Consider the following 221,755-nt stretch of genomic DNA (forward strand, 5'->3'; position numbering starts at 1 on the left):
GCGGAATTGGTAGACGCACTAGTTTCAGGTACTAGCGAGTAACATCGTGGAGGTTCGAGTCCTCTTCTGGGCACCAAGTTTAAACAGACCTTTACCAGGTCATTCGATTCAAGCCACCGGCCTCCGGTGGCTTTTTTCATGGCCGTTTGAATTCGCATCAAACGCTCGATGCAGCCTTCACAAGCGAGGCCAAGCAGACGCTGGAGCTTCTCCACACGCTTCGAGACGAAGAAATTGCCGGGCCAAATTGTGTATACTCGTAGTCTTTGCTGAAAAGCAGAAAAAGCCCAGATGGCGGAATTGGTAGACGCACTAGTTTCAGGTACTAGCGAGTAACATCGTGGAGGTTCGAGTCCTCTTCTGGGCACCAAATTCAAGCAGACCCTTACCAGGTCATTCGATTCAAGCCACCGGCCTCCGGTGGCTTTTTTCTTGTCTATTCGAATCCGCATCAAACGGGCAATGCGATCAGGTCGTGGCCCTCGGCACCCACGATGCGCGCGCGGGTGAACTCACCCACCTTCAGCGTCTTGCTGATCTTCTCGGGCGGCAGCAGGCGAACCGTGCCGTCGATCTCCGGCGCATCGGCATACGTGCGCCCCACCCCGCCCTTGCGGCCCATGCCCGGCGCCGAATCGACCAGCACCTGCATCGTCGAGCCGATGCGCCTTTGCAGCCTGGCGATCGACACGGCTTCGGCCACCTCCATGAAACGCGCGCGGCGCGCCTCGCGCTCGGCTTCGGGCAGCATGCCCGGAATGTCGTTGGCGGTGGCGCCTTGGACCGGGCTGTAGGCAAAGCAACCGGCGCGGTCGATCTCGGCTTCACGAATGAAGTCGAGCAGATGCTCGAATTCCTGTTCCGTCTCGCCGGGGAATCCGGCGATGAAGGTGCTGCGGATCACGAGCTCCGGACACACCTCGCGCCAGCGCGCCAGCCGCTCCAGATTCTTCTCGCCACTGGCCGGGCGCTTCATGCGCTTCAGCACATCGGGATGGCTGTGCTGCAAGGGCACGTCGAGATACGGCAGCACCTGACCGCTCGCCATCAACGGAATGATCTCGTCAACGCTCGGGTACGGATACACATAGTGCAGGCGAACCCAGGCGCCATATGGCTCGGCGATTTCGCCCAGCGTGCGCACCAGTTCGAGCATGCGGGTCTTGACCGGCTTGCCGTCCCAGAACCCGGTGCGGTATTTCACATCGACGCCGTAGGCCGAGGTGTCCTGGCTGATCACCAGCAGCTCTTTCACGCCGCCTTCGAACAAGGCCTTGGCCTCGCTCAACACATCGCCGACCGGCCGCGACACGAGGTCGCCGCGCATCGAGGGAATGATGCAGAAGGTGCAGCGGTGGTTGCAGCCCTCGCTGATCTTCAGGTACGCATAGTGGCGCGGCGTCAGCTTTAGGCCGGCGACGCCGAAAGTGTTCGGCACCAGGTCGATGAAGGGATCGTGCGGCTTCGGCAGGTTCGCATGCACCGCATCCATCACCTCCTGCGTGGCGTGCGGGCCGGTCACGGCCAGCACGCTCGGGTGCATCTGGCGCACCAGATTGCCGCCCTGGTCGCCGGTCTTGGCGCCCAGGCAGCCAGTGACGATCACACGGCCATTTTCTGCCAGCGCTTCGCCAATGGTGTCCAGGCTCTCCTTCACGGCATCGTCGATGAAGCCGCAGGTGTTGACGATCACCAGATCGGCACCTTCGAAAGTCTTGGCGGTTTGATAACCCTCGGCACTCAGCTGGGTCAGGATCAGTTCGGAATCGGTCAGGGCCTTGGGGCAGCCCAGGCTCACGAAACCGACCTTGGGGGCGGTCGGCGTGGCCGTACGTTCGGGGGAGGCAACTTCGCTCATATGCCTCTATTGTCCCAGCTATCGGTGACGGCAGGACATTCAGGGCCGCTTAATGCCAAAGGCCCCCAGTACCTGCTCGGTGTTTTTCTGCATCTGCTCCTGCATTTGCAGGAAAACGTTCTTCGATTGCTCGACGTAATTGCCCATCAGCCCCTGCAGCATCGGCGACTGCATGGTCATGAAGCGCGACCACATCTCGGGCGTCAGGCCTTCGGCCTTTTCGGTCAGTTGCGCCTGCACTTCGGTCATGGCCTGGATGTTCTTCTCGAGGTACGGGCCCATGTAGCCCTGCATCGCCTGCCCGTAGAAACGGATGATGTTGGCCAGCACCTGCTCGGTGAACATCGGCGCACCGCCCGCCTCTTCTTCGAGAATGATCTGCAGCAGGATGCTGCGCGTGAGGTCGTCGCCGGTCTTGGCATCGCGCACCACGAACTGGGCACTCTGGATGACCAGCTGCTTCACCTCGGTCAGCGTGATGTACGTGGATGTCTCGGTGTCGTAGAGCCTTCGGTTGGGGTACTTCTTGATCACACGCTGTACCGGCTTGACCCCGGACTTCTTGCTCTGCACTGCGGACTCCTTCACATGGACGCCCATGTCATCGGATGATTCTAGGGAGCGGTTTTGCTGCGCCGCGACAAGGTTTACCCTGACCAGACGCGGCACTTTCCTCAATCCGGCGATGTCGCGTACTCCGCGCCGCATGCATGGCAGGCAGCCGTCTCGGGTCGCTCTTCGTCGGCCTCCCGAAACCGCAGCGGGGTTTTCTGCCCGTAGACCACCCAGCAGCGCGGGCAGTGCTCTTGTCCCACGGTCGGCAGATATGCGCGAGCGCGTTGCTCGGCGCGCTCTTCGGTCAGAGGCATGCCCTGGCGTTGCGCACGCACCACCTCGCGTGCCGCCATGGTGTCGGTGCGCCCACCTGCATAGTCGTTGATGCCGTAGACAGCACGCGCAAACTCGAGAGGAGCCTGCCTCAACAGTGCGGCCAAGCGCTTGTCGGCATGAGCCCGATCAACAGGCGTTGATCGCGTATTCATCTGATCGCTTATCAAGAAAAGTGGAATGGAATTGCAGAGCAGCCAAGGTAGCACAACAACATGGCCAAGGTCTTTGCCTGCATCACCACAAGGGACGATATGTGCACCGGGGAACCCGGTGCATGCTCTGTCAGCTGATCCGGTGGTTGGCCGGGACTGAAGCAGAAATTGGTAGGCGCGATTGGACTCGAACCAACGACCCCCACCATGTCAAGGTGGTGCTCTAACCAGCTGAGCTACGCGCCTAAGGATGTGTCCGAGAAGCAGCTATTGTAGCAGGAGAAAACGTGCTTTTCAGCGACGACGTGCAGATCGCACACCAATCACTGCCGTGACCATGCCAAGAACCTGCGTGAGCCGCGCGGCATCCGCGATTTCAACGGTGAACGTCATCCACGCCGTGCCCTTGATCGACTGCGTCTGCACGCCGATCACGTTCATCTTCTCGCGTGCGAACACATCGGAGATATCGCGCAGCAGGCCCTGACGGTCGGCCGCTTCCACAGCCACGTCCACCGCATACACGGGCGCGTCGGCGCCCTTCTTCGCGACGCCCCACTCCACGTCGATGACGCGCTCGACATCCTTCGCAGCCATCGTGCGGAAGTTGCTGCAATCGCTGCGGTGCACGCTGACACCATGGCCTCGCGTGACGAAGCCGCGAATGGCATCGGGCGGCGCAGGCTTGCAGCACTTGGCAAGCTGGGTCATCAACGAAGACACGCCCACCACGAGCACGCCGCCCTTGCCCGACTTCTCGCTGCCGCGCGCCTTCTTGATGAGCACGCCGTCGTCCGGGCCCGGCGCGGGCTCCGGTGGGCGCAGCAGCGTCTCGATGTTGCGCAGCGAGAATTCGTCCTTGCCCACCACTTCGAACAGATGGTCCGCCGACTTGAAGCCCAGTTGCGACGCCAGGTCCTCGAGCCGCACGGCCGTCTTGCCTTCACGCTGCAGCAGCTTCTCGACCGCTTCGCGTCCGCGCGCCACGGTCTCGTGCGTGATCTGTGCGTTGAACCATGCACGCACCTTCGCGCGTGCACGATGACTGGCCAGGTAGCCCAGCTCGGCATTGAGCCAGTCGCGTGAAGGCCCGCCCTCCTTGGCCGCGATGATCTCGACCGTCTGCCCGTTCGATAGCGGCGTGTTCAACGGCACCATCGCGCCATCGACACGCGCCCCGCGGCAGCGATGGCCCAGCGTGGTGTGCACGGTGTAGGCAAAGTCGACCGGCGTCGCACCCTGCGGCAGTTCGACGATGGCAGCATCGGGCGTCAGCACATAGATGCGGTCATCGAACAGCCCCTGCCCCTGCAGGCCACCCGAAAGATCGCGCTCCCACGCCAGCAGTTGCCGCAGCACCGCGATCTTCGCGTCGTACTCGCCGCTGGCCCACACGCCCGCATAGCCCTTGTGGCCCGCTTCCTTGTAGGCCCAGTGCGCCGCCACGCCATGCTCGGCGTGATCGTGCATCTCTTCGGTGCGGATCTGGATCTCGATCGGCTTGCCTGCCTTGCCATCCACCAGCTCGCGCACCACCGTGTGCAGCGACTGGTAGCCATTGGGCTTGGGCCGCGCGATGTAGTCGTCGAACTCTTCGTCGATCGGCTGGAAATGCGAGTGCACCCACGCCAGGGCCGCATAGCAGTCCTTGACGTCAGGCACCACCACGCGCAGCGCGAGGATGTCGAAGACCTGCTCGAAGTCGAGCGACTTGCCGCGCATCTTCTTGACGATGCTGTAGATGTTCTTGGGCCGCCCCTGCACCGCGGCCTTGACGCCTTCGGCCTGCAGCTCGCTCTCCAGCTGCGAGCGCAATTGCTCGACGTGCCCTTCGCGCTCGATGCGCTTTTCGTCGAGCAGGCGCGCGATCAGCTTGTAGGTTTCAGGTTCGAGGAAGCGGAACGAGAGATCTTCGATCTCCCACTTCACCTGCCAGATGCCCAGCCGGTTGGCCAGTGGCGCAAACACCTGCAGCGACTCGCGCGCAACGCCCTCGGGTGCGGGCCGCTTGCTCGCAGCCGCATGCCGCAGCGTCTGCAGGCGCGAGGCCAGCCGCAGCATCACCACGCGCAGGTCGCGCGAGAACGCCAGCAGCATCTTGCGCACGTTCTCGGTCTGCGCACCGGCGCCTTCGACGTGATGCCCCTGCGAAGCCGAGCGGGCCTGCTCCTGCACACGCACCAGCTTGGTCGTCTCGACCGCGAGCGCCGCGAAGTTGTCGCCGAACACCTTGGCGATCACTTCCTGCGGGCGGTTCAGGTGCTGGCACGAATAGACCAGGTAGCTCGCCGCCTGCATGGCCTCGGAGCCGCCCATCTTCGCGACGATGGTGGCCACTGCGTCGGCGTGTGCGAGCGTGTTCTCGCCCGTGTCGAGCTTTTCATCGGCGATCAGCGGCTCGGCGAACGCACGCGCGCGCGCCAGCATGTTCTCCATCACCGGCGTGCGGTCGGCCGTTGCGGCGGACAACGGGTAGTCGACCATGGCCGCGTCGGACATGGGTGCCGTCTGGAGGCTCGAAGAATCGCGCTTCACGCTTCGTTCACTCAATCACTCAGTCGAAAAGGAAGTCGGTGACGGCAGCGATCTGTGCGGGGTCGACAAAGGTCGGCGCATGGCCCACGCCCTCGAACTCGACCAGCTTGGCACGCGGGCCGCGCTGCGTCATGGCCAGGGCAGTTTCGCGAGAGAGCAGATCCGACACAGCGCCGCGCGTGATGAGCGTGCGCGCCTCGATCGCGTCGTACAGGCTCCACATGATCGCGCCACCCTGTGCCGCAGCCTCGGGGGTGATGGCGCGCAGCGCCACGCCGATGGCCGGATCGTAGTGAAGCAGCCAGGAGCCTTCATCATCACTGCCCGCTTCGACCTTGGCCGAACCGTCGGCCGTGCGCTGCGAGGCAGGCACCACCATGTGTTGCGACAGTGCCAGCCACTGGGCCGGAGTGTGTGGGCCGAAGGTGGTCGACAGCGCCCACATGGCATCAGCCGCCGCCTGCACGCTCTCGTAGCTGCCGTTCCTCCCCACATAGGCACCGATGCGTTGCACCGCGGCCGGCTCGATCGTCGGGCCGACATCGTTCGCAATGAAGCGGCGAATGGGCCGCGCCAGCGGCAGTTCCTTGTGGCCTGCAAGCACGAAGCCGATCAGCCCGCCCATGCTGGTGCCCAGGTAGTCGAGCGTGTCGATGGCCTGCTCGCGATGCAGTTGCGCAATCAGCGCGACCATGTCGGCCGCATACACCGGCACTTGATAAAAGGCCGGGTCACGCAACCAGTCGCTGCGCCCACGGCCCACCACGTCAGGGCAGACCACGCGCACATTGCCATTGGCGCGCGCCACGATGGCCTGCGCCAGCAGGTCGAAATCGCGACCCTGCCGGGTCAGCCCGTGCACGCAGATCACGACATGCGCACTGCGCGCGTCGCCCCATTGCCAATAGGCCATGCGATGGCCGCCCTGGGCGTCGTCGCACGCCACGTAATGAAGCGTCGGTTCGGTCATGAAAACGAAGTCGTCCTGGTGCGGATAATTGTCTCGTCGCATCCTAATTCATCCGGAGATTGATCTTCATGCTCAAAGGCAAAACCGCGCTTGTCACGGGGTCCACCAGCGGCATTGGCCTCGCCATCGCCAAGGCTCTCGCTCAACAAGGAGCAAACATCGTGCTCAACGGCTTCGGCGATGCCCAAGCCCCCAAGGCCGAGATCGAAGCGCTCGGCGTGCGCGCCGAGTATCACGGCGCCGACATGAGCAAGCCCGACCAGATCGAAGACATGATGAGCTTCGCCGCGTCGAAGTTCGGCCGCGTCGACGTCCTCGTGAACAACGCCGGCATCCAGCACGTGGCCAAGGTCGAAGACTTTCCCACCGAACGTTGGGACGCCATCATCGCAATCAACCTCACCAGCGCCTTTCATACGACGCGCCTGGCAATTCCCGCGATGCGCGAGGCCAACTGGGGCCGCGTCATCAACATCGCGTCGGCCCATGGCCTCGTGGCGTCGGCGCAGAAGTCGGCCTATGTGGCGGCCAAGCACGGCATCGTCGGCCTGACCAAGTCGGTCGCGCTCGAAACCGCGACCACCGGCGTCACCGCCAATGCAATTTGCCCGGGCTGGGTGCTGACCCAGCTGGTGCAAAAGCAGATCGACGACCGCGCAGCGCGAGAAGGCATCACGGCCGCGCAGGCACAAAACGACCTGCTGGGCGAAAAGCAGCCTTCGCTGCAGTTCACCACGGTCGAGCAACTGGGTGGCCTCGCCGTCTTCCTGTGCTCGCCGGCAGCCGACCAGGTCCGGGGCGTTGCCTGGGCCATGGACGGCGGATGGACTGCCCAGTAAAGGGTAGCCCGCCGGTACGGGTTTCTCTTATTTGAGCTGCACCGAGCCCGACACGCTCACCACCACGCTGGTCTTGCCGGCCTCGACCGGCACAGCCGAATCAGCCGAGAACGACTTGGCCTGCACCGCCATCATGCGCGGACGGATCGGGCCGTTGTCGCTCGCGTTCACCGACACCTCGCGCAGCGTGTAGCCACCGAAGCCGAAGCCCTTGGCCAGCTCGCCGGCCTTCTGCTTGAAGTTCTCGATGGCGATGTTCTGCGCCTCGGTCTCGGTCTTGGCGCGCTGTTCGCGGCTCAGGCCAAAGCCCACGTTGCCCACGCTGAGCGTGGTGATGCGCCCGGCCGTCTGGGTGATGCGCGGGAAGTCGCGGCCTTCGAGCACCAGTTCGGTCGAGCCCTGCCAGCCGTTGATCTTGCCGTCCTTCGTGTAGCGCGGCGACAGGCTGAAGTTGCCGGTGCGCACGTCCAGCTGGCCCGCCTGCGCGTTCTTCTTCGCTTCGGCCAGTGCGGCGTCGAGCGCAGCCTTCAGTTGCGTCTGCACGGTGGCTGCGTCGGTCGCGTCGCGGGTGGTCACGAGCGTCATGCTCAGCATGTCCTGCTGGACTTCGATCGTGCCGGAAGCCGTCAGCTGCAACACGTTCTGTGGCGCGGGTGTGACGACGTTCTGGGCCAGTGCGTTGCCGGCAGCGGCCAGGGCGGCGCAGGCCGCGAGCAGTTTGATTTTTTTCTTCAAGGCGAAGTACTCCCTTTGTTGGTGTGAAAAACAGGCCCGCGTTCGCAGGCAGGCCAGCCGGCGCGTCAGCGGCGCTGGCTGCGCGGCGCGGTCAGCGACTGGCGGTCCGCGGCCGGAGGCACCGGCACGATCCGCTCGGCCGGCTGCGATTCTGCCGAATTGATCAAAGCACCCGCCGCGGGCGGGGTCCATTGGCCGCGGACCTGCTGCCGCAGCTCGAACAGTTCGGCGGCGGTAAGACGCCGGCCGGCGATCGCCTGTTCGCGGCGAACCTCCTCGCGCTGCGCGGCCCGATGGGCCGCCACCGCGTCACGGACCTCGCTGCGACGCACCTCGCCCACCCTGAAAAAGTCGCCAGACACCGCCAGCGACGGGCCGCAGGCGAAAACGAGGATGAACGGGAGGGCTGAAAAAGGACGTCTCATTGAGTGGAAGTCATCAGGAAAAGCGACTTTGCCACCTCCGCGCTAACGTCAGATGACCAGACGGCGAGCGTCCGCAAGTTTTGTAACTTAGTGTCAAACCATAAGTAAATCCGGCTCAACGACCACTCAACGCCTTCAGAATCGGCCCTGTTACAAATTCATCGTTGTAGAAATGACTCAAGTTCCCGCTCGCACCGACAAGATCGTGATCGTCGACGACGACGCCCGCATCCGCGACCTCCTGCGCCGCTATCTGACCCAGGAAGGTTTTGAAGTGATCGTGGCCGAGGACGGCAAGGCGCTCAACCGCATCCTGTTGCGCGACACGGTCGACCTGATCGTGCTCGACCTGATGATGCCCGGCGAAGACGGCCTCTCGGTCTGCCGACGCCTGCGCGCCGCCAACGACCGTACGCCGATCATCATGCTCACCGCCAAGGGCGAAGACGTGGACCGCATCGTCGGTCTCGAAGTCGGCGCAGACGACTACCTCGGCAAGCCTTTCAACCCGCGCGAACTGCTGGCCCGTGTGCACGCAGTGCTGCGCCGCCGTCCGCCGCTCGAAGCGCCGGGCGCCCCCTCCACGGAGAACGAGACCGTCACTTTCGGCCCGTTCGCCTTCGATCTCGGCTCGCGCACCTTGAAAAAGGATGGCGAAGAGCTCTCGCTGACCACCGGCGAGTTCGCGATGCTGAAGGCGCTGGTGCGCCATCCGCGTCAACCGCTGTCGCGCGAAAAGCTGGCCCAGCTGGCGCGCGGGCGCGAGTTCGAGCCCTTCGACCGCAGCCTGGACGTGCAGATCTCGCGCCTGCGCAAGCTGGTCGAGTCCGACGCCGCAGCGCCGCGCTACATCCAGACCGTCTGGGGCGTGGGCTACGTGTTCGTGCCGGACGGCACGGCCTGACGCCACGTTGAGAGGTGGCCATCGGCCAATCCACCAGACCAGGCCCCGCTCAGGAGGACGGCGCACAGGTCACGATGCCGAGCCCGCTCGAAGCGAGCGCGCAACGTGACCGACGCCCCGGCCTCAAGCTGGGCTTCAGCCTTTTCTGGCGCACCTTCTTCCTGCTGGCGCTGCTGCTGATCGGCTGTACCGTCGCCTGGCTGCAGACCTTCCGCTCGCTCGAATACGAGCCGCGCGCCATTCAAACCGCCCACCAGATCGCCTCGCTCGTGAACCTCACCCGCGCGGCGCTGGTGTATTCGGACGCCATCACCCGGGTGTCGCTGATCAAGACGCTGGCCGACCAGGAGGGCGTGCGCATCCTGCCGCGCGAACCCAACGACCGGTTCCAGCCCTACACCAGCGGCGCGCTCGATCTGCGCGTGACCGAGGAGCTGATCGACCAGTTGGGCGAAGGCACCACGGTGGCCAGCCGCGTGAACGACGAGGCGGGCCTGTGGATCGGCTTCACCATCGAGAGCGACACCTACTGGCTGCTACTCGACCCGACGCGCTTCAGCCGCGTGGGCGGGCGCACCTGGCTGGTGTGGCTCAGCACTGCCATGGCGCTGTCGCTGGCTGGCGCGGCGCTGATCACCCGGCTCATCAACCTGCCGCTCAAGCAGCTGTCGCGCGCGACCATGCAGGTGCGCGAGGGCGAGTACGAGGCGCACCGGCTCGACGAGCGCGCCCGTACCAACGAGATTCGCGCGGTCAATATCGGCTTCAACCGGATGGCGGACCAGCTCGCCAAGATCGAGCAGGACCGCGCCATCATGCTGGCCGGTATCTCGCACGACTTGCGCACGCCGCTGGCCCGGCTACGGCTGGAAACCGAGATGAGCGTGGCCGACGAAGACGCGCGCGACCACATGGCCGCCGACATCGCCCAGCTCGACGCGATCATCGACAAGTTCCTCGACTACGCGCGCCCCGACCATGTCGATCCGCGCCCGGTGCTGCTGCGCGATGTGGTCGACGCCTGTACCTACGCCGTGCAGGACTACGAGGAAATGAACATCAAGGTCGAGGTGCCCCCCGACCTGCGGGTGCTGGGCGACGAGGTCGAGCTCACGCGCGTGATCTCCAACCTGGTCGAGAACGCGCGGCGCTATGGCAAGTCGCCCTCCACAGGCGTGGCCGACGTGACGATCCAGGCGCAGGCCAACAACGACGCGGTGCTCATCAAGGTGCGCGACCACGGCGCGGGCGTCGAGCCCGCCCTGCTCTCGCAGTTGACCAAGCCCTTCTTCCGTGGCGATGCCGCGCGCACGTCAGCCGCCGGTGCAGGCCTGGGCCTGTCAATCGTGGCTAAGAACATCGAGCGCATGGGCGGCACCTTTGCGCTGACCAGCACGCCGGGCCGCGGCCTGGCGGCACACATCCGGATGCCGCGCGCGATGCCACCCGGCAGCGCCAAGCCCGGCGAGCCGCAGGGCGGCGGCAAGAAGCCGGCCTGATCCGGGGCCGCGTCAGCGGTGCAGCAGCACGGCCGCGCGGGCTTCCATCGCGCGGCCCTCGCCCACCGGGCCGAGCTTCTCGGCCGTCTTCGCCTTCACGTTCACCTGCTCGAGCGCAATGCCCAGCGTGTCGGCGATGCGCTGGCACATCAGCGGAATGTGCGGCGCGAGCTTGGGCGCCTGCGCGATCACGGTGCTGTCGACATTGCCGATCTCCCAGCCCGCCGCGCGCACCCGGCGTGCCGCCTCAGCCAGCAGCACCGATGAATCGGCGCCGCGAAACTGCGGGTCGGTATCCGGAAAATGCCGGCCGATGTCACCCAGCCCCGCGCCGCCCAGCAGCGCATCGGTAATGGCGTGCAGCAGCACGTCGGCATCCGAATGGCCCAGCAGGCCGGTGGTGTGCGGCACCTCGACGCCGCCCAGGATCAGCTTGCGCCCTGCCACCAGCTGATGAACGTCCCAGCCCTCGCCCACGCGGATGTTGAAAGCGCTCGTCATGCCAGGCCCTTCTTGCGGCCCAGCAGAACCGCCTCGGCCAGTGCAAAGTCTTCGGGAAAGGTCACCTTGAAGTTCTGCGCGCTGCCCGGCACCAGCAGCGGCGACAGGCCAACGGCCTCGATGGCGCCGGCCTCGTCGGTCACCGTGTCGCCCGTGCGCTCCAGCGCGTCGAGCAGCATGCCGATGCGGAACATCTGCGGCGTCTGCGCCAGCCACTTGTCGGCACGTGGCAGGGTCTGGGCCACGCGGCTTTCGGAGGTCGATGACTTCAGCGTGTCCGCCAGCCGCTGCGCCAGCAGGCCACCGACGGCGTCGTGCTCGCAGGCCGCGATCAGCGCCTCGATCTGGCTCGAGGTGACGAGGCAGCGCGCCGCGTCATGCACCAGCACCCAGTCGTGTGCGCCAGCGCCCTTCTGCCGCAGCGCCACGAGGCCGTTGCGCACCGTGGCCGCGCGGGTCACGCCGCCCACGCGCAGCAGGTATTCGTTTTCGGCGGGAAAGCGCGGCAGCACCGCATCCACGTCGCGGTCGTCCGGCGACACCACCAGCGCCAGCCCGGCGAAGCGCCCCGCCAGCGCGCGGAAGGCCTCCAGCGTGTGGGCCACCATCGGCAGGCCGGCCAAGCGCCGGTACTGCTTGGGCTGCGTGGACTGCGCATGCCCCGCGCGATAGCCGGAGCCGGCACACGGGATCAGCACGAAGAGTCGGGAAGAGGACATGAGGGAGGGCCCGGCGTCGGCGGTGGCCGACAAGCGAATAAGGGGCCGCCATTCTAGAATTGCCCGCTGTGCACACCCCTCGCCAGCCGGCGCGGGGTGTTGTGCATTTCCACCAAGCGTTCCATGGACCTCCCCCACCTCACGGCGGGCAAGCGTTTCACGCTGCCGCGCCCCCCGTTGTCGGCCGATGCCTTGCTGCTGGCGCAGTTGGCCATGCGCGAGAAAGCCGCGGGGCGCGCCACGGCGATGTTCACGGCCGATGCCAACGATGCCCAGCGCCTGATCGACGAGATCGCCTTCTTCGCGCCCGACCTGCGCTGCGCCCTCTTCCCCGACTGGGAAACGCTGCCCTACGACAGCTTCTCGCCCCACCAGGACCTGATCAGCGAGCGCCTTGCCACCCTCTGGCGCATCAGCCAGAAAGAGGCCGACGTGGTGCTGGTGCCCGCCACCACCGCGCTCTATCGGCTGGCGCCGCCGGCCTTCCTGGCCGGCTACACCTTCCAGTTCAAGGCCAAGCAGAAGCTCGAGGAATCGAAGCTCAAGGCCCAGCTCACGCTGGCCGGCTACACCCATGTGACCCAGGTGGTGAGCCCCGGCGAATACGCGGTGCGCGGCGGCCTGATCGACCTGTTCCCCATGGGCTCGCCGGTGCCTTTCCGCGTCGACCTGTTCGACGACGAGATCGACTCCATCCGCACCTTCGACCCCGACACACAGCGCAGCCTCTACCCCGTGCCCGAAGTGCGGCTGCTACCGGGCCGCGAGTTCCCGATGGACGACGACGCGCGCGGGCGCTTTCGCAGCCGCTGGCGCGAACTGCTCGAAGGCGACCCGACCAAGAGCCGCATCTACAAGGACATGGGCAACGGCGTGGCCACCGCCGGCATCGAGTACTACCTGCCGCTGTTCTTCGACGAGACGGCCACGGTGTTCGACTACCTCGGGCCGGATGCCACCGTGGTGCTGCACGGCGATCTCGAACCGGCTTTCCAGCATTTCTGGCAGGACACGAACGAACGCTACCGGCTGGTGCGCGGCGACCCCGAGCGCCCAGCCCTGCCGCCCGAGGCGCTGTTCCTGAACGCCGAGCAGTTCTACCAGCGCGCCAAGCCCCATGCGCAGCTCGCAATTCGCGGCGATGTGCCTACGGATGCACCCTACGCCGAATTCGACAAACTGCCGCCCTTCGCCGTGGTGCGCGGTGCCGAAGACCCGCTGGTCGGCCTGAAGGCCCACATCCGCGCCACGCCGCACCGCGTGCTGCTGATCGCCGAGAGCGACGGCCGCCGCGAAAGCCTGCTCGACTTCCTGCGCGCCAGCGGCGTGAGCCCGCCGGCCTTCGACTCACTGGCCGAGTTCGAAGCCTCCGCCGACGAAAAGATCGGCATCGCCACCGCCGCGCTGGCCTCGGGTTTCGCCTGGCGCGAACAGGGCATCGACCTCGTCACCGAAACCGAGCTGTTCGCCACCGCGCCCACCACGCGCCGGCGCAACAAGAAGCAGGAACAGGTCAGCGACGTCGAAGCGCTCATCAAGGATCTGTCGGAGCTCAACGTGGGCGACCCGGTGGTCCACACCGCGCACGGCATCGGCCGTTACCGCGGCCTGATCCACATGGACCTGGGCCAGGGCACCGACGCCGAAGGCAAGCCGCTGCTGCAGGAAATGCTGCACCTGGAGTACGCCGACAAGGCCACGCTCTACGTGCCGGTGTCGCAGCTGCACCAGATCAGCCGCTACACCGGCGTCAGCGCCGACGAAGCCCCGCTGCACAAGCTGGGCTCCGGCCAGTGGGAAAAGGCCAAGCGCAAGGCCGCCGAGCAGGTGCGCGACTCGGCAGCCGAGCTGCTCAACATCTACGCTCGCCGCGCCGCACGCGAAGGCCATGCCTTCCGTTACTCGCCGGCCGACTACGAGGTGTTCTCCAACGACTTCGGCTTCCAGGAAACCGCCGACCAGAAGGCCGCGATCCACGCCGTGGTGCAGGACATGATCTCGCCCCAGCCAATGGACCGCCTCGTGTGCGGCGACGTGGGCTTCGGCAAGACCGAAGTTGCGCTACGCGCCGCCTTCATTGCCGTCACCGGCGGCAAGCAGGTGGCGTTTCTCGCGCCCACCACGCTGCTGGCCGAGCAGCACTACCAGACGCTGGTCGACCGCTTCGCCAAATGGCCGGTGAAGGTGGCCGAGATGAGCCGCTTCCGCTCGGCCAAGGAAATCACCGCCGCAGCCAAGGGGCTGGCCGAGGGCCAGGTCGACATCGTGGTCGGCACGCACAAGCTGCTCTCGCAGTCGGTCAAGTTCAAGAACCTGGGCCTGCTCATCATCGACGAGGAGCATCGCTTCGGCGTGCGCCACAAAGAGGCGATGAAGGCCATGCGCGCCGAAGTCGACGTGCTCACGCTGACGGCCACGCCGATTCCGCGCACGCTGGGCATGGCGCTCGAAGGCCTGCGCGACCTGAGCGTGATCGCCACCGCGCCGCAGCGCCGGCTGGCCATCAAGACATTCGTGCGCAACGAGGGCACCGGCGTGATCCGCGAAGCCGTGCTGCGCGAGCTCAAGCGCGGCGGGCAGGTCTACTTCCTGCACAACGAGGTCGAGACCATCGAGAACCGCCGCCAGAAGCTCGAAGAAATATTGCCCGAGGCCCGCATCGCCGTGGCCCACGGCCAGATGCCCGAGCGCGAGCTTGAGCGCGTCATGCGCGACTTCGTGGCGCAGCGCTACAACCTGCTGCTGTGCTCGACCATCATCGAGACCGGCATCGACGTGCCGACCGCCAACACCATCGTGATGAGCCGCGCCGACAAGTTCGGCCTGGCGCAGCTGCACCAGCTGCGCGGTCGCGTCGGCCGCTCGCACCACCAGGCCTATGCCTACCTCATGGTGCCCGACACCGAAGGCCTGACCAAGCATGCGGCGCAGCGGCTCGACGCCATCCAGCAGATGGAAGAACTGGGCTCCGGCTTCTACCTGGCCATGCACGACCTGGAGATCCGCGGCACCGGCGAGGTGCTGGGCGAGAACCAGAGCGGCAACATGATGGAGATCGGCTTCCAGCTCTACAACGAGATGCTGAGCGAAGCCGTGCGTGCACTCAAGGCCGGCCAGGAGCCCGACTTGCTGTCGCCGCTGTCGGTCACCACCGAAATCAACCTGCACGCACCCGCCCTGCTGCCCGACGACTATTGCGGCGACGTGCACCTGCGGCTGTCGTTCTACAAGAAGCTGGCCACCGCGAAGACGCCCGACCAGATCGACACGCTGCTGGAAGAAATCGTCGACCGCTTCGGCAAGCTGCCGCCGCAGGCGCAGACGCTGATCGACACGCACCGCCTGCGCGTGCTGGCACGGCCCTACGGCGTGGTGAAGGTCGATGCGGCGCCGGGGATCATCAACATCACCTTCAAGAAGGACGCGCCGGTCGATGGCATGGCCATCATCCAGCTGATCCAGAAGAACAAACACATCAAGCTCGCCGGCAACGAGAAGCTGCGCATCGAGCGCGAACTGAAAGAGCCCAAAGACCGGGCCCAGCTGGTGCGCGACGTGCTGCGCAGCCTGGGCCAACCTATCGTCAAGGAAACCGTCACCGCATGAGCGCTACAGAAATCTCCCCCGGCCTCGTCATCCAGCGCGTGAAGCCGCCGCTCAAGCTCGCCGACTTCAAGCTGATCGCGTTCGACATGGACTCGACGCTGATCAACATCGAATGCATCGACGAGATCGCCGATGCGGTCGGCAAGAAGGCCGAGGTGGCTGCCATCACCGAAGCCACGATGCGCGGCGAGATCAAGGACTTCAAGGAAAGCTTGCGCCGCCGCGTGGCACTGCTGCAGGGCGTGCCGGTCGAGGCACTGCAGCAGGTGTACGACGAGCGGCTCAAGCTCAACCCCGGCGCGAGCGAGCTGGTGGCGGCCTGCAAGGCGGCCGGCCTCAAGGTGCTGCTGGTGTCGGGCGGCTTCACCTTCTTCGCGAACCGCGTGAAGGACCGGCTGGGCATCGACTTCGCGCGCTCCAACCTGCTCGACGAGGCTGGCGGCAAGCTCACCGGCCAGGTGGTCACGCAGAGCTGGGGCGACATCTGCGACGGCGCCGAAAAGCGCCGCACGCTGCTCGAGGTGGCGTCGCTCATGGGCATCTCGCCGCAGGAAACCATCGCCGTGGGCGACGGCGCGAACGACCTGCCGATGATGGGCGAGGCCGGCCTTTCGGTTGCGTATCACGCCAAGCCGAAGGTGCGCGAGCAGGCCATGGTGGCCATCAACGAAGGCGGCCTCGACCGCGTGCTGGAGGTATTGAAATGACCGACACCGCCCCGCTCTACAGCGCCGACGCGCTCAGGGACTATGCCAGCGCCCTGCTGCAGAAAGCCGGCCTTGCCGCATCGATGGCCGACAGCGTGGCGCGCACGCTGGTCGAAGGCGACCTGCTGGGCCATGACACGCACGGCCTCGCGCTGCTGGCCGGCTATGTGAAGGAAATCGAGTCGGGCGGCATGACGCGCGACGGCGCCCCCGAGGTGCTGTCGGACCGCCCCGCCGCCGTGCTGTGGGACGGCAAGCGCCTGCCCGGCCCCTGGCTCATGGACCACGGCATGGACCTGCTGGTGCCGCGTGCGCGCGAGCTGGGCACGGCCTCGCTCGTGATCCGCCGCAGCCACCACATCGCCTGCCTCGCCGTCTACATGCTGCGCGCGCTGCAGGAAGACATGCTGATGCTGCTGGCCTGCTCCGACCCCAATGCCGCCAGCGTCGCGCCCTTCGGCGGCACGCAGGCGGTGTTCACGCCGAATCCGCTGGCCATGGGCTTTCCGCTGTCGCAGGGCGGCGTGATGGTCGACATTTCGGCCTCCATCACCACCAACGGCATGAGCAACCGCAAGCGCGCGGCCGGCGAGACCTTCGCCGAGGAATGGCTGATCGACGCCACCGGCAAGCCGTCGAACAATCCGCAGGTGCTGTTCGACCAGCCGCCCGGCACGCTGCTGCCGGTCGGTGGGCTGAGCCACGGGCACAAGGGCTACGGAATGGCGCTGCTGGTCGAGACGCTCACGGCCGGCCTCGCGGGCCATGGCCGTGCCGATCCGCCCGAGGGCTGGGGCGCGACGGTGCACATCACGCTGCACGACCTGAACGCCTTCGGCGGCAAGGACGCCTTCCTGTACCAGATGGACCATGTGGCGGCCAAGTGCCGCGACAACACGCCCATCGACCCGGCCAGGCCTGTGCGGCTGCCGGGCGAAGGCGGGTTGAAGCGTCGGGAAGCGCAGTCGAAGAACGGGGTGCGGCTGCACCCGTCGATTGCGCGCTCACTGCACGATGCGGAGCAGCGCCACGGCCTGCGGCTGGCGCAGGCGCTGGTCTGAGCGAGGGTCAGTCTTCGGCGTCGGGCGACGCCGCGGCTTCGCCCGCTGGGCGCGGCTTGCGCTGGCCGGGCTTGGCCAGGATCTCGACGTAGAACTGCTTGCCGGCCTCTTTCACCACGCCGTCGATGAGGCCGGTGATGGCCGACAGGTGAACGACTTCGGCGTTCTCGGCCTCGGTGCCGAATTTGCAGTCGAAGTCCCAGAAGTCCGCGCCTTCTGGCAATACGCGCCGCCGCTCGCGCTTGATGTACTTGCGGATCTCGTGCTTGATGGCTTCGAGGAGACGGTCGGGGTGCTTGCCCTCGACCTGAAGCTGAAAGGTTTTTCTCATGGGTGATCGTAACCAATGTGAAAGCCACCGAATCCGGCACCGCCCGATGCCCTGGATGGGCACCGATCTTGCTCGCTACCATGGCTGCCAGGCAAATTTTGCGGCGGCCACGCCGAATCACCCATGCTGACCTTTTTTCATCCGGAGCAGCTGCTGCACCATCCGCGCAGCTATCTGTCGCGTGGACAGATGCGCACGCCGCAGGAAATTCCCGAGCGCGCGCTGCGGCTCGTCGCCGCGGTGCAATCGCTCGGCTTCGACCTCCAGACACCGGCCGATGCCGGCATGGCGCCATTGGCCGCCGTGCACAGCAACGACTACCTGCGCTTTCTCGAAGAAGCACACGGTGAATGGAAGCAGATGCCGCCCGACTGGGGCGACGAGGTGATGTCGAACGTCTACGTGCGCGAGCCCAACCGGCTGCGCGGCATCCTGGCGAAGGCGGCGCGCTACCTTGCGGACGGCAGTTGCCCGGTCGGAGCCGAGACCTGGCGCTCCGCGTACTGGTCGGCCCAGAGCGCGGTGGCCGGCGCGACGGCCATCACCGACGGCGCCCGCGCGGCCTATGCGCTGTGCCGCCCTCCCGGCCACCATGCACGCGTCGATGCCGCCGGCGGCTTCTGCTACCTCAACAACGCCGCCATCGCCGCCCAGGCGCTGCGCGGGCGCTTCGGGCGTGTGGCGGTGCTCGACACCGACATGCACCACGGCCAGGGCGTGCAGGAAATCTTCTATGGCCGCAGCGACGTGATGTACGTTTCGATCCACGGCGACCCGACCAACTTCTACCCGGCAGTGGCCGGCTACGAAGACGAGCGCGGGACCGACGAGGGCGAAGGCTTCAACGTCAACTTCCCTATGCCGCACGGCGCGCCGGAAGCAGTCTTCTTCGAGCGGCTCGACGAGGCCACGGAGGCGCTGCGGCGCTTCGCGCCCGACGCGCTGGTGCTGGCCCTCGGCTTCGACATCTACAAGGACGATCCGCAGTCCCAGGTCGCAGTGACGACCGAGGGCTTCGGGCGCCTGGGCAAGGCTGTTGGCGCGCTGGGCTTGCCGACATTGATCGTCCAGGAAGGCGGCTATCACCTGGAGAGCCTGGAAGCCAATGCAAGCGCCTTCTTCGGGGGATTCGCGGATATCGCGTGATGGTCTTGGCGGCGACGGCTGCCGCGCTGTGTACAGTCGGCGCTTCGAATGGAAGCAGGTAAAGACATGGCGCGCGCAAACGACTGGGCAAGCAAGGTGATGGCATTGATCAATGGTGGCAACCCCACCGCCGCCATCGCGCAGATCAAGGTCGCGCCCTCGGTCAAGGACCTGAAGGCGCTGCAGACCATCATGACGCTCTCGAAAATGAAAGGCCGCTATCCGAACGTGGATGCGGCCATTGCGGACAACCTGGAACTGCTTGCGGCGCCCCGGCTGCACCGCTCGCCGTGATCGGCAACGCTCTTTACAGCGCCTGACCGAGACGCTTCACGCCCTCTTCGATCTTCGCCACATCGGCCGTTGCGAAGCTCAGGCGCAGCGTCGCCACATCGGGCTTCTCGGCAAAGAACGGCGCGCCGGGCACGAAGGCCACGAGCTTCTCGATCGCGCGCTTCGCCAGTTCATTCGCATCCGCCAGCTTGCCGTTGGCGCCCGTGAGGCGCGCCCAGAAGAACAGGCCGCCGTTGGGCTGCGTGAAGCTCACCGCATCGCCCAGCTCGCGCTTCAGCGCCGCGCCCATGGCTTGCGCGCGCTGGCCGTACACCTCGCGCACATGCGCCAGCGTGGCGGGCATGCGGCCGCTCTTGAGGTACTGGGCGGCCGTGGCCTGCGAGAAGGTGCTCGTGTGCGCGTCGCTGAACTGCTTGCACATCGTTGCCTTGGCCAGCAGCTCGGGCGGAGCAATCATCCAGCCGATGCGCAGGCCGGGGCTCAGCACCTTGCTCAGGCTGCCGCAATGCGCCAGCAGTTCGCGGCTGCCCGGCACGTCCTTGCTCAGCGCAAGGATCGACGGCGGCGGGGCTTCGCCGAAGTAGAGGTCGCCGTAGGGGTCGTCCTCGACGATCAGCGTCTGGTACTTCACGGCCAGTTCGAGCACCTTCTTGCGGCGCTCCAGCGTCAGCATCGCGCCGCTGGGGTTGCCGAAGGTGGGGATCAGATAGACGAACTTGGGCTTGTGCTCGGCGATGAGCTTCTCCAGCTCGTCGGTCTTCACGCCGTTGGCGTCGATGGGCGCGCTGATGAGCTGCGCGCCATAAAGGCGAAAGCACTGGATGGTCGCCAGGAAGGTCGGGCCCTCGACGATCACCTTGTCGCCGGGCGAGATCATGGTCTTGCCCAGCAGGTCCAGCGCCTGCTGGCTGCCGGTGGTGACGATCAGGCCGCTCGGGTCGACGTCGACGCCCTTGGTCTTCATGAAAGCGCTGAGCTGGGTGCGCAGCGGCTCGTAGCCTTCGGTGGCACCGTATTGCAGCGCGCCGCCGGGTTCTTCGGTGAGCGCCTTCTGGCTCGCCTCCTTGAGCCCCTCGACATCGAACATGGCGCTGTCGGGGAAGCCGCCCGCGAAGCTGATGATGCCGGGCTTGCCCAGCAGCTTGAAGAGTTCGCGGATGGCGGATGTCTCGACATTGTCGAGGCGGGAGGCGAATTGCATGGTCAGTCTCACTTTCTGGGTGACATTGTCACCAAAGCTCGGGCAATAAAGCTGCGTAAGGCTATCGCCTTTCAACGATATATTGCGCGAGCTGCCCTCACGAAGCTCAATGAAAAAAGACAACATCCCCCTCTTCTTCGCCACCCTGCAGGCGGCCAACCCCACACCCGAGACCGAGCTCGAATACGACAGCCCCTTCGAGCTGCTGGCAGCCGTACTGCTGTCGGCGCAGGCCACCGACGTGGGCGTGAACAAGGCCACGCGCAAACTGTTTCCAGTGGCGAACACGCCGCAGGCCATCCTCGACCTGGGCGTCGAGGGGCTGGAGGAGTACATCAAGACCATCGGCCTGTACCGCAGCAAGGCCAAGCACCTGATCGAAGCCTGCCGCATGCTGGTGGAGCTGCACGGCGGCGAGGTGCCGCGCACCCGCGCCGAGCTGGAGGCGCTGCCCGGCGTCGGCCGCAAGACGGCGAACGTGGTGCTCAACGTGGCCTTCGGCGAAGCGACGATCGCGGTCGACACGCATATCTTTCGCGTGGGCAACCGCACCGGGCTCGCGCCCGGCAAGACGCCGCTCGAAGTGGAGCTCAAGCTCGAGAAGCGTGTTCCGCCGGAATACCGGCTGCATGCGCACCACTGGCTGATCCTGCATGGCCGCTACATCTGCGTAGCGCGCAAGCCGCGGTGCTGGGAATGTGCGGTGGCCACCTTCTGCGCCTATAAACCAAAGACGCCCTCCCCGAAAACGGCCTGAAGAATGACGACACGAAAGAACGACACCCGGACGCTGCTGGCTACCGCGCTGCTGGCAGCCCTCCTCCCGGCCGCGGCCTGGTCGCAGCAACCGGCCGCAGGCCTGCCGCCCGACGCCATGACGCTCTACGGCGGCCGCTGGTCGACGAACTGCGCCGACGCCTCGGCGCCGACGCTGCAGGTGCTCCAGGACAAGCTGATCGCCGAGAGCGGCAAGCGCCGCGTGGTCACCCGCGAGCCGCAGACAGCCCACAGCTTCTTCGGCAACAGTCCGCCGCCGGCAGGTTTCGACGTGGCGCTGATGAGCGACGCGGGCAAAGCCGGCTCGATGACATTCCTCGTCTACCGCACGACGCGCGGCCAGTACATCACGCTGGACGCCGACAAGCCGGTCGCCGGCCAGCTGGGCCTCGAATTGATGAAGCAGCGCTACTGGCGCTGCGAAGGCGCCGCGCGGGCCGAGCCCCCGCCCACCGAGCCCAAGGCCAAGGTGCCTCCCCCGCCCACGGGCAGCCCGGCGGCGCTGGCGCAGGGCCCAGCGATGCAGAAGGCCTGGCGCGCCGCCCTGGGGGCGCGCGAGAACGACCGCTGGCTGGTGCGCCGCGAAGGCCCGGCACCCGAGCCGCAATGGGTGACGGTCGAGGGCACGCGCTACCTGCTGCACGCCTTCTGCAAGCCGCACGACTGCTTCGACAACAACGCGATCGCGCTCTACGACCAGGGCTCCGGCCGCATCTACGGCCTGGTGCAGCGCAACGGCAGCAACCGCCTCGTGGGCTCGCCGCCCGCCGCGCTCGCCCCTCAGCTCGAAAAGCTCTGGCGCGAACAGTGGCGGCAGAAGAACTGAGCTGACTGGCCGGGGAGCCTGTCAGATGGCGGGTGAATTGTCGAAAGTCAGCCAGCTGCCGAACGCAATCTCGCCGGCAGGCCAATCGGCAGCAGCTGCAGGACAGCCCACACCCCGGTGCAGCAGCGTCATCGCGCGCAGCACGCCAGCGTGGGTGACCCACAGCGCGTCGCCCTTGCTCGCCAGCCATTCATCGTGCGCGGCCGCCACGCGCTGCATGAAGGCACGCACGCTTTCGCCATGGCCGCCCGCGGGCGCGTCGGCGAAGTTGCCGGTCCAGGCTTCGAAATCTTCGCGCGGAATGGCGGACCATGGCCGCCCTTCCCAGCCGCCAAAGTTCATTTCGGCGAGCCGGGCATCGTGCTGTACCCGGAGATCGGGCCGCAATGCAGCGATGGCATCGGCCAGCCCGGCGCAACGCCGCAGCGGCGAGCTGATCAAGGTGATGTCCGCAGGCAGCAAGGGCGCGATGCGCTGCGCGGCTTCGAGCGTCGCGTCCGCATGGGCTTCGAGGTCCGTGGCGCCGTAGCAAAGGCCGGGCTCGGCCACCACGGGCGCATGGCGCTGGAGCCAGAGGTTTCGGCTTGTGCTCATGCACGCCACGCCAGCGCGAGGTAGATCGCCAGCTCGCAGACCTGCTGCGTCGCTCCCAGGCCATCGCCGGTGAAGCCTTGCAGCCGCCGAAGAAACAGCCTCGCCATCCAGCCCGCGGCCAGAACGGCCGCAAGCACGGCCGCCCCGACGTGCACGGCGTCGTGCGCACACAGCAGCAGCGCCACCGCCGGAACCGTCCACACCAGCGCAATCACCAGCGCTCCGCCGCTGATCGCATCCGCCAGCGGCTTGGCCTTGCTCGCCCCGCTGTCGCCCACATAAGGCAGCCAGCGGATCAGGAACAGCGGCATCAGTCGCGACAGCACGTGCGCGCCGACGATGGCAACGGCCACGGTCTGCAGGCCACGCCCGGCCAGCACGGCGAGCAGCGCGCACTTCAGGGCCAGTGCCAGCACCAGCGCAATCGCACCGAAGGCGCCGATGCGTGAGTCCTTCATGATTTCCAGAGCCCGGTCCCGGTCGGCCGAACCGCCCAAGCCATCGGCCACGTCGGCCAGTCCGTCTTCATGGAAGGCGCCGGTCAGAATCACGGTGGCGAGGGTGCTCAGCAATGCAGCCGCCAGCGCGCCCGCGACGCCGGGCAGCCCCATGCCGACACCCGTGAGCACCAGCGCCGCCACCCCACCCACCAGCCATCCGATGCCGGGCAGATGGGCCGCGCTCGCTCGCAGCATCTGAGGGCTGAAGCCGACCCATGCGGCCAGTGGCCCCGTCACCGGCACACGCGTGAAGAACTGCAGCGCGAGCAGGAAGTGGCGAACGCCGTTCATCCGCTTCAGGCGTCCTTGCGCGACACGCCGGCCGACTCGAAGCTCGCCATCTCGCGCAGGATGCGGCAGGCCGATTCGAGCAGCGGCCAGGCCAACGCACCGCCCGAGCCCTCGCCCAGGCGCAGTTCGAGGTTCAGCAGCGGGTCCAGCCCCAGCCGCTCCAGCAGCAGCAGATGCCCGGGCTCGGCCGAGCAGTGCGCGGCCACGCAGCGCTGCACCACGCAGGGCTGCAGCGCCTGTGCCACCAGCACCGCCGCGCTGGCAATGAAGCCGTCGACCACGATCACGCGCCGCTCCTCGGCCGCCTGCAGCACTGCGCCGACCAGCGTGGCGATCTCGAAACCGCCAAAGGCCGCCAGTGCGTCCAGCGGCGCCGTTGCACCCGCGTGCAACGCAAGCACCTGCCGCAGCACCTCGCGCTTGCGCGCCAGCCCAGCCGCGTCAAGGCCCGTGCCGACGCCGATGCAGACGTCGATGCCCAGCCCGCCCAGCCGCGACAGCAGCAGCGCGGCAGACGAGCTGTTGCCGATGCCCATCTCACCAAGCAGCAGCGCATTGCCCGGCAGCGCACGCACCACTTCGCGCCCGTTGACGATGGCCTGTGCGCACTGGGCTGCCGTCATGGCCGGGCCCGTGGAGGCGTCGGCCGTGCCTTCAGCGATCCGGCGCGACACCAGTCCCGGGCGGGGCTGGAAATCGCGCCGCACGCCGCAATCGACCACCGTCAGCGCCAGCCCGTGCTGGCGCGCGAGCACGCTCACGGCGGCGCCGCCGGCGAGGAAGTTCTCGACCATCTGCCAGGTCACGTCGCCAGGAAACGCCGAGACTCCGCGCGCCGCCAGCCCGTGGTCGCCCGCGCAGACCAGCATTTGCGGGGCTTCGAGCACCGGGTTCTCAGTGCCCAGGATGCTGCCGATGCGCAAGGCCAGCGCTTCGAGCCGGCCCAACGCACCGAGCGGCTTGGTCTTGTTGTCGATCGCGCTGTGCAGGCGGGCGGCAAGCTGGGCGTCGGTGATGTCGGAAATGGTGGGGATGGTCTCGGTCATGCAATCAGTCCGGCGAGCACGCCGGCGTCGAAGTGGGTGTCGATGAATTCGGCCAGGCCGTCGAAGGTGGCGTCCAGCGTGGGCACGGAGGCACCGAACAATGCATGCAGCGTGCCGGGGTCTTCGAACAGGCCGTGAAGGTAAATGCCGAGCACGTTGCCGCGCGCGTTCTGCCAGGCCAGCCCGTCAGGCATCACCGCGTGGCCGTCTTGTGCCATCTGCGGGTGTGCGGCGGTCTGGCCGTGATGAATTTCGTAGCCGACAACGGGCACGCCCGACAGCGGGCCCCAAGTGCCGGTCAGCTCGCCGAAGGTCGCGGCGCGATGCCGCACCGTCTTCTCGCGCGCGAACACCGTCACCAGCGGCAGCAGGCCGAGCCCCGGCGCGTTGCCGTCGATGCCGTGCGGATCGACCAGCGCCTCGCCCAGCATCTGCAGCCCGCCGCAGATGCCCAGCACCGCGCCGCCGCGTTCGGCGTGGGCGGCCACGGCGCGGTCCAGCCCCTGCGCGCGCAGCCAGGCCAGGTCGCCGCTGGTGTGCTTGGAGCCGGGCAGCACGATCCAGTCGGCGCCAGCCACGTCGGCCGGCGTGCGGGCCCAGACCAGCCGCACGCCCGGTACGTTCTTCAGCGCCTGGAATTCGTCGAGGTTGCTGATGCGCGGGTACGCCACCACCGCCACGGTGCGGGTGACGGTGCCGCTGGCGCGGCTGCGGTCGTCGAACACGCCGTCTTCCTCGGGCAGGCCGTGCTGCCACCACATCGGCAGCGTGGCCACGGTGGGCACGCCAGTCAGTTCCTGCAGTTGCTGCGGCGCGGGCGCGAGCAGCGAGGCATCGCCGCGGAACTTGTTGAGCACGAAGCCGCGCAGCAGCGCCCGGTCGGCCTCGGGCAGCAGCGCCCAGGTGCCGTACAGGTGGGCGAAAGCGCCGCCGCGGTCGATGTCAGTCGCCAGGAGGCAGCGCGCGCCAGCATGCCGGGCGATGCGCATGTTGACGATGTCGTTGGCCATCAGGTTGATCTCGGCCGGCGAGCCAGCGCCTTCGATCACGACCACGTCGTTGTCGCCGCGCAGTTCGTCTAGCGCCTGCGCAATCTGCGGCCAGACGCGCTCGCTGCGGCCACGCCAGGGCAAGGCCGAGAGCTCTTCGCTCACCTGCCCCATCAGCACCACCTGGCTATGGGTGTCGCGCTCGGGCTTGAGCAGCAGCGGGTTCATGCGCACGTCGGGTAGTGCGTTCGCGGCCAGGGCCTGGAAATACTGGGCGCTGCCGATCTCGCCGCCATCGACCACGCGGGCGTTGTTGCTCATGTTCTGCGCCTTGAAGGGCGCTACTTTCAGGCCTTGCCGCGCATACCAGCGGCACAGCGCCGTGGCCAGCCAGCTCTTGCCGGCTCCGCTGGTGGTGCCCAGAACCATGACGCACCGCGCCGGCCCGCTTTTCGCCTTTGAACTCATCGGCGGATTGTCGTTGAGCACCGCGCCGGCCCGAAAAAGACCGAGCGAGACAGAACCAAGCCGACGAAATGAGACATTTTTCACACCCAAGGCGTTGCAAACGCATCCGGTGAATCCAACAGTCCCTTTCTTGCGTACACCCGGCATCACACACCGCACTGCACCCCAGGGACCCATGCCAGCCTTGAACGATTTGGCGCTCACCGTCGAGGAACGCGAACCGGGCCAGTTCTTCTGGACCCTGCTCGAAGCCCGCCATGGCGACGAAGCCTCCGAGACCCTCGACTACCGGGTCTACCGGACGGCGGCCAGGCCGCAGGCCAGCTATTCCAGCGCCCTGGCCATGGGCGCGGCGGAGCTGCAAAAAATAAGCGCCGCCGCGAACCTCGCCGGCAAAGCCGGCTAAGCCCACGACGGCGCAAAGACCGCCTTGCGGCGTTCAGGCTGTCAATTTCAATCCTGGGTCGTCTGGGTCGTCACTTTTCAGCGCGTGGCTACCTTGGTCTGTGCGCCGGCAGCCGCCACGGGCGCTGGAGCTTCCCATCCGCCGCCAATGGCGCGAATCAGCCCCACGGCCGCCTGGTACTGCGCCGACTTCACCTGCAGCGCCTGCCGCCGATTGCGCAGTTCGCTGCGGCGTGCGTCCAGCAGGTCGAGCTGGCTGATGTAGCCGTTGCGATAGCGCGTGTCCGACAGGCTGGTAGCGCGCTGGGCCGAGGTCACGGCCTGCGCCTGCACCACCGATTGCTCCTGCAGGATGCGTATGGCAGCCAGCTGGTCTTCGACCTCCTGGAACGCCACCAACACCTGCGTGCGATAGCTCGCGAGCGCGCCGTCGAGCTGGGCATTGGCGCCCTGCACGCCGGCCTCGCGGCGGCCGCCGTCGAAGATCGGCAGCGACAGCAGCGCGCCCACGCCCCACGAGCGCGCCGACCACTTGAAGAGGTCGCCGACCTCGGGCGAGGCATAGCCGGCGGCGCCGGTCAGCGAGATGTCCGGGAACCACGCGGCCTGCGCCACGCCGACACGGGCCTGCGCGGCGAGCACAGCGTTCTGCGCCGCCGACACGTCCGGCCGGCGCGTGAGCACCGTGGCCGGCACGCCCGGTGGGATCGACGGCAAGGCGGTCGACCACTCGTCGCTGCGCAGGCCGAAGCTCGAAGCCGAGTCGCCCACCAGCACTGCCAGCGCATGCTCCACCTGGGCGCGCTGGCGGTCGAGCGCGAGCGCGTCCGACTCGGTCGACGACACCTCGGTCTGCACGCGCGCCACGTCGAGCTCGGCGATGTCGCCGGCTTGTTCACGTCGCTGCGACAGGCGCAGCGTGTCGCGGTAGGCCTCGACCTGTTCGCGCACCAGCGCGCGTTCGGCATCGAGCGCGCGCAGCTGCAGGTAGGTCTGCGCCACTTCGGCCTGCACCGCGAGCCGGGTGCTTTGCAGCAGCGCCTCGCGGCCGGTCGCGTCGAGCTTGGCCGCATTGCTGGCGCCCGAGAGGCGGCCGAACAGGTCGACTTCGTACGAGAACGTGGCACCGATGTTGGTCATCGTGGCCGGCGTGGTGCTGGCCGTGGCCTTGTCCAGGCCGGCGCCGCGGTTGGCGCCGGCGCTCAGGCCGATCTGCGGCAGGCGGTCGGCGTTGGCGCTGCGCGCCAGCGCGCGGGCCTCGGCCAGCCGTGCAGCCGCGGCCTGGATGTTGTTGTTGCTGACGTCGGCCTTCTCGACCAGCGCATTCAGCGTCGGGTCGTTGAACGCCAGCCACCAGGCGCCGCGTGCCTGTGCCTCGGAAGGCACGGCGCGCGTGAAGCCGGCGGGCGGCGACATGCCGTCCTTGCCTTGCTCCTTGAACTGCGCCGTGGTCGTGATCTCGGGCAGGCCCGAAGGCACGGTGGCACAGCCGGCCAGCACCAGGGCGGCCATCAGCGGCAGCAAGGCGGTACGAAGAGGCTTCACCAGCGGTTGAACTGAGAATTTCATGATGAGCTTTCTCTTTCTTATTGATCAGTCGTCATGCGAGGGACGCGGCGATGCAGGCACAGGGTGCAGCCCACCACCGCCCGAGCCACCGTGCGACGGCGCAGCCGGATGCTCGGCCGACACGAAGTCGTCGCCATGCGGCACTTCGCCATGCAGCTTGAGCGGCCGGTTGCCCGCGAGGCGGCGCAGCAGCACGTAGAACACCGGCGTCAGGAACAGGCCGAAAGCCGTCACGCCGATCATCCCGGCGAACACCGCCACGCCCATGGCCTTGCGCATCTCCGAGCCCGCGCCGGTCGACAGCACGAGGGGCAGCACGCCCATCACGAAGGCCAGCGAGGTCATCAGAATCGGGCGCAGGCGCAGGCGGCTGGCTTCGATGGCGGCTTGTATCGGTGTGCGGCCGGCGAATTCGAGCTCCCGTGCGAACTCCACGATAAGAATCGCGTTCTTCGCACTCAGCCCCACCAGCACGATCAGCCCGATCTGCGTGAAGACGTTGTTGTCACCCCCCGATATCCATACGCCCGTCATCGCGGCCATGATGCCCATGGGCACGATCAGGATGATCGCGATCGGCAGCGTCAGGCTTTCGTACTGGGCGGCCAGCACCAGGAACACCAGCAAGATGGCCAGCGGGAACACCAGGAAGGCGGAGTTGCCGGCCAGGATTTCCTGGTACGTCAGCTCGGTCCACTCGAAGCTCACGCCCTTGGGCAGCGTCTCGGCCGCAATCTTGGTGATCGCGTCCTGCGCCTGGCCCGACGAATAGCCCGGTGCCGGGCCGCCGTTGATGTCGGCGGCCAGGTAGCCGTTGTAGCGCATGGCGCGTTCAGGGCCGAAGGTCGAATTCACCTTCATCAGCGCAGCCAGCGGCACCATCTCGCCCGTGGTCGAGCGCACCTTCAGCAGGCCCACGTCTTCGGCACGGGCGCGGTAAGGCGCATCGGCCTGCACTCGCACGCTGTACGTGCGGCCGAACTTGTTGAAGTCGTTCGCATACAGGCTGCCGAGGTAGATCTGCATGGTGTCGAAGATGTCCGTCACCGGCACGCCGAGCTGGCGCGCCTTGGTGCGGTCGATGTCGGCATACAGCTGCGGCACGTTGACCTGCCAGCTCGTGAACATGCCGGCCAGTTCGGGCGCCTGCTGTGCCTTGGCCATGAAGGCCTTCACTGCCGCGTCCATCTGGTCGTAGCCCACCGAGGCACGGTCTTCCAGCTGCAGCTTGAAGCCGCCCGTGGTGCCCAGGCCCGCCACCGGCGGCGGCGGGAACATCACGATGAATGCGTCCTGGATGCCTGCGAAGGCACCGTTGAGCTGGCCGGCCACCGCACCGCCGCTCTGGTCGGGGCGCTTGCGCTGGTCGAAGGGCTTGAGCGTTGCGAACACGATGCCCGAGTTCGAGCTGTTGGTGAAGCCGTTGATCGACAGGCCCGGGAAGGCGATGGCGTCTTCCACGTTCGGGTTCTTCTTCATGATGTCGCCCATGCGGGTGATCACCTCTTCCGTGCGGTCGAGCGTGGCGCCGTCGGGCAGTTGGGCAAAACCGATCAGGTACTGCTTGTCCTGCGCCGGCACGAAGCCGCCGGGCACCGCCTTGAAGAGACCGAAGGTCACGGCGACGAGCGCGACGTAGATCGCCAGCATCAGCGCCTTGCGCGAGATCACGCGCTTCACGCCGCCGCTGTAGGCCTCGGAGCCGCGATGGAACAGCTTGTTGAAGCCGCGGAACAGCCAGCCGAAGGCCTTGTCCATGCCGCGCGTCAGCGCGTCCTTGGGAGCATCGTGGCCGCGCAGCAGCAAGGCAGCGAGCGCGGGCGACAGCGTGAGCGAGTTGATCGCCGAGATCACCGTCGAGATCGCAATCGTCACCGCGAACTGGCGGTAGAACTGGCCCGTGAGACCGCTGATGAAGGCCAGCGGAACGAACACGGCCACCAGCACCAGCGCGATCGCGATGATGGGGCCCGACACTTCGCGCATCGCACGGTAGGTTGCTTCACGCGGCGTGAGCCCCGCCTCGATGTTGCGCTCGACGTTCTCCACCACCACGATGGCGTCGTCCACCACGATGCCGATGGCCAGCACCAGCCCGAACAGGCTCAGCGCGTTGATCGAGAAACCGAGGACGTGCAGCACCGCGAAGGTACCGATCACCGACACCGGCACGGCCAGCAGCGGAATGATGGAAGCGCGCCACGTCTGCAGGAACAGGATCACGACCAGCACCACCAGCATGATGGCTTCGAGCAGCGTGTGGATCACCGATTCGATCGATGCGCGCACGAACTGCGTCGGGTCATAAGCGATGCGGTATTCCAGGCCCTCGGGCATGTTCTTGTTGAGCTCGGCCATCGTCTTGCGCACGTTCGACGAGATGTCGAGCGCGTTGGAGCCCGGTGCCTGGAACACACCCATGCCGACGGCCGGGTCGTTGTTCAGCAGCGAACGCAGCGAGTAATCGGCGGCGCCCATTTCGAGGCGGCCGATGTCGCGCAGGCGGGTCACGGCGCCATCGGTGCCGCTCTTGACGATGATGTCGCCGAATTCTTCTTCGCTCTGCAGGCGCCCTTGCGCATTGATCGACAGCTGCATGTCCACGCCCGACAGGCCCGGCGAAGCGCCGACCACGCCGGCCGCGGCCTGCACGTTCTGGCCACGGATGGCAGCCACCACGTCGCTGGCCGAGAGGCCGCGCTGCGCGACCTTCTGCGGGTCGAGCCACACACGCATCGAGTAGTCGCCGCCGCCGAAGATCTGGACCTGGCCCACGCCTTCGATACGCGCCAGCGGATCCTTCACGTTCAGCACCGCGTAGTTGCGCAGGTAGTTGATGTCGTAGCGGTTGTTCGGCGAGACGAGGTGGACCACCATCGTCAGGTCAGGTGCGCTCTTGACGGTCGTGATGCCGAGCCGGCGCACTTCCTCGGGCAGGCGCGGCTCGGCTTGCGAGACGCGGTTCTGCACGAGCTGCTGTGCCTTGTCGGGATCGGTGCCGAGGCGGAACGTGACGGTGAGCGTCAGCACGCCGTCGGTGGTTGCCTGGCTGCCCATGTAGAGCATGCCCTCGACGCCGTTGATCTGCTCTTCGATCGGTGTGGCGACGGTTTCGGCGATCACCTTGGGGTTGGCGCCGGGGTAGGTGGCGCGCACCACCACCGAGGGCGGCGCGACTTCCGGGTACTCCGAGATCGGCAACCCGCGCAGCGCGATCAGGCCGGCTATCAGCATCAATAGCGACAGCACGCCGGCAAAGATCGGCCGGTCGATGAAGAATTTTGAGAGATTCATGATGGTTCTCCGGTGGGCGCGGGTGCGCCCTCCTCCGAAATCAGGACTTGGCCGCTTCCGCGACGCGTTCCGGTTGTTGTTGCTTGGGGTCCGCCTTGGCGTCCATGGTCACTTGCTGCGGCGCCACCAGCGCACCCGGGCGGATGTGCTGCAGGCCGTTGACGATGACGCGATCGCCCGCCTTCAGGCCCTTGCTCACGACACGCAGGCCGTTGATGGAAGTGCCCAGGGTCACTTCGCGGTAGGTGGCCTTGCTGTCTTCACCCACGACCATCACGAACTTCTTGTTCTGGTCGGTACCGATGGCACGCTCGCTCACCAGCAGTGCGGTGTCGTTGCGAGCCTGGCCCATGCGGATGCGGGCGAACTGGCCGGGGATGAGCGCGCCGTCCTTGTTGTCGAACGAGGCACGCACACGCACCGTGCCGCTGCGGGCGTCGACCTGGTTGTCGATCAGCTGCAGCTTGCCGGTGAAGGGCGTGCCGTCGAGGCCGGCGGTGCCCATCTGCACGGGAATCGACTCGATCTGGCCGCGGGCGCTGGAGCCGCTCGGCAGGTCTTTCAGCGCACGGGTGATGACCTGTTCGTCAGCATCGAAGCTCGCGTAGATCGGGCTCACCGAGACCAGCGTGGTCAGCACCGGAGCGCCCGGACCGGCCGCCACCAGGTTGCCCACCGTCACCTCGATCCTGCCGATGCGGCCCGACACCGGAGCCCGCACCTGGGTGTAGCCCAGGTTCAGGCGCGCCGACTGCAGCGAGGCTTGCGCCGCACGCAGGTTGGCGTCGGCTTCGCGGCCGGCGTTCACACGCTCGTCGTATTCACGCTGGGCAATGGCCTTGTCGTCCCACAGGCGCTTGGCACGCTCCTGCTCGCTGCGGCTGAACGACTGGCGGGCCTGTGCGGATGCCACCTGCGCTTCGGCGCGCTCGACCTCGGCCGCGTACGGTGCGGGGTCGATGGTGACCAGCAACTCACCCTGCTTCACCAGCGCGCCTTCGCGGAAGTGCAGCGACTGCACGGCCCCCGCGACGCGGGAGCGCACGTCGACGCGCTCGACGGCTTCGAGCCGGCCCGAGAACTCGTCCCAGGCGTTGATCTCGCTCGACGCCACGGTGGCGACAGAAACCGGCGTGGCTTGCGGCGCGGCCGGGGCGTTGTTGGCTTCGGCCTTGAAGCTGTACATGCCAACCACCGCGGCGGCCACCGCCAGCAGTGCGGTAATGCCGGTCACGGCGGGCCACAGGCCCTTGCGGGCTACGGAAGACAGCTTTTTCTCGTTGTTCGACATGATGGTTCGTCCTTCTCGATGACTTTGGGGATGCAACAGGCCACCCCGGCGCTTTTGGCACCAGGAGGCGGAATTCAGGAAAAAGAGGGCCCTCGCACGCTGCCGCGCTGGCAGCGTGTCGATCAGGCAGCCGTGGCTGGCCGGGAGCTAGCTGGGGTGGTTGGGCGCCGCACCCGTGGGCACGGTGGTCGGCGGTGTGGTCGCGCTGAAGAACTCGCGGAAGTGCTGCTGCACCGTGGCCTCACAGGCCACGCAACCCGTGTTCTCGGTGTCGTACAGCGCCTTGGGCCAGTTCGAGGCGCTGGGCAGCACGCTGCTCGTGACCTCGATGCCGGCGGCACGCAGGCGGCCCGCGAAGGTCAGCGCCTCGTCGCGCATGGCGTCGTCCGCACCCACCAGCACCAGCGCGGGCGCCAGTGACGACAGCCGCAGCGAACCGCTAGGCACCGCATAGGGGTGCGTGGCGTTCGAGGGGCAGCTCAGGTACTTTTCCCAGCCGCTGGCCCAGCGGCACTCGGGCTCGTCGCTGGTGGCGTTACGCAGCGAGGCGGTACCGGCGCACGGGTCGAGCATGGGCGACAGCAGGATCTGGCCTGCCACCGGCGGATGCGCCCGGTCGCGAGCGATGAGTGCCACCGCGGCCGCCAGGTTGCCACCGGCTTCTTCGCCGGCCAGGTACACCTGCGCACCCTTGCCACCGAGCTTGGTGCGCTGCTTGTAGAGCCATTCGAGGGCGGCATAGCCCACCTCGATCGGCTCCGGGAACGGCGACTGGGGCGCCAGCGGGTAAGCCACCGACACCACCACCGCACCCGCTCCGGCCAGCAGCCGGGCCACATTGCGGCCGTTGTCGAGGTCGCCGCAGACGAAGGTGCCACCGTGGAAGTGGAGCACCAGCGGTGCGACGTCACCCTTGGCGCGCTGGCCGTACACACGGGCACCGACCGGTTCGCGGCCGGGCAGCTCGATCGACAGATCGGCTTCCACGCCTTGCGCCGCAGCGCGGGCGGCGGCTTCGGCAGAACGGGACGATGGAACGGGTGACATGGGCGACCTCAGGGAATTGGGCGATGGTTGAAATATAAGTCGCCCAGTGTGACGTTAAACAGGCAAGCCGCCCCTACTCTGTTTCCAAACCGACAACAATCGCGGCGCTTCGCAAGGGTTTGGCGCCTTGTGTGAGAATCCGCTCCCCCCGGTGTGGGCCGGGCACCAACAACAGGCATTCGATGGATCAAATCCAGGCCATGCGGATCTTCGTCCGCGTCGTGGAAGCCGGCACCTTCACCCGGGCGGCAGACTCGCTCGCCCTGCCCAAGGGCACGGTCACCAAGCAGATTCAGGCGCTCGAATCGCGCCTGCGCGTGAAGCTGCTCAACCGCACCACGCGCCGCGTCACCGTCACGCCCGACGGCGCGGCCTACTACGAGCGCGCCGCGCGCCTGCTCAACGACTTCGACGACATGGAAGCCAGCATGACGAATGCGCAGGCCAACCCCACGGGGCGGCTGCGCATCGACATAGGCACCTCGGTGGCGAGGCAGATCATCCTGCCCGCGCTGGCCACCTTCTGCGACCGCTACCCCGACATCCAGGTCGACCTGGGCGTGAGCGACCGCACCGTCGACCTGATCAGCGACAACGTCGACTGCGTGATCCGCGCGGGCGACCTCAGCGACCAGTCGCTGGTGGCACGGCGCATCGGCACGCTGCACTTCGTCACCGTGGCGTCACCGGCGTACATCAAGCGCTACGGCGTGCCGCAGCACCCGAACGACATCGAGAAGCGCCACGTGGTAGTGAGCTACTTCTCGGGCACCACGCGCCGCGTGTACCCGCACGAGTTCAAGAAGGGTGACGAGCACATCGAGCTCAACGGGCACTACCGCGTGTCGGTCAACGAGAGCAACGCGCACATCACGGCGGTGCTCGGCGGCTTCGGCATTTCGCAGTGCATCACCTTCATGGCCGAGCCGCTGCTGGAAAGCGGCGAACTGGTCGAGGTGCTGCCGGACTGGAGTCGCGATCCGCTGCCCATTCACGTGGTGTACCCGCCCAACCGGCACCTGAGCGCGAAGGTGCGGGCGTTCGTTGACTGGGCGGCGGAGCTGTTTGCGAAGAACCCGCGGCTGCAGCGCCGCTGAATCGGCCCGCGCGGGCAGCCAAGGCAGGGAGCGCGTCAGTGCACCGGCTCGCAGCGCACCTCGGTCTTCACCGAATTGGCAATGAAGCATTCTTCATGCGCCCGGTGGTGCATCTGCTCGATCTGCTCGCGCGTCGGCACGTTCTCGCCGGAAAAGGTCACTTCCGGCCGCAGCGTGACCACCGTCATCGCCATCTTTCCCTCGGCGTTCTTCTCCATCACGCCAGTGGCTGCATCGAAATACCGGTCGACGACGAACTTGCGCTTCACGGCCATCGTGAGGAACCACAGCATGTGGCAGTTCGACAGCGAGGCGACGAACATCTCTTCGGGATCGACCGCCGACGCATCGGACATCGGCAGCGGCACCACGTGCGGCGACGACGAGCCCGCCACTTCCGCGCCGCCGTCGAAGCGCAGCGAATGCCTTCTGCTGTAGGTGTTGCCGAGAAAGTCCTGCTCGCCGCGCAGCCAGAGGATTTCAGCGGTGTAGTGAGCCATGCGCAATTTTCCTTCAGAGATCGATGCGGTAGCGAAACTTGGTGAGGCTGCCCTGGCTCGGCAGGGTGATGAAGGTTTCGATCAGCACGCCGCCATTGGCCGCGATCACTTTCTGCGACGCGAAGTTGTCCGGGCTGGTCGTGATCTCGACGCGGCTCAGCCCCTCGCCCGCAGCAAGCGTCAGCATGGCGCCGAGCGCACGCGTCGCATAGCCCTTGCGCTGCTTCCAAGGCACGACGTTGTAGCCGATGTGACCCAGGCAGTAGAGAGGCAAGGCGTCGGTGCCAGGCTGCCAGCGCAGGTCGATGCTGCCGCAGAACTCGCCGTCCCACATCCAGCACTTGTAGCCAGGCAGGCGTCGCACCTTGGAGCCGTCGGGCATGACGATGCGCCCGCCTTTGGCTTCGCGGTCCACCAGGCTGGCAAGGAAGCGGTCGGCATTGGCCTTGATGGCGGCGCGCTCCTCGGAGCCCGATTCGGGTCGCGTCTCGTCGCGCGCCCAGCCCCGGTTCAGGGCCGACACATAGCTGGGCAGGTAGGCCTTGGCGGGCCAGACCAGTTCCATCGGACGCGTCTCGGCCTTGGACATGGATGGTTTCATGCTCCCATCAGCCTGACGATCAGCGGCACCAGCAGCGCTGTCGCGATGCCGTTCAGCCCCATGGCCAGCGCGGAAAACGCGCCCGCCGTCTCATTCACCTGGATGGCCCGCGCCGTGCCGATGCCGTGCGCCGCCATGCCGACCGCAAAGCCGCGCACCGCGGGTTCCTTGATGCGCAGCAGGTTCAGCAGCCCGGTCGCCATGATCGCGCCCGAGATGCCGGCGACGGCCGCGGCCACCGCCGCCAGCGAAGGCAGCCCGCCGATCTTCTCGGCCACGCCCATCGCGATGGGCATGGTGGCCGACTTGGGCGCAAGCGACATCATCAGCTCATGCGAGCCGCCCAGCACCCACGCGATGCCGATGGCCGACACGATGGCCGCGACCGAGCCCACCAGCAGCGCCACACCGATGGGCAGCCACAGCCGCCGCAGCCGGCCAACCTGGCTGTACAGCGGCACGGCAAGGGCCACCGTGGCGGGGCCGATCAGGAAATGCACGAATTTCGCGCCTTCGAAATACGTGTCGTAGGGCGTGCGCGTGAGCAGCAGCACGCCGACGATGACGATCACCGAAATCAGCACCGGGTTGACCACCGGATTGCGCCCGCTGCGGGTGTGCAGCCACAGCGCGCCGAGGTAGGCCAGCAGCGTGAGCGACAGCCACAGCAGCGGCGACTGCGCAAGGAAGACCCAGATTTCAGAAAGCTTGGCCGGCGCGGTCATTGCGCGTCCTTGCCGGTGAGGCGGATCATCCAGCGGAACGTGAGCGCCGTGACCGTCATGGTGAAGGCCGCGCCGACGATGCCCGCCGCAAGAAACGGCAGCAACTCGCGCCCCACCCGCTCGAAATGCAGCATGACGCCGGTCACGGCCGGAATGAACAGCAGCATCAGGTTGCGCAGCAGATGGCCCGAAGTGTCGGTCAGAACCTGAGGCATGCCGCCTCGCACCAGCAGGCCGATGAACAGCAACACCATGCCGATCAGCGGACCGGGAATGGGCAGGCCGAGCCACTGCACGAGCAGTTCGCCGGCCAGTTGGCAGAGAAAGAGCGTGGTGATGGCGTAGAGCATTTTTCTTGTGGGTGCGGGTGTATGTGTTCAGGACGCGTTTGTCCAGGCCTCTTTCAACGCCTGCTGGCTGGCGGGCGGCAGCACGCCGAGACGCACGTGGCCCGGCAGGCCGAAGGAGGCGCAGTCGCGCAGCTTGATGCCTTCGGCGCGCAGGTGCTTCAGCAGACCGGCGAAGTCGTCCCCCATGGGCTGGGCGACATGAAAGTTCGCGTCGCTGGGCCAGACGTGCCAACCGATCTCACTGCACATGGCCATCTGCGACGCCTTCCAGTCGCGCAAGGTCCCGAGGCTTTCACGAAGCCAGGCCTGCACGTCAGGCTGCGTCCAGGCCGAAAGCATCACCACGCCGTGCGAGCCCACCGGCCACGAGGCGCTCAGGCGCAACAAGGCACGCACCGCATCCTGCGCGTTTGACGGAGCGATCACATAGGCCGCACGTACGCCTGTCATCCCCAGCGCCTTGTTGGGAGACCACATCTGCCAGAGGCGATCCAGGCGGCTCTGGCTCAGCGCAAGGCGGCCCTCCAGGCGCAAGGGCTCGTAGGCGCGGTCGAGCACGCAAGGCACGCCCTCGGGCAGGGCATCCACTGTCTCGAGAATGCCCTGCTGCGCCTGACCCAGCGGCGTGGAGGGATCGCAGCACCAGGCGAGCCGCAATTGGCGCGCCGGATGCGGCGCGCGCACCACCTGCAACCCATGGGCTCGCGCGGCCGCCGCATAGTCGCCGTAAGACATGGGCGGCAGCGCGACCTCGCCATGGCCGCCGCGATCTTCCAGGGCCGCCCAGGTGGTGATGCGCCGGATGAACTCGCTGGCCCCGGCTGCAAGCACGATGCGCCAGGCTTCCACGCCGTGCATGACCGCAAGTTGGTCACGCAACGCCGTGTAGGCCGGATCGGGATACCGCGAGACGTCGGCAGCGCTGACCCGCTCCAGAGCCTCGGGGCATGGGCCACAGGCATTGGCATTGGTCGAGAAGTCGTGCGGCGCGGCGCCAGCCGCATCAGGACCGCCATGCACCACCGTGCTCATACCCACCTCCAGCCGGCCGTCGCCACGATGACCAGCGACGCGAACACGCCCGCCGCCAACGCGGCCCGGCCACCCAGTTGCGCGGTGCGTTGCATGTCCAACGCGGAGGGCGCACGCCCCTCGGCATTCAGCGCATACACGCCCGGCTTCGCAAGCCGCACGCCCAGCAGCAGCGCCATCGCCGCCATCGGCCAGCCGCTGTTGGGCGACGGCGTACGGCGCGCCTCTTCTGACAGCCCCGTGGGCCAGCGGCACGCCGCCAGCGCCAGCAGCCCCACGGTGATGCGCGCCGGCACCCACGAGAGCACGTCGTCTGCGCGCGCGGCCCATTTGCCGAGCCAGGTCCAATCACGGCCATTGCGCTCGCCGCGGTAGCCCCACATCGCGTCGGCGGTGTTGGCAAAACGGTAGAGCGCCGCACCCGGCAGGCCGAACAGCACGAACCAGAACACCGGGGCCACGAGCGAATCGTTGAGGTTTTCCGCGAGCGATTCGATGGCGCTTTCGCGCACTTCGCGCTCGCCGAGCCGGGAAACGTCGCGGCTCACCAAGCGCGCCAGTTGCTTGCGGCCGGCATCGAGCGAAACGGCCAGCGCGGCCTCGACCGCAAGTACTTCATCGCGCAGCATGCGCCAGGCAAAGAGTGGCTTCAGCAGCAGGCCCAGCAACAGCGCCACGGCCCATGCAGGTAGCGACAGCACCATGAACGTCTGCAAGACCATGGCGACGCCCCAGACGCACGCGCCCCCCACGCACCACACCAACGCGCCAATGAAGAACATCGGCAGATCCACCGGCTTCGCGGGGTACGCAGGCGGCGCGATGCGCGAACCGAGCCCGAGGTAGCGTCCCATCCACACGACGGGATGCAACGCCGCAGGCGGCTCACCCAGCCAGCGGTCGATAGCCAGCGCGATCCACAGCGCGGCGGCTACAGCGATGGCGTATTCGAGATTCTGGAGGAGCATGGGAGCCGCCATTCTCGCGAATCAGGCAGTCGCCCTGCCCCGGCGCCACTGCATCAGTGCACCGAGTGCGACAAGCAACGCAGCCCCCAACGCCACCCAGAGCCGAAGGATGATGGTCTCGGCCTTTGGCGATGGCGCGTCAGCGGGCGTCGGTTCGAGCTTGAGGCCGCTGACGGGCTGGGGGCTGTCCGGCGCCGGCTCGGCTGCCGGGGTAGGAACTGGCGCAGGCGCTGCCGCGACCACGGGTTTGACCGACGGACGCGGCTGGTGCGTAGGCGCAGGCGGCGACAACTCCGCCTGCGCGAACCGCTGCACACCCGCATTCCGCTCGCGCAGCCCGGTCCCGCGCACCGCCTCCGCATAGGCCCGTGCCAGTTCGCGCCGCGTGGCACCATCCGGCTTCCAGTAGTTCAGCCGCACCGCGTCGAGCATGCGCTCCAGCGTCTGCGCGAAGGCCGCCCGGTTGTCACCTTCCAGCCACTCGCGCGTGCCCAGCTTGTACTTGTCGCGCACGTACACCTCGTGCAGCGACTGCCACTGGTCCTGCCGCACGGCCTGCGGCGCCGTGACCTGCCAGCCCCAGAGAAACTGCGCAGTCTTGAGCACCTGCAGCGTGCCGCTGTAGCCTTCGGCCTTCTGCGCCTCGATCCATTGCGGGTGCAGGTAGCGCGTCTGCATCTCGCGTGCAATGGCGCCTGCGGCCGTGTCGGTGCGCACCGCACTGCCGTCGCGCAGGTTCTGCACGTACAGCGCCGGGTCCTTGCCAGTGAGCTGGCGCACGGCCTGCGCAATGCCGCCGAGGTACTGAAACGGATCGTCGTTGGTCAGCACGCCATACAGGTTGGAGCTGCGCGCCATCAGCGCCGCATCGACCTGCATGAGATTGCCCGCATAGGCGCCCGGCCGCGCGGCGCCGTCAAGGCCCTTGCCGTAGGCGTGGCCCATGCGATCCATGTAGAGCTGCGCCATCTGCGCATCGCCGCCGCCGCGTTGCTGGTTCTTCCATACGTCGCTCGCAAGCGCGGCCTCCTCGAGCCCGGCGCCGTAGCTGCCCTGCTCGTTCGAGAAAACGCGCGCTGTGGACCAGCGTTGTGCTTCCCGCGCCGACGCGCCCTCCGAACGCAGCCTCCGCGCCATCGCCTCGCTGTGCTGCGCGACGGCGTTGCCGGGCTCTCGCAAGGCAGCCACCTGCTGCACCGCCTCGTCGAGCCAGCGCATCACGTTGGGAAACTGGTCCCGGTAGGAGCCGGTGACGCTGATCAGCACGTCCACGCGCGGCCGCTTCAGCACCGACGCGGGAATCACCTCGATGCCCGTCATGCGCCCGCCCTCGTCCCAGCGCGGCTTCACGCCCATGGCGTAGAAGGCCTGGCTTTCCAGCACGCCTTGGTGGCGCGAGGCCTCGCCGGCCCAGAGGGTGAAGGCGATCTTTTCCGGCGCCTTGCCGGCATGGGTCTTTGCATGTCCGGCGATCCAGGCGTCCATCGCGCCAACGCCTGCGTCCCAGGCCGCGCGCGTAGGCACACGGCTCGGGTCGAAGCCGTAGAGATTGCGACCGGTCGGCAGGCTGTCGGGGTTGCGCACCGGGTCGCCGCCGTAACTCGACTTCAGGTAGCGGCCGTCGAGCGCCGTGAGCAGTCCTTCGATTTCTTCGTTGTGGGCAAGCACGGCATCGAGCTTCTGCGCGCGTTCGGCCAGCGACAGCAGACTCCGCTGTTCGGCCGGGGTCTTGCCCATGGCACTCGCTGCCTGCGCATCGGTAAGCGCGAGTTCGACCCAGCGCGCGGGCCGCGAGCCGGCAACGCTCTTCGCATCGATCAGAAAAACCTCGTCGATCTCTTCACCTAGCGCCTCGACCAAAGGCTTGCCGAGGATCTGCAGGATCGTCATGCGCCGGCGCAGCGCATCGGGCGCCTGCCCGAAGGTCGCCAGACCCAGCGGCTGCGCGGTCTGCGCGAGTTCGTCCAAGTACGGATGCAGCACCGCGATGAAGCCGGCGAAGTTCGCTCGAATCCGAGCGGGCGTCCAGTTCAGGTCGCGGTCGTAGTGCTGCTCCACGACCTCGGCCGTCAGCTGCTTTTCCATCGCCGTCTTCACCGGGCCGGGCGACAGCGTCTCCCAGTCGTGCATGCGCTCGTGCATGGCCTGCACGCCGGGCCGAAAACCGGCGGGCGCGAACATCGGCGTCGAATGGCTCACCATGGTCGCGCGACCGCGGCGCTTTGCTGTCGTGGCCTCGCCTAGGTTGTCCATGATGTACGGGTAGACATTCGGCAGATCGCCCAGCGCTAGCAGCGGATCGTCTTGCACCGACAGCCCGCGCTCCTTGCCCGCCGACCATTCGACCGTGCCATGCGTGCCCACGTGCACCACCGCGCTCGCACCGAACTGCGTGCGCAGCCAGAGGTAGGTGGCGAGGTAGCTGTGGCTCAGCGGAATGGCCGAGCGGTGGTACACCAGCTCAGCCTTGCTCGCCACCTGCGTGCCAGGCTCGAAGCGCGGCGGCTGGCGCAGCACGACGACGTTGCCGAACTGCACGCGCGGGATCACGAAAGCCGGCTCGCCCGCGACGGGGCGCAGCATGGTCGACTTCTCGGGCTGGCCCCAGTAGCTTTCGATGCGGTGCTGCGTTTCCACCGGCAGCGACCGGAACCATGCGAGGTAGCGCGACAGCGGCATCACGTCGGCCAGGTTCTTGTCGAGCAGCGGCTGCAGCTCGTCGCCCTGCCCCGTCGGGTAGTAGGCCCTCATCGTCGCCTGCACTTGCGCGATGAGCGCGTCGGCGCCCGGCAGTTCGGTGCGGTAGCCGGCGGACTTCATTGCCGCGAGCATGTTGCTCACGCTGCGCGGCACATTGAGGAAGGACGCGCCGAAGTTGGCTTCGCCCGGTGGGTAGTTGTAGACCAGCATCGCCACACGGCGGTCCGCGGCCGGCGTGCGTTGAAGCCGCAACAGCGCAGCCGCCTTGTCTGCCACAGCATCGATCTGCGCGGGCAACGGCTGCAGCGTGCCAGCCGCCGCATCGCGCGCGCTCACCAGCATCGGGTCTGTCATGCCGGCCAGCTCGCTCGGGCTGTAGTAGGCAGCAATGTCGGTTTGCGACAGGCCATCTTTGCTCTGCGTCCATTGGGTGGCGTCCATGGCCAGCGAGGGCAGCGTCTGCAGCACCGGCACGCCGATGCGCTCAAGCTCGGCCTTGCGCTCGTTCGGGCTGAAGACCAGCGAGGCATTGATGATCGCATCGGCCACGCGCCGATCACCGGCGTGCGTCATGCGAAAGAACAGGTCTTTCTGCTGGCGCGGGCCGTAGAAGGCATAGGCGCGCAGGCCGCGCCGTTCGAGCGAGGCGATCAGCGCATCGAGCCAGCCGGTGTCGTCGCCCGTCACGGTGGCGCTGTTGATGGCAATGGCGACCGTGCCGCTGCTGCCGGGCAACCGTTCGACGGCGGCGATGTCGGTTTCGATGCGGGGCCAGCCTGGGTGATAGAGGCCGGCCAGCGGCAGCGGCACGGGGTCGGGCAGGCCGTCGAGCTTGCCGGGCTGCTCCAGGGCCTTCATCGCCGCGCCGAGATTGGCCGCACCCGAGAAGCGCCAGTACTCGCGCAGGCGCTGCGCCCATGCGGCATCGACACCGCGCTCGGGCACCAGCGGCGCGGCAGTGGAGGCTTGCCCCTTGGCCACCAGCGCGAATTCGCCGATCAGCACATACGGCGCAGTGCTTCGCGAGATCGTGTCGCCGAAGCGCGCTGCAGCAGCTTGCGCGACGCTGATGTGCGGTGCATCGATGACGAGCAGACGCGCCCCTTCGAGCGCAGCAGTCAGCGTCTCGGGCGAGTCCTGCGACGCCGAAACCACCTGCAACGGCAACCCGGCTTCACGCGCCGCAGCCTCCAATCGAACCACGCGCGCCGGCGAAACCAGCGAGGTGCTCAGCACAACGACACGCCCCCCCGCAGGCTGGGCCTGTGCCGGCGCAAGAAACCCCAGCACCGCCACCAGCAGCCAGAAGAAAAACCGCGTCACTTCCCGCCCTGCGCCGGAACCGCATCCGCCGGCACATAGACCATCGTGCCGTCCTTCAGCCGCCAGGCAGTGCCGGCCTTCTCGCCATCACCCTGGCCCGTCGCGCCGCTGGCCTTGAAGCGCGTGATCTTGCGACCCTCGCGCGTGACGATCTCCATGTTCGGCTGGCCCTCGTTGCGGATGATCGTCACCTTGTCCTGCGCGAAGGGGTTCATCGGGTTGTTGATGACCGCGATCATCAGCATGCCGATCACCACCATGAACACGTCGATCAGGTTGATGGTCGAGAGCACCGGGTCGTCGTCATCGCTGTCCAAGCTGCTCAAGATCGAGAACTGGCGTCGGCTCATGAAAGGCGATCCCGCGCATCGAGCACCGACACCAGCTCGCGCATCAGCCAACGGCGGCGCACGGTGTAGACCACGAAGGTGATCGAGGCCGAGGCCAGCGCCACGATCACGCTCGCGAATGCGGGCGCCAGGCTCTGCGCCACGCCCTGCGATTCGCCCGAGGCCACGGCGACGAGCGCGGGGCCCATCGGGATCATGGTGGCGATCAGCCCCAGCATCGGCGCCACGCGGCTGCACAGGCGCACGCCTTCGAGCTGCTTGAGCACAACCAGCTCCATCTGCTCCTGGCTGGCTTGCGCATGGCCCTGCAGCACCAGCGCGCGCGATGGGTCGCGGCGGCGCTGCAAGTATTCGATGCCGAACGCGCCGAGGCAGTACACGGCATAGACGAAAGACAGCAGCACGCCCAGCGTCACCGGCCAGAGGAACAGGCGCGCAAGCTCGAAGAGAACGGTGTCGAAAGCCAGCATCAGGTGCGCTCCACGGGAGACGGATGGTCGAAAAGGTCCGAAGGCCGACCCCAGCCCTCGTCGAACACCAGCGACGCGAGCGGCTCGCGCTTCGCCCAGCGTTCGCGCTGCAGCATCGGCTCTTCGTAAAAGCTGTGCACGGGCCCCAGGCACAGCAAGGCGATGGGCTCCGCGCCTTCAGGCAGGCCGAGCAGCACCGACACCTCGGCCGGATCGAACAGCGACACCCAGCCCATGCCCAGCCCCTCGGCGCGCGCCGCGAGCCAGAGGTTCTGGATGGCACAGGAGGCCGAGGCCAGGTCCATCTGCGGCAACGTGCGGCGGCCGAACACGTGCTTCTCGCGGCCCTCGGCCAGCGTCACCACCAGCAGCTCAGCCGCGTCGAGCAGGCCCTGCACCTTCAGGCGCATGAACTCGTCCTCGCGCTCGCCGAGTGCGCGGGCAGTCAGCACGCGCTCGTGCTCGACGACACGGTGCAGTTGCTGGCGCAGCGCCTCATCGCGAATGCGGATGAAGCGCCACGGCTGCATGAAACCGACGCTGGGCGCGTGGTGCGCCGCATCGAGCAGCCGGCGCAGCACCTCGGGCGCGACCTGCCCGCCCGCGAAGTGGCGCATATCGCGCCGCTCGTGGATGGCGCGGTAGACCGCCCTCACCTCGTCGACCGCGAACGCATGTGCCATCACGCTCAATCTTCGATGCCGCGTTGTGCAGGAATGCCGGCCTTGAAGGCGTGCTTGACGAGCGTCATCTCGGTCACGGTGTCGGCCAGTTCGATGATCTCGGGCGGGCAGCGCCGGCCGGTGAGCACCACGTGCACGTGCTTCGGCCGCGCGCGCAGCGTTTCGAGCACGCCTTCCAGAGGCAGCCAACCGTAGATCAGCGGATAGGTGATCTCGTCGAGCACCACCAGAAAGAACTCGCCCGACAGGATCGCGGCCTTGGCCTTCTCCCAGCCGTCGCGCGCCAGTTGCCCGGAGCGTTCGAGGTCCTGGCTCTTCCAGCTGAAGCCGTCGCCGAGCCCTTCGATCGGGATGCCGATCTGCTCGAACATCCGGTGTTCGCCGAAGCGCGCGGTCGGCACCTTCATGAACTGGTAGATCTTCACGGCCTTGCCGCGGCCATGGGCGCGCAGCGCGAGGCCGAAGGCGGCGGTGCTCTTGCCCTTGCCGTCGCCTGTGTTGACGATGACGAGGCCTCGGCGTTCGCCTTCTGGTTTCTCGTATGGCTTTTCGCTTGGGGGTGTCTCTATTTGCATGGCTTTTCCAGTTCAGTTTCGGGGCTGTTGTTTCGGGGTGCGTGCGAATGACACCGGGTACTCCCCTCCGCGAATGTCCTCCGGCCTGCGGCCTCCTCCTTTATTTCGCTGCGGGGAGCACCCGGTGCCATTCGCACATGGACGCGGCTGTTGTGCCGGCCGATCAACGACGGCGCTGCACGATCGCGCCCCGAACAACGCACCGAAAACACAGCGCATCTCATAACGGCAGCGCAATCCATTGCTCAGCCACCCGATGCACCCGAATGCGATGGTCGAACACCTGCTCCAGCGCCGCGTGCGTGGCAGGGTCGCTGCAGCCGCCGTGGTGCACCACCCGGCCGCGATCCATCACGACAAGTTCGTCAGCCGCCAGCGCCATCGGCAGCTCGTGCAGCACGCTGATCACGGTCTTGCCTTCGGCAACCAGCGCGCGGGCGGTCTGCATCCAGTCGGCCTGATGCGGCGGGTCGAGGTTGGCGAGCGGCTCGTCCATCAACAGCAGTTCGGCTTCGACAGCGAGCGCGCGCGCCAGCAGCACCCGCTGACGTTCGCCGCCAGAGAGCTGACCCAGCGGGCGGTCGCGCCAGTCCCAAGCCTGCGTACTGCGCAGCGCACGCTCCACCGCCTCGCGGTCAGCCTCGCTGGGGGCGGCCAGCCAGCGCTGGTGCGGCAGGCGGCCAAGCATGGCGACGTCATAGACCATCAGGTCGTCAGCGCTGCCCTCGCCCGTGCCGCTCTGGCCGAGCCAGGAAAGGCGCTGGGCGCGAATGCGCGCCGGCACCTTGTTCTGCGCCTCGCCGAAGAGCCGCACCTCGCCCCGGTGCGCCAGCAGTCCCGCGAGCGCCTTGAGCAGCGTCGACTTGCCCGCACCGTTCGGGCCGACGATGCTGGTCCAGCGGGCCGACCACAACGCCAGATCGATGTCGTGCAGCACCTCGGTTGCGCCGAGCGTGGCACTTACCTTGTGTGCTTCGAGAGCGGGTGTGTTCTGCCGGCTGCTCATGCCACGCCACTCCGCGCGCCGCGCCGGTGCATCAGCCACAGCAGGTAGCTGCCGCCCAGCACGGCCGTGAGCACGCCAACCGGCAGTTCCTGCGGCGCGATCAGCCAGCGCGCCAGCAGGTCGGCCGCCATCAGCAGCAGCCCGCCCATCAGCGCCGACAGCAGGATCAGCCGCGCGTGCGTGGTCTTGATGGCCGAGCGCACGAGGTGCGGCGCCGCCAGGCCGACGAAGGCGATCAACCCGGTCTGTGCCACGGCTGCGCCAGTGGCCAGTGCCAGCACCACGACCAGCGCCGCGCGCATCGCGCCCAGCGGCAGGCCGAGGCTGCGCGCGGTGGCCTCGCCGAGCGCGAGCCCGTCGAGCACCGGCGCCAGCGCCCAGGCCAGCAGCAGGCAGACCGCGCCGACCATCGCCATCACCGCGCAGGCACTCCAGCCGACGAGGCCGGTGCTGCCGAGAATGAAGCCCTGAATGGCTTGCAGGATGTCTGCCGAGGCGATGGTGATGAGGTCTTTCGCCGCGCCGAGCACCACGCCGACGATCACGCCGGCAAGCAGCAGGCGCAGCGTCTGCTGCACGCCCCGCGCCAGCATCAGCGTGAGCATTACCGCCAGCACCGCGCCGAGAAAGGCCGCACCCGTGAGCCCGAGCCGCATCACCCACTGCGCGCTGGCGGCCGAGCCGCCGAACATCAGCAGCGCCAGCGCCACGCCCAGCGAGGCGCCCGAGGCGCTGCCCAGCAGGTACGGATCGGCCAGTGGATTGCGGAACAGCCCCTGCGCCACCGCGCCCGCCAGCCCCAGCAGCGCGCCCGCGAGCCATGCGCCAAGCGTGCGCGGCAGGCGGATGTCCCACACGATCTGCAGCGCCACCGGGTCGTGCCGCGCCGCGAGCAGGCTTTCGAAACCGGTGCTGCCGATGCCCAGGCCCAGCACCATCAGCGCAGCGCCCGCCACCAGCAGGCCTGCGCCAAGCAGCAAGACGCGGCGCAGGTGGACCGTGTGCCTTCGCGCTGCGTTCACCGTTTGCCTCCCTTGTCGGCAAGGCACTGCGCCATCAGGCGCGCGGCCTCGTCCATGCGCGGGCCGGGGCGCACGAGCACGTCGGACTGTTCCGCGCTGAAGCGGCAGATGCGGCCCTCGCGCACCGCACGGATGCCGGCCCAGCCGGGGCGCTGCTCCAGCCCTTGCGCGCTGCGCACGCTGACCATGATGAGGTCGGGGTTCGCCCGCACCACGTACTCGGGGTTGAGCTTGGGGAACGGGCCGAGCGAAGCCGGCACGATGTTCCTCACGCCGAGCCGTGTGAGCGTTTCACCGATAAACGACGACTCGCCCGCCGCATACGGCGCGCTGTTCACTTCGAAGTACACGCGCATGCCCCTGGCGCTCGCGGGCACCGACTGCGCGGCGGCCGAAACGCTGGCATCGATCACGCGCCAGACCTTCGGCGCTTCGTGCGTGCCGAGCACCTGGTCGAGCTTGTCGAGCACGCGCTGCACGTCGGCATGGCTCTTGGGTTCGAGCACCAGCACCTTCAGGCCCAGCGCCTCGAGCCGCTGCGTGACGCGCGACGACTTGGCGAGCAGCACCGCGTCGGGCTTGAGCGCGACGATGGCCTCGACGTTCGGGTCGATCCCGCCACCGAGCTGCGGCAGCGCCTTCACCTGTTCGGGCGAGTTGGAATAGCGATCGACACCCACCAGCCGGTCGCAGGCACCGAGCGCACAAATCGATTCGGTAAGCGACGGCAGCAGCGAGACGACGCGCTGCGGCGGCTGCGGCAGGCTCACGGACACGCCGCGCTCGTCGACCACGTCGAAGGCGTGCGCGGCCAGCGCGAACAGGGCCAGGCCGAGCGCGGCCAGCGGAGTGCGGATCGCCTTTTTCTTCTTCATGCAGCAGGCGCTTTCAGGCTCAACGGCAGGCCGGCTGCCATCAGGGTGACGCGGTCGCAGGCGGCGGCCACGTCCTGGTTCAGCCGGCCGAGCGCGTCGACGAACGCGCGCGTCTCGCGCCCCAGCGGAATCACGCCCAGGCCGATCTCGTTGCCAACCAGCACCACCGGCCCGCGCGCCTCGCGCAGCGCGACCAGCAGCATGGCGATGTGCGTGGCCGGAGTGCGCGTCACGGGGCGAGCGTCTTCGGAGTGCAAGGGCATCAGCAGATTGGTGAGCCACAGCGTGAGACAGTCGACCACCACCAGCGTCTCGGGCGTGCTCTGCGTGACGACGGCGCGCGCGAGTTCGATCGGCTCCTCGATGGTGCGCATGCCTGGCACGCGCTCGGCACGGTCGGCCTGGTGGCGCACGATGCGCTCCAGCATCTCGTCGTCGTAGGCCTGCGCGGTGGCGATCAGCACTGCGCGGTGCGTGCGGGAATCGGCCGCGAACCAGTCGATCGCGCGCTGCTCGGCGCGGCGCGACTTGCCACTCTTCTGGCCGCCCAGGATGAACTCGTGCTCGACGGTCTTCGGCTTATTCGATTGCGGCATGGATCTCCAACTCGATGGGCATGGCGCCGAAAAGGCGGGCCGTGGCTTGCGGACTGGAGGCAAACCACGCGTGGAAGTAACTCGCGCGCACCGGGCCGTGCACGTACAGCGCCTCGCCGCCGCGTGCGCCCACGGACTGCGTCGCGCCGGGCCTGGCAGTGAGCGCGGCGGGCGCCAGTGGCGTTTCGCAGCGCGAATAGTGGAAGGTGTGTCCGCGCAGGGTGTGGCTGCCGAGGGTGAGCTGTTGCGGACCAAGGCCGGCGAGCCGCTTCTGCATGGTCACGCGGCCCGGCAGCAGGCCCCAGAGGCGGTGGACCTGCGCGTCGTCTTGCGTGGCCAGTTCGTCGAACAGCGCCATCATGCCGCCGCACTCGGCCCAGACCGGCTTGCCCGCAGCGGCATGCGCGGCAAGCGATTCGCGCATCGGCGCGCAGGCGGCCAGCGCTTCGGCGTGCAGTTCGGGGTAGCCGCCGGGCAGCCAGACCGCGTCGCATGTCGGCAAGGCATCGCCTGCGAGCGGCGAGAAAAAGGACAGGCGCGCCCCCAGCGCCGTGAGCACGTCGAGGTTCGCGGGGTAGATGAATGAAAAGGCGGCATCGCGCGCAATGCCGATGGCGCGGCCAGCCAGCAGCGGCGGCACGGCTTCTGCCTCGCCGGAAGCGGGTGCCTCGAAACGCACCTGCGGCAGTTGACTGGTCTGCATCTGCCCGAGCGGCGTGGCGGCCAGCACGTCGGCCGCCGCGTCGAGACGCGCCATCGCATCGCCGAGTTCGGTAGTGGCGACGAGCCCCAGGTGCCGCTCGGGCAGCGTGAACCCCGCGTCGCGCGGCAAGGCGCCAAGCCACTGCGAGGGTTCGCGCAGCGCGTCTTTCAACATGCCCGCGTGCCTCTCGCTGGCCACGCGGTTCGCCAGCACGCCGGCCCATGGCAACCCGGGCCGGAAGTTCTGCAGCCCGTAGGCCAGCGCGCCGAAGGTGCCCGCCATGGCGTGCGCATCGATCACCGCCAGCACCGGCAGGCTGAAGCGTTCTGCCAGGTCGGCCGCGCTGGGCGCGCCGTCGAACAGACCCATCACGCCTTCGACGATCACCAGGTCGCACTCGGCCGCTGCGGCGCGCAGGCGCGAGCGGCAATCGGCCTCGCCGGTCATCCAGAGGTCGAGCGAATGCACCGGCGCGCCGGTGGCCAGCGCCAGCCAGTGCGGGTCGAGAAAGTCGGGCCCGCACTTGAAGGCTCGCACGCGCCGCCCCTGGCGCGCATGCAGCCGCGCGAGCGCTGCGGCGACGGTGGTCTTGCCCTGCCCCGAAGCCGGGGCGGCCACCAGCACCGCGGCGCACGAGACTGCCGCGGCACCGGCGGTGTCGCCTGGTTGGGTAGCTTGGCTTAGTGAGGCGTCCACTTGAGACCGACGTACGCGGTGCGGCCGGCATTGGCGTACAGCCGCGCGAACTGGTAGTCCTTGTTGCCCACATTGTCGACGCGGGCCACGAGGTTGAGGTCTCGCGTGATCTGCGTGCTGGCCGACAGGTTCAGCACGGTGTAGCCACCGAGCTTGATGGTGTTGGCCGCGTCGTCGTAGCGCTTGCTCGAGGACTGCACCTCGGCGCCCAGCGTCCAGCCGGCCACGCGCCAGTCGGCGCCCAGGGTGCCATGACGCTTGGAGCGGCGTGCGAGCAGGTTGCCCGTGTCGGCATCCTTCGGGTCCTGCACGTCGAGCGAGGCGCGCAGCGTGACGTCGCCCAGGCGCTGGCTGGCCGACAGCGTGGCGCCCTGCAGGGTGGCACGATTCACGTTGGTGTAGCAGCCGAACGTCGAGGCACAGCCCGTGGCGGTGCCGACGAAGTTGATCAGGTTGCGCACGCGGTTGCGATACACCACGATGCCGGCGGTGGTGCCGTCCTTGGCGTAGTTCATGCCCAACTCGACGTTCTGGCTGCTTTCGGGCCGCAGCGTGGACACGCCGTACTCGCTGAAGCGCTGGTACAGCGTGGGCACGCGAAAGGCGGTGCCGGCCGATGCCGTGAAGCGCAGCGACGGGGTGATGGCGTAGCCATAGGCCGCGCTGCCGGTCGTCTTGCCGCCGAACTCGCTGTCCCTGTCGTGGCGCACATGCAGCTGCAGCGAATGCGGGCCCTGCACGAAGCCGTAGCCGAGCGAAATGGCGTCCTGCGAGCGGTCGCGCGACAGCAGCTTCGACGAGGTGGTGGGCGCGTTTTCGAGCGCGTCTTCGCGGCGTTCGAGGGTGGCCGTCACCAGGTGCGGGCCGAAGCGGAATTCGTTCTGAAACAGGTAGCCGCGCAGGTTGGTTTCGGTCCGGTAGAACGAAGGCTGCGTCTTGTAGACCGACTGCGAATCGGTCACCTGCACGCGGGTGCTGTAGATGTCGTTCCATTTGGCCGACCAGGTCAGGCCGGCGGTGCGCAGCGTGTTGTTCGACACGTCGTCGCGGAACAGGATCGGCGGCTTGGTCCTGTAGGAGACGGTGGTGTCGTAGCCGGCCTTGATGTCGCTGGTGAGCAGCGTGGCCTCCAGGCGCTGGTCGGGCGTGATCTGGAAGCCCAGCTTCACGTTGCCCGAAGTGCTGTTGTAGCCGTCGCGGTCGGGGCTGGTGTAGCCGTCTTTCACCACGTTGCGCTTGCTTGCGGGCTGCACGTTGTAGCCCTTGCTTTCCTCATGCGCCACGCCGAACGAATAGTCGAACAGGCCCGACTTGCCGCTCACGCCGCCTTCGATCTTGCGCAGGCCCTTGCTGCCGAAGCCGATGCCGGCGTAAGGCGACACGCCCTCTTCGCCACGCTTGGTGAAGAGCTGGATCACGCCGCCCACGGCGTCGGAGCCGTACACCGCGGCGGCCGGGCCGCGCAGCACTTCGATGCGGTCGATCTGCGAGAGCGGAATGCCTTCCCAGCCGGCGCCGCCGGTCGATTGCGAGTCGATGCGCACGCCGTCGAGGTACACGGCCGTGAAGCGCGTTTCAGCGCCGCGGATGAACAGGCTGGTGGTGTTGCCCACGCCGCCGCTGCGCGAGATCTCGATGCCGGGCAGGCGCGCCAGCACGTCGGCCACGCCGGTCGCGCCGCTGCGCTCGATGGTCTTGCGGTCGATGATGGACACGTCGCCCACCAGGTCCGACAGCGCCTGCGGCGTGCGGTTGGCCGTGACCACCGTTTCGCCCAGCGTGGGGGCGTCTTGTGCATGGGCCAGGCCACCGAAGGCGGAAGCCAGCGCCAGCGGCAGGCAGGCATGGCGGAGACGGCGCGCAGGAGTGCGGCCGCGAGAAAAGCAAACGTGGGAAATCATGAATGAGCCGAACGAACGTCAATACCCCTCGCCGGCCTCCCCGCCGGCGCCTGGGCGCCATGGCCGCCCCATGCACAGATCACGCATGCGGCAGCCGCCTTGTTGGCCGGTATCCGGGCTGGCAGAACGGCCCCTCACCGCCTTCCCAGGCGCCTGTTTCAGGGCACCCAGTGGCTTCGATGGAAAGGGGTTGGCGCCTTGCGGCGCCGTCTGCTTGACCGTTGCGGGGGCAGCGCAGGCGGCTTCGGCCTTGTTCCGTCCTGATGAGGTCGGGGGCTTCCACTCCTGCTTCCCGTTGAACCGCGGCGCGTGAACCACGCCGCAGGCACCAACGGGCGGGATTTTATGCCAGTGACTTGGCTCGCCCCCAGGCTGCGCGCACTTCGTGTCGCTTCCCCTTCCTCCTACCGGGGGCAGCACCTGAGGCCCGGCAAAGCCGGTTCCTCGGTGTTCCCGCCTGGGTGGCGCTCGCAGCTAACATCCCAGCCCATGATGCGGCCCGCCTCGGTAGTTCTCAATCTTCGTTCGGCGCTGCAGCGTGTCTTCGGTGTCTCGGGCTGGCAGTCGATGCTGCTGTGGTCCATCGTGGCCGGTTTGCTCGGCACGCTGGCGACCGAACTCTTTCGCGCGGCGCTCTATCACTTCGAGCATCTGGTGCTCGGTCCCGGCGAAGGGCTGGTGGCAATGGCGAAGCACCTGCCCTGGTGGGCGCGCATCGCCTGCCCCACGCTGGGTGGACTGGTGGCCGGCGGCCTGCTGGTGATGGCGAAACGCGTCGCCTTGCGCAGCGCCGCCTCCGACTACATGGAAGCCATCGTGCTCGGCAATGGGCGCATTCCGGTGGCGCAGACGCTGGTGCGCAGCGCCTCGTCGCTGGTGAGCATCGGCACCGGTGGTTCCATCGGGCGCGAGGGCTCGATGGTGCAGCTGGCGGCGCTGGCGTCGTCTCTGCTGGGGCGGGTGTTCCGCTTTCCGGTCGAGCGGCTGCGGTTGCTGGTGGCCTGCGGCGCGGCGGCCGGCCTGACCGCCGCCTACAACGCACCCATTGCCGGCGCCTTCTTCGTCGCCGAGATCGTGCTGGGCTCTATCGCGATGGAAAGCGTGGGGCCGATCATCATTGCCTCGGTGGTCGCCAACGTCGCGATGCGCGCCCTGCCCGGCTACCAGCCTCCTTACAAGATGCCGGCGTTCCCGGAAATCCACGGCACCGAGGTCGTGCTGTTCTGCGTGCTCGGCGTGCTGCTGGGCTTTGCGGCGGTCGGCTTCCTGCGCGCGTTGCAGGGCAGCCGTGCGCTGTTCTCGCGCTTGCCGGTTGCGTTGCCGTGGCGGCTGGCGTTGGGCGGGCTGGTGATGGGTGCGGTGTCGGTGCCCATGCCCGAGGTCTGGGGCAACGGCTACAGCGTGGTCAATTCGGTGCTGCACACGCCCTGGCCGTGGACGCTGATCGCGATGGTGCTGGTCGCCAAGGCGGTCGCCACGATGGCCACGGCCGGCTCGGGCGCGGTGGGCGGCGTGTTCACGCCGGCGCTGTTCTTCGGCTGCATGGTCGGTGCACTGTTCGGCCTTGGCGCGCAGGCGCTGTGGCCAGCGGCCACCTCGGCGCCGTTCGCCTATGCCATCGTCGGCATGGGCGCATTCCTGGCGGGCGCCACTCAGGCGCCGCTGATGGCCATCCTGATGATCTTCGAGATGACGCTCAGCTACCAGGTCATGCTGCCGCTGATGGCGGCGAGCGTCATCGCGTATTTCGTCGCGCGCTCGGCCAATGCCGGCTCGATGTACGAGATCACCCTGCACCGCAACGAGCAGCGCGACACGCAGATGCGCCTGCGCGGGCTGCACATGCGCGACCTGGTGCAGCCGGCCGAAACGGTGGTGGGCCCGGAGGCGGACCGCGAGGCCATGAGCAAGCTATTCCTGCAGCACCCGGTGAAGTACCTGTACGTGGTGGATGCGGGCAACCACTACCTCGGCGTGGTGCCGCTTTCGTCGCTCGGCACGGCGCCAGCGGAAACGACCGCGGGCGCCCTGCTCTCGCAGGCCATCCAGCCGATCACCGCCGACAGTGGGCTGGGCGAGGCGCTGCAGCGTTTTCTCGATCACCTGGGCGAACGGCTGCCCGTGATCGAGAGCGCCGGCAACCCTGTGCTGCTCGGGATTGTTGCCAAGAGCGCGCTGCTCGCCACCTACGTGCGGCTGAGCGAGTAGCGCAGCACTGCTTTTTTACTTGGCGGGACGCACCGCCATCACCTCGATCTCGACAAGGTAGGCCGGATTGGCAAGCGCCGCCACCTGCATCGCCGAACGCACCGGCAGCCGGGGCTGGGCGGTGGTGCCGAAGAACTGGGTGTAGCCCTCCATGAAGCCGGCGAAATCCATCTTGTTGTCCTTGGCCGGATCGCCGACGAGAAACACCTGCATCTTCACCACGTCGCCCATCGTCAGGCCCAGGCCTGTGAGGCTCTTCTCGATGGCCTTGAGCACGCCGACGGTCTGGCCCTTGGTGTCGCCGCCATAGGCCGCCGCGCTGTTCTTGGGCGCGGTCGCGTCCTGCAGCGGCGGCACCTGGCCCGAGAGGTAGACGTTGGTGAACGAAGACGGTACCTCCACCGCTGCCGAGATCGGGAAGGTGGAATTCGGAATGCGGTGGCGAATGATTTCATCGGCCGCATGGGCGGCGCCGGTGCCGGCTGCGAGCAGTGCGGCGACGAGCGCCAGCTTCTTCGTGATGGAGGTCATGGTCATGCGTGTTGTCTCTCTGCTGGGGTGGATGAAGAAAGGATCTGCCAGGTATCGAAAGAAGAAGGCCGATCAAGGCCGCAGCTTCTTGACGCTCTCCGCCGCAATGGCGTCAGGATATTGGTTGCCGAAATGGGTGCGCGCATAGCCGACCACGGAAGCGATCTGCTCGTCGCTCAGCATCTTGCCAAAGGCGGGCATGCCCTTCTGCCCATTGATCACCACGTAGAGCGGGTATTCCGGGCTCGCGAGGCGCGGGTTCGAGGCGAGCGCCGGATAGGCGCCTGCGCCCTTCGCCCCTTGTCCCTGCGCCATGTGGCAACCCTGGCAGGTCGCGCGGTAGATCGCCTCGCCCGAGCTCTCCTGGAATCGGGGGCCGACGGAAAAGACGGGCTCCGGCGACTGCGCGAAAGCAGCCTGGCCGGCCACCGAGGCCAGCGCGCCCAGCGAAAGGCCGAGCAGCGCGCGCTTGAAGGTCGTGATGTTGTTGTTCATGGTGGGTGTGTCCTTCACTCGGCTTTCACGCGACGGCGCGGGCATGCAGCCGCTGGATGGCGTCGAGCGACGAGAGCAGTGCGCCCTCCTGCCAGGCCGGAATGTAGGAAGCGTGCTCGCCGGCCAGCGCGATGCGGCCATCGACCTGGCACAGGTTCTTGTAGTGCTTCTGGCGCGTCTCGTCGGTCCACATGCCGTAGCAGCCGTGCGTGCCGGGTACGCGGTGCCAGCCCACGGAGATGCCGTTGTCGAATTCGCTCGCGTACTGCGGATGCAGCTGCGTGCCGAACTCGACCGCGCGGCGCACGCGCTCCTCGGGCGCCATGGCGGTGAATTCGTAGGAGTTCGGGCCGTCGAACACGTAAGCGCCCAGCACCACCGACTTGCCCTTGGCGCCATAGCGCGTCGAGGGATACGAAATGCGCGAGATCGGCAGGTCTGTGTAGCTGATGCCGCCGTAGATGTGCTCGTCTTCTTCCCAGAAGCGGCGCTTGAACTGCAGGCCCACCTTTACTGATGCACCATAAGGCACGGCGTTGATGGCCTCCTGCATTGCCGAGCCCACCTGGATGTCGATCTGGCTGAGCACCGACAGCGGAATGGTGCACAGGCACCAGTCGGCCTTGGCCTGCGTGACCGCGCCGCCCTTTGATGCATCGGTGTAGGTGACCGTCACGCCGCGGTCGTTCTGCTCGATCTTCGTGACCTTGGCGCCGTAGCGGATCAGGCTGCCCACTTCTTTCTGGAAGGCCTTGGCGATCATGTCCATGCCGCCCACGGGCTGGAAGATCGCGCTCTGGAATTCGTAGTCTTGCCCGCTGGCGATGTAACGCCAAAGATTCGATTGCAGCAGCTCGCTCATGTCGAGCGGCTTCGACGGTTTGGCCAACGGCATGAGGCCGCCGCCCGCATCGACTTCATAGCCGCGGCGGTCGCTGCTGACGGTGCCCTCGAGATAGCGGAACTGCGTGTCGAGCGCGCCCCAGCGGCGCAGGCCTTCGAGCAGTTTCTCCTTGTCTTCCTTCGTCAGCGCCGCATCGAGGTTGCCTTGCGTCGTGGCCTTGCCGAGCAGCTCGGCGACGTAGCCCTGGTAGTCGGCCTGCACATGGCGGTAGCGCTGCGGCTTGCCGCCGTAGGCCTTGCTCGAATGCACCAGCGCGTTGTAGTTGACCTGGACGAAGGGCTCCAGCGCCACGCCCAGCCGCTTGCAGTAGCCCAGCACCGCATGGTGGTGATAGGGAATGCGCCACGGCCCCGGATTGAAGTACTCGCCCTTGGCGAAGCCGCATTGCTGCACGGCGCCACCCAGCTCGGTGAAGGTGTCGCCGCCGCGCAGCGTCCAGCACCGGCCGCCCGCGCGATTGCTGAACTCGAGGACCTTGACCGAGTAGCCTGCGTTGCGCAGTTCGAGCGCGGCGGCCATGCCGGCCAGGCCTGCGCCAAGAACCAGCACCGACGCACCCTTCTTTGCGCCATCGAGCTTCGGTGGTCCGCTGTAGTTGGATTCGGCGGCAAAGCCCAGCGAGGTCATCGCCTGGTACATCGCGCCGCCCCCTGCGGTCTTGCCGATGAGCGTAAGCAGGTCGCGCCGACTGAATAAAGTGTTGTTCTTCGTGGTCATTGACAGGCTATTGGAGTTTGAAAGGCAACTAGAAGGCAGCAGAATCCATGCCACGCCCAGGCACCGCCTGGGGGCCGCTTCCTTGGGAAACTACAATCGCCAACCATGCCCGCCTCCAGCCCTATCGATCAGATCGCCGAGCGTGTTGAACGACTGCTTGTGCGTCACGAAGAGGTGCAACGCACCAATGCGCTGCTGCAGGAGCAGGTCGATGCGCTCACGCGCGAACGCGACGTCCTGAAGTCGCGGCTCGTTGCGGCACGTACGCGCCTCGATGCCCTGCTCGAACGGTTGCCGGCTGAACCACCCTCCGAAGATTCCCCCGCATGAAGCAGATTGAAGTACAGATCATGGGCCAGAGCTATCTGCTCGGCTGTCCCGATGGCGGCGAGGCGCAGCTGCGCGAAGCCGTCGAACGCGTGGACGCAGCCATGTGCAAGATCCGCGATGCCGGAAAAGTCAAGGCCCGCGACCGCATCGCGGTGCTGGCTTCGCTGAACCTGGCGTTCGACCTCGCCGCGCAGCAGGCCGCTGTTGTCGCAGCGCCCGCGGCACCAGTTGCCACTTCGGCTGCAGACAGCGTCGAAACCGACGCGAAGGCCACGCAGCTCATCCAGAAACTCGATCAGGCCCTGGCTGGCGATGGACATTTACTCTGAATAAGGCTGGCACGAAGACGGACGAGGCGTAAAATCCAATCCGTCTGCAGACTGTGTCGGGCTTAATATTTCCTTGTTCCAATGCTCTCCGGAGCCGGGCTTGGTACATCGCTCGACGGGCGTGATCATCTCGCGTCAGATGAACCCGAAGTCCTGCTGCCCTCGCCCACCTGAACCCTGGTTCAGGATGCGGGTCCGGCACATCACCTGCAGACACCTTTTCCTGCCACGGCCCCCTGCATCCACTGCTCGGGGCCGTTGCTTTTTCCAGCCTCTCACTTCTCTTGCGTGACTTTCCCGTGAATATCGCTGCCCTGCTCGACCCCCTCCTGATCGCCGAACTCGCCGCTCTCGGCCTCGGCACCGGTTTTCTCGCGGGCCTGCTGGGCATCGGCGGCGGCATGCTGATGGTGCCGTTCATCACGATCATCATGGGCCATCGCGGCGTGCCGGCCGACCTCGCGGTGAAGATGGCCATCGCCACCTCGATGGCGACGATCATCTTCACCTCGGTGTCCAGCGTGCGCGCGCACCACCGGCGCGGCGCTGTGCGCTGGGACATCGTGCGGCGGCTCGCGCCCGGCATCGTCATCGGCAGCCTTGCTGGCAGCCTGGGCGTGTTCTCGCTGCTCAAGGGTACGGCGCTGGCCATCTTCTTCGCGCTGTTCGTGGGCTTCTCGGCCACGCAGATGTTCCTCGACAAGAAGCCCGCGCCCACACGGCAGATGCCGGGCACGGGCGGCCAGCTCGCGGCAGGCGGCGCGATCGGCTTCATCTCGGGCCTAGTGGGCGCGGGCGGTGGCTTCATCAGCGTGCCGTTCATGACGTGGTGCAACGTGTCCATTCACAACGCGGTGGCCACCAGCGCGGCGCTGGGCTTCCCGATCGCGGTGGCGAACGTGCTCGGCTATGCGGTCAGCGGCCAGTCGGTGCAAGGCCTGCCGGCTGGCTCCTTCGGCTACATCTGGCTGCCCGCGCTGGCCGTGATCGCGCTGTGCAGCGTGTTCACCGCACCGCTGGGCGCGAAGGCGGCGCACAGCCTGCCGGTGAAGAAGCTCAAGCGCGTGTTCGCGAGCATCCTTTACCTGCTCGCGGCCTACATGCTCTGGAAGGGCCTGCACGGCTGATCTGGCCGGGCAAAGCCCTTCGGGCCTGAGGTACGCCCCGTTGCGGTGCGCGAAGCCGCGCCGTATAAGGGTTTCATGAAAATCCTCATTGCCGTCGATGGCAGCGCCTACACCCGCAAAGCGCTCGACTACCTGCTTGCCAATCGCGCCATGTTCGTGGACGGGCATCAGCTGGTGGTGGTGCACGTGTGCACCGGCATCTCGGGCCATGTCGCGCGCCACCTGAGCAAAGAATTGGTGGCGGATTACTACGCCGAGGAAAACGCCAAGGTGCTCGACCCGGTGAAGGCGCTGTTCGCCGAGAGCGGCGTGAGCAACTACACGATCGACTCGCGCCACGGCCATGTGGCCGAGGAAATCCTCAAGTCGGCCGCGGCGGCACAAGCCGGGCTGATCGTGCTCGGCACCCATGGCCACGGCATCTTCGGCCGCGCGCTGATGGGCTCGGTTGCCACCAAGGTGGTCGCCGAAACCAACACGACGGTGATGCTGGTCCAGTAGCCCTTCTTACTGCATGCGCTGCTGCCGCCATTCGCGCGGCGAGCAGCCGAAGCGCTCGCGGAACGCGCGGCTGAAATGCGCCGCGTCGTTGAAGCCGCGGCCATAGGCAATCTCGGCCACCGGCCGGCCCGCGAGGCGCGGCTCCAGCAGGTCACGGCTGCACGCCTCCAGCCTGCGCTCCCAGATGTACTGCGACGGCGTCAGCGGCTCGCTCCTGAACACGCGGTGGATGTGGCTCACCGACACGCCCAGCCCCGCCGCCAGCGTGCCCACCGACAGCGAGGGATCGGCCAGCTGCTCGTCGATGAGCCGCTTCACGCGCGCCAGGTGATACGCCGTGAGATTGCTGAGCGACGGCGCACTCGCAGCGGGCAGCGTCTGCAGCCCCGCCACCAGGATGTTCTGAACGCCGTTGGCCACCGCAAGCGCCGACGCGGGCTGCAGCGTATCGATGTCTTCGCGCAGCGTGTGGATCATGCCCAGCAGCAGGTGCCCCGCGCCCGCACGGCCTGACACCATGGTGGCCGTCAGCGCCTCGGTGTCGCGCAGTTCGCTGCGCAGGCGTTCGCCGGGCAGCTTCAGCACGATCTGCTCGAAGGACTCGTCGAACAGCAGCTGATAAGGCCGCGTGCTGTCGTACAGCGCGAAGTCGCCGGCCGACAGCACGGCGTCGCGGCCGTCCTGCCGCACCACGCCACGGCCGCGCGCCTGGATGCTCACGAGAAAGTAGTCGTCGCTGGAGTGCGAGATGTGCCCCGGCGTGCGCATCACCTTCTGCGGGCTCGAGGTGACGACCGACACGTCGAGCCCGGGCAGCGCGTGCTGGCGGATGCTGCCTTCGAAATCGCAGGTATCGCCTTCGCGCACCGGATCGCAGCCCAGTTGCACGTAGACGTTGCAGATCATGTCGGTCCAGTAGGCAAGCCGCTGGTCCCGCGGGACGGCGTCGGTGCTGAGCAACTGGGTCATCGGGGGGGCCTCGGAAAGCCTTGGCAACAAGGGCATGCAACGCTGGAACAAGAACGCCGCCAATCCGGGTCAAGGCGTTCCGGCGGCGCGAATTTACGCTTCAAGCAACCCGCATGCCACAGCGCAAACCCGGTGCGCCGTAGGTGCGGAAGACGCCTCGTTACTTTCATTGCATCTGGAGAACCACCATGCCGACCACCGTCCACCCCAAGCTGCGCGTTGCCGCCGTGCAGGCCGCCCCCGTGTTCCTCGACCTCGACGGCACCATCGACAAGACCATCGACCTGATGGCGCAGGCCGCAAAACAGGGCGTGCAGCTCGTCGCCTTTCCCGAAACCTGGGTGCCCGGCTACCCGTGGTGGATCTGGCTCGATTCGCCGGCCTGGGGCATGCAGTTCGTGCAGCGCTACCACGACAACTCGCTGGTCGTCGGCTCGGCCGAGTTCGACCGCATCAGGGAGGCAGCGCGCAAGCTCAAGATCTGGGTGTCGCTCGGCTACAGCGAAAAGGCGGCGGGTAGCCTCTACATTGCGCAGGCGCTCATCGACGACCAGGGCAACACAGTGCAGACGCGGCGCAAGCTCAAGCCCACGCACGTGGAGCGCACTGTGTTCGGCGAAGGCGACGGCTCAGACCTCGCCGTGGTCGAGACGGCGCTGGGCAACATCGGCTCGCTCTCGTGCTGGGAGCACCTGCAGCCGCTGAGCAAGTACGCGATGTATTCTCAGAACGAGCAGATCCACTGCGGCGCATGGCCGAGCTTTTCGCTGTACCGCGGCGCGGCCTACGCGCTGGGCCCCGAGGTCAACAACGCCGCGAGCCAGGTGTATGCGGCCGAGGGCCAGTGCTTCGTGGTCGCGCCCTGCGCCACCGTGTCGAAGGCCATGAGCGAGCTGATGTGCACCGACGCAGGCAAGCAGCAGATGCTGGGCGTCGGCGGCGGCTACGCACGCATCTACGCACCGGACGGCTCTCCGCTGGGCACGCCGCTCGCCGAAGACGAAGAAGGCCTGGTCATCGCCGACATCGACCTCGGCATGATCTCGCTCGCCAAGGCGGCGGCCGATCCCAGCGGCCACTACTCGCGGCCTGACGTCACCCAGCTGCTGCTCAACAAGACGCGCCGCGAACCCGTGGTGGTGCAACACACGCCCGAGCCTGAAAGCAGCGTGCCCGAGCCGGTCGCGGCCTGAACCCAAGGAGGCACGCCATGGAATCCGCCATTGCCGAGCATCTGAAGTGCCCTCGCACGCGGCACCGTCGCGTGGAAGACGACTACACGCCGCCCTACCCCGTGTGGTCGGCCCGTGCGCCAACATCGGTGAAGCAGGTCGTGATGGGCTACTTCGGCGTGCAATCGCGCGGCCCCGAAATACAGGGCCGCGCCTGCGCCGCGCTGATGAAGATCGCCCGCGACTTCGCCCTGCCCGACGGCCCGGGCCACCATGACCTGACGCACTACGTCGATGCCGAGGGCTTCGACAACATGATCGCCATCGCCTACTGGAGCGACGCTGCGGCCTACGCACGCTGGTGCGCCACGCCCGCAATCGATGCCTGGTGGCGCTCCGACGATCGGCTCAACGAAGGCCTCGGCTACTTCCGCGAGATCGCGTCGCCGCGCGTCGAGCACTTCGAAACCATGTTCAACACACCCGACCGCTTCGAGGGCGTCGGCGTGGTCATGGGCGAGGTCAGCGGCGAACTGCAGGAGCACGGCTACTGGGGTTCGATGCGCGACCGCATCCCGCTCTCGCAGACCGATGCGATGACGCCTTCGGGCACGCGTGCAGTGATCGCCGGCACGCCGGCTCCGGGCCAGCGCGTGCGCATCGCGGGCCACGAGAACATCGCAATGATCCGCTCCGGCCAGGAATGGACCGACACCACCGGGCAGGAACGCACGCTCTACCTGGAAGACATGGAGCCGGTGCTGCGCGAGGGCATGGACTTCCTGCGCGACCAAGGCTTGGGCATCGGCTGCTACAGCAACCGCTACATGCACCACCTCGACGCGAAAGGCGCACCGCTGCAGAAGTCCTTCGGCCTGAGCTACTGGCGCTCGCTGGCCGACATGGAGCGTTGGGCCGAATCGCACCCCACGCACGTCGCGATCTTCGGCAGCTTCATGCGCTATGTGCAGGCGCTGAACTTCCAGCTGCAGCTGCGCGTGTACCACGAGGTGTCGGTGCTCAAGGCCGACGAGCAGAGCTACGAGTACATCAACTGCCACGCGCGCAGCGGGCTGATGAACGGGCTGGCGCCCGTTGCATGAGCCGATTCGATCAGGCCGCGAACAGCGCCTTGTGCTCCGCGCGCAGCAGCGCCTTCTGCACCTTGCCCATCGCGTTGCGCGGCAGTTCCGGCACGACGAAGCAGCGCTTCGGAATCTTGAAGTTCGCGAGCCTGGCCTTCAGGTCGGCCACGATGGCCTCGGCATCCAGCGAAGCGCCTGCCTTCGCGATGACGATGGCCACGCCCACCTCGCCGAAGTCGGGGTGCGGCACGCCGACCACGGCACTCTCGGCCACGCCGGCCATCTCGTTGATGTAGCCCTCGATCTCGGCCGGGTACACGTTGTAGCCGCCGCTGATGATCAGGTCCTTGCTGCGCCCGACGATGACGATGTAGCCCAGGCCGTCGATCTTGCCCACATCACCCGTCTTGAAGAAGCCGTCGGAGGTGAACTCTTCCTTCGTCTTCTCGGGCATGCGCCAGTAGCCCGCGAACACGTTGGGCCCACTGACCTCGATGTTGCCGATCTCGTCGGTGGTGCAGTCGCGGCCGCTGTCGTCGCGCACGCGCAGTTGCACGCCCGGCAGCGCAAAGCCGACAGTGCCGCCGCGGCGTTCGCCCTGTGCGGCGGTGTAGGGGTTCGACGTGAGCATGACCGTCTCGCTCATGCCGTAGCGTTCGAGAATGGTGTGGCCGGTGCGCTCACGCCACTCGTCGAAGGTTTCGATCAAGAGCGGCGCCGAGCCCGCGACGAACAGGCGCATGTTGCGCACCGCCTCGCGCGTGAGGCCCGGCTCGGCCAGCAGCCGCACATACAGGGTGGGCACGCCCATGAACACCGTGGCTTCGGGCAGCTTCTGCACGACGCGCTTCGGGTCGAACTTCGAGAACCACAGCATCTTGCTGCCGTTGAGCAGCGCGCCGTGAAGCGCGACAAACAGGCCATGCACGTGGAAGATGGGCAGCGCGTGGATCAGCACGTCGCCTTCGGTCCAGCCCCAGTAGTCCTTCAGCACCTGGGCGTTCGACAGCAGGTTGCCGTGCGTGAGCATCGCGCCCTTGCTGCGGCCGGTGGTGCCGCTGGTGTAGAGGATCGCGGCCATGTCGTCGGCCTTGCGCTGGGCCATGGTGTGCTTGTCGCTGCATTGCGCGGCAATTTCGAGCAGCGTCCCGGTGCGGTCGTCGTCCAGCGTGAAGACGTGCTGCGTGCCCGCCGCGTTGGCGATCGGCCCCACCCACGACGCATTGCGGCTGGTGCACACCACCACGGCCGGCTCGGCGTTGCCGATGAAGTATTCGATCTCGGCGCTCTGGTAGGCGGTGTTGAGCGGCAGGAACACATAGCCCGCGCGCAGCGTGGCGAGGTACAGCAGCATGGCCTCGACAGATTTCTCGACCTGCACCGCGATGCGCGCGCCCTTCTCCAGCTTCAGCGCATCGAGCAGGTTGGCGATCATGGCGCTGGCGCGCTCGACATCGCGCCAGGAATAGAACAGACCGTTGTCGGTTTCGACGGCGATGCTGTCGAGGTCGGCGGGGAAAGCCGCGCGCAGGGCGGCGAACAGGTTGGCGTTGGCGGTCTTCTTCATCTGACGGTTTCTTATCTTCAGAAATTCGGGGTGCGCTTGGCGAGAAAGGCGGCGATGCCCTCGCGGTGTTCGGCGGAGTCGGCGTAGTCGTAGGCGGTGGCCAGCAGGTCGTGGGCCGATGGGGCTCCGGCCCGCAGTGCTGCAAAGGTCTGCTTGTGCAGGCGCGCGGCCTGCGGCGCGAGCGCGGCGATGCGCGTGGCGTGTGACTGCACGGCGGCAGCCACTTCGTTGTCGGGCAGCACCTGCAGCAGGAAGCCCGCGTCGTACAGGCGCTGCGCACCGTGCACGCCAGCGGCGAGCAGCATGTCGCGCGCGAGCACATCGCCAATGGCGCCATGCACCAGCGCGGCTTCGCGCGGCGCCATCGGAAAACCGAGCTTTGCGATGGGCGCGCCGAACTTCGCGGACGCGCCGGCCAGGCGGATGTCGCAGCAGCTCGCGATCTCGATGCCCGCGCCCATGCAGGCACCCTCGATCTGCGCGACGAGTGGCAGCGCGCAGTCGAGCATGGCCTGCAGCGCGGCCCACACTTCGTTCTCGTGAAACTCGCGCAGGCTGGGCTCTTCGAAGCGGAACGATGGGTACTCGGAAATATCGCCGCCCGCGCAGAAGGCCCCGCCCTCGCCGCGCACGACGACGCAGCGCAGGCCGCCATCGTCGTTGCGCAGGCTGTCAAACACGGCGCGCAGCTCGCGCCACATGGCGCGCGTCATGGCATTGAGGCGCCCCGCGTTCGACAACGTGACGAACGCGATGGCGCCTTCCTGGCGCAACGAGATGCCGCTGCCGCCTGTCATTCGATCTTTGCGCCCGAGGCCTTCACAACCGTGGCCCAGCGCTTGATCTCGGAACTCACGAAGCTGCCGTAGGCAGGGCCCGTGAGGGTCGGGATTTCCGAGCCGTTCTGGGCCCAGATGTTCTTGATGTCGTCAGCCGCCAGCACCTTCTGCATCTCGGCGACGATCTGCGGCTGCACGTCGGCGGGCGTGCGCCGTGGTGCCCACAGTCCGTACCAGGTGGTCACGGTGTAGTCGGGCAAGCCCACCTCCGCGGCGCAGGGCACGTCGGGGAACGCGGGGTTGCGCTTGGTGCCGGCCACCATCAGTGCCTTGATGCGACCGCTCTTGATGTACTGGGCCGAGGAACCGAGGCCATCGAACATCAGGTCGACATTGCCGGCGATCAGGTCCGCCAGTGCCGGCCCGGCACCACGGTAAGGAATGTGCGTGATGAAGGTGCCGGTCTGGATCTTGAACAACTCGCCGGCCAGGTGGTGCGAGGTGCCGGCGCCGGCCGAGCCGTAGTTCAGCTTGCCGGGGTTGGCCTTGGCAAGCGCGATGAATTCCTTGATGTTGTTGGCCGCCACGCGGCGCGGATTGACCACCACCACCTGCGGCACGTTGGCCAGCAGCATCAGCGGCACGAAGTCTTTCTCGATGTCGTAGTCGAGCCTGGGATAGACGGACGGCGCAATGGCATGGTGCACCGCGCCCATGAACAGCGAGTAGCCGTCGGCCGAAGCCTTCGAGGCCACGCTCGCACCCAGCGTGCCGCCAGCGCCGCCGCGGTTATCGATGATGAGCGACTGGTTCGTCAGCCGCGAGAACTGCCCCGACAGCGGCCGCGCGAACGCGTCCGTCCCGCCGCCGGCCGGGAACGGCACGATCATCGTCACGGGCTTCGTCGGCCAGCCCTGCTGGGCCCGCGCTGCGCCGCAGAGAACGGCCGCACCGGCGGCAGCCACGCGCAGGACGTCGCGGCGTTGAAAGCTTGGGTTCATGTGTCTCTTCTCCTGTCTGTCGTTGTGGATCTTGCCGCACCATGCGGCTGTTGCAGGCGCTTGTGGCGCCGGCGCTTGGGACTTTCCGATAAGGACCTCAGCCTTTTTTGAAGTACAGGCTTTCGACGTCTCCCGATACTGCCACCTTGCCATCCGCCAGCCAGGTGCGATGCTTGTCCAGGCGCTTGAGGTCGTAGAGGTAGTTGACCATGAGCCCGTAAGACTGCCTGTGCCCCTTGGGCGACGGATCGCCCGCCCAGTTCAGGCGCTCCACGCGGGCGCCGTTGCCCAGGTGGAAGCGAGCGACCGGGTCGGCCGGCGTGCCGTCGACCAGCGCGCGGCCGAGGTACTCGGCAGCGGCCTGCATCAGCCATTGGCGCAGCGGCGACTTCGCATCGAAAGTGGCGGTCGCGTCCACCGCGGCAAGCAGGCGCTCGGCGGTCGGCGGAAGCGAGCCGACGAGGCGGCCGAGCTCGGCCTCGCGCTTCTCGTCGAGGCGCGGCAGCAGGTCGGCTGCGTTCTTCGCGAGCCAGGTGCGAAAGCCCGGAATCGGCGAGAGCGTGGCGAAGGTCTTCAGGCGCGGCAGCTCGTCCTGCAGGGTCTCGACCACGCGCTTGATGAGCGAATCGCCGAAGCTCACGCCGCGCAGGCCGTTCTGCGTGTTGCTGATCGAATAGAAGATCGCGGTGGTGGCCCTTGCCGGCAGCACGGGCACGGCGGCTTCGTCAAGCAGCGGCGTGATGCCGTCGCTGATGCGGTCGACCAGCGCCACTTCGACAAAGATCAGCGGCTCGTTCGGCAGGCGCGGATGGAAGAAGCCGTAGCAGCGGCGGTCGCTGTCGTCGAGCCGGTTCTTCACGTCAGACCAGCTCTTGATGTCGTGCACCGCTTCGTAGCGAATGAGCTTTTCGATCAGCGAGGCGGGCGAATCCCAGTCGATGCGGCGCAGTTCGAGGAAGGCCACGTCGAACCAGGTGGAGAAGAGTTGCTCCAGCTCGGCGTCGAGCGCGAGCAGGCGCTTGTCGGCCTTCAGGCACGGAAGCAGGTCGGCGCGCAGGTCGACCAGGAAGCGCATGCCTTCAGGCTCGACCGCAAAGCGCTGCAGCAGGCGCATGCGCGGCGACACCAGTGCGCGGCGCAGGCGCAGCTCGGCCTGGCCTTCGTCGGGCGTGCCGACCGCCGCCTGGTGCTGGTCGCGGGCAGTCTTGAGCTTTTGCGCATCGGCGGCGAAATGCTCGCTCATGAGCGCCCAGTAGTCGCGGCGCTCCTCGGCCGTGGCGGCGCGGTAGGCGTCCGCGATGGCGTGGGCGCGGCGGCCACCCTCGACCTCGCTCACGCGCGGGTCGATCACGGCCTGCAGGTCGGCCAGCACGCGGCGCAGCGCGCGCGGCGACAGGGCTTCGTCAGCCTTGCGCAGAGTGACCTGCAGGCGCTCGGCGGTCGAGCGTGCGCTGGGCTTGGGCGCATTCTTCGGCGCGCTCTTGGCAGCGGCTTCGGGCGCCACGGGCACCTTGGACTTTTCGCCAGAACGCAGCCGCGCCTGGAACCATTCGGTCGCACTCATCGGGGCACTCCAATTTTTGAGGGGATGGTCACGGCATCACCCTGGATTTCTGATTGCGCATGACTTCGCGCAGCGCCTCGCGCTGGCGCGTCATGTGCGTGCGCATGGCGGCGTCGGCGCCTTCGCTGTCGCGCGCCTTGAGCGCGGCGAACACGGCCAGATGCTCCGACAGGCTCTGGTCGAGCCGCCCCGGCGCATGCAGCTGCTGCAGCCGCGCTAGCTTGAGGATCTTGCGCAGGTCGCCGATCACCTGCGCCAGCCACTTGTTGTCAGCGAGCTTGATGATCGCCTCGTGAATGATGTGATTGGTGGCGTAGTAGTCGTTGATGCGGCGCGCCTTGGCGTGGCGCACCAGCCGCTCGTGCAGCGCGTCGAGTTCGTGCAGCTCGGCGTCGCTGGCGTTGCGGGCGGCCTCGTAGGCGCAACGGCCTTCGAGCAGCGCGATGACGGGAAAGATCTCGTCGAGGTCACGCTCGGTCACCTCGTTGACGAAGCAGCCGCGCCGCGGCTCGTGCCGCAGCAGGCCTTCGGCGGTAAGCACCTTGAGCGCCTCGCGCAGCGGCGTGCGCGAGATGGAGAGCCGCTCGCACAGGGCTGCCTCGTCCAGGAAGCTGCCGGGAGTCAGCGTGCCGTCGAAGATCTGCTCGCGCAGCGTGGCGGCGACTTCATCGTGCAGGGAGTTGGGGACCAGGCGCATACGGATCGGGGCAGCAAGTGCGACGTAATTTCCTGTAATTACGCGTAATTCTGAGCCTGCGCCCGATCCGGCGCGGCTGGTACTTACCCTGCGAACTTCCGATTGAAGAGGCTCAAGCGCGTGCGGTGGCTGTCTTGCTGCCCGAGCGACCGAACCAGAACCACAGCGCAATGCCGGCAATCACCATCGGCACGCTGAGCCACTGCCCTTGGCTCAGGTTGAGTGCACGCAGGCCGAGGAAATCGTCAGGCTCGCGGAAGTACTCGGCCACGAAGCGCAGCACGCCGTAGCCGATCAGGAACACCGCGGCCACCTGCCCCTGCTTGCGTTCCTTGCGCGCATAGAGCCACATCACCACGAAGAGCAGCAGCCCTTCGAGCAGGAACTGGTAGACCTGCGAGGGATGGCGCGGCAGCATCGATCCGCTCTGCGGAAACACCATGCCCCAAGGCAGATCGGGGCTGCTGAAGCGGCCCCACAGCTCGCCGTTGATGAAGTTGCCCACGCGACCGGCAGCCAGACCTGTCGGCACGCAGGGCGCAACGAAATCCATCACCTGCCAGAACGGCCGTGCGCGCGAATGCGAGAACCAGACCATTGCGCCAATCACGCCGAGCAGCCCGCCGTGGAAGCTCATGCCGCCCTGCCACACGTAGAGGATTTCGAGCGGATGCGTGAGATAGAACTCGGGCTTGTAGAACAGGCAATAACCCAGCCGCCCGCCGACGATGACGCCCATCACGCCGAGGAAAAGAATGTCCTCGATGTCCCTGCGCTGCCATGCGCCTGCGCCCACCAGCGAGCGATACGGCTCATGCCGCAGCCGGCGCGTGCCGAGAAAATAGAAGAGCGCAAACGCGGCCAGGTAGGTCAGGCCGTACCAGTGAATGGCCACCGGCCCGAGTTGCAGGGCGATGGGGTTGATCTGCGGATACATGAGCATCCGCGGATTGTGCCCCGGCCGAATGTCGGGGCCGGGACGGGGATATTCAGGCCGCTACCGAAGAACTAGCGCCCGAACTTCCACCACAGCAGCCCCGCCACCACGGCGGGCACCGCGAAGATCAGCAGGAAGATCGGCAGCTCCTCGGCCACCGAGTACCCCGCCTTGATCACGCCCACGGCCATGTTGATGCCCGCGCCGATGAACCACGCCGGAATGAACCATTTGGCCGCCACGGCCAGCGCAGCCGAAGAGCCGTCGCCCATGAAGCGCGCGGCCAGCAGGAACACCACCAGCAGCACGAAGCCGCCGCCCATCACCATGATCGTGTGCATATCGTTCGTCCTCCAGGCGGCATCTTGCCGGATCAGCGTGTGGTGTAGCCGCCGTTGGCAAAAATCGTCTGCCCGGTGATCCACCAGCCTTCGGTGACGAGGAAGCGCACGATGGGTGCGATGTCTTCGATGTCGGTGAGGCCCTTCTTCGAGAACTTGCTCAGCGCGGCGGCGCTGCTGTGGTATTCGACGGCCTCCTTGCTCTCCTGCCCGTAGAAGAACGGCGTGTCCATCGGGCCAGGGCCAATCGCGTTGACCGAGATGCCGCGCTCGCCGAACTCCTTCGACGCGGCGCGCGTGTAGTGCTCCACCGCCGCCTTCGAGCCCGGATAGATCGCATAGAACGGCGTGTAGGCCGCCAGCAGCGAACTCACCAGCGTGACGATGCTGCCGCCGTCGGCCATCGTGCGGCCGGCCTGCTGGATGAAGAAGAAAGCAGCCTTGGCATTGGCGTCGAAGCTCTTGTCGTAGTCGGCCTCGGTGACGTCGAGGATCGGCTTCTTGATGACCACGCCGGCAGTGTTGATGGCGATGTCGACCTGCCCGAAGTGCTTCACGGCCTGGTCGAACAGCTTCACGCTGTTGTCGACCACCGAGAGATCGCCCTGCACCAGCAGCGTATCGGCGCCCTTGGCCTTGAGCGCGGCGGCGGTTTTTTCGGCATCGGCGCGCGAGGCATCGCTGTTGTAGTGAATGGCGACGCCGCGGGCGCCGCCGTCGACCATCTGGCGGCCAATGAGGGCGCCGAGGTTCTTGCCACCGCCGGCGATGACGACGACCTTGTTCTTGAGAGTGCGTGCGGACATGAATGGACTCCTTTGTAGAGGGTGATGCGTGACGGGAGCATTCAGTCTATTGATCAGTACACGACAGATAAATCACCCAGCCAAGGCTAGACTGTTCAATAAATCACGAACAATCCAGATTACCCATGGACCGCATCGACCTCCTCCAGGTCTTCGTGCGCGTGGCCGAGGCCGGCAGCTTCACACGCGCAGCCGACCGCCTGGGCCTGCCGCGCGCGACCATCTCGACGGCCGTGCAGCAGCTCGAAACCCGCCTCGGCTCTCGCCTGCTGCACCGGACCACGCGCCGGGTGGGCCTCACGCCCGACGGCGAAGTGATGCTGGAGCGTGCCCGCGCGCTGGTGGCCGACATGGAAGACATGGAGCAGCAGTTCCTGCCCGCGCACGGCCAGGTGAGCGGCCGGCTCAAGGTCGACGTGCCGAGCCGCATCGCGCGGCGGCTGATCGCGCCAGCACTCCCGGGCTTCTTCGAGCGCCATCCGGCCATCGAGCTCGAACTGGGCTCCAGCGACCGCGCGGTGGATCTTGTGCTCGAAGGCGTCGACTGTGCGCTGCGCGTGGGGCCGCTGGCCAGCAGCAGCCTGGTGGCACGGCCGCTCGGGCATTTCACGTTGATCAACTGCGCGAGCCCGGCTTACCTGGCACGCCACGGCACGCCGCGCACGCCCGCCGATCTGCCGCAACACATGGCCGTCAACTACGCCTCGCCGACCAGCGGGCGCGCGGCGCCGTGGGAATGGCAGCGCGACGGGGAAACCGCGAGCTTGCGCATGCGCAGCCAGGTGGCGGCGAACAATGCCGAGACCTACATCGCCTGCGCACTGGCCGGCCTGGGCCTGATCCAGATTCCGGCGTACGACGTGCGCGAGCACCTCGCGGCCGGCGAACTGATCGAGGTGCTGGCCGACGCACGCGCCGAGCCGCTGCCGGTGCAGCTCGTGTACCCGCACCGGCGCAACCTGTCGCGGCGCGTGCAGGCCTTCGCGGGCTGGCTCGAAACCCTGCTCTCCGATTCGCTCGACCCGCGAGCGATGTCGAAGACGGGTGGCGCGCGGGCATCGCGCAGATAGAGGCAAAGGCAGGCGCCCTGCCCGCTATTTCGCCTGGGCCCGTGCCGTGCGCTCGCGCACGAACGCCACGAAACGCGCCAGCGCCGGATGCGCGGCCTGTGCGGGCCACACGAGGCTTGTCTCGCAGGCCGGCAAGGCCACGCGGCGCCGCCCAACGCCCTTGAACTCGTCGACCTGCCGGTAGACGACGCCCGCGCGCCGGAACTGCATCACGCTGTGCGGCACCCAGGCAACGCCGATGCCGCCCGACACCAGATTGACGATGGTCTGCATCTGGATTGCCTCCTGCGCCACCTGCGGCACGCGGCCGGCCGCGTGATAGAGGTCGAAGACCGCGTCGTGCAGCGAGGGCACGATGCGGCGCGGAAAGATCACCAACGGCTCGGCCAGCACCTCCGCCAGCGGCACGGGCCGCGCGCGGGCGAGCCGGTGCTGCGCCGGCAGGGCCAGCACCAGCGCCTCTTCCTCCACCGGCAACCGGGCCAGCCCTGGCGGCGCCGCACCGGGCGAATGCAGCATCAGCCCCGCATCGATCTCGCCACGTGCGAAGGCTTCGAGCTGCACGTCGCCGGTGGCCTCGACCAGTTCGAGCGCCACCTCGGGGCACAGCACGCGGAACTCGCGCACCCAGGCCGGCAGTTGCTCGAAGCCGACGGTCGAGACGAAGGCGATGCGCACCCGGCCCACCTGCCCCGCCGCCGCTGCCCGCGCCCGGGCAGGCAACGCCTGCGCGCGGGCCAGCAGCTCGCGCACATCTGGCAGCAAGGCCTCGCCGGCCGGCGTGAGCGCCACGCGCCGCCGGGTACGGTCGAACAGCACCACGCCCAGCGTCTTCTCGAGCTGGGCAATGGCTTGCGTGACCGGTGGCTGCGTCATGTGCAGCCGTAGCGCGGCGCGGCCGAAGTGCAGCTCTTCGGCCACGGCGACGAACTGGCGCCAGGCCCGCAGGTCGATCAGGGCTTCATTCATATGCCAAGCATATTAATCTGTGCTTGAAAATGGATTGGAAGCAATCAATCAGAAGTCCGATACTTGGGCTCCCCCGATCTCCCCCACGATAGAAGAGACACCATGGACACCAAGCCAATCCAGATCAACCGCCGCAGCGCCAACATCGTCGAAGGCAAGAGTCGCGCGCCCAACCGCTCGATGTTCTACGCCATGGGCTACGAAGAGGGCGACTTCAAGAAGCCGATGGTCGGCGTCGCCAACGGCCACAGCACCATCACGCCCTGCAACTCGGGCCTGCAGAAGCTGGCCGACGCGGCCATCGCCGGCATCGAGGAAGCAGGCGGCAACGCGCAGGTGTTCGGCACGCCCACCATCTCCGACGGCATGGCCATGGGCACCGAGGGCATGAAGTACTCGCTGGTCAGCCGCGAAGTCATCTCCGACTGCATCGAGACCTGCGTGGGCGGCCAGTGGATGGACGGCGTGCTGGTGGTCGGCGGCTGCGACAAGAACATGCCCGGCGGCCTCATGGGCATGCTGCGCGCCAACGTACCGGCCATCTACGTCTACGGCGGCACCATCCTGCCGGGCCGCTACAAGGGGCAAGACCTGAACATCGTGAGCGTGTTCGAGGCCGTGGGCCAGAACGCCGCCGGCAACATGAGCGACGAAGACCTGCACGAGATCGAGAAGCGCGCCATCCCCGGCACCGGCTCGTGCGGCGGCATGTACACGGCCAACACCATGTCCAGCGCATTCGAAGCGCTGGGCATCTCGCTGCCCTACTCGTCGACCATGGCCAACCCGCACGACGAGAAGGCCAACTCGGCCAAGGAATCGGCCAAGGTGCTGATCGAGGCGATCAAGAAAGACCTGAAGCCGCGCGACATCGTGACCAAGAAGGCCATCGAGAACGCGGTGGCGGTCATCATGGCCACGGGCGGCTCGACCAACGCGGTGCTGCACTTCCTGGCCATTGCGCATGCGGCAGAGGTCGAATGGACCATCGACGACTTCGAGCGCATGCGCAAGAAGGTGCCGGTGATCTGCGACCTGAAGCCCTCGGGCAAGTACCTCGCGGTCGACCTGCACCAGGCCGGCGGCATTCCGCAAGTGATGAAGGTGCTGCTGAAGGCCGGCCTGCTGCATGGCGACTGCATCACCATCAGCGGCCAGACCATCGCCGAAGTGCTGAAGGACGTGCCGGACGTGCCGCGCGCCGACCAGGACGTGATCCGCCCCATCGACAAGCCCATGTACGCGGAAGGCCACCTCGCCATCCTGAAGGGCAACCTGTCGCCCGAAGGCGCGGTCGCCAAGATCACCGGGCTGAAGAACCCGGTCATCACCGGCCCGGCGCGCGTGTTCGACGACGAGCAGTCGGCGCTCAAGGCCATCCTCGACGGCAAGATCAAGGCCGGCGACGTGATGGTGCTGCGCTACCTCGGCCCCAAGGGCGGCCCGGGCATGCCCGAAATGCTGGCGCCGACCGGCGCGCTGATCGGCGCGGGTCTCGGCGAAAGCGTGGGCCTGATCACCGACGGCCGCTTCTCGGGCGGTACCTGGGGCATGGTGGTGGGCCACGTGGCACCTGAAGCCGCAGCCGGCGGCACCATCGCCTTCGTGAACGAGGGTGACTCGATCACCATCGACGCGCACGAACTCAAGCTCGAACTGAACGTGCCAGAAGCCGAGATCGCCAAGCGCCGCGAAGGCTGGAAGGCACCGGCTCCGCGCTACACGCGCGGCGTGCAGGCGAAGTTCGCGTTCAACGCCTCGAGCGCGAGCTCGGGCGCGGTGCTCGACAAGTTCTGAAATCCACCAGTCAGGCCATCATCCACGCGCCGTAGCCGAAGGCCAGAAACCCGAGGCCTACGATCGCGAGGATGCTGCGAGCCTGGAACTCCAGTGCCGGCGGCAGGTTTTGCACGAGAAAGTGCAGCATGGCGCCGGCGCCGATGGTCATGAAGCCCGCGCCAAACTGCTTCATCGGTTCCGGGTCGGGATAGAGAAACACCAGCGCGAAGCCGGCCAGGAAGACGATGTTGGCGAGTACAGTGCCGCGCGTGCGCCAGCGCTTCTGCACCGGCGTTGGCTCGCGCACAGGTGGTGGCCTGCTGCCGTAGCCGTACCTGCTGCGCCCCTCCTTCAGCGCCATGCCGATGAAGAACAAGCCGAACATGCTCGGAAACGCGCCGAAGATGCCGAGCCCCCAGACCCCGCCCCACATGTTCTGGAAATCGGCCACCAGCGCCTTCGAAGGGTCGGCCACGCTGTAGCGCACCTCCACCGCGTCGCCCCACTCCTTGCCCGACAGGCCGCCGCCCAGCCCCTTGACGCGGCGCTTCTGCCCGTCGGATGCGGTGTATTCGATGATGGGCGCGCGCGACACCGCGGTGCGGCCGTTGCTGTCCTTGCTTTGTTCGTCGACGAACTCGACCAGGCTGCCCTGCACGCTGGTGGTTCCGGCAATCGACTGGTAGCGGTGCCAGCCGATGGTGGCCGCGCCGTAGAGGCCGGCGAAGCCGATCACCAGCGCCCCGACACCCACGCCCCAGAAAAAGCTCTTGAGCCACCCCACGAGCCCGCCGAGGGCCGGGCCGAGCAGCAGGGACAGCCCGAAGACGATCAGCGCGTGGGTGGTGGCTTCTTCGTCCATGGCACTTCTGCTTGATGCATGCGGTGCCGGGACTTCGGCCGATGGCGCTGACTCAGCGGCGCGGGCGCTGCCCGTTGCCGGTCTTCATGCCCATGTTGGTCTTCTGGCGGTCGATGCGGTCCTGCTTGCGCCGCTCTTCCCGCTCGATGACCTTGCGCTTGGTATAGCCCGACGAATCGGCCCAGGCCCACCACGCGACGGCCATCGCGAACGGAGACAGCACGATCCACCAGCTCCAGCCGGCGACCATGCCTACTTCGAGATACTTGAGGGCCAGTCCAAGCAGGCCCAATGCCAGAAACCACATTGCGAATCCCTCCGGGTCGTACTGGCAACGCATCCGTACGCCGTGCACGGTGCTACCTACAATCGCGTTGAGTCGAATGTAACTCAGCCCTTACCAAATAGATCCCCCATGAAAAGAGTCTTGTTGTCGGCAGCTCTGGGCCTCGGCCTCGTAACGCTCGCCGCGCCCGCCTTCGCAGACCTGGCCCTGGCGACTTCGAAGAACTGCATGAGCTGCCATGCGGTCGAGCGCAAGGTGCTCGGCCCGTCGTTCAAGGACGTGGCCGCCAAGTACAAGGACGACAAGGGCGCCGTCGACACCCTTGCCAGCAAGATCATGAAGGGCGGCTCCGGCGTGTGGGGACCGGTGCCGATGCCGGCGAACAACCAGGTCAGCGAAGCCGACGCAAAGAAGCTCGCGGCCTGGGTGCTGTCGACGAAGTAGGCCCCTCGGGCATCACGCCTGCGGGTTGATGTCCGCCGGCACCGGCCGGCGCTCGATGCGGTCTTCGAGCTGGCCGATGTGCGCGGCCACGGTGTTGTCGGTCTGGTCCGAGCGCAGGCGGATCGCGGTTTCGAGCTGCTCCAGGCGAGCCAGCATCGCCGCCTGACGATCGGCGTTCTGCGCCATGTGCTTGTTCTCCTGCGCCTCCAGGAAATTGCGCAGCTCGGTGAAGCGCGAGGCCTCGGCCTTGTCCGCCAGGTCGCGCTGGACCTGCATTTCCTTGGTGTGGCGCTTGGTGTCGATCAGCACCGAGCTGTGCAGGTACAGCACGTAGACGAGGAAGAAAGCGGCCAGCACCACCGTCAGGCCCAGCATGATCAGGCCCAGCGGCGCCGAGACGGTCATGAAGCCCAGCCACACATCGGTGGATGCAGACAGCGTGCCCCAGTTCAGCGCGGCGAGCGCCGCGATGAGCAGCACGATGACAAAAAGAAAAGCGGATCTCACGCCCATGGGGGCCTCCTTCGGAAAGATCGAACACGTCGAAAACCCGTGCGCGTCGAGGCGCACGGTGGTTGCGACGGTTTTACCTCAGCGAAGAGCTCCGTTCGGTGCAGATGGCCGCATAGACGGCCATGTCCTACAGCACCGGTCAGTTGGTCTGTGACAACTGTTCCAAGATGGCCGGATTCTCGAGCGTCGAGGTGTCCTGCGTGATCGCCTCGCCCTTGGCGATGCTGCGCAGCAGTCGCCGCATGATCTTGCCGCTGCGCGTCTTGGGCAGGTTGTCGCCGAAGCGGATGTCCTTGGGCTTGGCGATGGGGCCGATTTCCTTTGCGACCCAGGCGCGCAACTCGTTGGCAATCTGCTTGGCTTCCTCGCCTGTCGGGCGTGCCCGCTTGAGCACGACGAAGGCGCACACCGCTTCGCCCGTCACGTCGTCGGGCCGCCCTACCACCGCGGCTTCGGCCACGAGGTCGGTCTTCGACACCAGTGCCGATTCGATTTCCATCGTGCCCAGGCGGTGGCCCGACACGTTCAGCACGTCGTCGATGCGACCGGTGATGCGGAAATAGCCTCGGTCGGCACTGCGTACAGCGCCGTCGCCGGCGAGGTAGATCGTGCCGCCCATCTCCTCGGGGAAGTAGCTCTTCTTGAAGCGCTCGGGGTCGTTCCAGATCGTGCGGATCATCGAGGGCCACGGCCGCTTGATGACCAGCATGCCGCCCGCGCCGTTGGGCAGGTCCTTGCCGGTCTCGTCGACGATCGCAGCCATGATGCCCGGCAGCGGCAGCGTGCACGAGCCCGGCACCAGCGGCGTGGCGCCCGGCAGCGGCGTGATCACGTGGCCGCCGGTCTCGGTCTGCCAGAAGGTATCGACGATGGGGCAGCGCTCGCCGCCGATATTGCGGTGGTACCACATCCACGCCTCGGGATTGATCGGCTCGCCGACTGAGCCGAGGATGCGCAGGCTCGTGAGGTCCCAGTTCTTCGGGTGCACTTTTTCATCGCCCTCGGCCGCCTTGATGAGCGAGCGGATGGCGGTGGGAGCGGTGTAGAACACGCTGACCTTGTGCTTCTCGATCATCTGCCAGAAGCGGCCCGCGTGCGGGAAGGTCGGGATGCCCTCGAACACCACCTGCGTGGCGCCGGCCGCGAGCGGACCGTAGGCGACGTAGGTGTGGCCGGTGATCCAGCCGATGTCAGCCGTGCACCAGAACACGTCTTCGGGGCGGATGTCGAAGGTCCAGTCCATCGTGAGCCTGGCCCACAGCAGGTAGCCGCCAGTTGCGTGCTGCACGCCCTTGGGCTTGCCGGTGGAGCCCGAGGTGTAGAGGATGAAGAGCGGGTGCTCGGCGTTGACTGGCACGGGGGCGCACTCGGTGCTCTGGCCCTTCAGCGCTTCGGCGAATGTCTTGTCGCGACCTTCCACGCGGTTCCACGCGCTAGGCGTGCGCTCGTACACGAACACCGTCTTGATCGACTCGCAGCCGCCGAGCGCGATGCCGTCATCCACGATGGCCTTGAGCGGCAACTCCTTGCCGCCGCGCAGTTGGTAATTGGCCGTGATGACCGCCACCGCACCCGCGTCGATGATGCGCTCCTGCAGCGCCTTGGCCGAGAAGCCGCCGAACACCACGCTGTGGGTGGCGCCGATGCGCGCGCAAGCCTGCATGGCGATCACGCCCTCGACCGTCATCGGCATATAGATGACGACGCGGTCGCCTTTCTGGATGCCCTGCGCCTTCAGCGCGTTGGCGAACTGGCTCACGCGGGCGAGCAGTTCCTTGTAGGTGACGTTGGTGACGGTGCCGTCGTCGGCTTCGAAGACGATGGCCGTCTTGTTCTCGACCGGGGTGCCGATGTGCCTGTCGAGGCAATTGGCGCTGGCATTGAGTTCGCCGTCGCCGAACCACTCGTAGAACGGCGCCTTCGACTCGTCGAGCGTCTTGGTGAAGGGCTTGGTCCAGTCCAGGTTGTCCTTGGCAAGGCGGGTCCAGAACCCTTCGAAATCCTGCTCGGCCTCCTTGCACAGGGCCTCATAGGCGGCCATGCCGGAAATGCGGGCGCCTTCGGTGGCGCGGGCGTCGGGCGGGAACACGCGGTTCTCGACCAGGACGGATTCAATGTTCTTCGATGCGCTGCTCATGCTCTATGTCTCCTGGATGGGTGCGGCCGTAATGTCGACGGGTCCACTTACGGGTCACTGACGGGCTTGCGAAGGTCAGATGTTAGTTCTCGGGGTTATCACGAGTGCGTCACTGGGGCACCTCTAGAATCCCCGGTCCCCAACCACCGCCTTGCCGATGTCCGCTCCCGAACCTTTCGACCCCCGGAACCCGCCCGTACCAGCCCGCGCTTCACCGCTGCGTCCCCTGCCCAAGCTGATCTTCGCGAGCCGCTGGCTGCAGCTGCCGCTGTACCTGGGGCTGATCGTGGCGCAGGCCGTGTACGTCGTGCACTTCCTGGTCGAGCTGCTGCACCTGGTCGAGGCCGCGTTCGGCAGCAAGGAAGCACTGCAGGCGCTCATTACCAGCATCGGCTACAAGACCACGGCGCCGGTCGGCACGCTCAACGAGACGGTGATCATGCTGGTGGTGCTGGCGCTGATCGACGTGGTGATGATCTCGAATCTGCTCATCATGGTGATCGTGGGCGGCTACGAGACCTTCGTGAGCCGCATGGACCTCGAAGGCCACCGTGACCAGCCCGAATGGCTGAGCCACGTGAACGCCTCGGTGCTCAAGGTGAAGCTGGCCACCGCCATCATCGGTATCAGTTCCATCCACCTGCTGAAGACTTTCATCAACGCGGACAACTACACCGACCGCGTGCTGATCGCGCAGACCGTGATCCACATCGCCTTCCTGTTCTCGGCAATGGCCATTGCCTACACCGACCGGCTGATGGCCCCGGCGCCTCACGCCGGCGACGGCCACTGAGCCTTGCCCCCTAGCCTGCGTGCGGCGCGTCCCACGCAGGCACTTCGGTGAATCGCTCGGCCAGGAAGTCGAGCATCGTGCGCAAGGTGGCCGGCATGTGCTTGCGAGAGGCGTACACGGCGTACATGCCCACCACTTGCGGCTCGAAATCGCCGAAGAGCCGCACCAGTTCTCCCTTCTGCAGCAGCTCCGACGTGAGATAGGTCGGCAGCATCGCAATGCCGGCCCCTGCCCTTGCCAGGTACATCAGGCTCGCCGCGTCGTTGGCGGAGACATTGCCATCCACAGCCACGGACACCGGCTCTCCGTTGTCCTTGCGCGTGAAGTTCCAGAGGCTGCGTCCAAAGTAGGAATGCGTGAGGCAGTTGCGCTGGGCCAGTTCTTCCACGCGCAGGGGTTTTCCGTGCTCCTTCAGATAGGCGGGTGAAGCGCAAACCACCGATCGGCACGTGGTGAGCCGGCGCGCGATCAGATTGGGGTCGATCTCTGCCGCTGTACGAATCGCGAGGTCGATGCGCTCGTCCACGAGGTTGACGGTTCGATCCAGCAACACCAGGTCAACCATCACGGCCGGATAAAGCCGCACATAGTCGGCAATCGCGTCGGCCAGTTGTGCCTGCGCAAACGAGGTTCCGGTGGTGATGCGCAATTGCCCGCGCGGCGCCTCGGCCGGATGCCGCACCGCGGCCTGCATGTCGCCCGTGAGCTCCAACACCTGGCGGCAACGCGGCAGCAGCTCTTCGCCAGCGGCCGTGAGGCTAAGGCGGCGCGTCGTGCGGTGCAGCAGGCGCGCGCCGGTCCATTGCTCCAGCTCGGCCACGTAGCGCGTGACCACCGGGCGGGACATGTCGAGCTTGTCGGCGGCGGCCGAAAGGCTGCCCGAATCGACCACGTTCACAAACACGCGCATGGCGTTCAATCGGTCCATTTGAACGATTTTAGGAATAAACAAGCGCGCAAATCGAGGTATTTCTTTCGAAACCAGAAACCTAAGATGCGGTTCATCCCATCCGATCTTTCGATCTTTCACAGGAGTCACTCATGAGCCACATCGCCATCATCGGCGCCACCGGACGCGCCGGCGGCCGCCTTCTGGAAGAAGCCCTGCGCCGCGGCCACACCGTCACGGCCATCGCCCGCAAGGCCACCGACAAGCTGGCAGGCCGCGCCAACGTGAAGGCCGTCGACCTCGACGTGCTCGATGGCGCAGCGCTCGAAAAAGCGCTGGCCGGCCACGACGCCGTGTTCAGTGCCGCGCACTTCTCCACGGTGCCGCCCGCGGCCATCATCGAGCCGGTCAAGCGCTCGGGCGTGAAGCGCCTGCTGGTGGTCGGCGGTGCCGGCAGCCTGTTCGCGGCGCCCGGCCTGAAGGTGATCGACACGCCGAACTTTCCCGATGCCTATCGCGCCGAAGCCTCGGCCGGCGGCGTGTTCCTCGACACGCTGCGCAACGAGAAAGAACTCGACTGGACCTTCCTGTCGCCATCCGCCGAGTTCGTCGAAGGCGAGCGCACCAGCAAGTTCCGCCTGGGCAAGGACGACCTGCTGGTAAGCGCCGAAGGCCGCAGCTGGATCACCTTCGAGGACTACGCAATCGCGTTCATCGACGAGCTTGAAAAGCCGGCGCACTCCCGTCAGCGATACACGATCGGCTACTGAAACAAAAAAGGACCCGACGAGGGTCCTTTTTCAATGGGCTGACCGAATCAACGGCCAGTCATGTTCTCCGGCACCACCCACTGGTCGAACTGTTCGGCCGTGAGGTGCCCCGAGGCAATCGCCGCTTCGCGCAGGCTCGTGCCTTCCTTGTGCGCCTTCTTGGCGATGTAGGCCGACTTGTCGTAGCCGATGTGCGTGTTCAGCGCCGTCACCAGCATCAGCGAACGCTGCACCAGCTCCGTGATGCGTTCGCGATTCGGCTCGATGCCCACCGCGCAGTGGTCGTTGAAGCTCACCATGCCGTCGGCCAACAGGCGCACGCTCTGCAGGAAGTTGTGCGCCACCATCGGGCGGAACACGTTCAGCTCGAAGTTGCCCGAGGCGCCGCCGATGTTGATGGCCACGTCGTTGCCGAACACCTGCGCGGCCAGCATCGTGACGGCCTCGCTCTGGGTCGGATTGACCTTGCCCGGCATGATCGACGAGCCCGGTTCGTTCTCGGGAATGCTCAGTTCGCCGATGCCGCTGCGCGGACCGCTCGCGAGCCAGCGCACGTCGTTGGCGATCTTGTTCATGCTGGCGGCGAGCGTCTTTAGCGCGCCGTGGGCGTGCACCAGCGCGTCGACGCTGGCCATCGCTTCGAACTTGTTCGGCGCGGTCACGAACGGCAGGCCCGTGAGCTTCGCCAGTTCGGCGGCCACCTGCTCCGCATAGCCCTTGGGCGCGTTCAGCCCGGTGCCGACGGCCGTGCCGCCCAGCGCCAGTTCGCTCAGGTGCGGCAGCGCGGCGCGCACATGCGCCTCGCCGTGCGCGAGCTGCGCCACGTAGCCCGAGAACTCCTGGCCCAGCGTAAGCGGCGTGGCGTCCTGCAGGTGAGTGCGGCCGATCTTCACGATGTCGGCGAAGTCCTTGGACTTCTGCTCCAGCGTGCCGCGCAGCTTGGCAATGGCCGGCAGCAGCTTGTGCGTGATGGCCTCGACGGCGGCCACGTGCATGGCGGTCGGGAACACGTCGTTGCTCGACTGGCTGCGGTTCACATCGTCGTTGGGGTGCACGAGGCGACCTTCGCCGCGCTCGCCGCCGAGGATTTCACTGGCGCGATTGGCCAGCACCTCGTTGACGTTCATGTTGGTCTGCGTGCCCGAGCCGGTCTGCCAGACCACCAGCGGGAACTCGCCCGGGTGCTTGCCGGCGATGACTTCGTCGGCGGCCGCCACGATGGCCTTGGTCTTCTTTTCGTCCTGCAGGCCCAGCGCGTGGTTGACCATGGCCGATGCGCGCTTGACCTGCGCCAGCGCCTTGATGATCTCGCGCGGCTGCTGCTCGCCGGAGATGTCGAAGTTCTGCAGCGAGCGCTGCGTTTGCGCGCCCCACAGCTTGTCGGCCGGCACGTCGATCGGTCCGAAGGTGTCGCGCTCGGCACGGGTCTTGGGGGAAGTCGTCATGAGAAAAAGCTCCGCAGGATCATGAAAGGTCGCGCCGCTCGGCGGGCGCGAGCCCGAGTATCGGCCAATAGGAATAGCTCGCATCTGACGGGGCCATTGGCTGGCCGCTGACATCACGATACGCCTCCCGCCTTGACCGCATCATGTCGAAAAGTTATGATCGAGGGCTTCTGACGACCAACAAGTCATGATGAGTTCGGGTTCCCCGCTCTCTTGAACTTGCAGGTCACCCCTTCACTACTCGCGGATCTCCGAATCCCGTCGCGGTGCAAGGTTCTCCCGCCGGGCCCAGCCCGGCAAACCGGCCGGATCTTTTCCGTCCCCATTGCCACGTCACGCTCATCCAGGCGGCGCCCCTCGACCAGGCCCGTTGCCCTGCGAATGAAGCATCCGGCGGGCACTGGCTTCGTCGCCATGTCGTCTTCAGTGCCTGTCGGCAGCCCATCCAATGGGCTGGAGCGTGGTCGCGTCGCCCTTGCGGGGGTGGCGATCTGTCAACCCCTCACCAAAGGAGCCCCGACGTATGGCCAAAGGAATTCTCATCGACCATGTCTTCAAGGTGTTCGGCGACGAGCCCGAACAAGCCCTGGAGCTGGTCCGGCAAGGTTTTTCCAAGAAGGAGATCCTGGCGCGCACCGGCCAGTCGATCGGCGTGTTCGACGCCACCTTCGAAATCCAGGCCGGAGAAATCTTCGTCATCATGGGTCTCTCGGGTTCGGGCAAGTCGACGCTGGTGCGCCTCTTGAACCGGCTGATCGAACCGACCGCGGGCCGCATCGTGATCGACGGCGCGGACATCAACGAACACTCCGACACCAAGCTGCGCGCGCTGCGCCGCAAGGACATCAGCATGGTGTTCCAGTCGTTCGCGCTGATGCCGCACATGACGGTGCGCGAGAACACCGCCTTCGGCCTCGAACTCTCGGGCACGGGCAAGAAAGAGCGACTGGCGCAGGCCGACCTCGCGCTCGCGCAGGTGGGGCTGGCGGGCTGGGGCGACAGCTATCCCGACGAGCTCTCGGGCGGCATGCAGCAGCGCGTGGGCCTGGCGCGAGCATTGGCCTCGGACCCGTCGATCCTGCTGATGGACGAGGCCTTCTCGGCCCTCGACCCGATCATCCGCACCGAAATGCAGTCGGAGCTGCTGCGGCTGCAGCAGGAGCAGCGCCGCACCATCGTCTTCATCTCGCACGACCTCGACGAAGCCATGCGCATCGGCGACCGCATCGCGATCATGAAGGACGGCCAGGTGATCCAGGTCGGCACGCCCGACGAGATCTTGCGCAGCCCCGCCAACGACTACGTGCGCAGCTTCGTGCGCGGCGTGGACGCGGCAGCCGTGTTCAAGGCGGGCGACATCGCGCGCAAATCGCTCACCGTGGTGTGCGAGCACCCCGAGCGCGGTGCGCGCGCGGCGCTCAAGCTGCTGGAAGACCAGGACCGCGACTTCGCCTACGTGACGAGTCCCAACAAGCGCTTCCTCGGCGTGGTGTCGGCGGACACGCTGCGCGGCGCGCTCGATGGACATTCAGGCCCGCTGGGGCTGCAGCACGCGTTTCTCAACGAGCTGCCGCGCATCGACGCCGAAGCCCCCGTGGCAGGCCTGATCGGCCAGCTCGCGCAGGCGCCGTGCGCGCTGCCGGTAGTGGCGAACGACGGCCGCTTCTGCGGTGCGATCAGCAAGACGACGCTGCTCAAGTTCCTCGACCGCGACACGCCGCCGATCGAGCCCGTCTTGCCCAACGCTGCCCCTGCTCTCGCCGCCGAGCCGCACTGAATTCACGAAGGACCTGAACGATGAACGACAACACACTTCCTTCCGACCTGAGCACGCCTGCCGCCCCTGCCTTCGTCGATCCGTGGGAAGCGCTCTCGGCCGCGCCCGACACCTCGGCCACCAGCGCCTGGCTCGACGCGCCGGTGAATGCCGCCCACCAACTTGCGGGACAAGCCGACGCTGCCACCAGCGGCTTCCAGCTGCACCGCCTGTGGGACGGCTCCCTGCCCGTCGAATCGTGGATCAACCAGGGCCTCGGCTGGGTGGTCGAGCACTTCCGCCCCTTCTTCCAGACCGTGCGCCTGCCCATCGACAGCACGCTGAACTGGGTGCAGGGCCTGCTCACCGGCCTGCCCACGCTGGCGATGATCGCCCTCATCGGCCTCTTCGCCTGGCAGTTCGCTGGCCGCGCGCTGGCCATCGGCACCACGGTGGCGCTGCTGCTCGTGGCCATGCTCGGCATCTGGCCCGAGGCGATGGTGACGCTGTCGCTGGTGCTGACCTCTCTGGTGTTCTGCATGGTCATCGGCTTGCCGCTGGGCGTGCTGCTGGCAAGCAGCGACCGGGCGCAGCGAATCATGCGGCCGGTGCTCGACGCGATGCAGACCACGCCGGCCTTCGTGTACCTCGTGCCGGTGGTGATGCTGTTCGGCATCGGCAACGTGCCGGGCGTGATCGTGACGATCATCTTCGCGCTGGCACCGCTGGTACGCCTGACCAACCTCGGCCTGCGCCAGGTGCGCCCCGACCTCATCGAGGCCGCGCGCGCCTACGGTGCTTCGCCCTGGCAGATGCTGGTGAAGGTGCAACTGCCGCTGGCCATGCCGTCGATCATGGCGGGCATCAACCAGGCGCTGATGCTGTCGCTGTCGATGGTCGTCATCGCATCGATGATCGCCGTGGGCGGCCTGGGCCAGATGGTGTTGCGCGGCATCGGCCGGCTCGACATGGGCCTGGCTACCGTGGGCGGGCTCGGCATCGTGCTGTTGGCGATCTCGCTGGACCGGCTGACGCAAGCCATGGGCAAGTCGCGCCGCAGCGCTGGCCGCCGCTGGTGGCACACCGGGCCGGTGGGCTTCGCGCTGCGCGTGCTGCAGCGCCTCGTGGGTTCGCCTTCGCAACCGGGCACCCAGCCGGTTCCCGCCCTGTCCACGCAAGCGCAATAAGCCGCACGGAGGAACACAACGCATGAAGAAAACCAGTTTCATCGCACGCGGCCTGCTGGCCCTCGCCTTCGTGGCCTCGGGCATGGCCGCCCATGCTGCCAACGACCTGCCCGGCAAGGGCGTTACCGTGCAGCCGCTGAAAAGCTCGCTCGCGGAAGAAGCCTTCCAGACGCTGCTGGTGATGCGCGCGCTCGAAAAGCTCGGCTACACCGTCGAGCCCATGAAAGACCTGGAGCCCGCCACCGAGCATCTGGCCATTGCCAACGGCGACGCCACCTTCATGGCCAACCACTGGAGCCTGCTGCACGCCGACTTCTACAAGAACAGCGGCGGCGACGCCAAGCTGTGGCGCAAGGGCGTGTACTCGGACGGCGCCGTGCAGGGCTACCTGATCGACCGCAAGACGGCAGAGCAGTACGGCATCACGAACATCGCACAGCTGAAGGACCCTGCCATCGCGAAGCTGTTCGACGCAGACGGCGACGGCAAGGCCGACCTGACTGGCTGCAACCCCGGCTGGGGCTGCGAGCTGGCCATCGAGAACCACCTGACGGCCTATCAGCTGCGCGACACCGTCACGCACAAGCAGGGCAGCTACGCCGCGCTGATGGCCGACACCATCGCCCGCTTCAAGCAGGACAAGCCGGTGCTGTACTACACGTGGACGCCCTACTGGGTGAGCGCCGTGCTGCGCCCGGGTACTGACGTTGTGTGGCTGCAGGTGCCCTTCTCGTCCTCTCAAGGCTCCTCGCAGGGCGGCAACGTCGACACGCAGTTGCCCAACGGCAAGAACTACGGCTTCCAGGCGAACCAGGAGCAGATCGTCGCCAACCGGGCCTTCGCCGAGAAGAACCCGGCCGCGGCCAAGCTCTTCGAGGTGATGAAGCTGCCGATCGGCGACATCAATGCCCAAAACCTGCGCATGAGCCAGGGCGCCAATACGCAGCAGGACGTGGAGCGGCACACCGACGGGTGGATCCGGGTGCACCGTCCTCTGTTCGACGGCTGGATAGAGCAAGCCCGAGCCGCAGCGCGGTAGGCGCGTCGGCTGAGATAATCGGGGGGCGTTTCACACTCCAAAAAACTCCCCCCACCATGACGACCACGATCCAGCAGGCCGACCTGATCGAATCGATCAGCGCCGCGCTGCAGTACATCAGCTACTACCACCCCGCCGACTACATCGCCCACCTGGCCCGCGCCTACGAGCGCGAGCAGAGCCCCGCGGCCAAGGACGCCATCGCGCAGATCCTGACCAACAGCAAGATGAGCGCCACGGGCCAGCGCCCGATCTGCCAGGACACCGGCATCGTCAACGTGTTCCTCAAGGTGGGCATGGACGTGCGCTGGGGCGGCTTCACCGGCAGCCTCGACGACGCCATCAACGAAGGCGTGCGCCGCGGCTACAACCACCCCGACAACACACTGCGCGCCTCGGTCGTGGCCGATCCGCAGTTCGACCGCAAGAACACCAAGGACAACACGCCCGCGGTGATCTTCACCGAGATCGTTCCCGGCAACACCGTTGAAGTGACGGTCGCGGCCAAGGGCGGCGGCAGCGAGAACAAGAGCAAGCTGGTCATGCTGAACCCCGGCGACAGCGTGGTCGACTGGGTGCTCAAGACCGTGCCCACCATGGGCGCCGGCTGGTGCCCGCCGGGCATGCTGGGCATCGGCATCGGCGGCACGGCCGAGAAGGCCGCGCTGATGGCCAAGGAAAGCCTGATGGACGACCTCGACATGCACGAGCTGCAGGCCAAGAAGAAGTCGGGCGCCGAGCTGAGCAAGGTCGAGGCGCTGCGCATCGAGCTGTACGAGAAGGTCAACGCGCTGGGCATCGGCGCACAGGGCCTGGGCGGCCTGGCCACCGTGCTCGACGTCAAGATCCAGATGTACCCGACGCATGCGGCGAGCAAGCCCGTTGCGATGATCCCCAACTGCGCGGCCACCCGCCACGCGCACTTCACGATGGACGGCAGCGGCCCTGTCTACCTCGACCCGCCGTCGCTCGACCTGTGGCCCGACGTCAACTGGGCGCCTGACGAGAAGAAGAGCAAGCGCGTCGACCTCGACAAGCTCACGCCCGCCGAAGTGGCAAGCTGGAAGCCGGGCGACACGCTGCTGCTCAACGGCAAGATGCTCACCGGCCGCGACGCCGCGCACAAGCGCATCCAGGACATGCTGGCCAAGGGCGAGAAGCTGCCGGTGGACTTCACCAACCGCGTCATCTATTACGTCGGCCCGGTCGATCCGGTCGGCGACGAAGCCGTGGGCCCCGCCGGTCCGACCACCGCCACGCGCATGGACGGCTTCACCGAAATGATGCTGGCGCAGACCGGCCTGATCGCGATGATCGGCAAGGCCGAGCGCGGCCCGGTTGCCATCGAGGCCATCAAGAAGCACAAGAGCGCCTACCTCATGGCCGTGGGCGGCGCCGCCTACCTCGTGAGCAAGGCCATCAAGACCGCCAAGGTCGTGGGCTTCGAAGACCTGGGCATGGAAGCGATCTATGAATTCGACGTGGTCGACATGCCCGTGACGGTGGCGGTCGATGCCGGCGGCACCAGCGCGCACATCACCGGCCCGGCCGAGTGGCAGAAGCGCATTGCCAGCGGCGAGTTCAAGACCATCATGATGGAAGAAGCTTGAGCGCTGTAGGCGTCTTCGACAGCGGAGTCGGCGGGCTCAGCGTGCTGGCCGCGCTGCGGGCCGAACTGCCGCACGAACGCTTCGTGTACTTCGCCGACACGGCCTATGCGCCGTACGGCGAGCGCGGAGACGCCTATGTGATCGAGCGCTCGCGCACCGTGGTCGAACACCTGCGGCGCGAGCACGGCATCAAGGCGCTCGTGGTGGCCTGCAACACGGCGACCACGGCCGCCATCCATCTGATGCGCGCCGAGAATCCCGACCTGCCGATCGTCGGGCTGGAACCTGGCCTCAAGCCCGCCGTGGCCGCGAGCCGCACGGGGCGCATCTCGGTGATGGCCACGCGCGGCACGCTGGCCAGCGCCAAGTACGCCACGCTGCGCGCCTCATTCGCCGGGTCGGCCGATGTGCGTCCCGTGCCCTGCGACGGGCTCGTGAAGGCCATCGAAGGCTTCGACTCGGCAGGCATCGCGGCACTGTGCGAACGCTACATGGCCGAAGCCGGCCCTTTCGGCGATGCGCCTGGCGAAGTCGACACGGTGGTGCTTGGCTGCACCCACTACCCGCTCGTGAAGGACGAGTTGCGCCGGCATGCGCCGGCCACGCTGCGGTTCATCGACACGGGCGTGCCGGTCGCGCAGCAGACGCGGCGCCTGTTGACAGCGGCGGGCCAGCTGGCGGACAGCGGCAGTGGCGGCCTGCTTCTGCAGAGCAGCGGCGACGTCGCCGTGCTCGAAGCCGCGGCCGCGCGATGGCTCGGGCTCCCTTCTGCTGCGGCCACGACCTGACCAGGTCCGAGTCATGCGTCTCCTGCGCCACGCCGCCCTCCTCCTGTGCCTCTCGGCCGCCGGCCTGAGCCACGCGGCCTGCGAGAGTGGCCTTGCCGAACGCATGCACGCCAAGCTGCATCCCAACCGCCCGCTCGACGAGCGGCTCGCGGCCTGCAAGGTCTGGCCGGCCTTTCCCGGACGCAGCATCGTCGTGCTGCCGATGCCGCGCGAAACCACCGACCGGGGCGCCAAGGTCTTCGACCTGGAAATCCTGCTGATCCAGCGCCCCGACAACGGCAACACCGATCGCGACACCGTCATCGGCCGGCTCGTGCAGCCCGAGGCACTCGACGAAGACGCCACCACGTCGATCCAGGACATCCGCATCGACACCTCGCGCTACGTGCTGTCGCCCGAGGCACGCGCCTTCGGCCTGCGCGTGCGCTACCGGGGCAGCAACGCGCCCGGCAGCCCTCTGGCCAGCGAAACCGTGCGGCTCTACGTGCACCATGGCAAGCAGTTGCGCCAGGTGCTGCAGGAGATCGAGCTCGATCACGACCACGGCGGGTGGGACTCCACTTGCACCGGCCACTTCGAGAAGCTGCGCACCATGCTGTCGGTCGGCAAGGGCAGCAGCAACGGCTTTGCCGATCTGCAGCTGTCGCGCACGCTGCTGCAGAGCCGTGCGCAGGAGCAGGAAGACCAGGGCTGCGTGGAAAAGGCACTGCCCGCGAAGTTCGACACGGTCACGCTGCGCTACGACGGCGAGCGCTTCAAGGTGCCGAAGTCGCTGCAACAACAGACGCCCTGACGGGCGCCTGACCCACGGCCGGTTTTTCACCGAGCCGTCACACTAAGGTAACAGGATGCGCGGTTTAGCCAAAAGAACTACCGCGCACAATGACTTCACTCTCCCAGACCCGCATCCCCTTCAAGCCCCTGTTGCTCGCCAGCGCACTCGCGTTGCTGCTGGGCGCCTGCGGCGGTGGTAACAATTCAGGCGGTTTCAGCGGATTCATTCCGCCCACCAGCACTGCGCCGCCACCGGCCCAGCCGCCCGCCGCACAGCCGGAACCCGACCAGCTCGTGTCGAAGGCACGGTTCACGCCCAATGCGGGCACCACCAAGGGATCGTCCGACGCATCGACTGCCATCGCGTTGCCCGACAACTTCATGATCGTGGCGGACGATGAGGCCAACGTGCTGCGCGTCTACCCGCGCGGCGGCGGTGCCGCGGTGAAGGAATGGAGCTACGAGCTCGAAGGCCCGAAGCTGGCCAAGGAGCTCGACCTGGAGGCCGGCACGCGCATCGGAGACACGCTGTACTTCACCGGCTCCAACAGCAACAAGAAGGACGGCGCCGACGCAGCCGCCGACCGCTCGCACCTCTTCGCAGTCAAGGTCAGCGGCACGGGCGCCGCCACCGCCTTCGACTATGTCGGCCAGTTCTCGCTGCTCGAAGCGCAGCTGATCGCCTGGGACACGGGCAACCTCCATGGGCTCGGCGCCAACCGCTTCGGTTTTGCCGTGTCCGCCGCGGCCGGCATCGCGCCCGAGCGCGTCGACGGCTTCTCCATCGAGGGCATGACCAGCGCACCGGGCGACACCGCCCTGTGGCTCGGCTTTCGCGCTCCGCAGACGGGCACTCAAGTACGCGCCAAGGCATTGATCGTGCCGCTGCAGAACTACGCCGCGCTGATGGCGGGCACCACCACGCAAGCCACCTTCGGCGCACCCATCGAGCTGGAGCTGGGCGGCCGCGGCATCCGCTCCATCGACAAGGGCACCGACGGCAAGTACCTGATCGTCGCTGGCCCGGCTGGCGCCGCCGTGCCCGAGGTGGACCGCAACTTCGCCCTGTTCGCATGGGACGGCAACCCGAACAGCGCGCCGGTGGAACTGTCGAACGACCTCGATGCGCTGCGCAAGGAAACCGGCGGCAGCTTCGAATCCACCGTCGAGGTGCCTGGCCCCGTGACGGCCGGCACGCAGGTGCAACTGCTGCTCGACAACGGCGACACCAAGTGGGACGGCAAGACGGCGTCGAAAGACCTGCCCGCCGCCGACCAGAAGTTCGACGGCTTCGTCGTGCGCCTTGGCAAGCCGTGGGTGGACACCGCCGCGCCGAAGCTGCAGAAGTCAATGCCGGCGGCCGGCCGCGTGGGCGTCAACCTCGACACGTCGATCACGCTGTCGTTCAACGAGGCCGTGCGCCTTGGCTCGGGCAGCATCGTGCTGCACAAGGCCGACGGCAGCGTGATCGAGACCTTCCACACCAACAGCCCCGCCGCGCGCCTGCAGGTGGCCTTCAACGTGCTGAAGCTGGTGCCGACTGCCCCGCTCGAGCTCAGCACCGGCTACTACATCACGGTGGATGCCAATGCCATCACCGACGCGGCTGGCAACGCCTTCGCGGGTATTTCCGATGCGACGAAGCTGAGCTTCACGACCACTGCCGGCGCCACACCGCTGGTGGCCGGCGACCTGCTCTTCATGGCAGCCAATGCCGAAGCGCCCGACGCTTATGCCTTCGTACTGCTGAAGGCCGTGAATGGTGGCACGCAAGTGCTGTTCACCGACCGCGACCGCAAGGCGGGCACGACCGAATTCGCCGGCATCACCAACGAAACAGCATTCTTCTGGACTGCGGACCAGAACCTGCCGGCTGGCACGATCGTGACCATCCAGACCGACGTCACCGGCAATCCGATTGCGGACAAGGGCTTCACGCTCGGATCGCCGGGCGGCATCGGCAAATCGGAAACCATCTACGCCATCGCGGGCGGCACCATCGCCGGACTGGACAACGGCCAGGCGGGACAGATCACCGCTGTCGGCAACCACCTCGCGACCATCACGCTGGGCGGTGCTGCGGGCACCATCCCCGACGCGGTCACGACGGCCGGCACAGGCATCAGCTTCACGGTGCTGCCCGCCAACCAGACCAACGCGATCTACAACGGCTCGCTCGACCGCTCGGACCTGGCAGCCTTTGCTGCCCGCGTGAAGGACCCGGCGAACTGGATCAAGCGCTACGCACCGGAAGTCGGCTATCCGCTGACCAACGACAGCCTGTTCGGCGACAAGCTGCCTTGATTGTTGGCTAGGCACGCAGCGCGGCTTGCCGGCCACGCTGCATGTCGATCGGCAGCAGCAGCAACAGCCCCGCCACAAACAGCACCGCGGTCGACAAGATCGCGATGCGCTGGTTGCCGCCGGTCATCCATGTGATGGCGCCGAAGCTCAGGGGGCCGACGATGCTCGCCAGCCGTGTCGCGAAGGTCCAGAGCCCGAAGAACTCTGCGAGTTGCTGCGGCGGCGCCAGATAGCCCGTCATGGCGCGACCGGCCGATTGACTCGATCCCATCGAGAGCCCTGCGATGGCGGCCGCCCACCAGAAGCCGCCCTTGGTCGTCACCAGCGCGGCGATCACGCAGACCGCGATCCACGCGACCAGCGTGCAGGCCAGCGAGACCTTGTGGCCGATGCGGTCCTGGATGTAGCCGAAACTGAAAGCGCCAAGCGCAGCCGCGATGTTGAGCACGAAGATCAGCACCATGGTTTCGCTCGCGACGAAGCCGATCACCTGCTCCGCGTAGATCGCCGCAAGCGTGATGGCCACGGCCACGCCGCCCTGGTAGCAGACCGTGCAGGCAAGCAGCCACATGAAGTCGCGATAGGCACGGGCCTGCCGGTATGTGGCGCGCAGTTGCTGCCATGCACCGCCCTGCTCCGCGCGGGCCGCCTGGGGCTTTGCGCGCTCGGGCAGCAACACGAAAGTGACGCAGGCGGCCCCACCGTAGATGACTGCCGTGATCAGCATAGTCACCGGCACGAAATGCGCTGCCGGCAAACCTTTCGATTGCGACCACAGCACATAGGCCAGGCAGATGCCCAACGCCAGCATGCCGCCGACGTAGCCGAAGGCCCAGCCCCATCCGCTGACCTTGCCCATGCCCTCTGCTGTGGCGAGTTCGGGCAGGAAGGCACCCGTGAGGGACTCGCCGTAGGAATAGAAGGCGTTGGAGACGATCACCAGCGCCATCGCCAGCGCGACACCGGATGCACCCGAAAAACCCGGCGTGATGGCAAGCGCCGCTGTCGCGAAGACGCAGCCGACGGTCGCGAAAACGAGCACCCGCTTCTTGGCCGCGCGCAAGTCGGCCCAGGCGCCGATGGCGGGCATCGTGAGCATCACGATTGCGTAGGAGGTACTGAGCGCCGCTGTCCACGCGAAGGCGGCCCACGGCGCGCCCTTGGCAATGCCACCCACGAAGTAGGCGGCGAACACGGCCGTGATGACGACCGTGGTGTAGCCCGAGTTGGCGAAGTCGTACATCGCCCAACCGAACACCTCGCGCTTGCGAACGCCCGGGCGCAGCGCGGAGGCGGGAAACAGGGCCATGCGGCCTTGGCCTTGGACCGGGGCGTGGGGTTGCTTAGTGCAGGTGACGCGGACGGCGACCGCCGCCATGGCCACCGCCGCTGCCGCCGCTGCCCGGTCCACCGGTGCCGCGCGGGCGCTTGCCGATTTCGAGCGAGTTCACCAGCGCGTCGAAACGATCGCTGAAGAGGCGGTCGATCTCGGAGACCACGCCACCCAGCTCGGCGCCGTCGAAGTGGCGTTCCATGAGGTTGACGACGTCTTCCACCAGCAGGTCGCGTTGCACCTGCATGATCGCGGCCGGGTTCGGGCCGACGAACAGCATCAGGAAGTCGTCGCGCGATTCTTCTTCGGGGTCGCCCTCTTCCTCGTCGAAGTCGGTGTCGTAGAAGGTGACCTCGATGGCCGCACCGCGTTCGGAGAGCTCGTTCAGGCCCATGCACATCTCGTCGAGCGCCTGGCGGAAATCTTCGTCGCCGGGCACGGTCCAGCACATCTGCAGCGTGTGGTCCTTCTGCTCGAAGCGGATGCCGGGTTCTTCTTCGTAGGTGCTCGTGGCACCGTCGGCCAGCGACTTGGCGCCGGCGTACTTCCAGAGCGGCTTGAGCGCTTCCTGGATCTGGTCGAAGGTGACGTCCGAACGCAGCGGCACGTCGCCGTGCACATGGATCTCAAATGGAGCGTTGTAGCGAGGCATCGAATGCTCCCTTGTAAGTTTGGTACCCGGAACGGGGGTCGAACCCGTATGCCCCGATTAAGGAAGCGGCGGATTTTAAGTCCGATGTGTCTACCAATTTCACCATCCGGGCGTCAGGTTGAACATCGACGATAACCCAAACAAAACAAGCCCCGGCAACGTGGGTTGGCGGGGCTTGGTAGTCGGAGTCGAATCTGGTTGAACCGAGAGAGTGGAGGCGCGACCCGGAGTCGAACCGGGCTAGACGGATTTGCAATCCGTTGCATAACCGCTTTGCTATCGCGCCACGCAGAAATACGAAATCGAACTAGCGAAAAAAAGGGAAGCTGTTGCTTCCCTTTTTCAAAACTGGAGCGGGAAAAGAGTCTCGAACTCTCGACCTCAACCTTGGCAAGGTTGCGCTCTACCAACTGAGCTATTCCCGCGTTTCGAGCCTCGAATTATATACCAGTTTTTCGAGGCTCCACAAGTTTTGCGATCAACCGGTCAGTGCTTGACCGAGCCTTCCGAAGCCGGCGCCCCTGCGCGTTGCTTGGCCAGTTCGGCCACTGCAGCTGCGGATGCAGCCACTTCTTCGTCGGACAGCGGTTCGGGCATTTTCTCGAGAGCGATCTCGAGCACCTTGTCGATCCACTTCACAGGCACGATCTCGAGGCCGTTCTTCACGTTCTCGGGAATCTCCTGCAGGTCCTTGGCGTTCTCTTCCGGAATCAGCACGGTCTTGATGCCGCCGCGCAGCGCGGCCAGCAGCTTTTCCTTCAGGCCGCCGATGGCCGTCACCTCGCCGCGCAGCGTGATCTCGCCGGTCATCGCGACGTCGCTGCGCACGGGAATGCCCGTGAGCGCCGACACGAAGGCCGTCGTCATCGCCGCGCCCGCGCTCGGGCCGTCCTTCGGCGTAGCGCCATCGGGCACGTGGATGTGGATGTCGCGCTTCTCGAACGCCTCGTCCTTGATGCCCAGGCGGCGCGAGCGGCTGCGCACCACCGTGCGCGCGGCCTCGACCGATTCCTTCATCACGTCGCCCAGCGAACCGGTGCGGCTGATCACGCCCTTGCCGGGCATGGTCACGGCTTCGATCGTCAGCAGGTCACCGCCGACTTCGGTCCATGCGAGGCCAACCACCTGGCCGACCTGATTCTGCTTCTCTGCGAGGCCGAAGCTGTACTTGCGCACGCCAAGGAACTCGTTGAGATTCGTGCCGTCGACCGTGACCTTGGGCGTGAACTGCTTGAGCAGCAGGCCCTTCACCACCTTGCGGCAGATCTTGGACAGTTCGCGCTCGAGCGAACGCACACCCGCTTCACGCGTGTAGTAGCGCACGATGTCGCGCACGGCCTCTTCGGTGACGAGGAGTTCTTCTTCCTTGACGCCGTTGTTCTTCAACTGCTTCGGCAGCAGGTACTTGATCGCGATGTGCGTCTTCTCGTCCTCGGTGTAGCCCGAGAGGCGGATGACTTCCATGCGGTCCAGCAGCGCCGGCGGAATGTTCATCGAATTCGAGGTGGCGACGAACATCACGTCGCTCAGGTCGAAGTCGACTTCCACGTAGTGGTCGCCGAAGGTGTGGTTCTGCTCGGGGTCGAGCACTTCGAGCAACGCGCTCGAAGGGTCGCCGCGGAAGTCCGTGCCCAGCTTGTCGATTTCGTCGAGCAGGAACAGCGGATTGCGCGTGCCGATCTTGCTCAGGCCCTGCAACACCTTGCCCGGCAGTGCGCCGATATAGGTGCGACGGTGGCCGCGGATCTCGGCTTCGTCGCGCATGCCGCCCAGCGCCATGCGGGTGTACTTGCGGCCGGTCGCCTTGGCGATCGACTGCCCCAGCGAAGTCTTGCCCACGCCCGGAGGTCCCACGAGGCACAGGATCGGCGCCTTGACCTTGTCGACGCGTTGCTGCACCGCGAGATATTCGAGGATGCGGTCCTTGACCTTCTCGAGGCCGTAGTGGTCGGCATTGAGCACGGCCTCGGCATTGGCCAGATCGTGCTTGATCTTGGTCTTCTTGCTCCACGGCAGGCCGATGAGCACGTCGATGTAGTTGCGCACCACCGTGGCTTCGGCCGACATGGGCGACATCAGTTTGAGCTTCTTGAGCTCGCCCTCGGCCTTCTTCAGGCCTTCCTTCGACATCTTCGCGAGCTTGATCTTCTTCTCGATCTCCTCGATGTCCGCGCCCTCTTCGCCTTCGCCGAGCTCCTTCTGGATGGCCTTGACCTGCTCGTTGAGGTAGAAGTCGCGCTGGTTCTTTTCCATCTGGCGCTTCACGCGGCCACGGATCTTCTTGTCGACGTTGAGGATGTCGACTTCGCGCTCGAGTTGCCCGAACAGGTTCTCCAGGCGCGCCTTGACGTCGTCGAGGTCGAGCACGGCCTGCTTGTTGTCGAGCTTGAGCGGCAGGTGCGCTGCGATGGTGTCCGCAAGGCGGCCCGGATCGTCGATGCTCGAGATCGAAGTCAGGATCTCGGGCGGAATCTTCTTGTTCAGCTTGACGTACTGGTCGAACTGCTGCATCACCGCGCGGCGCAGCGCCTCGACCTCGGTACCCTTCTCGCCGCCTTCGGGCGCCTCGACGGGCGTCACGTTGGCCGAGAAGTGCGTCTCGCCGTCGTCGATGCGGTTCACGCGTGCGCGCTGCTGGCCTTCGACCAGCACCTTCACCGTGCCGTCGGGCAACTTGAGCATCTGCAGGATGGTCGAGACGCAGCCGACCTCGAACATGTCCTCGACCGAGGGCTCGTCCTTGGCAGCGGCCTTCTGGGCCACCAGCATGATGCGGCGCTCCGCCTCCATGGCCAGCTCGAGCGCCTTGATGCTCTTGGGGCGACCCACGAAGAGCGGGATCACCATGTGGGGAAACACCACGACGTCGCGCAGCGGCAGCAGCGGCAGGTCGAGGGCTTCGGGAGGCAGAGGGGTATGGCCAGACATGCAGATCCTTCGCGTCTTTGGCTTTAGGCCTTTTTCGCCGCTTCGCGGTACACGAGCAGCGGGGGCTTGTTTTCGTCGATGGTCGATTCCTCGACCACCACCTTGTCGACATTGGTCGCGTTCGGCAATTCGAACATGGTGTCGATCAGCGACTGTTCAAGGATCGAGCGCAAACCGCGTGCACCGGTCTTGCGGGCCAGGGCCTTGCGAGCGATCGCCTTGAGCGCCGCAGGGCGAATCTCGAGGTCCACGCCTTCCATCTGCAGCAGCTTGGTGAACTGCTTCACCACGGCATTCTTGGGCTCGGTCAGGATCTGGACCAGCGCATCCTCGCTGAGTTCCGCGAGCGATGCGACCACGGGCATGCGACCCACGAGTTCGGGGATCAGGCCGAACTTGATCAGGTCTTCGGGTTCGACTTCGCGGAACACCTCGGTGATGCTACGTTGGGCCTTGCTCTTGACCGCGGCGCCGAAGCCAATGCCCGAGGCCTCGGTGCGGTTTTCGATCACCTTCTCGAGGCCCGCGAACGCGCCGCCGCAGATGAACAGGATGTTGGTCGTATCGATCTGCAGGAAGTCTTGATTCGGGTGCTTGCGCCCGCCTTGCGGCGGCACGCTGGCCATCGTGCCTTCGATGAGCTTCAGCAAAGCCTGCTGCACGCCCTCGCCCGACACGTCACGGGTGATCGAGGGGTTGTCGGACTTGCGCGAGATCTTGTCGATTTCGTCGATGTAGACGATGCCGCGCTGGGCGCGTTCGACCTCGTAGTTGCAGCTCTGCAGCAGCTTCTGGATGATGTTCTCGACGTCCTCGCCCACGTAGCCGGCTTCGGTCAGCGTGGTGGCGTCGGCCATCACGAAAGGCACGTCGAGCATGCGCGCGAGCGTTTGAGCCAGCAGCGTCTTGCCCGAGCCCGTGGGGCCGATCAGCAGGATGTTGCTCTTGCTGAGCTCGACATCGTCGCCCTTGGCCTTTTCCTTGTGGCGCAGGCGCTTGTAGTGGTTGTAGACCGCCACCGACAGCATGCGCTTGGCCGGCTCCTGGCCGATCACGTAGTTGTCGAGGTTGGTCTTGATCTCCAGCGGAGTCGGCAGATCGCTGCGTGCTTCACGCGCTTCTTCGCCCGCCGGGAGCTCGTCGCGGATGATCTCGTTGCAAAGGTCGATGCACTCGTCGCAGATGAAGACCGAAGGGCCCGCGATCAGCTTCTTGACCTCGTGCTGGCTCTTGCCGCAGAACGAGCAATAAAGCGTTTTTTCGCTGGAAGAGCCTTTTTTATCGGCCATGGACTTTTGCCTCGTGACAGGGTATGCACAATGATAACTAAACAAAAACGGCGTTTCCCGTGTGGAAAACGCCGTTTTTTGCCATTTGGCGCCACCGGCGCCCCGCAGCTTTAACCGCGCTTGGCGACGACCTGGTCCACCAGACCGTATTCCTTGGCCTCGTCAGCCGTGAGGAAATAGTCGCGCTCGGTGTCGGCCTTGACCTTTTCCAGCGGCTGGCCGGTGCGCTCGGCCAGGATGCGATTCATCTGGTCCTTGGTGCGCAGGATGTCGCGCGCATGGATCTCGATGTCGGTCGCCTGGCCGCGTGCGCCGCCCAGCACCTGGTGGATCATGATCTTCGAGTTGGGCAGCGAGAAACGCTTGCCCTTCTCGCCGGCCGCCAGCAGGAAGGCGCCCATGCTGGCCGCAAAACCGAGGCACATGGTCGACACGTCGGGCTTGATGAACTGCATGGTGTCGTAGATCGCCATGCCGGCGCTCACGCTGCCGCCCGGGGAGTTGATGTAGAACGAGATGTCCTTGTCCGGGTTTTCGCTCTCGAGGAACAGCAGCTGGGCCACCACGAGATTGGCCGTCTGGTCGTTGACCTCGCCCACCAGGAAAATGATGCGTTCCTTGAGGAGGCGCGAATAGATGTCATAAGACCGCTCGCCGCGGCCCGACTGCTCGATGACCATCGGAACCATGCCGAGGCCTTGAATTTCGTTTGCGATCATGAATTTTCTCTCCGGAAGATGGGATCGTTCACTGCTGTTTGCACTGTACGCCAGAGTGAAATGGGGCTCGTGCCGCAAAGCACAAGCCCCATTGGCGTAGCGGGCGACGGCGGAAATCAGCCTTGCTGTTGCGCCATCAGTTCGTCGAACGACACCGACTTTTCGTTGACCTTTGCCTTGCCCAGGACGAAATCGGTCACGTTGTTCTCGATGACAACGGCTTCGACTTCGGCCAGGCGGTTGTTGTCGCTGAAGTACCAGCGCACCACGTCGGCCGGCTTTTCGTAGCTGGCGGCCAGCTCGTCGATGTGGGCCTTGATCTGCTCGGGCTTGGCCTGCAGGTTGTTGGCACGCACCAGCTCGGCCACCACGAGGCCCAGGCGCACGCGGCGCTCGGCTTGCGGGCGGAACACTTCGTCGGGGATCGGAGCCTTGTCGGCGTCCTTGATGCCGCGCTGCTTGAGCTCGGCACGAGCGCCTTCGACCATGCGATTGACTTCCGACTGCACGCTGGCGTTCGGCAGGTCGAGCTCGGCATTGGCCACCAGGGCGTCCATCACGGCGTTCTTGTTGCGGGCCAGCAGGCGGAACTTCACTTCGCGCTCGAGGTTGCGCTTGATGTCGGCACGCAGGCCTTCGACCGTGGCTTCGGCGATGCCGAGCGACTTGGCCAGCTGCTCGTTGACTTCGGGCAGGTGCGAGGCTTCGATCTTCTTCAGGGTGACCATGAAGTCGGCTTGCTTGCCGGCCACGTCCTTGCCGTGGTAGTCGGCCGGGAACGACAGCGGGAAGGTGCGGCTGTCGCCGGCCTTCATGCCGCGCACGGCGTCTTCGAATTCCTTGAGCATCTGGCCTTCGCCGACGACGAACTGGAAGTCTTCGGCCTTGCCGCCCTGGAAGGGCTCGCCGTCGATCTTGCCTTCGAAGTCGACGGTCACGCGGTCGTCGTCTTGCGCAACAGCGTCTTGCGCGCGCTGGGCGAAGGTGCGGCGTTGCTTGCGCAGGATGTCGAGCGTCTTGTCGATCGCGTCGTCGCCCACTTCGGCCGAGAGCTTCTCGACTTCGGCGCCCGACAGGTCGTTGATCTTGACTTCGGGGAACACTTCGAAGACCGCGTCGAAGGCCAGCTCGCCTTCGGGTGCGTCTTCTTTTTCAGTGATGCGGGGCTGGCCGGCAACGCGCAGCTTGGCTTCGTTGGCGGCTTGCGAGAAGGCCTCGCCGACCTTGTCGTTCATGACTTCGTAGTGCACCGAGTAGCCATAGCGCTGGGCCACGACGTTCATCGGCACCTTGCCGGGACGGAAGCCGTCCATCTTGACGGTGCGCGCGAGCTTCTTGAGGCGCGAATCGACTTCGGACTGGATGGTGCCGACCGGCAGGGTCAGCGTGATCTTGCGTTCGAGCTTCTCGAGAGTTTCAACGTTCACGGTCATGATGTCTTCCTTGTGAGGGGGCTGGTGCGCGGGGCCTGCATCTTTTTATCAATACAGATCAAGGACTTACACGCGCTAGCGGGATTTAAGCGGAGGCACACGCGTGCCGCGCGCAAAACTGGGCAACCCGCGATTCTAATCGGCTGGAGACACCCCTTTTGGCCAGGCCGGGGGTCTGCACGCGGAGATTTCGCCTCCATCGCCTTTACAGTGGCTGCGATTCGCCATTGCCCACAGGAATGCCCATGCCCCTACAGCGACTGTTCGCCGCCCTCGCCTTCACCCTGATCCTCGTATTCGGCATGCCTTCGCCCGCGCTGGCCAAGACCGCGGGCGCGCCGGCGACGAAAGAGCCGACCATCCAGCAGATCTACGAAGCGGCGAACGGCGGCAGGATGGCGGAAGCCGACGCAATGATCGCGAAGGTGCTGAAGAACCATCCCAACAGCGCGAAGGCCCACTACGTTCACGCCGAACTCCTCGCGATGAACGGCAAGCTCGACGACGCCAGGGACGAACTGTCGCAGGCCAAGGAGCTGTCACCGGGCCTCAAGTTCGCGAAGGCCGACTCGGTCGCCAAGCTCGAACGCAAGCTCGAGAAGCCGGCCGAGATCAAGGCCGAGCCACCGCCGCCCGTGCCCAGCCCGGTCGCCGCAACCGCCCTTTCCCCCGAGAAGACGGACAACGCGTCGTCATCCGGACCAATCCCCTGGACACCGATCGGCATCGTGGCCCTTTTCATCGTCGCCTATCTCATCTTCCAGCGGCGCAGGCGCGCCACCACCTTTGATGCGCCTGCCGCCGCTGGCGCGCCACGGTTCTCCAGGCCCACCAGCGATTCGTCGATGGGCTATAGCAGGGCCGACGAAGACCGGGAGTACCCCGCCTCGGCTCCCGCAACCAGCCAGGGCCCGGGCATCGGCGGTGCGCTGGCGGCCGGGGCCGTGGCAGGTGTCGGCGCGGTGGTCGCGGGCGAAGTGCTGCGCCACCTGCTGAACGACCGCTCCGACGACCACAGGGGCAGCACCGTCAACATCTTCAACAACCACCGCGACAGCCACGGCAACGCCAGCATGGGCCGCAGCCTCTGGCCCTCGTCCGACCCGGAGCCCGAGCAGCAACCCGACCGCAGCTTCGTGGACAACGACTTCGGCATCAAGGACACGAGCTCGTGGGACGACTCGAGCAGCAGTGGCAGTTCCAGTTCCGACAGCAGCAGTGACAGCGGAAGCAGCGACAGCAGTAGCAGCAGCGATTGGTAGAAGGCAGAAAAGAAAAAGCCCCGTTCCTTGCGAAACGGGGCTTTTTCACTGCTCGATAGACGGGCTACATAGCAGGGCTGGTGCGCGGGGCCGGACTCGAACCGGCACGTTCTTGCGAACGTCAGGACCTAAACCTGGTGCGTCTACCAATTTCGCCACCCGCGCAGTGCCAATCTTTCAGGTGAATGCAAAAGCGGACGGTCCCTTTGCACCATGGAAGCCCATGGGCCAAAGACCATCCGCTTGAAATCGGTCAACTTTCGATTTTAAACGCTAATCGGCGCCTCTTTCGGCTCCCGCTTCACACGAAATGCCGCTGCATACATTGCCGGCAAGGCCAGCAGCGTCAGAACCGTAGCCACGATCAGGCCGCCCATGATGGCCACCGCCATCGGCCCCCAGAACACGCTGCGCGACAGCGGGATCATCGCCAGCACCGCCGCCGCGGCCGTCAGCACGATCGGCCGCAGCCGCCGCACCGCCGACTCCACGATCGCGTCCCACGCCGGCACGCCCGCCGCGCGGTCGAGCTCGATCTGGTCGATCAGGATCACCGCATTGCGCTGGATCATGCCCATCAGCGCGATCACGCCCAGCAGCGCCACGAAGCCGAAGGGCCGGTTCAGCACCAGCAGCGCGCCAGCCACACCGGCAATGCCCATAGGCCCGGTGATGAACACCAGCAGCGAGCGGCTGAAACTGTGCAACTGCAGCATCAGCAGCGTGAACACCAGGAACAGCATGATCGGCACGCCGGCCACGATCGAGGCCGAGCCCTTGCTGCTCTCCTCCACCGCGCCCGCCACCTCGATGCGGTAGCCGCCCTGTCCGGCCGCCACCCAGCCGGCTTCGAGCTCGCGCAGCTTCGGCAGCAGCTGCGCCGTCACGGTCGCGCCCTGCAGACCTTCGACCACGTCGCCCTGCACGGTGATGGCGTAGTCGCGGTTCTCGCGCCACATCACGCCCGGCTCCCAGGTGAACACCGGCTTGGCGATCTGCGTGAGCGGAATCGAACGGCCCGAGGTCGTCGGGATGTAGGCGTTGCCGATGTCCGAGATGGCCTGGCGCTCGTCGGGCGCCTGGCGCAGCACGATGTCGATCAGTAGGTCGTTCTCGCGGTACTGGCCCACGGTGGTGCCGCTGAACATGGTCTTGGAGGCCTGCGCGATGGCCTGGCTCGTCACGCCGAGCGCGCGCGCCTTGGCCTGGTCGATCTCGAGGCGAATCACCTTCACCGACTCGTTCCAGTTGTCGTTCACGCCGCGCATGTTGGCGTTGTCGCGCAGCACGGCCTTCACTTCGTCGGCATGGCCGCGCAGCAGCGCCGGGTCGGGGCCGATCACGCGGAACTGCACCGGGTACGGCACCGGCGGCCCGTTGGGCAGCAGCTTGACGCGGCCGCGCACCTCGGGAAACTCCTGCGCCAGTACCAGCGGCAGCTTGATGCGCAGCGTCTCGCGCACCTTCAGGTCCTTGGCGAGCACGATCAGCTGCGACACGTTGGTCTGCGGGAACACCTGGTCCAGCGGCAGGTAGAAGCGCGGCACGCCGGAGCCGATCCAGGTGCTGACCGTCTTCACGCCGGCCTCCTGCATCACGCGCTGCTCGACGCGCTTGGCCACCTCTTCGTTGGCGGCGAAGGAGGTGCCTTCAGGAAACCAGAGGTCGACCAGAATCTCGGGCCGGCTCGAATCGGGGAAGAACTGCTGCTGCACCTTGCCCATGCCGACGATGCCGAGCGCAAAGATCAGCACCGTGGCGCCGATGGTCATCCAGCGGTGCTGCACGCACCAGTTCACCGTGCGGCGGAAGACGTTGTAGAACGGTGTGTCGAACAACTCGTGCGGCGGTGCATCGGGGTCGTGCGGCTTCACCTTGAGCAGCAGCGTGCCGAGGTACGGCACGAAGTACACCGAGACGATCCACGACAGCACCAGCGCGATCACCGTCACCGCGAAGATCGCGAAGGTGTACTCGCCCGTCACCGACTTGGCGATGCCGATCGGCAGGAAACCCGCCGCGGTAATGAGCGTGCCCGTGAGCATCGGCTTGGCCGTCACGTCGTAGGCGAAGGTGGCGGCGCGGACCTTGTCGTAGCCCTCTTCCATCTTCCGCACCATCATCTCGACCGCGATGATGGCGTCGTCCACCAGCAGCCCGAGCGCGATGATGAGCGACCCCAGCGATATCTTGTGCAGCCCGATGCCGAAGTAGTTCATCGCCAGGAAGGTCACGGCCAGCACCAGCGGAATGGTGATTGCCACCACCAGCCCCGGGCGCATGTCGATGTACCAGCCGAAGCGCCCGCCCTTGTGCAGGCCGAGCGAGATGATGCTCACGGCCAGCACGATGGCCACGGCCTCGATCAGCACGCCGACGAATTCGTTGACCGAACTCGCCACCGACACCGGCTGGTCTTGCACCTGCGCCAGCTTGACGCCGGCCGGCAGGCGCTGGTCGATGGTCGCGGTGGTGGCCTTCAGCGCCTTGCCCAGCGCGATGATGTCGCCGCCCTTGGCCATCGACACGCCCAGGCCAATCACTTCCTTGCCCTGGTGGTGCATCTTGACCGACGGCGGATCGATGTAGCCGCGGTGGATGTCCGCAATGTCGCCGAGCTTGATCTGGTTGCCCGAGCTGCCGCGGATGGGCATCTCGCGCAGCTGGTCGACGCTGGTGAACTGGCCCGCGACGCGCACCTGCACCACGTCCTGCGGCGACTGGATCGTGCCCGCGCTCTCGATCGCGTTCTGCGAACCGAGCTGCGCCAGCACCGCGTTGAAGTCGAGCCCCAGCTGCGCCAGGCGCTTCTGCGAGATCTCGATGTAGACCTTCTCGTCCTGCACGCCGAACTGGTCGACCTTGGCCACGTCCTTCACGCGCAGCAGCTGCTGGCGCACGTCGTCGGCCAGCGTCTTGAGCTCGGCGTAGCTGAACCCGTCGCTCTCCAGCGCGTAGATCACGCCGTAGACATCGCCGAAATCGTCATTGAAGAACGGCCCCTGCACGCCGGCGGGCAAGGTGGCGCGCATATCGCCGATCTTCTTGCGCACCGTGTACCAGACGTTCGCGACCTCGGTGGACTTCGACGAGTCCTTGATGTTGAAGATGATCTGCGACTCACCCGGCTTCGAGTAGCTGCGGATCTTGTCGGCGTACGGCGCTTCCTGCAGCGTGCGCTCGAGCTTGTCGGTGACCTGCTCGGCCACCTGCTGCGCGGTGGCGCCGGGCCAGTAGGTGCGCACCACCATCGCGCGGAAGGTGAAGGGCGGATCTTCGTCCTGGCCGAGCTGGAAGTACGCGAAGGCACCCAGCACCATCAGCACCACCATCAGGTAGCGCGTGAGGGGCGCGTGGTCCAGCGCCCATTTGGAGAGGTTGAAGCCGGCGGGCTTTTCAGTGGGAGTCGCTGCGCCGCCGCTCATTTGCCGGCACCCGCTGCGATCTCCTTGTTCGTCGCAGCGACAGCCGCGACGGGCTGCGCCGATTCCTTCGCACCGGCATTGGCGGCGGCCGCTGCCGCCTCCTTGGACTGGTAGATGGTGACCTTCTGCCCCGGCGACAGCACGTGCACGCCAGCGGCCACGACCATCATGCCGGGCGCAATACCGCCGGCGATCACAGCCTCATTGCCGTCGGCCGTGGCCACCTGCACGGTCTGCGAACGCACCGTCATGGTCGACTTGTCGAGCACCCATACGGCCGAGCCCTTGCCTTCCTGGCGCAGCGCGCTGGTCGGCAATTTCATCACCGTGGTGGTGCCATGCGCGAGCGCCTGCGGACGCGCATAGACCGTGGCGCCGAGCGGCGGCGAGGTGGCCGCGTCGATGGCGACCTTGACCGAGTAGGTGCGCGTCACCGCGTCGGCGCTGGCTGCCACTTCGCGCACCTGGCCCTCCAGTTCGTTGCCGCCCGACCAGCCACGTACCGTGACGGGCGAGCCGGCCTTGATCAGCGTGGCGCGGTCTTCAGGCACCGCGAACACCACGTCGCGCGCGCCGTCCTGCGCAATGCGAACGACCGGCGTGCCGGCCTGCACCACCTGGCCCGGTTCTGCCTCGATGGCGGTGATGATGCCGGCCACGTCGGCCACCAGCGTCGTGTAGTTGGCCTGGTTGCCCTGCGAGGCGAGCTGCGCCTGGGCCTGCTCGAGCTGGGCCTGCGCGGCCTTCCAGGTGGTCTCGCGGCGCTCCAGTTCGGCGCCGCTGATGAAGTTCTGCGCACGCAGCTCGGCGTAGCGCTTGAGATCGGCGGCCGCGAGGTCGCGATTGGTCAGCGCGGCGGCCTGCTGGGCTCGTGCGGCTTCAGCGGCGAGGCGGTAGTCCTGCGGATCGAGCTGTGCCAGCACCTGGCCGGCCTGCACGTGCTGGCCGAGTTCGGCCTGGCGCTTGGTGATCTTGCCCGCCACGCGGAAGCCAAGGCGCGATTCGACACGCGCGCGCACCTCGGCAGAAAACTCGGGCTGGGCATCGAATTCGCTCGCCCCGACGGTCACGAACTTGACCGCGCGAACGGGGTCCTCGGCCGCAGGCTTCGGCGAACAGCCGGCCAGAAAAATGGCGGGAAGCAGCAACCAGGCGGCGCGGCGGACACGGGACGAGAGGACGGCGGAGGCGGTCATGAAACACCCTGGAAAGGACGAACCGGATCATTACTGACCCACTGGTTAGTAATTTAGGGTAAACGTGAACTACTGTCAATGACCCGCCGGTCACTAGGTGCGTTGACCCATCTCCACAAGCCGGTTGTCAGGCAGCTCGAAGTAGTCCGAAGCCCGCCCCGCGTTGCGCTGCAGCCAGCCGAACAACACACGCCGGACCGGGTTCATGCCCGGCAGGTTTTCCTCGCCGACCGAGGCGCGCGAGACGAAGTAGGACGTCTTCATCGAATCGATCGCCAACGTCTTCTGGTACGCCAGGATGCGGATGAACTCGGGCACGTCGGGCCGCTCCATGAAGCCGTGGCGCGCCGTGACCATCCAGATGCCTTCCATCAGCTGCTCGGCCTCGATGCGGATGCGTGCATCGACGCGCGGGGTGTCGCAGGGCAGCACGCGCAGCACGATCACCTGCTCGTGCAGCACCTGGTTGTGCTTGAGGTTGTGCAGCAGCGCATGCGGCACCGCAGTGGCGTCGGGGTTCAGGAACACGGCCGTGCCGCTCACCCGGTGCGGCATGTGCAACGCCAGCGATTCGACGAACGGCCGCAGCGGCAGGCTCTCGGCCGCTGCGGCCTCCAGTCCCAGCCGGCGCCCCTTGGCCCAGGTGGTGAAGACCACCATCACCACGGCCGCCACCGCCAGCGTGAGCCAGCCGCCCTCGGCCACCTTCAGGCTGTTGGCAATCACGAAAGTCAGGTCGACCACCGCGAAGGCCGCCACGCCGACCACCACCGCCACCTTGTTCCAGCGCCACAGACCCCAGGCCACGATGCCTGCCAGCAGCGTGGTCGTCACCATCGTGATCGACACCGCGATGCCGTACGCAGCCGACAGCGCACCAGAGCTGCGGAAGCCCAGCACCAGCAGCAGCACGCCCACCATCAGCAGCCAGTTGACGGCCGGCACGTAGATCTGCCCGATGGCCGTGCCCGAAGTCTGTATCACCCGCATGCGCGGCAGGTAGCCCATGCGCATTGCATGCGCCGTGAGCGAGAAGGCGCCCGAGATCACCGCCTGCGAGGCGATCACCGTCGCCATCGCGGCCAGCACCACCATCGGCAGCACGCCCCACGCGGGAAAGAGCCGGAAGAACGGGTTGTCGATGGCCGCAGGGTTCGCCAGCACCAGCGCACCCTGCCCGAAGTAGTTCAGCACCAGCCCCGGCAGTGCGATGAACATCCACGCCAGGCGAATCGGCTTGGCGCCGAAGTGCCCCATGTCGGCATACAGCGCCTCGCCGCCCGTGAACGCCAGGAACACCGCGCCCAGCACCGCCAGCGACTGCGCCCGATGCTCGACGAGAAAGCCGAGGGCGCGACGTGGGTCCAGCGCCGCCAGCACCTGCGGCTGCTGCAGCACCTGCCACAAGCCGGCTGCCGCCAGCACAACGAACCACAGCAGCATGACCGGCCCGAAGATCTTGCCGACCACGCCCGTGCCCTTCTTCTGCACCATGAAGAGCGCAACCAGGATCACCACCGTGATCGGGATCACCGCGCGCTGCAGCACCGGCGCCTGCACCTCCAGCCCCTCGACTGCCGACAGCACCGAGATGGCTGGCGTGATCAGGCTGTCGCCGTAGAACATGGCCGCCCCAACCAGGCCCAGCATGCCGATGACGCTCCACACCCACGGCTTGGTCTTGGGCCCCGCAACCGCGCTGCGCGCCAGCGCCTGCAACGCCAGGATGCCGCCCTCGCCGTCGTGGTCGGCGCGCAGCACGAACACCACGTACTTCAGCGTGACCACGAACATCAGCCCCCAGAAGATCAGCGAGAGCAGGCCCAGCACCGAATCGGGCGAGAACGGCACGCCGTGCTCGGGGTTCATCGTTTCCTTGAAGGCGTAGAGGGGCGAGGTGCCGATGTCGCCGAACACAACGCCCAGCGCCGCGATCATGAGCGTGGGCCCCTTCGGATGCGCCGCCTCGCCGTACGCTGAAACCTGGGGCCCGGAAGCCGAAGCGGATGCTTTCATGAAGCAGAAGTTCAAAGTGGCGACGCTGCGAGCATAGTGCCGGGGCTTTGCATCGTCGCTGACAATCGTGGCGTGTCCGCCACTCCCCACCTCGCTGCGCCGCCTGCGCACTACGAAAACTTCCCCGTCGCCTCGTGGCTGTGCCCGCCGCACCTGCGACCGCCGATCGCGGCTATCTACCACTTCGCGCGCACGGCCGACGACATTGCCGACGAAGGCACCGCCTCGCCCAGCGAGCGCTTGGCCGAGCTGCACGCCTACCGTGAAGAACTCGCCGCCGCCGCCCGGGGCGAAGTGCTCCCGTCGTCGCGCTGGCCGCACGTATTCGGCCCGCTGGCCCACAGCATCGCCCAGTACCGCTTGCCCGAAGACCTGCTCGCCGACCTGCTGAGCGCCTTCATGCAGGACATCGAGAAGACCCGCGACCGCGGCACCTACGCCGACCGCGCCGAACTGCTCGACTACTGCCGCCGCTCCGCCAACCCCGTCGGCCGCCTGTTGCTGCATCTCTACGGCGTGCACGACTCCGAGGCGCTGGCGCAGAGCGACGCCATCTGCAGCGCACTGCAGCTCATCAACTTCTGGCAGGACCCGAGCGTCGACCTGCCGCGCGACCGCTTCTACTTTCCGCTGACCGACTGTGCCCGCCGCAAGATGACGCGCGAAAACTTCAAGGTCTTTGCGCCGCTCTCGAACGCCCCGCCGCCGCAGGAGGCTATCAATCTGATAGCAGTCGTATCGCACTGGGCCCGCGAACTCATGCACGAAGGTGCCCCTCTCGTGCACCGCCTGCCCGGCCGCGCCGGCTGGGAGCTGCGCCTCGTCGTGCAGGGCGGCCTGCGCATCCTCGACAAGATCGAGGACCTGGGCTTCGACACCTTCTCGCAGCGCCCCACCATCGGCAAGACCGACGCGCCCGTGCTGCTCTGGAAGGCCATGCGGATGCGGAGACAATGGCGGCCCATGAAAGCAGCGCCTCCCCGATGAATCCCGAGCAATACGTGCAAGACAAGGCCGCCGCCTCGGGCAGCAGTTTCTATTACGCCTTCCTGTTCCTTCCCAAGCCGCGCCGCGCCGCGATCACGGCCTTCTATGCCTTTTGCCGCGAGGTCGACGACGTGGTCGACGAGGTCACCGACCCCGGCGTGGCCGCTACCAAGCTCGCCTGGTGGCGCACCGAGGTAGCCCAGTCGTTCGCGGGCACGCCGCGCCATCCGGTCATGCAGGCGCTGATGCCGCACACCGCGGCCTACGGCATCGAGGCGCGCCAGCTCCACGAAGTGATCGACGGCTGCCAGATGGACCTGGACCAGACCCGCTACCTCGACTTTCCCGGCCTCGCGCGCTACTGCCACCTGGTGGCCGGCGTGGTCGGCGAAGTCGCGGCGCGCATCTTCGGCCAGACCGACCCGAAAACCACCACCTACGCCCACAAGCTGGGCCTGGCGCTGCAGCTCACCAACATCCTGCGCGACGTCGGCGAAGACGCCCTGCGCGGGCGCATCTACCTGCCGGTGAACGAACTGCAGAAGTTCGACGTGAAGGCGCACGAGATCCTGAACCGCGTGCACTCCGAGCGCTTCGTCACGCTGATGAAGTTCCAGGCCGCGCGCGCGCACGTGGCGTATGACGAAGCGCTCGCCCTGCTCCCGCTCGCCGACCGCCGCACGCAGAAGCCGGGCCTGATGATGGCCAGCATCTATCGCACGCTGCTGCGCGAGATCGAGCGCGACGACTTCCAGGTGCTGAACCAGCGGGTGAGCCTGACGCCGGTGCGCAAGTTCTGGCTGGCGTGGAAGGTCCAGGCGCTCGGGCGCATCTAGTCTTGAAGAAGACAGCTGTCATCGGTGCCGGTTGGGCCGGCCTCGCCTGCGCAGTCGAGGCCACGCGTCTCGGTCACGCCGTCACGCTGTTCGAAGCGGCGCACATGCCGGGCGGCCGCGCGCGGCGGGTCGACAACATGCACGGGCTGGCGCTCGACAACGGGCAGCACATCCTGATCGGCGCGTACACCGCCACGCTGAAGCTCATGCGCGATGTCGGCGTCGATGTCGACAGCGCGCTGCTGCGCCTGCCGCTCTCGCTGCGCTTCGCCGATGGTGGCGGGCTCAAGCTGCCGCGCCTGCCCGCACCGCTCGACCTGCTGGCCGGCATCTTCGCGGCTCGCGGCTGGACGTGGCGCGACAAGTCTTCGCTGCTGCGCACGGCGATCGGTTGGCGGCTCGCGGGCTTTCGCTGCGCCGCAAGCACCACTGTCGCCGACCTGTGCACCGGCCTCACGCCCCGCGTGATGCAGGAGCTGATCGAGCCGCTGTGCGTCTCGGCCCTCAACACGCCCGTGGCGCAGTCGAGCGGTGAAGTGTTTCTGCGCGTGCTCAAAGACGCCCTCTTCAGCGGCAGCGGCGGCGCCGACCTTCTGCTGCCGCGTGCTGACCTGGGCGCACTGCTTCCCGACGCGGCGATCCGATGGCTGGCGCAGCACGGTGCCGTGACGCGCATCGGTGCCCGCGTGCGCGCCATCGCCCCCGGCGGCGCGCAATGGCGCGTCGACGATGAAGTCTTCGACCAGGTCGTGCTGGCCTGCGCGCCGTGGGACGCCGCCCGGCTCGTCCGTGCGTCTGGCCTGCAAGCGGATGCCTGGTGCGACACCACTGAAGCCCTGCGCTTCGAAGCCATCGCCACCATCTACGTGCGCGGCGCCTCACCACTTGCAGAACCGATGCTCGCGCTGCGCAGCAACCCGGCCACGGCACCGGCGCAATTCGCGTTCGACCGCGGCCAGCTCACCGGCCTGCAAGGCGTGCTCGCGATGGTCGTGAGCGCCAATGAAACACCGCGCGAGGTGCTGGAAGAACAGGTAGTCGCTCAAGCGGCCGCACAGTTGGGCCAGACAAACCTGCAGCTCGTGCAGACAGTGGTAGAGAAGCGCGCCACCTTCGCCTGCACGCCCGCACTTTCGAGACCCGCTTCGGCCATCGCCCCCGGCCTGCAGGCCTGCGGCGACTACATCGAAGGCCCCTACCCGGCCACGCTCGAAGGCGCGGTACTCAGCGGACTGGCAGCCGCGAAAGCATTGGCGACCTCATGACGACCGAACTGCGCTATCTCGATTTCGACTACAGCGAAGATACCGAAGGCCACGGCACCTTCGATGCGATGGCATCCACCACGCCCGACAAGACGCCCGAGGTGCAGGCCGAAATCGCGCAAGTGCTCGCCTGGGCCGAAGCCACCTTCCCCGATGCCCGCGGCGCGCTTGAAGAAGGCGCAATGTGGGACTACGACCTGCAGCAGATGCAGGAAGAAGACGCGCGCTTCGTCACGCACACCCTCTCGCTCAGTGGCACAGCCGATTTCTGCGCGGCACTGCGCGAGCAGTTCGCGCTCGACTGAGCAAGAAGAAAAGAATCAGGCCGTCTTGTTGGGCAAGCGCAGCAGGCTCAACCCCAGCAACACGAACGCGCCACCCGACAGCTTGTTGAACAGCCGCGTGCGACGCGGGTCCGACAGCTGCTTGCGCAGCAGACGCGCCAACAGCACGTAGAACGCATGCGACAGCACCGAGGCAGCCGCAAAGGTGGTCGTCAGCACCGCGAACTGCATGGCGAGCGGCGCGTCCTGCGTGAGGAACTGCGGGAACAGCGCCGAGAAGAAAAGAATGCCCTTGGGATTGGTCAGCGCCACCGTCAGGCCATGCCCGAACAAGCGCCAGCTCGAACGCGGCGAGGCCGCTGCCGACGAGCCCTGCAGGTCGGCGAACACGCTGCCCTGGCTGCGCCATTGCTTGATGCCCAGGTAGATCAGGTAGGCCGCGCCGGCCAGCTTCAGCATCATGAAGGCATGAGCCGAGGTCGAGAGCACCACGCCCAGCCCGGCCATCGCAGCGGCCGACACCATGAACAGGCCCATTGCATTGCCAAGCGAACTGATCATTGCGCGTCGCGGGCCCACGCTCATCGAATTTGAGACCGCGAGCAGCACCGCCGGTCCAGGCGTGAAAGCGACAAGCAGCGTGACGCCGCAGAAGATGAGCCAGTTGGAGAAATGCACTTTGGAGTTCCTGCCCGGCGCGAGGCCGCAAGACGTTGAGACAGACGGGAAACTATAGTCAGCCCGGCGAATCGCTGCAGACGCTGCGCCAATACCCCTCATCAGCCCACCTCACGGAACAGACACCCATGGTCACCTGCTACTTGCGCTACATCGTCGATCCCTACAAGCTCAAGGAATTCGAGCACTACGGCAAGCTCTGGATCCCGCTGGTCGAGAAGTTCGGCGGCCAACACCATGGCTACTTTTTGCCGTCGGAGGGCGCGAACGACGTGGCGCTGGCAATGTTCACGTTTCCCAGCCTGGCCGCCTACGAAAAGTACCGCGCCGATTCGATGCAAGACCCGGAGTGCCAGGCCGCGTTCAAGTACGCGGAAGAAACCCGCTGCATCCTCAGCTACGAGCGCAGCTTCTTCCGCCCCGTCTTCAAATAGCGCCTCAGGCGCCCAGCGCCATGCACAGCGCGTGCAGGTTCGGCACGATCAGCTGTGGCCGTGCGCCATGCACCCACGGCCGCTCGTCGCGCACCAGCCAGGCCGCCTGCATGCCGGCGTTGAGCGCGCCGACCACGTCCAGCTCGGCATCGTCGCCCACGTGCAGCACGTCCTTCGGCAGCAGGCCGACCGAAGCTGCGGCAGCGCGGAAGATCGGCGCGTGCGGCTTGCCGCTGCCGAAGGCGCGCGCATTGAAGGCCGTGCGGAACCAGCGGCCGACGCCGGTCTTGTGCACATCGGCATTGCCATTCGAGATCGCGACCAGCGGATAGCGCTCGCTGAGCCACTTGAGCGCGGGCAGCGCGTCGTCATACAGCGTCACGCGCTGGCGCTCTGCGAAGAAGGCATCGAAGGCCGGCTCGGCCAGCGCCGGGTCTTCTCCCGCTCGCGTGAGCGCGGTGCGAATCGACTCGCGTCGCAGCGCGCTCAGGTCGTGCGCGAGGTCTGAACGCTCCTTGGCCGTGGCTTCACGCAGTTCGCGCAGGATGCCCGGCGTCATGAGCAGCGAGGCCGTCTTCGGCGCTTCGCGCAACAGCCATTCATGCAGCACGGCCTCGGCGCGTTCGATGGTCGGCCAGATCGGCCACAGGGTGTCGTCGAGGTCGAGAGAGATCGCCGAGATGCGCTTGAGATCGAGAGGCGCGGCGCTTGCGGAGGCCGTGGGAGCGGAAGTCATGCCCGAGAATATCGCATGCCTCCAAGCCATGAGACCGCCCCTCCAAGTACCCCGCACACCCCGCGCACCGCCGTGCTCTGGTGCAACCTGGGCTCACCCGACGCCCCCACCGCCGCCGCCGTTCGCCCCTATCTCGCCGACTTCCTGGGCGACCCGCGCGTGGTCGAGATCCCCAGGGCAATCTGGGCATTGATCCTGCACGGCATCATCCTGCGCACGCGGCCGGCAAAATCTGCCGCCAAGTACGCGAGCATCTGGATGCCCGAAGGCTCGCCGCTCAAGGTGTGGACACAGAAGCAGGCCACGCTGCTGGCCGGCTGGCTCGGCGAGCGCGGCCATCGCGTGACGGTGCGCGACGCGATGCGCTACGCCAGCCCCTCCATCGCCTCCCGGCTCGACGCGCTGCAGGCCGAAGGCGCCACGCGCGTGCTGGTGCTGCAGGCCTACCCGCAGTACTCGGCGACCACCACAGCGAGCGTGATCGATGCCGTGAACGACTGGAGCCGCAAGCAACGCCGCGTGCCGGAGTTCCGCTTCGTCAACGACTACCACGACGACCCCGCCTACATCGATGCGCTGGCTCAAGGCATCGAGCGCCACTGGAAGACCGAAGGCCGCGGTGACGTGCTGCTGATGAGCTTCCACGGCATTCCCGCGCGCAACATCGCGCTGGGCGATCCGTACCAGGCACAGTGCCTCGAAACCGCGCGCCTGCTAGCCGCTCGGCTCGGCCTTTCCACAGCCCAGTACCGCGTGACCTTCCAGTCTCGCTTCGGCCGCGCCAAGTGGCTGGAGCCCTACACCGAACCGACGCTGCGCGAACTCGGCGCCTCCGGCGTGAAGCGCGTCGATGTGGTGTGCCCGGGCTTTCCGGCCGACTGCCTCGAAACGCTCGAAGAAATCGCCATGGAAGGCCGCGAAGCCTTCATGCACGCGGGTGGCAAGGCCTTCAGCTACATCCCCTGCCTCAACGACAGCCCGGCATGGATCACCGCGCTCGCGGGCATCGCCGAACGCAATCTGGCAGGCTGGCCCACGCAAAGAACAAGCACCACTCCATGAAGCAGGACCTGCACGAAGCCAACCGGCTCTCGTGGAACGCGGCCACTGTCGCGCACAACAGCCACAAGGGCGACCAGGCCGCCTTCTTCCGCAAGGGCGGCTCCACCCTCTTTCCCGAGGAAGCCGGCCTGCTCGGCGACGTGACGGGCCTGTCGGTGCTGCACCTGCAGTGCAATGCCGGGCAGGACAGCCTGAGCATCGCGCGCCTGGGTGCCGAAGTGACGGGCGTGGACATCTCCGACGAGGCCATCGACTTCGCGACGCGGCTGTCGCAGCAATCGGGCATCGCGGCGCGCTTCGTGCGCTCGGATGTCTACGACTACTTTCGCGATGCGCAGGCGCGCGGCGAGCGCTTCGACATCGTGTTCTGCTCGTACGGCACGCTGTGCTGGCTCTCCGACATCGGCGCCTGGGCGCGCGGCGTGGCGCAGCTGCTCAAGCCCGGTGGCCGCTTCGTCTTCATCGAGTTCCATCCTTTCGCACTCGTGTTCGACCCCGCCTGGAAGTTCCACTACGACTACTTCAACGAAGCTCCCGTGCCCGAGGAAGGCGTGGGCGACTACGTGGCCGAGTCCGGCGACGGCCTCGTGCGCGAGGGCTACGAGCGCGGCGTGGAGAACTTCAGCAACCCGCATCCGAGCTTCGAGTTCACATGGGGCGTGGGCCAGGTGACGACCGCGCTGTCGCTGGCCGGTCTCGTCATCGAGCGGCTCGACGAGTACCCGTACGCCAACGGCTGGAAGCCCTTCGAAGGCATGCGCGACATCGGTGGGCGCCGCATGGCGCCGCCCGAGGGCATGCCGCGCATTCCGCTCATGTATTCGATCTCCGCACGCAAGCCATGAAAGTCTTTCGCACCCTCGGTAGCCTTTTTCTGCTGGCGCCCCTCCTGGCCAGCGCGACTGGAACCGTCGAAGTGCCCAAGGGCGTGTGGGAAGGCACGCTCGGCACCAAGGCCATCGTGGCCTGCTTCAACGCCGAATATCCGAGCGGCAGCTACTTCTACAAGCAATACAGAAAGGCCATCGCGCTGGGCCGCTCCGAGAAGGACAGCTTCTGGCACGAAGGCGGCGAGACCGGCCTGTGGGCGCTCGGCCCGGGCAAAGGCACGACGCTCACCGGCACCTGGAAGAACGTGAAGGGCACGCCTGTGACGCTGCCCATCCAGTTGAACCTGTCCGATGCCACGGGCGGCGACAAGGCCTGCGCGAGCGACGGCTATGCAGGCCTGCTCGAAGCACCGCCGAAGATCGAGACCGGGAAGAAAGAGGAATTCGCGGCCGGCCGCAGCTTTCGCCGCCTGCGCTTCGCAGGGCAGGAAACCATCGAACTCTCCGGCCCCGAGCCCACGCTGGCGGCCATCAACCGCGAGCTGCGCCGCGACTTCGACACCAGCAAAGACACGATCAAGGAGTACTTCGACAAGCGCCGCGAGTTCCTCGGACGGGTCGGCGTGCCGGCGGAAGACGAGAACACCGCCGATCCGTCCTACTGGACCTCGCAGTGGCTGAGCATCCGCAACTACACCTGGACGGCCGGCACGGGCCGTGCCGGCATCTCGTGGTTCTATCGCACCTGGGACCTGCAGACGGGCAAGCAGGTCGACCTGTGGACATGGTTCGCCTCTCGCCAGCCGTCGCCGAACGCTCCCGGGCCGGGCCCCATCGCCACCAGCGGCGGCTCCATGACGCCGAAACTGCGCCGCTTCCTGTTCCGCCACGCCGGCATCGATCCGTCGAAGGCCGAAGAGAACTGCGAGTTCAACTACAGGCAAGACGCCCATTACGACCTGACTCTGGAAGCCAAGGGCATGCGCTTCGCGCAGCCCGACTTCGGCAACGGCTGCGCGATCGAGATCGAAGTGCCCTACGCCGACCTCGGCCCGGTGCTCACGCCCGCGGGCAAGGCGGCGGTACGACGCATCGTCGAATCGCCGAATTAGCCCCGTAGCCTTGGCTCAGGCTGCCGGCCTGCGCGCCAGCAGCACCTCGATCGCGGCCTCCATCTCGGCGTATTCCCCTTCGCCGAAATGCTGACGCATCACCTGCCCCTTGCTGTCGACCAGGTAGAACGCCGGCCAGTACTGGTTGCTGTAGGCCTTCCAGGTGGTGAAGCTGTTGTCCTGTGCCACCGGATAGCGGATGTTGAAACGCTCGATCGCGTCCTGCACATTGCGCGTCGATTTCTCGTAGGCGAACTCGGGCGAATGCACGCCGATCACCACGAAGCCCTGGTCCTTGTACTTCTCGTACCAGCGCACCACGTGCGGCAGCGTGCGAATGCAGTTGATGCAGGAGTAGGTCCAGAAGTCGACCAGCACCACCTTGCCGGCCAGCCCCTGCATCGTGAGCGGCTGCGAGTTGAGCCACTTGTCGATGCCTGCGAACTCGGGGGCCTTGCCGTAGTCCCGCAGGCCCGGCGACGCAGCCAGCGCACTGCGCGCCGGCCATCCGCCGCCCGCGACCGCCACGAGCGCGGAAGCCCCTGCAGCAAGCCCCGAGAACGCCCTTCTGGACATCATGTTCATGATCGCAAACCTCGTTCGTGTGTCAGACCGACAGCGGTCTGGCGCGATTGTTTGCGGCGCACGCCGTGCGTGCGCATGTGTCACGGCAATTTGAAGTTTGTCCCGGCGGTGTGAAGGCCGCCGGCCTTCAATGCCTCAGAACTTGCCCAGATAGTCCATCTTGCCCACCGGCATGCCCTTGTGGCGCAGCACGTCGTAGGCGGTGGTCACGTGGAAGAAGAAGTTGGGCAGCGCGAACTGCAGCAGGTAGCGCTGCGCGGTGAAATGTGCTTCGCCTTCGCGCGCCTTGATGGTCACGGGGCGCTCTTCCTGGCCGTCGATCTGCGCGCGCTCGACGCTATTCAGGAAGTCCTGCGTCTTCACGATGCGCGCCAGCAGGTCGTCCCAGGTCTTTTCTTCGTCGGGAAAGCTCGGCGCGGTGATGCCCGCGATGCGGGCCGTGCCCAGCTTGCAAGCATCGCTCGCCCGCTGGATCTGGCCGGCCAGCGTGAGCATGTCGGGCGCCAGGCGCGCCTCGACCAGCGTGGCCGGGTCGATGCCGTTGGCCTTGGCATGCGCAAGGCTCTTGTCGAGCAGGTGGGTGAGTTGGCCGAGTCCGCGGGTAAAGACGGGCACTGACAGGTCGTACAGAGAGAGCGTCATGGTGTTCGAGGCCTTGTTGTGGTTGGAATCGGCGGCGATTGTCACGCCGCCGCTCCTTCAACGACCGGCCGCCCGAATAAACCCTTCGATCGGCTCCAGTTGTCCGGGCACGTTCAGCGCGGGCGCGTGACCGCAGGCAGGCACTTCAATGACCTGCAGCCTGCCGGTCGCGCCGGGGCCCCGGCGCTCCATCTCCTCGATCACGCCGGGCAGCACCAGGTCGGACTCGGCGCCGCGCAGGCACAGCACTGGCGCCTCGATGGCATCGTAGTGCGGCCAGATCAGGTAGTCGTTGTCGTGCGCGCTGAACTGGCGGACCATGGCCGGGTCGTAGTGCGGCGTGACGCGGCCGTCGGGCAGGCGGCGCGTGGAGCTCTCGGTCAGGCGGCGCCACTGCGCGTCGCTGAGCCAGCCGTAGGGCTTGTAGACGGTGCGGAAGAAAGCCTCCAGTTCGGCCACCGTGTCGAATGCGGGCGGCTGGCCCGCATAGGCGCGGATGCGCTCGATGGCGGGCTGGGCCAGTTCGGGCGCGTTGTCGTTCAGCACCAGGCTCGCGATGCGCGCCTTCATGCGCGGCTCGAACAGGCCCGACGCGCAGACCGTGCCGATGGCGCCGCCCATCGAAGTGCCGACCCAGTGCACGCGCCCCAGCCGCAGCTCGTCGCACAGCGCATTGGCGATGCGCGCGTAGAACGCCAGCTTGTATTCCTCGTCGGGCAGCGGGCTCCATTGGCTCAGGCCGCGGCCGATGGTGTCGGGGCAGATCACGCGGAAGCCGCGTGACGCGAAGTGCTGCGCCAGTTCGTCCATGTCGCGGCAGGTACGCGCCAGGCCGTGCCAGGCAATGACCACCGGCGCCTCGGGTGCACCCCATTCGAGCCAATGGACTTCGCGGCCCGCGAGCTGCGCGTAGCGGGAGAGTGGAATGTTGTTGTCGCTCATCGCGCCGCCCTCGCCCGCAACTTGCCCACGATGCCGGTCGGAAAGTAGTAGACCGACAGCACGAACAGCACGCCCAGCCACAACAACCAGCGGTCGGGCGACAGCAGCGCCGCCAGCCAGGGCAGCCCGCTCGCAGCCTCGCTGCCCAGGCGCAGCAGGTCTTGCAGATAGCTCTGCGCCACCACGAACAGCACCGCGCCGATGGCCGCACCGTAGATGGTGCCCATGCCGCCGATCACCACGATCAGCAGCACGTCGATCATGATCTCGAAGCTCAGCGAGGTATCCGGCCCGTTGTAGCGCAGCCAGATCGCGAGCATCGCGCCGGCCAGCGTGGCGAACAGCGCCGACAGCACGGCGGCCGTGGTGCGGTACACCACCACGCGATAGCCGATGGCTTCAGCGCGAAACTCGTTCTCGCGAATGGCCTGCAGCACACGGCCGAAGGGCGAGTTCACGATGCGCAGCAGCGCCAGCACCAGCACCACCGCGGCCACGAACAGCAGGTAGTAGCACAGCAGCCGCCCATCGAGCGAGACGCCGAGAAACGGCTCCTCGGAAAACTCGAAGCTCGGCGAGATCAGCTCGGGCAGCTTGAAGGTCAGGCCGTCTTCGCCGCCGGTGAAATCCGACAGCTGCGAGGCCAGCGTCTGGAAGGCCGAGGCCACGGCCAGCGTGATCATCGCGAAGAAAATCGCGCGCACCCGCAGCGAGAACAAGCCGATGGCAAACGAGAGCACCAGCGAAATCGCCAGAGACGCGCCCAGCCCCACCAGCACAGCGCCCCAGCTGGGCCCGAGCCGCGTCGCCGAAATCGCGATGCCGTACGCCCCGATGCCGAAGAACATGGTGTGCGCAAAGCTCACGATGCCTGTGTAGCCCAGCAGCAGGTCGAAGCTGGCCACCAGCACCACGAACACCAGGATCTTGGCCGCGACGCTCAGCGCCTTCACGCCCGGGAAGATGAACGGCGCGAACGCCAGGGCGATGAACAGCGCCACCAGCAGCAGCGCCAGCAGGCGGCTGCGCGGCATGTCGTTGGAGAGAAGTCGTTTCAGGAACATGTCGTCTTCTTCCTCAACGATTCGCCACGGGGTACACACCCTGCGGTCGCCACAGCAGCACGGCCACCATCAGGAAGATGCTCGCGAACTGCGTAAGCGTGGGCAGCAGGAAGCCGATGTAGTTGGTCATCAGCCCCACCAGCAGCGCGCCGATGAGCGCCCCGCCCGTCGAGCCCAGCCCGCCGATGATGATGACGATGAAGATCAGCACGTTGACCTGCGCGCCCATCTGCGGCACGAGGTTCTGCTGGAACAGCCCCCACATCACGCCTCCCAGGCCAGCCAGTGCGCTGCCCACCACGAACACACCGACAAACAGCCGGCCGATGCGATAGCCGAGCGACTCGACCATCTCGCGGTCTTGCACGCCGGCGCGAATGAGCAGGCCGATCTTGGTGCGGCCCAGCGTCCATGCCAGCACACCGAACACGACCATGCCCACAGCCACCGCGAGCAGGCGGTACTTGCTGATGGCCGCGTCGCCGATCAGCAGCGAGCCGCGCAGCGCCTCAGGCAAAGGCAGCGGAATCTGCGCCGGCCCCCAGATCACCTTGATGAGCTCTTCGCCAATGATCATGCCGCCCATCGTGATGAGGATCTGCTTCAGGTGTTGGCCGTACACGGGCCGCACGATGAAGCGCTCGAAGGCCAGGCCCACCGCCCCGGCGACTGCCATCGCGACCAGCATGGCCGGGAACACCGCCACGAGGTTGCGCCACAGTTCGCCCGAACCGGTCCAGTCGCCCATCAGCCCGAGCACGCTGCTCGCCACGAAGGCGCCGAGCGCGATGAACACGCCGTGGCCGAAGTTCAGCACGTCCATCAGCCCGAATACGAGCGTGAGGCCCGAGGCGATGATGAAGATGATCATGCCCATCGCCAGCCCCGCGACCGTGAGCGTGAGCCAGGTCGAGAACGAACCGGTGAGCGGCAGCGCGACGAGCGCGAGGATCGGGGCCAGCAGCAGCGGCCTCCAGTCGAAGTCGAGTTTCTTCATAAAGCCAGTCCGAGCAGGGATTGCTGCAATTGCGCGTCCGCCGAGAACGCCGCCATGGAGCCGCTGTGCACCACGCGGCCGTTGTCCATCACCGCGACGTTGTCGCCCAGGCGTTGGGCGAAGTTGATGTTCTGCTCCACCAGCAGGATGGTCACGCCGCTGCGCTTGAGCTCGGCGAAGGCGTCGATCATGTTGTTGATCATCACGGGCGCAAGGCCCTTGCTGGGCTCGTCGATGATGAGCAGCTCGCGCGGCTCCACGATGGCGCGCGACACGGCCAGCATCTGTTTCTGCCCACCCGAGAGCTTGCCCGCCGGGTGGTTCCAGAATTTCTCGACCGCGGGGAAGAGCTTGAAGATCCACTTCAGGCGCGTGTCGTCGATCTGCGCTGCGTTCTTCGCGCTGCGCGCGGCGAGCAGCATGTTCTCTTTCACCGTGAGGTCGGAGAAGATGCCCATGTTCTCGGGCACGTAGGCAATGCCCAGGCCGGCGATCTGCGGCGTGTGCTGCGCGGTGATTTCCTTGTCGCCGAAGCGCACCCTGCCCTGCGACGCGTGCCACAGGCCCATGATGGTTCGCAGCGTGGTCGTCTTGCCCGCGCCGTTGCGGCCCAGCAGCATCGTGAGCTGGCCCTTGGGCACGGCGAGGTCCACGCCATGCAGGATGTGATACGCCCCGATGTGCGTGTGCACGCCTTCGAGCGTCAAAAGATTCTGGGTGCTCATGCGGCCTCCTTCGCGACGCCCAGGTAGGCCTCTTGCACCACCGGCGAAGCAATCACCTCCGCCGGTTCGCCATCGGCCACCAGCGTGCCGTTGTGCAGCACGATGATGCGGTCCGCGAGTTCGCGCACCACGTCCATCTTGTGCTCGACCAGCAGGATGGTCTTGCTCTTGTCCTGCTTGAGCTTGCGGATCAGGTCGAGGATGACGGGCGCCTCGGCCGCGTTCATGCCAGCCGTGGGTTCGTCGAACATGAAGACTTTGGGCTCCAGCGCCATCAGCAACGCCACTTCGAGCTTGCGCTGGTCGCCGTGCGGCAGGCTCGCCACCGTCGCGTGCTCGCGCGACTTCAGCGCCACGTCGGCCAGGATCTGGTCGGCGCGCTCCGTCAGCGCCTTATGGTCGCTCCAGATGCTCCACAGGTTGAGCCCGCGCCGGTGCGCGCCCTCGCGCGTGGCCTGCACCGCGAGGCGCACGTTCTCCAGCACCGTGAGGTTCGGGAACAGGTTGGTCAGCTGGAAGGCCCGCCCCAGCCCCGCATGCGTGCGCGCGGAGGGGGACAGGCCCGACAGCAACTTCCCGTCGAGCGACACCGTGCCCGCGCTCGCCTTGAGCTGGCCCGAGATCAGGTTGAAATAAGTGGTCTTGCCCGCGCCGTTGGGGCCGACGATGGCCGTCAGCGTGCCCGGCGCAAAAGCGCAGCTCACACTGTTGACGGCCACGTGCCCACCGAAGCGGATGGTCAGATCTCGGGTCTCAAGCATCGTTGTTGGTCATTGCGAATCGAAAAGAGAAACGAAGAGCGGCCTGCCTCAACAGGTGCCGATCACGTAGTAGTTGGGGCCTGTCTGCTTCAGCGTGGTCGTGACGTAGATGTTCCACAGGCCCATCGACTGTCCCGAGCCGTAGGCATAGGTCAGGCCCCACAGTGCATAGGCACGCCCGGCGACGGTGTGCGAATAGTTGCTCGCGGTGTAGCACGTTCCGCCGCCGCCAGAGCCCGCGGTGGTCGCGCCCGTGGCTGCGGTCGACATGGCGCCCTCCACGTTGCTGGCGTCCAGCGCGGCCACGGTCCAGCTGTAGGTGGTGGACGCGGCCAGGCCGGTGTCGGTGTAGCTGGTGGCGGCGACGGGCGCGGCGTTGACCTTGCTGCCGCCGCGGTACACGTTGTAGCCGCTGGCACCTGTCACGCCGGCCCAGCCGATCACCATGCTGCTGCTGGTCGCGCCCGAGGTGCCCACGCCAGTGGGCGCGGGCAGGCCACCGCCGCCCGCCGAACCCGTAACGCGGTCGATCATGGCCTTCATCGCCGCCATCTGCGGGCCCGACTTCTTCGCGTAGTTGGCACTGTCGTAGCCCCACCAGTCCCAGCAGCTGTTGGTGGCTGCCGTGCTGGTCTGCGGGTAGATCAGCACGATGTTGTTGGTGTCGGCCCAACGGTTGTAGCCGGTCTTGCGCACGTACTGGTCGCTCACGTCGGTGTAGTTCTGCTTGCAGCCGTGCAGCACCAGGTGCACGCGGCATGAGGTGGTGGTGCAGGCCTGCGGCACGTAGATCCAGCCGGTGGTGGCCATGCCGTGGCCGGTGACGAACTCCGACTGGTTGAACTCGCTGAAGGTGCCGCCCAGCGTGCCGTTGTTGCGCGGGTTCAGCGGCCCATAGAGCTGCGTGAGGATCTCGCCCGCCAGGTCGAAGCCGCAGTTGTTGATGTAGGGCGCCGCAGTGGTGCTGCAGGCGCTGCCGTAGTCGTCGGTGACCATCGCGTGGCCCGCACCGATGTTGTTCTTGTAGACCGTGTTGGCCGCGGGCACGAAGCTCTGGTAGTAGGTCTTCAGGTCGTCCATTACCGCCTGCTTGACGGTGTTGTCGGACGTACCCGAGAACAGGTACACCTTGGAGCCGCTCATGTTCGACACCGGGTCGACCGCCCCGCTGGCCGCCCAGCTGTTGGTGGTGCTCACGAGCGTCGACACCGGGATGCTGGTGCTGTGCGTCATGCAGCGCCCGGTGGCGTTGACCACCGAGCCTTCGGCGCAATAGAACGGTCCACCCGCCACCACGCCGGCGCCGCGCTTGAATGTGGCCGAGTACGCCACGTGCAGTTGCACTGCCATGAAGCCGCCGGCCGACAGGCCTGACACGCTCACCTCCGCCGGGTTGGCGCCGAGCGCCGGCAGCGGCACCGCCGCCGTCGCGGCATGCGCCGCCACCGCCATTGCCGCAGCCGCGGCAAGTCCCTTCCAGTTCCATTTCATCGCTGGCATCGCTGTCTCCTTGTGTTGTGGGCATCGAACGCTTGCTTGCAGACTGACGAATCGGCCGTAGGTCGCGACAGGCTGCGCGGACGCAGGCTGGCGCTTCGCCCGGCGGCCATCCGGGGCGAAACAAAGAACATTCAAGGAACACCGCGGAACCGGCTTTGCCGGGCCGCTGGTGTTGCCCCCGGTAGGGGGTTGGCGTAGCGACACGAAGTGCGCGCAGCCTGGGGGCGAGTTCTTACCTCTTGTTCTTGATGGGGATGTCCATCTCTTCGGGCTTGATCTCGTGCACCAGCTCCGGCACACCCCAGGCGAACGCCGGGTCGACCTTGATCTTGAAGTGGTACATCGACTGCATCGCCTGATGGTCTTCCTTGCGGAAGGTCATCTTGCCCTTGGGCGTGTCGAAGCTCATGCCTTCCATGGTGCTGATGAGCTTGTTGGTGTTGGTGTCGCCGTTGGTCTTCTTCAGCGCCGTCACCACCGCCATCGCGGCCGAGAAGCCGCCGGCGGTGAAGAAGTCCGGCGGCGTCTTGAACTGCTTGTAGTGCGCCGACACCATGGCCTCGTTCACCGGGTTCTTCGGAATGCCGAAGTAGTAGTACGCCGCGCCTTCCATGCCCGGCAGCGACTTGTAGGCCGCCATGGCCGGCAGGATGTTGCCGCCGGTGGCGATCTCGATGCCGTAGCGCTTCAGGTCGAGGTCGACGATCTTGAACGGATTGCCCGCGCCGGCCCACACGATCCAGATGATCTTGCGGCCCGGCTGGTCCTTCAGCTTGTCGATCAGGCGCTGCGCGCCGGCCGTGAAGTCGGTGGTGGTGGGCGGCAGGTACTCCTCATGAACCAGCTTGGCTTTCTTGAGCGCGGCACCGAAGGCCTTCACGCCGTCGCGGCCGAAGGCGTTGTCCTGCGCCAGCGTGGCGACGGTAACGCCGGCCTTGTCGACGGCCACAGCGTTGGAGATCGCGTCCTGGCTCGAATTGCGGCCGGTGCGGAAGATGTACTTGTTCCACTTGTCGCCGGTGATCGAGTCAGCCACCGCGGGCTCGACCAGCAGGATCTTCTTGTATTCCTCGGCCACGGGCAGCATCGCCAGCGCCACGCCCGAAGCGGTCGGGCCCACGGCCAGCGCGGCCTTGTCGTCGGAATAGGCCGCCGCCAGCAGCGACTTGCCGAGGTCGGGCTTGCCCTGGTCGTCCTTCTCGATGACCACGATCTTCTTGCCGTTGACCGTCATCGTGCCGCCGGTGGCGTAGTCCAGGCCCATCATGAAACCGGTCTGGGTCTGCTTGCCGTAGGCCTCCAGCGCACCCGTCTTGCTGTAGATGTGGGCAATGCGGATTTCGTTGGATTGGGCCCATGCGGGGGCGGCAGCGGCACACGTGGCGAGCGCAGCCAGCGCGACGAGGTGGCGACGATTCATATTCATGTCTCCTGATATTGGTGACTGAATATTGCACAGTTCGTGCCACGCGCCAACTCGTTGATAACAAAGGCTTCTTCACTCGGAAGATGTGCCTTTCGCCTGAATTCAAAACACTTGTATTGCCTGAAATTCAGACAAGTGTATTTTTTACAGTCAGGGTTTGCCAGAGGTTTGGCGCTGCGCGATCCACTGCTCGAACTGGCGCTGCGCCTGCAGCCTGAATTCGTTGCGCGTGTGATTGCAGATGGCATGCGCGAGCCGCCGGTACTTTGGTTTTCGAACGCCGCCCAGGGTTGCGTCGAAAAGATGCTCGATGGTCGCCGAATCGGGCTTGTCGCGCGGCTCTTCGAAATTCATCGGCAGGCCGCACCAGTGACAGTTGGATCCGAAAGACGATCTGAGTGCTTGCACGCTCATGGGTGATACGAAATGGGGGTGATGCGATGCCCCCATTCTCGGACCACCCGGATCGCCTACACCGCGAGGCCGATGACGGCACGCGCGGTGTAGCCAGCGCTGGCGCTGCCCGACATCGTGGGCGTCATCGCCGCAATCTGCGCGGCCGTGTTGTCGCCGAAGACGTTGTCGGTGGACAGCGACACCGCCGCCAGGTTGGCCACGCTCGCGCTGTAGCCGGTGACGTTCGGGTAGATCGCATTGCAGACGTCGCTGGGCATGGCCAGCTGCGAGGTGAGCACGGAGTTCTTGCCGGTGGTAGCGGCCGACAGGCTGGTGAACACCTCGAAATGCATGTGCGGCCAACGGCCCGAGTAGCAGGCCGGAAAGATGGTCGTGAAGCTCACCTGCCCCGCGCTGTCGGTGACCTGCACGCCGCGCAGGTAGCTTTCGGCCGAGGCCGTGTACAACGAATAGTTGCCGCTGCGGTCGCAGTGCCACAGGTAGATCGCATAGCCCGCCAGCCCGGCGCAGCTGGCGTTGGTGTTCTGCAGCGTCAGCGTGATCGTCAGGGCCACGCCCTGCGCCACGGTGCTCGAACTGATGAAGCTGCTGCGGATGTCGCTTCGCACGATACCGCTGGCGGTGAGCACGTCGGAGGTCGAGCCGGAGGCGGTGTTGGTGCCGTCCGCGGGATAGGGGCCGGAGGTCTCAGCGGGCAACGCGGGGCAGGCACTATTGCTGGTGCTCGTAGTGGTGCTGGTCGACGTGCTGGAGGTCGTACTCGTGCTGGCTGCCGTGGTACCCGACGTCGCCGCAGCGCTTACGGCGGCAGCGGTCAGCGCACTGGCGCCGCTCGAATCGCTGCCGCCACCTCCGCCGCAACTGGCCAGCAGCGCCGAGGAAGAAAGCCAGAGCAAAGCTCGGCGACGCTCCAGGAGTTGCGCCTCCATGCGCGGAAGGTCTTCTGCCAGGCTGTGGCCGTGGTGTTGCGATTCGGGGTGGGCGCCGAAGGTTTTCATGCGGGGTTTCTTGCAGGTTAAAACCCGCAGCATCCGCAAGCCGCTTTGCGCACAAATTTCACCGTGTTGCAGCTTTGTTGCTGAACGCGGCCGGCCCGCGGGCCCGGGCGCTTCCTCTTCAGCGAACCGGATTCGTCATGCGCTCGTACAGCGTCGCGCGCGAAATGCCGAGCAGCCGCGAAGTGGCGAGCTTGTTGCCGCCCGTGCTCGCGAGCGCGGCGGCAATGGCCTTGTGCTCCAGCTCTGCAATCTGCTGGGCCAGCGGCCGCAGCAGCGCTCCCTCTTCGTCGCCCGACAGCTGCATGGCGTCAGGCGGCGCAATCTGGTCGAGTCCAGCTTCTCGCAGGATCCGTTCGAGCTGAACGGCGTCGATACGCTGCGAGTCACTGCGCATGGTCACCTGCTCCAGCACGTTGCGCAGCTCCCGGATGTTGCCGCGCCAGTGCTGGCCCGCGAGCAGAGCGAGCGCGTCGGGCGTGAGCTCGGGCGGTGCCTCGCCACTGCGCAGCGCCATGTCTTCGCCCAGTGCCTCGACCAGCGCGGGAATATCCGCGCGCCGCTCGCGCAATGGCGGCACGCGCAGCGGAAGCACATTGAGGCGGTAATACAAGTCTTCGCGGAACTGCCCGCGCCGCACCAGCTCGGGCAGGTCGCGCGAGGTGGCGGCGATCACACGCGCGTCGAAGGGCACGAGCTTGTTGGAGCCCAGCGGCTCGATCTCGCCTTCCTGCAGCGCGCGCAGCAGCTTGGCCTGCAGGCCGAGCGGCATGTCGCCGATCTCGTCGAGGAAAAGGCTGCCGCCGTCGGCCAGCTTGAATTTGCCTTCGCGGCCCTTGCGGTCGGCACCGGTGAAGGCGCCGGGCGCGAAGCCGAAGAACTCGGCTTCGAGCAGCGTGTCGGGCACGGCCGCGATGTTGACGCTGACGAACTGCCCCTTCGCGCGCGCGGACGAGGCATGAATCGCGTGCGCCAGCAGCTCCTTGCCAGTGCCGGTTTCGCCCAGCAGCAGCACCGGACTGGCCGACTGCGCCGCACGGCGCGCGTGCCGCTTCACTTCCACCGCCGCCGGGCTGCTGCCGATGAAGCTCGCGAAGGTGTACTTGGAACGGCGCTGGCCGTCGGGCGCGTGCTGGTACAGCGGGTTGTTGCGCTGGCTCGCAAGCTCGCGCCGCGCATCGTCGAGGTCGCGCTGCAGCAGCGCGAACTTGCTGATGAGCGGCTGCAGCGTGGTCTCGGGCTGGTCGAACAGCACGATGCCGATGGCACCGATCACGTCTCCCATTCCTCCTTCGCCGCCCCCGCGTTCTTCGCGCAACGGGATGCGGCTGACCACGAAGGTGCCGGCCTTGTTGGTGAGCAGGTCGATCAATATCGGCTCGCCGGTCTCGAGCACGCGCCGCATCTGCGTGTTGGGAATCACGTCTTCCACCATGTGCCCCATGAACTGGTCGATGGAAGAAAAGCCCAGCGCCGGCAGGAAGCGCCGGTAGCCTTCATTCACCCACACGATGCGCCCGCTGCTGTCCACCAGGAACATGCCCTGGCTGATGCTTGAAAACAAATGAAACATCGAGCGCGCGGCCAGCGCGAGGATCCCTTCGGCATCGAGGGGCAATGTGGGCGGTGCGGTGGGAGCGGCGGGCATGGCGCGAATCGTAGCGCGCATCAAACCGCAACAAATCGGGCAGCAAATGCCTTCAGGAAATGCTCAGAATCCGGCCCCAGGACAAAACCCTTCAGCAAACCTTAAGTAAATCAATCGTTTGATTTCATGCATGGTGTAATGCCGGGCATGAACGCGAGAGACCCGATTACCCAGGCCCCACGCCGCGCACCGCGCAGCGATGGCGCCGAGGCACGCCACCGGCTGCTCCACACCGCGCTGCGGCTGTTCGCGCAAAAGGGGTTTTCCAAGACCTCCACGCGTGAGATCGCCCGCGAGGCCGAAGTCAACATCTCGGCCATCAGCTACTACTTCGGTGACAAGGAAGGGCTGTACACGGCCACCTTCTGCGAGCCGATGGGCGGCGACTCCAGCGACCTGATCGTCGCCTGCAACGCGCCCGGCCAGTCGCTCGAAACCACGCTGCGCCTGTGCATGGTGTCCATGATCGACCCGCTCAAGCAGGGCGAGATCGTGCGGCAATGCATCCAGCTGCACATGCGCGAGATGCTGGAGCCCACCAGCCGCTGGGCCGAGGAGCTGGAGCGCGACATCAAGGGCCCGCACCGCGCCATTGCCGACCTGCTGTGCCGCCACCTGAAGGTGGAGCGGGCCGACGACGACATCCACCGCCTGACCTTCGCGATCACCGGACTGTCGATGCAGCTCTACGTGAGCCAGGATTTCATCGAGGCCATCCGCCCTTCGCTGCTGCGCACGCCGCGCGCCATCGACACCTGGGCCGACCGCCTCACGGGCTATGCGCTGGCGCTGGTGGAAGCCGAAGCGGCCCGCCGCCGCGCCGAGAGAAAGCTGAAGAAATGATGAGAAGACTCCGACTGAAACTGATGGCCACCCTCTGCCTGGGCATCGGCCTGGCAGGTTGCTCGTTGACGCGCCCGCCGACGCAGGTGGAAGCGCCCGTCCCCGCGCAATGGCACGCTCCCCTGCCGCATGGCGGCTCGCTCGCGTCGCTGGCCGACTGGTGGCGCCAGCTCGACGATCCGCTGCTGGTCGAGCTGATCGCCGCCGCCGAGGTTGCGAGCCCCAACGTCGCCAGCGCCGCGGCGCGCGTGGCCGAAGCGCGCTCCGCGCGCGTGCAGGCCGGCGCCGCGCTGCTGCCGAGCCTGGACGGCACGGCATCGGCCAGCCGCGGCACCTCGGGCTTTTCTTCCAGCAGCAGTTCGAGCAGCAGCCTCTCGGCCAGCACGCCAATCACCACGCTTCAGGCCGGCCTGCAGTCGAAGTGGGAAGTCGATCTGTTCGGCCGCCTGCGCGCCGACCGCGACTCCGCCGAAGCCAAGCAGAACAGCGCCAACGCCAAATGGCACGACGCCCGCGTGGCGGTGGCAGCCGAAACGGCCAACGCCTATTTTTCAGAGCGCGCCTGCCAGCAGCAACTGCGCGTGTCCGAAGCGGACGCGCGTTCGCGCTCGGAAACCGCGCGGCTCAACGACCTCTCCGCGAAGGCCGGCTTCACCGCGCCGGCCGATGCCGCGCTGGCACGCGCCAGCGCCTCCGACGCCTCGGGCCGGCTCACGCAGCAGCGCGCCCAGTGCGCGGTGCAGCGCAAGGCGCTGGTGGCGCTCAGCGGCATCGACGAAACCACGCTCGAACAGAAGCTCGCCGCCTCGCCCGCCCAGAGCGCGCTGCCGGTCGTGGGCAGCATCGCCAGCGTGCCGGCCGAGGCTATCTCGCAGCGGCCCGATGTGTACTCGGCCGAACTCGGCGTGGCCTCGGCCAGCGCCGACGTGGGCTCGGCCGAGGCCGAGCGCTACCCCAAGCTCACGGTGTCGGGCTCCATCGGTCGCACGCAGTACCGCGTCGATGGCCTGCGCCAGTCGCTCGAGACCTGGACTGTGGGCCCGATCTCGCTGACCGTGCCGCTGCTCGACGGCGGCTCGCGCAAGGCGAACATCGATGCCGCCAAGGCGCGCTACGCCGAAGCCGTGTCGCTCTACCGCTCCAACGTGCGACAGGCGGTGCGCGAAGTCGAAGAAGCGCTGATCAACCTCGACGCCACCGACGCCCGCACCACCGATGCCGACGCCGCGGTGAAGAACTACCAGGCCTCCTTCGACGCCACGCAGGCCCGCTACAGCAGCGGCCTCGCAAGCCTGTTCGAGCTGGAAGACTCGCGCCGCACGCTGTTCACCGCGCAGACCGCGCGCGTCACGCTGCAGCGCGAGCGCACCGAGGCATGGGTTGCGCTGTACCGCTCGATGGGTGGCGGCTGGAACCGCCAGTCGGCCTCGGCCCCATCTTCCGAATCGTCCTCACTGACCTCCACCCCGGCCACCAAGGTCGCGACGTCGCCATGAAATCAATGAAGCGTTCCACCCTCGTCATCGCGCTGATTGCGCTGGTCGTCGTCATCGCGGCGATCTTCTTCATGACGCGCGGCAAGCCGTCGGATAAGTCGGCCGATCCTGCCGCAGCAGCCAAGACCAAGGACGGCGCCCACTCGCCCAAGCCCGCGCTGACCGTCACCGTCGCCAAGCCCGAAGCCACCGAGCTGATGCTCACGCTCGCAGCCAACGGCAACGTGGCTGCCTGGCAGGAGGCCGTGGTCGGCTCCGAGTCCAACGGCCTGAAGCTGGCCGAAGTGCGCGTGAACGTGGGCGACGTGGTCAAGAAGGGCCAGGTGCTCGCGGTGTTCTCGCCCGAGACGGTGCAGGCCGACATTGCGCAATCGCGCGCCTCCCTGGCCGAAGCCCGCGCCACTGCTGCCGACGCCGCAGGCAATGCCGCACGCGCCCGCACGCTGCAGGCCACCGGCGCACTGAGCCAGCAGCAGATCAACCAGTACCAGACCACCGAGCAGACCGCCAAGGCACGCGTCGAGGCAGCCGAGGCCGTGCTGGCCGCGCAGCAGGTACGCGGTCGCAACACGCAGGTGCTGGCGCCCGACGACGGCGTGATCTCGGCACGCACCGCCACGGTGGGCAGCGTGGTGTCGGCCGGCACCGAGCTGTTCCGGCTGATCCGCCAGGGCCGGCTCGAATGGCGCGCCGAAGTGACCTCGGCCGAACTCAGCCGCGTCGCGGTCGGCACCACCGCCTTCGTGGTGAGTGCCAGCGGCGCACAGGTGCGCGGCAAGGTTCGCAGCATCGCGCCCACGGTCGATCCGCAGACGCGCGCAGCGCTGGTGTACGTCGACCTGCCCAACGTGCAGCAGAACACCGGCATCAAGGCCGGCATGTTCGCGCGCGGCGACTTCGAGTTGGGCCGCAGCACGGCGCCGACGGTGCCACAGGCCTCCATCGTGCCGCGCGACGGCTTCAACAACGTCTTTCTGCTGAAGCCCGACAACAAGGTGACCCAGCTGAAGGTACAGATCGGCCGGCGCCTGAACGACCGCATCGAGATCACCAGCGCGCTGCCCGACGGCGCCCAGGTGATCGTGCAAGGCGCGGGCTTCCTCAACGACGGCGACCTGGTGCGCGTGGTGGATGCGCCCGCATCCGCATCCGCGGCGCAGCCGGCCAGGTCTGCGGCCTCCGCTGCCGCGGCCAAGTAAGCAATTCAAAGGAACACGCCCATGAACGTTTCCGCCTGGTCCATACGCAACCCGATTCCGGCGGTGATGCTGTTCGTGCTGCTCACCTTCGGTGGGTTGCTGTCGTTCAACGCGATGAAGGTGCAGAACTTTCCGGACATCGACCTGCCGACCGTGACGGTCTCGGCGTCGCTGCCCGGCGCGGCGCCTTCGCAGCTGGAGACCGACGTCGCGCGCAAGCTCGAGAACTCCATTGCCACCGTGCAGGGCCTGAAGCACATCACCACCAAGGTGCAGGACGGCGCCGCCACGCTGATCGTCGAATTCCGCCTCGAGAAGCCGGTGCAGGAGGCCGTGGACGACGTGCGCTCCGCGGTGCAGCGCGTGCGCGCCGACCTGCCGGCCGACGTGCGCGACCCGGTCGTCACCAAGCTCGACTTCGCGGCCCAGCCGGTGCTGGCCTTCACCATTGCCTCGTCGGCCATGGACAGCGAGGCGCTGAGCTGGTTCGTCGACAACGACGTCACCAAGAAGCTGCTCGCGCTGCCCGGCGTGGGCGCGGTGAACCGCGTGGGCGGCGTCACGCGCCAGGTGCACATCGACCTCGACCCGAGCAAGCTGCAGGCGCTGGGCGCCTCGGCGGCCGACATCTCGCGCCAGCTGCGCCAGGTGCAGACCGAAAGCGCGGGCGGCCGTTTCGACCTTGGCGGCAGCGAACAGCCGGTGCGCACCATGGCCACCGTGAAGTCGGCCGACCAGCTCGCCGACATGCAGATCGTGCTGACCGACGGCCGGCGCATCCGCCTCGACCAGGTGGCGCGCGTGAGTGACACCATCGCCGAGCCGCGCGCGGCCGCGCTGCTCAACGGCAAGCCGGTGGTGGGCTTCGAAGTGGCGCGCAGCCGCGGCGCCAGCGAAGTGGAAGTGGGCCACGCGGTGCAGAAGGCGCTGGCCGACATGCGCGCGCAACGCCCCGACATCGAGCTGACCGAGGCCTTCAACTTCGTCGACCCGGTGGAAGAGGAATACAACGGCTCGCTGCACCTGCTGTACGAGGGCGCCATCCTCGCGGTGATCGTGGTGTGGCTGTTCCTGCGCGACTGGCGCGCCACCTTCGTCTCGGCGATTGCGCTGCCGATGTCGGTGATTCCGGCGTTCATCGGCATGCACCTGCTGGGCTTCTCGGTCAACGTGATCTCGCTGCTCGCGCTGTCGCTGGTGGTCGGCATATTGGTGGACGACGCCATCGTGGAGGTCGAGAACATCGTGCGCCACCTGCGCATGGGCAAGTCGCCCTACCAGGCGGCCATGGAGGCGGCGGATGAAATCGGCCTGGCCGTGATCGCCACCACCTTCACGCTGATCGCGGTGTTCCTCCCCACGGCCTTCATGAGCGGCGTGGCTGGCAAGTTCTTCAAGCAGTTCGGCTGGACGGCATCGCTCGCGGTGTTCGCCTCGCTGGTGGTCGCGCGGGTGCTCACGCCCATGATGGCGGCCTACATCCTGAAGCCCGTCGTCGGCGCCGAGAAGGAACCCGGCTGGCTGCGCTGGTACATGCGCGCGGTGACGTGGAGCACGCACAACCGCTTCAAGACGATGGTGCTGGCCACCCTCTTCTTCTTCGGCTCGCTGGCGATGATCCCGCTGCTCAAGACCGGCTTCATTCCGCCGGACGACAACTCGCAGACGCAGATCTACCTGTCGCTCGCGCCCGGCTCCACGCTGGCGCAAACCACCGCGGCCGCCGAGGAAACCCGCAACCGCGTGATGCAGATCAACCACGTGAAGAGCGTCTACACCACGGTGGCCGGCGGCAGTGCGGGCGGCGACCCGTTCGCGAACTTCGGCACGCCCGAGACGCGCAAGGCCACGCTCACCATCAAGCTCGATGAGCGCGGCGACCGGCCGCGCAAGCAGGTGATCGAGAACCAGATTCGCGCCGCGCTCGAAACGCTGCCCGGCGTGCGCAGCACCGTGGGCCTCGGCGGCTCGGGCGAGAAGTACATCCTGGCGCTGACCGGCGAAGACCCGGTGGCGCTGGCCAGCGCCGCCAGCGCGGTCGAAAAAGACCTGCGCACCATTCCTGGCCTGGGCAACATCACCTCCACCGCGAGCCTGATCCGCCCCGAAATTGCCGTGCGCCCCGACTTCGCACGCGCCGCCGACCTGGGCGTGACCAGCTCCGCCATTGCCGAAACGTTGCGCGTGGCCACTCTGGGCGACTACGACCAGTCGCTGGCCAAGCTCAACCTCGCGCAGCGGCAGGTGCCGATCGTGGTGAAACTGGAAGACTCCGCGCGAAAAGACATCGACCTGCTCGGACGCTTGGCAGTGCCAGGCACGCGCGGCCCGGTCATGCTGAACCAGGTGGCTTCGCTCACGATGGAAGGCGGCCCGGCCGTCATCGACCGCTACGACCGCTCGCGCAACGTGAACTTCGAGATCGAGCTGTCGGGCGTGGGCCTGGGCGACGCCAAGGACGCGGTGACGAAGCTGCCGTCGATCGTGAACCTGCCACCGGGCGTGCGCATCGCCGAGATAGGCGACGCTGAAGTCATGACCGAGCTGTTCGCCAGCTTCGGGCTCGCGATGCTGACGGGCGTGCTGTGCATCTACATCGTGCTGGTGCTGCTGTTCAAGGACTTCCTGCACCCGGTCACCATCCTGTGCGCGCTGCCGCTGGCCCTGGGCGGTGCATTCGTGGGGCTGCTGATCGGGCAGAAGGCGCTGTCGATGCCCTCGCTGATCGGGCTCATCATGCTGATGGGCATTGCCACCAAGAACTCGATTCTTCTGGTGGAGTACGCCATCGTCGCGCGCCGCGACCACGGCATGAGCCGCTGGGACGCGCTGCGCGACGCCTGCCACAAGCGTGCGCGGCCCATCATCATGACCACGCTCGCCATGGGCGCGGGCATGCTGCCGATCGCGGTCGGTTTTGGCGCGGCAGATTCGAGCTTCCGCTCTCCGATGGCGATGGCGGTGATCGGGGGGCTGATCACCTCGACGGTGCTGAGCCTGCTGGTTGTGCCTGCCGTGTTCACCTACATCGACGACATCGAGCACTGGATTCGTCGCACCGTGCGCAAGCTGCGCGGGCAGCCGGCGGATCCGCATATCGACGACGACCTGGTCGAGACGCCTGCGGCGGGGCGGTAAGGCGCCCCGGCGGAAATAAAAAAAGCTGCGGCATTGCCGCAGCTTTTTTTTCGTGCCCCAAGGAAGATCAGGCGTCCAGCTGTGCCAGCCGCTTCAGCTTGCGTTCGCTCATGCGCTTGGCCAGGCGCGGAAGCACCAGCACGGCCACCACGATGACGACCAGCGCGATCGACATCGGGCGCTGGAAGAACACCACCGCGCTGCCCTCGCCGATCGACATGGCATTGCGCAGCTGCGCTTCGGCGAGCGGGCCGAGGATCATGCCGACCACCACGGGTGCGGTCGGAAAGTCGAAGCGGCGCATCACCACGCCCAGCAGGCCGATGGCGTACAGCAGGAACAGGTCGAACCCGCTCTGGCGCATGCCGTAGGCACCCACCGTCGCGAAGATCAGGATGCCGGCGTAGAGCTGGGGCTTCGGAATCTTCAGCAGCTTGACCCAGAGGCCGACCATCGGCAGGTTCAGCACCAGCAGCATCACGTTGCCGATGTAGAGCGAGGCGATCAGCGCCCACACCAGCGCGGCCGAGGTGGTGAAGAGTTGCGGGCCCGGCTGGATGCCGTAGTTCTGGAACGCGCCCAGCAGGATCGCGGTGGTGTTCGAGGTCGGAATGCCGAGCGTGAGCAGCGGAATCAACGCGGCCGTCACCGTGGCGTTGTTGGCGGCCTCGGGGCCGGCCACGCCTTCGATGGCGCCGGTGGTGCCGAACTCGGCCTTGGCGTCCTTGTCCTTGGCGAGCTTCTTTTCCATCGCATAGCTCAGGAAAGTCGGAATCTCGGTGCCGCCGGCCGGAATGCAGCCGAAGGGCGTGCCGATGGCGGTGCCGCGCAGCCAGGCGGGAATGGATCGCCTCCAGTCGCGCTTGGTCATGTGCACGCGGCTGAGCTTGTTCTGGCCCTCGACCACCTTGCCTTCATACAGCACGGCGTACAGCACTTCGGCCACGGCGAACAGGCCCACGGCGACCAGGACGATCTCGATGCCGTCGAGCAGCTCGGGCACGCCGCCGGTGTAGCGGCCCTGGCCCGAGATCTGGTCGAGCCCGACGCAGCCGGCCGCCAGGCCGACGAACAGCGCCGTCATGCCGCGCAGCGTGCTCTTGCCGAGCACCGCGCTCACGGTGGTGAAGGCCAGCAGCATGAGGAGGAAATACTCGGGCGGGCCGAGCTTGACCGCAAACTCGGCCACAAAGGGCGCGAACAGCGTGACGATGACCGTGGCAATGGTGCCGGCAACGAAAGAGCCGATGGCGGCCGTTGCGAGCGCCGCGCCCGCCCTTCCGCTCTTGGCCATCTTGTTGCCCTCCATCGCCGTCACCATGCTCGCGGTTTCGCCGGGCGTGTTCAGCAGGATGGAGGTGGTCGAGCCGCCGTACATGGCGCCGTAGTAGATGCCCGAGAAAAAGATCATCGAGGCCGTGATGTCGACCTTGCCGGTGATGGGCAGCAGCATGGCCACCGCCACGGCCGGGCCGATGCCGGGCAGCACGCCCACGGCCGTGCCCAGGGCGCAGCCGACGAGGCACCAGAGCAGATTGATCGGGGTGATCGCCGTGGCGAAACCCGCCATGAGTGCGTTGAAGATTTCCATGTCAGAACCACCCGGTGGAAGTGAGGCCAGGCAGGTTGATGGCCAGGAATTGCGTGAACATCCAGAACACAGGAGCCGCGATCAGCGCGCCGGTGACGATGTCGATGAGCCAGGTGCGCGGTGAGTTGACGCCGCCCTGTCCGCTAGCGCGCCGCAGGCCCTGCACGGCCAGCAGGTAGCACAGCGTGCAGCTCACGATGAAGCCGAGCGTGGTGATGAGCGCCGCGTTGAGCAGCAGCCCCGCCGACACCCAGACAAAGCCGGGCCAGTAGGCATGCTCCGCGCCCGAGGGCGCATCGAGCTCGCGGAAGCCGCCGGTGCGTGCCTCCCACAGGATCCACCCGCCGCACAGCACGAGCACCACGGACACCAGCCAGGGCAGGAAGTTGGGGCCGACGCCGCCGTAGCCGGCTTCGGAAGAAATGCCGATGGCGCCGAAGGCCAGCGCCAGGCCGGTCAGCAGCACGCCGACGCCGACCAGGGTTTGCGGCCAAGTGGCCGCGGGTTGCGCAGGGGCCGAGGATTCTGGAGTTGTCATTTTTTTGTCCTGGAGTGGGAGTACGGGTGCCCCTTCCAGAAACACCGCGGAACCGGCTTTGCCGGGCCGCAGGTGTTGCCCCCGGTAGGGGGTTGGCGCGCGACACGAAGTGCGCGCAGCCTGGGGGCGAGCCGATTTCAGACCATGCCGGATTTCGTCATGATGGCGCGCAGGCTGGCGAAGTCGTCGTCGACGAACTTGGCAAAAGCTTCGCCCGACAGCACGGCCGGCGTCCAGTCGTTCTTCTTGAGCGATTCGGCCCACGACGAGCTCTTCATGGCGGCCAGCACCATGTCGGTCAGCGCCTTGCGCTGCTCGGCCGAGATGCCGGGGGCGCCGTACACGCCGCGCCAGTTGCCGATTTCGACGTCGATGCCCTGCTCCTTCAGCGTGGGCACGTTGATGCCCGGCAGGCGCTGCGCGGAGGTGACGGCAATGGCCTTCATCTTTCCGGCGGCGATGTATTCGGCGAATTCGCTGTAGCCGCTGCCGCCGACGGTAACGTTGCCGCCCAGGATGGCGGCGGTGGCTTCACCGCCTCCGCGGAATGCCACATAGTTGATCTTGGAAGGATCGGCGCCCACCTTCTGCGCAATCATGGCCGCGGCGATGTGCTCGGTGGACCCGCGCGAACCGCCGCCCCACTTCACGCTGCCCGGGTCCTTCTTGAGCTGGTCGACCACGTCCTTCATGGTCTTGAGCGGCGAATTGGCCGGCAGCACGAACACGTTGTATTCGGTGGTCAGGCGCGCAATGGGCGTGGCCTGCTCGAGCTTGACCGGCGGCTTGCCGGTGATGATGCCGCCCAGCATGACCGAGCCCATGACCATCAGCGCGTTGGCGTCGCCCTTGGAGCCGTTCACGAACTGGGCCAGGCCCAGTGCGCCGGCAGCGCCGCCCTTGTTGTCGTAGGTGACGGTGTCGGCCACCTTGGCATCGCTCAGCGCCTTGCCCAGCGCACGGCCGGTGGTGTCCCAGCCGCCGCCCGGGTTGGCGGGGATCATCATCTTGACGTTGGCTGCAGCACGTGCCGAGAGCGGCAGCGCTCCGGCGGCGGCCAGTGCGGCCAAAGACTTCAGAAAGGTGTCGCGACGCATGCGTGTCTCCTGGAATTGGAAGGAACTTGAAAGGAAGCTGACTTTTAGCTGAGCGCTATCATGCGCCGCCCTGCTGTCAGTTGGCTGTCCGCCAGACTGGGGAAAACACCAAAGTAAACACGCCCGCCGCCACCGTATGAAGCTGCTGCTGGTCGAAGACGACCCCTCGATGCAAATCACCCTGCAGCGAACCCTCGGGCGCCGCCGGATCGACGTGCGCGTCTGCGGCGACGGGGCCGAAGCCGTCGCCCAGTGGCGCGCCATCGAGCCCGACGTGGTCGCCCTCGACCTGAGCCTGCCCAACCTCGACGGCCTGCAGGTGCTGGCCCAGGCACGCGCCGAGGGCCTGCGCACGCCGGTGCTGCTGCTGACGGCGCGCGGTACGGTCGGCGACCGCATCGTCGGCCTGAACGCCGGTGCCGACGACTACCTGCCCAAGCCCTTCGACCTCGACGAACTCGAAGCCCGCATTCGCGCGCTGCGCCGGCGCAGCCACGGCGTTGCCGGACCGGACGCGGGGCTCAACCCGCAGGAGATCGGCGGGCTGCGCTTCGAGCCTGACAACGGCGCCATCTATAACCGCGCCGAACTGCTCGAACTCACGCCGCGCGAACTGGCGCTGCTGAAGGCGCTGATGATGAAGCCGGGCCACGCCGTGACCAAGGAGCGCCTGTTCGAGCTGGTGTTTCCGGGCGAGACCGAGGTGCAGTACGAAGCCATCGAGGTGGTGGTGTACCGCCTGCGCAAGAAGCTCGCGGGCACCGGCGCGGTGCTGATGACCATGCGCGGCCTCGGCTATTTATTGCGCCCCGAGGCATGACCCGCGTCTCTTCGCTTCGCGCGCGGCTGCTGCTCGGCATCCTCGCGCCGATTGCCGTGTTCATCGTGATCAACAGCGTGAGCCTGTACCGCCAGAGCCTCGCGGCCGCCACCACGGCCTACGACCGCACGCTGCTCGCCTCGGCCAAGACCATCGGCGAACAGCTCGACGTGGAGGGCTACGACGACCTGGCGCAGCTGCGGGCCATCGTGCCCTATTCCGCGCTCGAGGCCTTCGAGGCCGACAACCGCAGCCGGCTGTTCTACCGGGTCTCGGCGCTCGACGGTGAAATGATCTCGGGCTTTGCCGAGCTGCCGTTCTGGCGCGGCCGCATTCCGGACCGCAGCGCGTACGCAGCGCTGGTCGACTTCTACGACGCGCAGTTCCGCAACCAGCCGGTGCGCGTCGCGGTGCTGCTGCAGCCTGTAGCAAGCGCAACCGGCCGCGGCATGGCCGTGGTGCAGGTGGCCGAGACGCTGGAGCTGCGCGAGACACTGGTGCGCAAGCTGCTGATCGACACGCTGTGGCGCCAGCTGCTGCTGATGGGCGTGATCGCGCTGGTCACCGTGTTCGTGGTGCAGCGCGCCACGCGGTCGGTGCGCGAGCTGGGCGAAGCCATCGAGAAGCGCCAGGCCGACGACCTCTCGCCCATCGACGCGCCCGACGCGCCGCGCGAGCTGCGGCCGCTGATCGACGCCACCACGCAGGTCATGGGCCGGCTGCAGCAGCTGCTCGACCACCAGAAGCGCTTTGTGCGCGACAGCGCCCACCAGCTGCGCACGCCACTGGCCGTGCTGAAGGCGCAGGTGCAGTCGGCGCAGCGCGGCGACGTGGCGCCCGAGCAGGCGCTGGGCGAGATCAGCCACACGGTGGAGCGTGCGACCACGCTGGCCAACCAGATGCTGTCGCTCGCCAAGGTGGAGCAACTGCGCCAGCAGCCGGAGTCGGTAACGCTCGACTTCGGCGAGGTGGCCCGGCAGATCGCGCTCGACCTGTCGCCGCTGGTGGCCGACAAGGCGCTCGACTTCGAACTCGCCATCGACGAGCCCGTGCCGGTGCAGGCCCATCACTGGATGCTGCAGGAGCTCACGCGCAACCTGCTGCACAACGCGATCAAGCAGAGCCCCGTGGGCGCTGCGCTGTCGGTCTCGCTGCGCTCCGAAGGCGGGGACGCGGTGCTCACGGTGCGCGACTGCGGCCCCGGCATCTCGCCCGAGCTGCGGCAGCGCCTGTTCGCGCCCTTCTCCGCCGGCAGCACGTCGAGCGGCTCGGGGCTGGGGCTGGCGATCTGCCGCGAGATCGTGCTGGCGCTCGGCGGGCGCATCAGCCTCGACAACCGCAGTGCGCTGGCCGTGGAGGACGGCACCGAACGGGTGATCGGGCTCGACGCCGTCGTGCGCCTGCCGCTGTCGTCGGCGCCACTCTCGCGGCACAATTCCTGAAATCCACTTCCGACACTTCATGGACCGTCTGCGCATCGACAAATGGCTCTGGGCCGCCCGCTTCTTCAAGACGCGCTCGCTGGCCGCGGAGGAAATCGGCAAGAACCGCGTGCAGGTGAACGGCGACGTCGCCAAGGCCTCGCGCGAGGTCAAGGCGGGCGACACCGTGGCCATGCGCATGGGCCCGCTGACGCGAACCGTGAAGGTGCTCGGCCTCAGCGGCCAGCGCGGACCGGCACCGGTCGCGCAGCAGCTCTACGAGGAAACAGCCGAAAGCGTGGCGGCGCAGGCCGCGTTCCGGGAGCTGCGCCGCATGGGCAGCGAACCGGCGCTGGCCATCGAGCAGGGCCGCCCCACCAAGCGCGACCGGCGCGATCTCGATGGCGCAGTGCGCCAGCATGCCGATTGGGACAACCGCTGGAGCGCCTCGCTGCCCCCTGAAGACGACGACCGCTGACGACCATCCATCGGGTCGATCGCTTACGCTGTCGGCTTCGTTGTTCTTCACGGAGTCCTGCTTCATGGCCAGCTTCAAGAAATACCGCGTCGGCGGCAAGTTCAAGCTCTCGCACATCGACCCCGGCGACACGCCCTTCTGCGAGGGCGACGAAGCCTCCCAGCGCGCCGAAGTCGATGCGCTGGCCGTCGAGCTCGACGAGCTGCAGGACCTGCTGCACGCGGAGGGACGGCGCAAGCTGCTGCTGGTGCTGCAAGGCATGGACACCAGCGGCAAGGACGGCACCGTGCGCTGGGTGTTCTCGCGCACCTCGCCGCTGGGCGTGCGCGTATCGGCCTTCAAGGCACCGACCGTGGACGAACGCGCGCGCGACTACCTCTGGCGCTGCCACGCCGTCGTGCCGCGCACTGGCGAGATCATGGTGTGGAACCGCAGCCACTACGAAGACGTGCTGGTGCCCGTGGTCGAAGGCTGGATCGACAAGGCCGAGGCAAAACGCCGCTACGCACAGATCAACGACTTCGAGCGGCTGCTCACCGAGACCGGCACGGTGGTGGTCAAGTGCATGCTCCACATCGACAAGGACGAGCAGCGCGAACGCCTGCAGGCCCGCATCGACACGCCCGGCAAGCAATGGAAGTTCAGCATGGACGACCTGGAGGTGCGCACCAAGTGGAGCGCCTACCAGCAGGCCTACCAGAACGCGCTGGGCGCCACTTCGACAGACCATGCGCCGTGGTACGTGGTGCCAGCCAACAGCAAGCGGCACCGCAACGTGATGATCGCGCAGCTGCTGGTGAAGACGATGCGTCAGATGAAGCTAAAGGCTCCGCCGCCGGACCCGGCGCTCAAGGGAATGATCGTCAAGTGAGCGACGGCTGAGCAGGCAGGGCCCTCGCGGGCCCATCGAAGCTCAGGAGCGGCGGATCAGCGCCTGCGCCAGCACGCGGCACTTGCCGAACTCGCAGCGCACCGCCCAGGTTCCGCCGTTGTCACAAGGCACGTTGTAGGTTTCGTAGCCGGGGCCCTTGGCCGTGAGTTCGGCGCGCGGCTGAAGGTTGCAGCGGCCGGCCTTGGCGAGCGTTTCGACGTTGTAGGTATCGACGCCGGTGCGGCGCGGCTTCATGACGACGCCGGGGTCGAAGGTGTTGCCATAGAACGAGTCGCGCACGTTGGGGTCGAGGTTGCGATAGCCGCGCTTGGCCATGCAATGCACGATGGCGATCTGCTGGTGCTCGGCAATCAGCTCCGAGTCGGGACGGCCGTTCCAGTCGATGACGGCGGCGGTGATGCCGGTATACGACGCCGCGGCGACGATGCCCTGCCCGTACACCGTGATCAGGCCGACGCCCAGCGCGCCCCACATGGCGTCGCCGGTTTCGCTGCGCGCCGTGATGCGGTTCGACGCCGTGCGGCATTCCGCCACGTCGTTGTCGTAGCGCACCTTGTCCACGCCCTCCATGGCGACCATGGGCACATAGGAAGTGCCCCTGCCCGTTCCGGGCTCGGTGGGTGTAGTCGGTGCGCTGGCGCAACCGGCCAGGGCCACGGCAGCGAACGCAATGCTCAGCAGCAGCTTCATGCAATCCCTCGTCTTCTTCGCGATAGTTGCGGGGATTTAACCATACATATAGTTACTCTTGAACCGCATTTGTCGTGAATGCACTACGGCCGACCTGGATCAGTGGGGCCATACCGAGAAGCCCTGGGCGAGCAACATCGCGCGCATGGTTACAGAATGAGAAAATAGGTTACATAAGCGCTGCCGCATCAGCTTTGGGCGCGACTCATCCGAACACCCCTTGAACTACCGTCCCGCACCCTTCTTCGCCAACGTGGTGCTCGTCCTGTCGATGGCACTGCTGGGTGCCATCGGTGCCTTCCTGGGCGGGACGGCCGGCTTGCAGCAGTCCGACTCGCTGCTGCACCTGACGCGCGCCGACTGGCAGGTCGACGAAGCCTCGGGCTTCAGCACTCCGCCGTTGAAGCAGGACAGCGGCGCCCTGCCGGACACCTGGAAGCGGGTCGAACTGCCCCTGGCCCTTCCCATCGCGCTGCTGCGCCAGGCGGAGGCCTCCTCCACCAGGACGACGCGCACGACCTGGATCAGGCTGTCCACGCGCGGCCTGCCGCCCGACGCCGGGCCGCTGGCGTTGTACGGCATCCGGATCAAGACCGACGGCACCATCGCGGTCTATGCCGACGGGCAACTGGTCCATCGCGCGCAGCAGTCGGGCCCGCTGTGGAACAGCACCCGCACTCCGCTGTGGGTCCAGCTGGACAACAGTGCCGACAGCAAGCCGCCCAGCGAGATCCTCCTGCGCCTGGAGCACACCCGCAACGCCCAGGTGGCGCTGTCGTCGCTGTGGATCGGCCCCATCGACGCACTCAGGGGGCGCCACGGCATGCGCCAGTGGCTGCAGCAGGAGCTGCCCGCGATGCTCGGCGCAGCATTCATGGCCGTGGGCGTGTTCGCGCTGTTCGTGTGGTTCAGGCGCCGCGACGAGACGGGCTACCTGCTGTTCTTCAACCTCGCGGCCACTTCCTTCATGCGGGGACTGCACTTCTACGTGAGCCTGCCCGTCGCCAATGACTGGTTCGCGTGGCTGACCGTCAACTCGCTCTTCTGGCTGGTGATGGTGGTGCACTTCTTCCTGCGCCAGTTGCACGGCCTGCAGCTCAAGTGGCTGACCGTCGGCGTGGTCGTGGCGACCACCACCATCGGCCTCGTCACCCTGCCCGGCTTGAACATCGTGCAGAACACGCCGCAGGTAACGCCCCTGATCTACGCTGTCGCGGCGCTGATGGGCACGCTGGTCTGCCTGGTGGGTAGCGTCAGCGCATGGCGCCGCTCCACCGAAGGGAGGCTGGTCGCGGTCGGCATCGGCATCTGCGTGCTGCTGGGCATGACCGACTGGCTGCTGCAGAACAACTTCATCAGCCCCGAAGGCTGGTATCTGGGGGCGTACACCAACGCCGTCACCTTCAGCGTTTTCGGCGCGCTGATGTACCGCCGCTACATGCACGCCATCGGCGAAGTCGAGCAGCTCAATGCGAGCCTTGCGCAGCGCCTGCAGAAGCGCGAGGCCGAACTCGAGCTCAGCCACCGGCGGCTGCGCGAGGTCGAGCGCCTGCAGACCATCAGCGACGAACGCCAGCGCCTGATGCAGGACATGCACGACGGCCTCGGCTCTTCGCTGATCAGCGCCATCCGCTCGGTCGAAGGCGGCGGCATGAGCGACGACAAGGTCTCGCAGATTCTCAAGAGCTGTCTGGACGACCTGAAGCTCACGCTCGACTCGCTGGAGCCGATCGAGGCCGACCTGCTGCTGCTGCTGGCCACGCTGCGCTACCGGCTGGAACCGCGGCTCGAAGGCACCGGTGTCTCGCTGCGGTGGGAAGTGCAGGAGCTGCCGGCCCTCGACTGGCTCGACCCGTCGAGTGCGCTGCACATCCTGCGCATCGTGCAGGAAAGCATCTCGAACATCCTGCGCCACACGCGCGCGACGGAAATTCGCGTGGGCACCTCGCTTGAAGGCGCGGGCGTGCAGGTGACGATCGAGGACAACGGCCAGGGCTTCGACGTCCAGAAGGTGATGGGCAATCAGTCCGCGGGAGGCCGCGGCCTGCAGAACCAGCGGCGGCGAGCGCAGGCGATCAAAGGCGTGGTGCAGTGGGAATCCAAACCGACGGGAACGCGGTTCGTGTTGTGGCTGCCGTTGCTGCGGGAGAAGCAGGCGGCTTGAGGCCAGCCCTCAGAAGGATGCCGACTGCGCCGCCTCAGACACATCAGCGCGCGAGACGATCCCGCGCAGATCCGCCCCCGTGGCCAAAGTCCCCATCACTCCGGCGTGCTGACCGCCCAGGCGCGACTCGACGAAGCGCTGTGCCACCGCGCCATCGCTGTGCCTGAGCATCTCGCTCGCCTGGAGCGCAAGAGCCATGCGCGTCACGATGGCGCGCGAATTGCCCTCATCGACTGCACCCGCAGAAAGATCGTCGCGCAGGCCGGCGATGAACTTCGCATACGCCGCGTTGGCAACTCCCGGCTGGGAGACTTCATCGAGAAAGACTTCGAGCGAGCCCTTCTCGCGGCCGAGCGCGCGCACCACGTCCATGCACATCATGTTCGTCGTGCCTTCCCAGATCGAATTGAGCGGCGCCTCGCGGTACAGCCGCGCGATGGGGTTCTCCATGATGAAGCCGTTGCCGCCGTGAACCTGCAATGCCTCGTAGACGAAGTACGTCGCACGCTGGCAGTTCCAGTACTTGACCACGGGCGTTGCCACGCGGGCAAGAAGCCGCTCGCGTTCGTTCGATTCCATGCTGTCGGTTGCGCGTGCGACACGCATCGCCGACAACATGGCCGCTTCGCTTTCCAGCGCCAGATCCGCCAGCACATTCGTCTGCATGGGCAGGTCGGCCATCCGGCGACCGAAGCCGTCGCGTGTCGATGCGTGGTTGATCGCCAGCGTGAGTGCCTGGCGCATCAGGCCCGCAGAACCCACGGCAAAGTCGAGGCGGGTCAGGTGTGCATGCGACAGGATCTCGCGGATCCCGCGTCCCTCTTCGCCGACCAGCATCGCCCAGGTCTTGTTGAACTCGACTTCGCTCGATGCGTTGGAGCGGTTTCCGCACTTGTCCTTCAGGCGCTGCACGGCAACGCGGTTGGCACTGCCGTCCGGCAGGAAGCGCGGAACGAAAAGGCAGCTCACGCCCGAATTGGTTTGAGCCAGCGTGTAGAAGCCGTCGGAAGTCGGAACCGAAAAAAACCACTTGTGGCCCGTCACGTTGTAGATGCGAGCACCGTTCTCGGTTCCGACGAAGGTGGCCGTGGTCTGCGTCTGGCGCAGGTCGGAGCCGCCCTGCTTCTCGGTCATGGCATAGCCGATCACGGCGCCCGTTTTCTGCGGGAGCGGCAGGCGGCGCGGGTCGTAGCGACCGGAAAGTGTCTTCTCCCTCCAGAGTGCAAACTCCGGCCGCCCCGCAAAACCAGCACAGGCAGCGTATGCCATGCCAGTGGGGCATCCGGTGCCGTTCTCGACCTGGTTCCACAGGTAGCTCAGCACCGCACGCGCAAAATGGCCCGACGGCTCATTGGTTGTCCATGCAAGGCTCGGTACGCCATGCGCGAAACCCAGGGCCATGAGTTGATGCCAGGCGGGATGAAACTCGACCCAGTCCAGACGATTGCCGAACCGATCATGCGTGCGCAGTTGCGGACTGTGTTCGTTGGCCAATCGTGCAAGGTCCTGCACCTCTTCATTGCCCGCCAATGCGCCGACCGCCGTTGCGTCAGGAATGCTCCAGGCCGCATGACGCGCCACGAGTTCTCGTAGAGCCACATCGCCTGTGAACGCGTTGTGGCCGGTGCAAGCACTGGCCTGGTTGAATACCCTGTGCGTCTCGACGCCATCGGCCAGGGGAAACTGAAACGCCAGAGCCGTACTTTCGAGGGGCATGTTCATGAAGGTCTCCAGAAGTTCGCCGCGCTGCAGGCATAGTGAATCATTCTTCGCGATTCGTGAACCTGAATCCGTTCTTTCCCGGGCCGGGCACCGACGCACCAGGACCGCAAAATGGCACAGTCTTTGCGTGCTCAAGCTACAGCGACCTGGCGCCGCCCCGCCCGCTCCCCAGATCGCGCCGTAGTCACTGGAATAGACAGCCTTGCTCACCATTCAGGTGCCATGCAACCGGTTGGACGCTGAAAGCGTTACAACCGCTGATCCAAACGGAGGCTTCGTTGGCCAAGCTGGACCCTCTGAATACATCGCGCTACTGGCATGTGCCCGGCATGCCGGGCATGGACATGCTGCATGCGGACTTCACGACGCATGAATACGCGCCCCACGTGCACCATTCCTTCGTGATCGCAGTCACCGAGGTTGGAGGCGCCGAATTCAAGAGCCGCGGCCGCACGGGCATTGCCAATCAGCAGGCGCTCCTCGTCTTCAACCCGGCCGAACCCCATTCGGGCCGCATGGGCGGCAGTGCCCGCTGGCGGTACCGGGCCCTCTATCTGGCCGAGCCGGGCATCAGGCATCTGATGACGACGCTGGGCATCGATCAAACCCGGTACTTCGGATCGAACATCTACTGCGACCAGGAGCTCATTGGCAGCTTTCTGGAGCTTCATCGCGCCTACGACGGAAACAGCGATCAATGGGACCCTCTGCGGCAGCAGGAGCTGTTCGTTCATAGCTTCGGAACGCTCTTCCAGAGCCACGCGCAGCCGGGACAACGCGTGCTCCCGGTGCCGGCAGATGCCAACGTCCTCGCGCCAGTGCTGGAACTGCTGCGCGACTCTTTTGCAGAGCGATTGACCCTCGAGCAGATGGCGGCGGCCGCCGACCTGACGCCCTTTCAGCTGATCGGCGCATTCAACCGCACGATCGGATTGACGCCCCACACGTACCTCACGCAGTTGCGGCTCAGGGCCGCCATCAGTCACCTCACTGCCGGCCGGCCGCTGATCGAAGCCGCCGTTGCGAGCGGCTTTTACGACCAGAGCGCGCTCACCAGGCATTTCAAGCGCACCTTCGGCATGACGCCTCTCCAGTACGTCCGCGCCCGGACCTGCTGAGAAGCCGCTCCCCCCGCCCTCGAGCCATGCGCTGAGGGCCTTCTTTCCTCCGCTTCTTGTTTCCGCTCGGCTCGCGCGGAATTCGGATTCGCCTTTTTGGCGCGATTGCTTCCGGCCGCAATTTTTACCAATACGGGTTTCTCCGCGCTGACTATCGTGCAACTAAATGGTTTCGACCAGCGCAAAGTAATCAGTTCGTTTTCAATAGTGTTTAACCCACAGGTGACCCATGCAAAATGTTGATCGCGGCATTACTGGTTCCTCCCTCGCAGGCTCCGCAATCCTGCTGGAAATAGGTGCAGAGTACGGAATCATTGAATTTCTCCAGAAATCGCCGGTCGTGGACGCTGCAACGGCGTCCCGATCCTGCGGAATCAAGGAATCGGTAATTTCCGCCTACCTCGACTCCCTGAGCAAGGCCGGAATCATCGAGGTGTTGGATGAAAAAGCACCCGCCACCTACAAGGCCGGCAGCAATTTCGACGAATTGATCAATGAAGTCGGATATCTTTCCTGGGCGCTCCGCGCTTGCGCCCCCTTGATCAACAACGCGAAAGAATTTTCGGAAAACAACGAAGAGGCGCAACTCAAATACCCGCGCAGCGGGGGTCTGGTCGCCCGCACATCGAAATGGATGGGCGAAAAATCCTTCTATCCGCAGCCGGAAAACGCCATCGTCGCGATGGCACCAAAGAAAATCGTAGATCTTGGATCAGGCTCCGGAGGGTTCCTGATCCGCATGCTCAGGAAAATTCCGGGCTCAAAAGGCGTTGGAATTGATCTGAGCGCGTCGGCCACCGAACAGGCCGTTCGCGCAGCCAGTGAAGCAGGAATGAGCGACAGGCTCCAGTTCGTGACTGCCCCCATCCAGATCCTCACGGAAGATGCCTCTCTCATCAGGGACGCGGACATCATCCACGCAGGATTTGTCATGCACGATCTTCTTCCCGCCGAAGAAGAAACGCTCGACTCGTTGCTGCGTGCCTGCTGCGCCAATGCAATCAAGGGCACGCTGATCATCGTCGATGCGATTCCTGTTGCTCAATCCAGCTGGGAAAAGCCGTTCGCTGCGGCATTCAATCATCTGCACAATCATTTCATGTCCAGAAAGCTTCTCAGTGAAGATGAATGGACTGAAAAATTGTTCCGCGCGGGCTTTTCCAATGTGCGGGTCGAAATACTTGATCACCCTGGAGGGCGAATGTTGATGGCCAGTAAATAATTGAATTTTCACGGCATTTTTTAACCAACTGTAATTAGGAGCACGAAATGAGCGTTACCATTTCCGATCTGGTTGAGAGAGTTAAAAGTCATCGTTGCTATTCCCACCCGATTTTCAAGAATTGGGTCAAGGTCGAACCGGAGCCTCCTGTTGTGGGAGCCCTTTTCCACCAGATCCAGAGCTTCTGCGCGTCCACGCGTCCCGGATGGAGTTTTCCGGATGCGCTCAAGGAGCACGGGCTGCACAGGCAGAGCGAGTTGCTGGAAGAAATCGTCGAGAGCGAATCGGGCCACGGCCCTGAACTGGCGACGATGGCGGGATACATCGTCAACCAGTCGGCCGAAAAGCCCGTGTTTGCAGACCTCTACAACCAAGAGAAGGTCGAAGCGAAGCTCAAGGACTTTTCCAACCAGTTGCTCGGCTCCCTGCCCGGCTACGACATGGACACCGGGTTGACCGCGCAAGTCCGCAAGGCCATCGGCGTCTTCGATCACCGCAAGATGACGGACATCGAAAACACCTACCGGAATCTCGGCACCACGCTGGCGCTGGAAATGATCTCCAACCAGCAATTGATTCCGGGCGAAAAGTATTGCCTGGTGGACAGCGGCATCTACAACGCCGACCTCGAAGTGCCTGAAATGCACTACCTGCTGGAGCACTGGGGCGAAGTCGGCGCCGAGCAGCACCACGAGCAAAACGCCCGCACCGCGGTCGAACTCGCCTTGAAAACCGAATACGCCCACTTGGTCATCGAAGGCGCGGACGATTTTCTCGATTCGCTGACCGGCCTCTGGGACGTTCTGGATGCGGCATTGCTGCAATCCGGTGTCGCCGCGGAGCAAAGAAAAGTGGCTTACGTATAACGGCGGCGCCAAGCCTGGTTGTCATATGGTCGCCTATCTGATTGGCCGGATGTCCATTGTGGACCCGGATCAATACAACCAATACAAGCAACTCACGCCCGGGATCATAGAAAAGTTCGGAGGCAGGTTTCTGACGCGGGGAGGCGAGCGCATGCATTTGGAAGGCGCTCTGGATGATCGGCGCGTGGTTCTTGTCGAATTCAAATCTGCCGATGCGGCGAGAAAATTCTACGAATCGCCGGAATACACCTTTGCAAAGGAATTGCGAAAGGGTGCTGCAGCCGATATGCAGCTCATGGTGATCGAGGGATTTGAATAGCGATAGCTTTTTGCCCTGCCCTTTTGATGCTTTAAAAAACAAACTGGCTGGCACGACCGATGGAGACCCGGTCGTGCCGGAACGAAATATGACGACTATTGCCCTACCTGTTGCTTCAAAAAGCAAAAACTTCTTTTCTTTCGTTGCGCTTCTGCTTGGCGCGGCGGCGTTGGCGCTGGGCGGCGTTTTTCTTCGCCACAGCGAATTGCCTCCGACCGCGAGCGCGGTCTATCGGGTTGCGCTGGCAATTCCGATTTTCTTTCTGCTCGACATGCTTGCGGCAAGAGCCGAGCCCGTGCGCACGACCGGCTCGCCCGCTGAAAAAATGCCGGCCATTCCGATCAAGCTAATTCTTGTCGGATTCATCTTTTCCGGAAATCTGGCGCTTTATCACTGGTCGATGACGCTGACCACGCTGGCCAATTCCAATCTTCTGGCCAACCTTGCCCCGATCTTCGTGGTGCTTGGATCCAACCTGTTTCTGGGGAAGAAATTCAAGCCCGGCTTCCTGTTCGGAATGCTGTTTGCGCTGGCCGGCGCATTCATCCTGATCGGACATCGGCTGGATTTTGGTTCGACCTACATGGCAGGAAATCTGTTAGGTCTTTTGACCGCAGTTTTTTACGGCTCATATCTTCTGGCGGTCAGCCTCGTGCGCTCGAACTATCGAACGATGACCGTCATGGCGTGGAGCAGCGTCGGTACGTTGATCATTCTCTTGCCCATCACGCTCCTGCGCGGCGAGTCGCTTGTTCCGCACACGATCAACGGGATGCTGATGCTGCTCGCGCTGGCAGTCGTCTCGCACGTCGGGGGCCAGGGCCTCATTGCCTATGCGCTGGCCAAGCTCCCGGCCGCGCTTTCTTCGATCACCCTGCTGATACAGCCTGTCATTGCAACCGTGCTCGGCGCCTATCTGTTTCATGAATATCTGAGCGCCACCGAGTTTGCGGGGGCCGTGATCATTCTGATCGGCATCGTTACCGCACGACGATTTTCATAAGCGTTTCGCCAACCGAGGAATTCATGTCTCCTTATCTCTGCCATATCGAACCCGATTGCTTTCAATTCGAAGCCAATGTCATAGCGCGCCGCCCGAATGCGGTTCTTCTCGACCGGTCTTTCTTCTATCCGGGCGGTGGCGGGCAATTGGCGGATCGCGGCACGCTGCAATGGAATGGTGGCGAAATCAAGATCGGCCGGGTCGAAACGGAGGGTCGCAATGCATGGCACGTCTTCGACGAAGCTGAAACCGCCTCCATTCCCGGCGACAAGGTCGTCGCCAAAGTGGATCAGGATTTCCGCTTCATGATGAGCCAATTGCACACGGGCCTGCACATCCTCAATGCGCTCGTCTATCAGCGCTTCGAGGGCTCGCTGGTAACGGGCGTGCAAATGGCGGCCGACGGCACGGCCCGCATCGACTTCGACTTGCCCGCGGCCGACAACAACGAGTTGCGCAAGCTCGAGCCCGAGCTCAACACCCTCATCTCCGACGGGCTGCAGGTGAATGCGGTGTACCTCGACGCAGCCGGACTCTCGCGCGAACCTGGGGTGCTACGCAGCCGGTCCGTCGCACCGCCGAGCCAGGACGACGGCACCACGCGCATCATCGAAATCGTGGGACTCGACCGGCAGGCCTGCGGTGGAACGCATCTTTCGAAGACTTCGCAATCGGCACCGTTGCGCATCCTGAAGATCGAGAACAAGGGGCAGCACAACCGGAGGATCCGGATCGGCCTGGTCAAATAAGACGAGCGAGCCATGCCGCCCGTTGAACCGCCCCCCTCGCGCCCTCTGCCCGAGGGCTTTTTGCCTCCGAACTGCACGTTTTCCGAGCAAGACTGGCCGGTTCTGGCCAGGCAATGGTTTCCGGTCTCACGCGTCGACGAGGTGCCGGCAAAGCCGAGGCAGGTGATCTTGCTGAATCTGCGGTTGGCCATCTATCGCATGCCGGATGGCATTCGCATTGGCCGGGACATGTGCCCGCATCGCGGACTGCCATTGAGCACGGGGCGCATCGAAGACGACGAACTGGTCTGCGCCTACCACGGCCTGCGCTACGGGTCCGATGGGCAATGCCGCAAGGCCCCGGAGAAGCTTGCATTCAAGACGGTGGAATGCTTCAGGATCACGATGTTTCCTGCTGTTGAATGCCACGGCCTTGTCTGGACTTGCCTGATCCCCCAAGGCGAGCCGGGAATACCGGATATTCATTCGACGATCGAAGCCTCCGATCCGGAGCGTCCGGCATCACCAATCAAACTTCAATATGAAGATTGGATAGGTTCGGCAAAATTCGAATTTTCCAGTGGAGAAATAACAATCGACCCCGAGCATCACCAATCGCTGCAGGATCTCGCGCTGAACGAGTACCAAAGGCTGTTCATCGAGATGGGATTGATCACGACAGCGCCCGCATTGCAGCCGTCCCGCGCCTGATCTTGCGGCGCCAAATTTTCACCAATATCACCGCGTCTCCCGATGTCATGCTGTGCCCAACAGCGAGGCCATCACATGACGCAATCATTCCGCCAAGCAAGCCCTGAAGTTCTGTCGCTCACCGATGCGGTGCTCGACGTTCCTCCAGTGGAGCTATCGCTATATCTACACCGCTTGCTGCTGTTTCTAGCCTGCACTCCCGGGCATTGATGCGGCAGCGGCCCTGGAGCAGGCCGCGTCCGCATTCGTTCACATCGAAACTCAAAAAACAGATAAATAAATGACCGTCTTCTCTACCGAGTCTTTTGCGGACCATGAACAGGTGGTCTTCGTATCCGACGATCGGGTCGGGCTTCGGGCCATCATCGCCATTCACAGCACCCGGCTCGGGCCGGCCCTGGGCGGATGCCGCATGTATCCCTACGCCGACGAAGCTTCCGCCCTGCGCGACGTGCTTCGCCTGTCGCGCGGAATGACTTTCAAGGCCGCGGCCGCAGGACTTGGCCTGGGTGGAGGAAAGTCGGTGATCCTCGGCGACCCGCGCAAGAGCAAGACGCCCGAACTGCTGCGGGCGATGGGCGTGGCGGTCAACCGCCTGGGGGGCCGATACATCACCGCCGAAGACGTGGGCACCACTGTCGCCGACTTCGCCTGGGTGCGACAGAACACCCGGCACGTGGTCGGGTTGCCGGAAGAACTGGGCGGCACCGGAGATCCTTCGCCGACCACGGCACTGGGCGTTTATCACGGCATCGTGGCCAGCGTCGCGCATCGGCTGGACCGCGACCTGCGTGGGCTGACGGTGGCGGTGCAAGGCCTGGGCAACGTCGGCTGGAACCTGTGCCGGTTGCTCGTCGCCGCGGGGGTGCGCCTCACGGTATCCGACGTCGATGCGGCGCTCGCGCGCAAGGCCTGCGCCGAGTTCGATGCGCAGGCGGTCGAGCCCGACGAGATCTATGCCGTTCAGGCCGACGTGTTTTCTCCTTGCGCGATGGGCGCCGTCGTGAACGATCGAACCCTGCCGCAGATGAAGTTCCGGGTGATCGCCGGCGGCGCCAACAACCAGCTGGCCGGCGACGAACATGGCAGGCAACTGCGCGATAAGGAAATTCTGTACGCGCCGGACTTCGTGATCAACGCGGGCGGCCTGATTCGCGTGGCGTCGGAGCACGAGGGCTTCAATTCCGCAAAGGTGGATTCGCAGGTGAAAGCCATCGGCGCCACCCTGCACCGGATCTTCGAACTCGCCGGGCGCACCGGCACACCGACCCAATCCGCAGCCATGCAGCTCGTGCAGGAGCGGCTGGGCGGCGGCAACTCCGGCAGAAGCGCGAACAACGGCAACAACAGCGCCAGCAATGCCCTGGCCGAGCGTGTCGCATGACCACCATCGAGATCCTCAGAACCCTTGTGGCATTCGATACGACCTCGCATCGCTCGAACCTCGACCTGATCCACTGGATCGCCGACTACCTCGCGGGGCACCGGGTGAAGGTGCACCTCGTGCACAGCGAGGACAAGCGGAAGGCGAACCTGCTCGCCAGCATCGGCCCCGACATGGCGGGCGGCATGGTGCTCTCCGGGCACAGCGACGTCGTGCCCGTGACCGACCAGAACTGGAGCGCCAATCCCTTCACGCTGGTCGAACGCGACGGCCGCTTCCACGGCCGCGGCGCGGCGGACATGAAGGGCTTCATCGCCGCCTGCCTGTCGGCCGTGCCTGCCTGGCAGCGGCGCCCCCTGGGCCGTCCGATCCACCTTGCTTTCTCTTATGACGAAGAGATCGGGTGCCTCGGCGTTCCGGAGCTCGTGAACCGCCTGAAGACGCAAGTGGAAGCCCCCGCGCTGGCCATCATCGGCGAGCCGACCGAGATGCGGATCGGCGTCAGGCACCGGGGTTTCTTCGGGCACAGGGCGCTCTTCAGCGGGCTTCCCGCGCATTCGAGCGACCCGTCGCTCGGCGCCAGCGCGATCGAGCCCGCCGCCTACCTGGTCACCTGCCTGGCCGGGTTGCGGCGCAGCTTTGCCAGCCGGGGTGGCGAGGCCACCATCAACATCGGCCGGATCGACGGGGGCACCGCCATCAACATCGTGCCGGGGTGCTGCGAGGTCTTGTGGGAGTTTCGTCCGCAAGACGAAGCGGCTGCGGAACTCGTGCGCGATACGGTCCGGGATGCGTTGATGGACCTTCCCGCAGGCGTCACGGTCGAGGCGGTGCAGGTAGCGGGCGTGCCGGCGCTGTCGGCACGCGACAACGACGCGGCAGTCTCGGTCGCACGCGAACTCGGCGCGCTCTGGCCGGAGGCAGACCTGCCGTTCGGCACCGAAGCGGGCTTCTTCCAGCAGGTCGGCATTTCAACGGTGGTATGCGGCCCCGGCTCCATCGCGCAGGCCCATCAGCCGGACGAATGGATCTCCGCAGCCCAGCTGCAGGCGGCCGATCGCTTCATGCAATCGGCCGGCGCATGGGCGCTCGCCGAAGCCGATGTTTCACCCGCCCCCTCTCTCAAGACAGCATGAAAAACCTCGACGCAGCCACGGTGGCTGATGCCACCAGCGCCTTCGGCACCCTTGCCTCCAACGAGCCCCACGATGCAACGCGCCGGATGATTCCCGCGGCGGTCATCGGCAACACGCTCGAGTGGTTCGACTTTGCCGTCTACGGCTTCTTCGCGATCACGATTTCCAAGCTGTTCTTCCCCACGGGCGATGAAACCTCTTCGCTGCTGCTGACCGTGGCGACCTTCGGCGTGGGCTTCGTGATGCGGCCGATCGGTGCTGTGATTCTTGGCGCGCTCGGCGACACACATGGGCGCAAAGCCGCGTTGTCGACAACGATCCTGCTGATGGCGCTTGGAACGGCAATGATCGGCCTGGCGCCGACGTACGCCGATGCGGGCCTCTGGGCGCCCGCGTGGATCGTGCTGGCGAGGCTGATCCAGGGCTTCTCCGCCGGCGGCGAGGTCGGAGGGGCGACGGCGTTTCTCGTCGAGCACGCGCCGAAAGATCGCAAGGGCTACTTCGCAAGCTGGCAGCAGGCGAGCCAGGCCGGTGCACTCCTGCTCGGTTCGCTCTTTGGCGCGACGCTGACGGGGGTTCTGAGCCCCCAGCAACTGGAAGCGTGGGGCTGGCGGATTCCGTTTCTGTTCGGCCTGGTCATCGGCCCGGTGGGCTGGTACATCCGCGCCAAGACGCGGGAGCCCGCAACCTTCGAGCGGGCCAAGGCCGCCAACCAACAGGCGTCGCCGCTGAGGCAGGTGATGGGCTCATACCGCAAGGAAATCATTGCCGGGTTCGGCGTCACCATCGTGTGGACGGTGTGCACGTATTTCTTTCTGGTCTACATGCCGACGTACGCCGTGCGCACGCTCAAGCTGCCGCAGAGCGCATCGCTGTGGGCAAATGGCGCCGGGCTCCTGGTGCTGGTTGTGCTGGCGCCGGTTTTCGGCGGGCTCTCGGACCGGATCGGGCGCCGGCCGCTGCTGGTCGGGTTTGCTGCCGCGATCCTCGTGCTGGCCTATCCGGCGCTCTGGCTGCTCACGGCCTTTCCGAGTGCCGCGACCTTGACGGCTGTGCTGGTCGTATTTGCCGTGCTGATCGCCGGGTTCACCGGCCCCGCTCCCGCCGCCATGGCCGAGCTCTATCCACCGCAGGTGAGGTCCACGGGGCTTTCGATTGCGTACAACTTTGCTGTCACGATCTTCGGCGGCTTCGCGCCATTCATTGCCACGGCACTGATCGCCCGGACCGGGAGCCCGCTCGCCCCTGCGTGGTATGTGATGTTCGCCGCGGCCGCCAGCCTGGTGGCGCTCCTGGTCGGAGGTTCGGCTTTGCGCAGCAAGGCTTAGTGCCAAAGTTCTTTTCTGCCATGGGCTCGGACAGAAAAAAGCCCCTGTAGTCTCACAACTACAGGGGCTTTTGTCTTGGCGGAACCGGAGGGATTCGAACCCTCGATGAGGCTCTACACCCCATACTCCCTTAGCAGGGGAGCACCTTCGGCCACTCGGTCACAGTTCCTGAAAGAAGCCGAGATTATGCCATCACTTAGGCGCTCGGTTGGTCGAGATCGAACGCTTTATGCAACGCTCGCACGGCCAGTTCCATATATTTTTCGTCGATCACGACCGAGGTCTTGATTTCGCTGGTCGAGATCATCTGGATGTTGATGCCCTCTTCGCTCAGCACGCGGAACATCTTGCTCGCCACGCCCACGTGGCTGCGCATGCCGATGCCGACGATGCTGACCTTGCAGATCTTCGTGTCGCCGACGATCTCGGTCGCGCCCAGCGAGGGCATGACCTTCGACTGCAGCAGGTCGATCGTCTTCGCGTACTCGTTGCGATGCACGGTGAAGCTGAAGTCGGTCTTGCCGTCCTTGCTGAGGTTCTGGATGATCACGTCGACTTCGATGTTGGCGTCTGCCACAGCACCGAGGATGTGATACGCGATGCCGGGCTTGTCGGGCACGCCGAGCACCGAGATCTTGGCTTCGTCGCGGTTGAATGCGATGCCGGATACGACGGCTTGTTCCATGTTTTCGTCTTCCTCGAAAGTGATCAGCGTGCCGGACTTGGCCTCTTCATTGATGTCGATGTCCCACGGCGTGAAGCTCGAAAGCACACGCAGCGGCACCTTGTACTTGCCGGCGAATTCCACCGAGCGGATTTGCAGCACCTTGGAGCCCAGGCTCGCCATTTCGAGCATTTCTTCGAAGCTCACGGTCGTCAGGCGGCGCGCATCGGGCTCGACGCGCGGGTCGGTCGTGTAGACGCCGTCGACGTCGGTATAGATCAGGCATTCGTGCGCCTTCATGGCCGCGGCGATGGCCACGGCCGAGGTGTCACTGCCGCCACGGCCCAGCGTGGTGATGTTGCCGTCGTCGTCCACGCCCTGGAAGCCGGTAATGACCACCACCTTGCCGGCGTTCAGGTCGGCCATCACGCGCTCGTCGTCGATGCTTTCGATGCGGGCCTTGGTGTACGAGTTGTCGGTGCGAACCGACACCTGCCAGCCCGCATAGCTCACGGACTCGACGCCCTCGGCCTGCAGCGCAATGGCCAGCAGCGCCGACGACGCCTGCTCGCCGGTCGAGGCCAGCATGTCGAGCTCGCGGTTGTGGGCCACGCCAGGTTTGCTGGGCGCCAGTTCCTTGGCCAGGCCGAGCAGGCGGTTGGTCTCGCCGCTCATGGCACTCGGAACCACGATCATCTGGTGGCCTGCGCGCGCCCACTTGGCGACGCGCTTGGCGACATTCTTGATGCGCTCGGTCGAGCCCATCGACGTACCGCCGTATTTGTGAACGATCAATGCCATGGGTGAAATCAGAGAAAAGGAAAGGGCCGCTTGAAAGGCGGCGCCCTGCAAGCTGTCAGAGCAAAGTCTTTGGCGAGGGCGGGGCATTGTACCAATGCAGGAAATCGCCCTGCCGCTGGACGAAACCGGCGGCCACCTTGAGGTGGATGCGGTGGCCCCGCGTGGTGCAGGCGCGGACCTGGTCCAGCAGCTGGTCGAGCTGCGCGGCGCTGGGGGCGCAGCCGTGCGACTGCATCAGCCAGTGGCGCAGCACGTTGGCCTGGCGGGCACGCGACAGCGTCTGCAGCGTCGCAATGCGCGGCGGGTCGCCCACGGCGTCCAGGTCTTGCGCCGCCAGCTCGCTCAACAACTGCTGCGCCTGCGCGGCGTGGCCGGCGCTTCGCGCAAAGGTGCCGCGGAACTGCGGAAATGCCTGCTCCAGCGCGGGCAGCAGCACGGAGCGGATTTTGTTGCGGGTGTAGCGCGCGTCGCCGTTGGTCGGGTCTTCGATCCACGGCAGATCGCGGCCGGCCAGCCATTCGCGGATGTCGGCGCCGGCGACGGCGAGCAGCGGCCGGTAGATGTCGAGTCCGTGGCGCTGTGCATGCACTGGCATGGCCGCCAGCCCCGGCAGCCCCGCACCGCGAGACAGCGCCAGCAGCAGGGTTTCGACCTGGTCGTCGGCATGGTGCCCCAGCGCTATGGATTTGATAGCCGCCCTCGCCCCATCGGCGCGCGCCATCTCGGCAAACGCCCCGTAGCGAGCACGGCGGGCCGCGTCTTCAGGGCTATCGCCCGGCGCATGCCTGGCATCGACGCGATGAACGACCAGCGGCACGGCCATGCGCTCGCACACCACTCGGCAATGCTGCTCGAAGCCGTCGGCCGCAGCCTGCAGCCCGTGATGCACATGAAAGGCAAGCACCTGCCCCGGCCAGCGCGCCGCGCAGGCGGCCAGCAAGGCGGTTGAATCGGCGCCGCCGCTGAACCCCACCGCCAGCGGCCAATGCGCCGGCTCGAACGCGGCAACAGCGCGTTCGAAAGCGGAGTTCATGACAGCGCCTGCGCGTTATCTGCCGGTGTCGGCCTTGGTGTCGTTGAAGCGGCCGTAGCTCTGCAGGCGCTCGTAGCGGCGCTCCAGCAGCTCCTTCGGCTTCAGGTCGCTGACCTGGCGGAAGGCATCGTTGAGCGCGCGCTTGAGAAACGCAGCCATCTGGCGATGGTCGCGATGCGCGCCGCCAACGGGCTCGTTCACGATCTTGTCGACCAAACCCAGCGCCTTGAGGCGGTGCGCGGTGATACCCAGCGCATCGGCAGCTTCCTGCGCCTTTTCGCTGGTCTTCCACAGGATGGAAGCGCAGCCTTCGGGGCTGATCACCGAGTAGATCGAGTACTGCAGCATCAGCAGCTGGTCGCCGACCGAGATGGCCAGCGCGCCGCCGGAGCCGCCTTCGCCGATGATCGTGACGATGATCGGCACTTCGAGCTGCGCCATTTCGAAGATGTTGCGGCCAATGGCTTCCGATTGGCCGCGCTCTTCGGCGTCGATGCCGGGGTACGCGCCGGGGGTGTCCACGAAGGTGAACACCGGAAGCTTGAACTTTTCGGCCGTCTTCATCAGGCGCAAGGCCTTGCGGTAGCCCTCGGGCTTGCTCATGCCGAAGTTGCGCGCGGTACGCTCCTTCGTGTCGCGGCCCTTCTGGTGGCCAAGCACCATGCAGGGCACGCCGTTGAAGCGCGCGAGGCCGCCCACGATCGACAGGTCGTCCGAGAAATGCCGGTCGCCGTGCAGTTCGACGAAATCGGTGAAGATTTCGTTGACGTAGTCGAGCGTGTAGGGGCGCTCCGGATGCCGCGCAATCTTGGTGATCTGCCAGGGCGTCAGGTCGCTGTAGATGTCCTTGGTGAGCTGCTGGCTTTTCTTGCCGAGCTGATCGATTTCTTCAGAGATGTCGACCGCGGATTCGGTCTGCACATAGCGCAATTCTTCGATCTTTGTTTCGAGTTCAGCAATGGGCTGCTCGAAGTCGAGGAAGGTTCGTTTCGCCAACGTCTTCTCCTGTTGTTCAGTACGCGACTGGAACCGGGTCCAGCGATCGCCAAATATACCAAGTCGCCACGCTGCAATATGGTGCCCAGGCCACGGCGACGTCGCGGGCATCGCTTCGGCTGACCGGATCGCCCGAAAAATAATTGACGCTGATGCCGTTGAGCAGCCCCAGGTCGTCTACAGGCAGCACATTCGGACGCATCAGGTGAAAGATGAGGAACATCTCGGCCGTCCAGCGGCCGATGCCGCGAATGGCCACGAGTTCTTCGATGATGAGCTCGTCCGACATGTCCTTCCACGCATCGACGTGGACCATGCCCGAATCGAAATGCAGGGCCAGGTCGACCAGGTACTCGATCTTGCGCGCCGACAGCCCTGCCCCGCGCATGTCGTCGACCTTGAGCTTGAGCACGTTGGCCGGCGTCAGCTTGCGCGGCAGCGCGGCAAACTTGTCCCAGACCGACTGCGCGGCCTTCACCGAGATCTGCTGGCCCACGACGCTGCGAGCGAGCGTGGTGAACGCATCACCGCGCGATTCGAGACACGCGTCGCCGAACTTCGGAATCAGCCGCTTCATGACGCGGTCTTTCCGCGAGAGGTGCTTGCATGCCTCTTCCCAATAGTCCGGCGTGTAGATCTGAACGCTGGTCTTCTTGCTGGCGGGCATGGGGTTCGTCGTTCCGTTCACTGCGCAGCCGCCCAGGTCGTGCCCGTGGGCGAATCCTTGAGCACGATGCCCTGCTCGAGGAGTTCCTGGCGAATGCGATCGGCTTCGGCGAAGTTCTTCGCGGCCTTGGCGGCGGCGCGCTCCGCAATACGGGCCTGGATGGCCGCGTCGTCCAGCGTGCTGCCGGCCTGCAGGAAGGCCCGCGGGTCATCTTGCAGCAGGCCCAGTGAGCCGGCCAGCGCCTTCAGCAAGCCGGCGGTCTCGGCGGACTTGGTGCGGTTGACCTCGCCGGCCAGCTCGAACAGCACGGCGATGGCTTCGGGAGTGCCGAAGTCCTCGTCCATGGCGGCCTTGAAGCGCGCCGCATGGGGATCGGCCCAGTCGATGGCCACATCGGCCGGGGCAACCAGGTCGAGCGCGGTGTACAGGCGCTTGAGCGAATTGCGCGCGTCGTCGAGGTGCGCGTCGCTGTAGTTGAGCGCGCTGCGGTAATGCGTGCGCACCAGGAAGAAGCGCAGGCTCTCGGCGTCGTACTTCTGCAGCACTTCGCGGATGGTGAAGAAGTTGCCCAGGCTCTTGGACATCTTCTCGTTGTCCACGCGCACGAAGCCGTTGTGCACCCAGAAGCGCGACAGCGGCTTGCCGTTGGCGCCTTCGCTCTGGGCGATTTCGTTCTCGTGGTGCGGGAACTGGAGGTCCGCCCCGCCGCCGTGGATGTCGAAGGTCTCGCCCAGGGTGGCGCAGCTCATGGCCGAGCACTCGATGTGCCAGCCCGGCCGGCCTGTGCCGTAGACGCTTTCCCACTTGGCGTCGGCGGGCTCGGTCGGCTTGGCGGCCTTCCAGAGCACGAAGTCGAGCGGATCCTGCTTGCCGTCGAGCACGGCAACGCGCTCGCCCGCATGCAGCTCGTCGAGCGACTTGCCCGACAGCTTGCCGTAGCCCGGGAACTTGCGCACCGCGTAGTTCACGTCGCCGTTGTCCGAGCGGTAGGCCAGACCTTTTTGCTCCAGCTTCTCGATGATGCCGAGCATCTGCGGCACGTATTCGGTGGCGCGCGGCTCGATGGTGGGTGGCTCGATGCCGAGCGCGCCGATGTCCTCGTGCATGGCCGCGATCACCTCGTCGGTCAGCTGGCGGATGGTGATGCCGCGCTGCACGGAGCGGGCGATGATCTTGTCGTCGATGTCGGTGATGTTGCGCACGTAGGTCACGGCGTAGTCGCTGGCGCGCAGCCAGCGCTGCACCACGTCGAACGCCATCATCATGCGGGCGTGGCCGATGTGGCAGAAATCGTAGACCGTCATGCCGCAAACGTACATGCGCACCTGTCCCGGTTGCAATGGGGAGAATTCCTCCAATTCACGCGACAGCGTGTTGTAGATGCGCAGACTCATGAGATTCGGAAAGCGTCGCTTCGCGCACGTACGGCACGGGCGAACGACGGTGTTTTTCAGGGGTGACGGGGACTGTGGTCGCGAGGGGTTGGACATGGCCCCTCGGCTACAATGAAACCAAGTATAAACGGCTGCCACCGCGCAGCGTTCGGGTGTTCCCCAAGCCCGCAAGCCTGCATCTCCCCCCATTTCCGCCGAGGCTTCATGAAGCACGCCGCATTCTCCAGACTCTCCATTGCCTTCGCACTGCTGTTCAGCCTGTGGGGCTCCGCCGTGCACGCCAACGAATACGACGACGTGAACGCGCTGCTGCGCCAGGGCAAGTCGAACGAAGCGCTCGCCAAGGCCGACACCTACATCGCCGGCAAGCCGCGCGACCCACAGATGCGCTTCCTGCGCGGCGTGATCCTCACCGAGCAGAACAAGCAGGCCGAGGCCATCACCGCCTTCACGCAGCTCACGCAAGATTTCCCCGAGCTCTCCGAGCCCTACAACAACCTGGCCGCGCTGTACGCTTCGCAAAGCAAGTTCGACCAGGCGCGCAACGCCCTCGAGCAAGCCCTCAAGCTCAATCCGAACTACGCCACGGCACACGAGAACCTCGGCGACGTGTACGCCCGCCTCGCGGCGCAGGAATACGTGCGCGCGCAGCAGTTCGCCAGCACCAACGCCAGCGTCGCGCCCAAGCTCGCGCTGATCCGCCAGATCTTCAGCTCGAAGGCCGAAGCCGAAGCGGCCGCCCTGCCCGCGCCGCCGGTGGTCATCCGCAAGCCGGTCGGCCGCACCAGCAAGTAATCGCCGCCGGCACGGGCGCCCCAGGGTGCCTGCCGCGCAGCCCCGTCCCTTCATCCGCACATGGAGCCCCGTTTGACGACTCACACCCTCTCCCGTTTCAGCCGCCGTAGCGCCCTCGTCCTGGCCGCCGCACTCACGTTCGCCGCCACGGGCCACGCGCAAACGGCCGCGGCACCGCGCGTCAAGCTCGCCACCTCGGCCGGCGACATCGTGGTCGAGCTCGATGCAGCCAAGGCGCCCAAGTCGGTCGAGAACTTCCTGCAGTACGTCAAGGACAAGCACTACGACGGCACGGTGTTCCACCGCGTGATCGACGGCTTCATGATCCAGGGCGGCGGCTTCACGGCCGACCTGCAGCAAAAGCCCACGCGCGCGCCCATTCCTCTGGAAACGAGCAACGGCCTGAAGAACGACAAGTACACGATCGCCATGGCCCGCACCGGCAATCCGAATTCCGCGACCTCGCAGTTCTTCATCAACGTGAAGAACAACGACTCGCTCAACGCGCCCAACCCCGACGGCTACGGCTACACCGTGTTCGGCAAGGTCGTTGCCGGCACCGACGTGGTCGACAAGATCCGCGCGGTGGCCACCGGCAACAAGGGCGGCATGCAGAACGTGCCGCTCGAAGCCGTCACCATCAAGTCCGCCACGCTGCTGGCGAAGTAATCCCTTTCCCCCTTTCTCAAGCAGGAGCCCTCATGAGCAACCCCCAAGTCGAACTGCATATCAAGAACTACGGCGTGATCACGCTCGAACTCGACGCCGCCAAGGCGCCGAAGTCGGTCGAGAACTTCGTCTCGTACGTGAAGAAGGGTCACTATGACAACACGGTGTTCCACCGCGTGATCCCCGGCTTCATGGTGCAAGGCGGCGGTTTCGAACCCGGCATGAAGCAAAAGCCCACCGACGCCGAGATCCAGAACGAAGCCAACAACGGCCTGAAGAACGACAACTACACCGTGGCAATGGCCCGCACCAGCGCGCCCCACTCGGCCACCGCGCAGTTCTTCATCAACGTGTCCGACAACGGCTTCCTGAACCACACCGCACCTTCGGCCCAGGGCTGGGGCTATGCCGTGTTCGGCAAGGTCATCAACGGCACCGACGTGGTCGACAAGATCAAGGCCGTGAAGACGGGCCGCAAGGGCTTTCATGACGACGTGCCGCTCGAAGACGTGGTGATCGAAAAGGCTGTTGTCACCGCTGAATGAAGAACAGGCGCGACGCGGCATGACGACTGTGGCGAACCCGGCTTTTACCGAGCTGGTGGCGCCACCCGCGTGGCGCACCGTCGACCTGATTTCCGACCTGCACCTGCAGGCCGGCGAGCCCGCCACCTTCGAGGCCTGGCAGGGCTATCTGCAGACCACGCCTGCCGACGCACTGATCATCCTCGGCGATCTGTTCGAGGTGTGGGTCGGCGACGATTCGGCCACCCTCCCCGGCTGCGAGGCTCAGTGCGCCGACTTGCTGCGCCGCACCGCGCAGCGGCTGCCGGTGTTCTTCATGCACGGCAACCGTGACTTCCTCGTCGGCCCGGCGTTCGCGGCGCAGTGCGGCCTCACGCTGCTCGACGACCCGACGGTGCTCGTGCTGCACGGTCAGCGCTGGCTGCTGAGCCACGGCGACATCCTCTGCCTGGAAGACACCGAGTACCTCAAGTTCCGCGCGCAGGTTCGCACGCCCGAGTGGCAGGCCGCGTTCCTCGCAAGGCCGCTGGAAGAGCGCCGCGCGCTCGCGCGCTCCATGCGCGTGCAGAGCGAAGACCGCAAGCGCAATCCGTCGACCGTCTGGGCCGATGTCGACACCGCCGCCGCACGCGAGTGGCTGCAACAGGCAAACGCCAGCACGCTGGTGCACGGCCACACGCATCGCCCCGCCGATCACGACATGGGCAACGGCCTGCGCCGCGTCGTGCTGAGCGACTGGGATGCTGCCGCGCATCCGCCGCGCGCGCAGCTGCTGTGCCTCTCCACTGCCGGCGCGCAGCGCGTCGATCTGCGCTAGCCGCGCCGCCGCCAGCAATGTTCAAGTGGCTGCGCCGCCTGCGCGCCCTGCCCCCGATTCCTGAAGCCGCCTGGCAGGCCGCGCTCAGGCGCTACGCCTTCCTGGGCGCACTGCCGGAAGCCGACCGGCAACGCCTTCGCACGCTGACGGCCGAGTTCCTGCGCGACAAGGAATTCCACGGCGCCAAGGGCTTCACCATCACCAACGAAGTGGCGCTGGCCATCGCGGCCCAGGCCGTGCTGCCGGTGCTGCACCTCAAGGGTGGGCTGAACTGGTACGACGATTTCGTCGGCATCGTCGTGCACCGCTCCGAGGTAGTAGCGCGGCGCAAAGTGGTTGATGAAGCCCAAGTGGTGCACGAGTACGGCGAAGTCGTGGCTGGCGAAGCGATGGAGCGTGGCCCCGTCATGCTGAGCTGGGACGACGTGCTGGCGAGCAGCGTCACCAGCGAGCGCGGCTACAACGTCGTGATCCACGAGTTCGCCCACAAGATCGACATGCGCAGCGGCGACGCCAACGGCTGCCCGCCGCTGCCGCCCGGCTTTGCGGGCCAGCGCAGCGCGCGCGCAGCCCGCAAAGCCTGGCTCGCCGTGCTGCAGTCCGCCTACGACGACTTCCGCGAGCAGACCATCAAGGCTGAGCGCTTCGGCACCGAGCCGCCGTGGCTCGACGCCTATGGCGCCACGTCGATCAGCGAATTCTTCGCGGTAGCCTGTGAGGCCTACTTCGTGAGCCGTCCCAACTTCGCTCGCGACTTCCCCGGCGTGCTCGCGCTCTTCGATGAATTCTTTCTGCCCAGAAGGCCCTGACACCTGAACAGGGGGCAGCCAATTTGCAGCTGCTGCCCCAAAGAAAAAGGCGCCCCGCGGGGCGCCTTTTTCATGGCCATCGATATCTGGCCGGAGGCTTTGGAGGTTGCCTCTTACTTGCGCAGCAATGCCTTCAGCGCATTCTGCAGACGGCGCGCACTGGAAGCATCGTGCGCCGCGGCCAGCACCTTGCCGGCATCCTGGCCCCAGGTCTGGGCCGGGGCCGGATCGCCACGCTTCGTCAGCAGCTTGAGTTGCAGTGCACGGCGCGCGTCGAGTTGCTCGGCAGGCGTCGGCACTTCGGCGGCCATTTCGAGACGCAGCAGCGCTTCGGCGGCATCGTTCGCGGCGGCCGTCGGCGCAGAGCCGATGGCCTGCGACCATCCAGTGCGCACCGCCGGCGTGACCGCGCGGCCCAGTTCCTGGATGCTCGGCAGGCGGCTGGCGTCGCGCTGTTCCCATGCGCCCAGCACCTGCGTCAGGGCTTCGCCATGCGCTTGTGCTGCGAGCTTGCGCAGCGCCATGTCGGCGCGTTCGAGCGCTTCGCGCTGCGCACGGAAGGCCGCATCGCCCAGGCGAGGACCGCGATCTTCGAAGCGCGGCGGACGATCGCCGAAGCGGCCGGCTGGTGCACCGCGATCTCCACGCGCGTCGCCACGGGGCGCCCCACGGTCGCCGCGATCACCAGGGCGACCCGAGCCACCGGCACCGGGACGTCCACCATCGCGACGGTCACCGAAACGGCCACCGGCACCGCGGGCTGCAGGCGCTGCTTCGGCTTTCTTGCTGCTCGGGCGGTCGTCGCCACGCATGGCCACGACTGGCTTGGGCGCGGGCTTCGGCGCCGCGGCTGGCGCTTCGGCAGCAGCGGCTTCGCCGGCGTCATGCGCCTCGCCATCGGTGCGTGCCGAAGCATCGGCGCCGTCGGCGGGAGCCACGAGATCGGCCGAAGCGGCGGGCGCTGCATCAGCGGTCGTGCCGGGCGAGGCTTCCGCATCGCTCGGGCTCGGTGCCTGCTCGGCGCTTTCGCCGAATTCGGCAGCCGCCTGCCCCGGGGCCACGACCTCGGTCGCGCCGACCGATGGGCCGTCAGTCGCGACAGCGGCTTGCTCGGCCTTCGGCGCGGGCGGCGGTGCCTCGCCGCGCAGCGCGCCTTCCAGGCGGGCAATAGCGGCACGGATCTTCTGCACGTCCCCGCCGGCATTGGCTGCGTCGAGCGCCTTGGACGCTTCGAGCACATAGCGGTCGTGCCCGCTCATCGCGGCCGACGCCTTTTCGCGCTCTGCCGTCTTGCGGTTGAAAGCTTCGTCGATGGGCGCGCGGAACGCGTCCCACAGCTTCTGTTCGTGGCGGCGGTCGAGCGGCACGCTCTGCGCCTCGGCCTGCCAGCGCTGCTGCAGCGCCTTCACGGCGTCGATGCGCAGCATCGGCTGGGCGCCGAGTTCAGCCGCCTCGGCGATCATGGCCTGGCGGCGTTCGACGCTGGCCTTCTGCGCCGTCTCGAACGGAGCGCGGGCCGCGCCGAAGGCTTCGTTCCACAGCGGCTGCAGCTCTGCGAACACCTTTTCGCCCACGTGACCGGCATCGCGCCAGCGGTCGGCGAACTGGTGCAGCGCGCGGTTGTGCGCCTTCAGGTCGGTGGCACCGGCATGCTCGGCGGCCCAGGCCTTGACTTCCTCGATCAGCGCGACGCGGAGCGCGCGATGCTCGGCCGCATCGGCGCGAACCTTTTCGAGCCAGGCCTCGACCACCTTGTGGGCTTCGTTGCAGGCTTCGTCGAAGCGCTTCCAGAGCGCGTGGTTCGGCACGCCGCCCTGGTCGGCCTGCTTCCACTGGTCGCGCAGAGCGCGCAGCGTTTCCTGCATCTTGCGGCCGCCAAGGGCCTGGCCTTCGGGGCGCTTGAGCAGGCCTTCGGCCTTGGCCACGAGGTCTTCGCGCACCTTGTCGGCGCTCCAGCGCTGCCAGCCTTCGAGTTCGCCAGCGGCCACCAGCGCGGCATGCACGCGGGCTTCGAGCGGCGCTTCGACCAGCTTGCCGTGCTCCTTGAGCACGGCGCGCAGCGCGGCAGCCGCGCCGGCGCTGGCCTTGCCATGGCCTTCGGCAGTTTCCTGTTCGAGCTTGGCGAGCGCAGCCTGCACGGCGTCTTGCGCGGCGGCGCGCAAGGCCGGGTCGACCTTGGGTGCGGCGGGGCGAGCGGGCGCGGCGGGCTTGGGCGCCACGACCTCACCGCGCGCGGCGCGCAGTTCGTCGGCCCACACGGGCACTGGCGGCAACGGCGCAGCAGCATCGGCGGCAGCAGCAAGGGCCTGGGCCAATGCGCTGTGGAACGCATCGGACACCACCAGCAGTTGCGACTTGGACGATTCGAGCTGCGGCGCGAACTTGGCGTCGAGGCTGGTCCAGTTGGCGTCGGTCGTGATCTCGGCTGCCTGCTGCTGCCAGTGGGTCACGTCGGCACGCAGCGATTCTTCGGCGGCCTGGGCGTCCTGCCAGCCCTTGGTGGACAGCACTTCGAAGCGCTGCGCCAGCAGCACGGCGGCTTCACGGTGCACCTGGGCGCGGTGCTGCAGGTCTTCGATGCCCTTGACGCGTTCGGCCAGCTTGAGCTTCAGGCCGGCCAACGGCTCGCGCGACAGCGGCGCGCCGGCCTTGGCGGCGTCGCGCTGCCAGGCCAGTGCATCGGCGATGTTGAGCTTGGACTGCCCCAGCAGGGCCTCGGCCTTTTGCGCCCATTCGGCGGCAATTGCCTCCTGCCCCTTGGCGCGCTTGAGTTCGTCGAGCTTTTCGCGCAGCAGGCGCGCGGCGCCCTTGTCACGACCGCTCAGCTCCTTGAAGACCTCCTGCATCTGCTCGGCAGTGGGAGTGCCCGCGAGCCAGTCGCGGATGCGCGCGGCGCGCTCGCCGGAAGTCGGCGCGGTGAAGGCGCCGCCGGTGAGCGTGTCGAGGGCCTGAAGGTCGTGTGGCTTGGAAGAAGTAGAGGTCACTGCGCGAAATCGTTGTCTTGGTAGAGAAAGCGAAGGCGCCGGCAAAGGCCGGCGCACATCGACATTTTCACCCACTTGCGGCTGGCCATTGAATTCCGTCCAGAAACGGTGGCGTACGCGGGGTTGTGGGCGTGGAGGTTAACGGACTACATATATAGCAAGCTGGAGAAAAAAACCAAGTCCACGGACCGGGTTCTGATCGGGTCGTCGCGCCTCACTTCATGGTCAGGCTGAGCTCGGCGCCCGGCTTCCAGTCGCTGCCGCTGGCACTTGTGCGCACGGCTCCCAGGAAGAGGCGCTCGCTCGGCAGCTTCTTCGCGAGCAGATAGTCGCGCACGGCCGCGCCGCGCTCGACCGCGAGCTGGCGCATCGACTCCTCGTCGACCGGCACGCTGGCGAACAGCAGTTTTTCCATGTCCGGCACCGGCAGGTCTTTGGCCAGGCCGACGAGGTTGCGCGGCTTGGTGATGTCTGCGCGCTTGTACACGGCGGTCAGCAGCTCCGGGTATTCGGCGTCGGTGACGGGTGGCACGTCGGTGCCGGTCTGGCCGCCGCGCACCGCAACGCGGCGCTTCTCGGCGTAGGCGAGCTGGCGCACGCGCTGGCGCTGGTAGGCGTCGCGCTCCTTCTCGAGGCTGGAAGTGCCGATCACCGTCATCTGCAGCGTGGTCCGGTCGGTCAGCGCCTTCGCGACCTTGTCCAGGCCTTCTTTCGCGGCGGTGCTCAGCTCGGAACTGCCGGGCTCGAAGGTGATGGCACTCGATTCACCGCTGCCGCCGCCCAAGCCGCCGGTAAGCAGGCTGAACGGTGCCGTCACGGCCTTGACGATCAAGTTGACCACGGCCTTCCAGATCAGCGGGCCGACGCTGAACTGTGGATCGTTGAGCGAGCCGCTGAGCGGCAGGTCGACGTCGATCACGCCGTTGCGGTCGGCCAGCAGGGCCACGGCCAGCTTCACCGGGAGGCTGGCAGGCGCGCCCGCCACCTCGTCGCCGAACTGCAGCTGATTGAGGACCAGCTTGTTGGTGGCCGTCAGCTGGCCATCGGGGGCGACCTTGTAGTTGACGTCCATGCTCATCTTGCCGCGCTCGATGCCGTGGCCGGCGTAGCGCACCGAGTACGGCGACAGCGGGGCCAGGTCGAGGTCGCGCATCTTGGCGGTGATGTCGAGTTCGAGCGGTTTGGCCAGCGGGTTGAGCTTGCCGGTGATTTCCAGCGCGGCTGTCTGCTGCGCCTTGCCGCGCAGTTCAAGGTCGGCCAGCGCGGGCCGGCCGCTCTCGCCCTTCGGCGGGTTCGACGAGAACGAGCTGAGCTTGCCGGTCAGCTCGCTGAGGTCGGCCGAGTAGTTGGGCTTGACGAACAGGTCGGTGAAGTCGATCTTGCCGTTGACCAGGCTCATCGGGCCGAAGTTGATGACGGGCGCGGGGCCGCTGTCCGCCTGCGCGGTGGCGACTGGCGCGGCGGCTGCCACCGGCTTGGCCGGCTCGGGCGCTCCCCCGACCATGTTTTCGGCCGACACCGGTGCGCCGCCCGAAGGCCTCGCCGGCACGGCTCGTGTCGTGGTGGTCGTGCCACCCGGGCCCTTGCGGGTGGAGGCTTCGCCAGCTGTCGCGGCAACGGCGTTGGCTTGTGCCTCGCCCTTCTTGGTCAGGTTCAGCAGGTTGAGCCGGCCGGTGGGGTCGATGATCACGCGGGCGAAGAAGTCGGTCAGCGTGGTCTCGCGCACGTCCACGCTCGGCGGCGCGTTGGGCGCCATGCTGACCTGCAGGCCGCGCAGGCTCAGCGTCTTCCAGCTCAGCAGCTGGTTGGTGTTGCGGTCGAAGCCGGGCGACTGGGTGAGCGAGGCACTGTTGGCGCGGAAGTCGTCGAGTGCGGTGTCGCCCGACAGCTTGATGCTCATGCCCGCCGGCAACGTCGCATAGCGCACCGTGCCGCGGTAGCTCGCGAAGGCGCGGCGGATGTCGACGTTGAGCGCATCCGCGTAGTAAGCCTTGAAGGTATGGGCGGGGAACGACACCACCTCCAGCCGGCCCTCGGCCGCGAGCGGCTTGAGCACGACATTGCCCTTGTAGTCGAAGCGCCCCGGGTCGGAGCGCCCTGAACCGATGCGGCCGGAAACTTCGAGCGGCGAGGTCGTATTGGTGTCGGGCGCGACCTTCTGGGCGTGGAGCTTGAAGGCAGTGACTTCCACGGTCACCGGGTTCGCGCCGGCCTTGTCCGCATAGGAGAGCGCGCCGTTGTCGACCGCCAGCGTGCCGATGGTCAGCGCCCAGGGCTTGGTGTTGGCGCCGGGCTGCGGCGTTTCGGCAGCTGCGGGCTTGGGTGCGGCGACCTTCGCTTCGGCTTCCTTGGTGCCGCCGCCGGCCGGCGTCTTGAGCCAGCGCTCGAACATCCAGCGTTTCTCGCTGTCGCGCTCCACGCGCACCTTGGGGTTGGTCGCAGTGAACGAGGCCACATTCAATGTGTGCTTCGTCATGTCGACCTCGGCGTCGACCAGTTCGAAGCGGCCGACGCTGGCCAGCGCGGTCTTGGCCTGCGTCAGCGCGAGCCCGTCGGCGGCGAGGCGGCGCGCCTTGAACTTGAGATCGGGCTGGGCCCAGGCGATGTCGATCTGCCCGCTGAGCTTGCCGTCCAGCGTGGGCTCCAGGCTCTGCGCCAGATAAGGTGCGGCCAGTGACAGCGGCAGCGCATCGACCTCGGTCTGTACGTCGGCCACCTTGTCTGTGGCGCTGCCCTTGAACTTGAGCGAGGCGCCAGCAATGGCCGTGCTGCCATTGAACTCTGCCGGCTTTTCCATCGGCCAGGTGACGCCGGTGACGTCGATGCCGAGGTCGGTCAGGTCGACGGCGGCAGCGGGATTGACGGTTTCGTCTCGCCAGCCGATGCGCCCGCCGTTCAGGGCCACCTTGTCGACCTGCACCTTCAGAACGGGCTTTGGTGCCGGCTTGCCGGCCGGTGCGCTCGCTGCCGCGGCGGGTGGTGACGCGACCTTCTCGGTCGCGCCGGTGGCCGGGTCGGTGGCCAGCAGATTGAGCTTTCCGGCCGCGTCGCGCGCCACCGCCAGTTGCGGCTTGACGAGCGCGACTTCGCTCAGATGGAACACCGACTCCAACGGGCGCACGTCGGCCAGCGCCAGCTTGAGCGAATCGAAAGCCAGCAGGTCGCGGCCGCGCGCATCGGCCACCTTGGTGGCGTGCGCCTCGACCGTGCCAGTGATCTTCAGGCCGGTGGTCGCGGCTTGCTCGAAGCCGATCTTCAGGTCGGCATCGAGGCTGCCTGCCTGGAGTTTCACCGGCAGGCCGCCCGGGATGTAGCCAAGGTACGGCACGAGGTCCAGCCCCTTGAACTGCACGTGGGCGTCGGTCTTGCGGTTGTCGGAGAAGGGTGTGGTGAAGGCGGCCGAGTCGAATTTGCTGCCGTTGAGCGCGAAGGCGAGCTTGGGCTCGGTGTTGATGTCGCGCTTGGAATCGAGGTTGCTCAGGAACGGCACCTTGAGCACGAAGTCGCGCAGTTCGTGCTTGCGCTTGACGGTCTGGTCGTCGAAGTCGACCGAGCCGCCATTGATCGCAATGTTGTAGATGGCAAAGCGCGCGGGCTTGGCGTTCGGATCGGGCGGCGGGCCGGCCGAGAGCTTGGCAAGGATGTCGTCGATGTCGTATTTGCCGTCGGCCTGGTGCGTGAGCAGGATGGCAGGCCCGTCGACCGTGACCGCGTCGATCACTGGTGCGAGCCGGAAGATCGACTGCAGTTCGGCGTCGGCGTAGATGCGGTTGATGGCCACCTGCGACTTGCTGCCGTCGGCGGTGGCAATGCGGAGGTCGTTCAGCGTGAGTTCGAGTGTCCAGGGCTTGAAATCGATCTTGCCGACTGTTACCTGCCGCCCCAGCTTCTCGCTTGCGATCTTCTGAAGCTGGCTCTTGGCAATCGGCGGCACCGCCAGCCAGGCAATGACCCAGAAGGCCAACAGAACCAGCACCGCGACGATCCCACGTCGCACCCATTTGTTTTGTTTGATCGAAGCTACGTCCATCGCCAGAGTGTGCCGCAAACAAGCGGCAACGCGAGGTACGCAAAAAGGACGCAAGCCCACCTCCGGAAGAAATGCCAGAAACACCGAGGAGCCGGTTTTACCGGGCCTCAGGCGTTGCCCCCGGCAGGGGGTAGGAGAAGCGACACGAAGTGCGCGCAGCCTGGGGGCGAGCCAAAAGAAAGCCCGGTGATTCGACGGAGTGTCTAGTCACCGGGCTTGATGGCGGGCACAAAACCCATGCCATCGATTCGCGCGACCGGAAGTCAATGGTTCCTGCCGTGCTGGCAGCAAGAGATTGCCACCGTGGATCCTCGGACGCTGAACCCTTGACTTGCACCTCGGGCTGCCGGACCTCGGAAAAACACCTGAAAAGCTCAGGCCCGTCCAGATTAGGCGTCGCACCCTCGGATTGCAAACGCGTTTTACAAAGGGATTTCCCCTAAGCCGAAACGCCTCGAAACGGCAACTTTTTTAAACAACTATTAGCATAACAAAGCAAATCCTTATGCTTGACCGGGTATTTAGCCACGCTAGAATCCGCCCTGCTCTGACCGCCCGACGCGGCAGAGCCACCCTGAATCCGCTGCCGAACTCCCCCGGCTTGATCAGGTCGCCGCGCCCCTAACCCCCTTCACTCCATGCGCGGAGCCTGATTCGTACCAATCCAAGCGCCGCTGCCTTCATCCATCGCCTTCCGTGGCGGTGCGACTCGGGTGCCGCACAGAAAGGAAGAGCGATGAACAAGGCGTTTGATGTCACGGCCCGCGGGCTAAGGACCTTCGTGTCCGATGTGGCAGACGGCTTTTTTGAAATTACCCACAACGGGTTTGCACTGGTCGGCCTGGCCATTGTGTTCGCGGCCCTCGCCCTGGTGGCGCGGCCCGACCTGCGCAAGACCGGCGAGGAGCAACTGATGGGCTGGCTGCAGTCGCGCAAGCCTGCGCCTGAAGTCACCGATCTCGAGCCCACCGCCATCGAGCGCACCACGGCCGCGAGCCCCGCCGACCTGCCCAAGCAGCAGGCCGCCGTGGCTTACTGGCTGAGCAAGAAGTACCGCGTGGCCGCCGAACCGCTGAGCGTGCTCGTGGCCGAGGCCTATGGCATCGGCAAGCGCACGAAGATCGACCCGACCCTGATCCTCGCGATCATGGCCGTCGAATCCAGCTTCAACCCGTTCGCCCAGAGCCAGGTCGGCGCGCAAGGCCTCATGCAGGTCATGACCCGCGTGCACGGCGACAAGTACGAAAGCGCGGGCGGCACGCTCACCGCCTTCGACCCGGTGACCAACATGCGCGTCGGCGTCAAGGTGCTGCAGGAATGCATCTCCCGCGCCGGCTCCCTCGAAGGCGGCCTGCGCTACTACGTGGGCGCGGCCAACCTCGAGGACGACGGCGGCTACGCCGCCAAGGTGATGGCCGAGCACGAACGCCTGCTGCAGGTGGCCAACGGCCGCGCGCCGTCGACGGTCACGCCGCCAACCGTGCGTCCGCAGCCGATCCCTGTGGCAACACCGCCCAAGCCTGCCGAAGAACGCACTGAGCCGGCCAAGGTGGCCCTGCTCTCCTCCGTTTCCTGAAGAGGTTTCGGGCCGGGTGTGAGCTACACTCGGCAGGTACGCGACTGGCGATAGGCGCAGCACCCGAACACGGTGCCACGCGCTGACGTGGAATACCACTGGGAAGCGTACCGCCTGACCACAACAGGCGTTCAGCCGTTCGCCTGGGCAGCCCTTGTTTGGTTGAAGAACAAGGACCTCGTCTTCAAAGGACTGCCATGTACCAACGCAACATCCTGGTCGAACAGACCGATCCCGAAATCTGGGCCGCGATTCAAGCCGAAAACGCGCGCCAGGAACATCACATCGAGCTGATCGCCAGCGAGAACTACGCTTCGCCGGCCGTCATGGCCGCCCAGGGCTCGCAGCTCACTAATAAGTACGCCGAAGGCTACCCGGGCAAGCGCTACTACGGCGGCTGCGAGCACGTCGACGTGGCCGAGCAGCTGGCCATCGACCGCGTCAAGCAGATCTTCGGCGCCGACGCCGCCAACGTGCAGCCGCATTGCGGCGCCTCGGCCAACGAAGCCGTGATGCTCGCCTTCCTGAAGCCCGGCGACACCATCATGGGCATGAGCCTGGCCGAAGGCGGCCACCTGACCCACGGCATGCCTCTCAATATGAGCGGCAAGTGGTTCAACGTCGTGAGCTACGGCCTGGACGCCAACGAAGCCATCGATTACGACGCGATGGAACGCAAGGCGCATGAGCACATGCCCAAGCTCATCATCGCGGGCGCCTCGGCGTATTCGCTGCGCATCGATTTCGAGCGCTTCGCCAAGGTGGCCAAGGACGTCGGCGCGATCTTCATGGTCGACATCGCCCACTACGCAGGCCTCGTGGCCGCGGGCGTGTACCCCAACCCGGTGCCGCATGCCGACGTGGTCACCTCCACCACCCACAAGAGCCTGCGCGGCCCGCGCGGCGGCATCATCCTGATGAAGTCGCAGCACGAGAAGGCCATCAACAGCGCCATCTTCCCCGGCCTGCAAGGCGGCCCGCTGATGCATGTGATCGCCGCCAAGGCCGTCGCTTTCAAGGAAGCCATGGCGCCCGAGTTCAAGGCCTACCAGCAACAGGTGGTCAAGAACGCCCAGATCGTGGCCGACACCCTCACCCAGCGCGGCCTGCGCATCGTGAGCGGACGCACCGAAAGCCACGTGATGCTGGTCGACCTGCGCGCCAAGGGCATCACCGGCAAGGAAGCCGAAGCCGTGCTGGGCAGCGCCCACATGACGATCAACAAGAACGCGATCCCCAACGACCCGGAAAAGCCGATGGTCACCAGCGGCGTGCGCATCGGCACCCCCGCCATGACCACCCGCGGCTTCAAGGACGAAGAGGCCCGCATCACCGCAAACCTGATCGCCGACGTGCTCGAGAACCCGCGCGACGCAGCGAACATCGACGCCGTGCGCGCCAAGGTCCACGCGCTGACGAGCCGCTTCCCTGTCTACCGCTGATTCCGAGCAAGAAGACCTGACCGCATGAAATGCCCTTTTTGCGGTCATCTTGAAACGCAGGTCGTCGAGACCCGCGTTTCCGAAGACGCAGACTTCGTCCGCAGGCGCCGCCAGTGCAGCGCTTGCGACAAGCGCTTCACCACCTACGAGCGGCCGGACGTCAATTTTCCCGTCGTCGTGAAGAAGGACGGCAGCCGCGCCGACTTCGACTCGACCAAGGTTCGCGCCTCCATGATGCTGGCGCTGCGCAAGCGCCCGGTGAGCATCGAGCAGATCGACAACGCCCTGCTGCGCATCGAGCAGAAGCTGCTGGCCAGCGGCCTGCGCGAAATCGACTCGACGAAAGTCGGCGAACTCGTGATGCGCGAACTCAAGAAACTCGACAAGGTCGCCTACGTGCGCTTTGCCTCGGTGTACCGCAGCTTCGAGGACGTGGACGAGTTCAGGCAGTTGCTGCGCGATATCTGAGCCGCGTCGGCAACCGACGTACTCTCACAGGCACCTCAACGGTTCCAGCAAAGCTGCACCAGCGCACTCGAAGCGTCGGTGCTGCTGCCCGCCAGCTTGACGCCCAGCTGGTTGACCGTGAGGGCTCCGCACTCGTCATTGCGCGAAGCCCCCGCTGGAACGGCTTGCAAGGTGTAGCTGGTCTCGTTTCTTGCGACATAGCTGATGGAATAGTTCGCCGTGCCGGACGACGGCGACTGCCCCAGTCCGGCCGGCAGCGCGACGGTCGCCGGCGGATAGCGTCCGTTGGCGGTCATGTAGCGCTCGGTCCACTGCGCCGCCTGCAACAACTGCTGCTTCGCGTCGGCCCGCTTGGCCCGCAGCACGTAGCGCGTGTAGCTCGGGTAGGCGATGGCGGCGAGGATGCCGATCACCGCCGTCACGATCATGAGTTCGATCAGCGTGAAGCCGCGCGAGCGGCCCCGTCTACCAGACTGTGTCCTGGATTGCTTTTTCATGGTTCTCCTCCCTTCAGTCGGTCGACATCAGGCTGCGCCAGCCGAAGCGGCGCACGACGTCGGGCCGTGTCAACGTCTTGCACTCTCCGGCGGCATTGCAGATCACGTCCTTGCCCTTTTCCTTGTTCTTCGGCTGAAGAACCATGTCGTCCTTGCCGGAGCGATTCCGGAAGCCGACATAGGCCCCCACCGCGCCGGAAGTGGAATACGCAATGCCCTCGGGCGCCGAGCCGCTGAAGAAGTCGATTACCAGCGACCAGCCGTCGTCGCCCGTTCCGGCGGTGCAGGTGACCGAATTGCTGCCTGAGCCGGGAATGGTGCTCGAGAACAGCCCGATGCCGCTGGTCAGCACATCACCCGGATAGACGACACGCTCTCCCGACGCAGGCAGCTTCAGGTGCCAGCCGCGCTTGGCCTCCGAGCCGGTGTAGCTCACGGCGTTGTGGGAGACGGTGCGCAACTCGGCATCGCCCTCCTCGACCGGTGTGGCGCCGATGGTCTGCGCCACGAGGTCGGTCCTCGTCGCGGTGCTCGAGCTTCCGTTGACCGGGTCCCAGATGCCGTACAGGTACTGGTCGGCGGCCGAGCGCTCGTCGCCGGAGGCGAACAGCCGACCGGTGCCGAACACCACCATGTAGCCACCGCGCGGATGCCCCACAACCACCGGCGCCGTCGTGATCGGCTGGCTGGCGCCGGCCGCGAACAGCGGCTTGTTGTCGAGGCCGGACGGGGTCGCGGCCCCGGTTGCGGCCGGACGATTCGAGCTGAGAGGCCCCATCGTGGCTTTCCACTGACGGCTGTCGGTGCCGCCGAGGTCGAACTTCCAGAGATTGCCGAGCAGGTCTCCGGCGTAGACAAGGTCGACCTTGCCGTCGCCATTGAGGTCCACCGGACGTGGTGCGGACAGGCCGTTGCCCGTGTCCTTCTCCTGCGTGACCGGCGCCGGAATCTTGAGCACCGCCTTGTCGCCATCGAGATACTGGATCCACAGCACCGCCTTCTCGCTCTTGCTGTTGTAGCCGTTGCCCAGGATCAGGGCCTTTCGGTCGTTGCTCAACCGGGCGACCTGCAGCGCCCGCCCCGAGAAGGAATCGAGCGCAGGCTGCTGGAACTGATGGCCCAGGTCGTCGTCCGCAAGCGCGGTCGTGTCGATCAGCGCGACGCTGGCGGCCTTGCCCTCGTCGACGCTCTCGGGCCTGGTGGCGTCGAGCACGAAATAGCCTTTGCCACCCGAGCCCAGCGTGCCCACGAGCAAAGACTTCCAGTTCGCCGCCTTCTGCTCGTCGGTCGTCTTGGCCGAGGATGTCGGCCCCATGTAGATGTCGGCGACGAAGGCACTGCCGTCGACGTAGTACCGGTGGGTGTAGCCGCCTTCGCTGAGCCGCTTGAGATTCGGCGCCGCCGCCGTGCCGTAGAGGCCTTCGGGCACGTAGGCGAACGCCTCCTTGCCGGTGCTCGCGTTGAAAGCATGCAACATGCCGTCGTTGGCGCCGACATAGACCATCGGCGCGCGGGGGATGGCCGCGAACGCCGCATAGGCGTCGCCGGTGAAGCCGCTCTTCGGCTGTCCCGCGTACCAGACGCTGGAGCCCACGATGTCGCCGAGCACATGGCCGCGCTTGCGGAACTGGCGGCCGGCGCCCTCGTTGCTGCGGTCGCCGCGCAGGAAGTCGAGCACGGCCCGGCCGAGGGCGGTGCTCTCGGCGTCGGTGTCGGTGCTGGCCTTGAGCGCGGCCCTCTGCGCGTCGCCCAAGTGGGCCCACCTGAACGGCACGCCCGCGCCGGTGGTCGCTGCGCGGCCCGCCGACGCAGCCGTGGTGCCGGAGAAGCTGAGTACAACGCGGTCCCGGTCGTGTGCGCCAGTGCTTGCCATGCGGGTATCGAGCAGGTCGCGCGCCGACCAGTCGGCTTTGGCAGCAAGCCTGCCGTCGGTGCCGAACTTCGTGGCGCCGAGCCTGCCGGACCAGTCGGCCGTGTCGTAGCCGGCCTGATAGACGGAGGTGCCTGTCGAGACTCGGGAAGCGCTGGCGGAAATGGAGGTCAGCGGGGTGCCGGTGTTGACCAGGACCTGTCCAAGGATGGATTTGAAGGCGCTGCTCAGGGCTTTGGCATTGGAAGCCGGCGTGAACGTGCCACGGCTGTTCAGGGCGGCATGCCAGAGGTCCATGCGTGCATTGCCACTGAACGGATCCAGCCATTGGATCGAGCCGTCGACCACGCCGGCATAGTCTCCGCTGTAGGTGGGGTGCAATGCAGTCGTCGAGATTTTCGGTCGCGACCACCAGTCACCCGCAGCACCGAACCCAATGAAGTAGGTCGTCAGGTGCTGCCAGGTGGCCGGATCATTCTTGGGATTCCAGTACTCGGGAACCTTGGCACGCCCCACTGTCACATCGCCCGGTTCGGCAATGATCTTCTTCAGGTTGTTCGGCACGCCTGGTTGCAGATCGCGGGCCCAGTACTCGAAGGTCAAGTCAGCGAGCGTCGGACGCTTCATCCTCCCGAAGTTGTCGGCATAGGGTGCGTACGGCGCGTAGAGGGTGCCGTCCGGGAGCCAGCGGTGCGTGCCGTCTTCGTTGGCGACGATGGGCATGAAGCTCTCGAACCCCGAGGGAGGCCAGTAGTCGCCATCTGTCATGAAGATGTGGAACGACCTGCGGCAGCCCGACTGCGGGGCTCCGGCCACACCCGGATCATCCGAGAAGGGGCTGTGCTGGCCGGTGATCTGCATGTACTCGCCGGCACGGGTCATCATTTCGTGAAGAGGCGTGCCCCCCGTCGCCTGAACGGCATTGACCCAGGCCATGAAATTGGCGCGGTGCGTCCGGTCCAGCGAACGCATCAGGTTCGCGTTGACACGTCCGCCGATCCTGCAAGGAAGCGCGGCGCTTCTGAATGCAGCGCAGTTGCGATCACTGCGATCGTCGTTCAGCGCCTGCCAGGCGAGGCGGATGCGGTGATCGGGAATGTTGGCCTCGGAGAAGTTCTCCCTGAGAGCAGCCTGCAGGGCAGCCATGCCGCTGCCGTACATGCTTCCGGAGTTGTCGACGGAAACGATCACGTTCGGCGCCGGCTCCGCGACCGCGGCATTTCGCGGCACCTGCGCCAGCGGATACTGCGCGGCGTGCACGACGGTCTGTGCCAGCACCAGGCCGGACACGACGGCGCGTCCCGGCAGCTTCCTGATCCTCATCTCTTTCTCTCCCTATATTCAGTTCACCCCGGAGACCGGGTCCGGATCGAAGGACACCTGCAGCTCGACCTTCGTCGCATCCCCTTTGCCGGTGCCGCTGCGCGCTCCCGTGGCAGTCGCCGTGATGCGATACAGCGGGTATTTGCTGTTCCTTCGATCGATCACCTCGATCCAGTACCTGGCGCCGCGCAGCGCCGGACTGCCGGCACTGGGCGCTCCGGTGAACTCGCCGTACCTGGCGTACTCGGCCTTGTAGGCATCGCCGCGCCAGAAGCGGTAGGCCTCGCTGCCGGCGGCGGCGGCGACCGAATCGGGTTCGGAGAAATAGCAGATGCCCCGCTCGCAGCTGTTAGCGCCGGCGTTCATGTAGGCGGTGACCCAGCCCGTATCCCGGTCGGGAAAGACGCGGACGTCTTCCGCCTTGCGGCAGCGCGCCGCGGCAAGTGCCGAACACGCCACGTAGGTCTTGCTCGCGGAATCGAAGGCCAGCTGCCGGATGTCGCGCTCCGCATCCAGCAGCGCTGCCTCGGCGGCCTCGAAGGCGCGCTGGTATTCGCGCTGGTTGCCCGCCATCGACTCGAGAAGCACCGCGGTGCGCGCCCCGCCGATCAGCAGCAGGGCCGAAAGCAGCAGCATGATCATCACGATGAACAGCGTGAAGCCATGCTGTGCCGGCAGTTCGCCGGCCAGCCTGCGGGCGGGACCTGTCGCCTTCGCCGTGCTCACAACGCCCCCAGGTCGTTTCGCAGCGAGAACACTGCCGTGTAGACGCGCCGCAGCTTGCCGTCGCCGCTCGTCTTCGAGACCCCGTCGCAGTCGACATGGCTGCCTGCAGGGTTGCTCCTGGAGATGCCTGCGAGTTGCATGCAGATGCGAACCGTGCGGACGTCGCGGAAGCCCTCATCGACGTCGTCGGCCGTCACGTAGCGCACCACCTGCCGGCTTCCGGATGTGGCGCTGACCCCATACATGATGTCGAAACGCTCCACACCGTCGATGACCGGCTGCAGGGTCGTATTGCCGCTGCCCCGGCACCTGAGCACGCCGTCCGACACGGAGAACTCGCTTGTGATGAGCCGCGCATTGCCCTGCGCTTCGGGGGCGGCCCTGTCGTATTCGCCGCCCGAAGACCGCCCTGGCTCCTGACCCAGGCAGTCCTTGAAATAGTCGGGGTTCGGCGCATAGCCCAGCTTCAGCTTGTCATTGGCGGAGCCTCCCGCAGACTCCACGCCCTTGATCGCGAAGAAAGCCCGCTCGTCGTTCAGGTTGGTGCCCCGGTCGGCGCTGGTGTCGAAGTAGTAGAGCGGCTCGGTGGGATCGATGGGGATGTAGCCGGCCTGCCGTATCTGCTGGCCCAGCATCCTGAAGGCCAGCGCCGAGGACTGGTTGAGCGTGTTGACGTCGTCGCCGGTCATGGCAGCGCTGCGCGTGCCGAGCATGGCCGCGATCGCGGCCAGCACGATCAGCATGCCGACGACCAGCGCGACGAGGAACTCGACCAGCGTGAAGCCGGATGGCGTTCGGCGCTTCATGGCTGCGGCACCGCGACGGCGACTTCGAGACAGGCCTTTCCCGTGGGGCACTGCCAGTTCGGGTCGGGCGCGATCGGGTCGATCACCGCCGGCTCGTCCCAGGCAACGTGTATGAACAGCATGCCGCCCGCCGTCGCGCTGGCCTTCACGTCGGCCATCCCGCCGGGCAAGGCGGCAGCTATCGCACGCTTCCAGCTCCACAGATCGTGCGCCGCAAGTTCGGCGGCATTGCAGGCGGCCCTGGCCCCCTCGCAAGAAGGCCTGGGCCGGTCGGCTGCTGCAGCCGACCAGTCTGACACGTACCGGCTGGGCTTCGCCGCCGCTGCTGCGGGATTGGCACGGATGCGATCGGCCATGTCGCCGGCCAGCTGCATCGCGAGGTTCTGGTTGCTTGCGCCGACGCTGTCGACCAGCACGCGAACCTGGAAACCGGCCAGCGCCAGCAGGCCCAGCGAGAGCACGAGCAGCGCGACCAGCGCTTCGATCATCGAGAAGCCCGACTGCACCCGATGCAGCCGGCGAACGCAAAGACGCTGCATCAGCACGAGCCGTCTCCCTTCCCCAGCCGTACGCGCCCGCCGAGCGCGAGGCATACCGCAACGATGTTGGGTGAATCGGCGCTGTCGGCCGGACGAAGGCGAAAACGGCCCGCGCCGGTCGAGTGGCCCATGGGGTCGAACGACATGGTGCCAGCCGGACTCTTCTCGATGGAGACACGGCCGTCGGGATCCTGGCGCTTGAGGATTTGGACGGCGTCGCCGCTTCCGACCAGCGTCTCCCAGCCGCAGCTCCAATCCCGGCCCTGGCACTCCGGTCGCTGCTGCATGGTCACCTTCACCCCTCGGCGAGCCGCCTCGGCGCGGGCATCGCTCACGCTCGCCATCAGCGCCTTGGCCATGGCTTCGACCCGATACCGTTCGACGAGACTGCTGAAACTCGGCAGCGCCAATCCCAGCATCACGGCCATCAGTACGATCACGACCATCATCTCGATGAGCGTGAAGCCTCGTTCGGACGCGCAGAATCCGTTGTTGTCCATGTCGTGCCGCCCGCCGCCTTGCACCTGTGTGCCGGACGGGCGCTCCTCCCTGATTTCGATGGGTGCGAATTCTATTTTTCCGATTTCCCGTTGGCCGGCCAATAACGTCAATTGCGCGACAGACGGTCAAAACAAATGGATTGGCGGCGAATTGTTTTCAATGGATTTCAAAATTGACATTTGCAAGGCAATTGATTTAACAAAAGAATGACAAAAGAAAATCCGAACTTCATGATTCAGGCCCTGGATCTCGCGCGCCAGGCCGGCCCGGAAACCGATCCGAACCCCCGCGTCGGCTGCGTGCTGGTGGCGCCCGACGGCACGGTGATCGGCAGGGGCCACACCCAGCAGGTCGGCGGTCCGCATGCGGAGGTGATGGCGCTGCGCGATGCGGCGGCGCGCGGCAATTCGGTCGCCGGCGCGACGGCCTGGGTCACGCTGGAGCCCTGTTCGCATCACGGCCGTACAGGCCCGTGCTGCGATGCCCTGGTCGCGGCCGGCATCGGCCGGGTCGTGGCGGCGATGGCCGATCCCAACCCGCTGGTTTCGGGCCAGGGCTTCGAGCGGCTGCGTGCCGCGGGCGTGGCGGTCGAAGTCGGACCTGGAGCCGATGAGGCTCGGGAGCTCAACCTCGGCTTCTTCAGCCGGATGGTGCGCAAGACGCCGTGGGTGCGACTCAAGGCGGCGGCCTCGCTGGACGGCAAGACCGGCCTGCGCAACGGCGTGAGCCAGTGGATCACCTCCGAGCCGGCACGCGCCGACGGCCATGCCTGGCGGGCTCGCGCCAGCGCAGTGCTGACCGGCGTGGGCACGGTGCTGGAAGACGATCCGCGCCTCGACGTGCGGCTGGTGCAGACCACGCGCCAGCCGCGCGTCGTGGTGATCGACAGCCAATTGCAGACGCCCCCGGATGCAAAGCTCTTCGTGCCCGGCCGCGCGGTCTGGATCTACGCCGCCAGGCAGGACGAACAGAAGGCGGCTGCACTGGCGGCGCGCGGTGCAACCGTCACCTACTTGCCGAATGCGCAGGGCAAGGTCGACCTCGCTGCGATGCTGAAGGATCTCGCCCGCCGCGAAGTCAACGAATTGCATGTCGAGGCCGGGCACAAGCTCAATGGCTCGCTGCTGCGCGAAGGGCTGGTCGACGAGTTGTTGATTTACCTGGCACCCAAGCTGATCGGCGACGGGCTGGATATCGCCTCGGGCATCCACGTCGGCGGCGCATTGACCGAATTGACGGGCGCTCTTCCCCTCGAATTCCGCGGCTTCGAGCAGATCGGGCCCGACCTGCGCATCGTGGCCCGAGTCGCCGGAAGGGACACCTTCTGACGTTTAGCCCGAAGCCCCTCTCGTTCTCTGCGAAAATGCCGAGATGTTCACCGGAATCATCACCGGCGTGGGGCGCATCGCCGCCATCCACGACCTCGGCACCTCCTCCTCCTTTGGCAAAAGACTCAGCATTGCGGTGCCCGACGGGTATCTCGATGACGTGGGCCTTGGCGACAGCATCGCGCTCAACGGCGCCTGCATGACCGTCACCACGCTCGCTCCCGAGCGACAGCAGTTCACCATCGACATTTCCGCCGAGTCCCTCGACAAGACCGCGGGCCTGACCGACGAGGGCAGCCGCATCAACCTCGAAAAGGCCCTGCGCGCCAGCGACCGTCTCGGCGGCCACATCGTGTCGGGCCATGTGGACGGCATCGGCACCGTGAGCTTCTTCGAGCCCATCGGCGAAAGCTGGGAACTGCGGGTGGTGGCACCGCCCGCGCTGGCCCGCTTCCTCGCCTACAAGGGCTCGATCACCGTCAACGGCGTGAGCCTCACCGTCAACAAGGTGAACGACATCGAAGGCGGCGCCGAGATCAGCATCAACCTGATCCCGCACACCGTCGAAAACACTTCCCTCGGCGGCCTGAAGGCCGGCTCGAAGGTCAACCTCGAAATCGATACCGTGGCGCGCTACGTGGAGCGCATGCTTCAGGCGGGCGTGCTGGTGCCCCCCTCTTCCACGTATTCCAAGGACACAGCCGAATGAACGCCTCCGTCACGCCGATCGGCGCTCCCCGCGCCGCGCGCGCCCCAGCCCCGATCTCGTCGGTCGAGGAAATCGTGGCCGAGCTTGCCGCCGGCCGCATGGTGATCCTGGTCGACGAGGAAGACCGAGAGAACGAAGGCGACATCGTCGTCGCGGCAGACCACATCACGCCCGAGGCCATCAACTTCATGGCGCGCCATGCCCGCGGCCTGATCTGCCTCACGCTCTCGCGCGAGATGTGCGAGCGGCTACAGCTGCCGCCGATGGTGCAGCGCAACGGCGCCAAGCATTCGACCGCGTTCACCGTTTCCATCGAAGCGGCAGAAGGCGTGACCACCGGCATCTCCGCCGCCGACCGCGCCCGCACCGTGCAGGCCGCCGTGGCACCCAACGCCGTAGCTGCCGACCTGGTGCAGCCCGGCCACATCTTCCCGCTGCAGGCGGTGGACGGCGGCGTGCTGATGCGCGCCGGCCATACCGAAGCCGGCTGCGACCTCGCCGCCATGGCCGGCTGCTCGCCGGCCTCGGTGATCTGCGAGGTGATGAACGAAGACGGCACCATGGCCCGCCTGCCCGACCTGCAGATCTTCGCGGCCGAGCACGGCCTCAAGATCGGCACCATCGCCGCGCTCATCGAGCACCGCAGCCGCGTCGAGTCGCTGGTCGAAAAAGTCGGCTGCCGCGAGATCCAAACCAACTGGGGCGCCTTCACCGCCCACGCTTTCCGCGACAAGCCCAGCCACGGCGTGCACCTTGCGCTGGTACGCGGCAAGTGGGCCCCCGAAGACACGGTGTCGGTGCGCGTGCACGAGCCGCTGTCGGTGCTCGACGCGCTCGAAATCAACCGCTCGCTGCACTCGTGGAGCCTCGACGCAAGCCTTTCGCACATCGCGAACGAAGGCAAAGGCGTGGCCGTGCTGCTGAACTGCGGCGAAACCGCCGGTGAGCTGCTCGCCCAGTTCGACGGCACCGCGCGCCCCGCCCAAGCGCCCGAGCGCGGCCGCATGGACCTGCGCAGCTACGGCATCGGCGCGCAGATCCTGCGCGAATGCGGCGTGCACAAGATGAATCTGCTGGGCACGCCGCGTCGCATGCCAAGCATGGCGGCGGGCTACGGGCTCGAAATCGCCGGCTACCTCACGAAAGACTGAACGACCATGCAAGGTTCAAACAAGGGCCAGACAACGCTCAACGGCAAAGGCCTGCGCATCGGCATCGTGCAGGCGCGCTTCAACGCCGACATCACCGATGCGCTGGCTTCGGCCTGCCTCTCGGAGCTCGAGGCGCTGGGCGTGGCTGCCAGCGACATCCATCACCTGCAGGTTCCCGGCGCGCTCGAAGTGCCCGTGGCGCTGCAGGCGCTCGCCGAACGCGGCGGCTACCACGCGCTGGTGGCGCTGGGCTGCATCATCCGCGGCGAAACCTATCACTTCGAACTCGTGGCCAACGAATCGGGCGCGAGCGTGAGCCGCATTGCGCTCGACTACCGCCTGCCCATCGCCAACGCGATCCTCACCACCGAAAACCTCGAGCAGGCCATCGCCCGCCAGACCGACAAGGGCCGCGATGCAGCCCGCGTGGCGGTCGAGATGGCGCAACTGCTGGCCACCCTTTCATGACCGAAGACACCTCCAAGCCCCTCAAGCCCGCTGGCGCCAAGCCGCGCCAGTCGCGCGTCGGCCTCACCAGCACGGGCGCGCGCAAGGCTTCGGCCAAGTCGAACCGCAGCCGCGCGCGCGAGTTCGCGCTGCAGGCGCTCTACCAGCACCTGGTGGGCCGCAACGACCCGACCGACATCGACCATTTCACGCGCGACCTCGCAGGCTTCCACAAGGCCGATGCGCTGCACTACGACGCGCTGCTGCACGGTTCGATCGAAGGCGCCGAGCAGCTCGACGCACTGATCCGCCCCCTGCTCGACCGCAAGTTCGAAGAGATTTCGCCCATCGAGCACGCCGTGATGTGGATCGGCGTGTACGAGTTCCAGAACTGCCCCGACGTGCCGTGGCGCGTGGTGCTCAACGAGTGCATCGAACTCGCCAAGGAATTCGGCGGCACCGACGGACACAAGTACGTGAACGCCGTGCTCAACGGACTGGCGCCGCAGTTGCGTCCACTTGAAGTGGAAGCAGACCGCGCTTCGGGGAAAGCAAAGGCATGAGGATTTCGACGCGCGCGCAGCGCATCGAGCCCTTCTATGTGATGGAAGTGGCGAAGGCCGCCAGTGCATTGGCGCGCCAGGTCGCCCACACCGACCGGCCGATGATCTTCCTGAACATCGGCGAGCCCGACTTCACCGCTCCGCCTCTGGTGCAGGAAGCCGCTGCCCGCGCCGTGCGCGCCGGCGCCACGCAGTACACGCAGGCAACCGGCCTCGACCACCTGCGCGAACGCATCAGCGCCTGGTACCGCCAGCGCTTCAACGTCGACGTGCCGGCCCGCCGCATCGTCGTCACTGCCGGAGCTTCGGCCGCCCTGCAGCTGGCCTGCCTCGCGCTGATCGAATCCGGCGACGAGATCCTGATGCCCGACCCGAGCTATCCGTGCAACCGCCACTTCGTGAGCGCGGCGGACGGCAAGGCCGTGCTGGTGCCGACCACCGCCGAAGAGCGCTTCCAGCTCACGGCGGCCAAGGTCGAGGCCGCGTGGACCAACAAGACGCGTGGCGTGCTGCTCGCCTCGCCGTCGAATCCGACCGGCACTTCGATCGCGCCCGACGAACTGCGCCGCATCCACGAGGTGGTGTCGCAGCGCGGCGGCATCACGCTGATCGACGAGATCTACCTTGGCCTCTCGTACGACGATGCCTTCGGACAGACGGCACTGGCCATCGACGACAACGTCATCAGCATCAACAGCTTTAGCAAGTACTTCAACATGACCGGCTGGCGCCTTGGCTGGCTGGTGGTGCCCGAAGTGCTGGTGCCGGTGGTCGAGCGCCTCGCGCAAAACCTCTTCATCTGCGCGAGCACGGTGTCGCAGTACGCGGCGCTCGCCTGCTTCGAGGACGAGAGCATTGCCGAGTACGAACGCCGCCGCGCCGAATTCAAGGCGCGCCGCGACTGGTTCATTCCGCAGCTCAACGCGTTGGGCCTGAACGTGCCCGTGGTGCCCGACGGCGCCTTCTACGCCTGGGCCGACTGCACGAGCTTCGCCGAAAAGCTCGGCATCTCGGGCAGCTGGGACTTCGCCTTCGAGACCATGAAGCGCGCCCACGTCGCCGTCACGCCCGGTCGCGATTTCGGCACAGCCGAGACGGCCAAGTTCGTGCGCTTCTCCACTGCCAGTTCGATGGCGCACCTGCAGGAATCCATCGAACGCCTGCGGGCCATGGCAGAGAACCAGGCGCAATGAGCTACGCGTTTCCGATCCGCGTCTACTGGGAAGACACCGACGCCGGCGGCATCGTGTTCTACGCCAACTACCTGAAGTTCATGGAGCGCGGTCGCACCGAATGGCTGCGCTCCCTGGGTGTCGAACAGCGCAAGCTGCGCGAGGAAACGGGCGGCCAGTTCGTGGTGAGCGAAACGCAGCTCAAATACCATCGGCCCTCGCGGCTGGACGACGAACTGCTCGTTACAGCCGATCTTCAACAATTGGGCACTGCGTCGTTGATAATCGGTCAGCGAGTGCTATCAAAAACAGAGCAAGAGCGAACGGGGGCCTCGGCACCCGTCTTGCTGTGCGAAGGCACGATCCGCATCGGCTGGGTGGACGCCGCCACATTGCGTCCCGCACGCATTCCGAAGCAAGTGACGGGAACCCTCGAGCGCTACAGCGGCTCCATGACACAACCTTTCAAGCCATGAACCAAGACCTCTCCATCATCAATCTCCTGCTCCATGCGAGCTTCGTGGTTCAACTGGTCGTGCTGCTGCTGGTGATCGTCTCGATCGCCAGTTGGGCCGCGATCATCCGCAAGTACTTCGCGCTGCGGCGCATGCGTGCCCTCAACGACGACTTCGAACGCGAGTTCTGGTCTGGCACCAGCCTCAATGAACTGTTCGCCTCGGCCGCGCAGAACGCCAAGTTCGCCGGCCCCATGGAGCGCATCTTCGCTTCGGGCATGCGCGAGTATCAAAAGCTGCGCGAACGTCACGTGACCGACGCTCCCACGCTGCTCGACGGTGCCCGCCGCGCCATGCGCGCCAGCTTCCAGCGCGAGCTGGACGCGGCCGAGCAGAACCTCTCGTTCCTGGCCACCGTGGGCTCGGTCTCGCCTTACGTCGGCCTGTTCGGCACGGTCTGGGGCATCATGCACGCCTTCACCGGCCTGGCTGCGCTGGCGCAGGTGACGCTGGCCACTGTGGCGCCCGGCATCGCCGAGGCGCTGGTGGCCACGGCCATCGGCCTGTTCGCTGCCATTCCTGCCGTTGTCGGCTACAACCGCTTCGCCCGCGAGATCGACAAGATCGCCATTGCCCTCGAAACCTACATCGAGGAGTTCTCCAACATCCTGCAGCGCAACCTGTCGGCCAATCCGACGGCCGGCGGCGCCGCATCGTCGGTGGCTCCGGCCAACCGCTGAACGGAGGCGCAGCGCATGCCCGCCGTTTCATCCCGGGGCCGCGGCCGCCGGACGATCAACGAGATCAACATGGTCCCGTTCATCGACGTGATGCTGGTGCTGCTGATCATCTTCATGGTCACGGCACCGCTCATCACGCCGAGCGTGATCAACCTGCCTTCGGTCGACCGCGCCAACAAGCAGCCCGACAAGCCCATCGAGATCGTCATCAAGAGCGAAGACGAAGTGCAGATCAAGAAAGACCCGTCCACCGGCTCGGGCGGCACCTCGATCCCCATGACCCAGATCGGCTCCGCGGCCAAGCAGGCCCAGGGCGGCGACGACCAGCGCCCGGTGGTCATCAGCGCCGACAAGTCGGTGAAGTACGAAACCGTCGTGAAGGCGATGAACCAGCTCAAGCGCAGCGGCATCGAGCGCGTGGGCCTGTCGGTCACGACCACGGGCGGCAAATAAGGCATGTCGCTCGCACTGGATCGCCCCGAGTTCGCGCCGCCGCCACAGCGCGGCACGCCGCGTGCCGTCGTGCTGGCCCTCATTGCGCATGCGTTGCTGATTGCCGCGCTGACCTGGGGCGTGCGCTGGCGCAGCGACCCCGACGAAGGCGCGGTCGACGCGGAGCTGTGGTCGTCCACGGTGCAGCAGGCGGCACCCCGTCTTCAAGCACCGCAAGCCCCCACGCCTGCCCCCGCGCCGCCGCCGCCCGCACCCGCACCGCCGCCCCCACCGGTGGCGAAGGCGCCCGAGCCCGCACCCGCGCCGAAGGCGCCCGACATTGCCCTGGAGCGCGAGAAGAAGCTCAAGGAGCAGAAGGAACAGAAAGAGCGCGAACTCGAGCAGCAACAGCAGCAGAAGAAGAAAGAGCTCGAAGCCAAGCAGCGCGCCGAAGACGAGGCCCAGCGCAAGAAAGAGCAGCAGCAGAAGCTCGCCGACCAGAAAAAGCAGCAGGAAGCCGAGGCCAAGCAGGCTGAAGCCAAGAAGGCCGAGGCTGCGGCGAAGCAGGCAGCCGCCGATCGTGCCGCCGCGCTCAAGCGCATGCAGGGTCTTGCGGGTGCCAGCGGTGCCGACGATTCGAAGGGCACAGCCCAGCGTTCGTCGGGCCCTTCGAGCGGCTACGCCGGCCGCATCGCCGCGGCCGTGCGCCCGAACATCACCTTCCCCGATGCCGACATGGTCAACGGCAACCCGGCCGCGGAATTCGAAGTCAACCTGGCGCCCGACGGCACCATCGTCGGCGTCAAGCTCAGCAAGTCGAGCGGCCTGCAGGGCTGGGACGAGGCCGCCGAACGCGGCCTGCGCAAGACCGAGAAGCTGCCGCGCGACACCGACGGGCGCATCTTCCCCTCGCTGATCGTGTCGCTGCGGCCCAAGCGCTGACGGCACAACGTCGATTCGTGCATCGATTCCGGGCGGCAATGAACAACCGCCCGGAACTCGTTCGATGCCGCGCTGTCTACACGCGGACAACAACAGCCGGGCGCCACGCCCGCACAAGATGAATCCCAACGGCCGCATCCGCTACGGCAGCAGTCCGCTGCTCGCCAGCCCCACCCCCGTGTGGCGCAGCAAATTCATCGTGGCCAGCATCGCCTTCGGCTTCGTGCTGCTGGCAGGCCGGGCCGCCTATGTCCAGATCTTCAACAACGACTTCTTCCAGCATCAGGGCGAGGTGCGCTACCAGCGCACACTGGAGCTGCCGGCCAACCGGGGCCGCATTCTCGACCGCAACGGGCTGATCCTGGCCTCCGACATTCCGGCGCCCAGCATCTGGGCCATTCCCGAGGACATCGAGCGCGACGACCCCGAGGTGCAGGCCAAGCTCAAGCAGGCCGCCAAGCTGCTCGGCATGCCGCAGAAGGACTTCGACAAGAAGCTGGAGGATGAGGACAAGACCTTCGTCTGGATCAAGCGCCAGGTCGACCAGCCGGTTGCCAAGGAGGTTGCGGCGCTCAACATCAAGGGCATCTACCTGCGCCGCGACTACCGTCGCCAGTATCCCGAGGGCGAGGCGGCGGCGCACCTGGCCGGCTTCACCAACGTGGAAGACATCGGGCAGGAAGGCGTGGAGCTGGCCTTCAACCAGGAGCTGGCCGGCAAGTCAGGCTCGCGCCACGTCCTCAAGGACCGGCTGGGCCACATCGTCGAGGACACCGAGGACCAGGTGCCGCCGACCGAGGGCCACGACATCCAGCTGAGCATCGACGACCGCGTGCAGTTCGTGGCCTACGAGAAGATCCGCGATGCCGTCGTCGCCAACAAGGCGCGTGCCGGCAGCGTGGTGGTGGTCGATGCGCAGACGGGCGAACTGCTGGCCATGGCCAACTACCCGAGCTACGACCCCAACGACCGCCGCAACCTCACCGGCGAGCAGCTGCGCAACCGCGCAATGACCGACGTGTTCGAGCCGGGCTCGACGATGAAGCCGATCACCATCGCCACCGCGCTGCAGCTGGGCCGAGTCACCCCCAAGACCATCATCGACACCAACCCCGGACGCATCACCGTGTCGGGCGCGACCATCCACGACGACGAGAACTTCGGCGTGCTGACGGTCGAGGGCGTGATCCAGAAGTCGAGCAACGTGGGCGCCACCAAGATCTCGCAGCGCATGACGGCGCAGGAGATGTGGAACTCGCTCACGGCCGTGGGCCTCGGGCAGAAGCCGCAGACACCCTTCCCCGGCGCGGTAACGGGCCGGCTGCGGCCGTGGAAGTCATGGCGCCCCATCGAGCAGGCCACCATGTCGTACGGCTACGGCCTCTCGGCCTCGCTGTTCCAGATCGCGCATGCGTACACCGCCTTCGCGCACAACGGCGAGGTGATCCCGGTGAGTCTGCTGAAGAACATGGGCGAGGAGCCGGCCGGCGTGCAGGTGTTCTCGCCGCTGGTCGCAAGCGAGGTGCGCCAGATGATGCACATGGCTGCCGCGCCCGACGGCACCGCGCCGCTGGCGCAGACCGTAGGCTATTCGGTGGGCGGCAAGACCGGCACCGCGCACAAGCAGGTCGGCAAGGGCTACGCCAGCAACAAGTACCGCGCCTGGTACACCGGCATGTCGCCCATCGACAAGCCGCGCATCATCGTTGCGGTGATGGTCGACGAACCCAGCGCCGGCAAGTACTTCGGCGGGCTGGTGGCGGCACCTGTGTTCAGCCAGGTTGTGCAGCAGACGCTGCGCATCATGAACGTGGTGCCCGACCTCGCCGTGGCGCCAATGGCGCACTGAGCCCGCGAACCCGGTTCAGCGCACTACGCTGAGCCGCTTCACGTCGAGCTCGGCCTTGTTGCCGACCAGGTCCTTGTCGAACTCGCCGGAGATCTCGACGCGCACCTTGTCGTCGATCTTCACGCCGGCCGGGAAATGCTTGGCGTCGATCTCCACTTTCATGCGGCCGGTGTCGTCGGCAAAGGTGTAGTGCTCGCCGCCGTCATGCGACACGATGAAGCCGCGCAGCGTGGCGTGCTGATCATCCTTGCCGGTGTCGAGCAGTTGCTTGACGCTCATCGTCGGCACGGTGCTGGGGCCGGCGTACTGGGCGGATGCGGCAAAGGGCAACGCCAGGGCCAATGCGAGGACGAGGGATGATTTCTTCATGGCGAGTTCCTCCTTGAACTGCTGATTGGAAAAAGCAGAAAGGATCGTAGCGGGCCCGTCAAAGGGCCCACGCCACCCAAGCACTTGTCGCGCTCTTGCAGCGCACGATCAGATCAGTCGTAGACGATCAGCGCCTTGCCCGCTTCCGCCTGCGCGGTCCAGCTGGCCAGCGCCGCATCGGTCGGGAAGAACTTGGCGCGCTCGCCCAGTTGCAGCTCGACCTGCGCGCCGCCACGCGCCATCGACAGACGCACCGGCAGCCCCTGGATCAGGTCGCCGACCTCGGTCTGCTCGGTGCGCGGCGGAAAGTCTTTCAGCAGGCGTGCGATGTCGGGCGCCTTGCCGTTCACCGCCACGCGCAGGAACTTGCCGAAGCGGCAGCGCGCCGTGGCAAGGTCCCACACCTGCTGCACCTGGAAGCGCGCCTCGAAGCCGCCGCGCGCGGGCTGTAGCCGGCCGCTGACGATGACCAGCTCGTCGTCTTTCAGCGTGTTGCGGTTGGCGTTGATGGTCGCCTCGTCGGCGGTGGCGTCGATCGAGTCCGACTTGTCGTCGAGCTTGAAGATCGCCAGCCGGCCGCGCTGGCCGTTGATCACGCGGAAGTCGCTCACGATGCCGGCAATGACCTGCTGGTCGCGGCTGTCGAGCAGGTCGCCGATCTCGCGCTTGCAGAAGCGCCGCACTTCGTGCGAAACCTCGTCGAACAGGTGGCCCGAGAGGTAGAAGCCGACGGCTGTTTTCTCGAGCGTCAGCCGCTCCTTCACGCCCCAGGGCGTGGCGTCGACGAGGTCGGGCTCGGCGGTGGCCGAACCGTGCTCGGCGTCGCCGAAGATGTCGACCTGCGATGCATTGGCCGCGGTGGCATTCGCAAATTCGAAGGCGCGGTCGAGCGAGGCGATCAGCGACGCGCGGTTCTGCTGAATGGCGTCAAAGGCGCCGGCCTTGATCAGCGCTTCGACCGTGCGCTTGTTGATGCGCTGGCGGTCGATGCGCACGCAGAAGTCGAACAGGCTCTTGAACGGCCCGCCCTCTTCGCGCGCCCGCACCACGGCCTCGACCGCGAGCTGGCCCGTGCCCTTCACTGCCCCCAGGCCGTAGCGAATGATCTTGTTGGTGACCGGCTCGAAGCGGTAGTTGCCGCGGTTCACGTCCGGCGGCTCGAAGGTGATGCCGAAGTTTTTCTGGGCGTCTTCGAACAGCAGCTTGAGCTTGTCCGTGTCGTCCATTTCCACGGTCATATTGGCGCAGAAGAACTCGGCCGTGTAGTGAACCTTGAGCCAGCCCGTGTGGTACGCCAGCAGCGAGTAGGCAGCAGCGTGCGACTTGTTGAAGCCGTAGCCCGCGAACTTCTCCATCAAGTCGAAGATTTCATCGGCCTTGTCCTGGACGATGCCGTGCGTTGCAAGGGCGCCCGCGCGGAATTTCTCGCGGTGCTCGGCCATCTCCTCGAGCTTCTTCTTGCCCATTGCGCGGCGCAGCAAGTCGGCGCCGCCGAGCGAGTAGCCGCCCAGGATCTGCGCGGTCTGCATCACCTGCTCCTGGTAGACCATGATCCCGTAGGTCTCGGAGAGCATCTCGGCCACGGCCGGGTGTGGGTACTCCACCGTCTCGCGGCCGTGCTTGCGCGCCACGAAGCTGGGAATCAGGTCCATCGGGCCCGGGCGATACAGCGCGTTCAGCGCAATCAGGTCTTCCAGGCGCGTCGGGCGCGCATCTTTCAGCATGCCCTGCATGCCGCGCGATTCAAACTGGAACACCGCTTCCGTCTTGCCGTCGGAGAACAGCCGGTAGGTGGCCGCGTCGTTCAGCGGGATGTTCTCGAACGCGAAGTTCTCCTGGCCCTTGTGGCGCTTCATGATGAACTCGCGCGCAATCTCCAGGATGGTGAGCGTGGCGAGGCCCAAGAAGTCGAACTTCACGAGGCCGATGGCTTCGACGTCGTCCTTGTCGTACTGGCTCACGGCCGATTCGCTGCCGGGCTGCTGGTAGAGCGGGCAGAAGTCGGTGAGCTTGCCCGGCGCGATGAGCACACCACCGGCGTGCATGCCGATGTTTCGGGTCATGCCTTCGAGCTTTTGCGCGAGCTCGACCAGCATGCGGACTTCTTCTTCCTTCTCGATGCGCTCCGCCAGTTGCGGCTCCATCTCGATGGCGTAGTTGTTCTTGTCGCCCTCGATCTTCTTCTCGGGCGGGTACTGCAGCGTGACCGACATGCCGGGCTTGTTCGGAATCAGCTTGCTGATGCCGTCGCAGAACATGTAGCTCATGTCCAGCACGCGGCCCACGTCGCGGATGGCCGCGCGCGCGGCCATGGTTCCGAAGGTGGCGATCTGGCTCACGGCGTTGCGGCCGTACTTGTCCTTCACGTAGTCGATCACGCGGTCGCGGTTGCCCTGGCAGAAGTCGATGTCGAAGTCGGGCATCGAGACGCGCTCGGGGTTCAGGAAACGTTCGAACAGCAGCTTGTATTCGAGCGGGTCCAGGTCGGTGATCTTCAGCGCATAGGCCACCAGCGAGCCCGCGCCCGAGCCCCGGCCCGGGCCCACCGGGCAGCCGTTGGCCTTGGCCCACTGGATGAAGTCGCCCACGATCAGGAAGTAGCCGGGGAACCCCATGTTCAGGATCGTGTTGATCTCGAACTCCAGCCGCTCCACGTAGCGCGCGCGCTCGGCCTCGCGCTTGGCCTCGTCGGGGTAGAGGTGCTTCAGGCGCACCTCCAGGCCCTCGAACGACTCCTTGCGGAAGAAGTCGTCGATCGGCATGCGCACGCCTTCGCTGATGAAGGGCGTCGGAAAGTCGGGCAGTTGCGGCTTGCCCAGCACCAGCGTCAGGTTGCAGCGCTTGGCGATCTCGACCGTGTTGGCCAGTGCGCTCGGTACGTCGGCGAACAGCGCCTGCATCTCGGCGGTCGACTTGAAGTACTGCTCTTCGGTAAACCGCCGCACCCGGCGCGGGTTGCCGAGGATTTCGCCTTCGGAAATGCACACGCGCGCCTCGTGCGCTTCGTAGTCTTCGCGGGCGGCGAACTGCACAGGGTGAGTGGCAACCACCGGCAGATGCAGCCGGGCCGCCAGCTGCACCGCGGCAATGACATGCGGCTCATCCTCGGGCCGGCCTGCGCGCTGCAGCTCGATGTAGAAGCGGTGCGGAAAAATCCCCGCCAGCCGCAATGCCAGCTCGGCAGCGCGCTCGCCCTGCCCCTGCAGCAACGGCTGACCCAGCGGCCCGGCCTGCGCGCCCGAGAGCGCGATCAGCCCGCCCGCGAGCTCCTCAACCCATTCCAGCTTGCAGGCAGCCTGCGACTGCCCTCGGCCCACGTTCTGCGTCCACGCCCGCGCCAGCAGCTCGGACAGGTGCAGATAACCTTCCATGTTCTGCACCAGCAACACGATGCGGGTGAGCACGCCGGGCTCCTTGCCCAGCCCTTCCACGAAGACTTCCGCACCGATGATGGGCTTGACGCCCTTGCCGCGGCCCTGCTTGTAGAACTTGACCGCCCCGAACAGGTTGTTCAGGTCGGTGATGGCCAGCGCGGGCTGCTTGTCGGCAGCGGCGGCCTTGATGACTTCGTCGATCCGGTTGGTGCCGTCGACGACGGAAAATTCGGTGTGCAGGCGCAGGTGAACAAACATCCGGCCATTGTAGTTTTCAAGGGCACTGGGCACCGCCAGGAAGACCCTCGCTCAGACTATTTCGCCGGTTTTGCGAGACGGGCCTTAAGTCCGGGATCGAGGCGGTAGGCGGCCTCCTCCTCCTCCGTGGCACGCTTCAGATCACCCTTGCTCCGCCAGATTTCAGCTCGCGAAAAATGAGCATCGACGGCGCGCCAAGTCTTGAAACTGATGACCTTGTCGAGATCCACCAGCGCACCGTCGAGGTCGCCCTTGGCCTTGCGCGCATCTGCTCGGCCGAAATAGCCGTCGACATAGTTCGGCTGCACACGGGTGACTTGATCGAAGTCGGCAAATGCCCGATCGAAATCGCGCCTTCTCATCCATTCGTTGCCACGGTAAACATACGCATTTGTCTGCCGCGGCTCGACGCGGATCGCCTCGTTATAGTCAGCCATCGCTTTGTCATGCTCGCCTTTGTCGTGCCACGCAAGACCGCGCCCCACATAAGCCATGGCGAAGCTCGGCACACGCTGAATCGCGCGATCGAAATCCGCGATCGCCCGATCATGGTCACCTTTGCGACTCCACAGGTACCCCCGATTCATAAGCGCCATCGGAAAATTGGGGGCGAGGCGAATAGCTTCGTTGAAGTCCGCCATGGCCTTGTCCAGCTCGTTTTTCTTCAGCCATACAGACCCGCGATTGTTCAGGGCTTGCACATTCCGAGGATCAACACGGACGGCCTCCGTGTTATCCGCAACCGCGCGATCTTGATCGCCGTTATTGCTCCAGAGAATCGCCCGGCCTTGATAGGCATCTGAATTATTGGGGTCTAGGCGAATCGCCTCGGCGAAATCGGCAAGTGCCTTCTCCACATTGCCTAGGTTGGACCACGCCGCACCGCGGTTGGAATATATCGACGAATACTTGGGAGCACTTCTCTCCTCTTTGGCAAGCTGCTTGTGCACTTCGACTGCCTTGTCCAAAAAAGGCAGCGCCTTTCGTGACTCACCCGCCATGTTCCACACCGCCCCACGATTGTTGTAGCCGAAGGGATACAGAGGGTCGATGCGCGAAGCTTCCTCATACTTGACCAAGGCGCTCGCAAGGTCTCCAGCCTCTTTCAGCGCGTTACCTTGGACCGTGTGCGCCACAGCGTACTGCCGCTTCGCGAGACCTTTGGCCGCAATCACGCTATCGCAGGCGGCAAGTCTGTCCGTCGTGAATCCACGCCCCGTATTGCACAGATCGAAAGACTCCTCTATCGCACCAGACGCAGACCAAGCCGGGGCTGCCAAGACGACGGCGACGAGAATCACTGAGATTCTTCGCATACTTCTCCTCGTAATAATTTGTGCGCGGACTTTACAGTCATGACCGCGATAAGACGAAAGCATCCTCCTCGCGCGCTCACTCTTTGCCAGTCCCTACAATCGCGCCCCGTGCAAGAGATTCTGAATATCGCGGCCTACAAGTTCGTGGCCATAGACGACAGCCCCGTGCTGCGCGAAGACCTGCGCGCCCGCACGCAGGCCCTGGGCCTCATGGGCACCATCCTGCTGGCGCCCGAGGGCATCAACCTGTTCCTGGCCGGTAGCGCCGACGGGGTGCGGGCCTTTCTGGCCCATTTGCGTGCCGACGCGCGCTTTGCCGACCTCGAGGCCAAGGAAAGCTGGTCCGCCGCTCAGCCCTTCCGCCGCATGCTGGTGAAGCTCAAGCGCGAGATCATCCGCATGGACCACCCGGCCATCCAGCCCGCCGCGGGCCGGGCGCCCGGCGTGGACGCCCCCACGCTCAAGCGCTGGCTCGACCAGGGCCATGACGACGAGGGCCGCGAAATCGCCCTGCTCGACACACGCAATGCCTTCGAGGTCGATCACGGCAGTTTCGAAGGCGCGATCGACTGGCGCATCGGCAAGTTCACCGAATTCCCACCCGCCCTGAAAACGCACCGCGACGAGTTCAAGGGCAAGACGGTCGTGAGCTTCTGCACCGGCGGCATCCGCTGCGAGAAGGCGGCGATCCTGATGCGCGAAGAAGGCGTGGAGCACGTGCTCCAGCTCGAAGGCGGCATCCTCAAGTATTTCGAGCAGGTCGGCGGCGCGCACTACAAGGGCGACTGCTTCGTGTTCGATGGCCGCGAGGCCCTGGCACCCAACCTGAGCGCGCGCTCGGCACGCGCCAGCGCCCGCGCCTCGGAAGACCCCGACCTCGCCATCAAGCAGTAACGGCAACAAGCCCCACGCACGACAGGCCTCCCATGCGTATCCTCCTGGTGGAAGACGAACTGGACATGGCCTCGTGGCTGATCCGCGCGCTCACGCAAAGCGGCTTCGTGGCCGACCACGCGCCCGACGCGCGCACCGCCGAAGCCTTCATGGCCGGCACCGAATACGACGCCATCGTGCTCGACCTGCGCCTGCCCGACAAGCACGGCCTGAGCGTGCTGGCCGACATGCGCAATGCCGACGACCGCACGCCAGTGCTGATCCTCACGGCGCAAGGCGCCCTGCAAGACCGCGTACGCGGCCTTAACCTGGGCGCCGACGATTTCCTCACCAAGCCTTTCGAGCTGGTCGAGCTCGAAGCCCGCCTGTCGGCCCTGGTGCGCCGCAGCCGCGGCAAACAGCACCCGCGCCTGCAGTGCGCCTCGCTCTCGTACGACAGCCAGAGCCACGCCTTCACGCTACGCGGCACGCTGCTGTCGCTCACACCGCGCGAGCAGGCCGCGCTCACCGCCTTGCTGATGCGCAGCGGCGCGCCGGTCGGCAAGTCGCAACTTTTCGCCAAGGTGTTCACCAACGACAGCACCGCCGGCCCCGACGCCATCGAGGTGGTGCTGCACCGGCTGCGGCGCAAGCTCGCGGACAGCGACGTGCGCATCGTCACCGTGCGCGGCCTGGGCTACATGCTGGAGAGCATTGCCGATGGATCCTCAGCCCCAGCCCAACCCGAACTCCCCGGCGAAGACGACTGAGCCGCAGCCCCAGCGCTTCGGCATCCGCGCGCGGCTGCTCGCGCTGCTGCTGCCTGGCATCGTCGCGCTGCTGGCGCTCGACAGCTGGAACGACTACAAGGCCCTGACCGATTCGCTCGTGGTCGCCTACGACCAGAGCCTGCTCGAACCCGTGCAGGCGCTGGCCAACGGCATCGTGGTGGCGAGCGACGGCAGCGTGCGCGTGCAGGAGCCGTTCTCGATCCAGGCAATGTTCGAGTCCACGCACCTGCGCTACAAGTACCTGCACGTCGGCGTGCAGCGCATTCCCAAGGGCGAAACGCTCGACGTGAATTCGCCCGAGACCACGCTCATGGGCGTGCCCGGCCTGCCCCGCCCGGCACAGCAACCACCCGACGGCACGCCGGTGTTCTACGACGCGGTGCACGAGCAGCACCCGGTGCGCGTGGCCGCGCTGCGGCAGACGGTGTACGACAACGTCCACCCCGGCGTGGCCTACAGCGTGCTGATCCAGGCGGCCGAGGGCACCGGCCCGCGCACCGAGGCCCAGGCCGAGTCGCTGCGCCAGGAGCTGCTGCGCGACACGCGCATGGTGCTGGTGATGGCGCTGCTGGTGTGGCTCGGCGTGGCGTGGACGCTGCGCCCGCTGGAGCGCCTGCGCAGCTCGCTGCGCGAGCGATCGCGCGACGACCTGACGCCGCTCGACGCCAGCGGCGTGCCGCAGGAGGTCGCGCCGCTGGTGGACGCGGTGAACCACCACATCGCGGGCCATCGGCGCATGGTGGCCGAGCAATCGCAGTTCCTGGCCGATGCCTCGCATCAGCTGCGCACGCCGCTGAGCATCCTGTCGATACAGGCCGGCTACGCGGTGCGCGAGACCGATCCGGCGCGCATGCGCGAGTCGCTGCATGCCATCGTCGGGCAGCTCGCGCGAACGCGCCGCCTCAGCGAACAACTGCTGGCGCTGGCCCATGCCACCACCGAAGACGAAGTCGCCCCTGCCGAGCCCACGGTGGTCGACCTCAACGCCATCGCGCGCGAGGTGGTGCTGCAATACCTGCCGCTGGCGCGCGAGAACGACCAGGACCTGGGCTGGGTCGATGCGCGCGGCGACAGCGCCGCCGAACACATCGCCACCGCAGGCGACGACGGAGAAGACACGGACGGCACCGACGAAGCCGGCGATGAAGACGACTCACCCGTGCTGCCCGTGGCGGCCAATGCCGCCGAACTGCACGAGGTGCTTGCCAACCTTGTGCACAACGCCATCAAGTACACGCCGCGCGGCGGCAACATCACCGTGACCGTGCGGCGCGAGGCCTCATATGCGCTGGCCGAGGTGTGCGACAGCGGACCGGGCATCGCACCCGAAAGGCGCGACAGCGTGTTCGAGCGCTTCCATCGCGACCCATCCGTGGCTGCCGTTGCAACACAGGGCGCGGGCCTCGGCCTCACCATTGCGCGCAGCTATGCGCGGCGCAACGGCGGCGAGATCGAACTGGGCAACGCCGACATGCCCGAGAGCCCCAACGGCGGCGGGCTGCGTGCGATCCTCAGGCTGCCGCTGCGCGCCTTCTGAGGCCCTTTTTGCAAGGGTTTCACCCGATACACCGGTACGTGATTACACGTATTTTGCGGGTCGCCGGGCCGTTTGCGCCTGCTCCGAAAGGCGATTGAAAGCCTCGATTCCTAGACTGCGCTCCTTCCAATCGAAGGAGACTCAATGCAGCACCAGCTCGGTGAAGATCCGGCCTCGCACGCGCTTCGGCCCGCTTCAAAATTCAAAAAAGATTACTACGGCGGCGCCCTGCTGATCGTCATCGGACTGGCCGCCGTCTATGCCGGCATCGGCTACCGCGTCGGCGAGCTTGCGCACATGGGGCCGGGCTTCTTCCCGGTCGCGCTCGGTGCGCTGCTGGCACTCACGGGGCTGCTGATCGCTGTCTCCGCGCGCGGTGACAAGCAAGCTGAAGGCGCGAGCGAAGAAGCCGCGTCGCACGGCCATCCGGGCGGCATGCCCGACATTCGCGGCGGCATCTGCATCATCCTGGGCATCCTCGCGTTCCTGCTGTTCGGCGAGTACGGCGGCCTGCTGCCGGCCACCTTCGCCATCGTGTTCATCTCGGCGCTCGGCGACCGAGACAACACGCTGACCGAGGCGCTGCTGCTGTCGCTGGCGATGTGCTTCATCGCGGTGGTGATCTTCTGGTGGGCGCTCAAACTGCAGCTGCCCCTGTTCCAGTGGGGAGGCTGACACCATGATCGGTCAATCGCTCCACGACCTCTGGTTCGGCTTCGGCGTGGCCTTCCAGGGCTCGAACCTGATGTGGTCCTTCTTCGGCGTGCTGGTGGGCAACCTGATCGGCGTGCTGCCGGGCATGGGCGCACTGCAGGCCATCTCGATCCTGCTGCCGCTCACCTACGTGATGCATCCGGTGCCCGCCATCCTGATGCTGGCCGGTATCTTCTACGGCTCGCAGTACGGCGGCGCCATCGGCGCCATCCTGATGAACATGCCGTCGCACCCGCCGCATGCGGTGACCTGTCTGGACGGGTACCCGATGACCAAGCAGGGCAAAGGGGGCGTCGCGTTAGGGGTGACGATGATCGCCTCGTTCTTCGCGGCGTCGGTCGGCATCATCGTGATGATCTTCGCCTCGCCCCTGCTGGTGCAGATCGCGTTCAAGTTCGGCCCGACCGAGATCTTCTCGATCATGCTGCTGGGCCTGCTCGCCGGCTCCACCATGTCGCGCGGCTCGCCGCTCAAGGGCGTGGCCATGACGCTGTTCGGCCTGCTGTGCGGCGTGGTCGGCACCGACGTGAACAGCGGCAGCTTCCGCTTCGCGTTCGGCCTGCCCGAGCTGAGCGACGGCCTCGAACTGGTGGCAATCTCGATGGGCCTGTTCGGCGTGGCCGACTTCCTGCTCAACGTGAACCGCATGAAGACCATCGGCGACACCGGCACGCTCAAGCTCAGCGACATGCGCCCGAGCAAGGAAGAGCTCAAGCGCGCCTTCCCCGCGATGATCCGCGGCACCATCGTCGGCACGGTGTTCGGCGCAATGCCCGGCACGGGCCCGACCATCACCACCTTCATTGCCTACGCGCTGGAGCGCAAGGTGTCGAAGACGCCGAACAAGTTCGGCACCGGCATGATCGAAGGCGTGGCCGGCCCCGAGGCCTCGGCCCACTCGAAGACGCAGGTCGACTTCATCCCGACGATGAGCCTGGGCATTCCGGGCGACGCGGTGATGGCGCTGATCCTGGGTGCGCTGCTGATCCAGGGCATCCAGCCCGGCCCGCAACTCATTACCGAGCACCCGGACATCTTCTGGGGCCTGATCGCTTCGTTCTGGATCGGCAACGTGATCCTCGTGATCCTGAACGTGCCGCTGATCGGCGTGTGGGTGAAGCTGCTGAAGGTTCCCTACAAGTACCTGTTCCCGGCCGCGATGTTCTTCATTGCGACGGGTGTGTACAGCACGCAGAACAGCCTGTTCCAGATCTGGGAAGTGCTGGTGTTCGGCATCGTCGGCGCCCTGCTGATGTCGCTGGAATTCTCGGTCGCACCGATCTTGCTGGGCTTCGTGCTCGGGCCGATGGTGGAAGAAAACTTCCGCCGCGCGCTGCTGCTCTCGCGCGGCGACATGTCGGTGTTCGTGACACGGCCGATCAGCGGCACCTTCATCGGGCTGTGCGTGCTGCTGCTGCTGGGCGTGGGCTACTCGGCCTGGCGCGGTCGTGGCGGTCGCAAGGGCATGGTCGAGCTTCCGAAGGCACCGCCGGGTGCATCGCCGTCGGAAACTGTGGCGATCGGCAACGAGTAACCGCAGAAACAAAAAGGGCCCGATACGTCGGGCCCTTTTTCATTGGCGCTCGAGTTTCAGCTTCAGACCGGCGTGGTGCCCGTATCGGGCTCGCGCACGCCAAAGGGCTTGCCGGGTAGCGGAATGAATTCGGTCTCGCCGGGCACGTGGCCCATGCGCTGGGCGGCCCAATCGGAGCCGGCCTCGAGGATGCGCTCGCGCCGGCTCGATACGAAGTTCCAGGTGATGTAGCGCGGGCCGTCGAGCGGCTCGCCGCCGATCACCATCAGGCGTGCGGCGGCGCTCGCCGTGAGCACCGCGCCTTGCCCGTCGGGCAGCACGGCCATGGTGTGCGCTTCGACCGGCTCGCCATTCACGCTGACATCGGCATCGACTGCGTAGATGGCCAGCTCGGATGCGAGCGCAGGCAATTCGAAGCGCCCGCCTGCAGGCAAGGCGATGTCGAGGTACACGGTCTGCGAAAGCGTCTTGACCGGCGAGCGGGCACCGAAGGCTTCGCCCACCAGCACGCGCACCGCCACGCCCTGCTCCACCAGCTCGGGAATCGCATCGGCCGGCGTGTGCTCGAAGCTGGGTTCGGTTTCTTCATGCGCCTGCGGCAGCGCGGCCCACAGCTGCAGGCCGTGGTTCACGTAGGTGTCGGCCTTGAGGCGATCGGGCTTGCGCTCGGAGTGCACGATGCCCTTGCCGGCGGTCATCCAGTTGATGGCGCCGGGAAGAATCTCCTGCACGCTGCCCAGGCTGTCGCGATGCATCATCGCGCCCTTGAAAAGATACGTGACCGTCGAGAGGCCGATGTGCGGATGCGGCCGCACGTCGTGCTCGCTGCCCGGCTGCTCGGTGGCCGGGCCGAAATGGTCGAAGAACACGAAGGGGCCGACCGAGCGGCGCTGCGCCGCGGGCAGCAGGCGCCGCACCTTGAAGCCACCGCCGAGGTCCTTGTCGTGCGGTTTGAGCAGTTGGGTCTCGGGGGCGGTGTCGGTCATCGTGTTTCTCCGTGGGTGGCGGGTGCCGGTTATTCGCGCGATCTTGCCACTGTGGCAATGCGTTCGCCGAATGCGCGGGCCGTGTCGAAGTCGCCTTTCAGCATTTCAGCCGGGCTCGCATCGGACGGCGATTGCGTCAGCAGGCCGCCGTAGCCGCCCACGTAGTTCATCGAGTCGCGCGTGGCGGCCTTGCTGTTGCTCGGCAGGATGCCCATGCTGACCCAGATGCCGCTGTGCTGCATCGCGAGCGTCCACAGATAGGTCATGGTCGTGACCTTGTCGCCGTTCATGGTGGCGCTGTTGGTGAAGCCGGCGAAGAGCTTGTCCTTCCAGCCCTGCGTGTACCAGACCTTCGACGACGCATCGGCGAACTTCTTGAACTGCCAGCTCACGCCGCCCATGTAGGTCGGCGAGCCGAAGACGATGGCGTCGGCCGCGGCCAGCAGCTCCCAGCCGCCTTCGGGCAGGTTGCCGTCCGCGTCGATGGCGAGCAGTTGGGCGCCCGCGCCGTCCGCCACGGTTTGCGCCACGCGCTGGGTGTGGCCGTAGCCGGAATGGAAGACGACGACGATGTTTGCCATGTTTGGGTGCTCCTGAGTGGGTGAGGTGTTGCGATCAGCGCTTGTCGATGCTGAAGCGGCCGGCACCGAAGCCTGCGAGGGCAAGCAGGCCGCCTGCAATGGCGATGTTCTTGTTGAAGTTGATCTGCTGCATCATTTTCATGGCGTCGGGTGCGGACCAGTACTTGTGGAAGAACAGCGCGGTCGCCACGGTGAAGATTGCCATCACGATCGCGGTCCAGCGCGTCTTGAAACCCAGCAGCAGCGCGATGCCGAGACCCAGCTCGACGATGATCGCAATGGCCGCACCCACTTCGGGCAGCGGCAGGCCGACGGACGTGATGTAGCCAACGGTGCCGCCGAAGCCCATGAGCTTGCCGATGCCGGCGGGAATGAACAGGTAGGCGATCAGGATGCGGCCGATCAGGGCCAGCGTGTCTTGTGCCGAATTGGGTGCAGTGGTTGTAGTTGCCATGATTGAAAAACTCCTCGGTTGTTGAAATTGAAAAGGGAAAAGGGACAAGAAAAGCCGGGCGGCAAGCGCCCGGCAAGGGAGATCAGGCGGCCAGGTCGAACACCAGCACTTCGGCGTCCTTGCCGGCGCCCAGCGTCAGTTGCGATTCGCCTTCCAGCATCGCGGCGTCACCGCCCACGAGCTTCTGGCCGTTCACTTCGAGCTCACCGCGCACCAGGTGCACGTAGCTCTTGCGCTTCGGGTCGAGAGCCAGGCTGGCTTTTTCTTCGCCATCGAGCAGGCCGGCAAACAGGCGCGCATCGGCATGCACCGTCACCGAGCCATCGGTGCCGTCGGGCGAGGCCACGAGGCGCAGCTTGCCGCGCTTCTCGGCGTCGCTGAACTTCTTCTGCTCGTAGCCGGGCTCGATGCCGCGCACGTTCGGCTGGATCCAGATCTGCAGGAAGTGCGTGGTCTCGTCGGCCTTGTGGTTGAACTCGCTGTGCATCACGCCGCGGCCCGCGCTCATGCGCTGCACGTCGCCGGGCGGAATGCTTTCCACGTTGCCCATGCTGTCCTTGTGCGCCAGCTCGCCCGAAAGCACGTAGCTGATGATCTCCATGTCCTTGTGGCCGTGGGTGCCGAAACCGGCGCCCGCCGCCACGCGGTCTTCGTTGATCACCCGCAGGTTGCCGAAGCCCATGTGCTCCGGGTCGTAATAGTTGGCGAAAGAAAAGCTGTGGAACGAGCGCAGCCAGCCATGGTCGGCATAACCGCGTTCCTGTGATTTACGGACTTGCAACATCGTCGAACTCCTTCGGCCCTGCCCTGTGGGGGTGTGCGGGCCTTTTTCGTATGCCGCGCCGGATGCGCAGCGGATGTAAAGAACTTTAGGTCCGCACCCCATTCGGAAAGACGCCGCAGTTTGATGGCACCATTCAAATAATTTGATCAATGGAGCCGCCATGCCCAGCCCCCGTGACGTGCTGACCCCCGACGCCCTCTCCATGCTCCAGACCGTGGCCAGCACCGGCAGCTTTGCCGCCGCCGCCCGCGCCCTCGACCTGGTGCCCAGCGCGCTGAGCTACCGGGTGCGCCAGATCGAGGACGCGCTCGACGTGCTGCTGTTCGACCGCAGCGCCCGCCAGGCGCGGCTGACCGAGGCCGGTGCCGAGCTGCTGCGCGAGGCCGACCGGCTGCTCAACGAGATCGACGCAGTGGCCAACCGCGTAAAGCGTGTGGCCACCGGCTGGGAGCCGATGCTGACCATCGCGGTCGACAGCGTGATCGCGCGCGACCCGCTGCTCGACCTCGCCACTGCCTTCTTCGCGCTGGAGCCGCCCACGCGGCTCAAGCTGCGCGACGAGACGCTGCTGGGCACCATCGAGGCGCTGACCAGCGGCGAGGCCGACCTGGCCATCGGCGCGGTGCTCGATGCCGCGAGCCTGGCACTCACCGCCACGGGCATCCGTACCCGGCCGATCGGCGAGTTGCGCTTCGTCTATGTGGTGGCGCCGCACCATCCGCTGGCGCGCCTGGCCCAGCCGCTGAGCGACGCGGTGATGCGGCAACACCGCGCGGTGGCCGCGGCCGATTCGGCGCGGCACGGACCGAGCATGACGGTGAACCTCATGGGCGGGCAGGACGTGCTCACCGTGCCGAGCATGCAGGCCAAGATCGCGGCGCAATTGCACGGACTGGGTGGCGGCTTCCTGCCTGAGCCGATGGCGCGGCCGTACATCGAGGCCGGGCATCTGGTCGAGCTGAAGACCGAGCGCATGCCGCCAATGGGAACGATGCATTGCGCATGGCGCGTGCGCAGCGCGGGCAAGCCGGGACGGGCGCTCGAATGGTGGCTGGCGCAGTTCGAGCATGAAGGCACGCGGCGTGCGCTGCTCGAGCGGCATCGGGGTCGATGAGGGGTTGACGAGTATTGCCGAGGATTCGCGCAGCGCCGCTAAGGGTGTGTCCTCAGGCGAAGCGGCTCTCGGACCGATGTAGAGTGCAGACACATCCAACCGCATTCCATCCAGAAGAAAAGAGTTCGTCATGAGCACTCGCGCAACTGCAAAGAAGCCGGCCAAGGCCGCCGACCGTCACCGAACCCCAGCCACCCCGCGCGCGCCGCGCAATTTCGCCGTCATCGGCGCCGGCATCGCCGGGGTGGCTTGTGCACGAACGCTGGTGCAGGCCGGCCACAAGGTCACGCTGTTCGAACGCGAGGCCACAGCCGGCGGGCGCATGGCGAGCATCGACACCGCCTTCGGCCGCTTCGACAGCGGCGCGCAGTACTTCACCGTGCGCGACCCGCGCTTTGCGCTGGCGCTCGAAAGCACGCCCGGCCTGTGCAAGCGCTGGAGCGCCAACCTCGTGCGCGTGCTCGACGCCCATGGCCGCGTGGCCGAGGCGGCCTTGCCCTCGCTCGAGCCCCACTGGGTGGCGCAGCCCGGCATGGACGCGCTGGCCGCCCACTGGGCCAAGCCGCTGGGCGACAGCCTCATTACCGGCACGCAGGTCACGCAGATCGAGCCCGATGCGCTCGATGCGAAGCGCTGGCAACTGCGCACCGCGGGCGCCGACGATTCGCAACACGTGTATTCCGGCTTCGACGCCGTGCTGCTCGCCGTGCCGCCCGCACGCACCCGCGCGCTGCTGGGCGACGGCAAGCTCTCGGCCACGCTCAGCCGCAAGATCGAACCCGTGCGCATCGCCCCCTGCTGGACGCTGATGGTCGCCTACCCCCAGGCCAACCAGCCCACCATGTCGCACCTTGGCCCGCAATGGAATGCGGCGCGCAGCACCCACCACCGCGTGGCGTGGCTGGCGCGCGAATCGTCCAAGCCCGGCCGCGAGCCCATCGAGCGCTGGACGCTGCAGGCCAGCGCCACGTGGTCGCAAGAGCACCTGCGCGACACGCCCGCGCGCGTCGAAGCCAAGCTGCTGCGCGCCTTCGCCGAGATCACCGGCATCCATGCCACGCCCGCGCACGCCCAGGCCCTGTGCTGGAACGAAGCGCAGACGCAGGTGCCCGTGGGCACGACGCACCTCTGGGACAGCAAGGCCCGCATCGGCGTGGCCGGCGACTGGTGCACCGGCCACCGCGTCGAAGACGCTTTCCTCTCGGGCCTGTCGCTCGCGCTCGACGTCATCTGATCGGGAGATGAGGGAGACCGGCCGCTTCGCGCCCTCACCCACCGGCCCGCTGCATGCGGGCTCGCTGGTGGCCGCGCTCGCGAGCTGGCTCGACGTGCGCGCCCGCGGTCCGCAGGCGCGCTGGCTGATCCGCATCGAAGACGCCGACACCGAGCGCTGCCTGCCCGGCATGGGCGAGCACATCCTCCAGCAACTGGCCGACTGCGGCCTGCTGCCCGACGAAGCTCCGGTGTGGCAGACGCAGCGCACCGCGCGCTACGAAGCCGCCCTGGCGCGGCTGCAGGCGCGCGGCCTCGCCTACCCCTGCGGCTGCTCCCGCAAGGACATCAACGAAGCCCTCGCGCGACTCGGCCAGCGGCACGAGCGCCACGGCGAGCGCGTCTACCCCGGCACCTGCCGCGATGGGCTGCACGGCAAGTCCGCGCGAGCCTGGCGCTTCGCCACCGAAAAATTCGAGGCCGACCGGCCACCCACGCCGGGCGTGCCCTGGGATGAAACGGCCGATTCCGGCACGGGCAGCGAACTCTGCTGGACCGACCGCCGCCTCGGCCGCCAGTGCCAGAACGTGAGCCGTGAGGTCGGCGATTTCGTGCTGCGCCGCGCCGACGGCCCCTGGGCCTACCAGCTCGCCGTGGTGGTCGACGATGCCGAACAGGGCGTGACCGACGTGGTCCGCGGCGAAGACCTCGCCGACAACACCGCCCGCCAGATCCTGCTGCAGCGTGCGCTGGGCTTTTCCACGCCCAGCTACCTGCACACACCGCTGGTGCGCGGCGCGGACGGCGACAAGCTGTCGAAGCAGAACGGCGCAACATCCATAGACACAGGCTCCCCCGCCGCCGCGCTGGCCGCGCTCGACAGCGCCGCGCGCGTGCTCGGATTGCGGCGCACCACGGGCGCCAACTGCGCGGACGCCCTGGCCGGTTGGGTGCCCGAATGGCGCGCTCTCTACAATTCGCGGCCTCCATGAACTTTCCCGACACCGTGCCCAACGACATCCCGCGCAGCGAAGATGCGCCCACTCCAGACGCCAGCGACGAAGAAGAAGCGGCCAAGCCACACCCGCTGCACCGCCGCCTCAAGAGCTTCGTCAAGCGCGCCGGCCGCACCACCGAAGGCCAGGCACGCGCCTTCTCCGAACTGGGCCCGCTGTTTCTCGTGCCCTACAAGCCCGAACCGCTCGACCTGACTGCGGCCTTCGGCGGCCGCGCCGGCCCGAGCGTGCTGGAAATCGGCTTCGGCATGGGCGAGGCCACGGCGCACATCGCGACCGTGCTGCCCGAAACCAATTTCTTCTGCTGCGAAGTGCACGAACCCGGCGTGGGCGCGCTGCTCAAGCGCATCGGCGAGCAGTCGCTGTCGAACATCCGCATCTGCGCGCACGACGCGGTCGACGTGCTCGACCACATGCTGCAGCCCGGCACGCTGGCCGGCGTGCATGTGTTCTTTCCCGACCCGTGGCACAAGAAGCGCCACAACAAGCGCCGCCTGATCCAGCCCGAGTTCGTGACCAAGCTCGCGCAGCACCTGCGCCCCGGCGGTTACATCCACTGCGCCACCGACTGGCAGCCCTACGCCGAGCAGATGCTCGAAGTGCTTGCGGCCGAGCCGCTGCTGCGCAACACCGCCGAGGGCTACGCGCCCAAGCCCGAATACCGCCCCCTCACCAAGTTCGAGAACCGCGGCATCAAGCTGGGGCATGGGGTGTGGGACCTGGTGTTCGAACGCGCGGCCTGAGCGGCCTCGGCCCTTCCCGGGCCCTCTCATCAGGGAATTCCGCCCCGGCACCCGACTTCCCCCCTGGCCCCGTTATTGCTACACTTTTTTACTAATGTGAAAGAAGGTGTCCAATGAACCCATCTCGCAGGGAATGGTTGAGCAAGGCGGCGTGGGGCGCACTGGCGCTGGGAAGCGGCATCGCCCGACCGGTCATGGCCCAGTCCACGCGCGCGGCGGGCGGCACACCGCGTGTCGTGCTGCTCGGGCAATCGGTGCCTCTCACCGGCAGTGCCTACGAAATAGGCACCGCCTTCGCCGCCGGCAGCCGCCTCGCGGTGAGCGACTTCAACGACAAGAACGCCGCCACCGGCCTGCAGCTGAAGCTGCTTCAGCTCGACGACGGCTACGACGCGGCCCGCGCCGCCGCCAACGCGCGCACCCTGCTCACCACCAACAAGGCCGACATGCTCTTCGGCTTCGTCGGCACGGCCAGCAGCGAGGCCGGCGCGAACGTCGCCACGCAGCAGGGCAGCCTGCTGTTCGCGCCCTTCGCGGCCTCCGACACGCTGCGCGGCGCCGAACACCCCAACGTGTTCCATGTGCGGCCCGGCATGATCGACGAGGCCCTGAAGATCGTGAAGCAGTGCGCCACCGTGGGGCAGACCCGCATCGCGCTGGTGGGCGACGACGACGCCATGGGCCGCGCCGGCTTGGCGGCCGTCGAGCAGGCCATCACCGAGCTCAGGCTCACGCCGCTGGTCGCGAGCGCGCTGGTGCCACCCACCGGCAACAAGCTCGATGCAGCCCTGAAGACGGTGCAGCAGCAATCGCCCCAGGCCATCGTGCTGGTGTCGCTCTCAGGCACCACGGCCAACGCCATCCGCGCGCTGCGCAAGAGCGGTTACTCGGGCAGCTTCATGGCTTTTTCCATCGTCGGCATCGACCCGCTCTACGCCACGCTGGGCAAGGACATCGGCGGCATCGTGATCTCGCAGGTGGTGCCGTCGCCGCGGCCCTCGGCCATTCCTATCGTCAAGGAATACCTCGCGGCCGTGGATAACTCCGACCAGACTGCGTCATACGAAGGCCTCGAGGGCTTCATCGCCGCCAAGGCAGCCGGCGAAGCAGTGCGCCGCGCCGGCCGCGGCTTCAACACCGCGAGCCTGCAGCGCGTGATGTCAGGCATGACCGACTACGACGTGGGCGGCTTCCGCATCAACCTGCGCCCGGGCCTGCGCGACAGCGTGCGCAACATCGACCTGATCAGCATCTCCGCTGACGGCCGGGTCTTGCGCTGACGGCAGCAGGCGGGCCTAGCCCGTGCTCACCAGCTTCTGCAGCGCGTCGAGGGACAACAGCTCGATGCGCCCGTAGCCCAGCGAGACGACGCCCTCGCCCGCCAGCGCATTGAGTTCCTTCGACAGCGTCTGGCGCGTCACGCCGAGCATCATTGCCAGCGCTTCCTGCGGCAGTTGCAGTTCGTGCCGCAGGTGCACCGACTGCGTGGCATCGCCGCGCGCCAGCACCAGCAGCCGGTGCGCCACGCGGGCGCGCAGGCTGCGCAGCGTGGCGTCTTCGGTCAGCCCGTAGAGCATGCGCACGCGCGCCGCGAGCATCGCGGCGATGGCGTTGGAAAAGACCACGTCGCGCATCAGCTGCACGAAGGCCTCGGGCGGCACCATCAGCAGGTCGAGCGCCTCCAGCGCGGTGGCGTCGTGCGTGCGCGGCGAGCCGTCGATCAGCGTGATTTCGCCGAACCAGTTGCCGGGCTCCAGCACCGCGAGGATGGCCTCGCGCCCGTCCTGGCGCAACGATGAAATCTTGATGGTGCCCGCCACCAGCCCGTAGAAGCCGCCGCCCGCCGCGTGAATGGGATCGCCCTGGCGGAACACCATTGCGCCGCGCCGCACGTGGTGGAGTTCGGCCGCGCCCAGCAGCGCCTCGCGCTGGGCGCGCGGCATGCTCATGAACCACGGATTGCCCTCCAGCGCGGCGCGGTGCGCAGCGGAAAGACGCGGTCTAGGGGAGGCAGCCATGGGCATGAACCGCTGCGAGGCGGGGGTTTACCAGAACCCCACATTGTCAAATTCTTGACAGTTCAAGGTCAAGCGCAGGCATACAGTGGCCGGCACCCCACAAGAACGGAGACCCCAGCGATGAACGCACGCGCAAGTTTCAAGAGCATGCAGGAAAGCACGCGCGAAGACTGGCAACTGATCGGCGGCGAATTCATGCAGTTCACGACCGGCCTGCCGGCGCGCGTGATCAAGCACCTGCAGATTCTCGAAGGCGACTACGGCGGCTTTCCGGTCGACCGCTACACCCACTCGCTGCAGACCGCCACCCGCGCCCTGCGCGACGGCCGCGACGAGGAGTACGTCGTGTGCGCGCTGCTGCACGACATCGGCGACACGCTGGGCAGCTTCAACCACCCCGACATCGCCGCCGCCATCCTCAAGCCCTTTGTGAGCGAAGCCAACCACTGGATGGTGCAGAACCACGGCATCTTCCAGGGCCACTACTTCTTTCACCACATCGGCCTGGACCGCGACATGCGTGACAACTTCAAGGACCACCCGCACTACGAGCGCACGGCCGAGTTCTGCGCGCTCTACGACAACCCCGCCTTCGACCCCAAGGCCGAGACGCTGCCCATCAGCGAGTTCGAGCCCATGCTGCGCCGCGTGATGGCGCAGCCGAAGCAGAGCATCTACAAGGCCGCGCTGACCGAACCCGCGGCCGCCTGACATCGACAAGAGGAAACCATGAACGCCTTCTCCCAACCCGAAATCCAGAAGCTCGTCTCCGCCGAGGAGTGGCAGCTTCGCGTCGACCTCGCCGCCTGCTACCGCCTGGTGGCGCTCTACGGCTGGAGCGACCTCGTGTTCACGCACATCAGCGCGCGCATTCCCGGCCCCGAGCACCACTTCCTGATCAACCCCTACGGCCTGATGTTCGACGAGATCACCGCGTCGAGCCTGGTCAAGGTCGACCAGCAGTGCAACAAGATCATCGACTCGCCCTACCCCGTGAACCCGGCGGGCTTCGTCATTCACAGCGCGGTGCATGCCGCGCGCGAAGACATCCAGTGCGTGCTGCACACCCACACCAAGGCCGGCATCGCCGTCAGCGCGCAGAAGAACGGCGTGCTGCCCATCAGCCAGCAATCGACCTTCGTGCTGGCCTCGCTGGCCTATCACGACTACGAAGGCGTAGCCTTCCGCGACGACGAAAAGCCGCGCCTGCAGGCCGACATGGGCAGCGCCAACTTCCTCATGCTGCGCAACCACGGCCTGCTGACCTGCGGCAAGACCATTGCCGACGCCTTTCTTTCGATGTACACCTTCGAGAACACCTGCCAGATCCAGATTGCGGCGCAATCGGGCGGCAGCGAACTCACGCAAGTCAACCCGAAGATCGTCGAGGGCGTAGGCCAGGCGATGAAGGTGCAGACAGGCGGGCTGGGCGGCCAGTTCGTCTGGCCTTCGCTGATCCGCAAGCTCGACCGCATCGACGACAGCTACAAACAATAAGACAGCGTCGACCCCGGTTTCCACGGCTGCCAGCGCCTGCACGACAGGTGCTGGCGGCTATTTTTTTACGCATCAAAACTACAAGAACCATCGAGGAGACAAATCCATGGACGCCACCGTCATCGTTACCCGCTTCCTGTTCGGCGCGCTCGCGCTCGTGATGTTCGGGCTCGGGCTTTCGCTTTCGCTCGCCGACTTCAGGCGCCTCTTCAAGCACCCGAAGGCCGTGACCATCGCGCTCGTGCTGCAGGTCATCGGCCTGCCGCTGGCTTGCTACGCGATCATCGTGGGCTTCGGGCTGTCGCCCGTGTTCGCGGTCGGGCTGATGCTGCTCGCGGCCTCGCCCGGCGGCATCTCGGCCAACCTGTTCTCGCACCTGTTCGGCGGCAACGTGGCGATGAACATCTCGCTGACGGCCGTGAACACGCTGCTGTCCATCGTCACGCTGCCGCTGATCGCGAACTGGGCCATCGGCCATTTCGCGCAGGGCGGCCAGGTGGTGCCGCTGCAGACACGCAAGCTGGTGGAGGTGATCGCCATCGTGCTGGTGCCGGTGGCCATCGGCATGTTCGTGGCCTCGCGCAGCCCCGGCTTCGCTGCGCGCATGGAAAAGCCGACCAAGATCTTCAGCGGCGTGGTGCTCGCGGTGGTGACGGTGCTCGCCATCGCCAACGAGTGGAAGACCATGGCCGCCACCTTCGCCGAGATCGGCGTGCCGGTGCTGCTGTTCAATCTCGTGAGCCTGCTCGCGGGCTACTACCTGAGCCGCGCCGCGGGCCTCGACAAGCCGCTGGCCACCGCCATCAGCTACGAGATCGGCATCCACAACTCCACGCTCGCGATCTTCATCGCGGTGAGCGTGCTCGGCAGCTTCCAGCTCGCGCTGCCGGCGGCCATCTACTCGGTGGTGATGTACATCACCGCGCCGCTGTTCGGCTGGCTGCTGTTGCGCCGGCCCGCACCGGCCGCCGTGCCTGCGCGATGATCGGGCGATGGAACTCCGGCAACTGCGCTACTTCGTCAAGGTCTGCGAGCTTCGCAGCATGGGCCGCGCGGCGGTCGAGCTGGGCGTCGTTACCTCGGCGCTGAGCCAGCAGATCAGCCGGCTCGAAAGCGAGTTGTCCACCCGGCTGCTGCAGCGCAGCTCGACCGGCGTTGCGCCCACCGATGCGGGCGTGGCCTTTCTCCACCAGGCCCAGCTCACGCTGCGCCATGCCGACGACGCGGTGCGCGCCGCGCAGCAGGCGCGGCTCTCGGGCCACGTGAGCGTGGGCCTGGCACCCACCACCGCCACGGTGCTCGGCGTGCCGCTGATGCGCGCCATGCGCGAGCGCTACCCCGAAGTGCGGCTGCACATGGTCGAAGCGCTGTCCGGCCACCTCACGACCATGCTGCAGGCGCGGCAGCTCGACCTGGCCGTGCTGTTCCAGACCGACACGCCGCGCCGCTGGAGCGTGACCCCGCTGCTGGCCGAGAAGCTCTTCGTCATTGCATCCCCCACGCTGCCGCAGCGCCCCACCGGCGCCCGCGTGCGCCTGTCGCAGCTGGCCGAACTGCCGCTGATACTGCCCAGCGGCAGCCACGGCCTGCGCGCCACGCTGATGGCGGCCTTCGCCCGGGCACGCATTGCACCGCGCATCGTGGCCGAGGTCGACGGCCTCGCGCTGCTGATGGATGCGGTGCGCGCGGGACACGGCGCCACCATCCAACCCGGCGCCGCTACCGCACGGCACGACCGCGACGACTTGCAGCTCACGCAGATCGCCGACGCGCACGTGGGCCGCCGCAACCTGCTTGTGAGCCTGTCGGACGACGAGCTCTCTCCCGCCGCGCTGGCGACCCGCGTGGTGATGGCCGACACGGCGCGCGCCCTGGTGCGCGATGGCAGTTGGACAGGAGCAAGTCTTCTCGAAAACTGAACACCCGTTGCCCGGATCGGCCTTTCGCCTGAAGGCCGGCGTGCCTAGAGTCTCCCGTATTCCAAGGAGACCCACGAGTGATCGATGTTCTGGTTGTCGGTGGCGGCAATGCCGCGCTGTGCGCCGCCCTGATGGCACGCGAGGCCGGCGCCTCGGTGCTGCTGCTCGAAGCCTCGCCCAAGGCATGGCGCGGCGGCAATTCGCAGCACACACGCAACCTGCGCTGCATGCACCACGCCCCGCAGGACGTGCTGATCGAGGCCTACCCTGAAGAAGAATACTGGCAAGACCTGCTGAAGGTGACCGGCGGCCTCACCGACGAACACCTGGCGCGCCTGGTGATTCGCGCCTCGTCGAATTGCCGCGACTGGATGCGCAGCCACGGCGTGCACTTTCAGCCGCCGCTGTCGGGCGCGCTGCACGTGGCGCGCACCAACGCCTTCTTCATGGGTGGCGGCAAGGCGTTGGTGAACGCCTATTTCCGCAGCGCCGAACGGCTGGGCGTGCAGATCCGCTACGACACGCCCGTGGCCTCGGTCGAGCTCGACGGCGACCGCTTCGTGGCCGCGCGCACCGAGGCCGGCGAGCGCATCGAAGCGAAAAGCTGCGTGCTGGCCGCAGGCGGCTTCGAGTCGAACCGCGAATGGCTGCGCGAAGCCTGGGGCCAGAACGAGCGCGGCGAATGGCCGGCCGACAACTTCCTGATCCGCGGTACGCGCTTCAACCAGGGCGTGCTGCTGAAGCACATGATCGCGGCGGGCGCAGACAGCATCGGCGATCCGTCACAGGGCCACATGGTGGCCATCGACGCGCGCGCGCCGCTGTACGACGGCGGCATCTGCACACGCATCGACTGCGTGTCGCTCGGCGTGGTCGTCAACCGCGAGGCGAATCGCTTCTACGACGAGGGCGAAGATTTCTGGCCCAAGCGATACGCCATCTGGGGCCGGCTCGTCGCGCAGCAGCCGGGGCAGATTGCCTGGTCGGTCATCGACCAGAAAGCGGTCGGGCGCTTCATGCCGCCGGTGTTCCCCGGCACGCAGGCGAACACGCTCGGCGAACTGGCACGCAAGATCGGCCTCGACGAAGCCACCTTCGTGCGCACGGTGGAGGACTACAACGCCGCCTGCCGCGTCGGCCGCTTCGACCACACTGCCCTCGACGACTGCCACACCGAGGGCCTCGCGCCAGCCAAGACGCACTGGGCGCGCCCCATCGACACAGCGCCCTTTTACGCCTACCCCGTGCGCCCCGGCATCACCTTCACCTACCTCGGCCTGAAGGTTGACGAAACAGCAGCCGTGCGCTTCGGCGGCCGGGCCAGCCCCAACCTGTTCGTTGCCGGCGAAATGATGGCCGGCAACGTGCTCGGCAAAGGCTACACGGCGGGCGTCGGCATGAGCATCGGCACGGCCTTCGGGCGCATTGCCGGCACGCAGGCCGCGAACGCGGCAAAGAACCTTTCGAAGAAATCCCCGGAGACCGCCCTTGCAGCAGCTCACTGATCTCGTCGCACGCGCCCGTGCGGATGCCGACGGCATCGGTGGCGGTGCCACGTCGCGCGTGATCCCGATACAGCCCGCCCTTCCGTTGACAGCGAGCGAAGGCGAAGTCGCCCGCATCCTGCAGATCTGCAACGCCTGCCGCTACTGCGAAGGCTTCTGCGCCGTGTTCCCGGCCATGACGCGCCGGCTCGAATTCGGCAAGGCCGACACGCACTACCTCGCCAACCTGTGCCACAACTGCGGCGCCTGCCTGCACGCCTGCCAGTACGCGCCGCCGCACGAGTTCGCGGTGAACGTGCCGCAGGCGATGGCGCAGGTGCGCATGCAGACGTATCACGACTACGCCTGGCCGCCTGCAATGGGTGCGCTCTACCAGCGCGCGGGCCTCACGGTTGCGCTCGCTCTGGCCGGTGGGCTCGCGCTCTTCCTGGTGCTGGCAGTGGCGATGTCGGGCTCGCTGCTGCATGAGCCGCTCGCGGGCAATTTCTACGCGATCTTTCCGCACAACTTTCTCGCGCTGGTGTTCGGCGCGGTGTTTCTCTTCGTGATGTTCGCGCTGGCCATGGGCGTGCGGCGCTTCTGGCGCGAGGTATCGCCGTCGCGCGACAACGTGCCTGCCGAAGTGACCGGCGTACGCAACGCAGCCAGCGCCGAGGCCGCGCAAGACGCACTGCGCCTGAAGTACCTGGGCGGCGGCCACGGCGAAGGCTGCAACAACGAAGACGACCGCTTCACCCTGTGGCGCCGGCGCTTCCACCACTTCACCTTCTACGGCTTCATGCTGTGCTTCGCGTCGACCTGCGTGGCCACGCTGTACCACTACCTGCTCGGCCTGCATGCGCCCTATGCGCTCACCAGCCTGCCCGTGCTGCTGGGCACCGCGGGCGGCATCGGCCTGGTGGTGGGCCCGGTCGGACTGCTGTGCCTCAACTTGCGGCGCGACCCGGCGCACGGCGACGTGGCGCAGCGCCCCATGGACCGCGGCTTCATCGCCCTGCTGCTGCTCACCAGCCTCACCGGCCTTGCGCTGCTGGCGTGGCGCGACACGCCCTTCATGGCATTGCTGCTGGCGGTGCACCTGGGCGTGGTGATGGCGCTCTTTCTCACCCTGCCCTACGGCAAGTTCGCGCACGGCATCTTCCGCTCGGCCGCCTTGCTGAAGTTCGCCATCGAGAAGCGCCTGCCCAACCGCCTGCAGCTTGGCGCCGACTGAATGAACCCCATGCATCCGAAGGAAACCCCATGACACAACCCGGCGTACTCCAGATTCCCTCCATGAAGGGCCGATGCTCCGATGCCGAATGGCAGGCCCGCATCGACCTCGCAGCCTGCTACCGGCTGGTGGACCTCTATGGCATGTCCGACATGATGGCCAACCACATCTCGTCGCACGTGCCGGGCGAGAAAGGCGCCTTCCTCATCAACCCCTACGGAATGATGTACGAGGAGATCACCGCCTCCAGCCTCATCAAGGTCGACCAGGACGGCAACATCCTCTCGAAGCCCGACTTCGGCGAGCTGGACTACGGCATCAACAAGGCCGGCTACGTGATCCACAGCGCCGTGCACGCCGCGCGGCCCGACGTGGCCTGCGTGATCCACACGCACAGCTGGGCGTCGATGGCGGTTTCGTCGCTCGAATGCGGCCTGCTGCCGCTCACTCAGACCGCCATGCGATTCCTGAAGATCGGCTACCACGACTACCAAGGCGTGGTGCTGAACACCGAGGAGCAGGCCTCGCTGCTGGCCGACCTGGGCGACCGCGAGGCCGTGATCTTCCGCAACCACGGCGCGCTGGTGGTGGGCCGCAGCGTGGGCGAAGCCTTCAACTGGATGCACCGGCTCGAGCTGGCCTGCCGCGCGCAGATCGGTGCGATGTCTTGCAACACGCTGCTGCGGGCCGTGCCGCAGCAGGTGCTGGAAGAAACCTGGAACAACTACCAGCCCGGCACGCGCCGACCCTACGGCCTCATGGAATGGCCTGCGCTGCTGCGCAAGCTCGACCGGATGGACCCGGGCTTTCGCGACTGAACACCAGACCGACTACCCACGAGAACACAACAATGACACGAGACAAGCCTTCTTCCCGCTTCTTGCAAAAGCTCTTCTGCGCCACGGCACTGCTGGCCGCCGGCCTCAACGCCACTGCACAGACGACCTACCCGAGCAAGCCCGTGCGCGTGGTCGTCGCCTTCACAGCCGGCGGCACCACCGACATCCTCGCGCGCGCCGTCACGCAGCACATGTCGGAAAGGCTCAAGCAGTCCTTCATCATCGACAACAAGCCCGGTGGCGGCGGCAACATCGGCACCGAGTTCGTGGTGCGCGCACCGGCCGACGGCTACACGCTGATCGTCAATTCGGTCGGCCCGATGGCCGTCAATCAGACGCTCTACAAGAACCTGCCCTACGACCCGCTCACCGACCTTGTGCCGGTGGTGCAGATCGCCGACGTGCCCAACGTGCTGGTGGTCAACCCCGAGGTGCCCGCGAAGACGCTGGAGGAATTCATCGCCTACGCCAAGGCCAACCCCAACAAGCTGAACTACGGCTCCACCGGCGTCGGCACCTCGTCGCACCTGTCGAGCTACATGCTCAGCAAGCGCATCGGGGCCGAGACGCTGCACGTGCCCTACAAGGGCGCTAACGCGCTCAACGACCTGCTCGCGGGCCGCGTGCAGTTCATGTTCGCCACCATTCCATCGGTCATCGCGCACATCAAGGCGGGCAAGCTCAGGGCCATTGCGGTGAGCAGCCAGAAGCGCTCGCGCTCGCTGCCCGACGTGCCGACCGTGGCCGAGAAGGGCTTCCCCGATTTCTCCGCCGGCTCGTGGTTCGGCTTCTTCGCGCCCAAGGGCACGCCAGCCCCGGTGATCGCGCTGCTCAACAAGTCGGTGAACGAGGCGCTGCCCTCGCTCGAGGCGCAGATGATCCGCGAGGGCGCCGACCCGGTGGGCGGCACGCCCGAGCAGTTCGGCAAGTTCACGCGCCAGGAGTACGAGAAGTGGAAGGCGATCGTGCGCGAATCGGGTGCGACGGCCGAATGAGCTCGCCGCTGCGCATCCTGATGACGCCGCAAGCCGCGGCGCAGACAGCGCCCGGCCTGCCCGCGGCGCTCGGCGACCGCACCCACGTGGTGGTGAACCCGGGCGACGACGCCGACGTGGCTTTTGTCTCGCGCGACGTCACCGGCCTGTCGACCAAGCACGAGGTGCTGCCGCACACGCAGGCCTTTCACGACGCAATGCGCCACGCGCCCTCGCTGCGTTGGGTGCACGCGCATTCCGCGGGCGCCGACCGGCCGGTGTACGGCGAGCTGCGGGCGCGCGGCGTGGAGGTCACGACCTCGTCGGGCGCCAACGCCGGCGTGGTCGTGCAGACCGCGCTGGCAGGCGTGCTGATGCTGGCACGGCAGTTTCCACAGCTGCTGGCCGCGCAACGCGCACGCACTTGGTCGCCGCTCATGGGCAGTGGCCTGCCGCGCGATCTCGCGGGGCAGACGGCAGTGGTCGTCGGCTGGGGGCCGATCGGGCAAGGCCTCGGTGCGCTGCTCGCGGCACTCGGGCTTCGTGTCGTGTCCGTGCGCGGGAGCGAGGCCTCGGCCGCCGTGCCGGCCCACGAGAGCGTGAGCTACGAACAGCTGCACACAGTGCTGCCGAAGGCGGACTGGCTGCTGCTGGCCTGCCCGCTGAGCGATCGCACGCGCGGCCTCATCGATGCGGCGGCGCTGGCGCACATGCCCGCCGGTGCGCGGCTCGTGAACGTCTCTCGCGGCGAAGTGATCGACGAGCCGGCGCTCATCGATGCATTGCGCAGCGGCGCGCTGGCCGGTGCGTATCTCGACGTGTTCGCGCACGAGCCCCTGCCGGCCGACTCGCCGCTGTGGAGCCTGCCGAACGTGATCGTCACGCCCCACAGCGCCGGCCATTCGGACGGCAATGAGGCCCGCGTGGCCGCGATCTTTCTCGACAACCTGCAGCGCTGGGTACGCAACCAGCCGCTGCTGAACCGCGTGGCGTGAATCGCGCGCTTTTTTCAATAACCAATAACAACGACCCCACGACATCCAGACCATGAAATCCTCCTTCCCACGCCCCTCGACTTTTCTGCGCACCTGCATGGCCGCCCTGCTGCTGGCCACCGCCGCGGCGTCGTCCAGCGCGGCCGACTGGCCCGCCAAGCCCATCACCCTCGTCGTGCCCTTCGTGGCGGGCGGCACCACCGACATCGTCGCGCGCACCGTGGGCCAGAAGCTGTCGGAAACGCTCAAGCAGCCGGTCATCATCGACAACCGCGGTGGCGCGGGCGGCACCGTGGGCGCGGCCATCGCGTCGAAGGCGCCGGCCGATGGCTACACGCTGTTCATGGCCACCATCGCGCATTCGATCGCGCCGGGCCTCTACAAGCGCCTGCCCTACGACTTCCAGCGCGACTTCGATCCGGTGGCGCTGGTCGCATCCACGCCCAACGTGCTGATCGTGAACGAGAAGGTGCCCGTGAAATCGGTGGCCGAACTCGTCGCCTACATCAAGGCCAACCCGGGCAAGGTCAACTACGGCTCGGCGGGCAACGGCAGCACGGAGCACATCTCGGGCGAGCTGTTTCGTTCGATGACGAAGACCGACATCGTGCACGTGCCCTACAAGGGCGGCGCGCCGATGATGGCCGACCTGATGGGCGGGCAGATCCAGATGGCCATCGAGACCAGCCCCTCGGCCGCACCGCACATCCGCGCCGACAAGGTGCAGGCGCTGGCCGTGACCACGAAGACGCGCTCGCCCGCCTACCCCGGCGTACCCACGCTCGACGAGGCCGGCCTCAAGGGCTACGACATGACCACCTGGTTCGCGCTCATGGCGCCGCACGGCACGCCGCCCGAGCTGGTGCAGCGCCTGAACACCGAGGTGTCGCGCGTGCTGCAGCAGCCTGACGTAGTGAAACGCTTCGAGGAACAGGGCGTGACGGCCGGCAGCATGAAGCCGGCCGAGCTCGCAACCTTCATCGGCAGCGAGACGACGAAATGGGTGAAGGTGGCGAAGGATTCGGGCGCCACCGCAGAGTAAGCACGGCCCCGGCTATCGGAGAAGACCTACGGCCAGCGCGGAAACCCGCCGAGAGGGCATGGCGGCGTTATCTGGAGAATAGGAGGCCATGCGCATCAGAACCCCGGCTTCCTTTCTCGCTCCCGCCTCCGCCCTTCTCTCCCTCGCGCTCCTGCTTCCCCCTGCATCCGCCGCCCCCGCCGCGGCAGATGCAGCGCTGACGCCCGAGGCCCGCATCGAGGCCCTCATCGCCCGTATGACAGTGCAGGAGAAGGCCGGCCAGCTCACCCTGTACGGCCCCGCCGACATCGACACCCCCAACAACCCCCAGGCCGGCTGGCGCAATGCACAGCAGGAGACTGCCGACGTGCGCGCCGGCCGGCTCACAGGCCTGTTCAACAATGCCGGCCTCGAAGGCAAGCGGCGGCTGCAGCAGATTGCGGTGAACGAGTCGCGCCTGGGCATTCCGCTGATCTTCGGCGCGGACGTGATCCACGGCTTTCGCACCATGTTCCCGATGCCGCTGGCCGAGGCCTCCAGCTGGGAACCCGACCTGGCCGAACGCACCGCGCGCGCCGCGGCGGTCGAGGCCACGGCCGACGGCTTCCGCTGGACCTTCGCGCCCATGGTCGACATCGCGCGCGATGCGCGCTGGGGCCGCGGCCTCGAAGGCGCGGGCGAAGACGTGTACCTCTCGCGGCAGTTCGCCGCCGCGCGCGTGCGCGGCTTCCAGGGCCCCGACCTTTCGCGGCCCGACTCGATGCTGGCCACGCCCAAGCACTTCGCGGCCTACGGCGCGGGCGAAGGCGGGCTCGACTACAACGTGAGCGACATCTCGCAGCAGACGCTGCGCGAGGTGTACCTGCCGCCGTTCCGCGCGGCACTGGATGCCGGCGCGCTCTCGGTGATGAGCGCCTTCAACGAAATCGGCGGCGTGCCCTCCACCGCCAACCACTCGCTGCTCACGGGCGTGCTGCGCGACGAATGGAAGTTTCAGGGCTTCGTGGTCTCCGACTACACGGCCGACGAAGAACTGGTGGAGCACGGCTACGCCGCCAACCCGCGCGAGGCCGCCAAGCAGGCCTTCATGGCCGGCACCGACGTGAGCATGCAGAGCGGCCTGTACATGCGCTACCTGCCCGACCTCGTGGCCTCGGGCGAGGTGCCCATGGAGCGGCTCGACGAGGCCGTGCGCCG

Annotated in this window: 203 protein-coding genes, 7 tRNA genes and 2 riboswitches (1 of these 212 running past the window's edge); of the genes, 100 read left to right on the forward strand and 110 right to left on the reverse strand. The window is 66.5% G+C overall.

Annotated elements, in window-relative coordinates:
* The first annotated feature begins 285 nt into the window (after positions 1 to 285).
* Positions 286 to 370, forward strand: a tRNA-Leu gene (locus AC07O3_RS09275).
* 81 nt (positions 371 to 451) lie between these two features.
* Here the strand turns inward: AC07O3_RS09275 and rimO are convergent.
* From rimO to AC07O3_RS09305, 6 genes are all read right to left on the reverse strand, one after another.
* A complete protein-coding gene (gene rimO, locus AC07O3_RS09280; protein WP_495339141.1) occupies positions 452 to 1,858 on the reverse strand; it encodes a 30S ribosomal protein S12 methylthiotransferase RimO in 1,407 nt (468 codons plus the stop codon).
* Positions 1,859 to 1,897: 39 nt separating this feature from the next.
* The gene (phaR, locus tag AC07O3_RS09285; RefSeq protein ID WP_093056534.1) at positions 1,898 to 2,458 is read right to left on the reverse strand and encodes a polyhydroxyalkanoate synthesis repressor PhaR; all 561 of its coding nucleotides are present in this window, start codon (positions 2,456 to 2,458) and stop codon (positions 1,898 to 1,900) included.
* Between the two features lie 74 nt (positions 2,459 to 2,532).
* Positions 2,533 to 2,853, reverse strand: coding sequence for a hypothetical protein (locus AC07O3_RS09290; protein WP_495339142.1), 321 nt, complete (start codon positions 2,851 to 2,853; stop codon positions 2,533 to 2,535).
* A 217-nt stretch (positions 2,854 to 3,070) separates the two neighbouring features.
* Positions 3,071 to 3,147, reverse strand: a tRNA-Val gene (locus tag AC07O3_RS09295).
* 48 nt (positions 3,148 to 3,195) lie between these two features.
* Positions 3,196 to 5,400: a RelA/SpoT family protein gene (locus AC07O3_RS09300; protein WP_426388841.1), complete on the reverse strand. Its 2,205-nt coding sequence runs from the start codon at positions 5,398 to 5,400 to the stop codon at positions 3,196 to 3,198.
* 55 nt (positions 5,401 to 5,455) lie between these two features.
* Positions 5,456 to 6,448 carry an alpha/beta fold hydrolase gene (locus AC07O3_RS09305; RefSeq protein WP_495339143.1) on the reverse strand — a complete coding sequence of 331 codons (993 nt, stop codon included), beginning with the start codon at positions 6,446 to 6,448 and terminating at the stop codon, positions 5,456 to 5,458.
* 26 nt (positions 6,449 to 6,474) lie between these two features.
* Here AC07O3_RS09305 and AC07O3_RS09310 point away from each other — a divergent pair, with 26 nt between their 5' ends.
* On the forward strand, positions 6,475 to 7,245 hold the full coding sequence (locus AC07O3_RS09310; RefSeq protein WP_093075152.1) for a 3-hydroxybutyrate dehydrogenase: 771 nt from the start codon (positions 6,475 to 6,477) through the stop codon (positions 7,243 to 7,245).
* A gap of 27 nt (positions 7,246 to 7,272) precedes the next feature.
* Here the strand turns inward: AC07O3_RS09310 and AC07O3_RS09315 are convergent, their stop codons facing one another.
* Positions 7,273 to 7,980, reverse strand: coding sequence for an SIMPL domain-containing protein (locus AC07O3_RS09315; RefSeq protein ID WP_093073855.1), 708 nt, complete (start codon positions 7,978 to 7,980; stop codon positions 7,273 to 7,275).
* Between the two features lie 65 nt (positions 7,981 to 8,045).
* Positions 8,046 to 8,405, reverse strand: coding sequence for a hypothetical protein (locus AC07O3_RS09320; RefSeq protein WP_093056529.1), 360 nt, complete (start codon positions 8,403 to 8,405; stop codon positions 8,046 to 8,048).
* 172 nt (positions 8,406 to 8,577) lie between these two features.
* On the opposite strand from AC07O3_RS09320, the gene ompR reads away from it, so the two are divergent.
* Positions 8,578 to 9,309: an osmolarity response regulator transcription factor OmpR gene (gene ompR / locus AC07O3_RS09325; protein WP_007837017.1), complete on the forward strand. Its 732-nt coding sequence runs from the start codon at positions 8,578 to 8,580 to the stop codon at positions 9,307 to 9,309.
* Positions 9,310 to 9,383: 74 nt separating this feature from the next.
* Entirely contained in the window at positions 9,384 to 10,808 is a 1,425-nt protein-coding gene (locus tag AC07O3_RS09330) for a sensor histidine kinase family protein (RefSeq protein ID WP_093056528.1), read from the forward strand.
* Positions 10,809 to 10,820: 12 nt separating this feature from the next.
* On the opposite strand, the gene ispF is transcribed toward AC07O3_RS09330, so the two are convergent.
* Positions 10,821 to 11,309 (reverse strand): 2-C-methyl-D-erythritol 2,4-cyclodiphosphate synthase, encoded by a 489-nt coding sequence (gene ispF, locus AC07O3_RS09335; protein ID WP_495339144.1) that lies wholly within the window; start codon positions 11,307 to 11,309, stop codon positions 10,821 to 10,823.
* Positions 11,306 to 12,028: a 2-C-methyl-D-erythritol 4-phosphate cytidylyltransferase gene (gene ispD / locus AC07O3_RS09340; protein WP_495339145.1), complete on the reverse strand. Its 723-nt coding sequence runs from the start codon at positions 12,026 to 12,028 to the stop codon at positions 11,306 to 11,308. Before ispD ends, ispF begins: the two co-directional genes overlap by 4 nt.
* 123 nt (positions 12,029 to 12,151) lie before the next feature.
* On the opposite strand from ispD, the gene mfd reads away from it, so the two are divergent.
* The 3 genes from mfd to AC07O3_RS09355 are packed head-to-tail and all read left to right on the forward strand — an operon-like array spanning position 12,152 to position 17,402.
* Entirely contained in the window at positions 12,152 to 15,634 is a 3,483-nt protein-coding gene (gene mfd / locus AC07O3_RS09345) for a transcription-repair coupling factor (RefSeq protein WP_093073851.1), read from the forward strand.
* Positions 15,631 to 16,341 (forward strand): phosphoserine phosphatase SerB, encoded by a 711-nt coding sequence (gene serB, locus AC07O3_RS09350; protein ID WP_093175764.1) that lies wholly within the window; start codon positions 15,631 to 15,633, stop codon positions 16,339 to 16,341. The genes mfd and serB overlap by 4 nt, the downstream gene beginning before the upstream one ends.
* Positions 16,338 to 17,402 carry an Ldh family oxidoreductase gene (locus tag AC07O3_RS09355; RefSeq protein WP_495339146.1) on the forward strand — a complete coding sequence of 355 codons (1,065 nt, stop codon included), beginning with the start codon at positions 16,338 to 16,340 and terminating at the stop codon, positions 17,400 to 17,402. Before serB ends, AC07O3_RS09355 begins: the two co-directional genes overlap by 4 nt.
* A gap of 7 nt (positions 17,403 to 17,409) precedes the next feature.
* Here the strand turns inward: AC07O3_RS09355 and AC07O3_RS09360 are convergent, their stop codons facing one another.
* Positions 17,410 to 17,733, reverse strand: coding sequence for a DUF6172 family protein (locus AC07O3_RS09360; protein WP_495339147.1), 324 nt, complete (start codon positions 17,731 to 17,733; stop codon positions 17,410 to 17,412).
* A gap of 123 nt (positions 17,734 to 17,856) precedes the next feature.
* Here AC07O3_RS09360 and AC07O3_RS09365 point away from each other — a divergent pair, with 123 nt between their 5' ends.
* Together AC07O3_RS09365 and AC07O3_RS09370 are read left to right on the forward strand one after the other, a co-directional pair.
* Complete coding sequence (locus AC07O3_RS09365) at positions 17,857 to 18,879, forward strand: histone deacetylase family protein (protein WP_495339148.1); 1,023 nt, start codon at positions 17,857 to 17,859, stop codon at positions 18,877 to 18,879.
* A 66-nt stretch (positions 18,880 to 18,945) separates the two neighbouring features.
* Entirely contained in the window at positions 18,946 to 19,173 is a 228-nt protein-coding gene (locus AC07O3_RS09370) for a hypothetical protein (protein ID WP_081267286.1), read from the forward strand.
* A 13-nt stretch (positions 19,174 to 19,186) separates the two neighbouring features.
* Here the strand turns inward: AC07O3_RS09370 and AC07O3_RS09375 are convergent, their stop codons facing one another.
* On the reverse strand, positions 19,187 to 20,374 hold the full coding sequence (locus AC07O3_RS09375; RefSeq protein ID WP_097199122.1) for an aminotransferase-like domain-containing protein: 1,188 nt from the start codon (positions 20,372 to 20,374) through the stop codon (positions 19,187 to 19,189).
* A gap of 109 nt (positions 20,375 to 20,483) precedes the next feature.
* On the opposite strand from AC07O3_RS09375, the gene nth reads away from it, so the two are divergent.
* Positions 20,484 to 21,131: an endonuclease III gene (nth, locus tag AC07O3_RS09380; protein WP_093056519.1), complete on the forward strand. Its 648-nt coding sequence runs from the start codon at positions 20,484 to 20,486 to the stop codon at positions 21,129 to 21,131.
* 3 nt (positions 21,132 to 21,134) lie between these two features.
* Complete coding sequence (locus tag AC07O3_RS09385) at positions 21,135 to 21,977, forward strand: Ivy family c-type lysozyme inhibitor (protein ID WP_495339149.1); 843 nt, start codon at positions 21,135 to 21,137, stop codon at positions 21,975 to 21,977.
* Positions 21,978 to 21,998: 21 nt separating this feature from the next.
* On the opposite strand, the gene AC07O3_RS09390 is transcribed toward AC07O3_RS09385, so the two are convergent.
* From AC07O3_RS09390 to AC07O3_RS09405, 4 genes are read right to left on the reverse strand one after another with little or no spacing between them, the layout of a single operon-like run.
* Positions 21,999 to 22,571 carry a histidine phosphatase family protein gene (locus tag AC07O3_RS09390; RefSeq protein ID WP_495339150.1) on the reverse strand — a complete coding sequence of 191 codons (573 nt, stop codon included), beginning with the start codon at positions 22,569 to 22,571 and terminating at the stop codon, positions 21,999 to 22,001.
* Complete coding sequence (locus AC07O3_RS09395; protein WP_495339151.1) at positions 22,568 to 23,362, reverse strand: adenosylcobinamide-GDP ribazoletransferase; 795 nt, start codon at positions 23,360 to 23,362, stop codon at positions 22,568 to 22,570. Before AC07O3_RS09395 ends, AC07O3_RS09390 begins: the two co-directional genes overlap by 4 nt.
* 5 nt (positions 23,363 to 23,367) lie before the next feature.
* Positions 23,368 to 24,408, reverse strand: a complete 1,041-nt coding sequence (gene cobT / locus AC07O3_RS09400) for a nicotinate-nucleotide--dimethylbenzimidazole phosphoribosyltransferase (protein ID WP_440531685.1) — start codon at positions 24,406 to 24,408, stop codon at positions 23,368 to 23,370.
* Positions 24,405 to 25,865 carry a cobyric acid synthase gene (locus tag AC07O3_RS09405; protein ID WP_495339152.1) on the reverse strand — a complete coding sequence of 487 codons (1,461 nt, stop codon included), beginning with the start codon at positions 25,863 to 25,865 and terminating at the stop codon, positions 24,405 to 24,407. The genes cobT and AC07O3_RS09405 overlap by 4 nt, the downstream gene beginning before the upstream one ends.
* A 175-nt stretch (positions 25,866 to 26,040) precedes the next feature.
* Between AC07O3_RS09405 and AC07O3_RS09410 the strand changes: the two genes are divergently transcribed.
* The gene (locus tag AC07O3_RS09410) at positions 26,041 to 26,271 is read left to right on the forward strand and encodes a hypothetical protein (protein WP_093073835.1); all 231 of its coding nucleotides are present in this window, start codon (positions 26,041 to 26,043) and stop codon (positions 26,269 to 26,271) included.
* A 77-nt stretch (positions 26,272 to 26,348) separates the two neighbouring features.
* Here AC07O3_RS09410 and AC07O3_RS09415 read toward each other — a convergent pair whose 3' ends face one another.
* From AC07O3_RS09415 to AC07O3_RS09430, 4 genes are all read right to left on the reverse strand, one after another.
* Positions 26,349 to 27,839, reverse strand: a complete 1,491-nt coding sequence (locus AC07O3_RS09415) for an efflux transporter outer membrane subunit (protein ID WP_495339153.1) — start codon at positions 27,837 to 27,839, stop codon at positions 26,349 to 26,351.
* 24 nt (positions 27,840 to 27,863) lie between these two features.
* Positions 27,864 to 31,133 carry an efflux RND transporter permease subunit gene (locus tag AC07O3_RS09420; RefSeq protein ID WP_495339154.1) on the reverse strand — a complete coding sequence of 1,090 codons (3,270 nt, stop codon included), beginning with the start codon at positions 31,131 to 31,133 and terminating at the stop codon, positions 27,864 to 27,866.
* 40 nt (positions 31,134 to 31,173) lie between these two features.
* On the reverse strand, positions 31,174 to 32,424 hold the full coding sequence (locus tag AC07O3_RS09425; protein WP_093056511.1) for an efflux RND transporter periplasmic adaptor subunit: 1,251 nt from the start codon (positions 32,422 to 32,424) through the stop codon (positions 31,174 to 31,176).
* A 147-nt stretch (positions 32,425 to 32,571) separates the two neighbouring features.
* Positions 32,572 to 33,471, reverse strand: a complete 900-nt coding sequence (locus AC07O3_RS09430; RefSeq protein WP_093056510.1) for an alpha/beta hydrolase — start codon at positions 33,469 to 33,471, stop codon at positions 32,572 to 32,574.
* Between the two features lie 182 nt (positions 33,472 to 33,653).
* On the opposite strand from AC07O3_RS09430, the gene AC07O3_RS09435 reads away from it, so the two are divergent.
* Positions 33,654 to 34,568, forward strand: coding sequence for a LysR family transcriptional regulator (locus tag AC07O3_RS09435; RefSeq protein ID WP_093056509.1), 915 nt, complete (start codon positions 33,654 to 33,656; stop codon positions 34,566 to 34,568).
* Between the two features lie 35 nt (positions 34,569 to 34,603).
* Here AC07O3_RS09435 and AC07O3_RS09440 read toward each other — a convergent pair whose 3' ends face one another.
* The 17 genes from AC07O3_RS09440 to AC07O3_RS09520 all read right to left on the reverse strand — a co-directional run bounded on the left by AC07O3_RS09440 (position 34,604) and on the right by AC07O3_RS09520 (position 51,644).
* Positions 34,604 to 35,068: an OsmC family protein gene (locus AC07O3_RS09440; RefSeq protein WP_495339155.1), complete on the reverse strand. Its 465-nt coding sequence runs from the start codon at positions 35,066 to 35,068 to the stop codon at positions 34,604 to 34,606.
* Between the two features lie 13 nt (positions 35,069 to 35,081).
* A complete protein-coding gene (locus tag AC07O3_RS09445) occupies positions 35,082 to 35,669 on the reverse strand; it encodes a GNAT family N-acetyltransferase (protein ID WP_440531689.1) in 588 nt (195 codons plus the stop codon).
* Positions 35,666 to 36,394: an LrgB family protein gene (locus AC07O3_RS09450; protein ID WP_093056506.1), complete on the reverse strand. Its 729-nt coding sequence runs from the start codon at positions 36,392 to 36,394 to the stop codon at positions 35,666 to 35,668. Before AC07O3_RS09450 ends, AC07O3_RS09445 begins: the two co-directional genes overlap by 4 nt.
* Positions 36,391 to 36,744: a CidA/LrgA family protein gene (locus AC07O3_RS09455; protein WP_495339156.1), complete on the reverse strand. Its 354-nt coding sequence runs from the start codon at positions 36,742 to 36,744 to the stop codon at positions 36,391 to 36,393. The genes AC07O3_RS09450 and AC07O3_RS09455 overlap by 4 nt, the downstream gene beginning before the upstream one ends.
* Positions 36,745 to 36,771: 27 nt before the next feature.
* The gene (locus AC07O3_RS09460) at positions 36,772 to 37,776 is read right to left on the reverse strand and encodes an aminotransferase class I/II-fold pyridoxal phosphate-dependent enzyme (RefSeq protein ID WP_495339157.1); all 1,005 of its coding nucleotides are present in this window, start codon (positions 37,774 to 37,776) and stop codon (positions 36,772 to 36,774) included.
* Entirely contained in the window at positions 37,773 to 38,744 is a 972-nt protein-coding gene (gene cbiB / locus AC07O3_RS09465; RefSeq protein ID WP_495339158.1) for an adenosylcobinamide-phosphate synthase CbiB, read from the reverse strand. The genes AC07O3_RS09460 and cbiB overlap by 4 nt, the downstream gene beginning before the upstream one ends.
* Before the next feature lie 21 nt (positions 38,745 to 38,765).
* Complete coding sequence (gene cobN / locus AC07O3_RS09470; RefSeq protein ID WP_495339159.1) at positions 38,766 to 42,767, reverse strand: cobaltochelatase subunit CobN; 4,002 nt, start codon at positions 42,765 to 42,767, stop codon at positions 38,766 to 38,768.
* Complete coding sequence (locus AC07O3_RS09475) at positions 42,764 to 43,117, reverse strand: DUF2149 domain-containing protein (RefSeq protein WP_093073817.1); 354 nt, start codon at positions 43,115 to 43,117, stop codon at positions 42,764 to 42,766. The genes cobN and AC07O3_RS09475 overlap by 4 nt, the downstream gene beginning before the upstream one ends.
* On the reverse strand, positions 43,114 to 43,587 hold the full coding sequence (locus AC07O3_RS09480) for a MotA/TolQ/ExbB proton channel family protein (protein WP_093073815.1): 474 nt from the start codon (positions 43,585 to 43,587) through the stop codon (positions 43,114 to 43,116). Before AC07O3_RS09480 ends, AC07O3_RS09475 begins: the two co-directional genes overlap by 4 nt.
* Positions 43,587 to 44,270 (reverse strand): 5,6-dimethylbenzimidazole synthase, encoded by a 684-nt coding sequence (bluB, locus tag AC07O3_RS09485; RefSeq protein ID WP_495339160.1) that lies wholly within the window; start codon positions 44,268 to 44,270, stop codon positions 43,587 to 43,589. The genes AC07O3_RS09480 and bluB overlap by 1 nt, the downstream gene beginning before the upstream one ends.
* Positions 44,271 to 44,275: 5 nt before the next feature.
* Positions 44,276 to 44,845: a cob(I)yrinic acid a,c-diamide adenosyltransferase gene (gene cobO, locus AC07O3_RS09490; RefSeq protein WP_093056498.1), complete on the reverse strand. Its 570-nt coding sequence runs from the start codon at positions 44,843 to 44,845 to the stop codon at positions 44,276 to 44,278.
* A 220-nt stretch (positions 44,846 to 45,065) separates the two neighbouring features.
* The gene (locus AC07O3_RS09495) at positions 45,066 to 45,851 is read right to left on the reverse strand and encodes an ABC transporter ATP-binding protein (RefSeq protein WP_495339161.1); all 786 of its coding nucleotides are present in this window, start codon (positions 45,849 to 45,851) and stop codon (positions 45,066 to 45,068) included.
* Positions 45,848 to 46,873 (reverse strand): FecCD family ABC transporter permease, encoded by a 1,026-nt coding sequence (locus tag AC07O3_RS09500; protein ID WP_093056496.1) that lies wholly within the window; start codon positions 46,871 to 46,873, stop codon positions 45,848 to 45,850. The genes AC07O3_RS09495 and AC07O3_RS09500 overlap by 4 nt, the downstream gene beginning before the upstream one ends.
* Positions 46,870 to 47,748 (reverse strand): ABC transporter substrate-binding protein, encoded by an 879-nt coding sequence (locus AC07O3_RS09505; protein ID WP_495339162.1) that lies wholly within the window; start codon positions 47,746 to 47,748, stop codon positions 46,870 to 46,872. Before AC07O3_RS09505 ends, AC07O3_RS09500 begins: the two co-directional genes overlap by 4 nt.
* On the reverse strand, positions 47,745 to 48,344 hold the full coding sequence (locus tag AC07O3_RS09510; protein ID WP_093056494.1) for a bifunctional adenosylcobinamide kinase/adenosylcobinamide-phosphate guanylyltransferase: 600 nt from the start codon (positions 48,342 to 48,344) through the stop codon (positions 47,745 to 47,747). The genes AC07O3_RS09505 and AC07O3_RS09510 overlap by 4 nt, the downstream gene beginning before the upstream one ends.
* On the reverse strand, positions 48,328 to 49,743 hold the full coding sequence (locus tag AC07O3_RS09515; protein ID WP_495339163.1) for a cobyrinic acid a,c-diamide synthase CobB: 1,416 nt from the start codon (positions 49,741 to 49,743) through the stop codon (positions 48,328 to 48,330). The genes AC07O3_RS09510 and AC07O3_RS09515 overlap by 17 nt, the downstream gene beginning before the upstream one ends.
* A complete protein-coding gene (locus AC07O3_RS09520) occupies positions 49,728 to 51,644 on the reverse strand; it encodes a TonB-dependent receptor domain-containing protein (protein ID WP_495339164.1) in 1,917 nt (638 codons plus the stop codon). Before AC07O3_RS09520 ends, AC07O3_RS09515 begins: the two co-directional genes overlap by 16 nt.
* Before the next feature lie 87 nt (positions 51,645 to 51,731).
* Positions 51,732 to 51,991, reverse strand: a riboswitch (cobalamin riboswitch).
* 142 nt (positions 51,992 to 52,133) lie between these two features.
* Between AC07O3_RS09520 and AC07O3_RS09525 the strand changes: the two genes are divergently transcribed.
* Positions 52,134 to 53,852, forward strand: coding sequence for a ClcB-like voltage-gated chloride channel protein (locus AC07O3_RS09525; protein ID WP_495339165.1), 1,719 nt, complete (start codon positions 52,134 to 52,136; stop codon positions 53,850 to 53,852).
* A gap of 15 nt (positions 53,853 to 53,867) precedes the next feature.
* On the opposite strand, the gene AC07O3_RS09530 is transcribed toward AC07O3_RS09525, so the two are convergent.
* The 3 genes from AC07O3_RS09530 to AC07O3_RS09540 all read right to left on the reverse strand — a co-directional run bounded on the left by AC07O3_RS09530 (position 53,868) and on the right by AC07O3_RS09540 (position 56,499).
* Positions 53,868 to 54,389, reverse strand: coding sequence for a RidA family protein (locus AC07O3_RS09530; RefSeq protein ID WP_218132233.1), 522 nt, complete (start codon positions 54,387 to 54,389; stop codon positions 53,868 to 53,870).
* A 66-nt stretch (positions 54,390 to 54,455) separates the two neighbouring features.
* Entirely contained in the window at positions 54,456 to 54,878 is a 423-nt protein-coding gene (locus AC07O3_RS09535) for a c-type cytochrome (protein WP_256329237.1), read from the reverse strand.
* 25 nt (positions 54,879 to 54,903) lie between these two features.
* The gene (locus AC07O3_RS09540) at positions 54,904 to 56,499 is read right to left on the reverse strand and encodes a flavin monoamine oxidase family protein (protein ID WP_218149735.1); all 1,596 of its coding nucleotides are present in this window, start codon (positions 56,497 to 56,499) and stop codon (positions 54,904 to 54,906) included.
* A 105-nt stretch (positions 56,500 to 56,604) separates the two neighbouring features.
* On the opposite strand from AC07O3_RS09540, the gene AC07O3_RS09545 reads away from it, so the two are divergent.
* The 4 genes from AC07O3_RS09545 to AC07O3_RS09560 all read left to right on the forward strand — a co-directional run bounded on the left by AC07O3_RS09545 (position 56,605) and on the right by AC07O3_RS09560 (position 58,786).
* Complete coding sequence (locus tag AC07O3_RS09545; protein ID WP_495339166.1) at positions 56,605 to 56,829, forward strand: DUF904 domain-containing protein; 225 nt, start codon at positions 56,605 to 56,607, stop codon at positions 56,827 to 56,829.
* Positions 56,826 to 57,158, forward strand: a complete 333-nt coding sequence (locus tag AC07O3_RS09550) for a cell division protein ZapA (protein ID WP_093073796.1) — start codon at positions 56,826 to 56,828, stop codon at positions 57,156 to 57,158. The genes AC07O3_RS09545 and AC07O3_RS09550 overlap by 4 nt, the downstream gene beginning before the upstream one ends.
* A gap of 305 nt (positions 57,159 to 57,463) precedes the next feature.
* The gene (locus AC07O3_RS09555; protein ID WP_093056586.1) at positions 57,464 to 58,285 is read left to right on the forward strand and encodes a sulfite exporter TauE/SafE family protein; all 822 of its coding nucleotides are present in this window, start codon (positions 57,464 to 57,466) and stop codon (positions 58,283 to 58,285) included.
* Between the two features lie 75 nt (positions 58,286 to 58,360).
* Complete coding sequence (locus tag AC07O3_RS09560) at positions 58,361 to 58,786, forward strand: universal stress protein (protein WP_495339167.1); 426 nt, start codon at positions 58,361 to 58,363, stop codon at positions 58,784 to 58,786.
* A gap of 6 nt (positions 58,787 to 58,792) precedes the next feature.
* Here AC07O3_RS09560 and AC07O3_RS09565 read toward each other — a convergent pair whose 3' ends face one another.
* Entirely contained in the window at positions 58,793 to 59,755 is a 963-nt protein-coding gene (locus AC07O3_RS09565) for an AraC-like ligand-binding domain-containing protein (protein WP_495339168.1), read from the reverse strand.
* Between the two features lie 188 nt (positions 59,756 to 59,943).
* Here AC07O3_RS09565 and AC07O3_RS09570 point away from each other — a divergent pair, with 188 nt between their 5' ends.
* Positions 59,944 to 60,948 carry a carbon-nitrogen hydrolase family protein gene (locus AC07O3_RS09570; RefSeq protein WP_495339169.1) on the forward strand — a complete coding sequence of 335 codons (1,005 nt, stop codon included), beginning with the start codon at positions 59,944 to 59,946 and terminating at the stop codon, positions 60,946 to 60,948.
* A gap of 17 nt (positions 60,949 to 60,965) precedes the next feature.
* A complete protein-coding gene (locus tag AC07O3_RS09575; protein ID WP_495339170.1) occupies positions 60,966 to 62,030 on the forward strand; it encodes a phenylacetaldoxime dehydratase family protein in 1,065 nt (354 codons plus the stop codon).
* Positions 62,031 to 62,040: 10 nt separating this feature from the next.
* Here the strand turns inward: AC07O3_RS09575 and AC07O3_RS09580 are convergent, their stop codons facing one another.
* From AC07O3_RS09580 to AC07O3_RS09615, 8 genes are all read right to left on the reverse strand, one after another.
* Complete coding sequence (locus AC07O3_RS09580; RefSeq protein ID WP_307615184.1) at positions 62,041 to 63,579, reverse strand: malonate--CoA ligase; 1,539 nt, start codon at positions 63,577 to 63,579, stop codon at positions 62,041 to 62,043.
* 17 nt (positions 63,580 to 63,596) lie between these two features.
* The gene (locus AC07O3_RS09585; RefSeq protein ID WP_495339171.1) at positions 63,597 to 64,376 is read right to left on the reverse strand and encodes an enoyl-CoA hydratase/isomerase family protein; all 780 of its coding nucleotides are present in this window, start codon (positions 64,374 to 64,376) and stop codon (positions 63,597 to 63,599) included.
* On the reverse strand, positions 64,373 to 65,359 hold the full coding sequence (locus AC07O3_RS09590; protein ID WP_093056482.1) for a Bug family tripartite tricarboxylate transporter substrate binding protein: 987 nt from the start codon (positions 65,357 to 65,359) through the stop codon (positions 64,373 to 64,375). Before AC07O3_RS09590 ends, AC07O3_RS09585 begins: the two co-directional genes overlap by 4 nt.
* Positions 65,360 to 65,456: 97 nt before the next feature.
* Complete coding sequence (locus tag AC07O3_RS09595; RefSeq protein ID WP_495339172.1) at positions 65,457 to 66,923, reverse strand: malonyl-CoA decarboxylase; 1,467 nt, start codon at positions 66,921 to 66,923, stop codon at positions 65,457 to 65,459.
* A 28-nt stretch (positions 66,924 to 66,951) separates the two neighbouring features.
* Positions 66,952 to 67,620, reverse strand: a complete 669-nt coding sequence (locus tag AC07O3_RS09600) for a GntR family transcriptional regulator (RefSeq protein ID WP_093056480.1) — start codon at positions 67,618 to 67,620, stop codon at positions 66,952 to 66,954.
* Between the two features lie 112 nt (positions 67,621 to 67,732).
* Complete coding sequence (gene lgt / locus AC07O3_RS09605) at positions 67,733 to 68,563, reverse strand: prolipoprotein diacylglyceryl transferase (protein WP_495339173.1); 831 nt, start codon at positions 68,561 to 68,563, stop codon at positions 67,733 to 67,735.
* 65 nt (positions 68,564 to 68,628) lie between these two features.
* Entirely contained in the window at positions 68,629 to 68,898 is a 270-nt protein-coding gene (locus AC07O3_RS09610; RefSeq protein ID WP_093056478.1) for a hypothetical protein, read from the reverse strand.
* 32 nt (positions 68,899 to 68,930) lie between these two features.
* Positions 68,931 to 69,704, reverse strand: coding sequence for an SDR family oxidoreductase (locus AC07O3_RS09615; RefSeq protein WP_495339174.1), 774 nt, complete (start codon positions 69,702 to 69,704; stop codon positions 68,931 to 68,933).
* A 125-nt stretch (positions 69,705 to 69,829) separates the two neighbouring features.
* On the opposite strand from AC07O3_RS09615, the gene AC07O3_RS09620 reads away from it, so the two are divergent.
* The gene (locus AC07O3_RS09620) at positions 69,830 to 70,774 is read left to right on the forward strand and encodes a LysR family transcriptional regulator (RefSeq protein ID WP_426388876.1); all 945 of its coding nucleotides are present in this window, start codon (positions 69,830 to 69,832) and stop codon (positions 70,772 to 70,774) included.
* A 24-nt stretch (positions 70,775 to 70,798) separates the two neighbouring features.
* Here the strand turns inward: AC07O3_RS09620 and AC07O3_RS09625 are convergent, their stop codons facing one another.
* Positions 70,799 to 71,743 (reverse strand): LysR family transcriptional regulator, encoded by a 945-nt coding sequence (locus AC07O3_RS09625; protein WP_093073776.1) that lies wholly within the window; start codon positions 71,741 to 71,743, stop codon positions 70,799 to 70,801.
* A gap of 102 nt (positions 71,744 to 71,845) precedes the next feature.
* Between AC07O3_RS09625 and ilvD the strand changes: the two genes are divergently transcribed.
* Entirely contained in the window at positions 71,846 to 73,540 is a 1,695-nt protein-coding gene (ilvD, locus tag AC07O3_RS09630) for a dihydroxy-acid dehydratase (protein WP_093056474.1), read from the forward strand.
* A gap of 10 nt (positions 73,541 to 73,550) precedes the next feature.
* Here the strand turns inward: ilvD and AC07O3_RS09635 are convergent, their stop codons facing one another.
* Both AC07O3_RS09635 and AC07O3_RS09640 read right to left on the reverse strand, forming a co-directional pair.
* Positions 73,551 to 74,384 (reverse strand): DUF3592 domain-containing protein, encoded by an 834-nt coding sequence (locus tag AC07O3_RS09635; protein WP_495339175.1) that lies wholly within the window; start codon positions 74,382 to 74,384, stop codon positions 73,551 to 73,553.
* A gap of 52 nt (positions 74,385 to 74,436) precedes the next feature.
* On the reverse strand, positions 74,437 to 74,691 hold the full coding sequence (locus AC07O3_RS09640) for a TIGR04438 family Trp-rich protein (RefSeq protein WP_495339176.1): 255 nt from the start codon (positions 74,689 to 74,691) through the stop codon (positions 74,437 to 74,439).
* 108 nt (positions 74,692 to 74,799) lie between these two features.
* Here AC07O3_RS09640 and AC07O3_RS09645 point away from each other — a divergent pair, with 108 nt between their 5' ends.
* A complete protein-coding gene (locus tag AC07O3_RS09645) occupies positions 74,800 to 75,114 on the forward strand; it encodes a c-type cytochrome (protein ID WP_093056471.1) in 315 nt (104 codons plus the stop codon).
* A gap of 12 nt (positions 75,115 to 75,126) precedes the next feature.
* On the opposite strand, the gene AC07O3_RS09650 is transcribed toward AC07O3_RS09645, so the two are convergent.
* Both AC07O3_RS09650 and acs read right to left on the reverse strand, forming a co-directional pair.
* A complete protein-coding gene (locus AC07O3_RS09650) occupies positions 75,127 to 75,627 on the reverse strand; it encodes an SPFH domain-containing protein (RefSeq protein ID WP_093073774.1) in 501 nt (166 codons plus the stop codon).
* A 139-nt stretch (positions 75,628 to 75,766) separates the two neighbouring features.
* Positions 75,767 to 77,764, reverse strand: coding sequence for an acetate--CoA ligase (acs, locus tag AC07O3_RS09655; protein ID WP_426388880.1), 1,998 nt, complete (start codon positions 77,762 to 77,764; stop codon positions 75,767 to 75,769).
* Positions 77,765 to 77,921: 157 nt separating this feature from the next.
* Between acs and AC07O3_RS09660 the strand changes: the two genes are divergently transcribed.
* Positions 77,922 to 78,557, forward strand: coding sequence for a YqhA family protein (locus AC07O3_RS09660; RefSeq protein WP_093056468.1), 636 nt, complete (start codon positions 77,922 to 77,924; stop codon positions 78,555 to 78,557).
* A 10-nt stretch (positions 78,558 to 78,567) separates the two neighbouring features.
* Here the strand turns inward: AC07O3_RS09660 and AC07O3_RS09665 are convergent, their stop codons facing one another.
* A complete protein-coding gene (locus AC07O3_RS09665; RefSeq protein ID WP_093056467.1) occupies positions 78,568 to 79,485 on the reverse strand; it encodes a LysR family transcriptional regulator in 918 nt (305 codons plus the stop codon).
* A gap of 113 nt (positions 79,486 to 79,598) precedes the next feature.
* Here AC07O3_RS09665 and AC07O3_RS09670 point away from each other — a divergent pair, with 113 nt between their 5' ends.
* Positions 79,599 to 80,216, forward strand: coding sequence for an NAD(P)-dependent oxidoreductase (locus AC07O3_RS09670; RefSeq protein ID WP_495339177.1), 618 nt, complete (start codon positions 79,599 to 79,601; stop codon positions 80,214 to 80,216).
* A gap of 47 nt (positions 80,217 to 80,263) precedes the next feature.
* On the opposite strand, the gene fumC is transcribed toward AC07O3_RS09670, so the two are convergent.
* Positions 80,264 to 81,661 carry a class II fumarate hydratase gene (gene fumC, locus AC07O3_RS09675; RefSeq protein WP_495339178.1) on the reverse strand — a complete coding sequence of 466 codons (1,398 nt, stop codon included), beginning with the start codon at positions 81,659 to 81,661 and terminating at the stop codon, positions 80,264 to 80,266.
* A 523-nt stretch (positions 81,662 to 82,184) separates the two neighbouring features.
* On the opposite strand from fumC, the gene proV reads away from it, so the two are divergent.
* The 7 genes from proV (at position 82,185) to AC07O3_RS09710 (ending at position 91,119) form a co-directional block, all read left to right on the forward strand.
* Positions 82,185 to 83,438: a glycine betaine/L-proline ABC transporter ATP-binding protein ProV gene (proV, locus tag AC07O3_RS09680; protein ID WP_495339179.1), complete on the forward strand. Its 1,254-nt coding sequence runs from the start codon at positions 82,185 to 82,187 to the stop codon at positions 83,436 to 83,438.
* Positions 83,439 to 83,458: 20 nt separating this feature from the next.
* Complete coding sequence (gene proW, locus AC07O3_RS09685; RefSeq protein WP_495339180.1) at positions 83,459 to 84,604, forward strand: glycine betaine/L-proline ABC transporter permease ProW; 1,146 nt, start codon at positions 83,459 to 83,461, stop codon at positions 84,602 to 84,604.
* 22 nt (positions 84,605 to 84,626) lie between these two features.
* Entirely contained in the window at positions 84,627 to 85,643 is a 1,017-nt protein-coding gene (gene proX / locus AC07O3_RS09690; protein WP_440531713.1) for a glycine betaine/L-proline ABC transporter substrate-binding protein ProX, read from the forward strand.
* A 56-nt stretch (positions 85,644 to 85,699) separates the two neighbouring features.
* A complete protein-coding gene (locus tag AC07O3_RS09695) occupies positions 85,700 to 87,253 on the forward strand; it encodes a fumarate hydratase (protein WP_093056461.1) in 1,554 nt (517 codons plus the stop codon).
* Positions 87,250 to 88,041 carry a glutamate racemase gene (gene murI, locus AC07O3_RS09700; RefSeq protein ID WP_093073760.1) on the forward strand — a complete coding sequence of 264 codons (792 nt, stop codon included), beginning with the start codon at positions 87,250 to 87,252 and terminating at the stop codon, positions 88,039 to 88,041. The genes AC07O3_RS09695 and murI overlap by 4 nt, the downstream gene beginning before the upstream one ends.
* A gap of 13 nt (positions 88,042 to 88,054) precedes the next feature.
* Complete coding sequence (locus AC07O3_RS09705; RefSeq protein WP_093056459.1) at positions 88,055 to 88,834, forward strand: PA3715 family protein; 780 nt, start codon at positions 88,055 to 88,057, stop codon at positions 88,832 to 88,834.
* Positions 88,835 to 88,923: 89 nt separating this feature from the next.
* The gene (locus AC07O3_RS09710) at positions 88,924 to 91,119 is read left to right on the forward strand and encodes an Ig-like domain-containing domain (protein ID WP_495339181.1); all 2,196 of its coding nucleotides are present in this window, start codon (positions 88,924 to 88,926) and stop codon (positions 91,117 to 91,119) included.
* A 7-nt stretch (positions 91,120 to 91,126) separates the two neighbouring features.
* Here AC07O3_RS09710 and AC07O3_RS09715 read toward each other — a convergent pair whose 3' ends face one another.
* The 9 genes from AC07O3_RS09715 to tig all read right to left on the reverse strand — a co-directional run bounded on the left by AC07O3_RS09715 (position 91,127) and on the right by tig (position 99,473).
* Positions 91,127 to 92,428: an MFS transporter gene (locus AC07O3_RS09715; protein ID WP_495339182.1), complete on the reverse strand. Its 1,302-nt coding sequence runs from the start codon at positions 92,426 to 92,428 to the stop codon at positions 91,127 to 91,129.
* 34 nt (positions 92,429 to 92,462) lie between these two features.
* The gene (locus AC07O3_RS09720; RefSeq protein WP_093056456.1) at positions 92,463 to 93,104 is read right to left on the reverse strand and encodes a DUF6806 family protein; all 642 of its coding nucleotides are present in this window, start codon (positions 93,102 to 93,104) and stop codon (positions 92,463 to 92,465) included.
* A 20-nt stretch (positions 93,105 to 93,124) separates the two neighbouring features.
* Positions 93,125 to 93,216: transfer RNA gene (locus tag AC07O3_RS09725), tRNA-Leu, on the reverse strand.
* A 100-nt stretch (positions 93,217 to 93,316) separates the two neighbouring features.
* A tRNA-Cys gene (locus AC07O3_RS09730) sits at positions 93,317 to 93,390 on the reverse strand.
* A gap of 63 nt (positions 93,391 to 93,453) precedes the next feature.
* A tRNA-Gly gene (locus tag AC07O3_RS09735) sits at positions 93,454 to 93,529 on the reverse strand.
* A gap of 61 nt (positions 93,530 to 93,590) precedes the next feature.
* Positions 93,591 to 96,032: an endopeptidase La gene (gene lon / locus AC07O3_RS09740; protein WP_093056455.1), complete on the reverse strand. Its 2,442-nt coding sequence runs from the start codon at positions 96,030 to 96,032 to the stop codon at positions 93,591 to 93,593.
* A gap of 23 nt (positions 96,033 to 96,055) precedes the next feature.
* The gene (clpX, locus tag AC07O3_RS09745; protein WP_007829783.1) at positions 96,056 to 97,321 is read right to left on the reverse strand and encodes an ATP-dependent Clp protease ATP-binding subunit ClpX; all 1,266 of its coding nucleotides are present in this window, start codon (positions 97,319 to 97,321) and stop codon (positions 96,056 to 96,058) included.
* A 110-nt stretch (positions 97,322 to 97,431) separates the two neighbouring features.
* Positions 97,432 to 98,040, reverse strand: coding sequence for an ATP-dependent Clp endopeptidase proteolytic subunit ClpP (gene clpP / locus AC07O3_RS09750; protein ID WP_093056454.1), 609 nt, complete (start codon positions 98,038 to 98,040; stop codon positions 97,432 to 97,434).
* Positions 98,041 to 98,156: 116 nt separating this feature from the next.
* On the reverse strand, positions 98,157 to 99,473 hold the full coding sequence (gene tig, locus AC07O3_RS09755; protein ID WP_093056453.1) for a trigger factor: 1,317 nt from the start codon (positions 99,471 to 99,473) through the stop codon (positions 98,157 to 98,159).
* A 245-nt stretch (positions 99,474 to 99,718) separates the two neighbouring features.
* On the opposite strand from tig, the gene AC07O3_RS09760 reads away from it, so the two are divergent.
* Positions 99,719 to 100,735, forward strand: coding sequence for a tetratricopeptide repeat protein (locus tag AC07O3_RS09760; protein WP_495339183.1), 1,017 nt, complete (start codon positions 99,719 to 99,721; stop codon positions 100,733 to 100,735).
* Between the two features lie 78 nt (positions 100,736 to 100,813).
* On the opposite strand, the gene AC07O3_RS09765 is transcribed toward AC07O3_RS09760, so the two are convergent.
* The 4 genes from AC07O3_RS09765 to AC07O3_RS09780 form a co-directional block, all read right to left on the reverse strand.
* Positions 100,814 to 100,900, reverse strand: a tRNA-Leu gene (locus tag AC07O3_RS09765).
* A 101-nt stretch (positions 100,901 to 101,001) separates the two neighbouring features.
* Positions 101,002 to 104,160, reverse strand: coding sequence for an efflux RND transporter permease subunit (locus tag AC07O3_RS09770; protein WP_307615203.1), 3,159 nt, complete (start codon positions 104,158 to 104,160; stop codon positions 101,002 to 101,004).
* Positions 104,157 to 105,356: an efflux RND transporter periplasmic adaptor subunit gene (locus AC07O3_RS09775; RefSeq protein ID WP_495339184.1), complete on the reverse strand. Its 1,200-nt coding sequence runs from the start codon at positions 105,354 to 105,356 to the stop codon at positions 104,157 to 104,159. The genes AC07O3_RS09770 and AC07O3_RS09775 overlap by 4 nt, the downstream gene beginning before the upstream one ends.
* Before the next feature lie 93 nt (positions 105,357 to 105,449).
* Positions 105,450 to 107,294, reverse strand: a complete 1,845-nt coding sequence (locus AC07O3_RS09780) for a potassium transporter Kup (RefSeq protein ID WP_093073747.1) — start codon at positions 107,292 to 107,294, stop codon at positions 105,450 to 105,452.
* Between the two features lie 150 nt (positions 107,295 to 107,444).
* Between AC07O3_RS09780 and hpnC the strand changes: the two genes are divergently transcribed.
* Genes hpnC through AC07O3_RS09800 form a run of 4 tightly spaced genes read left to right on the forward strand, consistent with a single transcriptional unit; the run spans position 107,445 to position 110,765 of the window.
* Complete coding sequence (hpnC, locus tag AC07O3_RS09785; RefSeq protein ID WP_495339185.1) at positions 107,445 to 108,359, forward strand: squalene synthase HpnC; 915 nt, start codon at positions 107,445 to 107,447, stop codon at positions 108,357 to 108,359.
* Positions 108,356 to 109,195, forward strand: a complete 840-nt coding sequence (hpnD, locus tag AC07O3_RS09790) for a presqualene diphosphate synthase HpnD (protein WP_440531718.1) — start codon at positions 108,356 to 108,358, stop codon at positions 109,193 to 109,195. The genes hpnC and hpnD overlap by 4 nt, the downstream gene beginning before the upstream one ends.
* Positions 109,196 to 109,197: 2 nt before the next feature.
* Positions 109,198 to 110,460 (forward strand): hydroxysqualene dehydroxylase HpnE, encoded by a 1,263-nt coding sequence (gene hpnE / locus AC07O3_RS09795; protein ID WP_495339186.1) that lies wholly within the window; start codon positions 109,198 to 109,200, stop codon positions 110,458 to 110,460.
* Positions 110,457 to 110,765: a hypothetical protein gene (locus AC07O3_RS09800; RefSeq protein ID WP_093056445.1), complete on the forward strand. Its 309-nt coding sequence runs from the start codon at positions 110,457 to 110,459 to the stop codon at positions 110,763 to 110,765. Before hpnE ends, AC07O3_RS09800 begins: the two co-directional genes overlap by 4 nt.
* A 15-nt stretch (positions 110,766 to 110,780) precedes the next feature.
* Here AC07O3_RS09800 and AC07O3_RS09805 read toward each other — a convergent pair whose 3' ends face one another.
* Positions 110,781 to 111,422 carry a LysE family translocator gene (locus AC07O3_RS09805; protein ID WP_307615208.1) on the reverse strand — a complete coding sequence of 214 codons (642 nt, stop codon included), beginning with the start codon at positions 111,420 to 111,422 and terminating at the stop codon, positions 110,781 to 110,783.
* Between the two features lie 128 nt (positions 111,423 to 111,550).
* Here AC07O3_RS09805 and AC07O3_RS09810 point away from each other — a divergent pair, with 128 nt between their 5' ends.
* Entirely contained in the window at positions 111,551 to 111,856 is a 306-nt protein-coding gene (locus AC07O3_RS09810; RefSeq protein WP_093056443.1) for an NIPSNAP family protein, read from the forward strand.
* A gap of 4 nt (positions 111,857 to 111,860) precedes the next feature.
* Here AC07O3_RS09810 and AC07O3_RS09815 read toward each other — a convergent pair whose 3' ends face one another.
* Positions 111,861 to 112,592 (reverse strand): HAD family hydrolase, encoded by a 732-nt coding sequence (locus AC07O3_RS09815; RefSeq protein ID WP_307615209.1) that lies wholly within the window; start codon positions 112,590 to 112,592, stop codon positions 111,861 to 111,863.
* A gap of 15 nt (positions 112,593 to 112,607) precedes the next feature.
* Here AC07O3_RS09815 and hemH point away from each other — a divergent pair, with 15 nt between their 5' ends.
* From hemH to AC07O3_RS09830, 3 genes are read left to right on the forward strand one after another with little or no spacing between them, the layout of a single operon-like run.
* On the forward strand, positions 112,608 to 113,654 hold the full coding sequence (gene hemH, locus AC07O3_RS09820; RefSeq protein WP_495339187.1) for a ferrochelatase: 1,047 nt from the start codon (positions 112,608 to 112,610) through the stop codon (positions 113,652 to 113,654).
* Complete coding sequence (locus tag AC07O3_RS09825; protein WP_495339188.1) at positions 113,651 to 114,499, forward strand: class I SAM-dependent methyltransferase; 849 nt, start codon at positions 113,651 to 113,653, stop codon at positions 114,497 to 114,499. The genes hemH and AC07O3_RS09825 overlap by 4 nt, the downstream gene beginning before the upstream one ends.
* Positions 114,496 to 115,596, forward strand: coding sequence for a hypothetical protein (locus AC07O3_RS09830; RefSeq protein ID WP_495339189.1), 1,101 nt, complete (start codon positions 114,496 to 114,498; stop codon positions 115,594 to 115,596). The genes AC07O3_RS09825 and AC07O3_RS09830 overlap by 4 nt, the downstream gene beginning before the upstream one ends.
* A 15-nt stretch (positions 115,597 to 115,611) precedes the next feature.
* On the opposite strand, the gene AC07O3_RS09835 is transcribed toward AC07O3_RS09830, so the two are convergent.
* The 12 genes from AC07O3_RS09835 to AC07O3_RS09890 all read right to left on the reverse strand — a co-directional run bounded on the left by AC07O3_RS09835 (position 115,612) and on the right by AC07O3_RS09890 (position 127,298).
* Positions 115,612 to 116,175, reverse strand: a complete 564-nt coding sequence (locus tag AC07O3_RS09835; protein ID WP_495339334.1) for a thioredoxin family protein — start codon at positions 116,173 to 116,175, stop codon at positions 115,612 to 115,614.
* A gap of 141 nt (positions 116,176 to 116,316) precedes the next feature.
* Positions 116,317 to 116,823 (reverse strand): DUF1993 domain-containing protein, encoded by a 507-nt coding sequence (locus AC07O3_RS09840; protein WP_495339335.1) that lies wholly within the window; start codon positions 116,821 to 116,823, stop codon positions 116,317 to 116,319.
* Between the two features lie 57 nt (positions 116,824 to 116,880).
* Complete coding sequence (locus tag AC07O3_RS09845) at positions 116,881 to 117,765, reverse strand: alpha/beta fold hydrolase (protein ID WP_495339190.1); 885 nt, start codon at positions 117,763 to 117,765, stop codon at positions 116,881 to 116,883.
* Positions 117,762 to 118,829: a branched-chain amino acid ABC transporter permease gene (locus AC07O3_RS09850; protein WP_495339191.1), complete on the reverse strand. Its 1,068-nt coding sequence runs from the start codon at positions 118,827 to 118,829 to the stop codon at positions 117,762 to 117,764. Before AC07O3_RS09850 ends, AC07O3_RS09845 begins: the two co-directional genes overlap by 4 nt.
* A 13-nt stretch (positions 118,830 to 118,842) precedes the next feature.
* Positions 118,843 to 119,826: a branched-chain amino acid ABC transporter permease gene (locus tag AC07O3_RS09855; RefSeq protein WP_093073723.1), complete on the reverse strand. Its 984-nt coding sequence runs from the start codon at positions 119,824 to 119,826 to the stop codon at positions 118,843 to 118,845.
* On the reverse strand, positions 119,823 to 120,551 hold the full coding sequence (locus AC07O3_RS09860; protein ID WP_093073721.1) for an ABC transporter ATP-binding protein: 729 nt from the start codon (positions 120,549 to 120,551) through the stop codon (positions 119,823 to 119,825). The genes AC07O3_RS09855 and AC07O3_RS09860 overlap by 4 nt, the downstream gene beginning before the upstream one ends.
* A complete protein-coding gene (locus tag AC07O3_RS09865) occupies positions 120,548 to 121,312 on the reverse strand; it encodes an ABC transporter ATP-binding protein (RefSeq protein ID WP_093056434.1) in 765 nt (254 codons plus the stop codon). The genes AC07O3_RS09860 and AC07O3_RS09865 overlap by 4 nt, the downstream gene beginning before the upstream one ends.
* A gap of 48 nt (positions 121,313 to 121,360) precedes the next feature.
* Positions 121,361 to 122,812 carry an extracellular catalytic domain type 2 short-chain-length polyhydroxyalkanoate depolymerase gene (locus AC07O3_RS09870; RefSeq protein ID WP_495339192.1) on the reverse strand — a complete coding sequence of 484 codons (1,452 nt, stop codon included), beginning with the start codon at positions 122,810 to 122,812 and terminating at the stop codon, positions 121,361 to 121,363.
* 232 nt (positions 122,813 to 123,044) lie between these two features.
* A complete protein-coding gene (locus tag AC07O3_RS09875) occupies positions 123,045 to 124,232 on the reverse strand; it encodes a substrate-binding domain-containing protein (protein ID WP_093056432.1) in 1,188 nt (395 codons plus the stop codon).
* 156 nt (positions 124,233 to 124,388) lie between these two features.
* A complete protein-coding gene (locus AC07O3_RS09880; protein ID WP_256216622.1) occupies positions 124,389 to 124,592 on the reverse strand; it encodes a hypothetical protein in 204 nt (67 codons plus the stop codon).
* A 116-nt stretch (positions 124,593 to 124,708) separates the two neighbouring features.
* Positions 124,709 to 125,653 (reverse strand): dioxygenase family protein, encoded by a 945-nt coding sequence (locus AC07O3_RS09885; protein ID WP_495339193.1) that lies wholly within the window; start codon positions 125,651 to 125,653, stop codon positions 124,709 to 124,711.
* Positions 125,654 to 125,771: 118 nt separating this feature from the next.
* A complete protein-coding gene (locus AC07O3_RS09890) occupies positions 125,772 to 127,298 on the reverse strand; it encodes a sigma-54 interaction domain-containing protein (protein WP_426388920.1) in 1,527 nt (508 codons plus the stop codon).
* A gap of 138 nt (positions 127,299 to 127,436) precedes the next feature.
* Here AC07O3_RS09890 and AC07O3_RS09895 point away from each other — a divergent pair, with 138 nt between their 5' ends.
* The 4 genes from AC07O3_RS09895 to AC07O3_RS09910 are packed head-to-tail and all read left to right on the forward strand — an operon-like array spanning position 127,437 to position 133,974.
* Positions 127,437 to 128,141 carry a TetR/AcrR family transcriptional regulator gene (locus AC07O3_RS09895; RefSeq protein ID WP_093175908.1) on the forward strand — a complete coding sequence of 235 codons (705 nt, stop codon included), beginning with the start codon at positions 127,437 to 127,439 and terminating at the stop codon, positions 128,139 to 128,141.
* On the forward strand, positions 128,141 to 129,637 hold the full coding sequence (locus AC07O3_RS09900) for an efflux transporter outer membrane subunit (RefSeq protein ID WP_495339194.1): 1,497 nt from the start codon (positions 128,141 to 128,143) through the stop codon (positions 129,635 to 129,637). The genes AC07O3_RS09895 and AC07O3_RS09900 overlap by 1 nt, the downstream gene beginning before the upstream one ends.
* A complete protein-coding gene (locus tag AC07O3_RS09905; RefSeq protein WP_495339195.1) occupies positions 129,634 to 130,836 on the forward strand; it encodes an efflux RND transporter periplasmic adaptor subunit in 1,203 nt (400 codons plus the stop codon). Before AC07O3_RS09900 ends, AC07O3_RS09905 begins: the two co-directional genes overlap by 4 nt.
* A gap of 21 nt (positions 130,837 to 130,857) precedes the next feature.
* Positions 130,858 to 133,974 carry an efflux RND transporter permease subunit gene (locus AC07O3_RS09910; protein WP_093056427.1) on the forward strand — a complete coding sequence of 1,039 codons (3,117 nt, stop codon included), beginning with the start codon at positions 130,858 to 130,860 and terminating at the stop codon, positions 133,972 to 133,974.
* Positions 133,975 to 134,041: 67 nt separating this feature from the next.
* On the opposite strand, the gene AC07O3_RS09915 is transcribed toward AC07O3_RS09910, so the two are convergent.
* The 3 genes from AC07O3_RS09915 to AC07O3_RS09925 all read right to left on the reverse strand — a co-directional run bounded on the left by AC07O3_RS09915 (position 134,042) and on the right by AC07O3_RS09925 (position 137,200).
* The gene (locus tag AC07O3_RS09915; RefSeq protein ID WP_093056426.1) at positions 134,042 to 135,565 is read right to left on the reverse strand and encodes a tripartite tricarboxylate transporter permease; all 1,524 of its coding nucleotides are present in this window, start codon (positions 135,563 to 135,565) and stop codon (positions 134,042 to 134,044) included.
* Between the two features lies 1 nt (position 135,566).
* The gene (locus AC07O3_RS09920) at positions 135,567 to 136,103 is read right to left on the reverse strand and encodes a tripartite tricarboxylate transporter TctB family protein (protein ID WP_093056425.1); all 537 of its coding nucleotides are present in this window, start codon (positions 136,101 to 136,103) and stop codon (positions 135,567 to 135,569) included.
* Between the two features lie 137 nt (positions 136,104 to 136,240).
* Positions 136,241 to 137,200 (reverse strand): tripartite tricarboxylate transporter substrate binding protein, encoded by a 960-nt coding sequence (locus AC07O3_RS09925; RefSeq protein ID WP_013541867.1) that lies wholly within the window; start codon positions 137,198 to 137,200, stop codon positions 136,241 to 136,243.
* Between the two features lie 136 nt (positions 137,201 to 137,336).
* Between AC07O3_RS09925 and AC07O3_RS09930 the strand changes: the two genes are divergently transcribed.
* The 4 genes from AC07O3_RS09930 to AC07O3_RS09945 all read left to right on the forward strand — a co-directional run bounded on the left by AC07O3_RS09930 (position 137,337) and on the right by AC07O3_RS09945 (position 140,790).
* Positions 137,337 to 138,020, forward strand: a complete 684-nt coding sequence (locus AC07O3_RS09930; RefSeq protein WP_093056424.1) for a response regulator transcription factor — start codon at positions 137,337 to 137,339, stop codon at positions 138,018 to 138,020.
* Positions 138,017 to 139,462 (forward strand): sensor histidine kinase, encoded by a 1,446-nt coding sequence (locus AC07O3_RS09935; protein ID WP_495339196.1) that lies wholly within the window; start codon positions 138,017 to 138,019, stop codon positions 139,460 to 139,462. The genes AC07O3_RS09930 and AC07O3_RS09935 overlap by 4 nt, the downstream gene beginning before the upstream one ends.
* A 19-nt stretch (positions 139,463 to 139,481) precedes the next feature.
* Positions 139,482 to 139,919 carry an RNA-binding S4 domain-containing protein gene (locus tag AC07O3_RS09940; protein WP_093056422.1) on the forward strand — a complete coding sequence of 146 codons (438 nt, stop codon included), beginning with the start codon at positions 139,482 to 139,484 and terminating at the stop codon, positions 139,917 to 139,919.
* A 64-nt stretch (positions 139,920 to 139,983) separates the two neighbouring features.
* Entirely contained in the window at positions 139,984 to 140,790 is an 807-nt protein-coding gene (locus AC07O3_RS09945; protein ID WP_093073699.1) for a PPK2 family polyphosphate kinase, read from the forward strand.
* A 42-nt stretch (positions 140,791 to 140,832) separates the two neighbouring features.
* Here AC07O3_RS09945 and AC07O3_RS09950 read toward each other — a convergent pair whose 3' ends face one another.
* The gene (locus AC07O3_RS09950; protein ID WP_093073697.1) at positions 140,833 to 141,501 is read right to left on the reverse strand and encodes a hypothetical protein; all 669 of its coding nucleotides are present in this window, start codon (positions 141,499 to 141,501) and stop codon (positions 140,833 to 140,835) included.
* 220 nt (positions 141,502 to 141,721) lie between these two features.
* On the opposite strand from AC07O3_RS09950, the gene AC07O3_RS09955 reads away from it, so the two are divergent.
* The gene (locus AC07O3_RS09955) at positions 141,722 to 143,665 is read left to right on the forward strand and encodes a sensor histidine kinase (protein ID WP_495339197.1); all 1,944 of its coding nucleotides are present in this window, start codon (positions 141,722 to 141,724) and stop codon (positions 143,663 to 143,665) included.
* 9 nt (positions 143,666 to 143,674) lie between these two features.
* Here AC07O3_RS09955 and AC07O3_RS09960 read toward each other — a convergent pair whose 3' ends face one another.
* Complete coding sequence (locus tag AC07O3_RS09960; protein ID WP_495339198.1) at positions 143,675 to 145,387, reverse strand: acyl-CoA dehydrogenase family protein; 1,713 nt, start codon at positions 145,385 to 145,387, stop codon at positions 143,675 to 143,677.
* Positions 145,388 to 145,665: 278 nt separating this feature from the next.
* Between AC07O3_RS09960 and AC07O3_RS09965 the strand changes: the two genes are divergently transcribed.
* From AC07O3_RS09965 to AC07O3_RS10010, 10 genes are all read left to right on the forward strand, one after another.
* A complete protein-coding gene (locus AC07O3_RS09965) occupies positions 145,666 to 146,505 on the forward strand; it encodes an AraC family transcriptional regulator (RefSeq protein ID WP_093073695.1) in 840 nt (279 codons plus the stop codon).
* Between the two features lie 229 nt (positions 146,506 to 146,734).
* Positions 146,735 to 147,727: a class I SAM-dependent methyltransferase gene (locus AC07O3_RS09970; RefSeq protein ID WP_093175927.1), complete on the forward strand. Its 993-nt coding sequence runs from the start codon at positions 146,735 to 146,737 to the stop codon at positions 147,725 to 147,727.
* Between the two features lie 47 nt (positions 147,728 to 147,774).
* Positions 147,775 to 148,593 carry a hypothetical protein gene (locus AC07O3_RS09975; RefSeq protein WP_093175930.1) on the forward strand — a complete coding sequence of 273 codons (819 nt, stop codon included), beginning with the start codon at positions 147,775 to 147,777 and terminating at the stop codon, positions 148,591 to 148,593.
* A 25-nt stretch (positions 148,594 to 148,618) separates the two neighbouring features.
* Positions 148,619 to 148,912, forward strand: coding sequence for a DUF1330 domain-containing protein (locus tag AC07O3_RS09980; protein WP_093073691.1), 294 nt, complete (start codon positions 148,619 to 148,621; stop codon positions 148,910 to 148,912).
* A gap of 88 nt (positions 148,913 to 149,000) precedes the next feature.
* Positions 149,001 to 149,915, forward strand: coding sequence for a DMT family transporter (locus tag AC07O3_RS09985; RefSeq protein ID WP_495339199.1), 915 nt, complete (start codon positions 149,001 to 149,003; stop codon positions 149,913 to 149,915).
* Positions 149,916 to 149,938: 23 nt separating this feature from the next.
* Positions 149,939 to 150,664 carry an alanyl-tRNA editing protein gene (locus AC07O3_RS09990; RefSeq protein WP_093056414.1) on the forward strand — a complete coding sequence of 242 codons (726 nt, stop codon included), beginning with the start codon at positions 149,939 to 149,941 and terminating at the stop codon, positions 150,662 to 150,664.
* A gap of 12 nt (positions 150,665 to 150,676) precedes the next feature.
* The gene (locus tag AC07O3_RS09995; protein ID WP_495339200.1) at positions 150,677 to 151,354 is read left to right on the forward strand and encodes a Rieske 2Fe-2S domain-containing protein; all 678 of its coding nucleotides are present in this window, start codon (positions 150,677 to 150,679) and stop codon (positions 151,352 to 151,354) included.
* Positions 151,355 to 151,634: 280 nt separating this feature from the next.
* A complete protein-coding gene (locus AC07O3_RS10000) occupies positions 151,635 to 152,738 on the forward strand; it encodes a Leu/Phe/Val dehydrogenase (RefSeq protein WP_495339201.1) in 1,104 nt (367 codons plus the stop codon).
* Positions 152,735 to 153,874 (forward strand): acetylornithine deacetylase, encoded by a 1,140-nt coding sequence (argE, locus tag AC07O3_RS10005; protein ID WP_495339202.1) that lies wholly within the window; start codon positions 152,735 to 152,737, stop codon positions 153,872 to 153,874. The genes AC07O3_RS10000 and argE overlap by 4 nt, the downstream gene beginning before the upstream one ends.
* A complete protein-coding gene (locus tag AC07O3_RS10010) occupies positions 153,871 to 155,202 on the forward strand; it encodes an MFS transporter (RefSeq protein ID WP_093175943.1) in 1,332 nt (443 codons plus the stop codon). Before argE ends, AC07O3_RS10010 begins: the two co-directional genes overlap by 4 nt.
* Positions 155,203 to 155,278: 76 nt before the next feature.
* Here the strand turns inward: AC07O3_RS10010 and AC07O3_RS10015 are convergent.
* The 6 genes from AC07O3_RS10015 to cysS form a co-directional block, all read right to left on the reverse strand.
* A tRNA-Ser gene (locus AC07O3_RS10015) sits at positions 155,279 to 155,371 on the reverse strand.
* A gap of 27 nt (positions 155,372 to 155,398) precedes the next feature.
* On the reverse strand, positions 155,399 to 156,667 hold the full coding sequence (locus AC07O3_RS10020; RefSeq protein ID WP_093056409.1) for an aspartate kinase: 1,269 nt from the start codon (positions 156,665 to 156,667) through the stop codon (positions 155,399 to 155,401).
* 55 nt (positions 156,668 to 156,722) lie between these two features.
* The gene (gene tilS, locus AC07O3_RS10025) at positions 156,723 to 157,700 is read right to left on the reverse strand and encodes a tRNA lysidine(34) synthetase TilS (RefSeq protein WP_495339203.1); all 978 of its coding nucleotides are present in this window, start codon (positions 157,698 to 157,700) and stop codon (positions 156,723 to 156,725) included.
* A gap of 15 nt (positions 157,701 to 157,715) precedes the next feature.
* Positions 157,716 to 158,696, reverse strand: coding sequence for an acetyl-CoA carboxylase carboxyltransferase subunit alpha (locus AC07O3_RS10030; protein ID WP_093056407.1), 981 nt, complete (start codon positions 158,694 to 158,696; stop codon positions 157,716 to 157,718).
* A 16-nt stretch (positions 158,697 to 158,712) separates the two neighbouring features.
* Positions 158,713 to 159,363, reverse strand: coding sequence for a DNA-3-methyladenine glycosylase family protein (locus tag AC07O3_RS10035; RefSeq protein ID WP_093056579.1), 651 nt, complete (start codon positions 159,361 to 159,363; stop codon positions 158,713 to 158,715).
* A gap of 17 nt (positions 159,364 to 159,380) precedes the next feature.
* Positions 159,381 to 160,757 (reverse strand): cysteine--tRNA ligase, encoded by a 1,377-nt coding sequence (gene cysS / locus AC07O3_RS10040; RefSeq protein ID WP_495339204.1) that lies wholly within the window; start codon positions 160,755 to 160,757, stop codon positions 159,381 to 159,383.
* Positions 160,758 to 160,961: 204 nt separating this feature from the next.
* Between cysS and AC07O3_RS10045 the strand changes: the two genes are divergently transcribed.
* Genes AC07O3_RS10045 through AC07O3_RS10065 form a run of 5 tightly spaced genes read left to right on the forward strand, consistent with a single transcriptional unit; the run spans position 160,962 to position 164,371 of the window.
* A complete protein-coding gene (locus AC07O3_RS10045) occupies positions 160,962 to 161,552 on the forward strand; it encodes a tetratricopeptide repeat protein (protein ID WP_093056405.1) in 591 nt (196 codons plus the stop codon).
* Between the two features lie 60 nt (positions 161,553 to 161,612).
* Positions 161,613 to 162,221 (forward strand): peptidylprolyl isomerase, encoded by a 609-nt coding sequence (locus AC07O3_RS10050; protein WP_495339205.1) that lies wholly within the window; start codon positions 161,613 to 161,615, stop codon positions 162,219 to 162,221.
* A gap of 32 nt (positions 162,222 to 162,253) precedes the next feature.
* Entirely contained in the window at positions 162,254 to 162,766 is a 513-nt protein-coding gene (locus AC07O3_RS10055; RefSeq protein ID WP_093056403.1) for a peptidylprolyl isomerase, read from the forward strand.
* A gap of 19 nt (positions 162,767 to 162,785) precedes the next feature.
* Positions 162,786 to 163,562: a UDP-2,3-diacylglucosamine diphosphatase gene (locus tag AC07O3_RS10060; RefSeq protein ID WP_495339206.1), complete on the forward strand. Its 777-nt coding sequence runs from the start codon at positions 162,786 to 162,788 to the stop codon at positions 163,560 to 163,562.
* Between the two features lie 17 nt (positions 163,563 to 163,579).
* The gene (locus AC07O3_RS10065) at positions 163,580 to 164,371 is read left to right on the forward strand and encodes a M90 family metallopeptidase (protein ID WP_495339207.1); all 792 of its coding nucleotides are present in this window, start codon (positions 163,580 to 163,582) and stop codon (positions 164,369 to 164,371) included.
* Between the two features lie 113 nt (positions 164,372 to 164,484).
* On the opposite strand, the gene AC07O3_RS10070 is transcribed toward AC07O3_RS10065, so the two are convergent.
* Positions 164,485 to 167,355, reverse strand: coding sequence for a DUF349 domain-containing protein (locus tag AC07O3_RS10070; protein WP_495339208.1), 2,871 nt, complete (start codon positions 167,353 to 167,355; stop codon positions 164,485 to 164,487).
* 214 nt (positions 167,356 to 167,569) lie between these two features.
* A complete protein-coding gene (locus AC07O3_RS10075) occupies positions 167,570 to 171,385 on the reverse strand; it encodes a DUF748 domain-containing protein (RefSeq protein ID WP_495339209.1) in 3,816 nt (1,271 codons plus the stop codon).
* A 736-nt stretch (positions 171,386 to 172,121) separates the two neighbouring features.
* Here AC07O3_RS10075 and AC07O3_RS10080 point away from each other — a divergent pair.
* The 3 genes from AC07O3_RS10080 to nrdR all read left to right on the forward strand — a co-directional run bounded on the left by AC07O3_RS10080 (position 172,122) and on the right by nrdR (position 174,871).
* Complete coding sequence (locus AC07O3_RS10080; RefSeq protein WP_093055958.1) at positions 172,122 to 172,961, forward strand: lytic transglycosylase domain-containing protein; 840 nt, start codon at positions 172,122 to 172,124, stop codon at positions 172,959 to 172,961.
* Positions 172,962 to 172,991: 30 nt separating this feature from the next.
* Positions 172,992 to 173,117: riboswitch (ZMP/ZTP riboswitch) on the forward strand.
* Positions 173,118 to 173,158: 41 nt separating this feature from the next.
* A complete protein-coding gene (glyA, locus tag AC07O3_RS10085) occupies positions 173,159 to 174,403 on the forward strand; it encodes a serine hydroxymethyltransferase (RefSeq protein ID WP_093073667.1) in 1,245 nt (414 codons plus the stop codon).
* A 24-nt stretch (positions 174,404 to 174,427) separates the two neighbouring features.
* Positions 174,428 to 174,871 carry a transcriptional regulator NrdR gene (gene nrdR, locus AC07O3_RS10090; RefSeq protein WP_007836918.1) on the forward strand — a complete coding sequence of 148 codons (444 nt, stop codon included), beginning with the start codon at positions 174,428 to 174,430 and terminating at the stop codon, positions 174,869 to 174,871.
* A 35-nt stretch (positions 174,872 to 174,906) separates the two neighbouring features.
* On the opposite strand, the gene AC07O3_RS10095 is transcribed toward nrdR, so the two are convergent.
* From AC07O3_RS10095 to AC07O3_RS10120, 6 genes are read right to left on the reverse strand one after another with little or no spacing between them, the layout of a single operon-like run.
* On the reverse strand, positions 174,907 to 175,368 hold the full coding sequence (locus AC07O3_RS10095; protein ID WP_495339210.1) for a type IV pilin protein: 462 nt from the start codon (positions 175,366 to 175,368) through the stop codon (positions 174,907 to 174,909).
* Positions 175,369 to 175,381: 13 nt separating this feature from the next.
* Positions 175,382 to 178,528: a pilus assembly protein gene (locus AC07O3_RS10100; RefSeq protein ID WP_495339211.1), complete on the reverse strand. Its 3,147-nt coding sequence runs from the start codon at positions 178,526 to 178,528 to the stop codon at positions 175,382 to 175,384.
* Positions 178,529 to 178,579: 51 nt separating this feature from the next.
* Entirely contained in the window at positions 178,580 to 179,287 is a 708-nt protein-coding gene (locus AC07O3_RS10105; protein ID WP_097199004.1) for a pilus assembly PilX family protein, read from the reverse strand.
* Positions 179,284 to 180,093, reverse strand: coding sequence for a PilW family protein (locus AC07O3_RS10110; protein WP_097199003.1), 810 nt, complete (start codon positions 180,091 to 180,093; stop codon positions 179,284 to 179,286). The genes AC07O3_RS10105 and AC07O3_RS10110 overlap by 4 nt, the downstream gene beginning before the upstream one ends.
* Positions 180,090 to 180,632: a type IV pilus modification protein PilV gene (pilV, locus tag AC07O3_RS10115; RefSeq protein ID WP_495339336.1), complete on the reverse strand. Its 543-nt coding sequence runs from the start codon at positions 180,630 to 180,632 to the stop codon at positions 180,090 to 180,092. The genes AC07O3_RS10110 and pilV overlap by 4 nt, the downstream gene beginning before the upstream one ends.
* Complete coding sequence (locus tag AC07O3_RS10120; RefSeq protein WP_495339212.1) at positions 180,632 to 181,132, reverse strand: GspH/FimT family pseudopilin; 501 nt, start codon at positions 181,130 to 181,132, stop codon at positions 180,632 to 180,634. Before AC07O3_RS10120 ends, pilV begins: the two co-directional genes overlap by 1 nt.
* Before the next feature lie 207 nt (positions 181,133 to 181,339).
* Here AC07O3_RS10120 and ribD point away from each other — a divergent pair, with 207 nt between their 5' ends.
* The 11 genes from ribD to AC07O3_RS10175 all read left to right on the forward strand — a co-directional run bounded on the left by ribD (position 181,340) and on the right by AC07O3_RS10175 (position 190,921).
* Positions 181,340 to 182,461, forward strand: a complete 1,122-nt coding sequence (gene ribD / locus AC07O3_RS10125; RefSeq protein WP_495339213.1) for a bifunctional diaminohydroxyphosphoribosylaminopyrimidine deaminase/5-amino-6-(5-phosphoribosylamino)uracil reductase RibD — start codon at positions 181,340 to 181,342, stop codon at positions 182,459 to 182,461.
* Between the two features lie 43 nt (positions 182,462 to 182,504).
* Positions 182,505 to 183,170: a riboflavin synthase gene (locus AC07O3_RS10130; RefSeq protein WP_093073651.1), complete on the forward strand. Its 666-nt coding sequence runs from the start codon at positions 182,505 to 182,507 to the stop codon at positions 183,168 to 183,170.
* Positions 183,167 to 184,321, forward strand: a complete 1,155-nt coding sequence (gene ribBA, locus AC07O3_RS10135) for a bifunctional 3,4-dihydroxy-2-butanone-4-phosphate synthase/GTP cyclohydrolase II (protein WP_093073649.1) — start codon at positions 183,167 to 183,169, stop codon at positions 184,319 to 184,321. The genes AC07O3_RS10130 and ribBA overlap by 4 nt, the downstream gene beginning before the upstream one ends.
* Before the next feature lie 6 nt (positions 184,322 to 184,327).
* On the forward strand, positions 184,328 to 184,789 hold the full coding sequence (ribH, locus tag AC07O3_RS10140; RefSeq protein ID WP_307615650.1) for a 6,7-dimethyl-8-ribityllumazine synthase: 462 nt from the start codon (positions 184,328 to 184,330) through the stop codon (positions 184,787 to 184,789).
* Positions 184,786 to 185,331, forward strand: coding sequence for a transcription antitermination factor NusB (gene nusB, locus AC07O3_RS10145; RefSeq protein WP_007837974.1), 546 nt, complete (start codon positions 184,786 to 184,788; stop codon positions 185,329 to 185,331). Before ribH ends, nusB begins: the two co-directional genes overlap by 4 nt.
* A complete protein-coding gene (locus tag AC07O3_RS10150; protein WP_426388955.1) occupies positions 185,328 to 186,524 on the forward strand; it encodes a pyridoxal phosphate-dependent aminotransferase in 1,197 nt (398 codons plus the stop codon). The genes nusB and AC07O3_RS10150 overlap by 4 nt, the downstream gene beginning before the upstream one ends.
* Positions 186,521 to 186,979 carry a tol-pal system-associated acyl-CoA thioesterase gene (gene ybgC / locus AC07O3_RS10155; protein ID WP_093055934.1) on the forward strand — a complete coding sequence of 153 codons (459 nt, stop codon included), beginning with the start codon at positions 186,521 to 186,523 and terminating at the stop codon, positions 186,977 to 186,979. The genes AC07O3_RS10150 and ybgC overlap by 4 nt, the downstream gene beginning before the upstream one ends.
* Positions 186,976 to 187,698, forward strand: coding sequence for a protein TolQ (tolQ, locus tag AC07O3_RS10160; protein WP_093055932.1), 723 nt, complete (start codon positions 186,976 to 186,978; stop codon positions 187,696 to 187,698). The genes ybgC and tolQ overlap by 4 nt, the downstream gene beginning before the upstream one ends.
* Before the next feature lie 15 nt (positions 187,699 to 187,713).
* Positions 187,714 to 188,151 (forward strand): ExbD/TolR family protein, encoded by a 438-nt coding sequence (locus tag AC07O3_RS10165; protein ID WP_093055930.1) that lies wholly within the window; start codon positions 187,714 to 187,716, stop codon positions 188,149 to 188,151.
* Positions 188,152 to 188,154: 3 nt separating this feature from the next.
* Positions 188,155 to 189,072, forward strand: coding sequence for a cell envelope integrity protein TolA (gene tolA, locus AC07O3_RS10170; RefSeq protein ID WP_495339214.1), 918 nt, complete (start codon positions 188,155 to 188,157; stop codon positions 189,070 to 189,072).
* 118 nt (positions 189,073 to 189,190) lie between these two features.
* A complete protein-coding gene (locus AC07O3_RS10175) occupies positions 189,191 to 190,921 on the forward strand; it encodes a peptidoglycan D,D-transpeptidase FtsI family protein (protein ID WP_495339215.1) in 1,731 nt (576 codons plus the stop codon).
* A 15-nt stretch (positions 190,922 to 190,936) separates the two neighbouring features.
* Here AC07O3_RS10175 and AC07O3_RS10180 read toward each other — a convergent pair whose 3' ends face one another.
* From AC07O3_RS10180 to AC07O3_RS10190, 3 genes are all read right to left on the reverse strand, one after another.
* Positions 190,937 to 191,290 (reverse strand): YgiW/YdeI family stress tolerance OB fold protein, encoded by a 354-nt coding sequence (locus AC07O3_RS10180; protein ID WP_093055924.1) that lies wholly within the window; start codon positions 191,288 to 191,290, stop codon positions 190,937 to 190,939.
* A gap of 113 nt (positions 191,291 to 191,403) precedes the next feature.
* Complete coding sequence (gene dnaE / locus AC07O3_RS10185; protein WP_495339216.1) at positions 191,404 to 194,922, reverse strand: DNA polymerase III subunit alpha; 3,519 nt, start codon at positions 194,920 to 194,922, stop codon at positions 191,404 to 191,406.
* Between the two features lie 56 nt (positions 194,923 to 194,978).
* Positions 194,979 to 196,223 carry a tetratricopeptide repeat protein gene (locus tag AC07O3_RS10190; RefSeq protein ID WP_426388958.1) on the reverse strand — a complete coding sequence of 415 codons (1,245 nt, stop codon included), beginning with the start codon at positions 196,221 to 196,223 and terminating at the stop codon, positions 194,979 to 194,981.
* Between the two features lie 123 nt (positions 196,224 to 196,346).
* On the opposite strand from AC07O3_RS10190, the gene AC07O3_RS10195 reads away from it, so the two are divergent.
* The 5 genes from AC07O3_RS10195 to AC07O3_RS10215 all read left to right on the forward strand — a co-directional run bounded on the left by AC07O3_RS10195 (position 196,347) and on the right by AC07O3_RS10215 (position 201,687).
* On the forward strand, positions 196,347 to 197,132 hold the full coding sequence (locus tag AC07O3_RS10195; RefSeq protein ID WP_495339217.1) for a sulfurtransferase: 786 nt from the start codon (positions 196,347 to 196,349) through the stop codon (positions 197,130 to 197,132).
* 32 nt (positions 197,133 to 197,164) lie between these two features.
* A complete protein-coding gene (locus tag AC07O3_RS10200) occupies positions 197,165 to 197,881 on the forward strand; it encodes a response regulator (RefSeq protein ID WP_093073641.1) in 717 nt (238 codons plus the stop codon).
* Positions 197,832 to 199,439: a sensor histidine kinase gene (locus AC07O3_RS10205; protein ID WP_495339218.1), complete on the forward strand. Its 1,608-nt coding sequence runs from the start codon at positions 197,832 to 197,834 to the stop codon at positions 199,437 to 199,439. Before AC07O3_RS10200 ends, AC07O3_RS10205 begins: the two co-directional genes overlap by 50 nt.
* Positions 199,440 to 199,583: 144 nt before the next feature.
* Positions 199,584 to 200,114, forward strand: coding sequence for a tripartite tricarboxylate transporter TctB family protein (locus AC07O3_RS10210; RefSeq protein WP_176928806.1), 531 nt, complete (start codon positions 199,584 to 199,586; stop codon positions 200,112 to 200,114).
* A gap of 4 nt (positions 200,115 to 200,118) precedes the next feature.
* Entirely contained in the window at positions 200,119 to 201,687 is a 1,569-nt protein-coding gene (locus AC07O3_RS10215) for a tripartite tricarboxylate transporter permease (protein ID WP_093055914.1), read from the forward strand.
* A 62-nt stretch (positions 201,688 to 201,749) separates the two neighbouring features.
* Here AC07O3_RS10215 and AC07O3_RS10220 read toward each other — a convergent pair whose 3' ends face one another.
* Genes AC07O3_RS10220 through AC07O3_RS10235 form a run of 4 tightly spaced genes read right to left on the reverse strand, consistent with a single transcriptional unit; the run spans position 201,750 to position 204,492 of the window.
* On the reverse strand, positions 201,750 to 202,673 hold the full coding sequence (locus AC07O3_RS10220; protein ID WP_093055912.1) for a pirin family protein: 924 nt from the start codon (positions 202,671 to 202,673) through the stop codon (positions 201,750 to 201,752).
* Positions 202,674 to 202,702: 29 nt separating this feature from the next.
* Positions 202,703 to 203,254 (reverse strand): flavodoxin family protein, encoded by a 552-nt coding sequence (locus AC07O3_RS10225; protein ID WP_093055910.1) that lies wholly within the window; start codon positions 203,252 to 203,254, stop codon positions 202,703 to 202,705.
* 34 nt (positions 203,255 to 203,288) lie between these two features.
* Positions 203,289 to 203,756, reverse strand: a complete 468-nt coding sequence (locus tag AC07O3_RS10230; RefSeq protein ID WP_093176003.1) for a DoxX family protein — start codon at positions 203,754 to 203,756, stop codon at positions 203,289 to 203,291.
* A 34-nt stretch (positions 203,757 to 203,790) separates the two neighbouring features.
* Positions 203,791 to 204,492 carry a pirin family protein gene (locus AC07O3_RS10235; protein ID WP_093055906.1) on the reverse strand — a complete coding sequence of 234 codons (702 nt, stop codon included), beginning with the start codon at positions 204,490 to 204,492 and terminating at the stop codon, positions 203,791 to 203,793.
* Positions 204,493 to 204,652: 160 nt separating this feature from the next.
* Here AC07O3_RS10235 and AC07O3_RS10240 point away from each other — a divergent pair, with 160 nt between their 5' ends.
* The 5 genes from AC07O3_RS10240 (at position 204,653) to AC07O3_RS10260 (ending at position 209,857) form a co-directional block, all read left to right on the forward strand.
* Positions 204,653 to 205,606 (forward strand): LysR family transcriptional regulator, encoded by a 954-nt coding sequence (locus AC07O3_RS10240; RefSeq protein ID WP_495339219.1) that lies wholly within the window; start codon positions 204,653 to 204,655, stop codon positions 205,604 to 205,606.
* Between the two features lie 130 nt (positions 205,607 to 205,736).
* Positions 205,737 to 206,840, forward strand: coding sequence for an NAD(P)/FAD-dependent oxidoreductase (locus AC07O3_RS10245; RefSeq protein WP_093073629.1), 1,104 nt, complete (start codon positions 205,737 to 205,739; stop codon positions 206,838 to 206,840).
* A 7-nt stretch (positions 206,841 to 206,847) separates the two neighbouring features.
* Positions 206,848 to 207,810, forward strand: coding sequence for a tRNA glutamyl-Q(34) synthetase GluQRS (gene gluQRS, locus AC07O3_RS10250; protein ID WP_495339220.1), 963 nt, complete (start codon positions 206,848 to 206,850; stop codon positions 207,808 to 207,810).
* Entirely contained in the window at positions 207,807 to 208,577 is a 771-nt protein-coding gene (trmB, locus tag AC07O3_RS10255) for a tRNA (guanosine(46)-N7)-methyltransferase TrmB (protein ID WP_495339221.1), read from the forward strand. Before gluQRS ends, trmB begins: the two co-directional genes overlap by 4 nt.
* A gap of 113 nt (positions 208,578 to 208,690) precedes the next feature.
* The gene (locus tag AC07O3_RS10260; protein WP_495339222.1) at positions 208,691 to 209,857 is read left to right on the forward strand and encodes an ABC transporter substrate-binding protein; all 1,167 of its coding nucleotides are present in this window, start codon (positions 208,691 to 208,693) and stop codon (positions 209,855 to 209,857) included.
* Positions 209,858 to 209,872: 15 nt separating this feature from the next.
* Here the strand turns inward: AC07O3_RS10260 and AC07O3_RS10265 are convergent, their stop codons facing one another.
* Entirely contained in the window at positions 209,873 to 210,595 is a 723-nt protein-coding gene (locus tag AC07O3_RS10265; RefSeq protein ID WP_495339337.1) for a Crp/Fnr family transcriptional regulator, read from the reverse strand.
* A gap of 120 nt (positions 210,596 to 210,715) precedes the next feature.
* Here AC07O3_RS10265 and AC07O3_RS10270 point away from each other — a divergent pair, with 120 nt between their 5' ends.
* The 11 genes from AC07O3_RS10270 to bglX all read left to right on the forward strand — a co-directional run.
* Complete coding sequence (locus AC07O3_RS10270) at positions 210,716 to 211,306, forward strand: HD domain-containing protein (RefSeq protein WP_093073621.1); 591 nt, start codon at positions 210,716 to 210,718, stop codon at positions 211,304 to 211,306.
* Between the two features lie 18 nt (positions 211,307 to 211,324).
* Positions 211,325 to 212,092 (forward strand): class II aldolase/adducin family protein, encoded by a 768-nt coding sequence (locus AC07O3_RS10275; protein WP_093055891.1) that lies wholly within the window; start codon positions 211,325 to 211,327, stop codon positions 212,090 to 212,092.
* Between the two features lie 106 nt (positions 212,093 to 212,198).
* Entirely contained in the window at positions 212,199 to 213,077 is an 879-nt protein-coding gene (locus AC07O3_RS10280; RefSeq protein WP_093073620.1) for a bile acid:sodium symporter family protein, read from the forward strand.
* Between the two features lie 7 nt (positions 213,078 to 213,084).
* Complete coding sequence (locus AC07O3_RS10285) at positions 213,085 to 214,011, forward strand: LysR family transcriptional regulator (protein ID WP_093055887.1); 927 nt, start codon at positions 213,085 to 213,087, stop codon at positions 214,009 to 214,011.
* Between the two features lie 77 nt (positions 214,012 to 214,088).
* Positions 214,089 to 215,516: an FAD-dependent tricarballylate dehydrogenase TcuA gene (gene tcuA / locus AC07O3_RS10290; RefSeq protein ID WP_495339223.1), complete on the forward strand. Its 1,428-nt coding sequence runs from the start codon at positions 214,089 to 214,091 to the stop codon at positions 215,514 to 215,516.
* Positions 215,500 to 216,729: a tricarballylate utilization 4Fe-4S protein TcuB gene (gene tcuB / locus AC07O3_RS10295; protein ID WP_495339224.1), complete on the forward strand. Its 1,230-nt coding sequence runs from the start codon at positions 215,500 to 215,502 to the stop codon at positions 216,727 to 216,729. Before tcuA ends, tcuB begins: the two co-directional genes overlap by 17 nt.
* Positions 216,730 to 216,758: 29 nt before the next feature.
* Positions 216,759 to 217,547 (forward strand): class II aldolase/adducin family protein, encoded by a 789-nt coding sequence (locus AC07O3_RS10300; protein ID WP_093055881.1) that lies wholly within the window; start codon positions 216,759 to 216,761, stop codon positions 217,545 to 217,547.
* Between the two features lie 32 nt (positions 217,548 to 217,579).
* The gene (locus tag AC07O3_RS10305) at positions 217,580 to 218,563 is read left to right on the forward strand and encodes a Bug family tripartite tricarboxylate transporter substrate binding protein (RefSeq protein ID WP_495339225.1); all 984 of its coding nucleotides are present in this window, start codon (positions 217,580 to 217,582) and stop codon (positions 218,561 to 218,563) included.
* Complete coding sequence (locus tag AC07O3_RS10310) at positions 218,560 to 219,537, forward strand: D-2-hydroxyacid dehydrogenase (RefSeq protein ID WP_495339226.1); 978 nt, start codon at positions 218,560 to 218,562, stop codon at positions 219,535 to 219,537. The genes AC07O3_RS10305 and AC07O3_RS10310 overlap by 4 nt, the downstream gene beginning before the upstream one ends.
* Positions 219,538 to 219,589: 52 nt before the next feature.
* The gene (locus AC07O3_RS10315; RefSeq protein ID WP_495339227.1) at positions 219,590 to 220,579 is read left to right on the forward strand and encodes a tripartite tricarboxylate transporter substrate binding protein; all 990 of its coding nucleotides are present in this window, start codon (positions 219,590 to 219,592) and stop codon (positions 220,577 to 220,579) included.
* 88 nt (positions 220,580 to 220,667) lie between these two features.
* Positions 220,668 to 221,755, forward strand: the start of a protein-coding gene (gene bglX, locus AC07O3_RS10320; RefSeq protein WP_495339228.1) for a beta-glucosidase BglX. Its footprint extends 1,198 nt past the window's final position; 1,088 of the gene's 2,286 nt are visible here — the first part of the coding sequence; its start codon is at positions 220,668 to 220,670; its stop codon lies beyond the right edge, outside the window.

It is taken from the genome of Variovorax sp. GW821-FHT09D05 (genome assembly GCF_059416325.1).

What these genes read in the sequence shown, in the direction of transcription:
- AC07O3_RS09505 (WP_495339162.1), bottom strand. Translation starts at nt 47,748, where the DNA reads ATGAAGAAGAAAAAGGCGATCCGCACTCCGCTGGCCGCGCTCGGCCTG.
- AC07O3_RS09710 (WP_495339181.1), top strand. Translation starts at nt 88,924, where the DNA reads ATGACTTCACTCTCCCAGACCCGCATCCCCTTCAAGCCCCTGTTGCTC.
- AC07O3_RS09525 (WP_495339165.1), top strand. Translation starts at nt 52,134, where the DNA reads ATGATGCGGCCCGCCTCGGTAGTTCTCAATCTTCGTTCGGCGCTGCAG.
- AC07O3_RS10175 (WP_495339215.1), top strand. Translation starts at nt 189,191, where the DNA reads ATGAATCCCAACGGCCGCATCCGCTACGGCAGCAGTCCGCTGCTCGCC.
- AC07O3_RS09780 (WP_093073747.1), bottom strand. Translation starts at nt 107,294, where the DNA reads ATGATCGCGGCGCTGGGCGTTGTGTTCGGCGACATCGGCACCTCGCCC.
- AC07O3_RS09365 (WP_495339148.1), top strand. Translation starts at nt 17,857, where the DNA reads ATGCTGACCTTTTTTCATCCGGAGCAGCTGCTGCACCATCCGCGCAGC.
- AC07O3_RS10120 (WP_495339212.1), bottom strand. Translation starts at nt 181,132, where the DNA reads ATGGACAACAACGGATTCTGCGCGTCCGAACGAGGCTTCACGCTCATC.
- AC07O3_RS09860 (WP_093073721.1), bottom strand. Translation starts at nt 120,551, where the DNA reads ATGAGCACCCAGAATCTTTTGACGCTCGAAGGCGTGCACACGCACATC.
- AC07O3_RS09845 (WP_495339190.1), bottom strand. Translation starts at nt 117,765, where the DNA reads ATGAGCGACAACAACATTCCACTCTCCCGCTACGCGCAGCTCGCGGGC.
- AC07O3_RS10235 (WP_093055906.1), bottom strand. Translation starts at nt 204,492, where the DNA reads ATGTTGCAAGTCCGTAAATCACAGGAACGCGGTTATGCCGACCATGGC.
- nusB (WP_007837974.1), top strand. Translation starts at nt 184,786, where the DNA reads ATGACCGAAGACACCTCCAAGCCCCTCAAGCCCGCTGGCGCCAAGCCG.
- AC07O3_RS10080 (WP_093055958.1), top strand. Translation starts at nt 172,122, where the DNA reads ATGAACAAGGCGTTTGATGTCACGGCCCGCGGGCTAAGGACCTTCGTG.
- AC07O3_RS09985 (WP_495339199.1), top strand. Translation starts at nt 149,001, where the DNA reads ATGACGACTATTGCCCTACCTGTTGCTTCAAAAAGCAAAAACTTCTTT.
- AC07O3_RS09420 (WP_495339154.1), bottom strand. Translation starts at nt 31,133, where the DNA reads ATGAATCTCTCAAAATTCTTCATCGACCGGCCGATCTTTGCCGGCGTG.
- AC07O3_RS09530 (WP_218132233.1), bottom strand. Translation starts at nt 54,389, where the DNA reads ATGACCATGACCTCCATCACGAAGAAGCTGGCGCTCGTCGCCGCACTG.
- phaR (WP_093056534.1), bottom strand. Translation starts at nt 2,458, where the DNA reads ATGGGCGTCCATGTGAAGGAGTCCGCAGTGCAGAGCAAGAAGTCCGGG.
- AC07O3_RS09590 (WP_093056482.1), bottom strand. Translation starts at nt 65,359, where the DNA reads ATGAACCCAAGCTTTCAACGCCGCGACGTCCTGCGCGTGGCTGCCGCC.
- AC07O3_RS09885 (WP_495339193.1), bottom strand. Translation starts at nt 125,653, where the DNA reads ATGAAAACCTTCGGCGCCCACCCCGAATCGCAACACCACGGCCACAGC.
- AC07O3_RS10020 (WP_093056409.1), bottom strand. Translation starts at nt 156,667, where the DNA reads ATGGCATTGATCGTTCACAAATACGGCGGTACGTCGATGGGCTCGACC.
- AC07O3_RS09995 (WP_495339200.1), top strand. Translation starts at nt 150,677, where the DNA reads ATGCCGCCCGTTGAACCGCCCCCCTCGCGCCCTCTGCCCGAGGGCTTT.
- AC07O3_RS09575 (WP_495339170.1), top strand. Translation starts at nt 60,966, where the DNA reads ATGGAATCCGCCATTGCCGAGCATCTGAAGTGCCCTCGCACGCGGCAC.
- AC07O3_RS09535 (WP_256329237.1), bottom strand. Translation starts at nt 54,878, where the DNA reads ATGAACAACAACATCACGACCTTCAAGCGCGCGCTGCTCGGCCTTTCG.
- AC07O3_RS09870 (WP_495339192.1), bottom strand. Translation starts at nt 122,812, where the DNA reads ATGCCAGCGATGAAATGGAACTGGAAGGGACTTGCCGCGGCTGCGGCA.
- AC07O3_RS10265 (WP_495339337.1), bottom strand. Translation starts at nt 210,595, where the DNA reads ATGGCTGCCTCCCCTAGACCGCGTCTTTCCGCTGCGCACCGCGCCGCG.
- AC07O3_RS09645 (WP_093056471.1), top strand. Translation starts at nt 74,800, where the DNA reads ATGAAAAGAGTCTTGTTGTCGGCAGCTCTGGGCCTCGGCCTCGTAACG.
- lon (WP_093056455.1), bottom strand. Translation starts at nt 96,032, where the DNA reads ATGTCTGGCCATACCCCTCTGCCTCCCGAAGCCCTCGACCTGCCGCTG.
- ribD (WP_495339213.1), top strand. Translation starts at nt 181,340, where the DNA reads ATGACAAAAGAAAATCCGAACTTCATGATTCAGGCCCTGGATCTCGCG.
- AC07O3_RS09305 (WP_495339143.1), bottom strand. Translation starts at nt 6,448, where the DNA reads ATGCGACGAGACAATTATCCGCACCAGGACGACTTCGTTTTCATGACC.
- AC07O3_RS09415 (WP_495339153.1), bottom strand. Translation starts at nt 27,839, where the DNA reads ATGAAATTCTCAGTTCAACCGCTGGTGAAGCCTCTTCGTACCGCCTTG.
- AC07O3_RS10225 (WP_093055910.1), bottom strand. Translation starts at nt 203,254, where the DNA reads ATGGCAAACATCGTCGTCGTCTTCCATTCCGGCTACGGCCACACCCAG.
- pilV (WP_495339336.1), bottom strand. Translation starts at nt 180,632, where the DNA reads ATGCAGCGTCTTTGCGTTCGCCGGCTGCATCGGGTGCAGTCGGGCTTC.
- AC07O3_RS09670 (WP_495339177.1), top strand. Translation starts at nt 79,599, where the DNA reads ATGAGCCACATCGCCATCATCGGCGCCACCGGACGCGCCGGCGGCCGC.
- AC07O3_RS10210 (WP_176928806.1), top strand. Translation starts at nt 199,584, where the DNA reads ATGCAGCACCAGCTCGGTGAAGATCCGGCCTCGCACGCGCTTCGGCCC.
- gluQRS (WP_495339220.1), top strand. Translation starts at nt 206,848, where the DNA reads ATGAGGGAGACCGGCCGCTTCGCGCCCTCACCCACCGGCCCGCTGCAT.
- AC07O3_RS10215 (WP_093055914.1), top strand. Translation starts at nt 200,119, where the DNA reads ATGATCGGTCAATCGCTCCACGACCTCTGGTTCGGCTTCGGCGTGGCC.
- tilS (WP_495339203.1), bottom strand. Translation starts at nt 157,700, where the DNA reads ATGAACTCCGCTTTCGAACGCGCTGTTGCCGCGTTCGAGCCGGCGCAT.
- AC07O3_RS10110 (WP_097199003.1), bottom strand. Translation starts at nt 180,093, where the DNA reads ATGAAGCGCCGAACGCCATCCGGCTTCACGCTGGTCGAGTTCCTCGTC.
- cbiB (WP_495339158.1), bottom strand. Translation starts at nt 38,744, where the DNA reads ATGCTCCTCCAGAATCTCGAATACGCCATCGCTGTAGCCGCCGCGCTG.
- AC07O3_RS10305 (WP_495339225.1), top strand. Translation starts at nt 217,580, where the DNA reads ATGACACGAGACAAGCCTTCTTCCCGCTTCTTGCAAAAGCTCTTCTGC.
- AC07O3_RS09570 (WP_495339169.1), top strand. Translation starts at nt 59,944, where the DNA reads ATGCCGACCACCGTCCACCCCAAGCTGCGCGTTGCCGCCGTGCAGGCC.
- AC07O3_RS09800 (WP_093056445.1), top strand. Translation starts at nt 110,457, where the DNA reads ATGACGACCGAACTGCGCTATCTCGATTTCGACTACAGCGAAGATACC.
- AC07O3_RS09770 (WP_307615203.1), bottom strand. Translation starts at nt 104,160, where the DNA reads ATGAGCGGCGGCGCAGCGACTCCCACTGAAAAGCCCGCCGGCTTCAAC.
- serB (WP_093175764.1), top strand. Translation starts at nt 15,631, where the DNA reads ATGAGCGCTACAGAAATCTCCCCCGGCCTCGTCATCCAGCGCGTGAAG.
- AC07O3_RS09925 (WP_013541867.1), bottom strand. Translation starts at nt 137,200, where the DNA reads ATGCGTCGCGACACCTTTCTGAAGTCTTTGGCCGCACTGGCCGCCGCC.
- ispD (WP_495339145.1), bottom strand. Translation starts at nt 12,028, where the DNA reads ATGTCCTCTTCCCGACTCTTCGTGCTGATCCCGTGTGCCGGCTCCGGC.
- AC07O3_RS09580 (WP_307615184.1), bottom strand. Translation starts at nt 63,579, where the DNA reads ATGAAGAAGACCGCCAACGCCAACCTGTTCGCCGCCCTGCGCGCGGCT.
- AC07O3_RS09825 (WP_495339188.1), top strand. Translation starts at nt 113,651, where the DNA reads ATGAAGCAGGACCTGCACGAAGCCAACCGGCTCTCGTGGAACGCGGCC.
- clpX (WP_007829783.1), bottom strand. Translation starts at nt 97,321, where the DNA reads ATGGCCGATAAAAAAGGCTCTTCCAGCGAAAAAACGCTTTATTGCTCG.
- AC07O3_RS10285 (WP_093055887.1), top strand. Translation starts at nt 213,085, where the DNA reads ATGGAACTCCGGCAACTGCGCTACTTCGTCAAGGTCTGCGAGCTTCGC.
- argE (WP_495339202.1), top strand. Translation starts at nt 152,735, where the DNA reads ATGACCACCATCGAGATCCTCAGAACCCTTGTGGCATTCGATACGACC.
- AC07O3_RS09620 (WP_426388876.1), top strand. Translation starts at nt 69,830, where the DNA reads ATGGACCGCATCGACCTCCTCCAGGTCTTCGTGCGCGTGGCCGAGGCC.
- AC07O3_RS09970 (WP_093175927.1), top strand. Translation starts at nt 146,735, where the DNA reads ATGCAAAATGTTGATCGCGGCATTACTGGTTCCTCCCTCGCAGGCTCC.
- AC07O3_RS10065 (WP_495339207.1), top strand. Translation starts at nt 163,580, where the DNA reads ATGTTCAAGTGGCTGCGCCGCCTGCGCGCCCTGCCCCCGATTCCTGAA.
- AC07O3_RS09445 (WP_440531689.1), bottom strand. Translation starts at nt 35,669, where the DNA reads ATGAAACCATCCATGTCCAAGGCCGAGACGCGTCCGATGGAACTGGTC.
- AC07O3_RS10280 (WP_093073620.1), top strand. Translation starts at nt 212,199, where the DNA reads ATGGACGCCACCGTCATCGTTACCCGCTTCCTGTTCGGCGCGCTCGCG.
- trmB (WP_495339221.1), top strand. Translation starts at nt 207,807, where the DNA reads ATGAACTTTCCCGACACCGTGCCCAACGACATCCCGCGCAGCGAAGAT.
- proV (WP_495339179.1), top strand. Translation starts at nt 82,185, where the DNA reads ATGGCCAAAGGAATTCTCATCGACCATGTCTTCAAGGTGTTCGGCGAC.
- AC07O3_RS09810 (WP_093056443.1), top strand. Translation starts at nt 111,551, where the DNA reads ATGGTCACCTGCTACTTGCGCTACATCGTCGATCCCTACAAGCTCAAG.
- AC07O3_RS09975 (WP_093175930.1), top strand. Translation starts at nt 147,775, where the DNA reads ATGAGCGTTACCATTTCCGATCTGGTTGAGAGAGTTAAAAGTCATCGT.
- AC07O3_RS09495 (WP_495339161.1), bottom strand. Translation starts at nt 45,851, where the DNA reads ATGAGCAGCCGGCAGAACACACCCGCTCTCGAAGCACACAAGGTAAGT.
- AC07O3_RS09300 (WP_426388841.1), bottom strand. Translation starts at nt 5,400, where the DNA reads ATGTCCGACGCGGCCATGGTCGACTACCCGTTGTCCGCCGCAACGGCC.
- AC07O3_RS09665 (WP_093056467.1), bottom strand. Translation starts at nt 79,485, where the DNA reads ATGGACCGATTGAACGCCATGCGCGTGTTTGTGAACGTGGTCGATTCG.
- ybgC (WP_093055934.1), top strand. Translation starts at nt 186,521, where the DNA reads ATGAGCTACGCGTTTCCGATCCGCGTCTACTGGGAAGACACCGACGCC.
- AC07O3_RS09375 (WP_097199122.1), bottom strand. Translation starts at nt 20,374, where the DNA reads ATGCAATTCGCCTCCCGCCTCGACAATGTCGAGACATCCGCCATCCGC.
- AC07O3_RS09595 (WP_495339172.1), bottom strand. Translation starts at nt 66,923, where the DNA reads ATGAGTGCGACCGAATGGTTCCAGGCGCGGCTGCGTTCTGGCGAAAAG.
- proW (WP_495339180.1), top strand. Translation starts at nt 83,459, where the DNA reads ATGAACGACAACACACTTCCTTCCGACCTGAGCACGCCTGCCGCCCCT.
- AC07O3_RS09510 (WP_093056494.1), bottom strand. Translation starts at nt 48,344, where the DNA reads ATGCCGCAATCGAATAAGCCGAAGACCGTCGAGCACGAGTTCATCCTG.
- AC07O3_RS09930 (WP_093056424.1), top strand. Translation starts at nt 137,337, where the DNA reads ATGAAGCTGCTGCTGGTCGAAGACGACCCCTCGATGCAAATCACCCTG.
- AC07O3_RS10260 (WP_495339222.1), top strand. Translation starts at nt 208,691, where the DNA reads ATGAACCCATCTCGCAGGGAATGGTTGAGCAAGGCGGCGTGGGGCGCA.
- AC07O3_RS09440 (WP_495339155.1), bottom strand. Translation starts at nt 35,068, where the DNA reads ATGGCTCACTACACCGCTGAAATCCTCTGGCTGCGCGGCGAGCAGGAC.
- AC07O3_RS09980 (WP_093073691.1), top strand. Translation starts at nt 148,619, where the DNA reads ATGGTCGCCTATCTGATTGGCCGGATGTCCATTGTGGACCCGGATCAA.
- AC07O3_RS09390 (WP_495339150.1), bottom strand. Translation starts at nt 22,571, where the DNA reads ATGAGCACAAGCCGAAACCTCTGGCTCCAGCGCCATGCGCCCGTGGTG.
- AC07O3_RS09330 (WP_093056528.1), top strand. Translation starts at nt 9,384, where the DNA reads ATGCCGAGCCCGCTCGAAGCGAGCGCGCAACGTGACCGACGCCCCGGC.
- tolQ (WP_093055932.1), top strand. Translation starts at nt 186,976, where the DNA reads ATGAACCAAGACCTCTCCATCATCAATCTCCTGCTCCATGCGAGCTTC.
- AC07O3_RS09905 (WP_495339195.1), top strand. Translation starts at nt 129,634, where the DNA reads ATGAAATCAATGAAGCGTTCCACCCTCGTCATCGCGCTGATTGCGCTG.
- nth (WP_093056519.1), top strand. Translation starts at nt 20,484, where the DNA reads ATGAAAAAAGACAACATCCCCCTCTTCTTCGCCACCCTGCAGGCGGCC.
- AC07O3_RS09310 (WP_093075152.1), top strand. Translation starts at nt 6,475, where the DNA reads ATGCTCAAAGGCAAAACCGCGCTTGTCACGGGGTCCACCAGCGGCATT.
- AC07O3_RS10205 (WP_495339218.1), top strand. Translation starts at nt 197,832, where the DNA reads ATGGATCCTCAGCCCCAGCCCAACCCGAACTCCCCGGCGAAGACGACT.
- AC07O3_RS09875 (WP_093056432.1), bottom strand. Translation starts at nt 124,232, where the DNA reads ATGAATCGTCGCCACCTCGTCGCGCTGGCTGCGCTCGCCACGTGTGCC.
- AC07O3_RS10095 (WP_495339210.1), bottom strand. Translation starts at nt 175,368, where the DNA reads ATGAAAAAGCAATCCAGGACACAGTCTGGTAGACGGGGCCGCTCGCGC.
- AC07O3_RS09915 (WP_093056426.1), bottom strand. Translation starts at nt 135,565, where the DNA reads ATGGAAATCTTCAACGCACTCATGGCGGGTTTCGCCACGGCGATCACC.
- AC07O3_RS09640 (WP_495339176.1), bottom strand. Translation starts at nt 74,691, where the DNA reads ATGTGGTTTCTGGCATTGGGCCTGCTTGGACTGGCCCTCAAGTATCTC.
- AC07O3_RS10035 (WP_093056579.1), bottom strand. Translation starts at nt 159,363, where the DNA reads ATGCCCGCCAGCAAGAAGACCAGCGTTCAGATCTACACGCCGGACTAT.
- ribH (WP_307615650.1), top strand. Translation starts at nt 184,328, where the DNA reads ATGCAAGGTTCAAACAAGGGCCAGACAACGCTCAACGGCAAAGGCCTG.
- AC07O3_RS09660 (WP_093056468.1), top strand. Translation starts at nt 77,922, where the DNA reads ATGTCCGCTCCCGAACCTTTCGACCCCCGGAACCCGCCCGTACCAGCC.
- fumC (WP_495339178.1), bottom strand. Translation starts at nt 81,661, where the DNA reads ATGACGACTTCCCCCAAGACCCGTGCCGAGCGCGACACCTTCGGACCG.
- hpnD (WP_440531718.1), top strand. Translation starts at nt 108,356, where the DNA reads ATGAATCCCGAGCAATACGTGCAAGACAAGGCCGCCGCCTCGGGCAGC.
- proX (WP_440531713.1), top strand. Translation starts at nt 84,627, where the DNA reads ATGAAGAAAACCAGTTTCATCGCACGCGGCCTGCTGGCCCTCGCCTTC.
- AC07O3_RS10275 (WP_093055891.1), top strand. Translation starts at nt 211,325, where the DNA reads ATGAACGCCTTCTCCCAACCCGAAATCCAGAAGCTCGTCTCCGCCGAG.
- AC07O3_RS09720 (WP_093056456.1), bottom strand. Translation starts at nt 93,104, where the DNA reads ATGCCTCGCTACAACGCTCCATTTGAGATCCATGTGCACGGCGACGTG.
- tig (WP_093056453.1), bottom strand. Translation starts at nt 99,473, where the DNA reads ATGACCGTGAACGTTGAAACTCTCGAGAAGCTCGAACGCAAGATCACG.
- AC07O3_RS09850 (WP_495339191.1), bottom strand. Translation starts at nt 118,829, where the DNA reads ATGTTCCTGAAACGACTTCTCTCCAACGACATGCCGCGCAGCCGCCTG.
- tolA (WP_495339214.1), top strand. Translation starts at nt 188,155, where the DNA reads ATGTCGCTCGCACTGGATCGCCCCGAGTTCGCGCCGCCGCCACAGCGC.
- AC07O3_RS09480 (WP_093073815.1), bottom strand. Translation starts at nt 43,587, where the DNA reads ATGCTGGCTTTCGACACCGTTCTCTTCGAGCTTGCGCGCCTGTTCCTC.
- AC07O3_RS09550 (WP_093073796.1), top strand. Translation starts at nt 56,826, where the DNA reads ATGAAGCAGATTGAAGTACAGATCATGGGCCAGAGCTATCTGCTCGGC.
- AC07O3_RS09460 (WP_495339157.1), bottom strand. Translation starts at nt 37,776, where the DNA reads ATGAGCACGGTGGTGCATGGCGGTCCTGATGCGGCTGGCGCCGCGCCG.
- AC07O3_RS10010 (WP_093175943.1), top strand. Translation starts at nt 153,871, where the DNA reads ATGAAAAACCTCGACGCAGCCACGGTGGCTGATGCCACCAGCGCCTTC.
- AC07O3_RS09625 (WP_093073776.1), bottom strand. Translation starts at nt 71,743, where the DNA reads ATGAATGAAGCCCTGATCGACCTGCGGGCCTGGCGCCAGTTCGTCGCC.
- AC07O3_RS10220 (WP_093055912.1), bottom strand. Translation starts at nt 202,673, where the DNA reads ATGACCGACACCGCCCCCGAGACCCAACTGCTCAAACCGCACGACAAG.
- cysS (WP_495339204.1), bottom strand. Translation starts at nt 160,757, where the DNA reads ATGAGTCTGCGCATCTACAACACGCTGTCGCGTGAATTGGAGGAATTC.
- AC07O3_RS09385 (WP_495339149.1), top strand. Translation starts at nt 21,135, where the DNA reads ATGACGACACGAAAGAACGACACCCGGACGCTGCTGGCTACCGCGCTG.
- AC07O3_RS09610 (WP_093056478.1), bottom strand. Translation starts at nt 68,898, where the DNA reads ATGCACACGATCATGGTGATGGGCGGCGGCTTCGTGCTGCTGGTGGTG.
- AC07O3_RS09920 (WP_093056425.1), bottom strand. Translation starts at nt 136,103, where the DNA reads ATGACAACTCCAGAATCCTCGGCCCCTGCGCAACCCGCGGCCACTTGG.
- nrdR (WP_007836918.1), top strand. Translation starts at nt 174,428, where the DNA reads ATGAAATGCCCTTTTTGCGGTCATCTTGAAACGCAGGTCGTCGAGACC.
- ispF (WP_495339144.1), bottom strand. Translation starts at nt 11,309, where the DNA reads ATGACGAGCGCTTTCAACATCCGCGTGGGCGAGGGCTGGGACGTTCAT.
- AC07O3_RS09815 (WP_307615209.1), bottom strand. Translation starts at nt 112,592, where the DNA reads ATGACTTCCGCTCCCACGGCCTCCGCAAGCGCCGCGCCTCTCGATCTC.
- glyA (WP_093073667.1), top strand. Translation starts at nt 173,159, where the DNA reads ATGTACCAACGCAACATCCTGGTCGAACAGACCGATCCCGAAATCTGG.
- AC07O3_RS09830 (WP_495339189.1), top strand. Translation starts at nt 114,496, where the DNA reads ATGAAAGTCTTTCGCACCCTCGGTAGCCTTTTTCTGCTGGCGCCCCTC.
- AC07O3_RS09895 (WP_093175908.1), top strand. Translation starts at nt 127,437, where the DNA reads ATGCCGGGCATGAACGCGAGAGACCCGATTACCCAGGCCCCACGCCGC.
- AC07O3_RS09410 (WP_093073835.1), top strand. Translation starts at nt 26,041, where the DNA reads ATGCCAGCCTTGAACGATTTGGCGCTCACCGTCGAGGAACGCGAACCG.
- AC07O3_RS09450 (WP_093056506.1), bottom strand. Translation starts at nt 36,394, where the DNA reads ATGACCGCGCCGGCCAAGCTTTCTGAAATCTGGGTCTTCCTTGCGCAG.
- AC07O3_RS09775 (WP_495339184.1), bottom strand. Translation starts at nt 105,356, where the DNA reads ATGACCGCCTCCGCCGTCCTCTCGTCCCGTGTCCGCCGCGCCGCCTGG.
- AC07O3_RS10300 (WP_093055881.1), top strand. Translation starts at nt 216,759, where the DNA reads ATGACACAACCCGGCGTACTCCAGATTCCCTCCATGAAGGGCCGATGC.
- AC07O3_RS10315 (WP_495339227.1), top strand. Translation starts at nt 219,590, where the DNA reads ATGAAATCCTCCTTCCCACGCCCCTCGACTTTTCTGCGCACCTGCATG.
- AC07O3_RS09650 (WP_093073774.1), bottom strand. Translation starts at nt 75,627, where the DNA reads ATGGGCGTGAGATCCGCTTTTCTTTTTGTCATCGTGCTGCTCATCGCG.
- AC07O3_RS09855 (WP_093073723.1), bottom strand. Translation starts at nt 119,826, where the DNA reads ATGAAGAAACTCGACTTCGACTGGAGGCCGCTGCTGCTGGCCCCGATC.
- AC07O3_RS09880 (WP_256216622.1), bottom strand. Translation starts at nt 124,592, where the DNA reads ATGAATTTCGAAGAGCCGCGCGACAAGCCCGATTCGGCGACCATCGAG.
- AC07O3_RS10060 (WP_495339206.1), top strand. Translation starts at nt 162,786, where the DNA reads ATGACGACTGTGGCGAACCCGGCTTTTACCGAGCTGGTGGCGCCACCC.
- ompR (WP_007837017.1), top strand. Translation starts at nt 8,578, where the DNA reads ATGACTCAAGTTCCCGCTCGCACCGACAAGATCGTGATCGTCGACGAC.
- AC07O3_RS10245 (WP_093073629.1), top strand. Translation starts at nt 205,737, where the DNA reads ATGAGCACTCGCGCAACTGCAAAGAAGCCGGCCAAGGCCGCCGACCGT.
- AC07O3_RS10130 (WP_093073651.1), top strand. Translation starts at nt 182,505, where the DNA reads ATGTTCACCGGAATCATCACCGGCGTGGGGCGCATCGCCGCCATCCAC.
- AC07O3_RS09835 (WP_495339334.1), bottom strand. Translation starts at nt 116,175, where the DNA reads ATGATGTCCAGAAGGGCGTTCTCGGGGCTTGCTGCAGGGGCTTCCGCG.
- AC07O3_RS09425 (WP_093056511.1), bottom strand. Translation starts at nt 32,424, where the DNA reads ATGTCGAACAACGAGAAAAAGCTGTCTTCCGTAGCCCGCAAGGGCCTG.
- AC07O3_RS09960 (WP_495339198.1), bottom strand. Translation starts at nt 145,387, where the DNA reads ATGAACATGCCCCTCGAAAGTACGGCTCTGGCGTTTCAGTTTCCCCTG.
- AC07O3_RS09935 (WP_495339196.1), top strand. Translation starts at nt 138,017, where the DNA reads ATGACCCGCGTCTCTTCGCTTCGCGCGCGGCTGCTGCTCGGCATCCTC.
- AC07O3_RS10165 (WP_093055930.1), top strand. Translation starts at nt 187,714, where the DNA reads ATGCCCGCCGTTTCATCCCGGGGCCGCGGCCGCCGGACGATCAACGAG.
- AC07O3_RS09320 (WP_093056529.1), bottom strand. Translation starts at nt 8,405, where the DNA reads ATGAGACGTCCTTTTTCAGCCCTCCCGTTCATCCTCGTTTTCGCCTGC.
- AC07O3_RS10150 (WP_426388955.1), top strand. Translation starts at nt 185,328, where the DNA reads ATGAGGATTTCGACGCGCGCGCAGCGCATCGAGCCCTTCTATGTGATG.
- AC07O3_RS10200 (WP_093073641.1), top strand. Translation starts at nt 197,165, where the DNA reads ATGCGTATCCTCCTGGTGGAAGACGAACTGGACATGGCCTCGTGGCTG.
- AC07O3_RS09520 (WP_495339164.1), bottom strand. Translation starts at nt 51,644, where the DNA reads ATGATTTCCCACGTTTGCTTTTCTCGCGGCCGCACTCCTGCGCGCCGT.
- cobO (WP_093056498.1), bottom strand. Translation starts at nt 44,845, where the DNA reads ATGCAAATAGAGACACCCCCAAGCGAAAAGCCATACGAGAAACCAGAA.
- hemH (WP_495339187.1), top strand. Translation starts at nt 112,608, where the DNA reads ATGCCTCCAAGCCATGAGACCGCCCCTCCAAGTACCCCGCACACCCCG.
- AC07O3_RS10000 (WP_495339201.1), top strand. Translation starts at nt 151,635, where the DNA reads ATGACCGTCTTCTCTACCGAGTCTTTTGCGGACCATGAACAGGTGGTC.
- AC07O3_RS09435 (WP_093056509.1), top strand. Translation starts at nt 33,654, where the DNA reads ATGGATCAAATCCAGGCCATGCGGATCTTCGTCCGCGTCGTGGAAGCC.
- AC07O3_RS09695 (WP_093056461.1), top strand. Translation starts at nt 85,700, where the DNA reads ATGACGACCACGATCCAGCAGGCCGACCTGATCGAATCGATCAGCGCC.
- acs (WP_426388880.1), bottom strand. Translation starts at nt 77,764, where the DNA reads ATGAGCAGCGCATCGAAGAACATTGAATCCGTCCTGGTCGAGAACCGC.
- AC07O3_RS09360 (WP_495339147.1), bottom strand. Translation starts at nt 17,733, where the DNA reads ATGAGAAAAACCTTTCAGCTTCAGGTCGAGGGCAAGCACCCCGACCGT.
- ilvD (WP_093056474.1), top strand. Translation starts at nt 71,846, where the DNA reads ATGGACACCAAGCCAATCCAGATCAACCGCCGCAGCGCCAACATCGTC.
- AC07O3_RS09370 (WP_081267286.1), top strand. Translation starts at nt 18,946, where the DNA reads ATGGCGCGCGCAAACGACTGGGCAAGCAAGGTGATGGCATTGATCAAT.
- AC07O3_RS09900 (WP_495339194.1), top strand. Translation starts at nt 128,141, where the DNA reads ATGAGAAGACTCCGACTGAAACTGATGGCCACCCTCTGCCTGGGCATC.
- AC07O3_RS09945 (WP_093073699.1), top strand. Translation starts at nt 139,984, where the DNA reads ATGGCCAGCTTCAAGAAATACCGCGTCGGCGGCAAGTTCAAGCTCTCG.
- cobT (WP_440531685.1), bottom strand. Translation starts at nt 24,408, where the DNA reads ATGACCGAGACCATCCCCACCATTTCCGACATCACCGACGCCCAGCTT.
- AC07O3_RS09585 (WP_495339171.1), bottom strand. Translation starts at nt 64,376, where the DNA reads ATGACAGGCGGCAGCGGCATCTCGTTGCGCCAGGAAGGCGCCATCGCG.
- AC07O3_RS09910 (WP_093056427.1), top strand. Translation starts at nt 130,858, where the DNA reads ATGAACGTTTCCGCCTGGTCCATACGCAACCCGATTCCGGCGGTGATG.
- dnaE (WP_495339216.1), bottom strand. Translation starts at nt 194,922, where the DNA reads ATGTTTGTTCACCTGCGCCTGCACACCGAATTTTCCGTCGTCGACGGC.
- AC07O3_RS09950 (WP_093073697.1), bottom strand. Translation starts at nt 141,501, where the DNA reads ATGAAGCTGCTGCTGAGCATTGCGTTCGCTGCCGTGGCCCTGGCCGGT.
- AC07O3_RS09355 (WP_495339146.1), top strand. Translation starts at nt 16,338, where the DNA reads ATGACCGACACCGCCCCGCTCTACAGCGCCGACGCGCTCAGGGACTAT.
- AC07O3_RS10240 (WP_495339219.1), top strand. Translation starts at nt 204,653, where the DNA reads ATGCCCAGCCCCCGTGACGTGCTGACCCCCGACGCCCTCTCCATGCTC.
- AC07O3_RS09560 (WP_495339167.1), top strand. Translation starts at nt 58,361, where the DNA reads ATGAAAATCCTCATTGCCGTCGATGGCAGCGCCTACACCCGCAAAGCG.
- AC07O3_RS09865 (WP_093056434.1), bottom strand. Translation starts at nt 121,312, where the DNA reads ATGCTTGAGACCCGAGATCTGACCATCCGCTTCGGTGGGCACGTGGCC.
- AC07O3_RS09565 (WP_495339168.1), bottom strand. Translation starts at nt 59,755, where the DNA reads ATGACCCAGTTGCTCAGCACCGACGCCGTCCCGCGGGACCAGCGGCTT.
- AC07O3_RS10045 (WP_093056405.1), top strand. Translation starts at nt 160,962, where the DNA reads ATGAAGCACGCCGCATTCTCCAGACTCTCCATTGCCTTCGCACTGCTG.
- lgt (WP_495339173.1), bottom strand. Translation starts at nt 68,563, where the DNA reads ATGCTCATGTATCCGCAGATCAACCCCATCGCCCTGCAACTCGGGCCG.
- bluB (WP_495339160.1), bottom strand. Translation starts at nt 44,270, where the DNA reads ATGGCACATGCGTTCGCGGTCGACGAGGTGAGGGCGGTCTACCGCGCC.
- AC07O3_RS10055 (WP_093056403.1), top strand. Translation starts at nt 162,254, where the DNA reads ATGAGCAACCCCCAAGTCGAACTGCATATCAAGAACTACGGCGTGATC.
- AC07O3_RS09990 (WP_093056414.1), top strand. Translation starts at nt 149,939, where the DNA reads ATGTCTCCTTATCTCTGCCATATCGAACCCGATTGCTTTCAATTCGAA.
- ribBA (WP_093073649.1), top strand. Translation starts at nt 183,167, where the DNA reads ATGAACGCCTCCGTCACGCCGATCGGCGCTCCCCGCGCCGCGCGCGCC.
- AC07O3_RS10180 (WP_093055924.1), bottom strand. Translation starts at nt 191,290, where the DNA reads ATGAAGAAATCATCCCTCGTCCTCGCATTGGCCCTGGCGTTGCCCTTT.
- mfd (WP_093073851.1), top strand. Translation starts at nt 12,152, where the DNA reads ATGGACCTCCCCCACCTCACGGCGGGCAAGCGTTTCACGCTGCCGCGC.
- AC07O3_RS09940 (WP_093056422.1), top strand. Translation starts at nt 139,482, where the DNA reads ATGGACCGTCTGCGCATCGACAAATGGCTCTGGGCCGCCCGCTTCTTC.
- AC07O3_RS10310 (WP_495339226.1), top strand. Translation starts at nt 218,560, where the DNA reads ATGAGCTCGCCGCTGCGCATCCTGATGACGCCGCAAGCCGCGGCGCAG.
- AC07O3_RS10270 (WP_093073621.1), top strand. Translation starts at nt 210,716, where the DNA reads ATGAACGCACGCGCAAGTTTCAAGAGCATGCAGGAAAGCACGCGCGAA.
- AC07O3_RS09540 (WP_218149735.1), bottom strand. Translation starts at nt 56,499, where the DNA reads ATGACCACGAAGAACAACACTTTATTCAGTCGGCGCGACCTGCTTACG.
- AC07O3_RS09455 (WP_495339156.1), bottom strand. Translation starts at nt 36,744, where the DNA reads ATGCTCTACGCCATCACCACGCTCTTTCTCTGCCAACTGGCCGGCGAA.
- clpP (WP_093056454.1), bottom strand. Translation starts at nt 98,040, where the DNA reads ATGATCGCAAACGAAATTCAAGGCCTCGGCATGGTTCCGATGGTCATC.
- AC07O3_RS09405 (WP_495339152.1), bottom strand. Translation starts at nt 25,865, where the DNA reads ATGAGTTCAAAGGCGAAAAGCGGGCCGGCGCGGTGCGTCATGGTTCTG.
- AC07O3_RS09715 (WP_495339182.1), bottom strand. Translation starts at nt 92,428, where the DNA reads ATGGCCCTGTTTCCCGCCTCCGCGCTGCGCCCGGGCGTTCGCAAGCGC.
- AC07O3_RS09760 (WP_495339183.1), top strand. Translation starts at nt 99,719, where the DNA reads ATGCCCCTACAGCGACTGTTCGCCGCCCTCGCCTTCACCCTGATCCTC.
- AC07O3_RS09840 (WP_495339335.1), bottom strand. Translation starts at nt 116,823, where the DNA reads ATGACGCTCTCTCTGTACGACCTGTCAGTGCCCGTCTTTACCCGCGGA.
- AC07O3_RS09430 (WP_093056510.1), bottom strand. Translation starts at nt 33,471, where the DNA reads ATGTCACCCGTTCCATCGTCCCGTTCTGCCGAAGCCGCCGCCCGCGCT.
- AC07O3_RS09635 (WP_495339175.1), bottom strand. Translation starts at nt 74,384, where the DNA reads ATGGACGAAGAAGCCACCACCCACGCGCTGATCGTCTTCGGGCTGTCC.
- AC07O3_RS10075 (WP_495339209.1), bottom strand. Translation starts at nt 171,385, where the DNA reads ATGGACGTAGCTTCGATCAAACAAAACAAATGGGTGCGACGTGGGATC.
- AC07O3_RS10050 (WP_495339205.1), top strand. Translation starts at nt 161,613, where the DNA reads ATGGAGCCCCGTTTGACGACTCACACCCTCTCCCGTTTCAGCCGCCGT.
- AC07O3_RS09705 (WP_093056459.1), top strand. Translation starts at nt 88,055, where the DNA reads ATGCGTCTCCTGCGCCACGCCGCCCTCCTCCTGTGCCTCTCGGCCGCC.
- AC07O3_RS09395 (WP_495339151.1), bottom strand. Translation starts at nt 23,362, where the DNA reads ATGAACGGCGTTCGCCACTTCCTGCTCGCGCTGCAGTTCTTCACGCGT.
- rimO (WP_495339141.1), bottom strand. Translation starts at nt 1,858, where the DNA reads ATGAGCGAAGTTGCCTCCCCCGAACGTACGGCCACGCCGACCGCCCCC.
- AC07O3_RS09475 (WP_093073817.1), bottom strand. Translation starts at nt 43,117, where the DNA reads ATGAGCCGACGCCAGTTCTCGATCTTGAGCAGCTTGGACAGCGATGAC.
- AC07O3_RS09545 (WP_495339166.1), top strand. Translation starts at nt 56,605, where the DNA reads ATGCCCGCCTCCAGCCCTATCGATCAGATCGCCGAGCGTGTTGAACGA.
- AC07O3_RS09615 (WP_495339174.1), bottom strand. Translation starts at nt 69,704, where the DNA reads ATGTCCGCACGCACTCTCAAGAACAAGGTCGTCGTCATCGCCGGCGGT.
- AC07O3_RS09890 (WP_426388920.1), bottom strand. Translation starts at nt 127,298, where the DNA reads ATGCCCGCCGCTCCCACCGCACCGCCCACATTGCCCCTCGATGCCGAA.
- AC07O3_RS09600 (WP_093056480.1), bottom strand. Translation starts at nt 67,620, where the DNA reads ATGCGCCTGGTCCCCAACTCCCTGCACGATGAAGTCGCCGCCACGCTG.